Below are 227,400 nucleotides of genomic sequence, written 5' to 3'. Positions count from 1 at the left end.
CGAGCAGGAGGACCTGCAGGGTGCTCAGCTGCTCCAACCACTGGGACATGTCCACATGATGCCCGGGGGTCGTACGGATCACCGGACAGCGCGCCACCCGTCCAGCCAGGCGTGACCTCCGGTCCGTCCGGATAGGAGGGGACCATGAGCCCCGCACTGGACCCCTCTGGCAAGCCGACCGGCGAGACCCGCACCGAGCACGACTCGATGGGCGACGTCGAGGTCCCGAAGGACGCCCTGTGGCGCGCCCAGACCCAGCGCGCCGTGGAGAACTTCCCGATCTCCGGCCGCGGCATCGACTCCTCCCACGTCCGCGCGATGGCGTTGCTCAAGGCGGCCTGCGCGCGCACGAACGCCGAGCTGGAGATCATCACCGCCGAGCAGCGCGACGCCATCGTCGCCGCCACCGAGAAGGTGGCAGCCGGCGACCACGACGACGAGTTCCCGATCGACGTCTTCCAGACCGGGTCCGGCACGAGCTCGAACATGAACATGAACGAGGTGCTGGCCTCGCTGTGCGCCCGCGCCGGCGTGGACGTGCACCCCAACGACGACGTCAACGCGAGCCAGTCGAGCAACGACACGTTCCCGACCTCGATCCACGTCGCCGCCACCGAGGCCTCCCAGCGCACCCTGAAGCCCGCGCTGGACCACCTCGCCGAGGCCCTGGAGCGCAAGGCCGAGGAGTTCTCCGACGTCGTGAAGTCGGGGCGTACGCACCTCATGGACGCCACCCCGGTCACCCTCGGCCAGGAGTTCTCCGGCTACGCACGCGCGATCCGCAACGGCGCCGAGCGCGTCGACGCCGTGCTCCCCCGCCTGGCCGAGCTGCCCATCGGCGGCACCGCGGTCGGCACCGGTATCAACACCCCCGAGGGGTTCGGCGCCCGCGTCACCGAGCTGCTCGCCGAGGAGACGGGCCTGCCGTTCACCGAGGCCCGCGACCACTTCGAGGCCCAAGGTGCGCGCGACGCGCTGGTGGAGCTCTCCGGGATGCTGCGCGTGGTCGCGGTCAGCCTCACCAAGATCTGCAACGACCTCCGCTGGATGAGCTCGGGCCCGACCACGGGGCTGGCCGAGATCCACCTGCCGGACCTGCAGCCGGGGTCGAGCATCATGCCCGGCAAGGTCAATCCCGTGCTCCCCGAGGCGACGCTGCAGGTCGCCGCCCAGGTCATCGGCAACGACGCCGCGATCGCGTTCGGCGGCTCCCAGGGCAACTTCGAGCTCAACGTGATGATGCCGATGATCGCGCGCAACCTGCTGGAGTCGATCCGGCTGCTCACGAACTCCTCGACGCTGCTCGCCGACCGGTGCATCGATGGGATCGAGGCCGACCGCGACCAGTGCCGCCGCTACGCCGAGGCCTCCCCCTCGGTGGTGACGCCGCTGAACCGTCACATCGGCTACGAGGAGGCCTCCAAGATCGCGAAGGCCGCGATCAAGGAGGGGCGCACCATCCGCGAGCAGACCCTGGAGATGGGGTACGTCGAGCGCGGTGACCTCACCGAGGAGCAGCTCGACGAGGCCCTCGACGTGGAGAGCATGACCCGACCGGGCACCTGAGCTCAGCCCCGGGCAGATTCCTCGATCGAGTCCTCGGTCGAGTCGTCGGTCGAGTCCTCGACGACGGTCGCCCCGGAGCCCGACGTACGCGTCCTGCGTGCCGGCGCCGAGACCATCAGGCGGCCGGTCACCCCGTCGTCGGGGAAGGCGGCGGCGAGGTCCTCACTGATCTGCGTGGCCGCGTCGACCAGCGCCGCCGGGTCCGTGCCGGGACGGAGCCGACCACTGACCTCGACCAGGGAGAACCAGCCGCGCGTACGCGTGCTCGCGGAGACCGACGCCAGGTTCGTGCCGGCCTCGGCACGGGCTGCGACGGCGTCGGCGAGGGCGTCCAGGTCGACGTCGAGCCGACCCGTGGGGTCCGAGGCCGCGAGGCGTACGCGTGAGGCCGCGCGGCGCGGCACGTGCGCCCACAGCCACATCAGCCCGATCACGGCCAGGACGACCCCGACGGCCGCGAGGGCGGCGTACGCCCAGGGCTGGTCGAGCAGCTCTCGCGCGCGGTCGACGACCAGCACCGAGGGCCACGTGCGCAGCACCTCGTAGCGCAGCTCGAGAAGCGCGAGCCCACCCGCCAGGAGTCCACCCCCGAGCAGGAGCACGACGAGGCGGTCCCACCACCCGACCGCGCCCCTCATCGGCCGACCTCCCGCACCCGCACCGTGAGCCGTACGCGGGGCACGAGGCCGTCCACACCGACGTCGGCGAGCCGTTGCGCCACCCGGGCGCGGACGGCGTCGGGCTCGCTGCGGGCGTGCACGAGCAGGCGCACACGTCGACCCGTGCGCGAGGCCGAGCTCTCGACGTCGACCACGCCGTTCACGCGGTCCGCGGTCGCGTGCGCCATCGCCGCGACGGCGTCGGGCGTGAGCCAGAGGTCGAGCCCGTCGCGCGCCGCCCGGTGCGTGGTGCGCGCGGGACGCAGAGCGGTGAGGAGCAGCAACAGCCCCACCACGACGGCCGGCACCGAGGCCCACCAGGGCACGGCGGCGAGGTCGGCTCCGTCCAGCAGGCGCACCGCCTCACCGGTCCACGGCGTGCCGCCGAGCCAGCCCTGCGCGACCAGGAGGTCGCGCACGGCGACCGCCCCGGCGGCGACGAAGAGCACGGGCACGAGCAGGGCGGGCCAGACCACGGCGGGCACGGCGTGCGGCGCCGCGGTCACGATGCGCGGTCGCCGTGGTGCGCGCCTACTCCGCAGCCTGGCGAGGAGGCCCCTCACGAGGCCCTCCGTCGCGGCACGGCAGTGAGCACGGGGCGTACGCGCACGTCGACGGTGCGCAGCGTGACGCCCGCGTACGTCGGGGTGGTCCCCCGGACCCGGTCGCGGACCGCGGCGGCGACAGCGTCGAGGTCGCACGGCCAGGTGACGTCGCAACGGACGACCGCGTCGACGTGCGGGCCCTCGTAGACCAGCTCGACGTGGGGCGACCCGTGACGGCCGAGCAGGGCGCCCGCGCCCCCGTCACGGGGCACCACACCGGCCACCTCCTGCGCCAGACGCGTCGCGACCTTGCGCACGACGGCGGAGCGCACCTCGAGCCGGCCGCGGGTCTCCCGCAGCTCGAGCGCGGCGCTCACCGGCGCCCCCGACGCAGCTCGCGCAGGTCGATCTCGCCCGAGGCCTGCGCTCCGGCGAGATAGCCGCCTGCGCCGAGCACGATGCCGAGCAGGAGCCCGGTGAAGCCACCGAGGGTGATGAGCAGGGCGAGGGCGAGTCCGGACAGCAGACCGGCGACGGGGAGGGACATCGTGGGCTCCTGGCGGTGGGGCTGGCGGTGGGGCTGGCGGTTGGGCTGGCGGTGGGGGTGGCGGTGGGGGCTGGGACGGTCGGATGAGACGGACTGGGAGGCGGGCGCTCACCGACGTGGCACGTCGATGAAGCGCCGGCGGCTGACCGTACGGGCCGCTTTGCGCCGCGCTCGGCGGAGCCGGCCACGCCAGGTCACGCGGACGGCGGGCCCGCGGGCCGGTGAGGCGAACCCGTCCGGCCCCTGGGTGCGGGCGGCGGAGGCACGCCCTGCGGCACCTTCGTCGTCGAGGGCCCGCATCGCGGCGACGAACGCCTCGGGGTCGCCACCGACGTCGGGGTGGAGAGCTTTGACGACCTCGCGGCGACGCCGGGCGAGCTCGGCGGCCGGGTCCGGTCCTCCCTCGCGGGAGACCGGCCCGTCGGCTGCGTCGGCTGCGTCGGCTGCGTCGCCTGCGTCGCCTGGCTGGGTCACGGACCCGATGGTGCCAGTCTCACTCGACCCTGCGCTGGGTCGGCGCCGCGGTCGCCTGCTCGGCGTCGAGGTCGCCGAGGTGCACGTCGTGCACGGTGATGTTGACCTCGGTGACCTCCAGCGCGCTCATCTTCTCCACGGCTGCGGTCACGTTGCGGCGGATGGTGGAGGCCAGCTCGGCCATGTCCTCGCCGTACTCCACGACGATGTCGAGGTCGATGGCCGTCTGTCGCTCGCCGACCTCGACGCCGACGCCCTGGCTGTGGTTGGTGCGCGACCCGGGGATGCGCTCGCGCAGTGCTCCGACGGCGCGTGCGGCGCCGCCGCCGACGGCGTGGACGCCGGGCGTCTCGCGGCAGGCGATGCCGGCGATCTTCGAGACCACGGTGTCGGCGATGCTGGTGCGCCCCTGGTCGGTGATGAGCACGCTGGCCTGCTCGCGCTTCTCCAGGTCCGCCCGGGTCTCGCCCGGGGTGGCGGTCGTCGGGTTTCCGGCGGGGCCGGCGGACTGGGTGGGGGCGCTGGTCGACTGCTGCTCGGTCATCACGGTCCTTCGTCTCGACGTGGGGGAAGCCGGAGGGTGCTCCGGTTGCGCACAACATGCCCGGTCCCCCGTGCCCCACACCCGGACAACCGGACATCGGGGACGAGTCGCGCCGCGTCTCAGAGGCGCTGGAGGAGCCCGGCGACGCCGTCCCGCAGCGCGCGGTGACGAGGGGCCAGGCGGGCGTACGCCGCGACGAGGTCCGGGTCGGGCGCGACCGGCGCCCGGCGCCCCACCATCGACTTGACCGCCGTGGACCAGTCGGGGTGCACACCGGTCCCCACGGCCGCGCACACCGCGGCCCCCATCCCGGCGGCGTCGGTCTCGACAGGGCGCACGACCGGCAGGTCGCACGCGGCTGCTGCGATGGCGGTGAGGAGCTCGGACCGCGCCCCGCCACCGGTGAGCACGAGACGTGCGAACCGGCCACCGAGGTCGGCCTCCGCGGCGCGTACGTGGTCGGCGAGGGTGAGGAGCAGCCCCTCGACCACGGCGCGCGCCACCTCGGCGCGTCCGTGGGCACCGGTCAGCCCGACCAGCGCGCCGCGACGCCAGGGCTGGTCCCCCGGTGCCAACCAGTCGGGCACGCAGACCAGGTCCCGGGCGCCGGCGGGCACCTCGGCTGCGGCGCGGGCGAGGTCGGCGACGTCGGCACCGAGGAGGTCGGCGGTCCACGTCACGGTGCCCATGCCGTGGCGTACGCCGCCGGTCTCGGCCAGCCGGGTCCCGGCCGGGCACGCCTCGTTCAGCCAGGTCGACGCCCCGTACGCCGCGGCCTCGGCCCGCGCGGAGCCCTCGGCGACCGGGGTCATCGCGGCGGCGTAGGTGCCCAGGGAGAGCAGCACGTCGTCGGTCTCCTCGACGAGGCCGCCGCCGAGGGCCTCGACGGCCTTGTCGTTGCCGGTCGCGACGACCGGCAGCCCTACCTCGAGCCCGAGCAGCCGCGACGCGTCCTCGGTCAGCGGGCCGAGCGGCTCCCCCGGCGCGACGAGCGTCGGCAGCAGCGCCGCAGGCAACTGGTTGGCGGCGAGCCAGACCTGGTCGTACGCCGCGGCGGCGTCGGCGCGGCGCCCGGTGAGCCGTGCGGTCAGGTAGGCCGAGGCCGCACCGACGGTGGCGACGCGCGGGTCCTCGGCGTGCTCGTCGTCGGCCCAGGGATGCCAGGTGCGCGCGTCCATCCAGCTGCGCACCGGCGCGACGAGCTGCCCCGTCTCGTCGAGCAGCACCTGGCAGCACCGGATGCTGCACAGTCCGAGGCCGACGACGCGCGCGGGGTCCCCGCCCCAGTCGCGCAGCAGCGAGCGCACGGCTGCGACCAGCGACTCCCACAGGTCGTCGCCCGGGTGCTCGGCGACGCCCTCGTCCCTGCGGTCCAGCGGCTGCAGCGCCACCTGCGCGCGGGCGTGCACCGTGCCCCTCGCGTCCACCAGCAGCACCTTGGTGCTCTGGGTGCCGCCGTCGACGGCCAGCAGCAGCGGCGCGGCCGTCGCCCGCGGGTCCGGGTCAGGCACCGTCGAGCGGGAAGATCGTCCCGGGGTTCATGATCCCGGCGGGGTCGAAGGTCTCCTTGAGCGTCCGCAGCAGGGCGTACGCGCTGCCGTGCTCACGCTCGGTCCACGGGGTGCGGTACTTGCCGATGCCGTGGTGGTGGGTCATCGACCCGCCGAGCCGCAGCGCCTCCTCCACGACGATGGCGTTCAGCGGCAGGTGGTAGGCGGTCAGCTCCTCGCGCGGCTCGACGTTGACGTCGTAGTCGTAGACGAAGTAGAGGTTGGTCCCGTCGGGGTAGCTGTGCGAGGAGTGTGCCCCCAGCATCGTGAGGTCCTCGGCACGGTCGAACTCCTCACGGACGCGGCGTACGACGGACTCGTAGAGCTCGGCGACACCCGACCACCCGATCGCGACCTCGGTGGTGAAGCCCACGTGGGGCCGGTCCAGCATGGCCTGTTTCTCCGCCTCGAGCTTCTCGGGACCCCAGTTCAGGTTCTCGAACCAGTCGCGGACGACGCCGTCCTCGACGGCCTCGAAGACCTCGCCGGAGAAGATCTCCTCGATCCCCGCCATGGTCGCGGCCGAGACCCGTTCGGGTCCCTCGGTGGCCATGACCACCAGGTTGCGTACGGGCTTCCCGTCGGGTCCGGCGACCAGGTCGGTGAACCAGCTGTGCTGCGCGGCGTCCTCGGGGCTGTAGAGGCGGGCGACCGAGGGGCGGTACCCCTGGGCCATGACCTCGCGCAGTCCCGCCGCCCCGTCGGCGAAGTCCGCGACGAGCCAGCCGGCGTAGCGCCGTGTCTCGGGGCGGTGGGCGAAGAGCTTGACGGTCACCTCGGTGACCACGCACAGAGCGCCCTCGTTGCCGATGACCAGGTGCCGGGGGTCCGGGCCGGCCGCGCGGCGGGGCACCGCCTTGATCCGGGCGACGTGCCCGTCGGGGAAGACCGCCTCGAGCCCGGCGACCATGTCCTCGATGCCGCCGTAGAGCGTGGAGAGCTGCCCGATCGAGCGGGTGGCGACCAGCCCGCCCATCTGCGCGACGGGCTGGGACTGGGGCGAGTGGCCGGTGGTCAGGCCGTGCTCCCGCGCGGCGTCCTCGAGCCGCGCCAGGGGGACGCCGCACTGCGCCGTCGCGGTCATGTCCACCGGGTCGATGGACACGATCTCGTCGAGGCCGGAGCAGTCGAGGATCACCGTGTCGGGCACGACGACCTCGAGCCCGCCCTCGGTGGCGGTGCCACCCGTCCGCGGCAGGACCGGCACCCCGTGCTCGGTCGCCCAGGCCAGCACCCGCGAGACCTGCTCGACGCTGACCGGGCGTGCCAGGGCGACCGGGAAGGGCCCCTCGTAGACGCCGTGGACGGCCGCGTACTTCTTGTAGCGGTCCACGCTCAGCGAGCGCAGCAGGTCGGGGTCGGTCTCGACGCGGTCGGGGCCGAGCATCTCGCGCAGGGCGACCACGGTGAGGTCGGCGTCGCGGGAGGTGTCTGCAGTGGTCACAGGGGTGCTCCTGGGGGTGGGCTGGGGTGAGGTCGGGTGGGCTGGGGCGGGCTGCGGAGGGAGCATTGGTCCGGCTGGTCCGGGTGCTCAGCGCACGAGGTAGCCCCCGTCGACGACCAGGGTGTGGCCGTTGACGTAGGCGGAGGCGTCGCTGGCGAGGAACACCAGCGCGCCCATGAGGTCGCGCGGGTCGCCCCAGCGCCCAGCCGGGATGTGGTCGAGGATGCGGGCGGCGGTGACCTCGTCGGCACGGGAACGCTCGGTCAGGGCGGTGGCGTAGTAGCCGGGGGCGATCGCGTTCACGCCGATGCCGTGGCCGGCGAGCTCGTCGCAGTAGGCCTTGGTGAAGCCGACGATGCCGTGCTTGGTGGCCGCGTACGCCGGGGAGCCCTGACCGCCGAGGTAGCTGAAGAGCGAGGCGATGTTGATGATGCGGCCCGAGCCGCGGGCCACCATGTGGCGGCCGGCCGCGCGGGCGAGCTCGAAGGCGGCGGTGAGGTTGACGGCGACCATGCGGTCCCAGGGTTCGCGGTCGAACTCCTCCGGTCCTCCGGTCAGGCACATGCCCGCGGAGTTGACGAGCACGTCGAGCGCACCGAGCCGTTCGACGCACTCCGCGACGGCGGCGTCGCATGCGCCGGGCTCGGTCAGGTCGGCGATCGTCTCGACGTAGCGGCGCCCGCACCCCTTGACGAGCTCGCGGGTGGTGCCGTCGTCGGCGAGGAGGCTGACCACGTGCACGTCGGCGCCGGCGCGTGCCAGGGCCACGCTGAACGCCCGGCCGAGACCGGTGTTGCCGCCGGTGACCAGGGCCGTGCGCCCGGCCAGGGAGAAGGCATCCAGGCCGAAGCCGGCGAGGTCCTCGGATTCGTAGGTGAACGTCGCTGTCACACCACCGACGCTGACAGGCACGCGTACGCCCCACCAGAGCGTGTTGTCAGGATGGCAACACCCGTGGTCGACTGCCGGGATGAGCGAGGAGACGCAGCGACGAAACCGCTCCGGCCTGGTGCGCGACGTCGAGCTGCTCGAGCTGCTGGCCGACGAGGACGTCGCGGGCGACCGCATGACGGGCATGGGCGTACGCGAGCTCGCCGCTGCCAGCGGCCGGGACAAGGCCGTGGTGTCCCGCACCATGGCGACGCTCGCGGAGGCGGGCCTCGTCGACCGTGACCCGGTCACGTTGCGCTACCGCCTCGGTGGCCGCCTCTTCTCGCTCGCGGCTCGCACCGAGGAGGCCGCACTGGCGCGCCGAGCCCGACCGTGGCTGCGACGCCTGGCCTCGACCACGGGCGAGACGAGCCACCTGTGCGTCCTGCGCGGCGGGGCCGTGGTGACGCTGGCCAGCGAGCTGGGGCACGCGGCGGGGCGTACGCAGACCTGGGAGGGCGTCTCCACGGCGGCCTGGCTGACGCCGTCGGGCAGGGTGCTGCTGAGCGGGCACGACGGGCCCTCGCTCGAGGCCTGGTTCGCCACGCACGGGGCGGGCGAGCCGCTCCCCCGCGCGCGACGTCGCCGCATCGGTCCCGAGGGGTGGCTGCTGGCCCGCAAGCGGCCGCACCGGCTCGAGTCCCTCGTCCGCGAGCTGGAGCTCGTGCGCCGCGAGGGCCGCGCGGTCTCCCGCGGCGAGCTCGAGGACGGGGTCGTCGCACTGTCGGTGCCGGTGCGGTCGTTCACCGGCGAGGTGGTCGCGGCGCTGAACGTCTCGGGTCCGGCCTCCCGAGACGAGGCGCTCCGCTCGTGGGGGCCGCTGCTGCACGAGGCCAGCCGCAGCCTGTCGGGCCCGGCCTAGAGGCCGCGGACGGAGATCAGGCCCCACCGGCGCGTGCGCGGCAGCGTCCCGGAGCGCGCGAAGTCGCCCCACAGCCGCCGCACCGTACGCCCGGCCGCCTCGACCTCCGACCACGCGAGACCGTCGAGCATCGGGGCCGGACCCCACGACTCCTTCGTGCCGAAGAGCAGCGGCATGTCGATGACGTGGGCGCCGTCGAAGGGATTTCCCGGGGACCCCCACACGATCGAGTAGCGGTTGCCGCGCCCACCGGCGCGTCGGTGCCGCGCTCCGAACGAGGCTGCAGCGCCCCCGAAGATGCGCCAGGTCAGCACCCGCACCATGGAGGCGACCAGGGCGGTGCCCACGCCGGGCACCTTGGCGAGCCTCACCAGCGGAGGCATCACGGCTGCGTAGAGCGCGACCTCGCGGTCGGTCGCCCCGATGAGCAGCTCGACGTCGGGGGCGACGGCACGCCACGCGGCGTCCATCTCGGCCTCGGGAGGCAGGGGGTGGCGGCCGTACTCGACGCCGAAGGGCATCGCCGCGACCAGACCGAAGGGGGCGGCGGCCGCGACCGCGGTGTCCTGGGCGGCGACGAGGTCCTCGACGGGGGCCGTCCGCGGGTCGGCGACGCTCCCGGTCACGGCCTCGACCATGGCCGCGGTCATCTTCTCGCGGCCGGTGGTGATGCCGAGCGGTGCGCTCATCACGACGGCGCGCTCGAAGAGCCGCTCGGTGCCCTGGGCGACCATGAGGTGAGCGACCGCGTCACCACCGGCGGACTGCCCGATCAGCGTGACGTCGGCGTCGTCCCCACCGAAGGCCGCGACGTTGCGGCGCACCCACCGCAACGCCTCGAGCTGGTCGAGCAGACCGAGGTTCGCGGGCGTGCCGTCCAGGCCCAGGTAGCCGAGCACACCGAGGCGGTAGCCGACCGCGACCCACACGACGCGCTGCTCGGCGACCAGCGGGGCGGCGTCGAAGATGGGGGCGTCGGGGGCACCGATCCGGTACGCGCCGCCGTGGATCCACACCATCACCGGCAGCGTCTCGCCGGGAGCCATGTCGGCGGGCACGGTGACCGAGACGCGCAGGCAGTCCTCGTCGTAGGTCATGCCGCCCATCGGCTCGTGGCACGCGGCCTCGAGGGTGGGCGAGCCCGGCTGGGGACAGGCCGGCGCCCAGCTCGTGGCATCGATCGGCTCGAGCGCGACGGGCTCCACGACCGGCTCGGCGAACCTCTCGGCGGTCGCGTAGCGGATGCCGGTGGCCCGGAGCACGTCCCCGTCGCGCCAGCCGCGCACGGTGCCGGCGGGCGTACGCCACTGCGGCGCCTCGGTGGTGGTGTCACGGGTCGAGAGGCTCATCCGTCGACCCTACGTCGCCCCTCGCGCAGTGATCGGGGAGCGCTGGACCGCCGCTCAGTACCAGTTGTTCGCCTGCTTGAAGTCCCACGCGGCGCAGGCGGTGCCGTAGGTGTCCTCGATGTACCAGAGGCCCCACTCGATCTGCGTGACGGGATTCGTCGTGTAGTCAGCCGGCAGGTCCCAGGCGCTCATCAGCGCCTGGGGGATGCCGTACGCCGTGGAGGTGGGGTTGTCGGCGTGCATGTCCCAGTCGCTCTCGGAGACCCACAGCGAGTCCAGGCAACCGAACTCCGCGGTCGAGAGCCCGTACTCGGGCATGAGCTCGAGAGCGATGTCGCGCGGGTCCTGCTGCGTCAGGTCCTCCTCGACGGTGATCGCCACACCCTCGGTGCCCGAGGTCAGCACGGACTCCCGGGTCGGATCGGCGACGAAGTCCGCCGACGAGGCCTCGTACGCCTCGATGGCGCGGGCGTCACTGCGCGAGACGCTCAGGACGCGCTCCTCGAGGTCGGCGGCGCTCAGCGACGCGTCACCGGACTCGGCGCCGCCCTCACGCCCGAGGTCGGGAGCGAGGTCGGTAGCGGTCAGGGCCACGACGCTCGAGGCGTCCTGGACGGCGCCGGCGGCCGTACGCGCCGAGGTGAGCGCCGGGTCGGACCCGGCGCTCAGCGCCGTCAGACCGGCGACGGCCGCCGTGGCGGTCGCGGACGCTGCGACCACGCGGATGGCGCGACGCCGCAGCAGCGACGCCCGCGAACGGGGGGTCTCGGGACACGAGGAGTGCCTCGGGGCATGACGGAGGGGACGGGCAGGGCGTGCCACAGCTGATGCACCACCAGGGGATCGACGACAGGATGTCGGCGCCACCGCCCCGCCGGACGCACGGCCGCGCTCACGGTGGTGAGGCGGTTCGTGCCGGCGAGTGGGAAAGCGGTCTCGACGCGACCGAGGAACCATCCCAAGGCGGCGCTGTCGTTATCAACCTGAGACTGAAAAAAGTGACCCAGATCCCGCTGCGCCGACGTTTTGGCACGATCTGACGGCGATCACGACGCGAACAGCCCGCTGAGCCGACACATGAGGACCGGCGCAGCGGGCTGCCTGTCGCAGGGAAATCACGATCGCGCCTCGCGACGTCCCCGCGGGCTACATCGTCACGTTCTCCAGCATCTCGGTCACCAGGGCCGCGATCGGGCTGCGCTCGCTGCGGGTGAGCGTGGTGTGACTGAAGAGCGGGTGGCCCTTCAGACGCTCCACCACCGCCACGACACCGTCGTGGCGGCCGACCCGCAGGTTGTCGCGCTGCGCGACGTCGTGGGTCAGCACCACCTTGGAGTTCGCCCCCACGCGCGAGAGCACGGTGAGCAGCACGTTGCGCTCCAGCGACTGGGCCTCGTCGACGATGACGTACGCGTCGTGCAGCGACCGGCCACGGATGTGCGTCAGCGGCAGCACCTCGAGCATGCCGCGGGCCAGCACCTCCTCGACGACGTCGGGGCTGCTGACCGCTCCGAGGGTGTCGAACACGGCCTGCGCCCAGGGCGCCATCTTCTCCGACTCCGACCCGGGCAGGTACCCGAGCTCCTGCCCGCCGACGGCGAACAGCGGCCGGAAGACCACGACCTTCTTGTGCTGGCGACGTTCCAGCACCGCCTCGAGCCCGGCGCACAGCGCCAGGGCCGACTTGCCCGTGCCGGCGCGCCCCCCGAGCGAGACGATCCCGACCTCGGGGTCCATGAGGAGGTCGAGCGCGACCCGCTGCTCCGCGGAGCGTCCGTGCAGGCCGAAGACGTCGCGGTCGGCCCGCACGAGCTGCACCTGCTTGTCGGGGCGTACGCGGGCCAGGGCCGACCCCCGGTCGCTCAGCAGCACCAGGCCGGTGTGGCACGGCAGGTCGGCCGCCTCGGCGAGCAGGGTGACGCCGACGTCGTAGAGCTCGTCGAGCACGCCGGACTCGACCTCCAGCTCGACCATCCCCGACCACCCGCTGTCGGAGTCGTGGACGCGCTCGGCGCGGTACTCCTGCGCGTCCAGACCGACCGCCGAGGCCTTCACCCGCAACGGGAGGTCCTTGCTGACCAGCGTCACCGTGCGTCCCTCGTCGGCGAGGTTCTTCGCCACGGCGAGGATGCGGGTGTCGTTGTCCCCGAGACGGAAGCCCGAGGGCAGCGCGGAGGGATCGGTGTGGTTGAGCTCCACGTGCAACGTGCCACCGGCGTCGCCGATCGGCACAGGTGCGTCGAGCCGCCCATGGGCCACGCGCAGCTCGTCGAGGGCACGCAGCGCCGTGCGTGCGAAGTAGCCGAGCTCGGGATGGTGCCGCTTGCCCTCGAGCTCGGTGATCACGACGACCGGCAGCACGACCTCGTGCTCGTCGAACCGTCGCAGGGCCCCGGGGTCGGCGAGCAGGACGCTGGTGTCGACGACGTAGGTGCGGACGCCGGCGCGCGGCGACGGGGCGGGCTGAGCATTCGTTGCAGTCACTGCTACTCCCCTTCGGGCCGGCACGCGCATCCGCTGCCCCGGCCCGCCTACTCGTGCGCGGACCGGGCCGTGGTCTGTGAACCCGGATGCGGGCTCGTGGTGCTGCCGTGACGGATCACGAAGGGACCTCCCGGTGCGACCGGCTTCCCCACCGGTCACTGGTCCGACGGTAGGCAGACCGAGGCCCCGGTCCGCGGCGACACGCGCGTCCGCGGGGGTGGTTCACGGGCAGTTCACACGGCGGTCACGCGGAGGGCCGCGCCGGCGGTCAGGCGCCGAAGCGTCGGTCGCGCTCCGCGTACGTGCGCAACGCGCGCAGGAAGTCCACCTTGCGGAAGTCGGGCCAGTAGGCCTCGCAGAAGTAGAACTCGCTGGCCGCGGACTGCCACAGCAGGAACCCCCCGAGCCGCTGCTCCCCGGAGGTGCGGATCACCAGGTCGGGGTCGGGCTGCCCCTTCGTGTAGAGGTGCGCCGCGATGTGCTCGACGTCGAGCTGGTCGGCGAGCTCCTGCACCGACGTGCCGCGCTCGGCGTGCTCGCGGAGCAGGGAGCTGACGGCGTCGGCGATCTCCTGGCGTCCCCCGTACCCCACGGCGACGTTGACGATGATGCCGTCGGAGCCGGCGCTGGACGCGGCCGCGGTCTCCAGGCAGGTGCGGGTGCTCTCGGGCAGCAGGTCGAGCCGTCCGACGAGGTGGATGCGCCAGCGACCCGCGTCGGCCAGGGAGGAGACGACCTCCCCGATGATGCCCAGCAGCGGCTCGAGCTCGGCGGCGCTGCGCTTGAGGTTGTCGGTCGACAGCAGCCACAGGGTGACGACCTCGACGCCGACCTCCTCGCACCAGTCCAGCAGGGGCTCGATGTTGGCGGCGCCGGCGCGGTGCCCGTCGGCGGTGGACTCCCCCACCGCCTTCGCCCACCGGCGGTTGCCGTCGAGCATCACGCCGATGTGCCGGGGCACCCGCTCGTGGTCGAGCCGGTCGCTGAGCCGACGCTCGTACGCCGGCACGAGGACGCGGCGCACGCCGCGCTTGGCCACTCGCTTCCAGTCCGGCACCGAGGCAGGGTACCCCCGGGCGGTCGCCTAGTCTCGACACTGTGCGGGAGACGTCGGAGGGACCGAGAGAGGGTGTGCGCGACCGTGTCGCGGACGCTGTCAGCGACGCCCTCGACGAGGTCAAGCCGCACCTGCGCGGCTGGCTCCACCTCGCCACGGCCCCGTTGACCCTGGCCGCGGGGATCGTGCTCTTCGTCCTCTCACCGACCACGGCGACCCGGATCGGCTCGGCGATCTTCGTGCTGACCGCCCTGGTGCTCTTCACCGTCTCGGCCGTCTACCACCGGGGCACCTGGTCGCCTCGCACGTGGGGCGTCCTGCGGCGCTTCGACCACGCCAACATCTTCCTGCTCATCGCCGGCTCGTACACGCCGTTCACGCTGATCCTGCTCGACGGCGCGGCGCGCACGACCCTGCTGTCGATCGTGTGGGCGGGCGCGCTCGCCGGCGTGGCCTTCCGCGTCTTCTGGCCCCACGCCCCGCGCTGGCTCTACGTGCCGATCTACATCGCCCTGGGCTGGGCCGCGGTCTTCTTCCTGCCGGCGTTCCTCGCCGCCGACTCACCGGTCGTGCTGTGGCTGATCGTCGCCGGCGGCCTCTGCTACACCGTCGGCGGCATCGTCTACGGCCTCAAGAAGCCCGACCCGAGCCCGGCGTGGTTCGGCTTCCACGAGGTCTTCCACGCCCTGACGATCGCAGGCTTCGTCGTGCACTACGTCGGCGTCTCGATCGCGACCTACCAGCAGCGCTGAGGAGTCGACGATGACGTCCGCGCCCACCTTCCGTCGCTACGTCGCCATCGGCGACTCCTTCACCGAGGGCTGCGGTGACCACGACCCGACCCGCCCCAACGGCGTACGCGGCTGGGCCGACCGGGTGGCCGAGGAGCTCTCCGACCACGCCGACGCCCGGGGCGAGTCCTTCGCGTACGCCAACCTCGCCGTCCGCGGCCGCAAGCTCGACGCGGTGCTCGACCAGCAGCTCGGGGCCGCGCTCGCCCTGCAGCCGGACCTCGTCACCTGCTACGCCGGGGCCAACGACATCCTGCGGCCGCGCGTCGACGTCGCCGCACTCCTCGCCCGCTACGAGTCGGCCCTGCGCCGCGTCGTCGACGGCGGGGCGCACCTGGTGCTCTTCACCGCCGCCGACCCCGGGGACGCCGTCGTCTACCGCCCGGTGAGGCACCGCTTCGAGGCGTACGGGCAGCTCGTCCGCGAGACCGCCTCGCGCCTGGGCGACCGCGTGAGCGTCGTCGACTTCTGGGCGATGACCGACTACCGGGACTGGGGCTACTGGGACACCGACCGGATGCACATGGCCACGCCCGGCCACCAGCGCATGGCGGCGGAGGTGCTCGACGTGCTCGGCGTCGACCACGACCTGCCCAAGCCCCCACCGGCGCCCCTGCCGCAGCGCACGCTGACCGACCGGGTCCGCGAGGACGCCGCATGGGTGCGTCGCGACCTGCTGCCGTGGGTGGGACGACGGCTCACCGGCACCAGCTCGGGCGACTCCTGTCCCCCGCGCTGGCCCTCGCCCGTCGGGGCACCCGGGCCCGTCGGACCGTCCTCAGGACGCGGCTGAGGCCTCCCGCTGGTGCGGCAGCCAGACACGCACCTGGGTGCCCAGACCGCCGGGGCCGTCGTCGATGTCGACGCTGCCACCGTGTCCGTGGACGATGCGCGCCACGGTGCTCAGTCCGATCCCGAATCCCGCCACCGAGGCGTCACCGACCCGGGCGAACAGCTCGAAGACGTGCTCACGCTGCTCGACGGGGATGCCGACCCCCTGGTCGCTGACGACGAGCGTCGCGCCGTCGCGCCCGTGCTCGGCGCTGACGACGACCTCGGGCGGCACCCCGGGTCGGTTGAACTTCAGCCCGTTGCCCATGAGGTTGAGCAGCACGCTGTGCAGCTGCCCCGGGTCGGCGTGCACCTGTCCCAGCGGCTCGAGCCTGATCCGGCCGTTGCGCGCGCGCACCTGGCTGTCGAGGTCGTCGCGGGCCGCGGCGGCGACCTCGTCGGCGTCCACGACGCGGATCACCCCCTGCGCCGCGTGCAGCGACAGCACCCCGAGCACCAGTTCGTTGAGACGGGTCACGGCACCCTGTGCCTTGGAGAGCAGGAGGCCCGTGATGCTGTCGGGCGCGGCACCCACGGCGTCCTCGATGAGCTCGAGGCTCGCCGCGAGGGTGACCAGCGGTGAGCGGAGGTCGTGCGCGGCCTGGGCGACGAGGTCGTCGACATCGGCCCGCGCCGCGGCCGCGGCCTCGAGCCGAGTGGCGGCGTCACCGTCCTCCCCGTCTTCCGCGGCGACCCGCAGCCGTCGGTCGAGGATCTTGCCCGCGGCGTCGGCGAGGACGCGGACGGCCTCGCGCTCGACCGGGCTCGCGGTGCGCGGTGACATGTCGAAGACGCAGAACCTGCCGACCTCCTCGTCACGCACCACGACCGGGGCGGAGAAGTAGTAGCGGACGGCGGCCTCGCGGCCGTCGACGGCCGCCAGCGCGGCGGTGCGTGGGTCCTTCGAGGCGTCGGTGATCTCGACCAGGCCCCGTCCGGTGGCGAACTGGCAGAGCGCCTGCGGTGCGGGGTTGCCGAAGGGCGCGCCGCCGGAGACGACGTCGTAGCGGTAGACCTCCTCGTGCAGCACCGCGAGCGCCACGAGAGGCGCTCCGAGCTGGGAGGCGACCAGCTCGACGATCGCCTGCAGGTCCGAGGCGTCCGAGCCCGTGATCTGCGCCCTGACGGACGCGGTGAGGTCACTGCGCGCCACGATGGCGACAGGGGCTTCCCCGAGTGTCATGTGTCCAGACAAGCAGATCGCCGGCCGGTCGGGAAGCCTTGGTGGCGGACCGCAACGGTTGGGCACGACCGACCCCGGGAAGTGGTGTAACGGTCAACGACATCGACACCAGGAGCGTCCAGCGTGAGCACCACCATCTCCACCCTCACCGTCCCCGAGGCCGGCGCCGCCTTCGAGCGCGGCACCGTCGAGAGGCGCGACGTACGCCCCGACGACGTGCGCATCGACATCGCCTTTGCCGGCATCTGCCACTCCGACATCCACCAGGCCCGCGACGAGTGGGGCGGCGGCATCTTCCCCATGGTCCCCGGTCACGAGATCATCGGGAAGGTCGTCGAGGTCGGTGACCAGGTCACGGCTCACCAGGTCGGCGACACCGTCGGCGTGGGCTGCTTCGTCGACGCGTGCCTGGAGTGCGAGGCCTGCAAGGACGGGGAGGAGCAGTACTGCCTCCGGGGCGTCGTGCAGACCTACAGCGACAAGGGCAAGGACGGCGAGATCACCTACGGCGGCTACTCCCGCCAGGTCGTCGTACGCGACCACTTCGTCGTGAAGATCCCCGACGGTGTCGACCTCGCCGCCACCACTCCCCTGCTCTGCGCGGGCATCACCACCTACCACCCGCTCAAGGCGCTCGACGTCGGCAAGGGCACCAAGGTCGGCGTCATCGGCATGGGCGGACTCGGCCACGTGGCCGTCAAGATCGCGGCCGCCATGGGCGCGGAGGTGAGCGTCCTGTCGCGCACGTCCGACAAGAAGGAGGACGGGCTGTCCTTCGGGGCGACGAGCTACTACGCCACCGAGGAGGACGCCTCGGTCTTCAAGCAGCTGCGCGGCCACTTCGACGTGCTCATCAACACCGTCGGCTCGGCGATCGGCCTCGACCAGTACATGAACCTGCTCGGCCGCGGCGGTGTCATGCACAACCTCGGCGCACCCGAGGAGGACCTGTCGGTGCAGGCCTTCTCCCTGCTGCCGAACCGGCGCTCGCTGTCGGGCTCCATGGTCGGCGGCCTCCCGGAGACCCAGGAGATGCTCGACTTCTGCGCCGAGCACGGCATCACCGCCACGATCGAGCTGATCGACGCGGACAAGACCGACGAGTACTACGACAAGGTCGTCGACGGCACGGTGCGCTACCGGGCCGTGATCGACACCTCCACCTTCGGCGAGGCCCCGCCGAGCGCCTGAGGTCCCTCGACCTGACGTCCCGCGTACGATCGAGCGGACATCTTCCGGTGGGGTGGTGACCGCACCACCCCACCGCGCTCGTTTGCCAGCCGGAGGAGCGATGACGACTCGCCGCCCCGCGCCCGTCGACGCGATCGACCGGTCCAGCTCCCGTCCGCTGTGGTCCCAGGTGCAGACCGACATCGAGCGGCGGCTCCGCACCGGCGAGTTCACCGACGGCTTCCCCGGCGAGCTGGCCCTCGTCGAGCAGTACGCCGTCTCCCGGCACACCGTCCGACAGGCACTGCGGCAGCTGAGGGAGTCCGGCCTGCTCGACGCCGGCCGCGGTCGGCAGAGCCGCGTCGCGGACACCGCGGTCACGGCCGGCGGCGGCACGCTCTACAGCCTCTTCACCGCCGCCCGCGACTCCGGGCACACCCAGCGCAGCGTCGTCCGTCGGCTCGAGCCCCTCGCCGACGGCACCGTCGCCGCGCGGCTCGGCCTCGAGGAGTCGACCCCACTGGTGCACCTGGAGCGGCTGCGCCTGCTCGACGACCAGCCCTTCGCCCTGGACCGCGTCTGGCTGCCCGCCGCCGTGGCGACGCCGCTGCTCGGGGCGGACTTCGGGGACACCTCGCTCTACGACGAGCTCGAGCGGCGGTGCGGCGTCCGCCTGACCGGAGGCCGCGAGACCGTACGCGCCGTCGTCCCCACCCCCGCGGAGCAGATGCTCCTCGACCTGGACGGCCGCACCGCCGCGCTGGCCATCGACCGCCTCGGGGAGCTCCGGGGGCAGCCGCTGGAGTGGCGCCACACCCTCGTCCGCGGGGACCGCTTCAGCCTCGTGACCGACCACGTCGCCGCCGGGACCATGACGATGAGCCTCGACGGCCGCACCCGCCCCAGGAGGACCGCATGAACCAGCCCCACGACCCCGCCGACGTCGACGTACGCACGGCCCACTCCGCGGCCGAGGACGGCCTCACCCTGCTCGACGTGCGCGAGCAGCACGAGTGGGACGCAGGGCACGCGCCCGGTGCCGTGCACATGCCGGCGAGCCGCTTCGACGTCTCGCAGCTGCCCTCGGACCGGGTCCTGGTCATCTGCCGGTCCGGCAACCGCTCCGGACAGGTGGTGCAGGCCCTGACCCCGGTCGGCTTCGACGTGGTCAACGTGGCCGGCGGGATGCTCGCCTGGGCCGACGCCGGCCTGCCGATGGTCTCCTCCGGTCCTCACGAGGCCGATGCACCGACGGTGATGTGAGGATGCGTCGTCGCGCCACGGCGGCGGTCGCTCTCGCGGTCCTCGCGCTCCTCGCCGCGCTGACCGGCTGCTCGGCCTCCGAGCCTGTGGCCGGCACGGCAGGATTCGGGGAGCCGACACAGACCGTACGACTGGCCGCGGTCGGCGACATCGCCTGCGAGGCCGGCGCCCCCGTGACCGCGACGACGTGCCGGCACGAGGCGACCGCCGACCTGACGGACCGGTTGGACCCCGACGTCGTGCTCGGTCTCGGCGACCTGCAGTACCCCGACGCCACGACCGAGCAGTTCGAGGCGTCGTGGGAGGACTCCTGGGGGCGCTTCTCCGACCGCCTGCTCACGATCCCCGGCAACCACGAGTGGCGCAGCGACCTCGAGGGCTGGCGGGAGACCTTCGAGGAGGAGGTCCCGGCGGCCTACCGCCTCGGCGGCTGGGGGGTCTACCTCCTCGACGGCACGTGCGACCGAGCCGACTGCGACGCCCAGGCGACATGGCTCACCGAGCGCCTGGCCGAAGACCCCGGGCGGTGCCAGCTCGTCGCCTGGCACCACCCGCGGGTCTCCTCCCAGGGTGGCCCCGACGCGTCGGTGGAGCCGCTGTGGCAGGCCGCCGTCACCGGCGGCGCCGACGTGGCGCTGTGGGGCCACGACCACGTGTACGAGCGCTTCGCTCCGCTGGACGAGGACCTGCGTCCGTCCGAGGACGAGGGTCTCCGCGGCTTCGTCGTGGGCACCGGCGGCAAGTCCCTCTACGACTTCTCCGACACGGCGCAACCGGGGTCGCAGACACGCGTCGGCGACACCTTCGGCGTGCTCGAGGTGGACCTGGAGCCCGGGGCGTACGCGTGGCGCTTCGTCGACGTCGACGACCGGGAACGCGACAGCGGCTCCGACGTCTGCCGCTGACGCCGGGTCAGAGGACCCCGACGCCTTCGAGCACGAGGAGCACGCCGAAGAGGGCGAAGAGCACCGCGGCGCCGTAGCGCACGGCCTTCTCCGGCAGGTTGCGTCCCAGCAGCGCGCCGACCGCGATGGCCAGGGCGTCGGCGGCCACCATGCCGACGGTGGAGCCGATCCAGGTGCCGAGCCATCCCTCGCGCGTGGCCAGGGTGATCGTGGCGAGCATCGTCTTGTCGCCGAGCTCGGCGAGGAAGAACGCCGTGCCGACGGCGAGGATCGCGGCGCCCGTGGCCTGCTTGGCCTTGCTGGCCTCCTCCTCGGTGAGCTCGTCGCCGCGCAGGGTCCAGGCGGCGAAGCCCAGGAACGCGAGCCCGGCGAGCACGTTGATCACGCCCTGGTAGTCGGCGAACGCGGAGCCGACCAGGCCTCCGATCGCGACGGAGGCGAGGTGCACGATCGCGGTGGCCGCGGTGATGCCGATGAGCACGTCGCGGATGCGGTACCGGGTCGCGAAGGTCATCGCCATGAGCTGGGACTTGTCGCCGAGCTCGGCGAGGAAGATGACGCCGGTGCTGATCAGGAAGGCTTCCATGCGGGGATCCTCTCGAGGCCCGACCGCGACGACCTCCGGCTCAACCGGGGAGGACACCTCGGCCAGGCCAGTCTGTGTGGGGTCGACTGGTCGTCTGGCCGAGAGTCTCGTCCGCCTCCCCCGGCGGACCGGCGCTCGGATCAGCGCCAGGACCGGTGGTGGCCTGCCGTGCCGGGTCCGTGCGGCGCGTACGCCTCGGGACCAGTGTGTCGACACGACTGTCAGGGACTACTCCCTCTCGTCTGCCGCGACCGTAGCAGCCTCAGCCGGTGTTGCGCATGCCGGCCGCGATGCCGTTGATCGTCAGCAGCAGCGCACGCTCGAGGTCGGGGTCGTCCTCACCGTCCCGGTAGCGGCGCAGCAGCTGCACCTGCAGCAGGTGCAGCGGCGCGAGGTAGTTCTCGCGCACCTGCAGGGTCTGACGGAGCACCGGCTCGCGCTGCAGCAGCTGCTCGTCGCCGGTCACCGCGAGCACCTGCTCGAGCGTCGTCGCGAACTCCTCGCGGATGACCTCGAGCACGTGGTGGGTGTGCGCGGGAGCGAGGACGCGTACGTAGCGTTCGGCGATGTCGAGGTCGGTCTTGAACAGCGTCATGGCCACGTTGTCGAGGAACGTGCGGAACCACGGCCAGCCCTCGTACATCGCACGGAGCTCCTCGGCGGAGCCGTCGGCGGCCGCGGCGGCCAGCCCCGAGCCGACCCCGAACCAGCCGGGCATGATCTGGCGTGACTGGGTCCAACCGAACACCCACGGGATGGCTCGCAGGCCGTCGAGGCTGGTGTCCTGCCCGGGCCGGGAGGAGGGGCGGGAGCCGATGTGCAGGGCGCCGAGCATGTCGACCGGGGTGCAGGCGAGGAAGTACTCCGTCAGCTCCGGGATCGCCACGAGCTCGTCGTAGCGCTCCTGCGAGGCGCGCGAGACGTGGTCGGCCAGCGCGTCCCACCGCTCGCGCTGGTCGGGGCTGCGACGGTCCTCGCGGTGCAGCAGCGAGGCCTCCAGGGTGCCGGCGACGAGCAGCTCGAGGTTCTCCCGCGCCAGCACCGGCAGGGCGTACTTGTCGCTGATCACCTCGCCCTGCTCGGTCAGCTTCACCTCGCCGTCGACCGTGCCGTACGGCAGCGCCATGATCGCGTCGTACGTCGGGCCCCCGCCACGTCCCACGGAGCCGCCCCGACCGTGGAAGAACCGCAGCCGTACGCCGTGCTCGGCCGCGAGGTCCCGCGTGCGCCGCTGGGCGCGCTGGATCAGCCACTGCGAGGTCGCGATGCCGCCGGACTTGTTGGAGTCGGAGTAGCCGAGCATGACCTCCTGCACGTTGCCGCGCGCCGTCAGCAGGCGTCGGTAGGAGGGGTCGGAGAAGAGCCGGTCGAGGATCGGCACCGCCTTCTCCAGCTCCTCCACGGTCTCCAGCAGCGGCACGAACCCGATCCGGGCGGTGCCCGCGACCGGGTCGACGAGGCCGGCCTCGCGCGCCAGCACGACGGCTGCGAGCACGTCGTCGGCGTCGCGCGTCATCGACATGATGTAGCTCTCCACGATGCGCTCGCCGTAGCTGTCGAGCGCCTCGCGGACGACCTCGAAGACGGCGGCGGTGCGGGCGCCCTCCTCGTCCAGCGGCGGCGGCTGCGGCGAGAGCGGGCGACGCACCGTGAGCTCGGCGGTGAGCAGCGCGTAGCGGCCCTCGGCGTCGAGCTCGGCGTACGGCGTCTCGGTGCTGCCGGCCCGGTCGAGCAGCTGACCGACGGCGTGGTGGTGCTTCTCGGCGTGCTCGCGCACGTCGAGGGTGGCCAGGGTGAAACCGGCGGCCGCGACGGTGCGGACCAGGCGCAGCAGGTCCCCGTCGGCGACCAGGGGGCCCTGGTGCGTGTGCACGGAGGCGTGCAGGAGCAGCAGGTCCTCCAGCAGCTCGGTGTCGTCGCGGTAGTCACGCCCCGGCTCGTGAGCCGCGCGCGAGCGGACCCGGTCGGCGGTCAGCCGCAGGCGCACGTCGAGGCAGGTGAGGAAGAGCCGGTACGGCTCCTCGACGTTGAGGCGCCGGTAGCGCGGCTCGACCTCGGGCAATGACTCGAGCATCTCCTCGGTGCGGGCCCGCAGGTCGGTCGAGGCGTCGGAGATGCGCTCGCTGACCGAGAGGTCGCGGCGGAGCGTGTCGACCTTGCGGCGCAGGAGGCCCAGGCCGTGGGTGGCCTGCAGGGCGAGCACCTCGCGGGTCACCTCGGGGGTGACGTACGGATTGCCGTCACGGTCGCCACCCATCCACGACCCGAACCGCATCGGATGGGCGCTGCGCGGCAGCTCGACGTCGAGGGTGCGCAGGTGGTCGCCGAGCTCGTCGACGACGTCGAGCACGGCCGCGTCGAGCAGACCCTCGAGGTAGTAGACGCCGTTGCGCGCCTCGTCGAGGGGTTCGGGCTGCTGCACGCGCAGCTCGTCGGTCTGCCACAGCAGCTCGACGGCCCGCTGCAGCGCCCGGTCGCGGCGACGGTCGACGGGTCGGTCCAGGAGGGCGGCGACCTGGCGCAGCTTGTCGAGGGTGGTGCGCCGGGCCACCTCCGTGGGGTGCGCGGTGAAGACGGAGCGTACGGCGACCTGGCTGACCACGGCGGCGACGTCCTCGGTCGCCAGGCCGGCCTCGGCGATGCGACCCACCGCCCGGGCCAGCGGGGCCTGCCCGTCGGCGCGCTGCTGCAGCAGCGCACGTCCGCGGTGCGCCTGCTCGGTGACGTTCGCGAGGTGGAAGTAGCCGGTGAACGCACGCGCCAGCGTCGTCGCGGTCGCGACGTCGAGCTCCGGCAGGTCGAGCTCGTCGTCCTTCGCGGCGTTGCGGACACGCTCGACGAGGTCGAGCAGGTCCTCCCCGTGCGTACGCCGGATCGTCTCCCCCAGCATCGAGGTCACCAGCCGGATGTCACCTCGCAGCGCGGCGGCGACGTCCTCGGCGGCAGTGGCGTTCTCACCCGGGTCGGTGTCCATCCCGCGACGGTATCGCCGTGACGCTCGTCGCGTCCCTCGCGCCTCGCGCGTCGGTCTGTGGCTGCCGACCCGTCCCCGCCCGACCCGTGGGTCAGTCGGCGGACCCGCCCAGGGCCTCCTCGAGGGTGCGGGGCGGGTGACCGGTGAGCGCGCGGACGCCCGTGCCCACGCCGGCGACCTCGCCGGCGGCGATGGCCGTGTAGGTCGAGACCCAGCCCTCGACCTGCCACTCCGGGGCGCCCGACTCCCGGCGCCAGGCGTACGCGGCCTCCAGCGGCTCCTCGACGTAGGTGACGGTGTCACCGAGGGCGCTGAGTCGGGCCGCGACCTCCTCCAGCGAGAGCGCGGCGGGACCGCAGAGGTCGTAGCACTCGCCGACGTGGGACTCGTGGTCGACGAGCACCTCGACCGCGGCCTCGGCGACGTCCTCGATCGAGACGGCCGCGACGCACCCCTTGCCGGCCGGTCCCTTGAGCTCGCTGTCGACGACGAGGTCGGGGAGGATCTCGAGGTAGAAGTTGTTGCGCAGCACCGTGTGGCCGATGCCCGTGTCGATGAGGTGCTGCTCGGTGGCGTGGTGGGTGCGGCCGTAGGTGAACACGGCGTGCGGAGCCGCGCCGGCGAACGAGGTGTACACCAGGTGCCCCACCCCCGCGCGCACGGCGGCGTCGATGAACCCGCGGTGCACGTCCAGACGGTCCTCCGCCTCGTGGGCGCTGACCATGAGGACGACGTCGACCCCGGCGAGCGCCTCCTCGACCGCGTCCGTGTCCTCGAAGGACGCCACGGCCACCTCGGCACGCGGCAGGTCGGGCGCCCGGTCGGCGTCGCGCACGAGCAGACGCGTACGGAGGCCTCGCTCGCTGAGGAGGGACGCGACCCGGCCACCGAGCCGACCGGTCGCGCCGGTCACACCGATGAGGGGTCCGTCCTGCTGCTGGTCCGCCTGGTCAGTCACGGCATGACTCGTGCCCGATGTGTCGGGCCTCCACGCCCCTGCGGGTGTGTGACCTCAGTCGGTCTGGTCGGGCCCGACGAGCTCGGGACAGCTGCGGCGGTCGTGCCCGATCTGCCGGCAGTGGCCGCAGCGGCGTACGCGGGCCGCGGCCTGTGCCTGCTGCTGCGGCTCCGTCATGGGCGGGGGAGGTTCATCCGCTGAGGCCTCGAGGTCCGACGCGGGGGTCTCAGGGGCCTCAGGGGCCTCAGGGGTCCACTCGATCTCGAGCTCCGGTTCGGGCTCCGACTCCGGCTCGGGCTCGGGCTCGGGCTCGGGCACGGGGATCTCTCCGCGGGCGATGCCGAGGATGCGGTTCCACACGTCGTCGTCGGGGAGCGTGGCTCGCTGTGCGACATCGGTGGCCTCGTACGGCGCCTCGACCGGCTCGGCGGGCTCGGCGGGTTCGACCGGCTCGGCCTCCTCGACCGGCTCGCGGGGCGTGTCGTCCTCGACGATCTCGACGACGACCTCCTCCGCGTGCTCGCTGACGTCCCTAGCGTCCCGGGCGTCCTGAGCGTCCTGGGCGTCGTCGTCGATCTCGACCGTGAGGATCTCGTCCTGCTCCTGCTCCTGCTCCTGGTCGTACGGGGCTCCGGCGAGCTGATGCCGGGAGATCCACGGGTGCACGGGACCGTCGTCGCCGTCGTCCACGAAGCTCAGGTTGCCGATCGTGCGCTCGTCGTCCGAGGGTGCGCCGCGACCCAGCGGTCCGACCGCGGGCGTCGTACCGCCGGCACTGCCGACCCTGGCCCGCCGCAACAGCCACGCAGCGACGAGCACCACGGCGAGAATCGCCAGCACCAGCCAGATCACGCGCACTCCTGCCATCCGTCGTCCCCCGAGCACCGCGGTGGTGCAGGGCAGACGTTAGCGACCGGGCGACGCGGGGTGAAGCGACGACCGAGCGCGTGACGAGGTCGGTCGTCCGGGCGGCTGCTCAGCTGGCCTGCGCCTGCGGGCAGCGTCGGCGGTCGTGCCCAGGCTCGCGGCACACGCCGCAGCGTCGCACCTTCGCCGGCGCGCCGACGGTCGCGAGCACCGGAGCCGGCTCCCTCTCCTGGCGCTGGGCGGGTACGACGGACAGACGCGGTGCGGGCGTCGGCGCCTCGTCGGCGACGGGCTCGGGCGCGCCGGCCTCGGTGCGGCGCAGCATGCCGAGCACGCGTTCCCAGGTCTCGTCGTCCTCGCGCTGCTCGTCGACCGGACCCGCCGCCGGCTCGGCGACATCGTGGAGCTCGCCGTGCTCGATGGGCTCGAGGGGCTCGATCACGAGAGCCTCGACAGGTGCGGGCTCGGTCTCGGGCTCCGGCCGGATTTCGACCGGCTCGACGACGGCCGTCCTGGTGTCGGCCCGGTCGACGGCCACGGTCTCGGGAGCTTCGAGCGAAGCCGCCCGCAGGTGGGCGAAGACCCCGTCGAGGTGCCGGTCCACCAGCTGGTCGGGTGTCGTGCCCTCGGCCGGAACGACGTCGACGGCGGAGACCATGACGTCGTCACGCTCCAGGGACGCCTGCTCGGCGACGGGTGCCAGGACGCGGGACGGGACGGCCGCCCGTCGCTGCGCCGCGACACGGCGTACGGCCTGCCGACGGTGGGCACGACGCTGCGCGGCGGCTGCCCAGGCATCGACCCCGACGGCAGCCGGGTGGAGCGGCTGCGACCATCGCAGCAGCCCCACGGCCACCAGTACGGTCACGACTCCCAGCACGATCCACACGACAACGGCCCCCTCGCCCCTGGTTTCGACCGCGACCCACGCTCGCGATCAGCCTCGAATCGACCATAGGTCGGCTCACGGGCCTGCGGGCGGGAATGATGGTATTCATGCCGAACCGACCCGAGGACCAGGCCGAGCACGCCACCCGCGAGGAGCGCATCGGCCGCGGCCTCGCCACCTCCGCCCGTTGGACCGCCCACCTCCTGGTGCTGGCCGTCGGCTTCGTGGCGCTCGGACTGCTGGTCTCGGTGACCTGGAGCATCCTGCTGCCGGTGCTGCTGGCGATCCTGCTGTGCACGGTGCTGCACCCGCTCACCGCGTGGCTGCACGCCCGGGGCCTCCCCCACGCCGCGGCCGCCGGCATCGGCATCCTGACCGCACTGCTCGTGGTCGCCGGTTTCGTCGGCGTCATCGCGCCCACCGTCGCGCCCCAGGTGGCCGACCTCGCCGAGTCCTCCTCACGCGGACTCGACGATGTACGCAGCTACCTGCGTGACGGCCCGCTCAGCATCTCCGACGACCAGCTCTCCAGTGTGGTCACCCAGGCCCAGGACCGCCTCAGCGCCAGTGCCGACCAGATCGCGAACGGGCTGCTGGTGACCGCCGGCGCCGTCGTCGGGTTCCTCATCAACCTGGTGCTCACCCTGGTGCTCGCCTTCCTCTTCCTGAAGGACGGCCACCGGTTCCTCCCCTGGGTCGACCGCCTCGCGGGACGCACCGGCGGGGCCCACCTCACCGAGCTGCTGCGGCGGATCTGGGTGACGATCAGCGGCTTCATCCGCGCCCAGGCCCTCGTCGGGCTGCTCGACGCGATCCTGATCGGGGTGGGACTGCTGATCGTCGGGGTCCCCCTCGCGCTCCCCCTCGCCGTGCTCACCTTCGTCGCCGCCTTCGCCCCGATCATCGGCGCGGTCACCGTGGGAGCGCTCGCCGTGCTCGTCGCCCTGGTCAGCAACGGGGTGGTCGCCGCGATCATCGTGTTCGTCATCGTGCTGGTCGTGCAGCAGCTCGAGGGCAACGTCTTCCTGCCCTGGCTCCAGGGCCGCAGCCTCGGTCTGCACGCCGGGGTCGTGCTGCTGGCGATCGTGCTCGGCTCGACGCTGTTCGGGGTGATCGGCGCGTTCCTCAGCGTGCCCGTGGCGGCGACCGCGGCCGTGGTGCTGGGCTACCTCAGCGAGCTCGCCGACGGCCGCCGACCCGAGAGCGAACCCGCCGCCGCGACCGCAGCGGATGAGGAGACGGCCGAGGAATAGCGAGCGGCGCGTACGCCTTGTGCGGGTGTACGCGGCCGGAAGGCCGACCCGAGACCTCCGAGGAGCCCCCGTGGCCACCACCGACCTCACCTACACCGACTTCGAGCAGACCGTCACCGACAACGACATCGTGATGGTGGACTTCTGGGCGGAGTGGTGCGGCCCGTGCAAGCAGTTCGCGCCCACCTACGACAAGGCCTCCGAGCAGCACGGCGACGTCGTCTTCGGCAAGGTCGACACCGAGTCCGAGCAGCAGCTCGCGGCCGCGGCCAACATCTCCTCGATCCCGACCCTGATGGCGTTCCGCGAGGGCATCCTCGTCTTCAGCCAGGCCGGCGCCCTGCCGCCCGCGGCGCTGGAGCAGGTCATCACCGGCGTGAAGAACCTCGACATGGACGAGGTGCGGTCCCAGATCGAGTCCCAGCAGGCCGAGCAGGGCTGAGCAGGCCTGAGCAGGCCTGAGCACGCCCGTTCGGGGCATGAGGACGGCGTGGACGCCTCCGACTGGGACGAGCGGTACGCCGGCAGCGAGCTGGTCTGGTCAGCCGGGCCGAACCAGTTCGTCGCCGAGCACCTCGTCGACCTGCCCTGCGGCTCGGCCGTCGACCTCGCTGCCGGCGAGGCCCGCAACGCGGTGTGGCTGGCCGAGAAGGGCTGGTCGGTCCAGGCCGTGGACTTCTCGGGCAAGGGCCTGGACAAGGCCCGGTCGATCGCCGAGCAGCGCGGCGTGGCCGACCGCGTCGAACTCGTCGAGGCCGACGCCCGCACCTGGCGACCGGACGAGCCGGTCGACCTGGTGGTCGTCGCCTACCTGCAGCTCGCAGCCGGCCCGCGCGGCGAGGCGCTGCGCAATGCCCTGACGATGCTGCGCCCCGGGGGGACGCTGTTCGTCGTCGCGCACGACTCGAGCAACCTCGCCGACGGTCACGGCGGCCCGCAGGACCCCGCGGTGCTCTACACCGCCGAGGACGTGCTCGGCGACCTCGCCGACGCCGAGGCGCGTACGAAGGTCGAGACGGCCGGACGGGTCGGGCGCGAGGTGCGCACCGACGACGGTCACGCCACGGCGTACGACTGCCTGGTGCTGCTCACGCGCGCAGCCTGAGACTCAGTCCCGGCCCTCGCCGCCTGTGTCGCCGGGGTCGCCGGCTCGGTCGTGCGGCGTACGCCTCGCGCCGGGGAGGTCGTCGTAGGCCCCCTCCGCGTTCTTGCGGTTCACCCGCTTGAGCTGACGGTTCATCAGCACCACGAGCACCACGACGGCGGCGACGAGCAGGAGCAGCACGAGGAGGCCGAGGGTGCCCGCGTTGACGTCCGCGGGTTCCGGCACGGGGTCGAGGTTCTCCAGGCGTACGCCCGACACGGCGACGACCGTGCTCACGAGATCGGTCATGACGCCTTCTCCTCCTGCTCGCCGTGCTCGGCCGCGTGCTTCTCACGCGCCGCCAGAGCCTCACGCTCGGCGGGGTCCGCGGGGGGCGAGGGCCGTCGACCCACGGTGCCCGCCGGCGACCGGTCCACGCGCCCCGGGCTGACGTCGCCGTGCGCGGCGAGGAACTCCCGGACGCCCGCGAAGAGGTCGTCCTCCGGCAGGTCGGTGGCGACCTTCGACTCCACGAGCTCGTAGTCCTCCGTCGGCCAGGTGCGCGCCCGCAGGTCGGTCGGGCAGCTGAACCAGTGGCCGTCGGGGTCGATCTGCGTCGCGTGCGCGAGCAGGGCCTGCTCGGCCCGGTCGAAGTACTCCCCGCACGGCACCCGTGTGGTGATGCGGTCGTCGTGCGAGGGGTCGGGCTTCCACTGCTCGAGGCGCTCGGCCCACGGCGACTCGATGCCCGCCGAGGTCATGGCCTCGTGCAGCGCGAGCATGCGCTGCCTCGAGAACGAGTGGTGGTAGTAGAGCTTCGCCGGCTGCCACGGCTCACCCGCGTCGGGGAACGCGTCGGGGTCACCCGCTGCGTCCCAGGCGGCCATCGTCACCTGGTGGCAGCGGATGTGGTCGGGGTGCGGGTAGCCGCCGTTCTCGTCGTAGGTGGTGACCACGTGCGGCCGGAACGAGCGGATCAGCTGCACCAGGCGCTCGGTGGACTCCTCCAGCGGCACCGCCGCGAAGCACCCCTCGGGCAGCGGCGGCTTCGGGTCGCCCTCGGGCCAACCGGAGTCCACGAAGCCGAGCCAGTCCTGGCGTACGCCCAGGAGGTCGCGCGCCCGCTCCATCTCGGCGCGCCGGATGTTCGTCATGTCCGCGAGCACCTCGGGGCGGTCCATCGCGGGGTTGAGGATCGACCCGCGCTCGCCGCCGGTGCAGGTCGCGACGTGCACGTCGACGCCTTCGTCGACGTACTTGATCGTGCTGGCCGCACCCTTGCTCGACTCGTCGTCGGGGTGGGCGTGCACGTGCATCAGGCGGAGCAGGGACATGCTCTCCATCGTAGGCGCGTGACGAGGCACACCCGGCTCGGCCCGGGCCCGGTCACGGTGCGTTTGGGACACTGAGGACGTGACCACCATGGACCCCGGCCTGCGTGCCGAGCGCTACGGCGCCCCCCAGCCGGGGCGGCGACGGCTGCTCCTGGTGCTCGTCGGCCTCGGTGCGGCCGTGGGGCTGGGGTGGCTGGCGTGGGTCGCGGTCTTCCACGCGGTGCCGGAGGTGCGTTCGGAGCTCCGCTCGTACGAGATCCTCTCCCCCGACGAGGCGACCGCCAGCGTGCTGGTGGACCGCGCCGACGACGGCGTCGAGGCCACCTGCATCGTCCAGGCGTACGGCGAGGACCACTCGGCCGTCGGGCAGCGGGTCTTCACCCTGGGTCCCGGTGAGCCGGAGGACGCGACCTTCGACGTGGCGATCCGCACCGAGCGCCCCGCCGTGCAGGTCGTCGCCACCGGTTGCACCGCCCCGGGCCAGCCGCGCGCCCGCTGAGGGGTAGAAGACAGGTCGGTCGGATACGTGGCCGCCTACCGGGGCGGATTGCTACGGTGTCCCACCCGCCGTGAGTCCCGGGCCGTCGCGGACAGCCCACCGATCGGCACCGGTCGATGCGCGGCGACGTGCCGCTCCTACGCAGGAGCCGGCACCGACGACGGCGTGCGTGACAGGACGCACCACCCCGGCGGACGTACGCGTCAGCCGGCCCAGCGACGAAGGAGAACCGTCATGACCCAGCAGCAGGAGTCGACCATCTGGTTGACCCAGGACAGCCACGACAAGCTCGTCGCGGAGCTGGAGGACCTCAAGGGTCCGCGGCGCACCGAGATCGTCGAGCGCATCGCCGCCGCCCGCGACGAGGGCGACCTGAAGGAGAACGGCGGCTACCACGCCGCCCGCGAGGAGCAGGGCAAGCTCGAGGCCCGCATCGTGCAGGTCGAGGACATGCTGCGTCGCGCCCAGGTCGGCGAGACCCCCGACGACGACGGCACCGTGCGTGCCGGCATGAAGGTCACGATCCGCTTCGCCGGTGACGACGACACCGAGACCTTCCTCTTCGGCGCCCACGAGATGGCCGGGGAGTCCGACATCGACGTCTACAGCCCGCAGTCTGCGATGGGCGTCGCGATCGACGGGGCGACGAAGGGCGACACGGTCACCTACACCGCGCCCAACGGCAAGGAGCTCGCCGTCGAGATCGTCGACGCGACGCCGTACACCTCCTGATCAGCTGCTGAGCAGCACCCCGCGACCGGGCCGCCGTCACTGCGACGGCGGCCCGTCGTACGCCACGGTGTAGCCGCGCGAGCGCAACGCACCCAGCACCCGCTCGGCGTGGTCGAGCCCCCGGGTCTCGGCCTGGAGCCTGACCTCGACCTCGTCGATGCCGAGGCTGGAGCTGACGCGCTCGTGGTCGAGGTCGATGACGTTGACGGCCAACCGGGCGACCTCCTCGAGAAATCCCACGAGACCGCCGGGCACGTCGGCGATACGGGCGCGGAGGTAGACGTAGCGCCCGGCCGAGGCGAGGCCGTGGCGCAGCACCCGGGTCAGCAGCAGCGGGTCGATGTTGCCTCCCGAGAGCACCACCACCGCGGGGAACTCGACGTCGAGCTCGCCGTCGAGCAGCGCGGCGACGCCGACGGCGCCCGCGGGCTCGACCATCACCTTGCCGCGCTCGAGCAGCATCAGCAGCGCCGCCGACAGCGACTCCTCGCTCACGGTGACGATGCTGTCGACGCGACGGCTGATCGTGGCGAACGGGATGCGTCCCGGGCTGGCGATCGCGATGCCGTCGGCCATCGTGCTCATCTGCGCCAGGGGGACGGGGCGGCCTTCCTCCAGCGACAGCGGGTACGCCGCCGCACCCTTCGCCTGCACCCCGATCACCCGCGCCTGCGGCGCCCGGGCCTGGACAGCGGTGGCGATGCCGGCGAGCAGCCCTCCCCCACCGGTCGGCACGACCACGGTGCGTACGTCGGGGCACTGCTCGAGGATCTCCAGGCCGCAGGTGCCCTGACCGGAGACGATGTCGGCGTGGTCGTAGGGGTGGATCAGGGTCGCGCCGGACGCCTCCGCGTACGCCTCGGCCTCCTCGAGCGCCTCGGTGACCGTCGCGCCGGCGAACCGCACCTCGGCCCCGTAGCCGCGCGTCGCCTGCTCCTTGGGGATCGGCGCCCCCTCCGGCATGAAGATCACGGCCTTCACGCCCATCATGCGCGCGGCCAGGGCGACGCCCTGGGCGTGGTTGCCGGCGCTCGCGGCGACGACACCGGCGGCGCGGACCTCCGGATCCATGCGTGCGAGCCGGGTGTACGCCCCGCGAATCTTGAACGACCCGGTGCGCTGCAGGTTCTCGCACTTGAGCAGCACCCGCCCACCGACCTGGCGTGAGAGCCAGCCCGCCTCCTGCATCGGTGTCACCTCGGCGACGCCGTCGAGGAGGCGGCGCGCGTCGAGCACGTCGGCGATGTCGACCGCGGGCTCAGCGGCGATGCCGACTGCCGGCTCGGTGAGCTCCACGTCAGTCCGCCGCGTCCGCCAGGGGCCCCGAGGCGGGCAAGGGTTCGTCGGGCTCGCGGTGATGACCGAAGTCGACGATCACGGCGTTGAGCGCGGCCACCAGCGGCACCGCGAGCAGGGCCCCGATGATGCCGGCCAGCAGCACGCCGACGCCGATCGCGAGGATCACGCCGAGGGGGTGCACCGCGACGAACCGGCCCATCAGGAACGGCTGCAGCACGTGCGACTCGACCTGCTGCACGACCACGACGCCGGCGAGCATCAGCAGCGCGACCACCGGCCCCTGGGCGACCAGGGCGACGAGCACGGCCACGACCCCGGTGACGAAGGCGCCGATGACCGGCACGAACGCCCCGAGGAAGACCAGCACGCCGAGGGCCAGCACGAGCGGCACGTCGAGCAGGGCCGCGACGGCCATGATGCCGAGGGCGTCGACAGCGGCCACGATGACGGTGGCGCGGACGAACTGGGTCACCGAGTGCCATGCCACCCGCCCGGCACGGTCGACCCGTACGCGGCTGCCGCCGGGGAACAGGCGCACCAGCCAGGACCAGATGCGGCCGCCGTCGGCGAGGAAGAAGTAGGTGGCGAGCAGCAGGATGGCGGCGCTGGCGAGCAGGTGCCCGACGAGCAGGGTGAGGTCGGTGGCCCGGTCGAGCACGTCGGCGTCGGTCAGGGTGCGCTGCACCTCGGCGAGCGCGTCGCTGATCTGGGAGTCGGTGAGTCCCAGCGGGCCCGTGCGCAGCCAGACGTCGACCTCCCCGATGCCTGCGGCCACCTGGGCGGAGAGGTCGGAGAAGCCGTCGGCGATCTGCCTGCCGACGAAGGTCAGCATCAACGAGACGAGGCCCAGCCCGCCGACGACGGTCAGGAGCGCGGCGAGGGCCTTGGGCAGCTTCAGGCGGCGCATCAGCACCACGGCGGGGCTGAGCAGCGCTGCCAGCAGCAGGGCGATGAGGACGGGCACGGTGACGACGCGGAGCACCCAGATGCCCCAGAGTGTCAGCCCCGCGGCGACCGCGATCAGCAGCAGACGCCAGGCCCAGGCCGCGGCGGTGTCGAGCGCGATGGGCACCTCGGCGCGCCCCGTACGCGTCTGCCCGTCGACGATGGGCAGCGGCGAGTTCAGCTCGGCGCGACGCTCGCGTGCGGACTGCCATTGGGTCGCGACACGCTCGGCGAGCCTCTCGGCGAGCCGCTCGTCGGCGGCCTCGTCGGCTGCCTCGCGAGCGGCGGCACGTTCGGCCTCCAGCTCGGCCTCGCGCTCGGCGCGACGCTCCGCCCGGCGGGCCGCCACGACCGAGGGCCGGTCCGGCGGTCGCATGGCTCGGCGTACGCGCGCACGGAAGGAGTCCTCTGCCTGCTCGGACTCCTGGGTGGTCACCGTTCGAGCCTAACCCCCGGAGGCGCTCGCGGACGCGATCCAGGTTGGGCCGCGTTGGACGGCGAGGGAGGATGAGCCCATGTTCGGACTCGGCAAGAAGCTCACCCTCCCCACCAGCGACGACGCGCTGCCCGGCCGCCCGGAGCGCCCCTGGCGGCTGCCCCCCACCCACGCGGTGCTCGACGCGCCCCTGGTCACCGACGAGTTCCCCGAGGGTCTCGACGTCGCGGTGTTCGGCCTCGGCTGCTTCTGGGGCGCGGAGGAGATCTACTGGAAGACCCCCGGCGTCTGGTCGACCTCGGTCGGCTACGCCGGCGGCATCACCCCGCACCCGACGTACGAGGAGGTCTGCTCGGGCCGCACCGGGCACACCGAGGCCGTGCGCGTGGTCTTCGACCCGGCGATCGTGTCGTACGCGGACCTGGTGAAGACGTTCTTCGAGGTGCACGACCCCACCCAGGGGATGCGCCAGGGCAACGACATCGGCACGCAGTACCGCTCGGCGATCTACACCTTCTCCGACGCCCAGCTCGAGACGGCGAAGGAGCTCGCGGACACCTACGGCGCCGAGCTGCGCCGCCGCGACCTCGGCGACGTCACGACCGAGATCGCTCCGGCGGGCACGTACTTCTACGCCGAGGAGCCGCACCAGCAGTACCTGCACAAGGTGCCGTGGGGCTACCGCTGCCACGCGAGCACCGGGGTGCCGTTCCCGAAGACCGCCTGAGGCGTACGCCGGCATCAGCGCGGTGGATTGCAGTCACCCGGTGACCGCAATCCACCGAACTGTCCTTTGCGCATGACCCCGCCGGGTGAACCGCCAAGAATGGACCCTGCTGTCGCACCGGTCGAGGCGATCCTCGACGCGGTCGCCACGCCGGACATCGGCTCGACGGACGCGGGAGGCGGCGAGCCGCGCGGCGATGCGCTCGCGGTGTGCCCCTGCTTTGCATCCGACTATGCGCCGAGATGGCTCATCCGTGCAGCCGGCGAGAGCGGGATCGCGTGGCGGCGGCTGGCGGAGGTCGAAGCCTGGGAGCTCGATGAACGGACGAGAGTGCCAATCATCCATGGCGAACCCGACGATGTGCTGCGCTGGCTGCAAGGCGATGACATGCCGGAGTTGGCCACGGGAGACCTCCCGCCCGGCGATCTCGAGGTCTTCTATGAGATGCAGCGTCGCATCCACGCCGCTACCTGATCTACGCGTCTTCGCCGGTTCTCCAGCAGTACCTGCACAAGGTGCCGTGGGGCTACCGCTGCCACGCGAGCACCGGGGTGCCGTTCCCGAAGACCGCCTGAGGCGTACGCCGGCATCAGCGCGGTGGATTGCAGTCACCTGATGACCGCAATCCACCGCGTTGTCGATTCGGGGCTTGGTCGGCGTTCCCTCGCGGGGACTCCGTAGGGTCGAGACGTGCTCACGCGATGGGGTCGCACCCTCGACAGCGATGCCGCGCACCCCGAGCACCCGCGCCCCCAACTCGTCCGTCCCGACTGGCGCAGCCTGCACGGCGTCTGGGAGTGCGCGATCGCCCCGACCGGCGAGCGCCCCCACGTGTGGCAGCCGATCGTCGTGCCGTTCTCGCCGGAGTCGGAGCTCTCGGGCGTACGCCGCCAGCTGCAGCCCCACGAGACCCTGCACTACCGCCGCGAGTTCGACCTGCCGGCGGACTTCCCGGGCTCGCACCGCGTGGTGCTGCACCTGGATGCCGTCGACCAGCGTTGCCACGTACGCGTCAACGGGACACCCGTCGGCCGGGGCGAGTGCGGCTACCTGCCGGTCGACTGCGACATCACGCACGCCGTACGCCGCCACGGCAACACCCTCGAGGTGACCGTCACCGACCCCTCGGAGACCGGACAGGGCATGCGCGGCAAGCAGCGGCTCGAGCGCGGCGGCATCTGGTACACCGCGACCTCCGGCATCTGGCAGCCCGTCTGGATCGAGGCCGTGCCCGACCCCGCCATCCAGCACGTCGAGGCCACGACCGTGCGGGTGGACGACGGCTGGGGTCTCGACGTGCGCGTCGACCCCGACGGGAGCGCCCGGTCGACGACGCCGGTCCGTGTCGAGGTCCTCGCCGACAACACCGTCGTGGCCGAGGGGTCGGCGGTGCTGTCGGGACGCGTACGCATCCCGCTCCCCGACCCCCGCTGGTGGTCGCCGACCGACCCGTTCCTCTACGACCTGCGGGTCACCCTCGGCGAGGACCAGGTGACCTCGTACGCCGCCCTGCGCACCGTCGGCATCGACCGTGACGCGGCGGGCACACCCCGGCTGACGCTCAACGGCGAGCCGTTCCTCCACACCGGCGTGCTCGACCAGGGCTACTGGCCCGACGGTCTGCTGACCCCACCGAGCGACGCCGCGATGGTGGCCGACATCGAGACGGTGAAGCGACTGGGCTTCACCACGATCCGCAAGCACGTCACGGTGGAACCGCGCCGCTGGTACCACCACTGCGACCGCCTCGGGGTGCTCGTGTGGCAGGACCTCCCCAACGGCGGCGGCCCGTACGTCGGTCGAGCGATCGACGGACGCAACCGGGTGCCCGAGCGGCCGCGCCGGCTCCACGGTCGCGCCGACGCGCCCGGCCGCGCACGGTTCGAGGAGCACGCGGAGGAGATCGTCCGTCAGCTGCGATGTGTCCCCTCGATCGTGCTGTGGACGGTGTTCAACGAGGGCTGGGGCCAGTTCGACACCGTGCAGGTCGGTGCGCTCGTCTCCCGGGCCGATCCGACCCGACCCGTCGTGCACGCGAGCGGTTGGCACGACCGGGGCGGCGGCGACGTGGCGACCCACCACGAGTACCTGAGCGAGTGGCGGATGCCGGAGCGCGCCGAGGGCGACGACCGGGTCCACGCCCTCGGCGAGTACGGCGGCGTCGGCCTGCCGGTGCCCGGCCACACCTGGGGGGACGCACCCTGGGGGTACGCCGACGCCATCTCCTCGACGGACCTCACCGACCGACTCGTACGCATGCTCCGCGAGCAGGTGGCACCGAGCGTCCCGGCCGGTCTCTCGGCGGTGATCTGGACCCAGCTGACCGACGTCGAGGACGAGCACAACGGCCTGCTGACCTGGGACCGCGAGGTCCTCAAGGTCGACGAGGCCGCCGTACGCGACGCCCTGACCGCCGTCCACCGCGAGCTGTGACGCCGGTCCGGCCCCCGCATCGAGCCAATCGGTGGACAAGGACTGTCACAGGTCCAAGAATGCGGCAGTGGCCCGCTCCTTCCTGAAGATCAACGACTCCGCCTGGATCTTCGCCGACAGCCTGCGGACACCCATGCAGGTCGGCATGCTGGCGACCTTCGAGGTGCCGAAGGACCGGCCGCAGTTCGTCGCGGACCTGGTCGAGCGGTGGCGTGGGGTGCACGAGTTCAGCGCCCCCTTCAACTGGCAGCTGAAGATGCTGCCCGTGCCGGGGTGGACGACGCTCGAGGACGACGAGATCGATCTCGACTACCACCTGCGGCACTCCGCGCTCCCCCACCCGGGGTCGCAGCGCGAGCTCGGCGTGCTCGTCTCACGGCTCCACTCGATCAAGCTCGACCGCCGCTACCCCCTGTGGGAGGTGCACGTCATCGAGGGGCTGGAGGAGAACAAGTTCGCGCTCTACTCCAAGGCCCACCACTCCCAGGTCGACGGCGTCGGCGGCATCCGGCTGCTGAAGCGGATGCTCTCGGCGGACCCGGAGCGGCGCGAGATGCTGCCGCCCTGGGCCGTGGGCATGCACGGTCCCGACCAGTCCAGCCTCCCGGCCAAGCCCTCGCGCAGGGAGGCGGCGGTCGCGGTGGCGACGACGAACTCCGGACCCGCCTCCGCAGTCAAGCGTGTGGTCGGCGGGCTGCGCGACGGCCTGGGCGACACCGGCGAGGTGCTGGGTTCCCTGGCCAAGACCTACACCGAGTCCGCCACGGGCATCTCCGACCCCGGCCGTGCGGTGCCGTTCCAGGCGCCCCGCACGATCTTCAACGGCCGCATCCACACCCCGCGCCGCTTCGCGACGCAGCAGTACTCCATCGACCGGATGCAGGCCGTCGGGGAGCGTACGGACGGCAGCATCAACGACGTGTTCCTCGCCGTGGTGGGCGGGGCGCTGCGCCGCTACCTGATCGAGCAGGGAGAGCTGCCCGACGAGCCGTTGGTCGCGAACGTGCCGGTCTCGGTCCGCCCCGAAGGTGCGGCGAAGGCGGGCAACTCCATCACCTTCCTGTACGCCACCCTCGGCACCGACATCGAGGACCCGATCGAGCGCATCCGGGCGATCCGCGACTCCACCCGCATGGGCAAGCGGCGCCTGCCTTCGGTGGGAGGCGCGGCCATGGACGCGTACACGGCCGTGCTCATGGCGCCGTTCCTCGGCCAGGCCATCCTCGGGTTCGGCGGCCGGGGCACCCCCGCGGCGAACGTCGTCGTCTCGAACGTGCCCGGCATGGAGGAGGCGCGCTACTTCGACGGCGCGCGGCTGCAGGAGATCTATCCGGTCTCGCTGCTCTTCAACGGCCAGGCGCTCAACATCACCGCGGTCTCCTACGACGGCCTGTTCAACATCGGGTTCACGGGCTGCCGCGACTCCATCCCGAGCCTGCAGCGCATCGCGGTGTACGCCGGGGAGGAGCTCGCCGCGCTGGAGTCGGCGCTGGACGCACGCAAGAAGCGTCGGGGCCGCGCGAGCTGAACCGGTTCGTCACGCTGCACCGGTCTGTCACAAGATCGTCGCGGGCGGCGTGCGCGGCGCGGGCCTGGGTAGGTCGCAGCGATCCCGCGGGCACGGGTCCGCGGCCGCTCGAGGGAGTCCGTCGTGATCGAGTCCTATCCGATCCTCACCCTGCTGCCGCCGCTGCTGGCCATCGCCCTGGCGGTGACGACCCGCAAGGTGCTGCTGAGTCTCGGCCTCGGTGTCGTCTCGGCCGCGATCCTCGTCGCCGGCGGCAACCCGTGGGAGGCGCTGAAGCTCGGGGCCGAGACGTTCGCCGCCCAGGCGTGGACCGAGGCGGCGCTCAACACCTCGAAGGTCTTCATCGTCATCTTCACCTTCGCGCTGGGCCTCGTCGCCACCTTCATCATGATGGCCGGAGGGACGCGCGCCTTCGCCGACTGGGCACAGACCCGCATCAGCACCCGCAAGGGCGCGGCCATGCTGCCGGCGGGGCTGGGCGCCGCGATCTTCGTCGACGACTACTTCAACGCCCTCGCCGTCGGCCAGGTGAGCCGACCCGTCACCGACCGCTACCGCATCTCCCGCGCCAAGCTGACCTATCTCGTCGACTCCACCTCGGCGCCGGTGGCGGTGCTCGTGCCCTTCTCGGCCTGGGGTGCGTTCATCCTGGGTCTCTTCGCCCCGATCGTCGGCGAGTCCTCGCTGGAGGTCAGCGAGATCGGCGCGTTCCTGCAGGCCGCCGCGGCGAACTACTACGCGTGGGCGGCCCTGGCCCTGGTGGCCTTCACGGTCGCCTCCCGGCTCGACCTCGGCCCGATGCGTACGGAGGAGAGGCGGGCCCTCAGCGAGGGCGAGTGCTACGACAGCTCCGAGAAGATCCCCGGTGAGCTCTCGGCCGACCTGCCCACCCACGCGCCGGGGCAGAAGCGCGCCCTGCTGGTGCCGTTCGCCCTGCTGACGGCCGGTGTGCTCGGTGGCATCGTCTACACCGGGTACCGGGGCGCGGGCTCGTGGGACGTGGTCGACATCCTCGCCAACACGCTGGTCACCGAGGCGCTGCTGTACGGCGCCGGGCTCGGACTCGCCTCCGCCTTCTACTACTACTTCCGCTACACCGCGGAGAACCCGAAGTTCGGCGCCCACACCTTCGGTCGCGGTCTGAAGGAGGGCCTGGCGTCGATGTGGCCGGCCGTCTCCATCCTCGTGCTCGCGTGGGTGCTCGCCGCGCTCATCGAGACGCTCGGCACCGGTGACTACCTCGGCGGACTGATCGAGGGGTCGGCCATCAGCGCGAACTGGCTGGTGCCCGTCATCTTCCTCGTCGCCGGCGCGATGGCCTTCGCGACGGGCACCTCGTGGGGATCCTTCAGCCTGCTGCTGCCGATCGCCGGTGGCATCGTGAACTCGCTGGACGCCCCCGAGCTGCTGCTGCCCGCACTCGGCGCTGTGCTCGCGGGCGCCGTGGCCGGCGACCACGCCTCGCCGATCAGCGACACGACGATCCTCAGCTCCACCGGGGCGGGCTGCAACGTGATCACCCACGTCAACACCCAGCTGCCGTACGCGCTCAGTGCGGTCGCCGCCGCTCTCGTCGGCTACATCTCGCTCGCCCTGGTCGGCTCCACCACCCTGGGACTGCTGCTCACGCTGGCGACGGTGCTGGCGATCGGACTCGTGGCCCGCAACGTGCTGGAGCCGGTGGTGCCCGAGGAGCAGATGCCCGACTCCTACGCCCCGGTCGAGGAGACCGCCTCCGCCTGAGGTCCCGCTCTGCCGCGGAGCGAGCTGGAGGATCCGGTGCACCTGGTGCACCGGATCCTCCGACGCGCGCGTTCTCCACAGCCATGCCCGTCGTCGCAGGACATGGGGCCAGTTCTTCGCGATGCTCCATGGATGCATCCGCTCCACCGTGTCGCCGGCCTCCTCGACCAGCGGCACGGCGTGGTGTCACGACGGCAGCTGATGGCCGCCGGGGTCGAGCCCCACGAGATCGCGCGCCTGGTGCGCCGCCGTGAGGCCGTGCTCGCCGGACGGGGCGTGCTGGTGACGCACACAGGCCCGCTCTCCTGGCGTCAACGGGTCTGGACAGCGTTGTTGGCCATCTCCCCCGCCGCGGCCGACCATCACACGGCGGTGACTCTTGCCGCAGGTCGGGACATGGGGCCCCATGACCAGCTGCACCTTGCTCGACGAGTCGCGTCGAGTCGCCGCGCCTGACCGGGCTGTGGTCCATCGCCGTCGGGCCCTGGACGATCTCGTCTCCTGGAACACGTCCCCGCCACGGGTCCGCCTCGAGGAAGCCCTGCTCGACGTGGCCACTGGGCGCCGACGTCGGGTCGATGGCGTCGCTGACCTGACCGACGCCGTCGGAGCGAGGTTGACGACCGCCGCACGACTGGATGCCTCGCTCCGTGGTCGAGCGAGAGTCGCCGACCGGCTCTGGTGGTCCCGGGTGCTCGCCGATCTGGCCGGCGGCACGCACTCGGTGCTCGAGCACGGGTATCTGACACTGGTCGAGAGACCCCACGGCCTCCCTCGCGGGGTCCGTCAGGTGCGACGCGCGCACCACGAGTCGGTGACGTACTCGGACGTCGAGTACCCCACCTGGGGACTTCGCGTGGAGCTGGACGGCTTGTCGCACCACCGCAGCCGTCGGCAGCGCGATCGCGACCTCGACCGCGATGTGCTCGCGAGTCTGGCGGGCGACGCCTCGTTGCGGTTGGGCTGGGCCCACGTCGTCGAGCGTGGCTGTTGGACAGCCGGTGCCGTCGCACGGCTGCTCAGGTCGCGGGGCTGGACCGGCACGATCACGAGCTGCTCATCGACGTGCACGGTGGCGGGTCACCTGGCCGCGTGAGCCCGGCCAGGCGTACACGTCGGAGGATCCGGTGCACCTGGTGCACCGGATCCTCCGGTCCGAGGGCCGCCGGACGGCTCAGCTGTCCATCCAGCGCTCACCGACCGGCTCGGCGACCAGGGCGCCGCCGCCGAGCTCGGCGAGGAGGGCGTGCGTACGCTCCACCGCCCCGGGGTCGACGGCGAGGTCGAGGGTGACCGCGCCGGCGTACGCCACGTCGACGACGAGGACCCCTGCGGCGCGCAACGCGTTCTCCACCCGACCCGCCTCAGCGTGCGGGAGCTCGACGCGCAGCACCTCGCGGCGGGCTCTCGAGATGGTCCCGGCAGCTTCGACAGCCGCGCGGGCGGAGTCCGCGTACGCCCTCACGAGGCCACCGGCCCCCAGCAGCGTCCCCCCGAACCACCTCGTCACCACCACGACGACATCGGCGAGACCGCGCCCGGTGAGCACCTCCAGGATCGGCGCACCCGCCGTGCCGGACGGCTCCCCGTCGTCGTGCGCGCGCAGCACCTGGTGCGGGCCGGGCGGTCCGACGACGTACGCCGAGCAGTGGTGCCGGGCGTCGTGGTGCCGTATGCGCGCCGCCGCGACGACCGCCCGGGCGGCGTCCTCGTCCTTCACGCGCTCGACAAATGCCAGGAAGCGGGACCCCCGGTCGGTCACCTCCGCCTCGGCGCTGCGGGCCGGCACGGCGTACGCGCTCAGCCGCATGTCAACCCCATGTCAGCCCCACAGCCCCAGCACCTCTCCCCCGATACGCACCACGAAGACCGCGACCACGACGAGGAAGAAGCCGCGGACGAAGCCGGGCCCGCGTCCGATCGCGGTGCGTGCACCGAGATAGCCCCCGAGCACGTTGGCGGCGCCGATGACGAGCCCGACCTTCCACACCACTGCGCCCATGGGCACGAAGACCACGAGCGCGGCCAGGTTGGTGGCCCAGTTGGCGAGCTTCGCCGACGCGGACGCCTCGAGGAACGAGTAGCCGACCAGCCCGACGAGCCCGATGACGAGGAAGGATCCCGTCCCGGGGCCGAGCACCCCGTCGTAGAACCCGATGCCGAGACCGAGCGCGATCGCTGCGACGAGGTGCCCGCGCTGCCCCAGCCGGATCTCGGTGACCTGGCCGGCCGCCGGGCGCAGCACCGTCCACGCGCCGACCGCGATCAGCGCGACCAGCACGACGGGGGCGAACACGTCCTCGGTGATGAGCCGCGCCGTCACCGCCCCGGCGAGCGACCCGGCGAAGGCACAGACCATGAGCGGCACGAACGTACGCGGGTCGGGCCGCAGACGCCTCGCATACGTCGCCGCACTGACCGAGGTGCCGCAGATCGAGCCCAGCTTGTTGGTCGCCAGCACCTGCAGCGGCGTCGCGCCGGGCATGCCCAGCAGCAGGGCCGGCAGCTGCACGAGACCACCCCCGCCCACGACCGCGTCGATGAAGCCCGCGAGGAGCCCCGCGAGGGCCAGCAGCGCGAGGGTGCCGGGGTCGATCACCCCGCCGCGCCGGGGCGGCGTACGCGCACCTGGTCACCCTCGGCGACCTCACCCTCGCCCACGACCCGGGCGTTGATGCCGCGCAGCCGCAACGGCAGCAGGTCGGCGTCGCTGACCCAGAAGAGCGCCGGCTTGCCGAAGCGGTCCTTGAACTTCAGACAGCCCGTGTGGGGCTCGTCGGTCACCTCGAGCACGGCGGTGCCGAGCTCGAGCCGCGTCCCGACGGGCAGGTTGACGACCGAGAGGTCGAGGTCGACGTAGACCTGGTCACCGGCCGGGAGCCACTGCTCCGGGTCCTCCGAGCCGGACACGGCGGCGGCGACCCGCGAGCACATGACGTTCACCTGCATCAGGGGGTGCGGCGAGCGATCGGCGGTGCGCTTGCTCGGACGCTGCGACCAGGTGTCGCCGACGACGCCTTCGGCGGTGCTGAAGCGCGCCACAGCGAGCCGCTCACGAGCACCGACGTCGGGGCGACGGAGCAGGAGGTCGACCGTGCCGACGTCGCGCGGGGCGGAGCATACGGAGGCCAGCGCCGCGTCGAGATCCGCGGCGCCGGGGTGGCTGCGCTCCGGGTGCACGCTCATGGTCGGCATGGTGCCACGCCGAGCGGTCCGCCGTGCTTCCCGCGCACCTGGCAGGCTCGGGGCGTGCGCATCGTGTCCCTGCTGCCCTCGACCACCGAGATCCTCTTCGCCCTCGGCGCGGGTGAGGACGTCGTCGGAGTGACCTTCGAGTGCGACCACCCCGCGGAGGCGCGGACCCGGCGCATCGTGTCCACCTCCGCGATGCCCGAGGGGCTGGGGTCGACCGAGATCGACGCGTGGGTCTCCGCGGCGATGGCACGGGGCGAGGACCTCTACCACCTCGACGCCGGCGCCCTGGCCGACCTCGACGCCGACCTCGTCGTCACCCAGGACCTGTGCGCGGTGTGCGCGGTCGACACCTCCGTGGTCGACGAGGCCCTGGCCCACCTCGGCTGCACCGCCCAGGTGCTCACGATCGACCCCCACACGCTGGAGGAGGTCATCGGCTCGGTCGCTTGCCTGGGTGAGGCGACGGGCACCGCCGAGACCGGGGCCGTGATCGTCGCCGACCTGCGGGACCGGCTCGCCCGGGTCGACCTCGCCACTCGCGGCCTGCGTCGTCGCCGGGTGGCGGTGCTGGAGTGGACCGACCCGCCGTACGCCCCCGGTCACTGGGTGCCGGAGATGGTGGAGGCGGCGGGCGGACGCAATGTGCTCGGCACGGCCGGTGAGAAGTCGGTGCGCGTCCTGCCCGAGCAGGTGCTCGCCGCCGGGCCCGACGTCATCGTCTGCGCCCCCTGCGGCTTCGACCTCGACGCGGCGTCCTCGCTCGCCGAGCAGGTCGTGGCGCAGGGTTGGCTGCCCACCGAGGCGGAGGTGTGGGCGGTCGACGCCAACGCGGCGTACGCCCGGCCGGGCCCCCGTCTCGTCGACGGCATCGAGAGCCTCGCCGTGGCGCTGCACCCGGGTCTGGCCGGCACGCTGCCGGATCCCTCGCCGGCGCGTCGGATCCGCTGAGGCGCGCCATCCGCGCATACCACGTGATGCCGGACACGCGCGTGCGTTCGGGCAACATCACGGGCGTGTTGCGGAGGCCGCGAGGTGGTTTGTCGAGGGTTCGTCAGACGTAGATTCCATGTATGGACCGGGGTGTGTTCAACGCAGTGGCAGGGGTCGCCGTCAGGGGCGGCGCCGGCGTGCTGGCTGCCACGGCGTCCGCGACAGCCGTGCTCGCCGCCGAGGCGCAGCTGGCTCGCAAGGTCATCGGCAAGATCGACGACCCCGTACGCGACGCCTCGGGCTGGTACGGCCGCGGCCTCCCCGGTCCCTCGCTGCGCGTCGCGCTGATCGGTGACAGTCTCGCTGCGGGCTACGGCGTCACCGATGTCGTCGCCACGCCGGGCGCGGGCATCGCCACCGGCATCGCCGAGCGACTCGAGCGACGGGTGCACCTCAAGGTCTTCGCCGTCACCGGGGCCGAGACCAAGCACCTCGAGCCGCAGGTCGAGGCCGCCCGGGCGTTCGCACCCCACGTGGTCATCGTCATCGTCGGGGGCAACGACGTCACGCACATGACCTCCGCCTCCACCTCCGCGCACCGGCTGCGACACATTGTCCGGAGCCTGCGGGAGGTGGGCGCCGAGGTCGTCGTCGGCACGTGCCCCGACATGTCGGTGCTCAACTCCTTCGCCCGACCGCTGCGCGACGTGGCCGGTCTGCGCTCGCGACAGCTCGCCGAGACCCAGGCCCGCGTCACCGCCGAGGAGGGCGGCCGCTCGGTCTCCCTCGGCTCGCTGCTGGTCGACGAGTTCACCGCGAACCCGCAGCTCTTCGGACCCGACCGGTTCCACCCCTCCGCGGACGGCTACTCCGCGATGGTCTCGGTGCTCCTCCCCTCCGCGCTCGGCGCGCTGGGCCTGGAGGACGACGACGACCTGACCGCGCCCTACCGCGACGGCGAGGTCGAGATGCACCGGGCCGTCGAGGAGGCCGCACGGGTGGCCGGCACGGAGATCGACGGGTCGGGGCGCGGGTCGCGCTTCGCCGGCGGTCGCGTACGCCTGCGTCGCCGTCGTCGCGACACCGGCGGCACCACGGAGGCGCCGCGTACCACCGAGGACGGTCTGCACGAGAGCACCGTGCACGCCATCAGCGAGAACGTGCCCGGCTCCGACGTCGGCGCCGCGGCCGCCGAGTCCGCCCCCACCTGAGTCGCCTGAGGCGCACGAATCACCACGCCGGGGGGCTCCTGAACGCCCGCGTATGCGGGTGTCCGGGGGCTTGCGCGGGTCTGTACGCCCGCGCAGGCACGGGATTGCCCGCGTACGCGGGTGTTCGGGGGCCGGGGGGCGCGGGGGCGCAGGGCGAGGCACCGGATGGACGTGCGAGAGGCCCCCGACCATCGATCGGGGGCCTCTCGACTGCTCGGCGCTGCTCCGTTCAGAGGAGCAACTGCCTCACTCCTGGTTGAGGATCGCCAGGATGCGGAGCAGGTTGATGTAGATCCAGACCAGCGAGACGGTCAGGCCGAACGCGGCCCGCCAGCTCTCGACCTCGGGCAGCCCGGCGGCGATGCCGCGCTCGACGAAGTCGAAGTCGAGGATCAGCATGAAGACACCGAGGGCCAGACCGACGACGCTCATGAGGAGGCCGAGGGCACCGAAGCCGAAGAGTCCGGTGTCGACACCGAAGATGCTCAGCACCAGGCTCAGCACCGCCAGGCCCACGAAGCCGAACATCGCGCCGATGACCCACGACCGGAAGCGGTCGCCGACCTGGATGTTGAAGAGCTTGTACGCCGCGAGCGTGCCGATGGCGGCCGCGAAGGTGCCGAGCACCGCCGGCAGCACGACGCCCTGGGCGACAGTCGCGTCGATGACCTTGGAGAAGGCACCGACGAAGACGCCCTCGAGCACCGAGAACGCCAGCACGAGCGCCGGGCTGACCTTCTTCTTGAACGAGTTGACCAGCGACAGCACGAAGGCGCCGATCGAACCGACCGCGCTCAGCGTCACGGCGAGGGCGAGGCCGCGCTCGGCCTCCGGTGACGCCGGGTTGGTCGTGAGGTCACCGACGAACATCCACGTCAGCGCGGCGACGACGATGACGGTGCCGATGGTCGCGGCCGACTTCTGCACGACGGAGTCGATGGTCATGCGGCCGGAACCGGGCGGCTGCTGCGGGGCGTACTGCTCGTAGCCCGCCGGTGCGCCGTACCCGCCCTGGGTCTGGCCGGGGTTGCCGACGCTCCACGAGGAGGGCTGCGCGTACGAGGTGCCACCGCCGCGGCCGTTGAACCCCTCGGACCGCGAGAAGACGGGATTGCTGCTCTGCATGTCTCTCCTAGGCTTCGACGCACCACGCTGGTGCGGGGATGCTGACACTCAATGTAGCGACATCGCTGCCCGGATTCTTCCGTCCTGACCTGGCCGAAGACACTTCTGCCAGGCTTCACAGCAGGCTCTCAGGCTCGTTCGCGCCGCGCGCGGTGCCCCCGGTGGGACTCGAACCCACACTGCAAGGTTTTTAAGACCTCTGCCTCTGCCGTTGGGCTACGAGGGCGCACCAGCAGCGTAGGTGCCCGCTCAGGGCCTCAGGCGTCCTGACTGCGGTTCTTGATGAGGTGGATGCGGGTGAGGAGGTCCTCGAGCGCCTCCTCGAACTCCGTCGACGCGTGGTCCTCCCCCAACCCGCGGCGCAGTCGCATCACCGTGGGGAACTCCGCGATGCGCTCGTCGTCGGCCTCGTCGTCGTCGAGCACGTCCAACGGTCCGAGGTCAGCGCCCAGCGTCGCCGCCTCCAGCAGCAGGTTGCCGAGCAGGAAGCTGGTGAACGCCCGGTACGCCTCGACCGCCCCCGTGTCGCTGAACCCCTCCTGCTTCAACCCCGCCAGGAACACCTCGACCCAGTCCAGGCTCCGCAGCGGCGGACGCAACCAGGGCGCCTCGGGCGGCCGCGACGCGATGAGCGGGAACGCCGCGGGGTGTGCGATGGCGACGCGGCGTACGCCGTGCGCGAGGCGCTGCAGGAAGTCCTGCCAGCCGTTCTCGGGCCGGTCGAGCACGTCGTCGTCGGCGCGCATGTCGGTGAGCAGCCGCTCGACGACGGCGTCCAGCAGCTCCTCCTTGCCGGGCACGTAGCGGTAGAGCGACATCGCCTCGACGCCCAGTCGCGAGCCGAGGTTGCGCATCGTCAGTGTCGGCAGGCCGTCATCCTCGAGGTGGTCCAGCGCCGCCTCGACGATGCGGGGACGGCTCAGCGGCACCCGCTCGCTCGGCCGCTCGGCCCCGGCGACGACGGCGGCGTCGCCGTCCACGGACGGTCTCGCCGAGCTCGTCGCCCCGGCGCCGTCGGCACCCCCGGTCCCGGAGGGGTCGGGACGTTCGTCGTTGTCGCTCACTCGAAGCCTTCCCGGGCGGACCGACCGGTCGTCGGCCGGCCCGCCCCGGGACCGATGCCTCAGGCGCGGCGGCCGACCTTGTCCACCCTGCGGTGGAAAGCCATACCCGCCAGACCGCCCGCTAGTGCTCCCACGAGGCTGGTGGCGGCCACCAGCAGCAGCGCGATGATGCCGGCCAGACCCAGGTCACCGGGGGAGGCGGGCAGACGGGGGAAGCTGTTGAGCTGGCCGAGCACGTCGTACGCGTCACCCGCGACGGCGCCGAGCACCGCGACGACGACCGCGATCACGACAGCCCAGACCCAGACCGCGAAGCCCTGGCGTACGCCGTCGAAGCGCGCCATGCGACCCGCGACGTACCCGCCGGTGTAATAGGCCAGGAAGACGATGACGCCGAGCGCGATCGCTCCCGCCCAGCCGACCTGCTCGGCGCTGACCTGGTTCGACTGCGCGAGCTGCTGCGCCTCCTGGGCGGTGTCGCTGCCTGTCACCAGGGCGACACCGGCTCCGACGGCGGCGAGCAGCGCGGTGAGAAGTACCGCCATGCCGGTGGCGGTCAGCCACCCGAGCAGGGCGACGAAGGGCTTGACCCCGCCGAACTCCTCCTCCTGCGCGTCCTTCACCGACTGGCCCGCTGCGGGCTCCGTGGTCTTGCTCATGACTGCTCCTCTCGTGGCGGAAAATCCACCGTTGGTCACGGACTTATCGCGTAAGTCCCTGGGTATGGATGCCCGTGGAGCGAATGCTTCACACACTCTGGTTGCAGGCAACCGGAGTACATCCCTCACGAAGGAGACACACATGGGACTCGCTGACAAGGCCAAGAACACCGCCGAGGACCTCGCCGGCAAGGCCAAGGAGGCCGTCGGCAACGCGACCGGCAACGACGACCTGAAGGCCGAGGGCCAGAAGGACCAGGCCAAGTCCTCGGCGAAGGACGCCAAGGAGAACGTGAAGGACAAGCTGAGCTGATCGGCTCCGACACGAGACGCCGGGGGCGGCCGCCCAGGACAGGCCGCCTCCGGCGTCAGCGTTGCCGGGCGTCTCGAGCGGCCCCGAGCGGCGGCTAGGGTTCCCGCCGTGTCCGAGCTCCTGCCCTCCGGTGTCCCCGCGAGCGATCACCCGCTCGCCCCGTTCGTCGCCACTCTGCCCAAGGCCGAGCTCCACGTGCACCAGGTGGGCTCGGCGCCGCTGCGCGTCGTCGCGGAGCTGGCGTCACGCCACCCCGGCGTCGTGCCGGCCGCACCCGAGGCGCTGGCTGATTTCTACCGCTTCCGCGACTTCGCCCACTTCATCGAGGTCTACCTCGCGGTGGTCGACCTGGTGCGCACGCCGGAGGACGTACGCCTGCTGACCTACGAGGTCGCGCGTGAGATGGCCGCCCAGTCCATCGCGTACGCCGAGCTCACCCTCACCCCGTACACCGCGGTGCGCGCCGGGGTGCCCATCGAGGCCTTCACCGAAGCGGTGGAGGACGCGCGCGTCGCAGCCGAGGCCGACCTCGGCCTGACGCTGCGGTGGATCTACGACATCCCCGGCGAGTTCGGGGTGCCGGCCGCCGAGGCGACGGTGGCGTACGCCCTGGACCACGGTCCGCCGAGTCTCGTCGGCTTCGGCCTGGGAGGTCCGGAGGTCGGTGTGCCGCGACCGCAGTTCGCCGAGGTGTTCGCCCGCGCGCGGGCGGCCGGGCTGCACAGCGTCCCGCACGCCGGTGAGACGACAGGCCCGCAGACGGTCCGCGACGCCGTCGAGGTGCTGGGCGCCGAACGCATCGGGCACGGCATCGCGGCCGCCTCCGACCCCGCCCTGCTGGCCGACCTCGTCGAGCGGGGCATCCACCTCGAGGTGTGCCCCACCTCGAACCTCGCGACCGGGGCCGTGGACGACATGTCCGCCCACCCCCTCCCGGTGCTGGCCGACGCGGGCGTCGACGTCTCGGTCAACTCCGACGACCCGCCGATGTTCGGCACGAGCCTGGAGCGCGAGTACCTGGTGGCCGCCGACCTGCTCGGGCTCGACGCCGCCGGCCTGGCCGATCTCGCCGGTGCGGCCGTACGCGCCTCGTACGCTCCCCACGACGTACGCCGTGCGCTGCTCGCGGCGCAGGCGGAGCAGCTCGCGGCCTGGACTGCCGGGGCTGCCGGACCGGCCTGAGGGACACGGGCCGGCTCAGAGGTCGGCCAGCTCCCGGGCGCGCAGGAGCACGGCGTCGAGCATGGGCTCGGTGAGACGTCCGGTGAACGTGTTCTGCTGGCTGGGATGGAAGCTGCCGAGCAGGTGCAGGGTCTCTCCCCCGCGGGTCAGCACCGCCTCCGCGCCGTGGCCGAAGCGCGGCTTCGGCCGGGGCACGCTCCACCCGCCACCGCGCAGCACGCCGATCGCGGCGTCCCAGCCGAAGCCGCCGAGGCACACCACCACCCGGGTGGTGGCGGCCAGCAGGTCCACCTCGCGCTGCAGCCACGGCGCGCACGCGTCACGTTCCTGCGTGGTCGGCTTGTTCTCGGGAGGGGCGCACCGCACGGCGGCCACGACGCGCAGGTCGCGCAGCTGCAGCCCGTCGCCGGAGTGCCGCGCGTCGGGCTGGTTCGCGAAGCCGGTGCGGTGCATGGCGGCGTAGAGCCAGTCACCCGACCGGTCGCCGGTGAAGTTGCGGCCCGTGCGGTTGGCTCCGTGGGCGGCCGGGGCGAGGCCCACCACGAGCACGCGGGCTCGCGTGTCACCGAATCCGGGGACGGGCCTGCCCCAGTACGGCTCGTCCGCGTACGACGCCCGCTTGGCCACCGCGACGTCCTCGCGCCACGCCACGAGCCGCGGGCACGCACGGCAGACGCTGACCCGGGCGTCGAGCTCGTCGAGGTCCGGCGTGGCCGCGAGACGTCGTACGCCCGCCGCCGAGCGTGCTCGCTGGATGTCCGGCCTCGCGGGGTCTCCGGGCCACCCGGTGCCCGGCGCCACCGGGGAGGCGTACGCGACACCGGTCAGCGGGTGCGGCAGCGTGCCCGAGCCGTCCTCGCCCGACACCTCAGCCGCGGAGGCTGCGGACGGCCGAGACGACGCCTCGCACGGTGACGAAGGCGGCGCCCGCGATGCCGGCGCCCACGAGCGCCTTCTGCGGCGTGCCCATGCCCTCGCCCTGCGTGCCCGCGTGCGTCACCTTCTGGCCCTTCGGCGGCGCGGTGGGGTGCTCACGCTCGTACGGGTCCTCATCGGCGCTGTCCGCGGCCTCCTGGTCGGAGCCGTCGGCCTGGTCGACCTCCTCGGGCGCGTCGCTGTCGTCGGTGTGCTCGCCGTCGGCGGCCTTCGAGCTCTCGGTGTCAGCGGTCGAGGGCTGCGCGGTGTCGTCGCTCATGCCGGGGTCACTACCCCCGTCGTCGTCGGAGGTCACCTGATCGGCCACGTCCTGCTTGGTCTGCTCGACCCGGGAGACGACCTCACCGCCGGCCTCGACCTCGTCCTCCGCGCGCCGGGAGTCGGCGTCGCTGCCGGTGGTGACGAGCGCGCCGTCCTCGATGACTCCGTACGTCGCGGCGATCCGCCCGTCGGGGTCGGCCTGCTCGCGGATCGCGCGGCCGCGCTCGAGCAGGTCCTCGGCGTTCTTCTGCGACTTGACGATGCCCGTGGTGTCGCGGGCGGGCAGCCGCAGCTCCTCCTCGGCGGGGATGCCCGCCTGCAGCTCGCGGCCGCGCTCCAGCTCGGAGTCGAGCTCGGCGCCGAGCAGCAGCGCGAGGTTCGTGATCCACAGCCACAGCAGGGCGACGATGACACCGGCGAGGGTGCCGTACGTCTTGTCGTAGGAGCCGAAGTTCGCGACGTAGAAGGCGAAGAGGAGCGAGGCGACGATCCAGATCAGGATCGCCAGCGCGGCACCCACCGAGATCCAGCGGAACCTCGGCTGCTTGATGTTGGGCGTCGCGTAGTACAGCAGCGCGACGATGGCCACGACGATGACGAAGACGACGGGCCACTTCGCCACCGCCCAGACGAAGGTCGCGGTGCTGATCGTGGCGTTCTCCAGGCCGATGGCCTGGCCGACCTCACGGCCGATCGACTCCGCGAGCGGTCCGGAGACGATCAGCATGACCAGGACCAGTGCCGCCAGCAGCACCGCCACGAGGGTCACCAGGATCATCTGCGGCCGCAGCTTGTAGATGGGGCGCCCCTCGGACACCTCGTAGATGCGGTTCATCGCACGCGAGAACGCGTTGACGTACCCCGAGGCGGAGAAGAGCGCACCGAGCAGGCCGAACACGAGGCCGAACCCGGCGGCGCTGGTCTGTGTCATCGCGGTCAGCGCGTCCTCGGCGAGGGTCTCGACCCCGTCGCTGACCAGCGGGCGGAGGATGTTGAGGACGACCTCCACGGCCTGCCCCGACTGGCCGATGAGACCCAGGATCGAGGTCAGCGCGATCAGTCCGGGGAAGAGCGCCAGCACGGCGTAGTAGGTCAGCGACGCCGCGACGTCGGTGCACTGGTCTTCCTGGAACTCGGCGAGCGTCTTCTTGCCGATGTACCGCCAGGACTGCTTGGTCAGCTTCCGCGGCGAGCTCGGCTTGATGTCGGCGTCCGGCTCCGGCCCGGCCGCGGCGTCACGATGGTGCTCGGCGACGTACGTCGTGGTGCCCGGGCCCAGGTCGGCGCCGGTGTCGGGGCCGCTCACTCCTTCGCCCTCGCGGCGAAGCGCCACCACCACACGAGCAGTCCCACCATCCCGATCGCCGCGAAGGGCAGGACCAGCTCGGGGATGGGTCGACCCATGTCGTCGGTCAGCTTGTCGGTGATCGACGCGCTGCTGTCGGATGACTGGCTCATGGCTGCTCCTGGCGGTGGGGGGTGCCGGCGGATCCTCGTACGGGGCCCGCGTCGGTGCCCGTGGACTCCTCGGCCCTTGTCCGTCGCGCGTGTCGCGCAAACTTCACGGGCGTGGCGGGCCGACCAGCGACCAGGCGATCCCGTCGATGACGTCGGCGGCGGAGACGACGACCTCGGCGGTGGCGGCGCGGCGCGCGACTCGGTCGAGCACCAGCGCGCCCGCGGCGATCACGTCGGCGCGGCCGGGGTGCATCGCGCCGAGCTGCGTGCGCTGCGCCACGGTCTGGCCGAGCAGCTGCTCGGTGGTGCCCGCGACATCGTCGGCGGTGAGGCGTACGCCGTGCAGCGCGTCGTGGTCGTAGGTCTCCTGGCCCCGCGCGACCGCGGCGAGGGTGGTGACGGTGCCGGCCACACCCACCACGGTGCGGGCGCGGCGTACGTCGACCCCGGCGGCCACCGCCGCCTCGCCCAGGAGCTCGTCGAGCCAGTCGACCGCCTGCTCGACCTGGGCGGGGGTGGGCGGGTCGTCGCGCAGCACCCGCTCGGTCAGCCGCACCGACCCGACGTCGAGCGAGACGGCGTGCTGCACCTCGCCACCGGTGCCGAGCACCAGCTCCGTCGACCCGCCACCGATGTCGACGACCAGCACGGGGTCGGTGAGGTCGACACCCGCTCCGGCGAGCCCCCGCACGGCGCCCTCGAAGGACAGCGCTGCCTCCTCGGTGCCCTCGACGACCTCCGCCTCGACCCCGAGGATCTCGCGGACACCGTCGCGGAACTCCTCGCCGTTCGAGGCGTCACGTGCCGCCGACGTGGCGACGAAGCGCACCCGGTCGCACCCGTGCTCGCGCACCAGGCCGGCGATCTCGCGGACGGCGTCCAGCGTGCGCTCGAGCGCCTCGGGCGCGAGGCGCCCGGTCGCGTCGACGTCCTGGCCCAACCGCGTCATCCAGCCCTGCCGCAGCACCTCCTGGGGGGCGCGGGATGCCCGGGGGTCCCTCGACGGGTCCTCCGGCAGGTCGACGACGAGCAGCTTGACGGAGTTCGTGCCGCAGTCGACCGCACCGACGCGGACGCTCACGTCGGTTCCACCGCGCCGGACCTCAGCCCGGTCTCCGGGTCGACGCACGCGCCGGAGGCCCACCACTCCCCCAGCTCGGCGAGCACCTCGTCGCCGAGCGGGTTCACTCCCGGCCCCATGGCCAGGGACTGACCCGCCAGCACGTGGAGGCACTTCACGCGGTCGGGCATCCCCCCGGCGGAGATCCCGTCGATCTCCGGCACCTCGCCCAGTGCGCTCCGCGCCTCCAGGTAGGCCTCGTGGGCACGGGCGTACGCCGCGGCGAGCTCGGGATCCGAGGCGAGCCGCTCGGACATCTGCTTCATCAACCCCGACGCCTCCAGCGTGCCGATGCGGGCGGCGGCGCGGGGGCAGGTCAGGTAGAAGGTGGTCGGGAACGGGGTGCCGTCGGGCAGCCGCGGCTGCGTGGTGACCACGTCGGGGAGGCTGCAGGGGCAGCGGTGCCCGACCTGCGCGGAGCCGCGCGGCGTACGCCCCAGCTGCGCGGCGACCGCCCGCTCGTCGTCGGCGTCGAGTGGCACGGTCGTCTCAGTCGCTCTTCGCGCCCCGGGGCGGCGCGATGCGCTCGACCGGGTCCGGCACGAGCCCCGGGTTGCCCGCCTCACGGGTGGACTGCCACAGGTTCTGGAACCAGGCCGGTTCGGCCTCCTCCGCGCTCAGGGTGGGGTCGGTGAGCTGCGAGGACTGCTCCAGCGGCGTGCCGTCGCCCTCGATGACCTGGTAGCCGACCTCCCCGGGCATCACGAACCCGAACCTCTCGCGCGCCTGCTGGGCGACGTACGCCTCGTCGTGCCATCGCTGCCGCTCGCGCTTCAGCCCGCCGAGCTCGGCCCGGGCGGTGTCGATGCGGTCCTGCAGGTCGCCCAGCTGGGAGCGCTGCTCCAGGTAGGCCTTGGTCGAGGAGGCGTAGGAGACCAGCAGCACCAGCACGACCAGCACCAGCACGACGGCGCGACCCGTGAAGCGGGGACGCGATGCGGCCGCGCCGGCGGACGCGGACGACGCAACAGGCGACGAGCTGGTGGAGGAGGGCACGTCAGGCCTTGAACCTCGGGAAGGCGCCGGCGCCGGCGTAGCGCGCGGCGTCGTCGAGGAGGGACTCGATGCGCAGGAGCTGGTTGTACTTCGCGACCCGCTCGGACCGTGCCGGGGCACCGGTCTTGATCTGGCCGCAGTTCGTCGCGACGGCGAGGTCGGCGATCGTCGTGTCCTCGGTCTCGCCCGAGCGGTGGCTCATCATGCAACGGAACCCGTTGCGGTGCGCCAGCTCGACCGCCTCGAGGGTCTCGGTGAGAGAGCCGATCTGGTTCACCTTGACCAGCAGCGCGTTGCCCTGGCCGCCGTCGATGCCCCGCTGGAGCCGTTCGGTGTTGGTGACGAACAGGTCGTCGCCGACGAGCTGCACCCTGTCGCCGATGCGGTCGGTCAGGTCCTTCCAGCCGTCCCAGTCCTCCTCGTCGAGGGGGTCCTCGATGGAGACGATCGGGTACGCGTCGACCAGCTCGGCGTAGTAGTCGTTCATCTGCGAGGACGAGCGCTGCTGACCCTCGAAGGCGTAGGTGCCGTCGGAGCAGAACTCGGTCGCCGCGACGTCGAGAGCCAGAGCGATGTCGGTGCCGAGGCTCAGGCCGGCCGCCTCGACGGCCTCCGCGATCAGGTCGAGGGCGTCGCGGTTCGACGGCAGCGACGGCGCAAAGCCGCCCTCGTCGCCGAGGCCCGTGGAGAGGTCCTTCTTCTTCAGCACCGACTTCAGGGCGTGGTAGACCTCCGCGCCCTGCTGCAGCGCCTCGGAGAAGCTCGCCGCGCCGATGGGCGCGATCATGAACTCCTGCACGTCGACGCCGGAGTCCGCGTGGGCCCCGCCGTTGAGGATGTTCATCATCGGGACGGGCAGCACGCACGCGTTGGGCCCGCCGACGTAGCGGAAGATCGGCAGGCCGGCCGACTCGGCGGCGGCCCGGGCGACCGCGAGGGAGACACCGAGGATCGCGTTGGCGCCGAGCGTCGCCTTGTTGGGCGTCGCGTCGAGGTCGATCATCGCCTGGTCGATCAGACGCTGGTCGTCGGCGTCGAAGCCCAGTAGGGCCGGACCGATCTGGTCCTCGACGGCCGCGACGGCCTTCTCCACGCCCTTGCCGAGGTAGCGGTCCCCGCCGTCACGCAGCTCGACCGCCTCGAAGGCCCCGGTGGACGCGCCGGAGGGGACGGCGGCGCGACCCAGCGCGCCGTCGTCGAGGACGACCTCGACCTCGATCGTCGGGTTGCCCCGGGAGTCGAGGATCTCGCGGGCGGCGACGACGTCGATGGCGGCCAAGGGGAGCTCCTCGGGACGGGGGTGAGCAGGCGCGGTCCACCCTATCGACGCCGGAGGCCGGTTCCCCGACGGCTCGCCCGCGCCTGGTCTGCTCAGCGTCCGGCCGTGCGGCGACGGACGACCTCACGCAGCGCCTGCTCCGGGTCGGTGCCCTCGGCGTGCGCACGCTCGACCAGGCGCCACAGCTGCTCGCCGATCTCGTCGTCGTCATCGGTGGGCTCGGTCGGACCGTCGGCCGACCTCTCCAGACGCTCGACCGCCTTCAGCGCCGTGAGCAGCGCGGGGAGCGACGAGGGCACCCCCTCCATCAGCGACTCGCGGCGCTTCTCCGTGGCCTTGACCTGCTCCCAGCGCGCGTTCACCGCTGCCGCGTCGTCACGGTCGACGGGCGGCAGGCCGGTGCGGTCGTCTTCGCCGAAGACGTGCGGGTTGCGGCGCCTCAGCTTCGCGGTGATGCCTCGCGCGACGTCGGCGGCGCCGAAGGGCGTACGCCCCTGCGGTCCCTCCTCGGCGATCCGGGCATGGAAGACCACCTGGAGCAGCAGGTCGCCGAGCTCCTCGGCCACGTCGTCGGCGTCGCCGGTCTCGAGCGCGTCGACGACCTCGTACGCCTCCTCGACGAGGTAGCGCACGAGCGACTCGTGGGTCTGCGAGGCCTTCCAGGCGCACTCGCTCCGCAGGCGGTCCATCACCGCGACCAGCTCGGCGAAGGCCTCCCCCGCCTCGCCGGCCCCGTCAGCGGTCGGCCCGGTCACGGACCCGGTCAGGAGCAGACCTGCGTGGCCGGCAGCTCGCCGCCACCGTCGGCCGCGAGTGCGCCGTCGCTGACCGCGACCGAGAGCGAGGAGTCGCCCGGCACCAGCCGGCCGCTGTCCCACTCGCCGTAGCGGGGGTCCACCGAGACGTCCGGCGACTCGGCGGCCAGCCACTCCGAGTACGCCGCGCTGCCCGCCGCCAGTGCCGCGTCGGGATTCGCCTGCTCGGCCGGGTCGACCCGCTGCTCGCCGACGTTGACCAGCGTCTGCTGGGAGGCCAGCAGCGACGTGATCGTGTCGACGTAGTCCTGCTGCACCGCAGCCGGCAACGAGCGGGCGTCGTTCTGGATCTGCTCGATCGCGGGAGACTGGGAGAGCTGCCCCGGGGTGGGCAGGGCCCCTTCGCTGGCGCCGAAGCGCTCGATCAGCTCGGCTCCGACGAGGAACTCCACGGCCTTGCTCCGTGCGACGGCCTGCACGCCGCCGACGGTCTGGTCGACCAGGCAGACCACGGCGGCGGTCTCGTCGACCTGCTCCGGGCTGATGTCGGTGCTGCCGACCACGGCTGCCTGGCCGGGGTGGATGCCGCACCCGGTCAGGACGAGCGCACCCACGGCCGCAGCGGCAGCGGCAGCCCGGGCCCTGTGACGGTTGACTCGCGCCATCGGTCTCACTCCTTCGCACCGGCAGCCGTCGGCTGCTGCGGCTGGACCTGCTTGTCGATCACGGTGTCGATCACCTCGCGCACCCAGGCCAGCAGCGGCGCGTCGCGCAACGGCTGTCCGCCGACCACGGCGGTCGAGGGGCGGGGCACGAGCATGGTACTCAGCGCCGGCTTGTACAGCGCCTTCGGATGCAGCCGCTTCAGCCGCGCCTGCGCGGAGTCGGGCAGGTCGACCGGCGCGAAGCGCACGTTCTTGCCCGCCACCGAGATGTCCGTCAGCCCGGCCTTGCGCGCGCGGGCCCGCAACGAGGCGACCTGCAGCAGGGCCACCACCGGCAGCGGCGGCTCGCCGTACCGGTCGTCCAGCTCGAGGTTGATCGCGGCGACGTCGTCGTCGCTGCGCACCTCGCTGAGCCGCTTGTACATCTCCAGCCGCAGGCGCTCGGAGGAGATGTAGTCGTGCGGCAGGTGCGCGTCGATCGGCAGCTCGATGCGGACCTCCTCGAGCACGTCGTCGACACCGCCCTTGAAGTCGGCGACGGCCTCGCCGACGAGGCGTACGTACAGGTCGAAGCCCACGTCGGCGATGTGCCCGGACTGCTCGCCGCCCAGCAGGTTGCCCGCGCCGCGGATCTCCAGGTCCTTCATCGCGATCGCCATGCCGCCGCCGAGGTCGGAGTGCTGGGCCAGCGTCGCGAGGCGCTCGTGGGCGGTCTCGGTCAGGGGCTTGTCGGCCGGGTAGAGGAAGTACCCGTACGCCCGCTCTCGACCACGGCCCACCCGGCCGCGCAGCTGGTGCAGCTGGGAGAGCCCGAGGGTGTCGGAGCGCTCGATGATCATCGTGTTCGCGTTGGAGACGTCCAGGCCCGACTCCACGATGGTCGTGCACACCAGCACGTCGAACTTCTTCTCCCAGAAGCCGACCATGACCTCCTCGAGCTGCGCCTCACCCATCTGGCCGTGCGCCGTCGCGACGCGCGCCTCGGGCACGAGCTCCCGGATCCGGGCCGCAGCCTTGTCGATCGACTGCACCCGGTTGTGGATGAAGAAGACCTGCCCGTCGCGCAGCAGCTCGCGGCGCACGGCGGCGATGACCTGACGGTCCTCGTACGCCCCGACGTAGGTGAGCACGGGGTGCCGCTCCTCCGGCGGTGTGGCGATCGTCGACATCTCCCGGATGCCGGTGATGGCCATCTCCAGGGTGCGCGGGATCGGCGTGGCGCTCATGGCGAGCACGTCCACGCTCGTGCGCAGACGCTTCATCTGCTCCTTATGCTCGACACCGAAGCGCTGCTCCTCGTCGACGATGATGAGGCCGAGGTCCTTGAGGCGCACGTCGGGGTTCAGCAGCCGGTGGGTGCCGATGACGATGTCGACGGTGCCGTCGGCCAGGCCCGCCATGACCGCGGCGGACTCCTTCTCGGACTGGAAGCGGCTGAGCGCGCGCAGGTTCACCGGGAAGCCGGCCATGCGCTCGGAGAAGGTCGAGAAGTGCTGGGTGACCAGCAGCGTGGTCGGCACCAGCACGACGACCTGCTTGCCGTCCTGCACCGCCTTGAAGGCCGCCCGCACCGCGATCTCGGTCTTGCCGTAGCCGACGTCGCCGCACACGAGCCGGTCCATCGGCACGATCTGCTGCATGTCGGCCTTGACCTCGTCGACCGTCGAGAGCTGGTCGGGGGTCTCGACGAAGGGGAAGGCGTCCTCGAGCTCGCGCTGCCAGGGGGTGTCGGCCCCGAAGGCGTACCCCTTGCTGGCCTGCCGGGCGGCGTACAGCTTGATCAGCTCGGCCGCGATCTCCTTGACCGCGCGACGCGCGCGGTTCTTGCGCTTGGTCCAGTCGCCGCCGCCGAGTCGGTCCAGCGAGGGCTGCTCGCCGCCGACGTAGCGGGTGACCTGGTCCAGCGTGTCGGCAGGGACCATGAGGGTGTCCGGCGGGGCACCCCGCTTGGAGGAGCCGTACTCGAGCACGAGGTACTCCCGCGTCGCCCCGTGCATCTCGCGCTGCCGCATCTCCACGAACCGGCCCACGCCGTGCTGCTCGTGCACCACGTAGTCGCCCTTGGTGAGCTCCAGCGGGTCGATCTGCTTCTTGCGCCGCGCAGGCATCTTGCGCATGTCCTTGGTGGAGGACTTCTGCCCGGTGATGTCGTCGCCGGTGAGGACGACCAGCTCCGCGCGCTCGGCGACGAGACCGTGCTCGAGGCAACCGGTGCCGACGACGGCGACACCCGGCGGGATCTGCGCGGTGCGGCCGAGGTCCTTGACGAGCCGGGCCGGCACGTCGCGGTCGGCGAGCAGCTCCTTCATGCGCTCGGCCGGGCCGTGACCCTGATGCACCAGCACGACCTTGCGGCCCTCACCGAGCCAGCGGCGCACGTCGGCGACGGCCTTCTCGACGTCGCCACGGTAGGGGTCGACGGCGGCGACCTGGGGCGTGCGCGACTCGACGCCGCGCATCCCGTCGGCCGGGCCGGCGAGCTCGCCGAGGTCCTCCCCGTCGATCCCGAACGGGCTCAGCGACCACCACGTACGCCCTGTGCCCAGCGTGTGCTCGCGCACGTCGCCGAGGCTCCGGTACGAGGCGGCCTGCAGGTCCACGGGTGCCTCTCCCCCGCCCGCGGCGACCGCCCACGAGGCGGAGAGGAACTCCTCGGAGGTCGCGACCAGGTCCTCGGCACGACGACGGGCGCGCTCGGGGTCCATCAGCAGCACGGCGGCGTCGTCGGGCATGAGGTCGACGAGCAGCTCCATGTCCTCGACGAGCGCGGGGGCGAGCGACTCCATGCCCTCGACCGCGATGCCCTCGGCCATCTTGTCGGTGATCTCGGCGAGCTCGGGGTGCTTCGTGCCGAGCTCGCGCGCGGCCTGGCGTACCTCGTCGGTCAGCAGCAGCTCGCGGCACGGCGGCGCCCAGACCCGGGGCCGGGTCTCGAGCGTGCGCTGGTCGGCGACGGAGAACGCGCGGATCTCCTCGACGTCGTCGCCCCAGAACTCCACCCGCAGCGGGTGCTCCTCGGTCGGCGGGAAGATGTCGACGAGGCCGCCGCGCACGGCGAACTCGCCGCGCTTCTCGACCAGGTCGACCCGGGTGTACGCCGCGGCGGTAAGTGCCCGCACCGTGTCGTCGAGGTCGGCCGGCTGTCCGACCGCGAGCTCGACGGGCTCCAGGTCGGCCAGTCCCCTGACCTGCGGCTGGAGCACCGACCGGACCGGCGCGACGACCACCCGCAGCGGACCCGTGCCCTCGGCCTCACCGGGGTGAGCGAGGCGACGGAGCACCGCCAGGCGACGTCCGACGGTGTCGCTGCGGGGGCTCAGCCGCTCGTGGGGCAGGGTCTCCCAGCTCGGGAAGTGGGCGATCGTGTCCGGGTCGACGAAGTCGCCGAGCACGGTGACGAGGTCCTCCGCCTCGCGCGTGGTCGCCGTCACGGCGAGCACGGTGCGCCCTGCCTCGACGAGGCCGGCGACCGCGAAGGGACGCAGCGCCTCGGGTGCGGTGAGGTCGAGGGTTGCGGCCTCACCTGCGCGCAGCTCTGCGAGGGAGGCCTCCAGCGCGCGGTCGGTGAGGACGAGGTCGGACAGGGCGGTCAGGCTCAACAGGGTTCCTTCACGGCTTGCCTCGGAGACGTGCACGGCACGCACGCAGACCCCCGGCCGAGATCGGCAGGGGGTGTGGTCTCGATTCTAGGTCGCGCTGCCGTCCCGGCGAACTCCTGCGACCGAGGTCACCGCCGCGGGTAGGCCCAGAAGTCCGTCGATGCGAGCTCGCGGGCCGCGGTGACGTCGCGGTTGCTGTGGCGCATGAGGCGGGAGACGACGAGCACGGCCGCAGCGAAGGCGCCTGAGGGCACGGCGCAGAAGATCACGCCTATCTCGAGGAGCCAGGGGGCTGCGACCGCGAGGCCCACCCACCTCGCCAGGACGGGACGACCGATGGCGACCCAGCCGGCGGCGACGACAGCGCCGGCCGACGACCACAGCAGCAGGAGCCACACCGTGGCCGCCGCGCCCGAGATGGACGGAGCGGACACGTCGGTGCCGGCGTACGCGAAGTAGACGATCACGCTCGCGTAGAAGGCGCCGGTCGCGACCACACCCGACAGCACCGCCGCCGCAGCCCATCGCAGGCCCGCCCGGACGACCGGCCACATCCCCATGCCCGCAGGATCGCACGACTCGCCCCGTCGAGGGCCGACCACAGCGACAGGACCGAACGCCGGCGTAAGGCCTCAGCGGGGCCAATTCGACGATCGCACCTGTTCTTGTGGTCCGAGCCTCATCCGTCCAGGCGGACCGAGGAGACGATGGGGCGCCACAGCGACTCATCGACCACGTCGTCTGAGCCCTGCACGACGACCTGGATGGTCCGCTCGTCACTGTCGCGCCCGAAGCTGGCGCACACGACCGTGTCGTCCTCGACGGCGGCACCGTCCCCTGGTGCACGCGCGTCGAAGACATTGAGGCTGTCGAGCCCCGGCCTCAGCTCCTCCGAGCGGGCTTCGCCCGTGCCCGGGCAGGCTGCGACGGCGTCAGCAGGCAGGGCGACTTCGGTGCTCGGCAGTTCCTCGCGGAAGACGTCGAGGCGCCCCATGGTCCGACCGTCGACGACCAGCCCCCGACTGAGCAGCGCGTCCCCGCGCGGTCGCACGTCCGTGGTGCTGGTCGGAGGAAGCGACAGCGAGCCGCCGTCGAAGGTGACCCGCGACCAGTCCGACGGCACCTCCGACGACGCGGAGCACGCAGTGAGAGTGCCGAGCGCAAGGACGCCTGCCGAGGCAAGCCGTCGAGCGCTCACCCGTCGACCTCGTCGCGGTCGGCCCACTGCAGCAGTGGCGCGATGTCGAAGACGTGGTCATCGATGTCGGCGTGCAGGTCACCGATCTCGGCGTACCGGCCCGGCACGGTGGCGATGGTGAAGTCGTCGGGCTCGACGTCGTCGACCTCGCTCCACCGGATCGGCGTGGACACGGTGCCGCGGGGGTTGCCGCGCACCGAGTACGCCGCCGCGATCGTGTGGTCGCGTGCGTTCTGGTTGCCGTCGACGAAGAGCTTGGTCGGGTCGCGGTCCTTGCGCCACCACGCGGTGGTGACGTCCTCGGGCGTACGCCGCTCCACCTCCCGGCCGAACGCGATGGCCGCGCGGCGTACGTCGTCGAACCCGTGGTCGGGGCTGATGCGGACGTACACGTGCATGCCGGTGCCTCCCGAGGTCTTCGGGAAGCCGACCGCGCCCAGCTCGCGCAGCAGGTCGTGCACGACGTGGGTGACGCGCTGCACCGTGGCCCAGTCGCACTCCTCCCCCGGGTCCAGGTCGATGCGCCACTCGTCGGGCTTCTCGACGTCGGCGCGGCGGCTGTTCCAGGGGTGGAACTCCACGGTGGACATCTGGATGGCCCAGATCACCTGCGCGAGCTCGGTGACGCACAGCTCGTCGGCGTACCGGTCGTAGCGCGGGAAGTGCACCCGCACCGTCTCCATCCACGGCGGGGCGCCGCGGGGCAGCCGCTTCTGGTGCACCTTCTCGCCGTCGACCCCGTCCGGGAAGCGGTGCATCATGCAGGGACGCTCGCGCATGGCGTTGACGATGCCGTCGCCGACACTCAGGTAGTAGCGGGCGAGGTCGAGCTTGGTCTCACCGCGTTCGGAGAAGTAGACACGGTCGGGGTTCGAGAGGCGTACGACCTTGTCGTCGACCTCGAGCTCGATCGCGGGGCTCTTGCTCGCCATGGGACCTTCCTACCCGAGCACGCCGCGCACGCGCGTCCTCCGGCGGCTGGCCGTAGGGTCGGGCGCATGTCCAGCTCCGACAACATGCGTCTCGCCGTCCTCATCGACGCCGACAACGCCCAGGCCAGCCTCACCTCCGCGATGCTCGCCGAGCTGGCGAAGTACGGCACGTTGACGGTGAAGCGGGCGTACGGCGACTGGACGACCACGCGCCTGGGCGGCTGGAAGAAGCAGCTCAACGAGAACGCGATCACGCCGATGCAGCAGTTCGCGTACACCACGGGCAAGAACGCCACGGACTCCGCGATGATCATCGACGCGATGGACCTGCTCTACGCAGCAGACCTCGACGGATTCTGCATCGTCTCCTCCGACTCCGACTTCACGCGCCTCGCGACGCGGCTGCGTGAGTCGGGCAAGACCGTCTACGGCCTCGGCCAGCGCAAGACCCCCGGTCCCTTCATCGCCGCGTGCGACAAGTTCATCTTCGCCGAGGTGCTCGGCGGCGGGTCCGCCAAGCCGACCGGCGGAGGTGGCGGAGGGTCGCGCCGCGGCAAGGGTGGGGCCAAGAAGAAGGCCGACACCGAGCCCACCGTCGAGGTGCAGGAGACCGAGCCGCAGGACACGTCCGGCGACGAGTCCGGTGACGAGTCCAGGGCCACGACCACGGTCTCGCGGCGTACGCGGGGCAAGACGAAGCAGGCGCCCGAACCGGATCCCGTCGAGGACGTCGACGACGACGTGGACGAGCTCGAGGACTCCTCCGAGGACGAGGAGTTCCCTGCGATCGAGGAGCTCCTGCAGCCCGCCATCGAGGGCACGGCCAAGGAGTCCGGATGGGCGTCGCTGGGTCAGGTCGGCTCCTACGTCAACAAGCGCCACTCCTCCTTCGACCCGCGCAACTACGGCTACCCGCGGCTGTCGGTGCTGGTCGGCGACCTCGACTGGGTCGAGGTCAAGGAGGTGCCGGACGCGAACGACTTCCCCCAGCTGTGGGTGCGCGTCGCAGGCAAGCCGTGAGCGGGCCCGCGTACGACAGCGCGCCCCCCGGTGGCGGGGAGCGCGCCCGCCCGCTGACGCTGGTGGTGATCGGCTTCCTGGTCGTGATCGCCGACCTGCGCGCCGACGGGTTCGACCTGCTGCCGGACCCGATCGGCTGGGTGCTCGTCGTGATCGGTCTCGCCCCGCTGCGGGGGCGCCATCCCGGGTTCTCGGTCGCCTACGGGACGGCGATCGCCCTGGTGCCCCTCTCGCTGCTGCTGCTCTCCTCCGTCGACCTGCTCGACGGGGCCGCGGCCCGGGCCGCGAGCCTCCTCGACACCCTGACCACGGTCGCCGTCGAAGCCGGGGTGCTGCTCGGCGTCGCAGCTCTCACCGCCCGCGAGAGGACGCGCCGCATCGCCCTGGTCGCGCTCGCGGGCGCCGCGCTCGCCGCGGTCATCGGCGCCGCCTCGGCGCTCTTCGCGCCGGTCGAGCAGACGACCGTGTCCGGCGGCTCCGCCGCGCTGCTCGTGGTGGTCGTCGTCGCCGTCCTGGTGCTGCTCCTCGCGGCGCTGCTCTGGCTCTACCGGGTCGGGGCGGAGCCCGAGTTCCGCCGCTAGGAGGCAGGCGCCTCGACGGGCAGGTCGTACGCGGCGAGCTCACGACGCAACGCGTCGGCACCGTCCTCGTAGTGCCAGTGCACGGCGTTCAAGCCGACCGACCGGGCCGACTCGACGTGGTAGAGCCGGTCGTCGATGAACAGCACCTGCTCACCGGGCTGGTCGAGCTGCTCGAGGATCGAGCCGAAGAAGCGCGGGTCGGGCTTCGCGTAGCCGAGGTCGCAGGAGTAGAAGGACACGTCGACCATGTCGTCGTACCCGAGCCCGGTGCGCATGTGCTCGGCCCGCCGGCGGTGCTGGTTCGTCGCGATCCCGACGTGCACGCCCGCGTCGCGGAGCTCGGCACGGATCTCGTGGCCGGGCTCGTGCAGCTCGATGTCGACGTGCACCCGCACGATCTCCTCGGGGTCCACGTCCCAGCCGCGGGCCGTGACGAGCCCGGTGATGACCTCGTGGAAGTCGCGCAGGTCGTACTGCGCCGGCAGCTGGGCCTCGCCGATGAGGTCCTCGAGCTCGTCGGACTCGTCCTCGGACAGCACGTGGTGGAAGCGGCTCCCGCGGCCGCCCGCGACGGCCTGGAGCACTCCGTCGCAGTCGAAGAGCACGGTGCGGATGCGGGCGTCGGCCGGGGTGTGCGTGGGTGAAGAGGTCATCCTCGTTGCTTCCCGGTGGGCACGGGTCGCAACCAGCACGTGCGGGTGGGACCCCTCAGTCGGTGCCGTGCTCGGCGATGAAGGCGAGGATGCGCTCGCTCAGCTCGGGCCGGCAGACGATCAGGTCCGGCAGGTAGACGTCGTCCTGGTTGTACTTCAGCGGTGAGCCGTCGACGCGGCTGGTGAACAGTCCCGCGGCGCGAGCGACTGCCACCGGGGCGGCCGAGTCCCACTCGAACTGGCCACCGGCGTGCACGTAGGCGTCGGAGACGTCCCGCACCACCGAGAGCACCTTCGCGCCGGCAGACCCCATCGGCACCTTCTCGCCGCCCATCGCCTCGACCATCGCCTCGACGAAGGCGGGCGGTCGACTGCGGGAGACCGCGATGCGCGGCACGTCGACCTGTCGCGCCGGCACGGTCGGCGGCTCACCGGTGTGGAAGGTCGCGGCGAGTCCCGGCTGCGCCACGGCGCCTGCCGCGAGCTCGCCCCGGCCCGAGGCGTCCCGCCGCCACAGGGCGACGTGGATCGCCCAGTCCTCGCGCGGCGGCTCGGAGAACTCGCGGGTTCCGTCGAGGGGGTCGACGATCCACACGCGTTCGGCGTCGAGGCGGGCCTTGTCGTCCTTGCCCTCCTCGCTCAGCACGGCGTCGTCGGGCCGGTGCTCGGCCAGCACCTTCATCAGGAACTCGTGTGCGGCGCGGTCACCGGCGTCCTTGAGCTCGCGACCTTCGAGGCCCTGCGTACGCACCTGCTCGAGCAGCGCCCCGGCCCGTGTCGCTGCCCAGGCGGCGAGCACGTGGTCGTCGGTCTGCACCCCGGCGGGTGCTGTGCCTGCGTCGAAGCCGTCGTAGGAGGTCATGCGCCCGACCCTAGTCCTCGCGCCGACGCCTCTGGCGTCCCCGTCGCGGTGCACTCGGCAGCGATGCGGTGCGCGGGTCAGGCGACCCGGCCGCTGGGGCTGACAGGTGCACCGCGGAAGCTGGGACCGAGCACCCAACCACGGGGTCTGACCCAGGCGCGGGCCCTGGCATGCCCGCGAGCCAACCGGTGCAGCACCCGGGCCGGCGTACGCATGTCGACCGCCGTGAACCTCACCGGCTCGAGTCCCACCTCCCGGTAGAGGTCGTCCTTCTCGGCGTCACGGGTGCGACGTCCGACCTCGGCGTGGGCGCCGCCGTCGTACTCGACGACCAGACCGCTCTCGGGCTCCAGCAGATCCGGAACTGCCAACGGTCGACCGTCCCGGTCGTGGACCCAGCGGTTCACCACCGGCTCCGGCAGCTCGCTGTCGAGCACCCACAACAGGCGGAGCCTCGTCTCGGGTGGGGACTCACTGGCGCCGTCAGCCAGGGCGAGCACACGCTGCACCTCGAAGCGCGTGGGCATCCGACGGCGACCGTCGACGAGCCGTCTCATGTCCTCCACCGTGCACAGACCCGCCGCTGCCGTCATGTCCACGGCGACCACTGCTTCGCGGGGGTGTCCGGTGTCGACGAGGCGCACGACCTCGTGCACGGCGGCCTCTGCTGCGGGGACCACGCTCAAGCCACCCATCAACTCTGCGGGCGGCAGGGCTGAGCGGCGATGCCAGCGCACGTGTCCCCGAACGCGGGGGTGGAGCGCCCGTGGGACGAGAACGTCGACCGGAACCGGCGACGCGAAGAACAACGCGCCGTGCAGGAGCAGGCCGGCCGAGCCGGTGATCATGGCACCGTCCGGCAGCGGTGTGGCACGTTCGACGACGAGCTGCTCGGGTGAGCGAGGAGTGTCGCGCGGCACGAAGAGGCCCGCACCGGTGCGGCGCCAGTTCGGGCCGTAGGCACTGCCCCGTGTCGGGCCCCCGGGGTCCCCGACGCGAAGCGGCGCTTGGACCCGGAGCCGACCCTGGCGTAGGACTCTGAAGGCATCGGACATGGCCTCATGGTGCGTGAGAGGCCGTGTCCTGGACCGTCCCTGACGACGAACTGTGGACAACGCAGTCCTTCGCGGTGCACACGTCAGGCCGAGAAGTCACCGAGCATGTCAGCGGCACCGCGAAGCCGGCGGATGCACCGCAGACAGGTGAGCCGTCAACTGGGCCGTTCCCTCAGCGGTTGAAGCGCTGCTGCGTCGCAGCCAGGCCGTGCTCGAGCAGGCACTCGACGGCGTCGGCGGCGTCGACCAGCTGCAGTGGCAGCTCCTTGCGCTCGGCGCCCGAGTAGGACGAGAGCACGAAGTCCGCCGGGGCCTGGCGGCTCGGGGGCCGGCCGACGCCGCAGCGCACGCGGTAGAAGTCGCCGGTGCCGAGCGAGGAGCGCATCGACTTCAGGCCGTTGTGGCCGTTGTCGCCGCCGCCGAACTTGGTGCGCAGCGTGCCGAAGTCGATGTCGAGCTCGTCGTGGATCGCCACGACCTGCTCGGCGGGCACCTTGTAGAAGGTCGCCAGCGCCTTGACGGGTCCGCCTGTCTCGTTCATGAAGCAGCGGGGGCGTACGAGCACCACGCGCGCCGCGTCGACACCGGGCGGCGCCAGTCGTCCCTCGACGACCTGCGCCCGCCCGGACTTGTGGCTCTTCCAACTCGACCCCATGCGCGAGGCGAGCTCGTCGCACACCATGTACCCGACGTTGTGCCGGGTGTCGGCGTAGGTGGGGCCCGGGTTGCCGAGCCCCACCACCAGCCAGGGTGCGGAGGTCACTCCGTCATCAGTCCTCGTCGGACCCGCTCGCGTCGCCCTCGGAGTCGCCGGACTCGGCAGCCGGCTCCCCGGCCTCGTCCTCGGACTCCTCGCGCTCGATGCCGGCCTCTTCCTCGGCCGCCTCGAGCTCGGCCTCGACCTCGGCGGCCGTCGGCGCGTGGACGACGTTGATCACGAGCTCGTCGTCGTCGTTGAGGACCATCGCGCCCTCGCGCAGCTCGAGCTGACCGGCGGTGAACTGCGTACCGGCCTCGAGGCCCGTGACGTCGACGTCGGCGGTCTCGGGGATGCTCAACGGGTCGGCCTCGACGGTGACGGTGTTGAGCTCGAAGGTCACGAGCGCGTCGTCGGCGGGCTCGCCGATCACGTTCACGGGCACCTCGACGGTGACCTTCTCGCCCTTCTTCACCAGCACGAAGTCGACGTGCTCGAGGAAGCCCTTGATGGGGTCGGACTGGACCTGCTTGGTCAGCGCGAGGCGCTTGTCGCCGGCCAGGTCGATCTCGACGATCGCGTTCACTCCGCCGTGCTTGAGCGCCATCATCGTGTCGTGGCCCGGCAGGGTGATGTGCTCGACGTCGCCGCCCGGGGCGTACAGGACGGCGGGCACCTTGTCCTCGCGACGGATGCGGCGCGCGGCGCCCTTGCCGAACGCGGTGCGGGCCTCGGCCTTGACGGTGTCGTACTTGCTTGCCATGGGTTTCTCCTGAGCGTCGAAAGGGTGCGGTGGGACCCGGCGCGCGCGGAGGGCCTGGAGCTCGTGACCCGAGACTCCGGCAGACCGCGTCGATCACGGAGCGGCGTACGCTCCCTCGCCGAGGCAACCTGGACAGACTACTAGGCCACCGGCACCGACCACCACTCGGGCCGGGCCCGCGATCCCGCGGTCGGCGTGGCGGTCAGGCGCGGCCGTCGAAGAGCGAGGTGACCGAGCCGTCCTCGAAGACCTCACGGATCGCGCGACTCAGCAGCGGTGCGATCGACAGCTCGGTGAGCTTGTCGAAGCGGTCCTCGGCGGCGACGGGCAGCGTGTTCGTGATGATGACCTCGGAGGCCACCGAGTTCTTCAGCCGGTCGACCGCCGGGTCGGAGAGGATCGCGTGGGTCGCCGCGATGATCACGCCCGCCGCGCCGTCCTCCATGATCGCCTCCGCGGCCTTCACGATCGTGCCGCCGGTGTCGATCATGTCGTCGACCAGCACGCAGATCCGGTCCGTGACGTCGCCGACGACCCGGTTCGCGACCGACTCGTTCGGACGCGTGATGTCGCGCGTCTTGTGGATGAACGCCAGCGGCGCACCCCCGAGGCGGCGGGACCACTGCTCGGCGACCTTGATGCGGCCGGCGTCGGGCGAGACGACCGCGAGGCGCTGGTCGCCGTACTTCTCGTTCACGTAGTCGGTGAGGATCGGCAGGGCCATCAGGTGGTCGACCGGACCGTCGAAGAAGCCCTGGATCTGGTCGGTGTGCAGGTCCACCGCGATGAGCCGGTCGGCGCCCGCGGTCTTGAACAGGTCGGCCATCAGACGCGCCGAGATGGGCTCACGCCCACGGTGCTTCTTGTCCTGGCGCGCGTACCCGTAGAACGGCATCACCACGGTGATGCGCTTGGCCGAGGCGCGCTTCAGCGCGTCGACCATGATCAGGTGCTCCATGATCCACTCGTTGACCGGCGCGGTGTGGCTCTGGATCACGAAGGCGTCGCAGCCGCGCACCGACTCGTCGAAGCGCACGTAGATCTCGGAGTTCGCGAAGGTGTACGCGTCCATCGGCACCAGGTCCGTGGCGAGCTCCTGGGCGACCTGCGCGGCCAGGAGCGGGTGTGCCCGGCCGGAGAAGACCATCAGGTTCTTCTCGGTGGTGCGCTTCATGCCGCTCATGGGTCTCCCTGGCTCGGCGGTGCGGTGTCGTGCGGTCCCGTGTGGTGCGGTGCCCATCCTCACCCAGCACCGGCGCGGAGGTGAAGCCGCGCCGGTGTGAGATGACTATCCGCGCCTGGCGCGTCGCTTCGCGACCCAGCCCTCGATGATCCGCAGCGGCCCGGCGGAGACGGCGAGCGCGCCGTCCGGCACGTCCTCCCGGACGACGGTGCCGCCGCCGGTCATCGCGCCGTCACCGATGCGGACCGGCGCGACGAAGGTGTTGTTGGACCCCGTGCGAGTCCCGTCCCCCACGACCGTGCGGTGCTTGGTGTGACCGTCGTAGTTGGCGAAGACGGTGCCGGCGCCGATGTTGGACCCGTCCCCGATCTCCGCGTCCCCGACGTAGGACAGGTGAGGCACCTTCGAGCCCTCACCGAGGGAGGCGTTCTTGGTCTCGACGTACGCCCCGATCTTCGAGCGGGCCGCGAGCCGGGTGCCGGGGCGCAGGTAGGAGAACGGGCCGACGCTCGCGCCCTCGCCGATCTCGGCGCCCTCCGCGTGCGTACGCACCACGCCGGCCCCCGCGCCGACCACCACGTCACGGAGCGTGGTGCCGGGGCCGACCGTCGCGCCGGTCGCCACGGTGGTCGCTCCGTGCAGCTGGGTGCCCGGGAGCAGGGTGACGTCGGCCTCGAGGCGCACGGTGACGTCGACCCAGGTCGTGGTCGGGTCGACCACGGTGACACCGTCCTTCATCCACGTCTCGAGCACCCGCTCGTTGAGCAGCCGGCCGAGCTTGGCCAGCTGGGCCCTGTCGTTCGCACCCTCGGTCTCCCCGACGTCCTCGACGCGGTGGGCTCCCACCGTGTGCCCGTCGGCGCGCGCCAGGGCCACGGCGTCGGTCAGGTAGTACTCCTCCTTCGCGTTGTCGTTGCGCAGTCGCGGCAGGACCGAGCGCAGGAAGGCGGCGTCGAACGCGAGGATCCCGGAGTTGATCTCGTCGATGCGGCGCTGGGCCTCGGTGCACTCCTTCTCCTCGACGATGGCCGCGACGGCGGCCGAGACGTCCTGCCGGCCGGTGTCGTCGGGTCCTCCCTCGCGGACGATGCGGCCGTAGCCGTGCGGGTCGGGCACGCTCCCGGTCAGGATGCTGACCGCGTGGTCCGAGGCCGCGTGCGACGCCACGAACGCCGCGAGGGTCTCACCGCGCAGCAGCGGCGTGTCGCCGGTGCAGACCAGCACCGTGCCATCGCCGCCGAGCTCCGCGCCGGCGACGCGGGCGGCGTCGGCCGCCACCCGGACCGCGTGCCCGGTGCCCTCCTGCGTCTCCTGCACCGCCAGCACCGTCGAGGGCAGCAGCTGCTGGGCGTGCGGGCCCACCTGTCCGCGCTGGTGGCCGACGACCGTGACGACCTGACGGGGATGCAGCGCCTCCACGGCGTGCAGCACGTGCCCGAGCATCGAGCGGCCCCCGATGGGGTGCAGCACCTTCATGGTCGAGGATTTCATGCGGGTTCCCCCGCCGGCGGCGAGGACGACGACGGTGACGTCGGGTGCGGGCACGGGGACTCCTGGGATCGGTGGCCTCGGCGCGACCTGGGGCCGGCGAGCAGGCGAGGCGCCCAATGTAGTGAGCGCCGTCGCGGGAGGAGCGTCTGCTCCGGACCAGGTGCGTCAAATCTTGTCGTATCGCTCGCGCGCCCCGGCTCCCGTGGGTGAGACTTCGCAGGTGACGAGGTGGGAGAACGCTTTCGCGCCCGCCGCCGGCCGCGCCGACGGCCCCGGCTCCCCGGCGCGGCGCTGGCTCGTGCTGGCCCTCGCCCTGACCGCCACCATCCTGGTCAGCCGCATGCTCAGGCTGCCCGGTTCCGACCTCGCGCTCTTCTGGCCTGCAGCCGGCGTCGCCGTGCTCGGGGTGGCCGGTGCACGCAGTCGCCGCGAGCTCGGCGTCGTGCTGGCGACCGTGCTCCTGCTGGCAGCGCTCGGCAACCTCGTCACGGGTGCACCCTGGCAGGCTGCTCTCGTGCTCGGGCTCGCCAACGCCGTGATGGCGATGGTGCCGGCGCTGTGGCTCGCGTACGCCCCCGCGCCAGCCCGGGCCGCGCACGGCGGGCCGCAGGAGCCGATCGGGACGCGACTGCGTCTGACCGGTCCGGCCGACCTCACGAAGGTCTCGCTGGCCCTGCTGGTCGGCGGCGTCGCCAGCGCGGTGCCCGGCATGGCGGCCATGGCTCTGCTGACCGAGGTGACGCCGGCCGGCGTCCTCAGCTGGACCGTGCGGCTGTGGGTCGGCTCCGTCGTCGTCGCCGTCCCGGCCCTGACCCTCCGGTGTCTCACCCGGCACGACGACCTGGCGTCCCAGCCGGGATCACCCCACGCGTGGCGTGTGTGGGCCCGCAGCAGAGGTCGGGAGCTCGTCGTGCTCCTGACGGTCTCGACGGTGCTCGTCCTCGTCGTCTTCGCCCCCGTCCACGACCTCCCCGTCACCTACCTGCCCCTGGTCGTGGCGATCTGGGCCGGCGTACGCCTCCCTCCCGCGGCGGCCGGAGCGGTCGCGACGTACGTCGGGGTCAGCACCGCCCTCGTCGTGCTCGCCGCCGGCGGCGGCCCCTTCGCCGACGTGCTGATCTCCGCGAGCCGCACGATGACCGTGCAGGGGTATGCCCTGCTCCTGGTCTGCGTCGCGATGGTGCTGAGCCTGCTGATCGCCCAGCGCGACGCGCTCGCCGGGCGGCTGGCCGGCGCCGAGCGGCGTGCGACGCAGCGCGCCCACGACCTGACCGTCGTGACCGACACGGTGAGCGCGGTGCTCATGGTGCTGACCGACGACGGCCAGCGGGAGATGATGAATCCCTCAGCCGTCGAGCTGCTCGGTGCTGCGGCCGGCGACGACCCGTTCGCCGGCTGGCGACGGACGGACGGGACCGCCCTCGCGCACGCCGACGCGCCGCACGTACGCGCCCTGCGAGGTCGGACCGTGCGTCACGAGATCGTGCTGGAGCCGACGGGTCGGGGCGAGCCCCGGGCCTGGACGGTCGACGCACTCGCCCTCCCCGAGCGGGAGGACGGGGTGGGTCGGGCGCTGGTGGTGATGCGTGACGTGACCGCCGAGCGCGCCCACGTCTCACAGCTCGAGGCGTTCGCGGGCATCGTGGCCCACGACCTGCAGAACCCGGTGACCGCCATCAAGGGATGGACCGACGTGGCGATCGAGGAGCTGGACATCGCCGGGGTCGACCAGGACGCGGGCGTCCGCGAGGCCCTGCAGCGTGTCCGCGGTGCAGGCGACCGCGCCACCGCACTGATCCACGACCTGCTCGACTACTCCGTCGGGCGCACCGCCGCCATCCACCGCGTCACCGTCGACCTCGATATGATGGCCGCGGCGGTGGTCGCCGGCATCGAGCACGCGTACGCCGACCGTCGTCCACGCATCTCCCTCGGCGCCCTCGGCTCGGTCTCGGCGGACCCGGTGCTGCTCAGCCAAGTTGTGACGAACCTCGTGGGCAACGCGGTCAAGTACACCCCGCCGGGGCAGGTGCCGGACGTACGCATCGAGGCGACCCGCGAGGGCGGCGAGGTGACCCTCAGCGTGCTGGACCGCGGTGTCGGCGTCCCGGCGAGCCAGCGCACCGCCGTCTTCGAGCCCTTCACCCGCGCGCACGGCGACGACAGCCGTTTCAGCGGGACCGGGCTCGGGCTCGCCATCTGCGCCCAGGCCGTGCACCGTCACGGCGGACGGATCGGGGTCGAGCCGCGCGGGGACGGGCCGGGCAGTCGTTTCTTCGTCGCGATCCCCGACCGGGAGCCCGTACGCCGTCCCGCGGCCCCCGCCTCAGGCACCGCCTCAGCCGCAACCACAGCCACAGCCACAGAGACGGTCACAGAGACGGTGTCCCCGGCACGCTCCGGGTCCTCGCTGGCGGGCGGGGGGCGATAGCGTCGCCTCGATGAGCGAGACGACCGCCCCCGACCTCGGCGCCCACCTCGGCTTCTCCGCCGTCAGCGAGTCCGGCGAGGGTGTCGAGCTCGAGGTGATGCCGGGCCCCGAGCACTGCAACGGCAGCGGCATCCTGCACGGCGGCTTCCTCTCCGCCGTGCTCGACAGCGTGACGGGGTGGTCGGTGCACGCCCGCGACCAGGCCGCCGGGGGCTCGTCGATGTGGCCGCACGTGCAGATGAACGTGCAGTACGTGAAGGCTGCCGTGCCCGGCGAGCGCCTCCTCGCGCGTGGCTGGTGCCGCAGCCAGGGTGGCCGCATCGCGACCGCGGAGGGCGAGGTGCGCCAGGGCGACATCGTCGTCGCCCGGGCCACGTCGACCCACGCACGGGTGGCGCCCAGCTGATCCGCGGTCGACCGGACGCGTTCAGGCGCGTACGTGCATCCGCTCTCCCTGCGGGCCGAAGATGGCGAGCAATTCCACGTGCTCGGGGCCGGGACTCCCGACCCAGTGCGGCACCCGGGTGTCGAACTCGACGACCTCGCCCGGCTCGAGCAGCAGGTCGCGGCCGCCGAGCACCAGACGAGCCCGTCCCGAGAGCACGTACAGCCATTCGTACCCCTCGTGCGACTGCGGTTCGGGACGCGCCCGCGGCTCCGGTGGCAGCACCATCTTGAAGGACTGCAGACCCCCGGGGCGTCGCGTGAGGGGCACGTACGTGCGGCCGTGACGCGTCACGGGCTTGAGGCGTACGCGGGGGTCCCCGGTCTCGGGGGCGTCGACCAGCTCGTCGAGCGCCACGGCGTACGCCCGCGCCAGCGGCAGGAGCAGCTCCAGGGTCGGCTTGCGTCCGCCGGACTCCAGCCGGGAGAGGGTGCTGACCGAGATGCCGGTCTCGGTCGACACGTCGGCCAGGGACGCCTGCCGTTCGAGGCGCAGCTGCCGCAGGCGAGGGCCGACCGAGTCGAGACCGAAGTCGTCGTTTGCCATAAGAGCAATGATACTTTCTCATCATCCGCGCCGGTGCGCAGAGTGGCGCCATGACCACGAGCCATGACCTCCACCAGCCCACGGACCACCTGCCCGACGCCTCGGACACCGACCACGACGTCGTCGTCGTCGGAGGCGGACCCGCCGGCCTCGCCGCCGCCCTCTCCTTGTCCCGCGCCGGCCGCTCGGTGCTCGTCGTCGATGCGGACGAGCCGCGCAACGCCCCGGCCGCGGGGGTCCACAACCTGCTCGGTGACGAGGGGGCGACCCCGCAGGAGCTGCGTGAGCGCGGCATCAGCGAGGTGCGCGCGTACGGCGGCGAGGTCCGTGACGGACGGGTGGTGTCCGCGGGGCCCCGGTCGGGGGACGCGGCCGATCCCGCCTTCGTGCTCGGGGTGAGCGACGACACCGGCACCCGTGAGGTCACCGCCCGGCGGGTGCTGCTGGCGACCGGCACCGTCGACGAGCTCCCCGCCGTCGAGGGTCTGCGCGAGCACTGGGGTCGCCACGTGCTGCACTGCCCGTTCTGCCACGGCCACGAGGCCCGCGACCGGGAGGTCGTCGTGCTCGGCACCACGCCGATGGCGGGCCACCAGGGGCTGCTCTGGCGGCAGTGGACGTCACGCGTGACGCTGCTGCTGGACCCGTCGGTGACGCTCGAGCCGGTCGAGGCCGAGCGTCTGCACGCGCGGGGCGTACGCGTCGTGCCCGGCCTCGCCGCCTCGGTCGAGACGGTCGACGGACGGCTCGCCGGCGTCCGCACCCGGGACCAGCAGGTGCTGCCCTGCGAGTTCGTCGTGACGGTCTCCACGCCGGCCCCGGCGCCCGGGTTCGTCGACGGCGTCCTGACCGGGCTCGGGCTGAGGACGGCCCCCTGGGAGATGAACGGCGTCGCGTACGCCCAGCGCGTGGAGGCGTCTGCGACGGGGGTGACCGCGACGCCCGGTGTCTACGCCGCGGGCAACCTGGTCGAGCCGATGATCCAGGTGGTCGCCTCCCGGGCGGCGGGGGCGCAGGTCGCCGCGGCGGTGCTCATGGACCTGGTCGCCGCCGACGCCGACGCCGCGGTGGCCGCGGCGCGCGCCGAGATATTCGAGCGACCGGCGTGGGAGGAGCGTTACGGGGGCGACGAGCAGACCTTCAGCGGCCGGGTGAACGCCACGCTGGCCGCCCTGGTCGGCGACCTGGCACCGGGACGCGCGCTCGACGCGGGCTCCGGTGAGGGCGGCGACGTGCTCTGGCTCGCCGAGCGGGGGTGGGACGCGACCGCCATGGAGTTCAGCGAGGCCGGTCGCCGGCGTACGCAGGCGCGCGCCGAGGCGGCCGGGCTCACGGAACGCGTGCACCTGCGAGGGGACGACGTCCGCACCTTCGACGCCGAGGGCGAGACCTGGGACCTGGTGACGGCGTTCTTCGTGCACCTGCCCGACGGCGGCATGGTCGAGGTGACCCGCCGGCTCGGGAACGCCGTCGCACCCGGCGGCACGCTCCTGGTGGTCGGGCACCATCCCGCCGACATGCCGGCAGGCTCGCCGATGGCCGTGTACGCCCACAGCGCCGAGCAGCTCGCGCCGGCGCTGGACCCCGGCGCGTGGGACGTCGTCTGCGAGGACATCCCCCGCACCGCGGTGCACGACGGGGTGGAGCGGACCCTCACCGACACGGTGCTGCGGGCGAGACGCCAGGCCTGACGGTCCGCTCGGCGCGGGGGTCGACTCAGCGCAGGGCGATGGCGACCGCCTCGTGCATCGGCGTGGCCGGGCGGCCGAGCAGCGTCGCGAGGTCGTCGCCGGGGACGCGCAGCTCCCCGGCGGCGATGCCGCGGTCGACGTCGGCGAAGACCTCGTCCATGGGAGCCGGCATACCGGCTCCTGCCAGGATCTCCCGCAGCTGCGCCACCGGGACGTCGGCGTAGGTGATCTGCTCGCCGAGCACGTCCGAGATCGCCGCGGCGATCTCGGGCAGGGTGACGGCCTCGCCACCGAGCTCGTAGGTCGCACCCTCGTGCCCGTCGGTCGTGAGCACCTCGGCGGCGGCCTCGGCGTACTCGCTGCGCAGTGCGACGCTCACGCGACCGTCGCCGGCGCTGCCGACCATGCCGTGCTCCCGGTAGGTCCGGACCTGGCCGGTGTAGTTCTCGACGTACCAGGCGTTGCGCAGCACCGTGGTCGGCACGTCGGCGGCGGCGAGGTGCTCCTCGGTGGCGCGGTGGTCGGCCATCAGGAGGAGGCTGGAGCGGTCGGCGTACGGGCCGGAGGTGTAGACGAGCTGGGCGACGCCGGCCTCGGCGGCGGCGTCGATCACGGTGCGGTGCTGGGCGACGCGGTCCGGCTCGGCGCCGGAGACGAGCAGCACGCGATCGCCGGCCTCGAGCACCCGGCGTACGGACGTGGGGTCGCCGTGGTCGACCCGCTCGACGCGTACGCCCCGCTCGGCGAGGTCGGACAGGCGCTCGACCGCCCGGCCGGCCGCGACGATCGACGCCGGCTCGACCTCGCGCTCCAGCAGGTGCTCGACGGTGAGACGGCCGAGGTGGCCGGTGGCTCCGAGGACGACGACGGACATGGGACCTCCAGGGTGTTCGTGAGGCGCCGAGAGGCGGCGGGTGGGCAGGTGCGGAGGCACAACCGTCGAGGGGGCCTGCTGCTTCCCGCCCCCGATGAGGGTCCGACCACTACTGTCGCTTCTGTGCAGCCTGTCGCATTCGACGGCCTCGACGCCGATCTGCGTCAGGCCTACGCCGAGGTCGACTGGTCGCGCACGCCCGTGGGTGACCCGGCCACCTGGCCACCGGCCCTCAGGCACGCGCACGACATCTGTCTGCACACCAGCTTCCCCGCGACCCTGCTGTGGGGGCCGGAGTACGTGCTGATCTACAACGAGGCGTACGCCGAGCTCATCGGCGACAAGCACCCGGCAGCCCTGGGCAGCCGCACCGAGGACGTCTTCCCCGAGGCGTGGGAGACGGTGGGCCCGCTGCTCGAGGACGTGATGACCCGGGACGGACCGGTCTTCCTCGACGACACCCTCATGCCGCTGCACCGCCAGGGATTCCTCGAGGAGTGCTTCTTCTCCTTCTGCTACTCCCCCGTGCACGACGAGGACGGCACGCCCGTCGGCGTCCTGGACATCACCGCCGAGACGACCGCAAGGGTGATCGCGGGCCGTCGGCTCGCCCGGGTCGCCGCGCTGCGCGGCGCCCTCGGCGACGTGGAGTCGGCGGTCGAGCTGTGCGCCGTGGTGCACACCGTCCTCGCCGAGGACGCCGACCTCGTCGACGTCGCCCTCCGCCTCGCCGACCAGCCGGTGACCGACGAGCTGCCCCGCACCCTGCCGGACGACCCGCTGGTGCCCGGCCGTGTCTTCATCGACGACGGTGCCGACGGCGCGGTCGCGTGGCTGCGGCTGCGCGCGAGCGCGTCGGCCGTGCTGTCCCCGAGCGGCGGACCGCGACCGGAGACACCGCTGCTCATCGCGCGTCTGAACCCACGTCTCGCGGTGGACACGGCCTACGGCGAGTACGTCTCCCTGCTGGGCACGACGCTTGCTCAGGCCTGGGACCGGCTCGAGGTGCTCGGTCTGGAGCGCCAGATCGCCGCCACCGAGCACGAGGTCTCGCTGACGCTGCAGCGCAGCCTGCTTCCCCGCCCCGCGACCGTGCCGGGTGTCGAGGTGGCGGTGCGCTACATGCCGGCCTCCGTGCACACCCAGGTCGGAGGCGACTGGTACGACGCCTTCCTCTCCGACGCCGAGGATCTCGTCATCTCCGTGGGCGACGTCTCCGGGCACGACCTGCGGGCCGTCTCGGTCATGGGCCAGGTGCGTACGCTGCTGCGCGGCCTCGCCTTCCGCAGCACCGACGACCCGGGCACCGTGATGACGCTCCTCGACGACGTGCTCGTCGGGCTGCACCTGGACACCTTGGCCTCGGGCATCCTCGGCCGCGTGTCGAAGCCGCGGCCCGACGGGTCACGCGAGCTGACGTGGAGCAACGCCGGTCATCCCGCACCCGTGTACGTCGGGCCCGACGGCGACGCCGGCCTCCTGGCCGCGAAGCCCGAGGTGCTGCTCGGCCTCGCGGGCCTCTCGGGGGTGCAGCACGGCCGCTCGACGCACACGGCCGTGCTGTCACCCGGCAGCACCCTGGTGCTCTACACCGACGGCCTCGTCGAACGCTCGGGTCGTCACCTCGACCGCGGACTGGAATGGCTGTGCGAGGTCGCGGCCGCGGCGAGCGGCTCCGGCGCCGAGGAGCTCGCCACCCGGCTCGTCGCGGACCTGCCCCCGACCCTCGCCGACGACGTGGCCGTCATGGTGGTCACGGTCTGCTGACCGGCCGCCACGGCCGCCACGGCACCGTGGAGGCGACCTCTCAGCTGTAGCGGTGGTTCTTCTCCGCGTGCCCGGCGGGACGGGTGCAGGTGCGGCCGTTCATCGACCGGTGTCCGCACGTCTCGGCGCTCGCCTCTGCGCTCGTCTCAGCGCTCGTCTCTGCGCTCGCGTCCGCGGCCGGCTTGGCGGTCTTGGCGGCTGGCTTGGCGGCTGGTTTGGCGGCTGAGTCCGGGGCCGGCCTCGCCGCCGGCCTGGCGGCAGACTTCTGGTTGGCGGCCCATCGGGCCTCGCGCATGGCCCTCTGGGCGTCGAGCTTGCTCACAGTGCAGGGTACGCCGCCCGGGACCCGTGCCGTACGGGCCGCGCCGGTCCGACGCTCAGGTCAGCAGCCGGATGCCCGCGGTGACGGCGACGGCCACGACGACGGCCCCGACCAACGACCCGCGTCGCCAGAGAACGAGACCGGCGGCGGCGACGCCGACGGTGTCGGCGCCGGCGGACCAGCGCTGACCGTCGGAGAGGACCGCGACGGCGACCAGCGCCGCCAGCAACGCCGGGGCGGCGCTCGCCACGAGGGCGCGGAACCAGGGCGGCAGCTCGCGTCCCCCGAGCGCGACCGGACCCGCCGCCTTGATGACCGCCGTGGTCAGGATGCAGCCGAGGACGACCCACCAGATCGTCACGACGTACGCCCCCTCGGTGCCAGCGCCAGCAGTGTCGCCGCCGCGGCAGCGAGGATCGGGATGCCCGGCGGCGCCACGGGCACCAGGGCCAGCGCGATGACGACCCCGGCGGCGGCCACCGGGCGAGCCCGTGGGTCGCGCAGCTCGGCCATCACCAGGGCGAGGAAGAAGGTCGGGAAGACCGCGTCGAGCCCGATGGCCTCGGTGTCCTGCACGAGTCCGCCGGCGAAGCAACCGGCGACGGTCCCGGCGACCCAGCCGAGGTACTGCGGCAGCGTCGTGCCGAAGAGCAGCCACCGGTCGAAGGTGCCGTCCCGGTTGTTGGCCAGCGCCCATGAGGAGTCGACGACGGCCAGGCCCTGGAGGGCGCGCGCCCACGGGGGTCCGGGCAGGGAGGGTGCCAGTGCCACCCCCATCGCCAGGAAGCGCGCGTTCATCAGGCTCGCCGCCGACACCGCAGCCAGCACGGTGCCCCCGCTCGCCACCACGGCCAGGGCGGCGAACTGCGCCGAGCCCGCGAAGACCAGCGCTGCGGTCACGATCGCCTGGACGACCGAGAACCCCGCCTGCAGGGCGAGCACCCCGAAGGACAGCGAGAGCACGAACCCGACGGCGGCGTACGGGAGGCCGAGGCGTACGCCGCGCGTGAAGCGCTCCCAAGGATCGGCCTGCGCCGAGGCGGGCGACACGGGTGAAGACACTCGACGATCATGACACAGCCGGGGCCGCGAAAGCGCCCCTCTCAGCGCGCCCAGGGGTCGAGGCGAGTCACGCGTACGTCGACGGGTGGGAGATCGGCGTCCACCAGCGCGCGGACGACGGCCTCCTCCAGGGAGCGGGCCTCGGTCGCGGTGCCGACAAGAAGAACCTCGACGCGCTGCTCTTCCGCCAGCACCTCGACCTCGACGCGTCCGCTCGCCGGCCCGGCCGGGCCGGAGGCCGTCTGCTCGACGACCCGCCGCACGGCCTGCTGGTCGCGCACGAGCATCACCGCGTCGTAGGAGATCTCGACCGGCTTCGGCAGCGTGTCCCATCCCTCCGGCAGCCGCACCGGCTCCCCCGGGGTGACCGACACCTGGGCGCCGCTGCCGTCGGGCAGGAAGCGTGCCCCGGCGAAGCGGTCGGGGTTCAGCCGCTGCAGCGCGGAGAGGGCATCGCTCGCCTGCCCCTGCCACCCGTAGCGCGCATACGCCTCACGGGTGCTGATCCCCTCGTTCTGAGCGATCGCCTCGTAGAAGAACCTGTCCTGCTGCGGCACGGCGCTCAGGGACTCGCGCGGCACGGAGGGCTCCCCCACGCTGTCGGCGCCCTGGCCGCACGCCGAGAGGGCGGCCGTCAGCGCGACGACGACCAGCCATGTCGAGCACCGCGGGATCCGCACGACGACCATCTTCGCACCCGGCCGTCGGCGGCTCCGGGCTCGCGGCTCCCCGGGCAGGAGTCGAACCTGCGTCGCTTGTCCTGATTCAAAGTCAGGCGGGCCCTGCCGACAGACCAACCGGGGATCGGTGAGCATCGAGGCTACCCGGGCGACCGCCGGACCCACTCGCGGATGTCGGTGGCCGCCCTTACGGTGCCTTCATGACCTTCGCGAACGTCGGCTCCCTCGAGGCCCAGCCCGGGCGGGCCGACGAGCTCGTCCGGATTCTCATCCGCCCCAACCCCGAGCTCGGTGAGATCGGCTGCCTCGCGTACGCCGTCGGCGTCGACCCGGACGCGCCCGACACCGTGCTCGTCAGCGAACTGTGGACCTCCGCGGAGGCACACCAGGCGTCCCTGGGCCTGCCGAGCGTGCAGGCGGCGATCGCCGAGGCGCGTCCGCTGCTCACCGGGGTGATGGGTGGCTTCCGCTTCGCCGTCCAGGGATCGCCGCTGGATCCCCGAGCGGATTCGTCCGGGTGAGCTGCTGACCCCCGGTCACTCCGCGAGCTCTGCGGCCTCCAACCACTCGGCCTCGAGCTCGTCGCGCTGCGCTCTGATCTTCTGCTGCTCCCCGCCGAGCTCGACCAGCCTGTCGACGTCCGCCGCCGCTGAGGCCATCTGCTCGTTGAGCGCGACGTCGCGGTCCGCCAGCTTCTCGAGCTGACGCTCGATGCGACCGAGCGTCTTGCGGGCGGCACGGCGCTCGTTCTCGTTCACCGGCTCGGCTGCCGAGGCGGTGCCGTCGAGGGTCTCGACAGCAGACCCGGCCGCCGCTCGGGCACCGCCCTGCGCGGCGCGGCGCTCGAGGTACTCCTCCACCCCGCGCGGGAGCATCCGGATCGACCCGTCGCCCATCAGCGCCCACACCGAGTCGGTCACGCGCTCGAGGAAGTAGCGGTCGTGGCTGACCACCACCAGCGTGCCGGGCCAGGAGTCCAGGAAGTCCTCGAGCACGTTCAGCGTCGCGATGTCGAGATCGTTCGTCGGCTCGTCCAGCAGCAGCACGTTCGGCTCCCCCAACAGCAGCATGAGCAGCTGGAAGCGGCGCCGCTCACCACCGGAGAGGTCCCCGATGCGCGCGGTCAGCTTGTCCCCGGTGAACCCGAACCGCTCGAGCATCGAGCTGGCGGTGATCTCGCCGTCCGCGGTCTTCGTGACCCGCTTGACCCCCTCCACGGCACTGAGCACCCGGTGCTCGGGATCGACCGGCGTGACGTCCTGGCTCAGATGGGCGAGCGAGACCGTACGCCCCGTCTTCACCCGCCCCGCGTCGGGCTCCAGGTCCCCCGCGAGCAGCTTCAGCACCGTGGTCTTGCCGGCGCCGTTGACGCCGACCACACCGACCCGGTCCCCCGGGCCGAGCCGCCACGTCGCGTCGTCGAGCAGCCGACGCTCGCCGCGGGCGAGGTCGACGTGCTCGACGTCGAGCACGTCCTTGCCGAGACGCTGGGTCGCGAAGCGCTGCAGCTCCAGCCGGTCGCGCGGGGGCGGCACGTCCTCGATCAGCGCGTTCGCGGCGTCGATGCGGAACTTCGGCTTCGAGGTGCGCGCCGGCGCGCCGCGGCGCAGCCACGCGAGCTCCTTGCGCACGAGGTTCTGCCGCCGGGACTCGCGCGCCGCGGCCTGCCGCTGACGCTCGGCCTTGGCGAGCACGAACGCGGCGTAGCCACCCTCGTACGCGTCCACGACGCCGTCGTGCACCTCCCAGGTGCGGTTGCACACCGCGTCGAGGAACCACCGGTCGTGGGTGACGACCACGACCGCGCAGCGCAGGGCGGCGACGTGACGCGCGAGCCAGTCCACCGCCTCGACGTCGAGGTGGTTGGTCGGCTCGTCGAGCACGACCACGTCGTGGTCGCCCAGCAGCATCCTGGCCAGCGCGCAGCGGCGACGCTCGCCGCCGGAGAGGCCACCGATCGGCCGGTCGAGCCCGATGCCGACCAGCAGCTCGGCGACCACCTCACGGGCCGTCGGCACCGCCGCCCACTCGTGGTCGGCCATGCCCTGCAGCACGACCTCGCGGACGGTCGCGCCGTGGTCGAGCACGTCCTTCTGGTCCAGGTACGCCAGCCGCAGGCCGCGGGAGGTCGACACCCGGCCGGCGTCCGGCTCCGTACGACCCGAGATCACGTCGAGCAGCGTGGTCTTGCCGTCGCCGTTGCGGCCCACGATGCCGATCTTGTCGCCGGCCTGCACGCCCATCGAGACGCCGTCGAGCAGCGGTCGTACGCCCCACGCCTTCTCGACACGCTCGAGGTTGACCAGGTTGGCCGGCTGCGCCATCAGGCCACGCCCCGCGCATTCGAGGGGACCGAGCCCGACCCCAGGCCGTCGCTCTCGACGCGTGCCCCCGGCGCCGGCCCGGCGCACACGACGAGGCTGCGGTGCACGTCGGCGCCCTCCAGGTGCAGCGCGTCGGAGAGCCACCGCTCGAGCCCGGCGCGCACGTCGTACGCCTGCGCCTCGCTGCCGGCCAGGAACACGCACGTGGGCCCGGATCCCGACACGATGCCGGCGTCGGCGCCCGCGTCGCGGCCGGCGGCGAGCGCGCCCGCGAGCTCGGGGCGCAGGTCGAGGGCGGCGGGCTGCAGGTCGTTCGCCAGGCGGGCCGCGACCAGCTCGCGGGAGACGTCGCGGAGACCGCCGAGCAGGTTCCACGGCGTCCAGAGGTCGGGTTCCGCGGGCCCGCCGAGCTCGTCGAAGCGGCGGTAGACCGCGGGGGTCGCGAGCCCGTCGTCGGAGAGCAGCGCCACCCACCACCAGGTGCCGTTGTCCTCCAGCTGCTCCACGATCTCGCCGCGCCCCGTGCCGAGCGCGGTGCCGCCGACCAGCGCGAACGGCACGTCGCTGCCGAGGTCCGCCGCGATGCGGTGCAGCTCGCCCTGGTCCGTGCCGAGGTCCCACAGCCGGTCGAGGGCGACCAGCGTCGCGGCGGCGTCGGCGGAGCCGCCGGCCATGCCCCCGGCGACGGGGATCTGCTTGTCGATGCGCACCCGTGCGCACGTGCTGATGCCGTGGTGGGCGGTCAGGGCCCTGCCGGCCCGCACCGCGAGGTTGTCCTCGGCGGACGCCCCCGCGGGCACCGCGCCCACGGCGTGCTCCACGTGCTCGGCGGCCCGCACCTCCACGGCCCACTCCGGGGCCGCGGTGACGGTGACGGTGTCGCGCAGGTCCAGGGCCTGGTAGACGGTCATCAGGCTGTGGAAGCCGTCCTCGCGGACGGGCCCGACACCGAGGTGCAGGTTGATCTTGGCGGGAGCACTGGCGCTCACCTCGAGGGGTCGAGGGCTCATGCGGGATCCTCCTCGGAACTGGTCGTGGGGTCCGCCGCGGGGCGCCGGGCGGGGCGCGAGGCGGGATGCAGGGCGGCGGCGAGCGCGGCGTACGCGACCACGTCGAGCGTCTCGCCGCGCGCCTGCGGGTCGATGCCGGCCGCGACGAGGGCGTGCTCGGCGGCCTCACCCGACCCGGCGTAGGTCTTCAGTGCCGCCCGCAGCGTCTTGCGGCGCTGGGCGAAGGCGGCGTCGACGACGGCGAAGACCTGCTCGCGCGTCGCGGTGGTGGCCGGTGGCTCGCGGCGGACCAGCGACACCAGGCCCGAGTCGACGTTGGGCGCCGGCCAGAACACGTGGCGCCCGACGGCGCCTGCACGGCGTACGTCGGCGTACCAGGCCGCCTTCACGCTCGGCACGCCGTAGACCTTCGAGCCGGGTGGTGCGGCGAGCCGGTCGGCGACCTCGGCCTGCACCATCACCAGACCGCGGGCGATCGAGTCGTAGGTGGCCAGCAGGTGCAGCAGCACCGGCACCGAGACGTTGTACGGCAGGTTCGCCACCAGCGCGGTCGGCTCACCGGGCAGCTCGGTCACGCTCATGGCGTCAGCCAGCACGACCTCGCAGCGACTCGCGTGGTCGGGGGCGAACGTACGCAGCGTCGCAGGCAGCGCCCCCGCCAGCAGCGGGTCGACCTCGACGGCGACCACCCGGTCCACCGCACCCAGCAGGGCGAGCGTGAGCGACCCGAGACCGGGACCGACCTCGACGACCGTGTCGCCCGTGCCGACCCCGGCGGCCGCGACGATGCGCCGCACCGTGTTGCCGTCGATGACGAAGTTCTGACCGCGCTGCTTGGTGGGACGCAGGTCGAGCCCGGCCGCGAGACGACGCACGTCCGCCGCCCCGAGGAGTCTCGGAGCGGCGGACGCCCGGTCAGTGCCTGTCACCGCACGAGCCTTGCACAGGCCGCCGGCTCACCTCAGGTCGGTCGCGTCACTGCGGCAGGCCGAGGCTCGAGGAGCACGAGGGCCAGTCGCCGTAGCCACCGCGGGCGGCCTTGACGCGCTCGGCGACCGCGATCTGCTGCTCACGGCTGTTCTCGTGGGGGTAGCCCGAGCCGCCGTACGCCTGCCAGGTCGACAGGCTGAACTGCAGGCCGCCGTAGTAGCCGTTGCCGGTGTTGATGGCCCAGTTGCCGCCGGACTCGCACTGGGCGAGCTGGTCCCACACGCTCGAACCGGAGGCGTAGTTCGCGGCCACCGGGGCCGGAGACGGCGACGGCGTCGGGGCGGGCGCGGGAGCCGGACGCTGCTTGGTGCCGTAGACGACCACGCGCGGCTGCGGCGAGCGGACCATGGTGCCGCGCACCTTCTCGCGCTTGACGACCTCGAGGTTCACCCGGGTCACGTCGTAGGTGGCGCGACGGATGCCGGTGCGTCCCGCGTCCACGGTCTTCGCCTGGTCCTCGAACATCGAGGAGTCCGCGCGACGGACCGTGCGGGGCTGCACCTTCTCGCGACGCGTCTCGCGCTTGGTGCTGCGGTGGCTGAAGATGATGCGGTCGCCGTCCTGGACCTCGCGGGCGTAGCCGAAGAGGCTCTTGTCGCGGCCCGGACGCTTGATCTCGACCTTGTCGTCGAGGTCGCGGTCGACCTCGAGCTCGCTCAGGATGCCCGCGGCGGTCGAGGCGACGATCTCGTGCTGCTTCGCGGGGTGCTTCGCGACCTTGACGGTCACCTGCTTCGGCGTCACGACCTCGACCTCGACGCCGTCACGGCCGATCGACGCCGACCGGCTCACCGACAGCTCGGCGTCGGCGTAGCGGTCGCCGATCTCGCCCAGGGCGGAGGCCACGTCGGTGGCGAGGACCCAGTGGGTCGACTCCTCGCCGTCGACGTCGAGCTCGACGGGCTTGGCGAGGGCGATCGTGACGTTGTCGCCGTCCTCGAGGGCCGTCCCCGGCGACGGCGCGACGACGTCGCGCTCGCCGATCTCGATGCCCTGGTCCTCGAGCACCTCGGCGACGGTGCCGGCCCCCGTGGTCACCTCGCTCGTCTTGTCGTCGACGGTCAGGTTCACGGTCGTGGTCATCTCGGCGTACGCGGCGGCGCCGCCTGCGGACAGCACCGCGGCGCCGGCGAGGCCGCCGAGCAGGGCGCGGTTGCGGGTGAGCTTGCGGGAAGCGTTCGACATGGAGGTCTCAGGTCTCCTCGTGTGGCAGGTCCCGGGCGGTGGCGCGCGACACCGTCCGCGGCGACGACGCCGGTGGGTACGGCGGCGCTGCGGCGAGCCGGATGAGGCTGCGCGGCGGCTGCCGAACCTCGGTTCGGCTACCGGTGGGAACCACGCGGCCCGGCACTCCGGCCGGTGTCGGCGGGAACCACTCCCGGCCAACGTCACGGAAACATAACGAGAAGTGTGTCCGGATGCGAACCCGGATGTGACGCGTGTCGCGAATGACTGCGTACGCGCCCCGGGTCGCAGCGTGGATCCCGGCCGGTCACGTGCCCCGGCTCACCTCACCGGGCCACGGGTCGCGCGCCGGTCGGTGCCTACCAGCGGCCTCCGAAAGCGGCGTACGTCGTGGTCTCCAGGGCGGCGCACAGCCCGCCCAGGTCCTCGCCGCGCTGCTCGGCCATGGACCGCACCGTGAGCGGCACCAGGTAGGAGGCGTTGGGTCGCCCGCGGTGCGGCGTGGGCGTCAGGTACGGCGCGTCGGTCTCCACCAGGATCCGGTCCTGCGGCGCCGCCGCCAGCGCCTCGCGTACGCCGTGGGCGTTCTTGAAGGTCACGGTGCCGGCGAAGGACAGGTACGCCCCGCGGTCCAGACAGGCCTGCGCGAACTCGACGTCGCCGGAGAAGCAGTGCATCACCCAACGGTCGGGCGCGCCCTCGTCGTCGAGGATGCGCAGCACGTCGTCGTGGGCGTCGCGGTCGTGGATCACCAGCGTGCGGTCCAGCCGCTTGGCCATGTCGATGTGCCGCCGGAAGGACTCGTGCTGGGCCGGACGACCGTCCTCGTCCGTGCGGAAGTAGTCCAGACCGGTCTCCCCCACGGCCCGGACCCGGGGGGAGGAGACCGCCAGCCGCTCGATCTCCTCGACCGCCGCGTCGAGCTCGCCGCGAGCGGCGAGCAGCGGCGCCTCGTTCGGGTGCAGCGCGACGCCGGCCACGAGCGCGTCGTGCCGCTCGGCCGCCTCGACGGCCCATCGCGCGCCAGGCAGGTCGCAGCCGATCTGCACGATGCGCGGGACGCCGACCGCGGCCGCGGCCTCGATCGCCTCCTCGGTGGCGAACCAGGCCCCGTCGGGCCCGTCGGCGATGTCGAGGTGGCAGTGGTTGTCGATCACCGGGTGCGGCAGCGGCTCGGGCGCCTCGGGACGCGTACGGTCACGCTCGCGGTCGCTGCCTCGCCGGGCTCGGGTCGGGGACGTGCTCACGCCGGCGACGCTATCCCTCCGCCGCGAGCCCTCCGCCCAGAGGGCACAAAGTTCCGCCCAGAGGGCACAAAGTTCCGCCCAGAGGGCACAAAGTGCTGCCGAGAGGGCACAAAATGACCGTCCGGACGGTCATCGTGGCGTGATTTTGTGCCCTCTGGCCGTGATTTTGTGCCCTCTCGGCGTGATTCTGTGCCCTCTCGGCGGGTCAGGGGCGGTGGACGGCGTCGTAGACGACCCTCTTGGGCAGCCCGGCACGGGCCGCGACCTGCTTGACGGCGTCCTTGCGCGGCGTGCCCGCGGTCTCCAGGTCCGCGACCGCGGCACGGAGCGCCTCCGGGTCGTCGCCGACAGCGGGCGCCGGCGGGGCTCCGGAGACGACGAGGGTCACCTCGCCGCGTACGCCGTCCTCGGCCCACGCCGCCAGCTCGGCCAGGCCGCCGCGTACGACCTCCTCGTAGGTCTTCGTCAGCTCCCGGCACAGCGCCGCGGGCCGGTCGGCGCCCAGGGCCTCGGCCATGGCACCCAGGGAGGCGGCCGTGCGGTGCGGGGACTCGAAGAAGACCATCGTGCGCGGCTCCGCCGCCAGCTCGCCCAAGCGGCGGGACCGCTCGCCGGCCTTGCGCGGCAGGAAGCCCTCGAAGCAGAACCGGTCGACCGGCAGCCCGGAGACGGCCAGGGCCGTCAGCACCGCCGACGGACCCGGTACCGCGGTCAGGGGCAGGCCCGCCTCCACGCACGCCGCGACGACGCGGTAGCCGGGGTCGGACACGCTCGGCATCCCCGCATCGGTCACCAGCAGCACCCGCTCACCCGCGGCGACGGCGGCGACCAGGTCCGGCGTACGCGCGGCCTCGTTGCCCTCGAAGTAGCTCACGACCCGCCCGGCGAGCGTCACCCCCAGGTCGGAGGTGAGCCGACGCAGGCGCCGGGTGTCCTCCGCGGCGACGACGTCGGCCCGCGCCAGCTCGGCCACGAGCCGCGGTGAGGCGTCGTCGGGACGGCCGATCGGGGTCGCCGCCAGCACCAGGCAGCCTGCGTCGTGAGCGTCCACGGGACGATCCTCCCAGCCACCTAGTCTTGCCCGGTGACCTCGGACCACCGGCCGCCTGCGAGCGGGCACGCCAGCCGGTTCCGTGGCCAGGGGTGGGCCGCCACGATCGCGGTGACGGTGCTGGCGGGTGTCCTGCGCGTGTGGCAGCTGGGCCGGCCGAACGACCTGCTCTTCGACGAGACCTACTACGCCAAGCACGCCTGGTCGATGTGGCTCTTCGGGTGGGTGCGGGAGTTCCCCGAGGAGGCCGACGGGCTCATCACCGGCGGGCAGACGCGCGGCATCTTCGAGTCGGGTCCGACGCTGATCGTGCACCCCGAGCTCGGCAAGTGGCTGATCGCGCTCGGCGAGGGCGCGTTCGGCATGGACTCCTTCGGGTGGCGCATCTCCTCGGCACTCGTCGGCACCCTGATGGTGCTGGTGGTGGTGCGGTTGGCGCGACGCCTGACCGGCTCCACGCTGCTCGGCGTCGTCGCCGGGCTGCTGCTCGCCCTCGACGGCATGGCCCTGGTGCTCTCGCGGCTGGCGCTGCTGGACATCTTCGTGGCCTTCTTCCTCGTCGCGGCCCTGCTGTGCCTGGTGCGCGACCGGGAGCAGCGGCGTACGCGCATGGCTGCGCTGGCCTCGCGGCGGTCGGGCGGCGGAGGCACGTCGGTGACCTGGGGTCCGGTGCGCGGCCTGCTGCTGCGGCCCTGGCTGCTGGCGGCCGGGGCAATGTTCGGGGCCAGCCTGGCCTGCAAGTGGTCCAACATCTTCGCGCTCGCGGCCTTCGGTCTGCTCACCTGGATCTGGGACGTCACCGCACGTCATCGCGCCGGGGTGCGTACGGCCTGGGCCAAGTCGTTGCTGGTCGACGCCGGCCCGGCCGCGCTGCAGCTGGTCGGTGTCGCGGCGATCGTCTACGTGCTGTCGTGGACCGGGTGGCTGATCCACGCGGCCGAGTACGAGCAGGCCTTCCGCGACACCCAGTACGGGCCCGACTGGGGCACCTACCTCGACACCGACGCCACCGGGTTCTTCCCCGAGCTGGTGCAGTCGCTGCGCAGCCTGTGGAACTTCCACCAGGACGTCTACACCTTCCACCGCGACTTCCTCGACGACGCCGAGCACTCCTACCAGTCCAGCCCGTGGGGCTGGCTCGTGCTGGAGCGGCCCGTGGGCATCGACGCGCAGCTCGACATCCAGCCGGGTGTGCAGGGGTGCGCGGCGCCGGAGGGCAGCGACTGCCTGCGCCAGGTGCTGCTGCTCGGCACCCCGGCGGTGTGGTGGGCCGGGTGCGCCGCGGCGGTGAGCTCGGTCTGGTTCGCGCTGGTGCGCCGCGACTGGCGCGACGGCATCGTCGTGGTCGGCGTGCTGGCGACGTGGCTGCCGTGGCTCCCGTACGCCGACCGGCCGGTGTTCAGCTTCTACGCGATCAACACGCTGCCGTTCCTCGTGCTCGCCCTGGCTCTCGCGCTGGGCCGCATCCTCGGGCCGGCCGGCGCGGGCGCCCGACGGCGGATGGTCGGCGCCGGGATCGTCACCGCGTACGTCGTGCTCGTCGTGGTCAACGCCGGGTGGCTGTGGCCGATCTGGACCGACCAGCTCATCACCCACGACGAGTGGCTGCTGCGGATCTGGTTCGACTCCTGGATCTGAGTCCGCGCACCACCTCGCCCGCCCGAGCGGACATGCTGGTCCCGTGCCCACCTGGAAGCCCGCCCCGGACCCGACCGACCCCGACGCCCCCGCCCACGCCGACTGGACGTCGCTGCCGGCCGACCTGCTCGCCTTCTGGCGCGAGCGGCACCTGACGACGCTCACCACGTTGCGCGCGGACGGCCGGCCCCACGTCGTCCCGGTGGGATGCGTGCTGGACACCGACCGTCGCTGCGCCTGGGTGATCACCTCCGGCGACTCGGTCAAGGCGCGCCACCTCGGCGCCCGGCCCGACGGCCCCGTGGCCGTCTGCCAGGTCGACGGCGGCCGCTGGTCGACGCTCGAGGGCACCGCCCGGGTCCTGGGCGACGCGGCGTCCGTGGCGTACGCCGAGCAGCGGTACGCCGAGCGCTACCGCGTGCCGCGGGAGAACCCGGCCCGGGTCGCCCTGCGCATCGAGGTCGGCGCGATCCTGCACTCACGGAGGGTCTGAGGTGCCGCCACGCCGGGTCGTGGTCTCCCCCGACGCCCATGAGGTCCACGAGCTCCTCGAGCCCTTGCTCGCCGACCCGGCGGGAAGCTCCGCGCGGCGCCTGATCGGCCTGGCCGGGCCTCCGGGATGCGGGAAGTCGACGCTGGCGGCACGGATCGCGGAGGCGTACGCGCTGCCCGTGGTGCCGATGGACGGCTTCCACCTCGCCGACGTCGAGCTGGGACGACGCGGGCTGCGCGAGCGCAAGGGCGCACCGGAGACCTTCGACGCGTGGGGCTACGCCGCGCTCCTCGCCCGCCTGGCGGACCGTCCCGCGCACGTGGTCATGGCGCCGTCCTTCGACCGCGACCTCGACCAGCCGCTGGCCGGGGCCGTCCCGGTGACGCCGGAGGCGAGGTGCGTGCTGACGGAGGGCAACTACCTGCTGCTCGAGGACGGGGGCTGGGCCGCGGCGCACCGGCACCTCGACGAGGTGTGGTTCCTCGACGTCCCGCCCGCGGTGCGGCGCGAGCGGCTGGTGGCGCGGCACGTACGCCACGGCCGTACGACCGCGCAGGCGCGCGCCTGGGTCGAGCGGGTGGACGAGCCGAACGCCCGCCGGGTGGAGGCCTCACGCGAGCGGGCCGAGGTGATCCTCGACCTCGCGGACTGGGACCACCCCGGGCGCCGCTGACGGAGGCGTCAGAGATCCGCGGCGAGTACGGGGCGCCCGTCCTCGTCGAGCACCTGCACCGCGACGGCGTCCTCCCGCAGCAGCCCCGACTGCATCTGGCAGTCGAGCTCGTCGCCACCGGTGCCGATGAACTCGCCGGCCGGCTGCCAGGCGCCGGTCTCCGATCGGAACCGGACGCTGTAGACGTCACCGGCCCGGAAACCGCTGCCGCTCATGAGCAGCTCGACCCCCCAGGTGTGGGCGATGAGACCGGCGTCGGTCACCTCCGGCGCCGAGGTCGTCGCGGACGGCGTCGTGCCGAGTGCCACGGCCTCGACCGGGGCGCCCGGCCCCTCCGACGGGGCCGAGGCACGTCCCAGCAGTCCCCCGACACCCAGGGACACGACCACGGCCGCGGCGGCGAGGGCGGCGGCGAGGGCCGCAGGTGCACGGCGGCGGCGTCGGTCCACGGACGGCCACCGCGCACCGGTCGCGCCCGTGTCCGTCTCGGCGGAGAGCTCGCGCAGCCGGGCGGCGACCGGCTCGACGTCCTGCAGCTCCGCCCGGCACACCTCGCACGTGCTCAGGTGCCGCTCGACCGCACGCGCCTCGGCGTCGTCGAGGTGACCGAGGGCGTACGCCCCGAGGAGCTCGTTCACCCGGGCGTGCGTGGCACCTCCGGACGGGTCCTGCTCGCGCCCGCTCACAGCGTGACCCCCTGGCTCTCCAGCGAGCGCCGCATCATGCGGAGCGCGTTGAAGACGCGGCTGCGCACCGTGCCGACGGGGATGCCCAGGTCGGCAGCGACCTCGGCGTACGGACGCGCCCGCAGGTGCGTCTCCACGATCACCACACGGTGGGTCTCGGGGAGGCGTCGCACCTCCTCCTCCACCATCCACGCCAGCACGAGCTGCTCGCCGGGGTCGGCGTGCTCGGTCTCGGGCATCTCGGCGGGCGGCACGAGGGAACGGTGCCACGGACGCGCCCGTCGTGCGCGCACGTAGTCGATCGCCGCACCCCGCGCCACCAGCAGCAGCCACGGTCGCAGCGGCGCCCGCACGGGGTCGTAGGTCTCCCGGCTGCGCCAGGCGCGCAGGAACGTCTCCTGCACGACGTCGGCGACGGAGTCGGGGTCCACGACCACGCTGCGTACGGCGCGGGCCACGGCGTCGACGTGACGGCGGTGGACCGACTCCAGGTCGTCGAGGTCCTCGAGCCTCTCGGCCGACGCCGGTTGCGTGGGGGCAGGGTGCGGGACCGCTCTGCGCACTCCCGGGCCCGGTGCCACTCCTGCAGTCTGTCGGGTGGGTGGTCGAGACCGGACGTTCCGGACGCGCGGTCTCGACATGTGAGAAGTTCGTACCGGCAGTGAACCGGATCACCCCCAGCGACGAACCACAGATCACACCGCTCGTCCGCGGTGCCGGGACGGAACCCACCGTCCCTCGTCGATCGAAGGGTCTGGCATGAAGTCATCGAGGTCTCGGGCGCTCCCCGCGCTCGGCACGCTGGCGGCGCTCGCACTGAGCTCGCTCGCGTACGCAGCCCCCGCCACCGCGGCGCCGGGCGACACCGTCACGGTCAACAACGAGCAGCAGCTGCGCCAGGCCGTCTTCCGCGCCAACCGCGGCGGCCCCAGCACCATCAAGCTCCGCAGCAACATCCGTCTGAACCGCGACGGCAACGGCGGGCCCTTCCGCGGCGACCTGGACATCAACCGCAACGCGGACGTCACGATCCTCGGCCAGGGCAAGACCATCAACGCGAACGGCATCGACCGGCACTTCGACGTCTCCGCCGGTGCCTCGCTGACGATCCGCCGCGCGATCCTCACCAACGGCGCCCCGGGCGTCGGCGAGTCCGGCGGCGCCATCCGCAGTGCCGGCGACCTCGACATCCGCAACAGCCGCATCCTGAAGAACACCGTCACCGGCGAGGGTGCCTCCGGCGGCGCGGTCTTCAACGACGGCGGCGAGCTGCTCGTCTCCGCCTCCCGCCTGAACCGCAACTCGGCCGTCCGCGCCGGTGGCGCGGTCGAGCTCGACGGCGGCACGGCACTGATCCGCAACTCACGCATGGCCGGCAACAACGCCGGCACCGCACCCGGCAACGGCGGCGCGCTCCACACCACCGGCGACGGCCAGGTGACGCTGGTCGGCAGCTCGGCGCGCAACAACACCGCCGTCGAGGGCGGCGGTCTGTGGAACTCCGACACCGGCTCCTTGGGCCTCGTCCGCACCGAGGTGCAGGGCAACACCGCCACCGGCTCCAACGCCGGTGACGCGACCGACGCCGGAGGCGGCGGCATCTACAACGACGGCGGCACCGTCGTGGTCGGCGCCTCCCAGGTGCTGCGCAACGACGCCACCGGCACCTCCGCCTCCGGCGGCGGCATCCTGAACAAGGGCACGATGGAGATCGAGAGCACCACGATCTCCGACAACTCCGCCACCCGCGCCGGTGGCGGCATCGAGGGCGCCGGCGGCTCCTCGACCGACGTGCTGAACTCGGCCGTGCTGAACAACGCCGTGGCCACCAACCCGGGCAACGGTGGCGGGGTGCACCTCGGCGGCGACGCCGAGGCGACCGTCGTCGGCTCCCGCGTGCTGGGCAACACCGCCGGCGCCGAGGGTGGCGGCCTGTGGAACAACACCGGCACGATGACGGTGGAGAGCACGGTCCTCCGCGGCAACTCCGCCGGCGGCGACGCCGCCGACAACGGCGGTGGCGGCCTCTACAACAACGGCGGCACCATGGTCGTGACGAACGCCGTCGTCGAGGACAACAGCGCGACCGGCACCGCGGGATCCGGTGGCGGCATCCTCAACAACGCCGGCACGCTCACCGTCACCGAGACCACGGTGGAGTCCAACGAGGCGAACCGTGCCGGTGGCGGCATCGAGGCCGCGGACGGCACGACCGAGATCCGCCGCTCCTCGCTGGTCGGCAACTCGATCGCGACCGCCGCCCCCGGCAACGGCGGCGGGCTGCACATCGGCGGCGCGGGCACCTCGCTGGTCGCCAGGTCGCTCGTGCAGGGCAACACCGCCGTCGAGGGCGGCGGCCTGTGGAACTCCGGCGCCGGTGACATGACGGTGCGCAACTCCGAGGTCTCCGAGAACGTCGCGACGGGCACGAACGCCGCCGACGACCCGGCGACCGAGGAGAACGAGGCCACGACCGACGCCGGCGGCGGCGGCATCTACAACGACGGCGGCACGATGAGCGTCGTCAGCTCCGACGTGCTCGGCAACTCCGCGTCGGGCGCCTCGGCCTCCGGTGGCGGCCTGCTCACCAACGGTGGGGACGTCACGGTGCGCAACTCGCTGGTCGACGGCAACGACGCCACTCGCGCGGGTGGCGGCATCGAGATCCAGGGCGCGGCCGACGCCGACACCGCCACCCTCGCCGTCCTCGGGTCCGACGTCACGAACAACGTGACCTCGAACAACCCCGGCAACGGCGGCGGCATCCACCTCGCCGGCAACGCCACGATCGAGCTCGACGAGGACACCACGATCACCGGCAACCAGGCCGGCGACGCGGTGAACCCGACCAACGAGACCGAGGGTGGCGCCGGTGAAGGTGGCGGCGTGTGGCTGTCGGGCAACTCCGACGGCGGTCAGCTGACCGTCGGCGGGGCGACGATCTGCGGCAACGAGCCCAACGACGTCTACTACAACGGTGACGACGTCGAGATCGACGACGTCAACTGCGACGACACGAGCGAGCCGGCTGACCCGGGCACCGACACCCCCGGTGCCGGCCCCGGGCTCGGAGACCTCCTCACCCCGGGTGGCAACGCCACCTCCTGACCCGGTCTGATCGACCAGACCAGCAGGGCCCCCGTACGTACGCGTACGGGGGCTCTGCTGCGTCTTCGGGCCGCCCGGGGGCGTCGGTGCGTCACATCACGGCATCGGTACGCGTGCCGGGCCGCGTCGTCGGGCAGTGACCCCTGGAGCAGACGTACGGTGGTCGACGGATGACCGCCGAGGGGGCACGCCGACCGATGGACCGACCACGACAGCAGCAGTCGCAGGACCAGGCCGTCTGGCCCTCCCACCTGCGCGCCGAGCAACGCACGACGGGCATCGGCCGGGGAGCCCAGGCGGGTCTCGCGATCACGGGCAGCCTGCTGGCCGGTCTCCTGGTGCTGTCCTGGAACGGGCCGTTCCCCGCTGCGCCCTCGCAGCAGCAGGGTCCGGCGCCGGTCGCCGTGGACCGCTGACCGCTACTTGAAGACGCGGTCCACCGCCGCGAACGCACCGAGTTCGTGGTCGCGCCGGAAGTGCCGGTGGTCCTCGCGGTGACGGTCGGCGCTCTCCATCGCCCACTCCACGATGTCGTGCACGAAGAGGTCCCGCGGTCCCATCGCGGCCAGGATGTCGGGCTCGATGTCGTGGTCGAGCAGTCCCGCCTCGTCGCTCAGCGCGTGGGACTGGGCCAGTGAGCGGCCGCAGATCGCGGCGTACTTGCGCCAGGTCTTCTTGCTGAGCTCGTCGAGGTCGATGTCGTCCCGGAACGGTGCCCGCTCACGCACCATGAAGCTCAGCCCGTCCATCTCCACCGCGCCGTAGAAGCGGTCACCGCGCACGAGGTGGACGCCCTGGGCGTGGGAGATGCGCTGGGCGCTGCCGTCCATGACGAACTCGCTCGGCGGTGCCAACCCGGCGAGAGCCGAGCGTCGGGCCTGCTTGAACTCCAGGATCACGTCGTCGGTGCCGTCGCCGTTCGGCCCCTCGATCATCAGGTAGTAGCGAGGGAGACCGAGGGAGGCCGTGCCCTGCCCGAGCCGCTGGCAGACGTCCTTGACCTTCATGCCACGCGTACGCTCCGGCACCTCGATGTCGTTCTCCTCCACGAAGCGGTCGAGTGCCTCCTGGAACTCCTCCCGACGACCGGACACCGGCACGTGCTCGTCGTCGGCGCGGAAGCCGCGGCGGTGCTCGTCGTGGTACTTGCGCGCCAGCCAGTCGGCCTGCGGCTCCTCGACGGCGCTCTCGATGAGCTTGCGGATGACCTTCGGGGCGTTGTCCTGCCGCAGCTGGCCCTGCTGCTCGATGGCGTCGTCGGCGTACTCCTGCATCGCCTCGACGTAGCCGCTCACGAACGCCGCAGCGATCCTGCGCTGGTGCTTGCGACCCAGCTCGCCCTCGACCTCGGCGCCGATCACGAAGCCCGCCGCCCCACGCTTGAGGTCCCAGGTGAAGGGCGCGTAGAACGCCTCGTCGAAGTCGTTGACGCCGAAGATCGGCACGTTGTCGGCGCTCGGCATCACCCCGAAGTTCTCCGGGTGCACGTCGCCCAGGGTCAGCACGGTCGGCATCCAGGCGTCCTCGCCGGCCATGTCGCGGTAGAAGAGCAGGCAGGTGCCGCGGAAGAAGGAGAACAGGTTGTCGTGCAGCTTGGTGAACTTGGCCGCGGTGTCCTCGGCGCGGGTCGAGATGCGCTTCTGGTGGTCCTCGCGCAGCGTCTGGCGTACGTGCATGCGCCGCTCGTGACCCGTGAGGTTGCTCGGCAGGAACACCATCTCCCCGCGCGCGCGGCGTGCGGCGAGGTCGCGGAACGCCTGGAGCCGGTCCGCCGCCGGGGCCTCCCCCGGCTCGCCGGGCTCACGCATCGCGCGGGCCAGGGCGTGCTGCAGCTCCTTCTTGCTCATCGACGACCGCCCGGAGACCCCCCGGTCGCGAGCGAGCTCCAGCAGGTCAGCGCGTGTCTTGCCGCTCAGGTCGTCGGATGCCATGTCGGCACCCCTACCCCGACGCGGGTGGGGCCGCACGTGTGTCGCGGCGGTGCACGGCGTACGCGGCGAACCAGTCGAGCATCTCGGGATGGTCGACCGCGCCCCTGCCCGCCTGGTCGCCCGCGATGCGGGCGGACCCCTCGGGGTCGGCGAGGATGCGGGTCACCGGCACCTCGAGCCGCTTGCCCGTCAGGGTGCGCGGCACCCGCGGCACCTCGATGACCTCGTCGGGCACGTGCCGGGGTGAGAGGCGGGTGCGCAGCGTCGTCCTGAGACGGTCGGCGAAGTCGTGGTCGACGACCTGGTCGCCGTCGGGCACGACGAACAGCGGCATCCAGTACTCCCCGTCCGCCAGGTCGACACCGACCACCAGGCTGTCGGCGAGGCCCTCGAGGTCATCGAGCACGTCGTAGAGCTCGGCGGAGCCGATGCGTACGCCACCGCGGTTGAGCGTCGCGTCCGACCGGCCGGCCACCGCCAGCGTCAGGTCGTCGTGCACGACGACCCAGTCGCCGTGGCGCCACGTGCCGGGGAAGACGTCGAAGTACGCCGCGCGGTACCGCGACCCGTCGTCGTCGCCGAGCAGGCCCAGCGGCATCGAGGGCATCGGGGAGCGCACGACGAGCTCACCCTCCTCGCCGGTGACGGGGCGCCCGTCGACGTCCCAGGCCTCCAGGTCCACCCCGAGCCACGGCGCCGAGATCCGACCGACGACGCTGGGCAGCAGCGGCGAGGTGCCGGCGAGCACGGAGCAGACGTCGGTGCCGCCGCTGATCGACTGCAGCTGCACCCCGGGCAGCTCGCGGCCGATCCACCGCCACGCCTCCTCGGGCAGCGTCGAGCCGGTCTGCAGCAGCGAGCGCAGCGCGCCGAGGTCGTACGCCGAGGGCTCGCGGCCCCGCTGCATCCCCGCGGTGAGGTACGCCGCGCCGACCCCGACCACCGCAGCGCCCTCCTCGGCGGCGACGCGCCACACACCGTCGGCGTCGGGGTGGGTCGGCGAGCCGTCGTAGAGGACGACCTCGGCGCCGACCAGAAGTCCCGCGACGGCGAAGTTCCACATCATCCAGCCCGCGGAGGTCGCGACGAAGTAGCGGTCGCCGCGTCGCACGTCGCAGCCGAGGGACAAGGCCTTGCCGAGCTCCAAGGTGATGCCGCCGTGGGACTGCACGATCCCCTTGGGCCGTCCGGTCGTGCCCGAGGACCACAGCACCCAGAGAGGGTCGGAGAACTCGGTGGCGACGTGGGCGGGCTTCGCAGCGGGGTGCTGGTCGGGCCCGCGGACGGCCTCGTCCCACGCCAGGGTCGCGGCAGGGAGGTCGTTGCCGAGCCCGAGCCCCAGCAGCGGCACCTCGACCACGTCGGTCAGCGTCGGCAGCGACTCGGCGAGCGCCGCGACCTCCGTACGCCGGTCGTGGTCGGCACCGCCGTAGCGGTAGCCGTCGACCGCGACCAGCACGCGCGGACCGAGCTGCTCGAAGCGGCTCAGCACGCTCGGGGTGCCGAACTCCGGCGCCGCGCACGTCCACACCGCGCCCACCGACGCCGAGGCGAGCATCGCGACGAGCGTCTCCAGCCGGTTGGGCAGGTATCCCGCGACGGCGTCACCCGGTCCGACGCCGAGGTCGCGGAAGGTCGCGGCGAGACCCGCGACCTGCCGCGACAGCGCGGCGTACGTCGTCTCGGTGCGGGCCCCGGTCTCGTCGCGGCAGACCACGGCGAGGTCGTCGGGCTCCCCGCCGGCCAGGCACCGCTCGGCGAAGTTCACCGGCGCCCCGGGGAACCACCGCGCGCCCGGCATGGAGGCGTCGGGGAGCACCTCCTCGGGGGCCGAGGGACGGTGCCCCGAGCCCTCGGCGTGCCCGAGGAAGTCCCACAGGCTCGCCCAGAACGCCGGCAGGTCCGCGGTGGACCACCGCCACAGCGACGCGTAGGAGGGCAGGGCCTCCCCCGGCGCCGGATCGGTCACCTCGGGGCCGGGAGCGGTGAACCCGTCGGGCTCCCAGGCACGCAGGAAGTCGAGGTAGGCAGCGAGCCCGGAGCCGTCGAAGGTCGCCGGCGTGGGCTGCCACAGCAGGTCGGGTGTCTCGGTCTGCACGCCAGCAGTCTGGCGTACGCCCCGTGACCGCGGCCGCCCGTCGGACGTCGGACGTCGGACCTCGGCGCGACTTGACCCGTCGTATCGACAGACATCAACATAGACAGGTGTCGAACTCCTGCGTCCCGCCCGACGACCTGTCGTCCCTGGCTGATCCCCTGACCTGCTGCACCCCCCTCGCCGTCGAACCGATCAGCCCGTCCGCAGCCGTGCAGGTGGCGGGGATGCTGAAGGCCATCGCGGACCCGGCCCGCCTCCGGCTGCTGTCCCTCGTCCTGTCCCACGAGGGCGCCGAGGCGTGCGTCTGCGACCTCCTGCCGTTCTTCGACCTCTCCCAGCCCACGATCAGCCACCACCTCAAGGTGCTGCACGACGCCGGGCTCCTCGACCGGGAGAAGCGCGGCACGTGGGTCTTCTACATCGCACGCCCCGCGGCGATGTCGGCCCTAGGCTCGCTCTTCGGCAGTGCGGCGGTGCCGGCATGAGCGACGTCGTGCACGAGACACCGCGGCCCGGCACGGCGGACGGCGACGTGGTGCGCCGGCTCTCCACCCTGGACAGGTTCCTGCCCCTGTGGATCGGCGTCGCGATGGTCGTCGGTCTGCTGCTGGGTCGCGGCGTCCCCGGACTCGACGAGGCGTTGGCCACGGTCGAGATCGGCTCGGTCTCGCTGCTCATCGCCATCGGCCTGCTCGTGATGATGTACCCGGTGCTGGCGAAGGTCCGCTACGACGAGCTCGAGCACGTCACCCGTGACACCCGGATGCTCGTGACCTCGATCGTCCTGAACTGGGTGCTCGGACCCGCCCTGATGTTCGTGCTCGCGTGGCTCCTGCTGCCCGACCTGCCGGAGTACCGCACCGGTCTGATCATCGTCGGTCTCGCCCGCTGCATCGCGATGGTGCTGATCTGGAACGACCTGGCCTGCGGCGACGGCGAGGCCGCGGCGATCCTGGTCGCCATCAACGCGGTGTTCCAGATCTTCGCGTTCGCGGTGCTCGGCTGGTTCTACCTGCAGGTGCTGCCGGGATGGCTGGGACTGGAGCAGGCGGCCCTCGACGTCTCGATCTGGAGCATCGCCGGATCCGTGCTGGTCTTCCTCGGCATCCCCCTGGCCGCCGGCTACCTCAGCCGGGTGCTGGGCGAGCGCACCCGGGGGCGCGAGTGGTACGAGTCCCGGTTCCTGCCGCGCATCGGGCCCGCCGCGTTGTACGGCCTCCTGTTCACCATCGTCGTGCTCTTCGCCCTGCAGGGCGACACGATCACCGGGGCGCCGCTCGACGTCGCCCGCATCGCCCTGCCGCTGCTGGCCTACTTCGTGCTCATGTGGGGCGGCTCGATGCTGCTCACCCGGGCGCTCGACTTCGACTACCAGCGGGCGACCGCGGTGTCCTTCACCGCGGCCGGCAACAACTTCGAGCTCGCCATCGCGGTGGCGATCGGGGTCTTCGGTGTCACCTCCGGGCAGGCGCTCGCCGGCGTCGTCGGACCGCTGATCGAGGTGCCGGTGCTGGTCGGCCTGGTGTACGTGAGCCTCTGGGCGCGCCGCTTCTACCGCGAGCACGACCGTGCGGAGGTCTCCTCGTGACCGCCGCGGGTCCTCCTGACGCCGAGGCCCGTACGCCCTCCGTGCTCTTCGTCTGCGCCCGCAACGGCGGCAAGAGCCCGATGGCGGAGGGGCTGATGCGCGACCTCGTCGAGGCCGCCGGCAACCGCGTCGACGTGGCCTCGGCCGGCACCGACCCCGGCACGGCGCCCAACGCCCTGTCGGTGCAGGTGCTCGCCGAGGTCGGCGTCGACATCGCGGGACACGTGCCGCGACGGCTCACCCCTGAGCTCGTGGCGGGCGCCGACCGCGTCGTCGTGCTCGGGCGCGAGGCACAGGTCGACGGCGCCGGGACGCGTGTGGAGACGTGGGAGACCGACGAGCCGTCGGTGCGTGGCATCGAGGGGATCGAGCGCATGCGCCTGGTGCGCGACGACATCGCGGCCCGGGTCCGGCGGCTCGCGCACGAGCTCGGCATCGACTGATCGGGCGCGGGGCACGGTGGGCCCATGCAGCTCACCAAGCTCGGCCACGCCTGCGTACGCCTCGAGAAGGGCGGTCAGGTGATCGTCGTGGACCCGGGTGTGGAGGCCTTCACGCCCGAGGCCGACGCCCTGGAGGGGGTCTCGGCCGTCCTCGTCACCCACGAGCACCCCGACCACCTCGATGTCGAGCGTCTCCGCGCCGCCATGAGCCGGGACTCCGGGCTCGTCGTGGTGACCTGCCGAGGCGCGGCCGACAGTCTCCTGGACGGCGCCACCGCCGGGCTCGCCGAGCGCGTGCAGGTGCTGCACGGCGGCGACTCCACCGAGGTGGCGGGCTTCGCGGTGACCGGGGTGGGCGACGAGCACGCCCTCAACCATCCGGACGCACCGGTGGTCGACAACGTCGGCATGATGCTCGACGGGCGCGTGGTGCACCTCGGCGACGCGCTCACCCCCACCGACGCCGAGGTGGTGCTGGTCGCGGCGCAGGCGCCGTGGATGTCGGTGCCCGACCAGGCGCGCTACCTCAAGTCGATCCCCGCCCGACGGATCCTCGGGGTCCACGACGGGCTGCTGAAGGACGTCGGCCTCGGCGTCGTCGACCGCTGGCTCGAGCACGAGGGCGAGGTCGCCGACCGGGAGGCGCGGCGGCTGCGCGTCGGCGAGACGGTGGAGGTCTGAGCATGGCCTCCGGTGACGCCGACCTGAGCGAGTACGAGGAGAAGCGCGACTTCGCGAGCACCCCTGAACCCGACGCGTCCGGTGACGCCCCGAGCGCCGACGGGCCGATCTTCGTCATCCAGCGGCACGACGCGAGCTCGCTGCACTTCGACTGGAGGCTCGAGATCGACGGGGTGCTGGTGAGCTGGGCCGTGCCGAAGGGCCCCTCGACAGACCCCCGCGACAAACGGCTCGCCACGCGCACCGAGGACCACCCGATGGACTACGCGGACTTCGAGGGTCGCATCGGCGAGGGGTACGGGGCCGGCACCGTGGTCGTGTGGGACACCGGGGCGTACGAGCACCTCACCGAGGTCGACGGCGAGCGGGTGTCCGCCGCCGAGGCGTTGGGGGGCGGGCACATCAAGGTCGAGCTGCACGGCTCGAAGCTGACCGGTGCGTACGCCCTGACGCACACGAAGCTCGGCGGCGACGACTCCAACTGGCTGCTCGTCAAGGTGGACGACCACGGCGCCGACGCGCGCCGCAACCCCACCTCGACGCAGAACGAGTCGGTGCTCTCCGGCAAGGAGAACGCCGACTTCGAGACGTCCGAGTCCTGAGCGCCGGCGCGTAACCTCGCGCCATGGACGCCGATGTCGACGTGATCTGGGACCGCGCGTGCGAACTGCTGATGAGCGACGCGACGGGCCACGGGATCGAAGGGCTGCGCGAGGGCGACCGCATGCTCGCCGACGCCATCCACCTCGACGGCTGCTTCCAGCGCAGCGGCGCCGACGCCATGCCCGACCTCGACGACACCGACCGCGACGCCGGCGTGGTCGGGCTCCGGTGGTTCGGCCTCGACGACGCCGCGGACATCGTCGAGACCTACGTCGAGAGGTCCCGACGCGGTCTCGCGAGCGAGTCCGACGAGCTGGACTCGACGGACGCGTACAACGCGATCGACGTGGAGGCCGGGTTGACGAGCGGCGTACGCGAACGTCTGCGCGACAGCGCCGACAGCTTCGCGCCCGCTGACATGCCTCGACCCCCACGACAGCAGCCGCAGGGGTCGAGATGGACGTCAGGCGCTCGGAGGTTCCTCAGGCGTCGGGATTGAGCCGCAGCGCCACGCCGTTGATGCAGTAGCGCTCGTCGGTGGGCGTCGGGAACCCCTCGCCCTTGAAGACGTGGCCCAGGTGGGAGCCGCAGTTCGCGCAGCGCACCTCGGTGCGCACCTGACCGAAGGAGCGGTCCTCGATGTACTCCACCGAGTCACCGGCCAGCGGCGTGTAGAACGCCGGCCACCCGCAGTGGGCGTCGAACTTGGTGTCGGACCGGAACAGCTCGGCGCCGCAGGCACGGCACGCGTACACGCCGGGGGTCTCCAGCGTCTCGTACTCGGAGCTGAAGGGTCGCTCGGTGCCGGCCTGACGCAGCACCTGGTACTCCTCGCGGGACAGCTCCTCACGCCACTGGGCGTCGTCCTTGGTCACGGCGTACTCGCGGCCGGTGGTGTCCATGCTTCCCATGCGGCGTCCTCCAGGTCGTAGGTCGGAGAGTCGGGGCAACTTCACGTCGTGCACAACGATCTCAGGTGTCCGATTCTTCCCGACCGTGCCACCGCCCGAGGCGGTCGACGGCTGTCCCCAGGGCCTGCCGGTGGTCCCAGAGGTCGGCCCAGGGGTCGTCGACCTGCCCGAGCCGGCGCGGGAGCGAGTCGACGGTGTGTTGGTCGGGAAGCACCCGCGACACCTCGTCCCACCGGATCGGCAGCGCCACCGGCGCCCCGGGCCGGGGCCGGACGGCGTACGGCGGCACGACCGTCTGGGCGTACGCGTTGCGCGCCACGTCGAGCAGCACCCGGTCACCCCGGTTCTGCTTGCGCGCCTCGACGGTGAGCAGGTCGGGGTGGCGGGCGGCGAGCGCCGCGGCGAAGGTCTGCGCGAAGCCGCGTACGTCGTCGAAACCGCGGTCCCGCCGGATCGGCACGGTGACGTGGTAGCCACGGGACCCGGTGGTCTTCACCCAGCTCCGGAGGCCGAGGTCGTCCAAGGCCTCGGCCACCAGCTGGGTCGCCCGGCGGACGGCGCCGACGTCGTCGACGGACGGATCGAGGTCGACGACGAGCAGGTCGGGGCGGTCGAGCATCGAGCCCCGGTCGTCGTCGGAGCGGGAGAGCCAGGTGTGCGGGGTGAGACAGGCGGACTGGGACAGCAGCGCGAGGGTGGCGGCGTCGTCGACGACCACCTGGCGCTGGCGGCCGTCGTTCGTGGCGAGCTCGGTGGAGGCCACCCAGTCCGGGTAGTGGCTGGGCAGCTTCTTCTCGTAGAACCCTCCCCCGCCGTGCTCGTCGGTCCCGTCGGGGAACCGCTGCATCGAGATCGGCCGGCCGACCAGGTGAGGCAGCATGAGGTCGGCGACGGAGGCGTAGTGCTCGGCCAGCCCTGCTTTGGTCAGCGGGCCGCCCGCCGCCCTGCCGTCGTCGGCGCCGCGTCCAGGGAGCAGCGGCTTGTCGGGCTTCTTGACGGTCACCCCCTCGACCTCGACGGGCTCGCCGTGCTTCTTCACCATGCCGGCTCCTCTGCCGTTCAGCTCTCGCGGACCACGTCGGCGGCGGGCTTGTCGGTACGCAGCCCCAGGAAGCGCGGGTGCCGCATCATGCCGTCGCTCGTCCACTCGGTGAAGGCCACTTCGGCGACCAGCTCGGGGCGTACCCAGTGCACCTCGTCGGCTGCCTTGCCTCGGGGGAGCTCACCCTCGGTGCAGGGGCTCTCGCCGACCTCGAGGTCACCGAGTCGTCCGCGCAGGTCCCGCAGGGTCGCGTGGTCGAAGCCGGTGCCGACCTTGCCGACGTAGCGGAGCGCGCTGTCGTCGGTGTCGCCCCGCTCGAGGTGGTGGGCCAGGAGCAGGGCACCGAGGCCGACACGCTCGCCCCGGGGTTCGCTCCAACCCACGACCACGAGCTCCTGGCCCGCCTCGCACTTGAGCTTCAACCAGCTCTTCGTACGCCCGCCGGGGTAGGCCGCGTCCGCGCGCTTGGCGATGAGGCCCTCCCAGCCCTTGGAGCAGGCCTCGGCGTAGTACTCCTCGAAGCCGTCGGTGCGGTGGGGCACGAGGCGGAGCTTGTCGTCGCTCCAGCCGATGCCCTCGCGCAGACGCGCTTTGCGTTCGGTCCACGGGAGGTCGCGGAGGTCCTCACCCGCCGCGCTCAGCACGTCGAAGACGTAGAAGAAGACTCCGACCCCGGAGGAAGCGGCGGCCTCGCCGCGCAGGCCGATGCGCTGCTGCAGTCTCGCGAAGGAGGTGACGGCCCCGTCGAAGGCGACCACCTCGCCGTCGAGGACCCACCCCGTCGGCACGGCACCGAGGGCCGCGACGATCTCGGGGAAGGCATCGGTGACGTCGTGGCCGTTGCGGGACCAGAGCCTCGCGCCGGTCCCCCGCGTGTCGGCGAGCACCCGCTGGCCGTCGAGCTTGCGCTCCACGACCCACCCGGCGGCGAACGCGTCCCAGTCGCGGTCGTGCGTGAGTGTCGCGAGTCCGGGGGTGGGCGGGCCGAGCATGCCTCACCCCTGCCCCTGGTGTCGCGTCGGCACACGGCGGGGAGCCTCTCGCCGTGAGCACCACGATGCACCCGCCACCGGCGTTCTCCGCACGATCCCTGCTGACGCTCGGCGGCTTCGCCGTCGCCGTGGCCGTCGCCGCCGGACTCGGCGGGGTGGCCGCCTCGTCGGCGTCCTCGACGTACGCCGCGCTCGACCTCCCGCCGTACGCGCCCCCGGCCTGGCTCTTCGGTCCGGTGTGGACGGTGCTGTACGTGATGATCGCGGCGAGCGCGTGGGTGCTGTGGCGCGCGGCGCAGACCCGTGGCGCCGCCTGGAGCCCCGCCCTCACCGCGTGGGCGGTGCAGCTGGTGCTCAACGCCGCGTGGACGCCGATCTTCTTCGCCGGCGACCGCTACGGGTTGGCCCTCGTCGAGATCGTCGTGCTGCTGGCCGCCGTGGTGGTCACGATCGCCCTCGCCCGGCGCGAGCGGCCGGCGGCCGCGTGGCTGCTGGTGCCCTACGTGGCGTGGGTGGCCTTCGCGACGGCCCTGAACGCAGGCATCGTCATCCTGAACTGAGCAGGCGGGAGACTTGCGCCGTGCCCGCACCCGCTGCCGAGATCGAGGTCGACGCCGGGCTGGTGCGTGCGCTGCTGCGTGAGCAGCACCCCGATCTCGCCGTTCTGCCGCTCTCGCGTGGACCCGAGGGCTGGGACAACGTGCAGTGGAGGCTCGGTGACGACTTCGTCGTGCGTCTTCCGCGCCGCGCTCTCGCCTCGCGGACCCTGCAGAGCGAGATCCGGTGGCTGCCGCGCCTGCCGCCGCTGCCGCTGTCGATACCCCGACCCATTCGGGTCGGCGAGCCCGGCTGCGGCTACCCCTGGCCTCGGCTCGTCGCGCCCTGGCTGCCCGGCTCGTCGGCCGCCTCGGTCATGGGCGGCACCTGGGACGCAACCTCTTCGGCCGAGGACCTCGGTCGGTTCCTCGGCGCCCTGCACCGGGCCGCACCAGCCGGACTGCCGGTCAATCCGTTCCGCGGGGTCGCACTGGGCGACCGTGCCGGCCGGTTCGACGAGCTCGTCGTGGGACTCGGGATCGGCCCCGGGCATCCGGTGCGGTCGGTGTGGCGGCGTGCATTGTCCGCTGCTGCCTGGGACGGGCCTCCGATGTGGGTGCACGGGGACCTCCACCCCCACAACCTCCTGGTGGACCGCGGTCGCCTCAGCGCCGTCATCGACTTCGGCGACCTCGGTGCCGGCGACCCCGCGGTCGACCTGGCATCGGGCTGGCTGCTCCTCGAGCCCGCTGACCGCGAGCGGCTGTGGAACGCGTACGCCGCTGCGGCCGGCCACGCGGTCGACGATGGCCTGCGGGACCGGGCCCGCGGGTGGGCGGTGCTGTTCGTGCTGACGCTGCAGACGCACGTGGGCGAGGACCCGGGCTGGGCCGGGGTCATCGCCCACGCGTGGCGGCAGCTCGACACTGTGCGATGACCCGTCGAGACGCTAGGTCGTGCGCGAGGTGAAGGTGATGGTGCCGTCGGGTTGTCGTCGGTGCTGGTAGCTGTGGTCGTGGATGCGGCGGTGGTGGAACGTGCACAGCGGGACCATGTCGTCGAGGTCGGTGGTGCCGCCGTGGGACCAGGGTCTGCGGTGGTGCAGCTCGGTCCAGGCGTAGGGGGTCTGGCACCCGGTCGCGGCGCAGGTGGTGTGCCGGGTCGCTCCCGCGAGGCGTTGGGCCTCGGAGAACAGGCGTCGCTGCCGGCCGAGGTCCAGCGGCTGGGACTCCCCACCGAGCACGACGGGCACGAGCCCGGAGCTGCACGCGAGCCGACGGGCGGTCGCGGCGGAGAGCCGCTCACCGGTGTCGATCCCGGCCGCCTTCACCGCCCCCGCGAGCGTGGTGTGGTCCATCGTCACCACGAGCGTGGTCGCGGTCTTGCCCGAGAGCCGGTCGGTCGGCAGGTGCTCCAGGAGGTCCGCGAACGCGACCCCGCGCTCGTGGGCCCAGTCGCGCCCACCGTCACCCAGCGGCTGGGCACCTTGGGCCCGGGTGGCGCCGAGGGCGGCGCGGCGGGGTGCGGTCATCGCGGCCAGGATCTTCCGCAGCACCGACCCGGCCAGGTGCGGGACGGTGAAGTGACCGGTCACGGTGCCGTCGCCGTTGTCGTGCACCGTCAACCGGGCCTTGGCCAGGGCCCGGGTCTCCTCGTCGACCAGCTGCGCGTCCTCGTGGGCGTCGACCACTGCGGGGTCGGGTTCGACGACCTCGAGGACCCGGCGGGCGTGGCGGCGGAGCTGGGTCGGGTCCAGGGTGCGGCTGCGCTCAACGAGCCGCCGCTCCACGGTGGCCCTGTCCTGGGCGGACAGGCCGGTCGGGAGCTGCGCGGTGGCGTGCGCGATCACCGCAGCGTGCTCGCGTGAAACCAGTCCGGCCTCGACGCCTGACTTGTCGTGGGCAGCCGGTCGGACAGGTCGGTCGCCAGACCCACAGTGCGGGCAGCCGCTGCACCAGTGGTGCGGGTGCGGGCTGCCAACCAGTCACTGGTCGTACGCACCCCCGCATCAGAGGCCACGGTCGTCTTCGCAGCCGCCGCGACCAGCCGCAGCTCGTACGCCTGCAACCGCGCCCTCGCCCGCGCGACCTCAGCGATCAACGCATCGCACTCAGCAGATGACAGCCCCTCAACAGGGCCCGCGGCGTCGAGGGCGTCATGAACCGACCTGACCGTCTCCCGCGGACCCCGCTCACGCGACCGCGGAGCGATCGGGGTGGGGTCGAGGAGCGAGGTCATGCACACATGCTATTCGAACACGTGTTCGAATACAAGACCCGCGTCACACGCGGTGTCGCCTACGCGTCGAGGTCGACCTTCGCCAGCGCCAGCCAGGTCTCCACGACCGTGTCGGGGTTCAGCGACATCGACTCGATGCCCTGCTTCAGCAGCCACACGGCCAGCTCGGGGTCGTCGGAGGGCCCCTGGCCGCAGATGCCGACGTACTTGTCGAGCTTCTTGCAGGCCGCGATCGCCCGCTCGAGCATGAAGAGCACGGCCGGATCCCGCTCGTTGAAGGTCTGCGCCACCAGCGAGGAGTCCCGGTCGACGCCGAGCGTCAGCTGCGTGAGGTCGTTCGACCCGATCGAGAAGCCGTCGAAGTGCTCGAGGAACTGCTCGGGGATGATCGCGTTGCTCGGCACCTCGCACATCATCACGACCTGCAGCTCGTCCTTGCCGCGCTCGAGCCCGTGCTCGCCGAGCAGGCTGATGACACCCTCGGCCTCGGCGATGGTGCGCACGAACGGGATCATGACCTTGACGTTGGTCAGCCCCATCTCCTCGCGCACGTGGCGGATGGCCGCGCACTCCATCGCGAAGCACTCGGCGAAGTCGTCCGAGAGGTACCGCGAGGCGCCGCGGTACCCGATCATCGGGTTCTCCTCATCGGGCTCGTAGCGGGTGCCGCCGACGAGGTTGGCGTACTCGTTGGACTTGAAGTCGCTCATCCGCACGATCACCGGCTCCGGCGAGAACGCTGCGGCGATCATCGCGATGCCCTCGGCGACGCGCTTGACGAAGAAGTCACGGGGCCCGTCGTACGCCGCGATCAGGTCGGTGACCTCCTCGCGCAGCGCGGCCGGCAGGTCCTCACCGCCGGCCTCGAGCTCGAGCAGGGCCTTGGGGTGGATGCCGATCTGGCGGTTGATGATGAACTCGAGCCGCATCAGGCCGACGCCGGCGTTCGGGAGCCGCGAGAAGCTGAACGCCTGGTCCGGGGTGCCGACGTTCATCATGACCTTCACGGGCACGTCGGGCATGGCGTCGAGCTCGGTCTTCTCCACGGCGAAGTCGAGGATGCCGTCGTAGACGAAGCCGGTGTCGCCCTCGGCGCAGGAGACGGTGACCTCGCGGCCGTCGGCCAGGTCCGTCGTGGCCGAGCCGGAGCCGACGACAGCGGGGATGCCGAGCTCGCGGGCGATGATCGCGGCGTGGCACGTACGCCCGCCGCGGTTGGTCACGATCGCGGCGGCACGCTTCATGATCGGCTCCCAGTCGGGATCCGTCATGTCGGCCACGAGCACGTCGCCGGGGGTGAAGTCGTGCATCTCCTCGACGCTGCCGAGCACGCGCACCGTGCCGGCGCCGATCTTCTGACCGATCGCCCGGCCCTCGATGACGACCTCGGCGTCGGCGGTGACGCCGCGGTCGATCTTGAAGCGCTCCATGACCCCGCCCACGCGGGACTGCACGGTCTCGGGCCGCGCCTGGAGGATGTAGAGCCGGCCGTCGTCGCCGTCCTTGCCCCACTCGATGTCCATGGGGCGGCCGTAGTGCTCCTCGATGGTCACTGCGTGCTTCGCGAGCTCGGTGACCTCCTCGTCGGTGAGGGAGAGCAGCCGGGAGTCGGCCGGGTCGACCTCGACGAACTCGGTCGTCTGCCCCGTCTCGGTGCGGTCGGTGTAGATCATCTTGGTCGCCTTGGCGCCGACGGTGCGCTTGAGCACGGCCTGCTTGCCCTCGGCCAGAGCGGGCTTGTAGACGTAGAACTCGTCCGGGTTCACCGCGCCCTGCACGACGCCCTCGCCGAGCCCGTACGCCGAGGTGATGAAGACCGCCTGGTCGAAGCCGGACTCGGTGTCGACGGTGAACATCACGCCCGAGGACCCGATGTCCGAGCGCACCATCTTCTGCACGCCCGCGGAGATGCCGACGTCGGCGTGCTCGAAGCCGTGGTGCACGCGGTAGGAGATGGCGCGGTCGTTGTAGAGGGAGGCGTACACCTCGCGCACGCACTCGAGCACCGCGTCGACCCCCGTGACGTTCAGGAAGGTCTCCTGCTGGCCGGCGAAGGAGGCGTCGGGCAGGTCCTCGGCCGTGGCCGAGGAGCGCACCGCGAACGTGGCGCCGGAGGAGTTGCCCGACAACGTCGAGTACGCCTCGCGGATCGCCGCCTCGAGGTCGTCGGGGAAAGGGTGCCCGGTGATCCAGCCGCGGATCTCGGACCCGGCGGCCGCCAGTGCGCGGGTGTCGTCGACGTCGAGGTCGCGCATCCGCTCGACGATGCGCTCGTCGAGGCCGTCGACGGCGAGGAAGCGCAGGAACGCCGAGGACGTCGTCGCGAAGCCGTCGGGCACCGAGACGCCGAGGTCGGCGAGGTTGGAGACCATCTCGCCGAGCGAGGCGTTCTTGCCGCCGACCTCACCGACGTCGCCCATGCCGACCTCGGAGAACCACAGCACGTTCTTCTCCGTGCTCCCGCTCTGATCGGCGGTGGTGTCGCTCATCAACTGGTCCTTCCGTGGCTGCGGCGGAGTCCGGGGCCGGACTGGCCGGTCGTGGTGGTGCGGTGCGGCGAGGTGTTCCTGGTGCGTACGGAGCCGTCCGCGTCGCTGTCGAGGCTGTGACGGCGCAGCTGCTGCACGATGATGGCGCTCATCTCCTCCACCGACCTGGTGGAGGAGTCGATGACGGTGACGCCGTGGGTGTCGTACAGGCGTTGGGCCTGACGCAGCTCCCACCGGCACTGCTCGAGGGACGCGTACGTCGAGTTCGCCCGGCGCTCGCCGCGCACGCGCGAGAGCCGCTCGGCGGTGGTCATGAGGCCGAACAGCGGCACGTCGAGGTCGCGGACGGGCCGTGGCAGCTGGTTGTCGTCGAGGTCCTCGTCGACCAGCGGGTAGTTCGCCACGTGCAAGGAGTGCTGGAGCGCGAGGTACATGCTGGTCGGCGTCTTGCCGCAGCGTGACGGTGCCAACAGGATCGTGTCGGCGCGGTCGAGGCTGCGGATCGAGGCGCCGTCGTCGTGCTCGATCGTGAACTCGATCGCGGCCATGCGGTTGTTGTAGCGCTTGACGTCGCCGACACCGTGCAACCGCGCGGGCTTGCGCATGCCCTCGTCGCCGAGGATCTCCTCGACCTTGTTCAGGTGCATGTCGAAGAAGTCGACCATCGGCACCCGCGAGGTGTGCAGCACCGCGCGCACCTCGTTCGACGCGGCGGTCGTGAAGGCCAGCGGCATCACCTGGTCGGTGACGGCGGCGTCGATCTGCTCCACGACGCGCGCGGCCTCCTCCTCGCTGGTGATGAACGGGATGGAGATGCGGTCGAACCGACGGTGGGGGAACTGCAGCAGCAGCGCGTTGCCCATGGTCTCGGCGCTGATGCCGGTGGAGTCGGAGAGGAAGAAGACGGGCACCGCCGGCCCGTGGCCGGAGCCGTTGCCGCCGTCGGCGGGCGTACGCGCCTGCGTCATCGACGTCTCACCTCCGTCACGTGCGGACCGTGGTCCGTCCTCGGGCTCGGGTGCTGACGCTAGCGAACCCCCGTGACCGGGCGACGGGCGCACGTCAGGAGGCGGCTCGCTTGGCGAGCGGCACGAGGTCGGCCACGGAGTCGACGACGAGGTTCGGACGGTAGGGGAAGGTGTCAATCTCCCGCCTGCCGGTCGAGCCCGAGAGCACCAGCACGGTGCGTACGCCGGCCTCCAGGCCGCTCTGCACGTCGGTGGCCATGCGGTCCCCGATCATGACCGCCCGCTCGGAGTGGGCCTCGATCCGGTTGAGAGCGCTGCGCATCATCAGCGGGTTCGGCTTGCCGACGAAGTACGGGTCGCGGCTCGTGGCCTTGGAGATGAGCGCGGCGACGGACCCGGTCGCCGGCAGGGTGCCCTCCGGGCTGGGACCGGACGGGTCGGGGTTGGTGGCGATGAACTTCGCGCCGTCCTCGATGAGCCTGATGGCGCGCGTGATGGCCTCGAAGGAGTACGTACGCGTCTCGCCGATCACGACGTACTCCGGGTCACGGTCGGTGAGCACGTAGCCGATCTCGTGCAGGGCGGTGGTCAGCCCCGACTCCCCCACCACGAACGCCGAGCTGCCGGGGCGCTGCTCGTGCAGGAAGCGCGCGGTGGCCAGCGCCGAGGTCCAGATGGCGTCCTCGGGCACGTCGATGCCCGAGGCCTTCAGGCGGGACCGCAGGTCGCGCGGGGTGTAGATGGAGTTGTTGGTGAGCACGAGGAACTGCTTGTCGCCGTCGCGCAGGGCGCTGATGAGCTCCTGGGCGCCGTCGATGGCCTTCTCCTCGTTCACCAGGACGCCGTCCATGTCGGTGAGCCAGTAGTCGATGGGACGCTCGAACGCCTCGACGCCGTCCCACGCGTGGTGCTCGCTCTTCGCCATGGGTGGCCTCTTCCCCGTCGCCGCGTGCTCATCCGCCATGCTGGACCGCGTGAGTGACCCCTCGAGCAGCCCGGACAGACTGAGCGCGGTCCTGACCGTCGGACTGAACGAGGCCCTGGGCCTCCGGTTCGTCGACGCGCAGGACCCCCAGGCGGGCTTGGCGATGCCCGTCGAGGGGCTCGCGGCGACCCCGTTCGGGGGTGCTCACGCTGCGGCGATCCAGGCGCTGCTCGACGTGTGCTGCTTCGTCGAGGTGATCCCTCACCTCGCCGAGGACGAGCACGCGGTCTCGGTCGCGACCTCGTTCCAGCTGATCGGCGCGACCCCGCCGGGGTCGACGCTGGTGGCGACCGCGACGATCGACCGGCGTACGCGCAAGCTCGCGTTCCTCACCGCCGAGGCGCGGATCGACGGCGAGGTCGTCTCGCGTGCCCAGGTCACGAAGGCGGTCGTACGCGTTCGCTGAGCTGTGACGGGTCGATGCCGGCGCGGGCGGCGTACGCGGTGATGCCCTCGCGTACGCCGACGGCGATGACCCCCACCAACGCGATGACGAAGCCGACGACACCGACGACGTAGGCCAGGGCGATACCGACCGCGGACCCCTCGCTCGCCGCGCCGATGCTGACGAGGCCGGCGAACACGATGAGGCCGATGCCCCAGACGAAGAAGGCGGCGAGCCCGTTCGACGGCGGGGGGACGGGACCCTGCGGCCGACGGACCGCGGGGTCAGGCTCCATGACCTCGCCCGCGTCGACCTCCGACCTCGTCGCAGGACGGGACGCGATCGAGTCGCAGACCGGACACGTGCCCGTCTTGAACGCGAACAGGTGGCCGTTCCCGCAGATCCGGATGTCGTCCATGGCTCACACCGTAGGAGACCGGCAGCATCGAGGGGGTGGGCCGCCTGTGGATGACGCGAGCGGAGTCGGCGGATGGACGGCATGGTTCTCGTCATGACCACCTCCGACCAGCCCCTGTCCCCGGCCGACGCGCCCCTGCACATCCAGTCCTCGCACGATGCCGAGAGGTTGTGGCGTGCCCTGATGGGCCCGCTCGGCTTCGGCGGCCACTCGCTGTGGATCCAGCTGCTCGACGGCCAGCACGTCACGAAGCAGATGGTGCAGATCGAGGAGTGCGACGACCTGCCCGACGACGATCCCGAGCCGCTGTCGATCGTGCTCGCGACCCTGTCCGAGCTCGTCGACGCGCCCCGCTTCGCCTTCCTGCGCTCACGGCCGGGATCGGGAGCGCCGGACGAGCTCGACCGCCGCTGGATCAGCATGATGTACGCCGCCTGCCGTCTGGCCGGTGTGTCCTGCGAGATCGTGCACCTCGCGCACGATCGCGACATCGTCCCGGTGCCGATGGACGCCCTCGCCGCCTGACGCGGCCGTCCCTGGAACCGGGCCGCGAGTCACGGGCATCGCGCTCTCAGCCGCGCAGCTGCTCCAGCACGGCGACAGCACCGCTCATGCCGAGCCGGCTCGCACCGGCGTCGACCATGGCCTGGGCGTCCTCGAGGCTGCGTACGCCTCCGGACGCCTTGACGCCGATGCCCTCGCCGACGGTGTCGCGCATCAGGCGCACGGCCTCGACCGTGGCGCCGCCGGCCGGGTTGAACCCGGTGGAGGTCTTCACGAAGTCGGCTCCCCCGGCCACGCTGACCCGGCAGGCGCGCACGATCTGGTCGTCGCTGAGGAGCGCGGTCTCGAGGATCACCTTGAGCACCACGTCGGGAGCGGCTGCGCGCACCGCAGCCACGTACGACTCGGCGGCGGCGTCGTCCTCCGCGCGCAGCAGGCCGACGGGGATCACCATGTCCAGCTCGCCCGCGCCGTCCTCGACGGCCTGAGCTGCCTCGGCGGCGACCACCGAGGAGCGCATCGCCCCCAGCGGAAAGCCCACGACAGCGCAGGCGAGCACATCGGTGTCGCGCAGGCCCGCAGCGACCAGGGGCACCCAGAGTCCGTTCACGCACACCGAGGCCGGCCCGAACTCGCGGGCCTCCTCGATGATCTTCTCGACCTGAGCCTGCGTGGCCTCGGGCTTCAACAGCGTGTGGTCGACCAGGGGGGCGAAGGTCTCGGGGGTCAGCGTGGTGCTCGCAGCGCTCATGAGCCCATCCTCCCCCACCGGAACGACACCGGCGCGCCGCCCCGTGAGGGACGACGCGCCGGTGACTGCTGCGCGACTCAGAGCCGCGCGACGTTCAGCAGGGGCTGGGATCAGCCGCCGATGCCGAGCGTGATGGTGGCGGTACCGATGAGGATGCCGCCGGAGAGGTCCTCGATGCCGAAGGCGCCGTTGAGGGCCTCGGCCGCACCGGCGGTCAGCTTGACCTCGGTGCCGGACAGGGTCGCGGTGTTGCCGCTGACCTCGGGGGCCTCCAGCGTGCGGCCGTCGGCGAAGAAGACGTACACGTTGTTGGCGAGGGGCTCGCCGTCGACCGACACGTCACCGTAGATCTTCGAGGCGCCCGGGTCGATCGTCAGGTTCTCGATGTCGACCTGCGTGCCACCGGCCGACAGCGACAGGCCCGAGTTCTCGTGGAACACGGTGCCGATCACGTACGGGCGGACCTCACCCTGCGGGAAGAGGCCGGCGTTACCGCCGGTGACCGGGAAGCTCAGGGTGCCGTTGTTGAGCTCGGCCTGGCCGAGGGTGCCCGGGGTGACGTTGAGCTGGCCGAGCGCGTCGACGAAGCCCTGGTCGAGGGCGACCTCGGTCTGCTGACCGTCGAGGTTCTTCACGAGGGTCGCGGAGACCGCGCCGCCCGAGCCGGAAGCCGCCACCGGGCCGGCGGCCGTGGCGTCGTCGTTGGCGTTGGCGGCGAAGGGCACGGCCAGCAGGCCAAGAGTGGCGACAGCAGCGAGGCCGCGGCGAGTACGGGTGGAGGTGTTCATCAGAGGAAGGTTCCTTCCGTTCGGGGAGCCGACCCGTCGGCGGGCCGAGCTTTCACAGGGTGTTCGGCCCGACCGATCGAGCGGATGGGTGAACACGGGTCTTTGTGCCCGCGACGGACCGTAGAAAACGCTGAACGCGAATGAAGCCGCTGGTCACAGGCTTGTCATTGTCATCTAGTCCAGCCATTACATGACCTGATCGTGCGGATCAAACCGGTGGAGCCGACACGACTAGTCGTGATTGCGACATTCGGCCGGTGAACGGGCTCCTGAGGGCTCGCTCATCTGTGACGGCATCGTTGTCCACCATGCGCGCAGGCTCGCGACGAGATGCAGGTCACCCACCCACAAGGGTCGTTTCCTCACCCCCCCGCACCGGGGATTTGAATTGAGCCGCGCAACGATGACGGTGCAACGGGTGGTGTTCGACTGGCCGGGGCCACGTCGCGGCCCGCAGCTCCGCTCCTCGCTCGCGCAGTCGGGGGGCGGAGCTGCCGTCAAGCCGTCGGGCGCTCGACCTCCTTCACGTCGCTGTGAAACCTGCGCTGGATGTCAGGCGAACGCGGAGTCCCATGACCGCGTACCGCTGGGGTCGATCGAGCCGCTCATCCACCTGAGCGAGATCGATGATGAGGACAAAGCCGCGACCCGCATCCCTGCCGGCCGCGGCCTGAGTTCTGCTGGTGGGGTGACCACAGAAGTGTCTGGCCTTCTGGTTCCCCAGGTTTCCTGATGCCTTCACCGTTTGGGACTGCTGCACGGATGGGTGACATCTGATCTGTGGTGCCGAGAGGTGCCGCTGGAAGGATGTGCACCGTGCCTAAGCCCTATCCCAGAGAGTTCCGCGAGGACGTCATCCGGGTCGCTCGGAACCGTGAACCGGGAGTCCATCTCAAGCAGATCGCTGCCGACTTCGGGATCAGCGAGTCCTGTCTGACGAACTGGCTCAAGGCCGCTGACGTCGAGGACGGCTCCAAGCCCGGGACGACCGTCAGCGAGAACGCCGAGCTTCGCGATCTGCGCCGCCGCAATCGGCTGCTGGAGCAGGAGAACGAGGTTCTGCGTCGTGCCGCGGCGTATCTGTCGCAGGCGAACCTGCCGGGAAAATGATGTACCCGCTCGTCCGTGAGCTCGCCACCGAGGGAATCCCGGTGGCGGTGACGTGCCGGGTACTCAAGCTCGCACGACAGCCCTACTACCGCTGGCTCGCTGCACCGGTCACCGACGCCGAGTTGACCGAGGCGTACCGCGCGAATGCATTGTGGAACGCCCACGACGACGATCCCGAGTTCGGCTACCGATTCCTCCTCGACGAAGCCAGCAGCGCCGGGCAGCCGATGGCCGAGCGGACCGCGTGGCGGATCTGCTCGACCAACGGCTGGTGGAGCGCCTTCGGCAAACCTGTGTCTGCTCAGCGTGGGAAGGCCGGCCGTCCCGGTCCGCCCGTGCACGACGACAGATGCGCGGTGACCGACAAGGACGGCAGGGTGCGGCACCAGTTCCACGCGGACGCTCCGAACCGGCTGTGGCTCACCGACATCACCGAGCACAAGACCCGCGAAGGGCAAGCTCTACCTCTGCGCCATCAAAGACGCGCCTACTCCAACCGCATCGTCGGCTATTCGATCGACTCACGCATGAAGTCGCGGCTCGCGGTCACCGCGCTCGAGTCAGCCGTGGCCAGGCGCCGCGTCGAGGGCGCCGACCTCGCCGGCTGCATCGTCCACAGCGACCGAGGCTCTCAATTCCGCAGCCGGAAATTCGGGCACGCTCTGAACCGCCACGGCCTCGTCGGATCCATGGGACGTGTCGGCGCCGCCGGTGACAACGCCGCCATGGAGAGCTTCTTCGCGCTGCTGCAACGCAATGTCCTCGACCGACGCAGCTGGACCACCCGCGAGGAACTCCGGATCGCCATCATCACCTGGATCGAACGGACCTACCACCGCCGCCGCAGACAAGCCGCGCTCGGCCGATTGACCCCCATCGAGTACGAGACGATCATGACCACACCAGCCGCTCAGGCTGCCTGACCCAACCTGTCACCTGATCGTGCAGCAGTCCCGATCGTTGCCTCCGACACTTCGCCTCGGCGTCCCCTCGGCCTGCGATCAGCACGTCCGAGGGGAGGGTTTGCCGCCGAGTGAAGAGGTGACGCTCTCGTGCGGGTACAGCGCGAGAGCAATTCAGGGGTCCTACTCGTTGCGAACACCCTTCGCCAGCTAGAACTCCGCCCGGACACCAGGTCAGGGTGACTCGGACCCCTGCCGCACCGCTACCTCGAAGGACCCTCGTGACTGCACCTCGGCACGCCGAACCCCGCGGACTTCTCGCCCTGCTGGTCACCATGTGTGCCGCACTGGCGCTGGTCATCGGGGCCGCCTCCTCGCTCTCGCTTGCGCTGCCCGACATCGCTGAAGCCACCGGAGCCACGCAGACCGAGCTGACCTGGGTGGTCAACATCTATGCGCTGGTGTTCGCCGCTCTCCTCCTTCCGGTCGGGATCGCGGCCGATCGGTGGGGGCGTCGTCAGTTCCTCGTTGCCGGGCTGGCCGTGTTCGCAGCCGCGTCGGTGGCCTCGGGGCTGGTCGACCAGCCGGAGCTCATTATCGCGCTGCGCGGACTCGCTGGGGTCGGGGCTGCCGCGGTGATGCCGGCCACCCTCTCGGTCCTCGTCGATGCGTTCCCCGACGACCGGCGCCCCCAGGCTGTTGCGATCTGGGCGGCGGTCTCCGGAGCTGGGGCGATGGTCGGGATCTTGACCTCCGGTTTGCTGGTGGAGAACTTCTGGTGGGGCAGCGTCCAGGTCGTCTACGGCGCGGCGGCGGCGGTCGTCGCCCTCGTGTGCCTGGTCAACGTCCCGACCTCCCGCAATCCCGAGCTGCGGATGGACCCGGCCGGGTCGGTGCTGTCGTTCGCCGGGTTGTCTGCGCTCGTCTACGGTCTCATCGAGGGCCCTGAACGCGGCTGGACGGATCTGGTCACGCTCATCGCGCTTGCCGCCGGGTCCGCGCTCCTGGTCGGGTTCGTCGTCCACGAGCTGCGCACCCGCAACCCGATGCTCGAGGTCCGGCTGTTCCGCTCCGCCGGGTTGTCCACCGGCAGCGCCATGGTGTTCTTGCAGTTCTTCGCCGCGTTCGGGTTCTTCTTCCTGGCGCCGCAGTGGCTGCAGTACGTCCACCGCCTTGAACCGCTGGAGACCGCGCTGTGGCTGACGTCGCTGACCGCGGGAATCGGTCCGGCTGCCCGGTTCGGCCCGCAACTGGTGGCCCGGTTCGGCTCCGCACCGGTCGGCGCCTGGGGGATGGCGCAGATGGCGGTGGCGTTCGTGATGTTCGCCCTGCAGAAGGACGGCGACATATCGCTGTGGATGTTCGCCCTGGCGCTGGTCGTGCTCGGCTTCGGGTTCGGTCTGGCGATCAACCCCGGCACCACCCTGATCATCGACGGGCTGCCCGAGGACCGACGCACGCTGGCCGCCGCCGTCAACGACGTCACCCGAGAGGTCGGCGGTGCGCTGGGCAGCGCGGTGGCCGCCTCGGTGCTGCTGGCGGTGTACGGCGACCAGGTCCTCTCCGGGGTCAGTGGTATCCCCGAGCCCGCGGTCCAGGCGTCAGAGGAAGGCGTGGCGCAAGCGGTCGAGGCGGCTGGCCAGCTCGAGCAGGCCCAAAGCGCACCGCTGATCCGCTCGGCGGTCGAGGCGTTCGCGAACGGCTACGCGGCCGCGATGTGGGTCGGGGCCGCCACGTTGCTGGTGGGTGCGGTCGTTGTCGTCCTCGCCGGGAGGCGGCGGACCTCTCCGGTGAATGCCGACGTTCACAGCCGAGCTGAGGACTCTGGCGAGCTCACCGCGGCGCGGTGACCCCAGACTCCGCTCAGCAGCCGGGCTCGGGCGCCGGTTCGGGGGACGGGTCGGTCGCCAGACCGCTTAGGATCAGAGCGGTGACCGCGTCCGCGTACCGGCTCGCGTCCGCGACCGGATCCGCGGACGGACCGGCGACCGCCGCGTTGAGCCCGGTGACGGTGATGGCGCCGAACACGCTCATCGCGACCGCCGTCGGGTCGGCGACCCGGCGCAGCGTCCCGTCGGCCACGCCGTCGGCCAGCAGCTGCTCGATCGGCTCGTAGAACGCCGCGCGGAGCGCGTCGGCGAGGTCGGTCAGCCGTGGCCCGCCCCAGGTCCCCGACCAGGGCGCGGGACAGGAAGGGATGCTCGAGCATCACCTGCAGCTGGGCACGCACCGCCGCCTGCAGGCGGGCATCGGCCGTGTCGCCGCTGGTCATGGCGACCCCGACGGCACCGGCGATCAGGTCCAGCAGGTCGCTGAGCAAGAACTCCAGGACCGCGTCCTTGCCGTCCAGGTGGTAGTAGATCGTGGCCTTCGGGATCCCGGTGACCTCGGCGATGTCCTCGATCTTGGTGGCGTCCAGGCCCCGTTCGGCGATCAGCTCAGCGGCGTCGTACAGCCGCGTGGCCAGCTTCGCCGGAAGCTTCCTTGCCGCCACTCCACCTCCGGTCGGCTGGTTGGACTCTCGACAGTGCCCTCATCCTATGTTGTACTCGCAGTACAAACTGCCGGTACGAGTTCGAGTGCGGGTTCAGGGCCCGCTCCTCGGCGAGGACGGAGCACCGATGACGACGCAGCAGCTGAGCTACAGCCCTTTCGACCCCGCGGTGATCGACGACCGTACCCGGTCTACCGGGAGCTGCGCGAGCGGGCTCCGGCGTACTGGTCGCCGACGGCCGGGTCGTGGGCGCTCAGCCGCTACGACGACGTCTCCGCCGCCCTGCAGGACCCGACGACGTACTCCTCGGCCTCCGGGATCTTCCCCACCCCACCCGAGGTGGACATGACCGAACTGTTCTTGCCGATGTTGATCATGACCGATCCGCCCCGGCACACCCAACTGCGCCGCCTCGTCAGCCGTGCCTTCACCCCCCGCCGCATCGCCGACCTGGAGCCGCACATCGCGACGCTGGTCGACGACCCTCGAAGTCGCTCCTGACGACGGCAGCTTGGACTTCGTGGCAGGTCTCGCCGGTCCTCTTCCGGCGATCGTGATCGCCGAGATGCTCGGTGTGCCGAGCGCGGACCGCGACCAGTTCCGGACCTGGTCGACCACCCTGATCCAGTCCAACCCGACCCGTGGCGAGTTCGGTCCCGGACTGGACGCGGCCGCTGCGCTGTACGCGTACTTCACCGAGTTCCTCGCCGAACGCCGCGCGGCACCGCAGGCGGACCTGATGTCCGCGCTGGTGCACGCCGAGGTCGACGGGGAACGCCTCAGCGAGGAGGAGCTGCTCGGGTTCTGCCTGCTGCTGCTGGTCGCCGGCCACGAGACGACGACCAACCTGCCCTCCAACAGCGCCGTGGTGCTCGCCCACCATCCCGAGGTTCGGCACGAGCTGGCCGAGAACCCGGAGCTCGTGCCGGGCGCGGTCGAGGAGCCGCTGCGCTACGACTCCCCGGTCCAAGGGCTCTCCCGCACCCTGACCGGACCGGTGCAGCTGCACGGCGAACACCTGGATGCCGGAGACACCGTGCTGCTGCTGTCCGGCTCAGCCAACCGCGACGACCACGCTTTCCCCGACGCCGATCGGTTCGACATCCACCGCGCCCCGAACGACAGGTCGCGTTCGGCCGCGGCATCCACTTCTGCCTCGGTGCATCCCTGGCGCGGCTCGAAGCCCGCCTCGCACTCCAAGCCCTGCTGCGCCGCCACCGGGACTGGGATGTCGACCTCGACGTAGCGGTCCGGCTGCGCTCCGGCCCCATCCGCGGATACGCGTCGCTGCCGCTACATCCGGGCGCCGGCGCGCGCACCACCATCCGGCCGGGGCAGCCGTCATGAGGCGCGCTCCGGCCCCGACCCGCGCCGGCGTCCTACAAGCCGTCACCGAAGAGATCCTGGCGCGTCGTGACGGCCAGCTGCCCACCGATCTCGAGCACGTCGAGGAGTTCTTCCCCAACATCGACGCGCTCGTCGACGCGCTCCTGCTGCGCTGGCACACACGGCTCACCGCCAGGCTGGAACGCGCCCTGGGCGCCGGACTGGGTGAACGCGAAGAGACCGTCATCGAGGCCTGGCAATAAACAGTTGAGGCCTATCGCGGCGTGCGCTTAGTGCTTGACGAGCTTGCCGTGCACCCACCCACCGCGACGATCGAGCGTGCCGTGCATACCACCGCACGCCACGACTGGGCGGCGATGGCCGTCGCAGCAGGGGTCGCCAGCGGCTTCGACGAACCGGCTGTGCGTCTGGGTCACCGCCTCGAGCTCGAGGCCCGCCAGCGCGACCAGGCCAGTGCCTCCCTCTACCGGCATGAGCCGCAACTGCGTCGTCACCGGCAGCACCGGCACCGGCAGCACCTTCCTGAGCGGCAGAGTCTGGTGTACCGCGTCAAGAAGATCTGCTTCCGCTGAGCCACGGGAGCGACTGGGCACTCATCGGCCACCTGCGCTGACTCCGGTGGCATGACCAGATCACCGCGGTGGCACCGATGCCACCGGAGCGGAGGCGACCCGGTCAGCGACATACGTGCACGCATGTATGCTCACTGGTGCCTCGGTCCTCCGCACGATGTCGGCCCGGGGGAGCACGCGATCGAGTCCGCGCCGCGGGCCAGAGCGCGCACCGGTGACAGCCACGATGTGCCGGCAGGTCCGCACCAGCTCGCTCAGAGGAACACACCCCATGACCAACCTCCAGGACTTGATCTCGACGTGGGCGGAGAAGTTCCGGCCGCATCCAGACGGGTCACTGCTGCCGGCTCACCACCCTGCCTGCCTGGGATGCGGGCCGCAGAACCCGCACGGCCACCATCTCCGGGTGTACCGAGACGGGGAAGGCGTCACCGCGCGCCACACCTTCGATGCCCGGCATGTCGGAGCGCCTGGCATCGCGCACGGTGGTGCCGTGGCAACAGTGCTCGACGACTTCTACGGGTTCCTTCTCTACCTGACCGACGGACCAGCAGTGACCCGGAACCTCGTGGTCGACTACCTCCGCCCGGTACTGCTGGGGGTCGAGTACGAGCTCCGGGGTGCGATCCTGCACGCCGAGGGCCGCAAGCTCTTCGTGGAAGCGACGATGTCCGAGGCGGACTCCGGGCGTCCGGCGGTCACCTCCACCGCGGTGTTCGTGCGAGTGGACGTCGACCACTTCCAGCTCGACTAGCGACCCTGTCGCCGCACGGCGAGGTCGCGGCCAGGCCCACGGGATGGGCTCCCCGGGCACGCTCACGTGACAGGCGCATGGGCGCGTGAGGCGAGGCGCCGGTTCCACCATCGCGGCGTCCGAGCTGCTTGGGCGAGCAGCCGCTGAAACTCCCGGTCGGTCTCACGCCGAAGCAGCGGCACCACGACGGCCACCGTGGTGACGAACCACGGCCAGCCGCGGCGGTTCTCGACGACTCCACCCACGGCGGCGCCGGCCGAGCCGTGCAGCAGCAGGTTGTACGGGCCGATGACCTCGCCGGTGAGCCCTTCGCACTCGGTCAGCCACGGCAGCCCCGCTCGAGTGGTCCGCGGCCAGGAGGTGAAGTGCGAGATCACCGCGGAGGCGAACAACGCGTTCAGCACCGCGAACCGTCGATGCCCGCGCGACGGCGGGACATGGCCGGCCGCGTGGTACAGCGCCGCCGTAGCGGCCGCATACCCGGTCACGGCTGTCTTGATCCCGAGCCGAGAGGCCATCGGAACGCTCACGCCGGCCAGCAACTCGTAGCCCAGGTGCCCGGCCACGGCCACCACGCCGGCCCGGGTCCACAGCCGCTGGCTCACGATCGTCTCCTGCGCGACCGGGCGACCTGCGGCGTCCGCCCGAACTCGTCTCGGCAAAGGGTGGCGGTCAGCACGGGCGCGCCGACGTCGACCTGTCGACCAGCAGCCGCTCCCAGCGGTCCAGGGCTCTGCGGTGCGACTCGGCACGGTCGGCGTGGAACATGCCGCTGACGCCTTGACCGAGCAGCACGTCCAACGTCAGCTGGATCTCGACCGGGTCCTCGGTCACGTACCGGCGGCACACCTCCCAGAGCTCGGCGCGGACCCGGTGCTCGGCCGGCACCAGCTCCTCGCGGAGCTCGACGTTGGCTCGGGCAGCGACCCACAGCTCCAGTGTCGCCGCGTACAGCGGCCCGGACAGGGCGCCGGCCAGCAGCTCCAACGCCGCCCGTGCCACCGGTTGTGCCACGCCGGGGTCGTCGGCCGACTGGTTCTCGATCTCCTGCAACCGGGAACGCACCGCAGCCAGACGCATCTGAGCCAGGTGCTCGACCGCGGCAACGACCATCTGGTCCCGGGTGCCGAAGTGATGCAGCTGCGCCCCCCGGGACAGCCCCGCCCGCTTCGCCACCGCGGGCCCAGTGGTGCCGCCGTATCCCTCTTCAACAAGGCAGGCGATGGTGGCGTCGAGCAGCGCTCGCCGGGTTGCCGCGGACCGCTCCTCCTGGCGAGACGCGTGATCGGCCATGGCGACACCTTACCTACATGCACGCATGCATTTATTCTGCTGACGTGGGCGGTCGGTGGAGTCGGCAGCACCGGCCCTGGTGGGCCGCTCGGTGGAGGGGTTGCCATGCCGTACCTGGATCCACGATGGTCAGAGCCGATCTGGGGCGTGGTCGGAGACGTCCTGCGCTACCTGGGTTGGGTGTGTGTCGGTGGGCTGATCGCCGTGGGCGCCTGCTGGTGCGGAGGTGTCGTGGCGATGCAGGCCTACCGTGAGTGGCAGCGCACCGGTCCACCGCGGAGACATGGCCACACCCAGGGCGCCGTGGAACGGGAAGCCGCGCGAGGCATCCGCGAGATCGAGGTGTTCCTCGGCGCAGGCACCACGCACCGTTCCGAATCCTGACATCCGGTCCTGATCCGGCCGTTCGGTCACGGGGGAACCGTCCGAGCACGGAGAGGCCCCAGTGCCCGATGGGCAACTTTGCCCATCGGGCACTGTTGGGGCTACTCTCGGGCCGATGACGACTCGAGGTCTGCGGGAACAGAAGCGGCAGGCGACCGGCCAAGCCATGGCTCGCGCCGCCTACGACCTCGCCCTGGAGCGCGGCCTCGACGGCTTCGGCACCGACGATGTCGTGCAACGAGCGGGGTTCGCTCGGCGGACGTTCGCGAACCACTACTCCTGCAAGGAAGAGGCTGTCGTTTCGGTGGTGCTCGCCGGAGTCGACGACGCCTCCGCGGCGCTGGGAAAGCTCCCCGACCAGGTGACGCTGCTGGACGCGCTGCAGGCGGTGATGCGCGAGCAGTTCACCACCGACACGCTGGCGACGATGCGCGAGCTGATGGCCCTCGCGCGGCGGCATCCGACGCTGCGGCCATATGTGCTCGAGGTCCAGGACCGGATGCGGCGCTCGGCGCAGGAGCTGCTGCGCGAGGTCGCCGGTGACCGCTACCCCGGCCTGTACGTCCCGCTGCTATTCGGTTCTGTCTACGGTGCGGCGATGGCCGCACTCGAGGGCCAGGTCGAGGTCCAGCTGGGTAGCGGCGACGAGGCACCCGGAGCGATGGACTACCAGGGGTTCCTCGACCTGAGCGTGTCAAGTTGTCTGTGTAAGTGAGATGGATTCTTTCGGCCTCGGAGGGCTTACAGGTGGGGATTGATGCGGTCGGGGTAGTTGATCGCGAGCTGGGCCAGGGCCTGCTTCCAGTTCGTGACGACCTGGCCCTCGACGAGCCGGCCGGCAGCCTTTCGTTCCGCGGAGGGCTTGCCCCGGTCGCGCTCGCGTTCACGGGCTCGTTTGTCCTCAATGTTGCAGATCGCCAGCCACAGCAGCTTCACGACCGCGTCCTCAGACGGGAAGTGGCCACGGTTCTTGGTGACCTTGCGGAGCTGGTAGTTCAGCGACTCGATGCTGTTGGTGGTGTAGATGACGCGCCGCAGCTCGGGCGGAAAGCCCAGGAACGGGGTGAACCGCTCCCAGGCCGCCTCCCACGTCGCGACGGTGTGGGGGTACTTCACACCCCACTTCGAGGTCTTGAACGCATCGAGCTCATCACGGGCCGCTGCGGCGCTGGAAGCGGTGTAGATCGGCTTCAGTGCGGCCGCGACGGCCTTGCGGTCGCCATAGCCCACGAACCGCATCGCGGCACGGATCAAGTGGACCACGCAGGTCTGCACCGTCGCGGCCGGCCAGGTCGCCTCGATCGCCTCGGGCAGTCCGATCAGCCCGTCGCAGCACACGATGAGCACGTCGCGGATCCCGCGGTTGGCGAGGTCGGCGCACACGCCCGCCCAGAACTTCGCGCCCTCGTGGGCCTGGACCCAGATCCCGAGCACGTGCTTGACGCCGTCCATGTCCACGCCGACCGCGATATGGGCGGACTTGTTGACCACGTGCGAGCCGTCGCGGACCTTCACCACGATCGCGTCGAGGTAGATCACCGGATACAGCGGCTCCAGTGGGCGGGCCTGCCACTCCCCGACCGCGTCGAGGATCTCGTCGGTGATGTTGCTGATCGCCTCGTGCGAGAGCTCGGTGCCCAGCGTCGCGGCGAGGTGGTGGGAGATGTCGCGGACGGTCATCCCGCCGGCGTAGAGGCTGATGATCATCTCGTCCAGGCCGCCGAGCCGCCGCTCACCCTTGGGCACCAGCCGTGGCGTGAACGTGCCCTGGCGGTCCCGAGGGACCTCGAGATTCACTTCACCGGCCTGGGTCGCGACCGTCTTCGGGGTCGTGCCGTTGCGGGAGTTCGGATACGCGGCCGCGTCAGGCGCGCCGCGCTCGTAGCCCAAGTGATCGGTCAGCTCTGCCCCCAGGCCGCGTTCGAGGGCGTGCTTGATCAGCGCCGGGATGAACCCGCCGTCGCCGGTCAGGTCGATCTCACCGGCGTCGATCTGGGCGAACAGCCCGTCCAGCGCGCCGGACTCAGCGAGCTCGGCCGCGGCCTTGTAGCCCGGCATCTGGGCCCGTGCCGCACGACGAGCAGCGGTGTGCCCGCGCCCGGATCGAGCGCCTTCCTCAGCGCTGGTCTCGGTGTTGTGGTCGGCGTGGTTCTCGGTGCTCACAGCAGTCATCTTCGTTCTCCTTCACGACCACCCCCTTACACAGACCATCTGACACCCCCTCGACCCAGAGGCTCAGCGCCGCCGAGGCTGCGGGCCGGGCCGTGGGAACCGCGGGCAGCGCGGTGTTCTTTGCCGGGCTCACCGTGCTCGTCGCCCTCACCGCCCTGAGCGTGATCGGTATCGGCACCCTGACCACCATGGCCCTGGTCGCGGCCACCACCGTCGGGCTCGCCGTGCTGATCGCGCTGACCCTGCTCCCCGCCTTGCTCGGGCTGATCGGGGAGCGGATCTGCTCGGACTCCGCGCGGACCAAGCGCCGCACCTAGGTCGAGGACGAGCAGCACACCGTCGCCGACCACTGGATCAAGGCCACGCTCCGGTTCCGGTGGCCGGTCCTCATCGGAGTGGTCGCGGTGCTCGGCCTGACCGCGATCCCGGCCGCCGACATGAACCTCGGCATCCCCAGCCGCGCGACCGCGAACACGGATACCCCCGCCCGGCAGAGCTACGAAGCCGTCACCCGCGGGTTCGGCGAAGGCTTCAACGGCCCCCTCCTCGTCACCGCGCAACCCGAAGCTGCCAGCCCCCTCACCCCTGAGCTCACCGGCGCCCTGATCAACGACCTGCAGCAAAGCGACGACGTCGTCATGGCGGCCCCGGTCGGCGTGAACGACGCCGGGAACCTCGCGGTGTTCAGCGTCATCCCAACCTCCGGCCCGGGCGACCAGGCCACCGCCGACCTGGTGAACCAGCTCCGGGACCCCGGAAACCCGGTCGCGACGTCGAACGACGTCACGCTGGGTGTCACCGGGTTCACCGCGATCGGCATCGACATGTCCGACAAGCTCGCCGAGGTTCTCCCGATCTACCTCACCATCATCATCGGGCTGTCCCTGATCATCTTGCTGGTCGTGTTCCGCTCCGCGCTCGTGCCTCTGATCGCGACCCCCGGATTCCTACTCAGCATCCTGGCGACCTTCGGTGCCACCACCGCAGTGTTCCAGTGGGGATGGCTCAGCACGTTCTTTGGCTTCGACACCGGCGGCCCCTTGATGAGCTTCATGCCGATCATGGTCACCGGCATCCTGTACGGGCTCGCGATGGACTACCAGGTCTTCTTGGTCTCCTCGATGCGGGAGGCGCACGTGCACGGCATCCGCGGACGCGCCAGCGTCGTGCACGGCTTCGACCAGGCCAGCCGCGTCGTGGTGGCCGCCGCAGTCATCATGATCTCGGTGTTCTCCGGGTTCATCTTCAGCCACGACATCATGATCAAACAGGTCGGCTTCGCTCTCGCGATCGGCATCGCGCTCGACGCGTTCCTGGTCCGGATGACGCTCATGCCGGCACTGATGGACCTGCTCGCAGACCGCGCCTGGTGGCTTCCCCGCTGGCTGGACTGGCTGCTGTCAAACCTCGACGTCGAAGGCGACAAGCTCGTTGCGATGCTCGACGCTGGCGACCTCGGGCGCACCCAGACCCCAGTACGCACCCCGACCTGAGCTACGCCGGCGACGTAGATCAAGACCTCCGGCCGTTGGACTGCGCCGAGCGTACGTCGGAGGAGTTCGTCGACTGGCTGCACGAGCACGGCTACTGGCCCAAGACATGCCAAACTCAGAGCCAGAAGGACCTCGGCATCACTCAGGACGACCTCAAGCAGGCCGGGGAACACAGGTTCGTGCAGGCCAACATGGAGTCAGTCAGGACTTCGACCTGTGATCACTTGTCACATGGTGCTCGTACTCGCTCTTGGGAGAGAGGTCTGGCAACGGCGTCACCGATAGTCCGAGGTACCTCAGTCCCACCTCGGTGATCTTGCGCGACGTCTCCGGACGCGTCCACCTAGGGAGCGCCAGGTGACTGACCGTGAGCCGGACCAGGGCGTCTGCCGCGTCGGACACCTCTTCCGCGTCCAGGTCCGGGAAGTTGGACGTCACCCACGTGGCCAGCGACCTCGTCGCCAGGTCGAGCAGCTGTGACGATGTGGTGAGCAATGGCAGGATTCCGGTCGCCGACTGCGAGGAGAGCTCGCCATTGGAGATCAGGACGGCTCTGAGGAGAGGGCTCCGTTCAGCTTCGTCCACCGTGAAGTCGATGGCAGCTGCGAGTCCTCGACCAGCATCGGCGCGGTGACGGGCCAGCACCTCCTCGATTCCGTCGATGAATCGCGCCGCCTCCTTGAGCACGACGGCCTCGCCCAATCCCGGCTTGTCCTTGAACTCCTTGTACAGGAGAGCACGTGAGACGCCGACGGCGTCAGCGATCTCTCCCATGCGGACTCGTTCCCATCCACGCTCGACGATCAGGTCGTGGGCGGTCTCGAGAACCGCGGCTCGGACGTGCTCGCGGTACCGATCCCGCATCGATGGACGTGCCACACCGAACAGACTAGCCAGAATGTCACTCTCTGGACCGGTGTCACGCTCGAACAACCATGTGACAGATAGCCACTCCGCATCCGCTTTCGAACAACTCCCACCTTTTGTCTATAGGATGACGTACATGGCTAGCTCTCAGCAACGCATCGTCAGCCCCTACCCCCACCGCCTGGGCGGTCACTGCGGCTCCGGCGCGATGCGAGACCTGCTCGAATGGATAGGACTCGGCTGGGAGGGCCCTCCTGACGAAGGGCTGGTCTTTGCACTGAGCGGTTCCTTGGACCTTGCCTACCTAAGGGACACCGAGCTCATGCCCCCGATCTACCTCGTGGGCCGCGGAGGCGACCTGGAAACAGACCTGCCCATGCGCCTCGGGGCAACGGTCTCGGTGCTCGCCACCGACGACCCGGGCGAAGGATGGGCTTGGGTGCGGGACTCCATCCAGCGTGGCCGTCCAGCTCTCGTGTGGGCGGACATCGCCGAGCTGCCGTACCTCCGGGTCCAGCTCCAGATGAGCAGGCACGACATCGTGGTCATCGGATACGACGACAAGCATCAGATCGCGCACGTCGTCGACAACGACCGCGAGGACGTGCAGATGGTGCCCTACGAGGCGCTGGCCAAGGCGCGGTCCTCGCAGGGCTTCCCGGTCCCGACGCGTCACACCTTCTTCGACATCGAGTGGCCCCAGAAGCTCCCTGACCTGACGCTCGCCAGCCGTGCCGCATTCGCCCAGGCGGCCGCTGCCATGACCGCCTCGGACGGACCATCGATCGTCTCTGGCAGCGACACGGCGGTGGGAGCCACCGGACTCGCCGCCGTCGACCTGTTCGCCGACGATCTCCCGCGATGGCCCGAAGTCTTCCCCGACGACGTGCTGCACCTGCTCCTCCTCGGCCTGAGCGCGTTCGTCGAAAAAGCAGGTACCGGCGGCGGACTCTTCCGCAGGCTGCTGGCCCGCGGCGCGCACGACATTGCCCGGCTGACCGACGACCCTGGGGCCTCAGCGGTGTCCGACAGCGCCCATCGCTGCGCCGCGACCTGGGCGGAGGTCGCGTCCCAGGCGCGCAGCGATGGGGCCTCGGCCCGCGAGCGTGCCCGGGAGGCAGCCCGGGTCGCTGCTCAACTCCCCGAGCTGGAGCGGGAGCTCGTGCGCACGCTCGAGGCCGCCGGGGCTGCCACGGACACCCGGGCGGTGGTGTGGTGAACGGCCAGCACGAGCTGGGCGATGCGGTAGCGTCCGGCCACTTCGTCGATAGCGACCACCCGGCAATCCGTCGGTTCGCCTCGTCGGTGGTGAAGGGGGTAGACGACCCACACGAGCGTGTCCGGCGACTCTTCGCGGAGGTCCGCGACCGCCTTCGCTACAACCCGTACGGCCTCACCCCCGATCGCGACCAGTACAAGGCCAGCGCCATCTTGGACGGCAGCCCGACGTGGTGCGTCCCGAAGGCGGTGTTGCTCACGGCCAGCTTGCGCGCGGTCGGCATTCCGGCCGTCCTCGGCTTCTCCGACGTGCGCAACCACTTGAGCAGCGAGCAACTGCTGTCGGTGATGGGCACCGATCTCTTCGTCTACCACGGGTGGACCGCGGTGCACGTCGACGGTCAATGGCGCAAGGGCTCACCGGCCTTCAACTCCGAGCTGTGCGAGCGGTTCGGCGTCCCCCCGTTGGACTTCGACGGGACCCAAGACGCGCTGCTCCACGCCGCCGACGGCGCCGGTCGTCGACACATGGAGTACGTGCGCGAGAGAGGAACCTACCTCGACCTGCCGTACGACGACATCATGCGGACCCTGCACGAGACCTACGGGTCCGGCCTGGCGCAGGGCGGCACCGCGGGGCCGGCCCGTCAGGATCCCGCCTTCGAACCGTGAGAGTCGGCACCGGCGACCACGCCGCTCGATCGTGGCTCCCACGGGCATGGTTCACCGATCCGCCGGGACCCCTGCCAGCTGATCGACCATGGCAGTGATGGCGGCCTCCAAGCGCTGACACCCTTCCTTGACGGCCCAGGCCTCCCCCAGCTCGTGGAGGTCGTCGAGGGGGACCGGGGGCCCGACGACGAGGCTCACCGGTCGACGCCAGCCCAGGCGAAGACGCCCACTGTAGGGGGCAGGATCTCCTGGGTTCCCCACTGCGCCACCGGGATCAACGGAGCCGAGGACGCCAGGGCGATCCGGACGGCGCCGGATTTCATCGCCATCGGCAGACCGTCCTCCCGCTTCGTGATTGAGCCCTCCGGGTACACCAGGACCAGCCGGCCCCCCGAGACCGCGTCGACTGCGCTCTCGTAGCCGGCGCGTCCGACCGAACGGTCGACCTCCACGTGACCCGCGGCGCGGAACCACCACCCGACGACCGGGACCGCGAAGAGGCTGTCCTTCGCCAGGAACCGAGGCACCCTGAACCGCCCTGGGTCTGGTGGAGGCTCTGGTCATTTGATTTCCATCAGGGCCTGGTCGCCCTGCTGGGCAGCGTAGAGCGTCTTCTCGAACTCTGCTGGCGGGATGTCGCCGAGGTAGCCGTGCAGCCGTTGATGGTTGTGCCAGTGGACCCATCCGAGGGTCGCGAGCTCGACGTCCTCGACGGTGCGCCACGGCCCCGGCCGGGCTGGACCGCGGATGAGCTCGGCCTTGTAGTAGCCGTTGACCGTCTCGGCGAGCGCGTTGTCGTAGGAATCACCGACGGTCCCGATCGAGGGGACCGCACCGATCTCGGCGAGCCGCTCGCCGTAGCGCAGACTCGTGAATTGGCTGCCGGCATCGCTGTGGCATCGAAGGCCTGTCAGCCGGGTGCCGCGGGACCAGCGGGCCAGCTCGATCGCATCGAGGACCATCTCGGTGCGCATGTGGCTAGCGACCCGGCACCCCACGATCATCCGCGAGCAGGCGTCGATCTGAATCTGGGGATGAAGCAGACGTAGGCGACCCCGGCGAACGTCGGCACGAACGTCAGGTCGGTGACCCATAGCTGGTTCGGTACCGTGGCGGTGAAGTCCCGTCGGACCAGGTCCGGATGCCGAGCGGCGGTGTCATCGCGCCGTGTCGTCCTGACCCGCTTGGTGCGCACCGCGCCCGCGATGCCCTCGGCGCGCATCAGTCTGGCGACCTGGTCGCGCCCGATGTCGCGCCCCGCGCGACGGGCGGCCATCCACAGCTTCCGCGCCCCCTAGACCCGGTAGTTGGACTCCCACAGCTCCCGCAGCACCGGCCGGAGCTCGGCGTCTCGGACGGAGCGCGCTGAGGCCGGCCTGCTCTTCGCGGCGTAGTAGGTGCTCGGATCACACACGGGCCACCCGCAGCCCCGCTCTGGTGAGCGTGGCGCAGATGGACTCGACTCCGAGCCTCCTGCTCTCGACGACGTCGCCCCGGTTGGCGTCGATGAAGGCGACTACCTCTTGTGTTGGCGGTCGAGCTCCGCTCCGAAGAAAGACGCGGCTCGCTTCAAGATCTCATTGGCCCGCTTGAGCTCGCGGTTCTCCTGCTCCAACTCTCGGATCCGCTTCGCCTCCGCGGTGCTCACCCCTGCTGCGTGTCCCTCGTCGACGTCGGCCTGCTTGACCCACTGACGCACCGACTCGACGCCGTAGCCCAGCGGCGTCGCGACCCGCTGCACCGCCCCGTGGTTCGTCCCCAGCTCGGCCCGCAGCGTGCGGACCATCCGGACCGCACCGGCCTTCTCCTCCGGGCTGTAACGCCGCGTCTGCGGCTTCCCCGGCACCTGCTCGCTCGCCATGTGCTCATCCTCGTTCCCAAGGTCATGAGCCTCCAAGAAACCCAGGGCGGTTCAGCCCTCGCCGATGGTGGTCTTGCGGGACTTGTCGCGCCGCATCCCCCGCAGCCCCTCCGCGCGCATCAACCGCTCGACGGTGCAGCGGGCGACGTCGGTGCCCTCACGGTTCAGTGCGGCGTGGACCTTGCGGGCGCCGTAGACCCCAAGATTGGCGGCGTGCACTTCCCGGATTTGGGTCACCAGCTCGGCATCGCGCACCGCCCGGGCCGAGGGCTGCCGGGTCGGGCTGGTGCGGGCGTAGAACGTGGACGGAGCGATCGAGGCGGCCGTGTCCTTCAAGACCGCGCAAATCGGCTCGACTACATGCTCGTCGCGATACTCAGCGACGAAGTCCACAATCACCTCGAGGGGCGGTCGAGCTCCGCCGCAAAGAAAGCCGAGGCCTGCTTCAAGATCGTGTTCGCCCGACGCCGCTCGCGGACCTCACGGTCGAGCTCGGCCAACCGCTGCGCGTCGCTGGACGTGGTCCCGGCACGGACCCCGCCGTCGATCTCGGCCTGCTTCACCCAGTTCCGCAGCGCCTCGGGGTGGACCCCCAGCTGACCGCCGATCCGCGCCAGCGCACCGACCCTCGTCGCCGGGTCGCGCCGGGCCTCCAGGGCCAACCGCGTCGCGCGCTCACGCAACTCATCGCTGTACTTCTTCGGTGCTGCCATGACTCCCACCCTTCACTGGATTGAGAGCCTCCCTCAGACCCGGGGCGCTTCATACGTCGAGCGGTGGCTGTACGCCACACCCTTGGGGTTGCCGGTCGTCCACCAAGGTGTAGCACATGGCAGCCGCGGACAGCTCGTCGACCTCCGGCCAGTCGAACGTCTCCGGATGGCCTGCGATGAAGTCTTCGTACCCGACGACCGAGACGCCGTCGCGACGCAACGGCGCCAGATCGACCTCCCCGGTCACCTCGACCGTGTGGATGCTGGCGATCTGGGGCAGCACGGGCGCCAACAACGACGCTGGGCCGCCGTCCACCATGATGACCCGGTCCTCGGCGTGGTTCCCGATATAGGCGAGCTGCTAGACGGTCAGACGAGGGTTCAGGGTGTGCAGCACCGCGCCCATCGACGGGACGGCGCAGTAGGCCGCCACGTGCTCCTGGTTTTGTTCCATATGAGCGTGGCGACGCGCTCGTCGCCGGTGACCCCACTGGCACGCAGCGCGTGCGCCAGCTGGGCAGATCGGCGTCCCACCTGCGCGAACGTGCCGATCTTGACGCTCCCATCCGGCTGCAAGGTCCGCACGCGGGCCGCGCCGTGGACGCGTGCGCCGTGACGCAGGATGGCTGCCGTCGTGAGCTGGACGTTCATCATCGTGCTCTTCATGTGATTCCTCGAGCTCTCAAAGAACAGGTGCGACAGGGCCGCGATCGAGCCGGTGCGGCATGGTGGCCGGTCTGGACGCTCAGCTCGCTCCGATGCTCAGGAGCGCGTCTCGGTCGGCGGGGAGTGCCTGGGCGATCGTCCGCTTGCTGAAGGCGAAGTCGCGCGGCCGGTTGACGCAGTCCGCGGCAATGAGTTGCCCTGCGCGCAGGTAGAAGCATGTGAAGTCGCGATCACAGCTCGGGTCACCACTGAGCACGACCTCGTCGTAGCCTGAGTTCAGTCCCGCGATCTGGAGCTTGAGGTCGTACTGATCCGACCAGAACCACGGCAGCGCTGCGATGGTCTTGTCCTTGCCGCACATGGTCGCGGCGGCGACCTTCGCCTGTTCCCCCGCGCTCGGCACGGACTCGAGGCGGATGCGCCGCCCGTACCGCGCCATCAGGTGGCTGGTGCAGTCGCCCGCAGCCACGACGTCGTGATCGCTGGTCCGAGCTCGGTCGTCGATCACGACGCCGTCGTCGATGTCCAAACCAGCGGCTGCTGCGAGGTCGGTGTTCGGCTCGAGGCCCACACCCACCACCACGAGGTCGGCGTCAAGCCGCTCGCCCCCTGCGAGCTCGACCTCACGGACCCGGTCGTCGCCGGTCATGGCTTCGACCGTTGCGTCGGTCCGGACCGTCACGCCCGCCTCGCGGTGGACCCTCTCGTAGAAGGCTGACACCTCAGGCGCGGTCACGCGCTCAAGCACCCGCTCCGCCGCCTCGAGCACGGTCACGTCCAGTCCGAGGGCGAGGAGCGAGGCAGCCGTCTCCAGGCCGATGAAACCCCCGCCGACGATCACTGCGCGCCGACCCGGTTGCGCCGACTCTCGGATCTGCTCCACGTCGGTGAACGTGCGCAGGTAGTGGACGCCCGGGAGGTCGGCACCCGGCACGGGGAGTCGCCGTGCCCGGCCACCCGTGCACAGCGCGAGCTTGTCGTAGGGCATGCTCTCGCCATTGGCCAGCGTCACGCGCCGGTCTGTGCGCTCGATCGACTCCACGCGCGCATCGACCAGTTGGATCTGCTGCTTGGCGTAGAAGTCGGACTTGCGGATCGCCAGTTCCTCCACCGTGCTCTTGCCGGCGAGGTACGCCTTCGACAACGGTGGTCGCTGGTAGGGCAGGGCCGCCTCGTCACCGACGAGGACGACCTCGCCGGCCCAGCCTTCCTGCCGGAGGCTGGCCGCCAGCTGGGCGCCGGCGTGACTGGCTCCGACCACCAGCGCGGTCCCCTGTGTCATGCGTCCTGCTTGGGGGTCAGGCGCACCATGAGCTTGCTAATGCCCCTGACGAAGTTGGACTGGACGTACTCCGGCTCGCCGACCACCTCGATCTTCTCGAACCGAGGCAGCAGCTCCTCCCATAGAATCCTCAGCTGGAGCTCGGCCAGCCTGTTTCCCATGCACCGGTGCACCCCGAACCCGAACGCAATGTGGTTGCGTGCGTTCTTGCGGTCGATGATCAACTCGTCAGGGCGCTCGAAGACACGCTCGTCCCGGTTCCCCGAGGCGTACCACATAACCACTTTGTCGCCCTTGCGGATGAACTGCCCGTTCAGCACGGTGTCCTTCTTCGCGACCCGGCGCATGTACGCCAGCGGAGTCTGCCAACGAATGATCTCCGAGACCATGTTCGGAATGAGGTCCGGGTTCGCCTTAAGCTTCTCGAACTGCTCGGGGAACTGGTTGAGCGCAAGCACACCGCCACTCAGCGAGTTGCGCGTGGTGTCGTTGCCTCCGACGATCAGCAGGATCAAGTTGCCGATGAACTCCATCGGGCGCTCGATCAGGTCCTTGGTGTCCTCGTTGCTCTGCAACATGGTGATCAGGTCGAAGCCAGGCTCCTCGCCGGCCGCGAGCCGCGCCTTCTTGTCGTGCCAGTGCGTGCTGAGGCCTCGCACCGCGTCGACGAAGCCGCGAAAGATCTCGTCGTTGTCGGAGGGTCCACCGTTGGCCTGTTCCATCGCGGTGGCGAGGTCGGACCACTCGACGAGCTTGCGTCGTTGGTCGTAGGGGAAGTCCAGCAGCGTCGCGAGCATCCGAGCGGTCAGCTCGATGGACACCCGGTCGACCCAGTTGAACGGCTCACCGGTCGGGAGGTCGTCCAGCACCTCCTGGACCCGCGAGCGGATCAGGGCCTCCATCTCGCGAAGGTTCTTCGGCGCGACGACCCCTTGAACGGCGGCCCGCTGCTGGTCGTGCTTCGGGGGGTCCATGGCGATGAACATCGCGACGTCCATGAACCGAGGTGGCTGGCCGATGATGATGAAGGGCTCGGCGGAGAACACCTCGTGATTCTTGTCGACGGCGACGATGTCGGCGTGCCGCGTGACCGACCAGAACGGACCGAACGGGCTGGTGGGCTGGTAGTGCACGGGCGCTTCGTTGCGCACACGCTCGAAGTACGACTGCCATCTGCCCTGGCGGTACAGGAACGGGTTGCTCAGGTCGATGTCGGCGAGCTCGACCTCGTCCGCGGGCGGGATCGGGGTCTCGACGAAAATCTTCTGCCCGTTCGTCCCGGTCACCCAACGACGGGTCTTGTCGTAGAGATGGGCCCCCCGGACCTGCAGTTCCATCGGGAGGGTCGATTGGATCTTTTCGCTCAGCGTGTCCGCAAGGTTCATGATCATCGGTCCACTTTCCTTTCCATCACATCTGGAACTCGGGCAGTTGAACGACCAGGCCGTCCCACTCCTGCGACACCGCCATCTGGCAAGACAGGCGGGAGGTCGGCTGCCGCTCAGGGCTCATCGACAGCATGTCCTCCTCGACGGGACCGGAGCGACCCACCACCTCAGACCAGTGCGGGTCGACGATCACGTGACAGGTGCCGCAAGCGGCCTCGCCCCCACAGTCGCCGTCGATGCCCGGCACCATGTTGTCGACCGCTACCTGCATGAGCGAACGGCCCTCCTCCAGCGGCGCCTCATGCTTCTCGCCGTCGTAGGAAACGAAGGTGACTGCACCCATTGGCTTGACTCCTCACGTATCGAAGACGTGATGAGAGTCTTGTGACTCTGGGTGGGTGTGGCTATGGTCTCTCCAGTCAGAATGTTGTGATTTCGGCTCAAAGGATGCTCTTTGATGCATGCCGACGAACCCGGCGTCCCGCCTCTCGCCTTTGCGCAGATGCTCAACAGCTCCGCAATCGATCGTGAGGCTGCCGCCCGCTTCCGCACGGTGATGGCGCGCGAAGGGACCGACGAGACCGCACTCCTCGCCCAGGATCGGCAGGCACCGGTGCGCTGGTTCCGAGAGGTGTACCCGGACCTCGACAGTGCCGAGGCGACCCAGTTGGGTTTCGCGTTCGCCGAACACTCCCAACTGACATCCTTCGGGCCGCTGAGTGTGCCGCTGGTGAGCGCGGGCTCGGTCGCCGAAATCGTTGAGCTTTTTGCCTTTCTGCCCTTGATCTCCACGGCCCTGCGCCCCCACGTCCACCCGGGCGAAAGCGGCCTCACCATTGGGCTCACCGGACACACGCGCGACCCCGACTTGGACTGCCTCGTCGTCGCCTATGGCGGGTCCACGGTGCTGCGCCTGCTGGACCTGCTCGCGGGGACCCTGCCCTCGGTCACGCTGTACCTGGAGTGGCCAGCGCCGGCGTCCGCGGCGGAGTGGGAGCAGTCCCGGGGTGGGCGGGTCGTCTTCGACGCGCCCACCTCGTACGTGCAGGTTCCGAGAGACGCCCTCGACGAGGTGTGTCGCTTCGCGGATCCGGTGGCGTACCGCGTCGCGATCGCGGATCTGCGCACAACACTGGAGCGCCGCCTCGGCACGGTGTCCTTCGCAGAGCGAGTGCGGCTCCTGCTCGAGGAGGACCCCGGACAAGCGCGCAGCGCCCGCGTTGCTGACAAGCTCTCGGTCTCGACCAGCACCCTGAAGAGAAGACTCGCCGACGATGGCACGACCTTTCGTGACGTCCGCGAATCCTGGCTGCGCGAACAGGCGATCGCGCTCCTGCTCGACCCGACCACAACGATCAGCCAAGTGGCCGCAGATCTTGGTTACAGCGATCTCAGCAACTTCTCACATGCGTTCAAGCGATGGACCGGGCAGTACCCGAGGGAGTTTCGACAAACGAGGGCCCGACCGCCGAACGACTTGTGACGCGCGGCCCCCGCTGGATCGGGCGACGCGCCCAGCGACAAGGAAGCTCAACCCAGTCGCCCCGCTGGTCATTGCGTCGACCGTCGACTTTCCTCGCCTGAACCGAGGGACCTCCTAGACTCGCAGGTGCCGCACATGATCGTGCAGGTCGACCCGTTTCCTCTGCGCGTATAACCGCCCCTTTGCATCGCCATCACAGAGTCCCGGGGGCCGGACTTGAACCTGCGACCTCGATTTGAGGTTGCGACCCTACCTGGCGAAGAGGCGGCCGGAGGTCGCGAGGTAACAACTGCACACCTTCAGGGCGAGGGCACCCGGCCCCTGTCACGAAGGAGCAACTATGAAGACCTCGATCACTTCGCGGACCACCGTGGCCGACCTGGCTGGCTTGTGGGTGGAGCATCTTCGAGCCGAGCAACGGCTCGGCAGGACCACTATCGATGAGTACGAGCGCGTCCTGCGCAACCTCGTTATCCCCGGTCTCGGCAGGACGATCATCAGCGACCTCACGACAGGATCGATCGGCGAACTGCTCGTCGACCTAAGCGCCCAAAGCCTGAACCGCCAGCGCAAGGCCAAGGTCGTCTTGGGCGCGATGCTGGAGACCGCCGTCGACATCGGCGCAATCCCTGTCAATCCAGCGAGAGGCTCACTGCGCATCAGCCGACCCGCGCCTGACCACCGATCGCTCACGAAGGCCGAGCTCGAGGACGTCCGCGCAGCAGTCCGGGCATGGCTCAACAAGGAACGCTCGGGGCCGAAGTCGTCCGGCGACATCGCAGACATCATCGAGGTGATGCTCGCGACGGGCGCTCGGCTCGGCGAGGTCCTCGCGCTCCGCTGGGCCGACATCGACGCTGAGGCAAGGGTCGTCGACGTCAACGCCACGATCAAGACCGAGCCCGGCGTCGGGACCTATCGGAAGGCTCTGGCCCGTCCCCGACTCGTTGCCCTGTCCGAAGACGCGGCGCTGATCCTGCAGGCGCGACGCCGCACGACTCCTGACAACTTCTTGGACGCTGTCTTCCCTACCCGCAATGTGACGTGGCAGCAGGTCAACAACGTCGAACGTCGGTGGCGGCAGATCCGCCGTGCGGCTAGCCTGGAGTGGGTCACACCGGATGCTTTCCGCCGGGCGCCTTGCGACCTGGAGCCCCAGCAGCGGAGCCTGCCGGAATGCTAGGCGACGGCGTCGTCATCGCTTTCGCGGTCTACTGCAGCGAGCAGCTCGCCTTCCCGAACGGCTAGCTGGCTTGCCAGCAGCGCGCCGTCGGGCTCCACCGGTCGCAAGGTGCGTTCCAGGTGCGCGGCAGGGGTCAGGTCGACGGCGGGGTCCGGCTCGATGTAGTGGCCCTCGGTGATCACGGTGGACGTGTGTCCGAGGAAGGCGGCGGCCGAGTCGGTCCCGACGCAGCGGGCGATCACCGTCGCCCCGGTCCGCCGATACCAGCGCAGGCTGATGCCAGTCTCGCCGAGATCTGCGATCCGTAGGAACTCGCGGAACGTACGTCGGACGTTGTACGGACTCAGGGGACCACCGCCGCGGCTGGCGAAGATGGTCCGGTTCTGGGCCGTACTGGGAATCTCGGCGATGCGTCGCCGCAGGACGACGGCTGCGAACTCTGGGACGGGGATGCGACGGATGGAGGCGTCGGTCTTGGGTCGCGGCTGCCGCTCGGCTCCGCTCCCCTTGCGTTGCACGACGGTGCCGTTCACGCTGGCGATCATCCCGGTGGGCAGGTCCTCGAGGTCGCATGGGCGAAGCGCCAGCACCTCACCGGGGCGCATTGCCGTGCCGAGAAGGACTTCGATGATGTCTCGGACCTGACCGTCCGGTTTGGGGCCGGGCAGACCGGGTTCGCGACGCCACTTCGCAGCTGCCCCACGGATCGCTGCGATCTGCTCGAGCGTGAGCGCCTGAGGTGTCGTATTGGCTCGTCGCAACTGCGACGTGCCTTCCACGGGATTGCGGGGGATGGCGTCGTGGCGCAGCGCATAGCCGAAGAGCATGTTGAGCATCGTCCGGGTCTGCTTGGCCTGCGACGGCGACACCTTCGCCTGCCTGGCCAAGAACCACTCCACCCGACCGGTGGTCACCTCCGCCAGCCTGTAGTGCTCGAACGCCGGCCGAACGTGGAGCCGCAGACAGGTCCGGTAGTTCTCCTTGGTGTTCCCAGCCAGGTCACGCAACTCGAGGTCAGCCAGCCACAGCTCCGCCAGATCGGCGAACGAGCTCGTCGGTCGCAACACTCCGAAGCTCGGGAGCGCCGGTCGCTCGCGGATGCGTTCCATCAGTCGGGTCCGCGCGGCGGCCGCGGTCGGCCCGGAGGCTCTGACCTGGCGCAGCCGACCGTCCAGGTCACGGACGCGCGTCTCCGCCACCACGCGACCGCCGTCACGCCGCGTATTGATTGCGCCGTGGGTACCGATCGGCGTGCGGGGGCGACCGGTGCGCATCAGCCGGCCTGGCGGGGGTGGCGCTGGGCGTCATCGGCTTCCGTCTGGGCGAGCCAGGCGTCGACCTCGCTGACCCGGGAGCGGAGCTCCCGGCCGACGCGGAACCCGCGCGGACCGCGCCCTTGGCTGCGCAGATCGTAGAGGGTCTGGACCGTGACGCCGAGCTGGGCGGCGAGCTGGGACAGGGTGAGAACGGGGCCGAGCGGCGTCTGGGGCTGTGTTGTGGTCGTCATGCCGATCAGGTGCGCCAGGCCCGCCCGCCGCGCCGAGCGTGTCAAGTTGTCTGTGTAAGTGAGATGGATTCTTTCGGCCTCGGGGGGCTTACAGGTGGGGATTGATGCGGTCGGGGTAGTTGATCGCGAGCTGGGCCAGGGCCTGCTTCCAGTTCGTGACGACCTGGCCCTCGACGAGCCGGCCGGCAGCCTTTCGTTCCGCGGAGGGCTTGCCCCGGTCGCGCTCGCGTTCACGGGCTCGTTTGTCCTCAATGTTGCAGATCGCCAGCCACAGCAGCTTCACGACCGCGTCCTCAGACGGGAAGTGGCCACGGTTCTTGGTGACCTTGCGGAGCTGGTAGTTCAGCGACTCGATGCTGTTGGTGGTGTAGATGACGCGCCGCAGCTCGGGCGGAAAGCCCAGGAACGGGGTGAACCGCTCCCAGGCCGCCTCCCACGTCGCGACGGTGTGGGGGTACTTCACACCCCACTTCGAGGTCTTGAACGCATCGAGCTCATCACGGGCCGCTGCGGCGCTGGAAGCGGTGTAGATCGGCTTCAGTGCGGCCGCGACGGCCTTGCGGTCGCCATAGCCCACGAACCGCATCGCGGCACGGATCAAGTGGACCACGCAGGTCTGCACCGTCGCGGCCGGCCAGGTCGCCTCGATCGCCTCGGGCAGTCCGATCAGCCCGTCGCAGCACACGATGAGCACGTCGCGGATCCCGCGGTTGGCGAGGTCGGCGCACACGCCCGCCCAGAACTTCGCGCCCTCGTGGGCCTGGACCCAGATCCCGAGCACGTGCTTGACGCCGTCCATGTCCACGCCGACCGCGATATGGGCGGACTTGTTGACCACGTGCGAGCCGTCGCGGACCTTCACCACGATCGCGTCGAGGTAGATCACCGGATACAGCGGCTCCAGTGGGCGGGCCTGCCACTCCCCGACCGCGTCGAGGATCTCGTCGGTGATGTTGCTGATCGCCTCGTGCGAGAGCTCGGTGCCCAGCGTCGCGGCGAGGTGGTGGGAGATGTCGCGGACGGTCATCCCGCCGGCGTAGAGGCTGATGATCATCTCGTCCAGGCCGCCGAGCCGCCGCTCACCCTTGGGCACCAGCCGTGGCGTGAACGTGCCCTGGCGGTCCCGAGGGACCTCGAGATTCACTTCACCGGCCTGGGTCGCGACCGTCTTCGGGGTCGTGCCGTTGCGGGAGTTCGGATACGCGGCCGCGTCAGGCGCGCCGCGCTCGTAGCCCAAGTGATCGGTCAGCTCTGCCCCCAGGCCGCGTTCGAGGGCGTGCTTGATCAGCGCCGGGATGAACCCGCCGTCGCCGGTCAGGTCGATCTCACCGGCGTCGATCTGGGCGAACAGCCCGTCCAGCGCGCCGGACTCAGCGAGCTCGGCCGCGGCCTTGTAGCCCGGCATCTGGGCCCGTGCCGCACGACGAGCAGCGGTGTGCCCGCGCCCGGATCGAGCGCCTTCCTCAGCGCTGGTCTCGGTGTTGTGGTCGGCGTGGTTCTCGGTGCTCACAGCAGTCATCTTCGTTCTCCTTCACGACCACCCCCTTACACAGACCATCTGACACCCCCGCCGCGCCGGCCCGAGGGGGACCCAGACGTCCCGAGGACGCCGTCCACGTGACCGGGTTTCTGCTGAGTTTCTGCTGACTTGTCACTGCCTGCTCCTGGATTCAGGATCCGTGCAGGCCGCTGACCAGCGGGTTTGGTGGAGCTGAGGGGATTCGAACCCCTGACCTTCTCATTGCGAACGAGACGCGCTACCAACTGCGCCACAGCCCCATCGCGCCCTCGGCGCGACCGCCAAGATAGCACTCGGGGCACATCACCCGAGCCCCCAGGGGCCCCTCCCGCCCTATCCTCACGGCATGGCCCAGCGCGTCTTCCTGCACGTCGGCACCCCCAAGACCGGCACGACCTTCCTGCAGCGGGTGCTGTGGGCGCACAAGCCGCGGCTGCGTCGAGCGGGACTGCTGCTGCCGGGCAACGGCGACGGCGACCACTACCGCGCGGCGGTCGACGTACGCCAGGAGCCGCACCGGCTGCAGGTGCCCGCGAACGCCGAGGGGGCGTGGTCCTCGCTGCTGCCGGAGATCGAGGCGTACGACGGCGACGCCGTCATCAGCCACGAGCTCTTCGCACCCGCCTCGGCGGCGCAGGCGGCGGCTGCCGTACGCGACCTCGCCCAGGTCGCCCGCGAGGTGCACCTCGTCGTCACCGCGCGAGACCTCGCCCGGCAGCTGCCGGCCGAGTGGCAGGAGCACGTCAAGCACCGCTCGACGCTGTCGTACCCCGCGTGGATGTCGCTCGCGTGGTTCGACCGCGACGCGGGCCCCTTCTCCCCCAACGGCTACCACCTCTGGCACGCCCAGCACCTCCCCGACCTGCTCGCCCGGTGGGGGCGCACCGTGCCCGCGAAGCACGTCCACGTCGTCACCGTCCCGCCGCAGGGCACGCCACGAGAGGAGTGGTGGCGCCGCTTCGCCTGGCTGCTCGGCGTCGAGGACGTCACCGTCGACCTCGACATCGCGCGCTCCAACTCCTCGGTCGGCGCCGAGCAGGCCGAGGTGCTCCGAGAACTCAACAAGGTGCTCGCCGACCGGTTGCCGCTGCCGGGCACGTACACGCCGATCGTGAAGAACTTCCTCGCCCACCAGGTGCTCGCCGGTCGCGACGGCCGTTCGATCCGCCTGCACACCGAGGACCACCTGCGGGCTGCCGACACGGCCGAGACCTTCATCAGCGCCATCCAGGCCGCCGGCTACGACGTCGTCGGCGACCTCGACGAGCTGCGCTGCGGCGAGCCCCCGATCATGCGCCGCCCACGACCCGGGGTGCCGGCCGCCCGCGACACTCCCTGGCACGGTCTGGAGAAGGTCGACCCGTCCCGCGTGCTCGAGGAGACCACCGAGGCCCTCGCCGCCACCCTCGAGCGGCTCGCTGAGGTCACCGAGGAGCTGAAGCAGCTCAAGCAGTCTGCCCCCGCCGAGCCCACCGAGCCCACAGGGCCCGCGCAGCAGCCCCGCAACGACGAGACCCCCGGACAGGAGTCCGGGGGTCCGCGGGGGAAGGGGGTGCTGCGCCGTCGCCGGTGACCGGCGGCGGAAGGGAAGTCAGGAGCCCACGGCCTCGCGAGGACGGGCGGTGGCGTCGACGCCGGCGTACGCGCCCTCGGCGACCAGAGCGCTGTCACGCGCATCGCGACCGGAGGAGCTGACCCCCGCACCGTCGAGCGCCATGGTGCGCGGCACGCGGCGTGCCCGCGGCTTCGTGATGTACGTCGGCAGCGTCAGCGGCCGCGGATCCCACACGGCACCACGGGGCATCTCGTCGGCGAGAGCGGCCTCGCGGTCGGCCTCGGTCAGCCCGACCGTGTCCTCGTCCGGCTCGACGACCAGGGCCGCCGGGGAGTCCGGCACCTCGATGCGGAACTCGCGCAGCGGCTCGAGCGCCACCTCGGTCGCGGCGACCTCGGCAGGCACCTCGATCTCGTCCGCGAGACCGGCGTCCGCGTCGGCGGTCGTCGCCGCCCGGGCTGCGAGCCGTTCCGCACGTCGAGCCTCCAGGCGGCGCACCTGCACCCGGCACACGACGAGCCAGGCGGCCACGAGCACGGCGGGGACGGCCGCGACCCACGCGGGCAGCACGGTCACCGCGGCGACGGCGGTCACGCCCGTGAGACCCAGGAGCGTCAGGAGCACCCGGCGGCGGCGACCGACGGCCGTACGCGCGGCCTCGCGCTCGGCGGGGGTCTCGCGGCTCGCGTAGCCGCTCGCACCTCGACCACCGGGGGCGTCCGCGTAGCCGCTCGCACCTCGACCACCGGGGGCGTCCGCGGAGCCGCTCGCACCTCGACCACCGGACTGGCTCACCCGCTCATCGGACCGGCGCGTGTCCTGCTCGTGCACATCCGACTCGTGCTCGGGCGACTCACCCCAGCCGGCCGGCAGCAGCGCCAGCTCGTCCTCGGAGCGGTTCACCGCCCGCGGGATCAGATAGACGGCCCACACGACAGCAAGAGCGACGAAGATCATCCCCGACATGTCCACGCGTCCAGGGTAGGGAGCCGCAGGCGCCTGACTCGTCACCCTTCCCGGTGTGTCGGCTCCCCACTCGCCTCGGCCGCGACGGCCGATCGGTCCAGGTCAGCGCGCAGACCGCCATGGGGCAGCTGCTCGCGGGTGAGTCCGTAGATGCGGTGGTCCCGCCAGTCGCCGTCGATGTGCAGGTACCGCGGGGCGAAGCCCACCTCGTGCAGGCCCAGCTTCTCCACCACGCGCAGCGACGCCGAGTTCTCCGGTCGTACCGCGACCTCGAGCCGGTGCAAGCCCGCCGCCCCGAGCGCGTGATCGCACACGAGAGCGACCGCCCGCGGCACGTACCCGCGACCCGCGACCCGGCGGTCGATCCAGTAGCCGACCGAGCCCATGCGCGCCGAGCCCCACTGCACGTTGTTCACCGACACCTGACCGGCCAGCCGGCCGTCCACGACCAGCGCGTACGGCATCATCCGCCGCTGCCGGGCACCGGCGTCGAGCGTGCGCACCATCGCCGCGTACGACGACACCCGCTCCTCACCCTCGGGCGGCGGCGTCGCGTCCCACGGCCCGAGCCACGCGGCGTTGCGCCGCCGCACGTCACGCCACGCCCTCCCGTCACGACGGCGCAGCCGTCGCAGCACCAGGTCGCCCGCCGGGTCGAGGAGGTCCGGCAGCCACGCCGGGGCGATGCCGAAGGAGCTCATCGGCTCACGCCCCGCCGCCGGAGCGGTGGTCGGACCCGACGATCTGCTCCACGGCGTGCACGAGGAGGGCCTCGAGCACCTCGAGCCCGTCCTTGACCCCGCCCCGGGATCCCGGCAGGTTGACCACGAGCGCCTGCCCGGCCACGCCGGCCAACCCGCAGCTGAGCGCCGCCGTCGGCACGCCCTTCGCCGAGCCGTGCGCCCGGATCGCCTCCGCGACGCCCGGCACCGGTCTGTCGAGCACGGCCGCCGTCGCCTCGGGCGTGCGGTCGGTCGGGGTGAGCCCGGTCCCGCCGGTGGTGAGCACCGCCCGCGCTCCCTCGGCGACGGCCGCGCGCAGGGCCTGCTCGACCGGCTCACCGTCGGGCACGACGACCGGTTCGCCCACCGAGAAGCCCCACGACCGCAGCGCGGCGACGATCAGCGGGCCGGTGGTGTCCTCGTACACCCCGGCCGCGGCCCGGTTCGACGCGACCACCACGACCGCGGGCAGCCCCTGCGCGTCACCGGCCGACGTCTCAGTCACGGGTCCACTCCCCCGACCGACCACCGCTCTTGGTCTCCACCCGCACGTCGGTGATCTCGGCGGCCTTGTCGACCGCCTTGACCATGTCGACCACCGTCAGCGCGGCGACCGAGACGGCGGTGAGCGCCTCCATCTCGACCCCCGTGCGGTCGGTCGTACGCACCCGTGCCCGGATGGCGACGTGGTCGTCGGCGACGTCGAGGTCCACGGTGACCCCCGAGATCGCCAGCGGGTGGCACAGCGGCACCAGGTCGGGCGTGCGCTTCGCGGCCATGATGCCCGCGACGCGCGCGACGCCGAGGGCGTCGCCCTTCGGCACCCCCTCACCGCGCAGGAGACGCACGACCTCGGCCGAGACGCGTACGCGCCCCGACGCGGTCGCCTCACGCGTCGTGACGTCCTTGGTCGAGACGTCGACCATGCGGGCCGCGCCCGACTCGTCGACGTGGGTGAGACGTGGACCCTGCGCCATCAGTACTCCTCGTCCAGCGCCATCACCTGCACCTGCTCCCCGGCCCGCACCTCGCCCACGGACTCCTCCACCACGATGAAGGCGTTCGAGGCGGCGAGGTCGCCGACCAGGTGCGAGCCGTGCCCGCCGACCGGGGACACCACCGGCCCGTCCGGCTCGTGCTCGAGCCAGGCCCGCACGACCTGCGTCCGGCCCACGGTGGAGCTGATCGGGTGCGTGCAGCGGGCGGAGCGCCGCGGCCGCTCGTACGGCGTGCGACCCATCAGCCGGCGGATCACCGGCGCGACGAAGACCTCGAAGGAGACGTACGCGCTCACCGGGTTGCCCGGCAGCGTGAGGATCGGGGTGCGGTCCTCCCCCACGACGCCGACACCCTGGGGCTTGCCCGGCTGCATCCGCACCTCGCCGAACCACACCGACCCCTTCTGGTCCGGCGCGCTGAGCACCTCCTTGACCACGTCGTACGCGCCCTTGCTCACCCCGCCCGAGGTGACCACGAGATCGGCGCGCACGAGCTGGTCGGCCAGCGCCTCGGAGAACTCCCGCGGCGTGTCACCGACCGCGCCGACCCGGAACGGCAGCGCACCGAGCCGCCGCACCGCGGCGGCGAGGAGGTAGGAGTTCGCGTCGTAGATCGAGTCGTGCGCCAGGGCGCGGCCCGGCTCCCGCAGCTCGGCGCCGGTCGACATGACCACCACCCGAGGGCGCGGCCGGGCGAGCACCTGGGGCCGCCCCACCGAGGCGACCACACCGACCTGACGCGGCCCGAGCACCGAGCCGTCGGACAGCAGCAGGTCGCCCTCCTCGACGTCCTCGCCGCGGCGGCGTACGTGCTGGCCCCGGGTCGGCGCCTGGCTGATCCGCACCTCGGCGGTGCCCTCGTCGGTCCACTCGATCGGGACGACCGCATCGCAGCCGCGCGGCACCGGCGCCCCGGTCATGATGCGGATGGCGGTGCCCGGCGTCATCGCCAGCACCTGCGACTGCCCCGCCGCCATCTCGCCCACGACCGGCAGGTGCGTCGGCCGCTCCGCCGAGGCCTCGGCGACGTCCGCGAGCCGCACCGCGTACCCGTCGACCGAGGAGTTGTCGAAGACCGGCAGCGCCACCGGCGCCACGACGTCCTCGCAGACGGTGAGACCGAGGGCGTCCAGCAGCGGCTGCTCGTACGGCTCCAGCGGCTCCACGACTCCGAGCGCCCGCTCGAGGTGCTGCTGCACCGAGACCGACGCGGCCCCCGGGGGCGGCGACATCGATCCCGGCCCGGGCTCCGGCGGCTGGGTCTCGCTCATGGTCGCGACCCTAGCCCGCGGCGGGCGCAGACCGGACCACTCCTCGGACCACCCGCGAGGTCACCCCCGCGTCAGCCGTCCGCGTCGACGCGGCCGCTGGTCAGCACCCGCCCGGCCTCCAGCGTCCCGCCGCCCTCGCCGAGCGTCACCTCGCCGCGGACGACGACGTCCTCTCCGAAGGTCCAGTCCCCCTCGACGACCAGCGAGAAGGCCGAGGCCAGCGACGGGGGCCCGGCCGGGAAGCGCGCGGCGAAGTCGTCGACCAGTTTGTACGGCCCGCTCGCCAGCTCCACGAACGGGATCTCGGGCGTCGCCTGGCTGATGCGGCAGCCCTCGTCCAGCTCGTAGCAGTCGCTGCGCAGCACCAGCAGGTCATCGGTCGTCTTCACCGGCGCGAAGCGCTCGCGGGTGACCTCGATGGTGCGGGCGCCGTCGAACAGCTCGATCGCCGCACCCATCGCGGTCTCGACCTGGATGACGTCCGGTGTGCTGTCGTCGCCCGGCACCGTCGACTTGTCGTTGCGGATCATGGGCAGGCCCAGCACCCCGTCGGTCTCCGCGAGCTTCGCCCGCATCGCCGCGATGTCGAACCACAGGTTGTTGGTGCTCATGAACCGGTGTCGCGACAGGTCGGCGAGGGCGTCCTGGTCCTCCTCGCGCGTCTGGGCGGTCTCGCGCAGCACGATGCGTCCGTCGGCCTTGCGGGTCGCGAAGTGGCCTCCCTTGCGGTCCGAGGGCGTACGCCGCACCGCCTCGATCGCGAACGGCGCCCCGGACGTCGCGAACCAGCCCGCGACGACGCCGTCGGGGACCGCGGCGAGGTTGTCGGAGTTGGAGACGAAGACCCGTTCGTAGCCCGCCTCGGCGAGCGCCTCGAGGATGCCGGCACCGTGCAGCGCCGTGTAGAGGTCGCCGTGCCCGGGAGGGCACCACTCGGCGTCCGGGTCGTCGGGCCACTCCACCGGCGTCAGGTCGTCGGCACGCAGCTTGGGCTCCTTGTTCTGCAGGAACTCCAGCGGGAGCCCCTCGACGGCGAGGTCGTCGTACGGCTCCAGCGCCGCCATCGTGTCGGCGGAGGTGCGGAAGGAGTTCATCAGCAGCAGCGGCAGCCCGATGTCGAGGTCTCGGCGCAGGTGGAGCGTCTGCCGCGCGATGACGTCGAGGAAGGACAGCCCGTCGCGCACCTCCAGCAGCGACTTGGCGCGGTCGAGGCCCATCGAGGTGCCCAGGCCGCCGTTGAGCTTGATGACCGCCGTGCCCCGCAGCGCCTCGCGCTGCTGGTCGGCGGAGACCTCGACGTCGGCCAGGGCCTCCATGTCCAGCGGCTCGATCGAGTCCTCCGGCACCATTCCGGTCTCGCCAGACTCCAGCTGCCGGTAGTAGTGGCTGAACACCTCGATCGCGGTGTCGTCGATGCCCTCGGCGCGCATCTTCTCGCGCGCTGCCTGCAGTCCCTCGTCGCTCATGGCGCCACCCTAGGTGTTCTGAGCGGGGCTACGGTCGAACGCGTGACCAGCCCGGACCCGGTCGCCGCGAGCAAGACCGCGCTGCGCGACCACCTCGTGACCCAGCGCCGTCGCCTGGGGCCCGCCGACCTGCGCGCGGCCGCGGAGGGGCTGCGTACGCAGGTGCTCGCGCTCGACGCCGTCCGGCAGGCGGCGACCGTCGCGGCGTACGTCTCGGTCGGCCACGAGCCCGGCACCGGCCTGCTGCTGGACGCGCTGCGCGAGCGAGGCGTCCGCGTGCTCCTGCCGGTCGTGCTCCGCGGTCTGGACCTCGACTGGGCGGCGTACGGGGGCGCGGCCTCCCTCGCCCCGGCCCGCCGCGGCCTGCTCGAGCCGACCGGCACCCGACTCGGCCGCGACGGCATCGCCGCCGCCGACGTCGTGCTCGTGCCCGCGACCGCCGTCGACACCTCGGGCCACCGGCTCGGACAGGGCGGGGGCTGCTACGACCGCGCGCTCGCGCGAGTGCCCCGCGGCACCCCGGTGGTGGCGCTGCTGCACGAGGACGAGGTCGTCGAGCAGGTGCCGCACGCCCCGCACGACCTGCCCGTGAGCGCGGCGGTGACGCCGTCACGGACCGTCGTCATCGACGCGGCAGCAGGACCAGCTCGTCGCTGACCGTCGGGTCCTCACCGCGCCCGCTCGCCCAGGGCAGCAGGTCGCCGGAGGCCCACGTGCCGGTCTGGTCGAGCAGGTGCCCCGACCACACGTGACCCGACGCCCCCGTGGGCACGACCCAGCCGCCGGTGTCGGAACCGAGGTCGACCGCCATGCGGGCCACCGGGCCGGCGACCACCTCGAAGTCCTGCTGCGGGTCCCACGAGGTCACCAGCGCGGTCGAGCCGTCCCCGGGCATCTCGACCGGGTCCGTGTCGAGCAGCCATCCCGCGAGACCCGGGTCGAGCGCCTCGGCCCCCTGGACGCGGAAGCGCACCTGGTGCTGGTGCCCCCAGGTCCACTCCCGCGGGTCCAGCGCCTGGGACCTCACCAGGTCGTCGACCGCCAGGCGCTCCGCGGTCTCCAGCACGGTGTCGCGGGTCTCCAGCTGCGGGGTCGTCACGTCGTCCCACCAGCGGCTCGTGGGATCGGTGAGCAGGTCCTCCAGCACGGCGGTCCACCGCGGCCCCCCGTCCGGTGCGACCGGCGTGCGGATCTCGTCGTCGAAGGTCAGCTGCAGCACGCGGCGCGTCACGGCCTGGAAGTACGCCGACCCCGCGGAGTCCAGGCTCGCGCGTCCGTCCCAGGTCGCCAGCTGGTCCTGCCCGCCCGAGGCGTACGCGTTGGTGTGCAGCACCGCGAGCAGCAGCGGGGAGAGCGCCGGGGCCAGCGGGTCGAGGGTGTCGGCGACGGCAGCGCGCAGCGGCGCGAGCCGCATCGGACCCTCGGCCGCCAGCTCCTCGAGGAGGTCGGCGATGCGGGTGCTGCGGTAGCCGGGGTCCCAGGCGTGGCCCAGGTCGTACGGGTAGTCCGGCTCCACCGGCGCCTGGTCGGCGGCGACCACGAACCCGGCCTCGGGGTCCTCGGTGTGCGGCAACGCGGCGTACGGCACGGGGTCCTCGCGCCAGTCGGTGCCGGGCCGCCATCCCGCCGTCACCTGACGGCCGTCGTTGCCCGGTGCACGCACGGGCACCCGACCCGCCGTCTGGTAGCCGATGCCGTCCTCGTCGGCCCACACCAGACCCAGCGTCGGCGAGGCCAGCAGCGACGCGGCCTGCCGCAGCTCGTCACCGGTGCGGGCGCGGTCGAGGGCGAGCAGACCGTCCATCGTGCGCCCGGGCTCGGCGCCGGCCCACCGCAGCGACAACGCGTACCCGGTGCCGGACTCCAGTGCCAGCAGGTCCGCGGCGCTGTCGGCGACACGGTCACGGCCTCGACCCTCGCTCGCCTCGACGAGGTCGACCGAGTTGGCCGCGACTGTGCTCAGCTCGGCGGACACGTCGGAGACCAGGGGGCCGCGCCGGGTGCTGCGCACCGTGAAGGCGAACGGCTCCTCCGCCCCGGCGACGAGGATCTCCTCGTCGCGACGCTGCAAGGGCACCACCAGCCCGTCCCGGGCGTACGAGCGGTCGCCCACCCGCTCCAGGAACAGGTCGGTGACGTCCGCGCGCATCGCCGAGAGGCCCCAGGCGAGCCCCGGCGTACGCCCCGCCAGCACCCCGGGCACGCCGGTGAGCGCGAAGCCGGAGACCTCGTACGGGCACGCCGTGCCGACCTCCTCGCACACCAGGGACACCTGTGCCAGCGGACCGGGCAGGCTCATCGCCCCGATCACGTCGGCCACCAGGAGCGGGCGCCCCGTCGCGGTCAGGTCGCCGCTGACGGCCACGGCCGTGCCGCCGGGCGAGACCGCGCGACCGGACCCGGGCCCCTCGAGGCCGAGGTCGAGATCACCGACGGTCCGTACGCCCGTGGCCGACGTGGCCGTCGCGGTGGCCGTCGCGGTGGCCGTCGTCGTGGCCGACCCGGCGACGGCCCACGCCGGCGCTGCGCGTCGCGGCGCCCGGGACCCCGAGGACGTCGCGTCGGGCTCGAACACACCGTCGACGACGCCCCCGCCCTGCACCACCGGCGGGTGGCGCACGGGCTCGGGGTCGGGGAACAGCTCGGCGATCTCGGCCGGCGACTGCCGGGGGGCCAGCAGGGCGGACTCGACCTCGCGGCCGGCTGCGCCGCTCATCGACCACGCCCACGCCTTCAGCACCGCCAGGGAGTCCACGGGCTCCCACGGCTCGGGAGCCACGGCGAGGCCGTCGCTCTCGAGCAGCACGTACTCCAGGGACAGGTCGCGCCCCTCCCGGCCGCGCAGCCAGGCGTTCACGCCGTCCGCGTACGCCTCCAGGACCGCGGTCGTGGCCGGGTCCAGCAAGGAGAGCTCCTCGACCGCGGTGCGCTGCCAGCCCAGCGTGCGCACCAGCTTGTCGCCGGCGAGGGCCTCCTCGCCGTAGATCTCGGCGAGCGTGCCGGAGGCGTACCGCCGGGCCACGTCCATCGCGTAGAAGCGGTCCTGCGCCGCCGCGTAGCCCTGCGCGGCGAAGAGGTCGTAGGTCGTGCGTGCCCGCACCGTGGCGATGCCCGCGTCGTCACGAGCGACGGTCACCGGCGAGCGCAGGCCCGCCACGGTGACCTCACCGTCGACCTGGGGCAGGGAGGCCCGCACCGTCCGCACGCCTCCCCACACCGCCGCCGCCAGCACCAGCACACCGACCACGGCGAGCGTCACGGCGCGCCGCAGCCACTGCGGCCACTCCCGCCATCGCTCCGCGGCGGAGCGGCGGGGCGCCTGACGTGGCGTCGGCTCGGAACTGTCGGTCACGGGCCCATCCTCCGGCACGGTGCGTCGTCGCGTCCCGACGCCACGTATGCTTGGCACTCGACCGGGTCGAGTGCCAGACCGCTCCCCGCCGAGCCAGCCAGGAGGTCCCGTGCCCACCTACCAGTACGCCTGCACCGCGTGCGACCACGCGTTCGAGCAGGTGCAGAGCTTCTCCGAGGACTCGCTGACCGTGTGCCCGGAGTGCCAGGGGCGCCTGCGCAAGGTCTACAACGCCGTCGGCGTCGTCTTCAAGGGCTCCGGCTTCTACAAGACCGACAGCCGCAACGGTGCGAAGGGCACGAAGGGCGGGTCGGCCTCCGAGTCGACGGGGTCGGAGTCCTCGGGCTCGGACTCCTCGGGCTCGGACTCCTCGGGCTCGGACTCCAAGGGCTCGGGCTCCTCGGGCTCGGACTCCAAAGGATCGAGCGCGGGCGCGAACTCGGACAGCACGGGCGGGTCGCCCAAGGGGTCCTCGTCGTCCTCGTCGTCCGGCACCGCCTCGAGCAAGGTCTCGGCAGCGACCTGATCGGAGCCTGTGGATGACGGGCCCCTCGGGTCACGTCACCGCCCTACGCTCCGCGGGTGAACTCCGCGACCCCCACCGCCTCCGGCCCACTCCTCCCTCGCGCCCGCCGTGCATGGTGGGGCGTGCGCCGGGCGCTGATCCTGCACCGGCGGCGATGGGCCCTGCTCCTGGTGCTGCTGGCCGTCGTCACCGCGCTCGCTGCGACGCAGGGCACGAAGCAGCCACTGACGCCCGTGGTCGTGGCGCGTGCCGACCTCACCGCCGGCAGCGTCGTGACGCGCGAGGACCTCGAGGTGCGCGGCTTCACGCCGGAGTCCGTGCCGTCCTCGGCGGAGGCCACGCCGGACCGTCTTCTGGGACGCACGCTGGCCGTTCCCGTACGCCGGGGCGAGCCCGTGGGACTGCACCGTCTCGCGGGCGGTGAGCAGCGCGGCACCGCCCCCGGCCTGACCACCGTGCCGGTGAGGATCGTCGAGGCCTCACAGCTGCTGCGCGACGGTGACGTCGTCGACCTGGTGGCCGCCGACGGCCAGGGCGAGGCCCTCACGGTGGCCCGCACCCTGCCCGTCGTGGGCAGGGTCGGCGAGCTCGTGCTGCTCGGCGTGCCGGCCGCGCAGGTCGACGCCGTCGTCGGCGCCTCGTCCGCGGGCTATCTCTTCTACACGTTCTCACCCTAAAGTGCGGTCGTCCCTATCCGTGCGGCCCGACGGGCCGCCTCATCCCGAGAGGAGTCCGCCGGTGCTCAAGGGCTTCAAGGACTTCATCATGCGCGGCAACCTCGTCGAGCTCGCCGTCGCCGTCATCATCGCCACCGCGTTCGGTGCGGTCGTCACGGCCTTCACCAACGTGCTGCTCGGTCTCATCGGCAAGGTCACCGGCGGCACCCCGAACTTCGACAACTTCACGATCCTCGACGAGACCAACGCCGCGGGCGAGGTCATCGAGGGGTCCGGCGTGCCGATCGGCATCTTCCTGACCGCGCTCGTGACGTTCCTGATCATCGCGTTCGTCGTCTACTTCTTCGTCATCACGCCGTACAACAAGCTCGAGGAGCGTCGGGCCAAGGGTGACGAGGAGCCCGAGCCGCCGGCCGCGGACGTCGCGCTGCTGACCGAGATCCGCGATCTGCTCAAGGAGCAGCGCGGCTCGACCACCTGAGTCGCCCGGCCCGGGCCACGGCCCGGATCGCGTCGACGATCAACCGTGGTGCGGGGGCACCTGCCGGCGCAGCCACGCGTCGGAGGTGCCCCCGTCGTGCGTGCTGTCGTCGTCGCTGGTCTGCTCGGGGAGCACGTCCCCGAAGACCTCGGCGAGGCGCGCGCGGCGACGACTCCGCTGCTCCGGGCTCGACCCGGCCGGCTCGGCGGTCTCGTCGCGGTCGGGCTCGGCGCGATCGGGCACCGTCACCCTCGCGTACGCCGTGCCGCGTCGGGCGCCCAACCCGCCGCCAACGTGAACCGGTCCGGCTGCAGCCTCACCGAGCGGGTGTAAGGCTCCAGCCGCTCGGGCGTACGCCCCCGCCACGGCAGGAGATGACCCCACGACGGGAGAGCCACGAATCGGTCGGCCGCCCGGCGGTGGGCCTCGCTGGCGCCGGGACCACTGACCGCGCTGCCCACGTTGAAGATGCCGCCGGTGCAGTGCAGGGCACGCGCCATGGCGTCCGCGGCCTCGGCCACGGTCGTCGTGGACTGCCACCACACCTGCAGGCACGACGCCGGCCGCTCGGCCGCGGCCTCCAGCCACACCATCTGCGACGGGTCGTCGCGCAGCGGTGCGAGACGCAGCACGACGGCCGTGTGGCAGCCGTCGACGAACCGGTGCGTGGCCGACTCCGCCGCGCACCAGGGCTCGGTGGCCGCGGTGACGGCCAGCGACGACCGCTCGTCGACCTCCTCACCACCGCCGTCGGCGTAGACCAGGGCGCTGGACTGCAGCACCAGCCGGCGCACGCCCGCGTCGCGGGCCACCGAGGTCAGCCACGGCACGGTCGTCGCGTGCCACCTGTCCCATGCGCGCCAGGCGCCCGGGCGGGCCCGCAGCGAGGGGTGGGCGGGGCTGAGCAGCAGCACGGCGTCGTAGCAGCCCAGATCGACGGTCGCTCCCGTGGTGACCGGAACCTCGACCGGGACGTGACCCGCCCGGTCGAGCGCGGTGAGCACGGAGTCCACGAGAACGGCACGCGCGCTGCGAGCGCTGCGGACCACTGCGACGCGCATCGTCACCTCACTGACCTCGATGTGCGCTCATCATAACGAAAACATCACGATAAGCCGAGTCCGTTGCCAGGAGCCGCGGCGTGCCGGGCGTGGCGAGCCCCCGTGGGAGTCAGGGACGACCTGGCAGCCTCAGGCGCAGAGTCCGTTCGCGAGCCGGCGCTCGGCCTCCGCCGCAGCCTTCGCCGACTCCTCGGGGTCCGGGATGGCCGATGCGCTCGCGGTCGCCGACGGCGAGTCGCTGGGCTCGGAGCCCGGGACCCCCTCCGCGGCGGTCACCACGTCCTTGGTGAGGCCACCGGACAGCGGCTGGTCGGTGCGGATGAGCTCCCACAGCCGCTCGGCGGCTCGAGGCTTCCACTCCAGGCGATTCGGGTCGGGCTCGTACTGACGGATCGGCACCGAGGTGAACTGCACCCGGTCCAGGCCGATGCCGTTGACCTGTCGGGCGAGGCCGACGAGATCGGCCAGGGACCCGAGCCCGGAACTGATGGTGAGGGACTCCGTCGCGGCGTCGAGGAAGTTGTAGAGCTTGACGGGGTTCGCCAGCGTGCCCGCCGAGGTGGCCTCGTTGACCATGGTGGCCATGAAGGCCTGCTGCCGCTTCATGCGGCCCACGTCGCTGCCGTTGCCGACGGAGTAGCGGACGCGGACGTAGTCCAGCGCCTGCTGACCCTCGACCTCGTAGGTGCCTGCGGGCAGGTAGATGTTGCCGGTCGTGTCGTTGACCTCCTCCGGCACGCACACCGTCACTCCCCCGAGGGCGTCGACCATCTCGCGGAAGCCGTTGAAGTCGATCTCCACGAAGTCGTCGATGCGGACGCCGGTCAGCTGCTCGGTCTGCTGGATGAGACAGGCGGCCCCTCCCTCCTCGTACGCCGCGTTCCACATGTCGAGCCCGCCCGGGATGACCTCGCCGGTGTCGGTGTAGCAGTCAGGACGCTCGACGACGGTGTCGCGGGCGATGCTCACGCCGTACGCGAAGGACCGGTCGCCGGAGAGGTGCAGCAGGATGTTGGTGTCGGAGCGCTGCCCCGGGTTCTGGTCGTCGATGCCGTTGCCCTCGCCCGCACGCGTGTCCGAGCCGATCACCAGGATGTTCACCGGCGCGGTCGGCTCCTCACCGTCCTCCCCCGTCGGCAGCGGGGACTGCTCGGGACGGTCGCGCAGCTGGCCGGCGACGTCGGTGACGTTCAGGTTGCCGTCGAGCTTCTCGTAGACCACGACCAGGCCGCCCACGACGACCACCGCGAGCGCCGCCAGGACGGCTGCCGTGATCTTCAGGCGCGAGCGGCGACGGGGCGAGGACGATGCGGGGACGCTGGGAGCAGCGCGTCGGCTCACCAGGGCTCCTCTGCAGGGATCGGGGCGTCGCACCAGACGGCACAACGGACCCATGATGCCAACAAGCGCACATTCCGGCGCCTCTTCGACGCGCGACGCCCCGATCTGGACGAAGTCGAGACCTGACAGGATGAGCGGCGACGCAGCACAGGGCCCCAGTAGCTCAGCGGATAGAGCAGCCGCCTCCTAAGCGAAAGGTCGCAGGTTCGACTCCTGCCTGGGGCACCACGACGAGGCGCGGGGCATGCACCGCTCGGCACGGCCAGGCGTCGCGTCGGCATCATGACCCCATGGACGTCGTGCGCTCGATCGCCCTCTTCGTGCTCGCCGCGCTCGCCGAGATCGGTGGTGCGTGGCTGGTCTGGCAGGGCGTGCGCGAGCACCGGGGATGGCTCTGGATCGGCCTCGGCGTCGTGGCGCTCGGCCTCTACGGCTTCGTGGCGACGCTGCAGCCGGACGCGAACTTCGGACGGATCCTCGCGGCGTACGGAGGCGTCTTCGTCGCCGGCTCGCTCGTGTGGGGCATGGTGCTGGACGGCTTCGAGCCCGACCGCTACGACGTCACCGGGGCCGTCATCTGCCTGGTCGGTGTCGCCGTGATCATGTACGCCCCTCGCGCCGTCTGAGACACCACGAGCGCTGCACCAGCGCTCTAGACCTCTCGGTCATATCTCGGACGATCCGGTCCGCCGTCACGGAATCGTTATTCACGATGACTCGGTCGTCGGCGCGCCGGCGCCCTCGACCCTCCCGAGCCCGGTGGTGGGTCGACCAGACCGAGAGCACACCGAGGGTCCGCACCATGATCTCCGAGCCGTCCACCCGCATGCCCGCACGCCTGTCCGCCCACGGTGAGCAGCGCCGTCGGGTCGCCGCCGCCACGCTCGTGGTGCTGCTCATCTGCCTGCCCGCGGCCGCGGCGCTGGTCCCCAAGGCCGGATTCGCGTTCGGGCCGCGCATCGAGGGGCTCGCCTCGTACGTCGGGCAGACCACCTGCTCCCCCACTGCCAAGCGCGGGACGACGGCGTTCGCCAACCTGCTGCTGCGCACCTACCCGCGCTCCTCCAGCCTCGGCATCGTGCGCGCCTGCAACGTCGGGGGCACCTCCGAGCACAAGGAGGGCCGCGCCTTCGACTGGGGCATGGACTACTACGACGCCACCGAGCGCAAGCAGGTCGCCAAGCTGATGGGCTGGCTGCTCAAGACCGACCGGCACGGCAACCACTGGGCCAACGCGCGCCGCCTCGGCATCCAGTACATGATCTGGAACCGGCGCATCTGGAGCGCCTACCGCGCCTCGGAGGGCTGGCGGCCGTACACCGGCTCCAGCGCCCACCGCGACCACGTGCACTTCTCGCTGTCGTGGACCGGGGCGCGCGGCAAGACGTCGTTCTGGAACCGGACCCGGTTCCCGCTCGGCGGCACCGTCACGGACCCGACGCCCGTGGGCGGGGGTGGCGGCGACACGACGCCGGGCACGGGCGACCACTCCTACCCCGTCCCCTCACCGGACTCCACCCGCGACCCCGAGCGTCGTCTGCCCGAGCCCCAGCCGGACCCCTCGCTCCTCCAGGCCGCACCGCTGACCGAGGAGACCGTCGAGGTGTCCTCCCGGGCCCGGCGCGGCACGCTGACCGAGGGCGCGATGGTCGCCGGCCGCGACTACCTGCTCGAGGTGTCCGGCACGTGGAGCTACGCCGAGGACCCCGCCGCGCGCGCCGACGCGGAGTGCGCGGTCGCGCCGTCCTCGGACTGGCGACGCAGCCGCTCCATCCGGACCGATGCGTACGAGGCCGACCACCTCGACCTCTACGTGGACGGCCGTGACCTCTACGCCGACGCCGACAACGGCCAGGAGTGCGACAGCGACACCCACACCTACCGCTGGATCTACACCGCCCCACGGACCGGCCGGGTTCCCTTCACGGTCTGGGACCCGACCAGCTACACCGACAACTCCGGCCGCATGAGCGTGCACGTCGTGGACCTCGGCCAGGTCGCCGAGCGCGCCTCGTGGACCGTGCCCGCGAAGGCCGCCGCCGGTCGCAGCTCAGGGGTCGCACTGCGTGGCGGCCGCGACTACGAGGTCACCGTGTCGGGCCTGTGGCTCGACGGCACCGGGGTGGCCGCGGACGCCGAGTGCACGCGGACGACGTCCGACGCCACCTGGACCCGGGACCGTTTCCGCAGCGACATCGACTCCTACGACGTGCTCGTCGGACGGCTCAGCCGCGACGGCATGGTGCCGCGACGGGCCACCATCAGCGGCCGCGCCGCCTCCGGCGCCGAGTGCGACGCCGGGCACACGTACACGTTCCTGTGGCGGGCCGAGGACACGATGCCGTTGAACGTCCGCGTCCACGACCCCGGCTCCTACGCCGACAACCGCGGTCGGGTGCAGGTCTCCGTGGCGCCGTACGAGGGTCCGCGCGACGCCCCCGAACCCGACGCCCAGGGCGAGACGCTGCTGGTCGACGCCGCGACGCCCTCGGAGACGCTGTCGAGCGACTGGGCGGCCGGGACGCGGATCCGCATCACCGTCGAGGGCACCTACCGCCTGCGCGACGGCGCCGAGTGGATCACCGCCGACGCCGAGTGCACCAACGCCTGGAACGACAGGCGGTGGCGCGACGTCCGGGTCGACGGGTACGTCGGCGGCAACCGACAGCCCCTCGGCGACCTGCTGGTCAACGGGCAGATCCTCACCTGGGCGCCCCGCGACGGCGGCAGCTGCGACGCCGACCACGTCTACACGCTGGAGGCCACGACCTCGCAGGACGGGCCGCTGCGGTTCTCGATCGCCGACGACGACTTCGCCGACAACGCCGGCACCCTGGCGGTGACGATCGAGCGGCGCTGACTGCCTGCACCCTCCACCGGCGCCGAACACGCAGCAGGCGCCCGGTCTCCGGACCGGGCGCCTGCTGTCGTGCCTGCTGTCGTGCCTGCTGCCGGCCCGATCAGGGGACCAGGCCGGTGCCCTCCAGCGGCGTGGTGGGCTCCTCGGACGCCGGAGGCGTCGTGGGAGTCGGCTTCGGCGTCGGTGTCGGCTTGGGCGTGGGCGTCGGGGTCGGCTTCGGGGGCTCCGGCGACGGCTTCGGAGGCCTGGTCGGCGACGGAGTCGGCTGGTCGGGCGTCGATCCCTCGCCGGCCGCGTCCTTCTCGGCCTCCCGACGGTCGCGCTCGGCCTGCCGCGCCTCCTGCCGGGCCGCCCGCTCCTCGGCGCGCTGCTGCCGGCGCTCCTCGCGCTCACGCTGCTCCCGACGACGCTCGCGTCGCTCGGCGCGCTCCTGTGCGAGCTGCTCGGCGTCCTCGGTTGAGGGCGGAGGCGTCGGGAGGTCGAAGACCCCGGTGCGGTAGCCGACCTCGTACGCCAGCACGAGGTCGACGTAGTAGCCGTCGTTGTTGTACGTGCGGACGGCGCCCTGCTGGTTGCTCAGCTCGGTGAGGCCCGAGCTCCACCGGCACAGGTAGCGCGCGGCGGCGAGCGCCGCGTCGTCGATGTCGTCGGGGTCGGTGACACCGTCCCCGTCGCCGTCGGAGGCCCAGCTCGCCCAGGTCGTGGGGATGAACTGCATGGGGCCGACGGCGCGGTCCCAGACCCTGTCGCCGTCGAGCTGCCCGCGGTCGGAGTCACGGATCGCCGCGACGGGGCCCACGCCGTTGAGCGGGAGGCCTCGGATCAGGGGACGGGAGATGCCGTCGGTGCCGAGGCTCGAGCCGCCGTAGCGGCCGTGGTCGGTCTCCACCCGACCGATGCCGGCGAGCAGCGTCCAGGGGATGGTGCAGCTGCCGGCGACAGCCCTCGCAGCCCGTTGGTAGGCCTCCAGCGCCGTGGTCGGGACGCCGTGGACTCCCTCAGCGGACGCGGTCCAGGGCGCCTTGACGCGTACGCGACGCTCCGCGGGGGTCGGCGCCGCCTGCACGACGACGCGGGAGGCGCCGACGGTGCCGGCGACGAGCACGGCCTCCTGCACGGGCACGTCGCGCATCGCGGCGCTCGCGGCGGCGGTGACGACGCGCAGGGAGGGGGTCGTACGCGTGGACGTCGGCAGGTCTGCGGTCGCCGCCGCGACGGATCGGGCCGGTTCGTCGCTGCGGGAGGGTGCTGCCACCGGGTCGGGCGACGCCGTCGAGCCGAGCAGCACAGTGGTCGTCAGACCCGAGACCGCCAGGGCCGAGAGCAGGCCGACCGGGGCGGATCCCCTGGCGCGGCGCGTACGCGTGCGAGACAGCACGAAGTCCCCTCCCCTTCACCCGAGCACCGGCGCGAGGACGCGTCACCAGGCTGTCCCGATCGTAGTCGCGGACGCCTCTTCCGGCCCACGCTTCCAGCGAGTTCGTCCGCGACTCGCCGGGTGGAGGATCCCTGGACTGGACAGGGCCTCAGAGCGTGCTGAAGGTGATGCCCGCCTTGTCCAGCCGGTCGACCAGCTGCAGGCCCATCGCCTCGGCCGTCGTCACCTGGCCGGAGGTCTCGGGCACCGGGTCGAAGGCGAGGCACAGAGCGGACTCCGCCAGCATCTTCGAGGTCTCCTCGTAGCCGGGGTCACCGCCCGCGACCTGGGTGTGGACCGTGGTGCCATCGGCGGCCTCGCCGATGAAGTCGACGGTGAACCAGCTCTTCTCGCGTCGCTCCGCGGACGGGCCGGATCCTTGCGGCACCCGCTTGATGAGGAACTTGCGCAGCGGGCCGAGCTGCGCCGCGGCGGCCAGACCGGTGACGCCGAGCGCACCCCCGACCGCGACGGGCAGGCGCTCGATGCCGGCGTAGTGGCTGTAGGTGAAGTCCGGCCCGTAGACCGGCATGGCGCGACCTGAGCGTGCGACGACCAGCGGGTCCAGCGTCGGCATCGGCAGCAGGTAGAGGTCGAGCACGGAGTCGCGCCGCGGCTTGGTGCCCTTGGGCCGCGAGCGGCGGCCGCCCGCCGGCGCGGGCTCCTTGGACCGACGTCGTCGCGAGACCTCCTGCATCTGGCGCGCCCGCGACATCGCGGTGAGTGCCGAGGCGAAGGTGCCGCCGGAGAAGGTGCCCTGGGCGCGGACGACGCCCCGCATCGTGACGGGCTCGTCGTCGGGCAGCTGCAGCACGTTGTGCAGGGCTCCGAGGTCGTGCGGGATCGAGTCGAAGCCGCAGGCGTGCACGAGGCGGGCGCCGGTCTCGACGGCCTTGTCGTGGTGCTCGAGGTACATCCGGTCGACGAACTCCGGCTCGCCGGTGATGTCGAGGTAGTCGGTGCCGGCCTCCGCGCACGCCTTCACCAGCGGCTCGCCGAGCTCGAGGTAGGGCCCGACGGTCGTCACGACGGACCCGGTGGACTCGGCGACGCGGCGCAGCGAGGCCGGGTCGGTCACGTCCGCGACGAGCAGGTCCAGCTCGGCTGCCAGCTCGTGCTTCTCGGCCAGCGTGGCGCGTACCTTCTCGAGCTTCTCCTTCGAGCGGCCGGCGAGCGCCCACCGGAAGCCCTCGGGGGCGTGGTCGGCCAGGTAGGCGGCGGTGAGCTGTCCGGTGAAGCCGGTCGCTCCGAAGAGGACGACGTCGTAGTCGCGGTCGGGGTGGGCGCGGTCGGGCACGGCGGGCTCCTGCGGGGGTGGTGGCTCGGGTCGTTGCGCATCCGTGTCCTTCCCGGGGAACCGGATGCCATGCGGCTGCGTCCCATCCCCGAGACACTGGTCACCGGCGCCCGGGCGGCGCCGGCCGAGATGAGGAGCAGTCGTGGCTCGACGATTCAGCACCAGGACCCGGGTGGGAGTGACCGCCGCGGGCGTCGTCGGCCTGGCTGGCGCGCTGGCCCTCGGCGTCGTGCCCGACGGGGTCCCGACCGGCGGCGTCGGCAAGCCCGCCCCGGCCGCAGCGGCGCCGGGGCTGGTCGCGTTCGACTCGTGCGAGGCCCTGCGGCAGTACTACGTCGAGCAGGCGCTGCCCGAGGTCACCGCGTACGGGCTGGGGGGTGGGCCGGTCTATGCGCTGGACGCCGTCGCGCAGAGCAGCGTCGGCGGATCGGTCGCCCGCGACGCCGCCGCGGTCTCCGACGCGGTCGGCAGCGGCGAGACCGGCACCAACGTGCAGGAGGCCGGGGTCGACGAGCCTGACGTGGCCAAGACCGACGCGGCGTACGTCTACCAGGTGGTCGAGCAGGCGCTCGTGGTCACCGACGTCACCGGGGACGCACCCGAGCAGGTCGCCCGGTTCGCGCTGCCCCGCGGCGTGTCCGGCGCCGAGCTGCTGCTCGTCGACGACACCGTCCACGTCATCACCCAGGGCGGCTCGGACTACCCGATCGCCTCGCTGGGCCGCTCGGTCGTCGCCGACTCGCTCATGATCGGGCCGGTCGGCGACGCCCGGACGCGCGTGGTCACCATCGACGTCTCCGACCGCTCGGCGCCGCAGGTCACCTCCGACACCCAGTACGACGGCAGCCTGGTCTCCGCCCGGCAGTACGACGACGTGGTGCGCCTCGTGACCTCGGACTCCTCCCCCGACATCGACTTCGTCTCGCCGGTGATGCGTACGCGGTCCGGCGACGGACCCGAGCGACTGACGGCGGCCGAGGCGCGCCGGGAGAACCGTCGCCTGGTCCGCGAGGCGCCGCTGGAGGCGTGGCTCCCCTCGGTCGGCGACGGCGAGCAGCTGACGGACTGCGACGAGGTGCTGCGGCCCGCCGACGGCTCGGGCTACGGCACGCTGTCGGTGATCGGCCTCGACGGCACGGCCTCGGACCCGGCGGCCTCGCGGTCCGCCACCGCGCTGGTCGCCTCGGGCGACCTGGCGTACTCCTCGACCGACCAGCTCGTCGTCGCCACCTCGCGGTGGGGATGGACGTGGGGTGTCGAGCTGCGGCGCGAGGGCGCGGACGCCGCCGAGGGACCCGAGACGTCGCTGCACGTCTTCGACCTCGACGGCCTCGACGCCGTCTGGCGGGCCTCCGGCAGCTTCGAGGGCGGGCTGAAGGACCGGTGGTCGATCGACGCCCACGACGACCGGATCCGCGTCGCCGCCGGCATCGGCTACGACAGCTGGATGCCCGAGGAGAACGCGGTCATCTCCTTCGCACCCGAGGGCGACCGGCTCGTCGAGACGGGCCGCGCCGACGGGCTCGGCATCGGCGAGGAGATCAAGTCGGTGCGCTGGTTCGACGACCTCGCGATCGTCGTGACCTTCGTGCAGACAGACCCGCTCTACACCGTCGACGTCTCGACCGGGCAGCCCGAGACGCTCGGCGAGCTGAAGATCCCCGGCTTCTCCTCCTACCTGCACCCGATCGGCGAGGACCGGCTGCTGGGACTCGGCACCGCCACGCGCGTGGTCGGACAGGGCGAGCGGGCGTTCGTGCGCGCCACGGCGGCGAAGGCCTCGGTCTTCGACGTCTCCGACCTCGGCTCGCCGACCGAGCTGGACTTCACCACGCTGCAGCGGAACACCTCCTTCAACCCCGACCCCCGGGCGTTCACCTGGCTGCCGGACTCCTCGACCGGGTTCGTCGTCAGCGACGAGTACGGGTCGCGGCGCCCCACCGCGTACGTCACCCGCATCGACGTCGACGACGCCGGATCGGTGACCCTGAGCGAGGCGGCACAGCTGCGCCCGTACGACTCCTACGCCGCCCGCACCCTCCCCCTCGGCGACGGCCGCGTCGCCCTGGTGACCCTGGACGGCGTGAGACTGCTCGGTCTCTCGGGCTGACCAGACCTCGCGTGGGAGCCTCGACGCGCTCCGCCGCGTCCTGGCTCCCACGCAGCGCTCGGGCTGAGGAGGCTGTGGATGACGACCCGAGGAGACGACGCTTCCGCTGCATCCTGTGTCGATGCAGTGGCACGGACTGGCGCAGGCGCAGGCGGGCATCCTCGCGCGCCGACAGCTGCGGGCCCTGGGAATCGACAGCGACCGGGTACGCAACCAGGTCGCCGGGGGTCGATGGGCGGAACGGTCGCCGACGGTCGTGTCCTGCTTCACCGGTCCGCTGACAGTCGAGCAGCTCGCGTGGGTCGGGGTGCTGACGCCCTCGACAGAGGGTGTCGTGGGCGGCATCCATGCCCTGAGCGCCGCTGGACTCCGCAGTTGGGAACGTGCTCACGTCACAGTGCTCGTGCCTGTCGATGCTCATCTGCCCGCGTCGGTCGACGGAGTGGAGCACGTGCGCACGCGTCGGGACCTCGCATGCTGGACGACCGCCCGTGGGGGCCCTCCGAGGCTGCGCGTCGAGCCGGCCGCGCTGCTGCATGCCTCCTCGTGCCCTTCCGAGCGGGAAGCCCAGGGTCTCCTCGCTGCCGTGGTGCAGCAGAGACTCACCACGGTGGTCCGACTCGCGGAGACGCTGACTGACCTCGGTCGCACGCGCCGAGCGCCGTTGATGCGGCGGCTGCTGCTGGAGCTGGACGGCGGGGCGCAGTCTCTCGCCGAGGTCGACGTGACGCGGATGTGCGACGACCACCGCATCGCCAGGCCCGTCCGGCAGGTGGCCCGCGTCGACAGCGATGGCACTCGCCGCTGGACGGACTGCGAGTGGCGGTTGTCCGACGGACGCACGCTCATTCTCGAGGTCGACGGCGCTCACCACATGGCCGTCGGCCAGTGGGAGGACGACCTGCGTCGCCGTCGTCGACTCACGAGCCCGAGCGTCGTCATCGTCGACTGCAGCGCTCGCGAGCTGCGCGACGAGCCCGACGTGGTCGCAGCCGACCTGATCGCTCTCGGTGTCCCTCGCGCCGGCGCCTGAACGAGGCTGCGTGGGTGCCACGACGCGTCCCAGCGCGCGCAGACACCCACGCAACTGCTCGCCTCGGCTTCACGCTCGGGGGGTTCGGGCAGTGGGGGGCCATGTGGAAGGCCGATCCCGAGCACGACTACCGCGCGCACCCGGAGGACTACCGGGTCGACCGCGGCGAGATGGGGGTGCTCACGGTGCAGCCGTACAAGAGTGAGCTGCTGCCCCACTGGCGCTTCGCCGACCCGGAGAAGGCGACCGAGTCCGCGCGGCGGATCAGCGAGATGTTCCGCGCCTACGTCGACGAGCGCGACGTCGTCGGCGCCGACATGGCGCGCAAGTACCTGCAGATGGGCTACACCCGGGCCCGGCGCTACGCGAACCACCCGGGCGGCAAGAAGTACGACGGGCCCGTGCCTGAGGACAAGAGTGGTCAGTCCGGCGCGCACGGTCGCGAGGAGCTGCCGCGCGGTCCCGAGGACCGGGTGAAGGCCGAGTCCGCCCGCATCTTCAAGGAGGCCTGGGAGACGGCCGAGGCCGACCCCTGGTACGCCGAGGCCAAGGCCGAGCACAAGGAGCGGTACGGCTGAGATCCGTACGCTGAGGTCATGTGCCGCAACATCCGCACCCTCCACAACTTCGAGCCGCCCGCCACCGCCGAGGAGATCGAGGCGGCTGCGCTGCAGTACGTGCGCAAGATCAGCGGGTCCACGAAGCCGTCGCAGGCCAACCAGGCCGCCTTCGACGCGGCCGTCGCCGGCATCGCCCGCCTCACCGACGAGCTGCTCGAGCAGCTGGTGACACCGGCACCTCCCAAGGACCGCGAGGTCGAGGCCGCGAAGGCCCGCGCCCGTGCGGCCGTGCGGTATGGCCGCTGACCCCACGGCGAGCGCGACGCGGGAGGCCGCGCTCGAGCTGCTGAGCAGCCGCCGCTTCGTGCTGCTCACCGGTGCGGGTCTCTCGACGGACTCCGGCATCCCCGACTATCGCGGACCGGGCCGGCCACCCCGGCAGCCCATGACGTTCCAGCAGCTCCTCGGCAGCACGGAGGCCCACCAGCGCTACTGGGCCCGCGGCTTCCTGGGGTGGGGGCGCATGGGCTACGCCGACCCCAACGCCGGCCACGAGGCCGCCGCACGTCTTCAGGAGCTCGACGCGGTCGACCTGCTGGTCACCCAGAACGTCGATGGCCTGCACGAGCGGGCGGGCGCCGACACCCTCGCCCTGCACGGTCGCATCTCCGAGGTCGTCTGCCTCGACTGCGGCGCGCTCAGCCGCCGCACCGAGATGCAGGCCCGGATGGACGCCGCCAACCCCACGTGGGCCGTCCGTCACGCCGACCGGCCCGTCAACCCCGACGGCGACGTCGAGCTGGACGACACCCGTGGCTTCGCGGTGCCGCCCTGCCTGGTCTGCGGCGGACGGCTCAAGCCCGACGTGGTGTTCTTCGGCGAGAACGTGCCCAGGCCGAGGGTGCAGCGTGTCATCGAGGCGGTGGAGCGTACGCAGGCCCTGCTCGTCGCCGGCTCGAGCCTGACGGTGATGAGCGGGTTCCGCTTCGTCCGGCAGGCCGCCAAGCAGGGCACGCCCGTCGTCATCGTCAACCGCGGGACGACGCGCGGCGACGACCTGGCCGACCTCGTCGTCGAGGCCGGCACGAGCGAGTTCCTGGGCGACCTCGTGCGTACGGTCGAACGCGCCCGGGTGTCCTAGACCGGACTCACGAACAGGTGCGCGGCCGCGTCCTCGTCCACCTCAGCGGTCTCCCCGCCCGAGCCGACGAGCACCCCGCCCGGGGCCGAGGACACCGTCACGACCGTGTCGGGCACGGCGCCCACGCGCTGCAGCACGCGCATCACCTGCTCGTCCTTCTGCAGCTCCTCGCCGATGCGGCGCACGAGCACCGAGATCGGCTCCGCGCCGGCCACCTCGGGCAGCGGCCGCGCCTCGCCCACGCCCTCGGCGGCGGCGGTCTCCCCCAGCTCGTCCAGGCCGGGGATCGGGTTGCCGTACGGCGAGGTCGTCGGGTGGTCGAGGATCTCCAGGAGGCGCCGCTCCACGGCCTCGCTCATCACGTGCTCCCAGCGGCACGCCTCGGCGTGCACCTGGTCCCACTGCAGCCCGATGACGTCGATGAGCATGCACTCGGCCAACCGGTGCTTGCGCATCACCCGCACGGCCAGGGCCTGACCGGTGTCGGTCAGCTCCAGGTGCCGGTCGCCCTCGACGGTGAGGAGACCGTCGCGCTCCATGCGCGCGACGGTCTGGCTGACCGTGGGCCCGGACTGGTGCAGCCGCTCGGCGATGCGGGCACGGAGGGGCAGCACGTCCTCCTCCACGAGCTCGTAGATGGTGCGCAGGTACATCTCGGTGGTGTCGATCAGGTCGCTCACCCCTGCATCCTCCCCCACGGACGTCCGCGGACCCACCCGACGGCGCAGGCCGCGTGTGCCCACCCGGCGCCCCGGGCACCAGTCCCCCATGGCCGACTCCTCCTCCGGTGCCCCCGCGATCATGTGGTTCCGCCGTGACCTGCGGCTCCACGACAACCCGGCACTGCTGGCCGCCTCCGACGCCGCGAGCGGGGACGGCGTGCTCCCCCTCTTCATCTGGGACGACGCGCTGTGGAACCCCGCTGGACCAGCGCGTCGGGCGTGGATGTGCGAGAGCCTGCGCAAGCTGGACGAGTCCTTGAACGGCCACCTCGTCGTACGCCGCGGCAAGCCCGCCGACGTGCTGACCGACCTGGCGCGTGAGACCGGTGCCACCTCGGTGCACATCGCCGAGGACTTCGCGCCGTACGGGATGAAGCGCGACGAGCACGTGCGCAACACCCTCGCCGAGGACGAGGTCACCCTCGAGGCGACCGGCTCGCCGTACGCCATCGACCCGGGCACGATCCTGACCAAGCAGGGCACCGGCTACCAGGTCTACAGCCCGTTCGGCCGGGCCTGGGCCCAGCACGGCTACGAGGACGCCTTCCCCCGGATCGGGACGCGGCAGACGTGGCTCGAGGTCGACTCCGAGGACTTCCCGACCTGCGACGACGTGCCGCCCGAGCTCGACCTCGACGAGGTGGGCGAGGAGGCCGCCCGACGTCGGTGGCGGGACTTCCTGGACCGGCTCGAGGGGTACGACGACGACCGCGACCGCATGGACCGCAACGGCACCTCCGGGCTCAGCCCGCACCTTCGCTGGGGGGAGATCCACCCGCGCACGCTGCTCACCGACCTCAAGGGCATGCACGGCAAGCACGCCGCCTCCTTCCGCTCCGAGATCGGGTGGCGCGAGTTCTACGCCGACGTCATGTGGCGCGAGCCGCGGGTCGTCCGCGAGTCGTGGCGCACCGAGTTCGAACGGATGGAGTGGGACGACCCCGGCGAGAAGGTCCAGGCGTGGAAGGAGGGGCGTACGGGCTTCCCGATGGTCGACGCGGGGATGCGCGAGCTGCTCGCGACCGGCACGATGCACAACCGGGTCCGCATGCTCTGTGCCAGCTTCCTGGTCAAGGACCTGCACGTCGACTGGCGGGTGGGCGCGAAGTTCTTCTACGACCACCTCGTCGACGGGGACCTGTCGAGCAACTTCATGAACTGGCAGTGGGCGGCGGGCTCCGGCACCGACGCGCAGCCGTTCTTCCGGATCTTCAACCCCGACACCCAGGGCGAGAAGTACGACCCGGACGAGGTCTACCGACGCCGCTGGATCCCCGAGTACGGCACCGACGACTACCCCGAGCCGATCCTGGACCACAAGGCCGAGCGCCAGGAGGCCCTGGACCGGCTCTCGGCCATGAAGGACGGCTGAGAGCAGGACCGCTGGACGCACCCCCCGCAGGGGTGGGATTGGTCACGCAGGACCCGCGTGCCCACCGGGGGGACCGGGGTACACCGAGGTCATGTCTGCTCTGAGGTTCGCCGCTCGGTTCCAGGGTCCGCCGCGCTCCGCCAACGGCGGGTTCGTCGCCGGCTCGCTCGTCGACGCCGCCTTCGGCGTCGACGGCGCCGCGTACACGGTCCGCCTGAACGCCCCGCCGCGACTGGACACCGACCACGACGTCGTCCGCGACGACGAGGGGGTCCAGCTCTGCGAGCCCGACGGCCTGGTCGCCCGCGCCCGCCGCGAGGACGAGCGACGTCCCGAGCCCGTGGCGCCCGTCGCGCTCAAGGCCGCCGGACGCGCCGAGTCGCGGTTCAAGGGTCTGCTGCAGCACCCGTTCGCCGGCTGCTTCGGCTGCGGCACGGGATCGGACAAGGGCCTCCACATCTCCCCCGGCGAGGTCCCACCCGCCGTCGAGGGGCGCCCGCGGGTGGCCGCGGCCTGGATCGCCACCGACGAGCTGCCGCGCCACGGCGCCGACCCCGAGGACGCCGAGCCGGGCGAGGACGGCGCGGAGGTCTCGCTCGCGACGACGTGGACGGCTCTGGACTGCGCGGGCGGCTGGGCCGCGCACATCGAGGAGCAGCCCATCGTGCTCGGCGAGATGACCGCACAGGTGCTGCGACTGCCGCGCATCGGCGACCGTCACGTCGTCGTCGCCGAGGAGCGAGGTCGCTCGGGCCGACGCATCCAGACGGCCACGAGCCTCTACGACGCGGCCGGGGAGCTCCTCGGTGCCGCCGAGCAGACCTGGATCGTGGTCGACCCGGAGCAGTTCACCTGAGGGGCACCGGCGCTTTTTGATCGATCCAACATTGCTGGCATCATGAGGGGATGACCGACTCCAGCGCTGCGACGCGTACGCCCCGGACCGCCCCCGGCACCGCCCCCTGGTGGCGCGACGCCGTCATCTACCAGGTGTACGTGCGCTCGTTCGCCGACGCCGACGGCGACGGCCTGGGCGACCTGCCGGGCATCACCTCGCGCCTGGGGCACCTCGCCGAGCTGGGTGTCGACGCCCTGTGGATCACGCCGTTCTACACCTCGCCGCAGCACGACCACGGCTACGACGTCGCCGACTACCGCGACGTCGACCCGCGTTTCGGGTCGCTCGAGGACTTCGACGCGCTGCGCGAGCGCGCCCACGAGCTCGGCCTCAAGGTCATCGTCGACGTGGTGCCGAACCACACCTCCTCCGACCACGTCTGGTTCCAGGCCGCCCTCGAGGCCGGCCCCGGGTCGCCCGAGCGCGCGCGCTACATCTTCCGCGACGGCCTCGGCGAGGACGGCTCCCAGCCGCCGAACAACTGGCAGTCGGTCTTCGGCGGCGACGCCTGGACCCGGGTGGAGGACGGACAGTGGTATCTCCACATCTTCGACACCTCCCAGCCCGACCTCGACTGGACCCACCCCGAGGTCGGCGACGAGTTCGACTCGGTGCTGCGCTTCTGGCTCGACCGCGGCGTCGACGGCTTCCGCGTCGACGTGGCGCACGGTCTCGTCAAGGCCGAGGGACTGCCCTCGACCGACGAGCAGGAGCGGCAGTACATGATCGAGGGCGTCAACAAGGGCCCGTTCTGGGACCAGGACGGCGTGCACCAGATCTGGCGCCGCTGGCGGGCCGTGCTCGACGAGTACGACGACCGCATGATGGTCGCCGAGGCCTGGGCGCCCGACGCCGAGCGGCTCGCGCTGTACGTGCGCCCCGACGAGTACCACCAGGCCTTCAACTTCCACTTCCTCGGCGGCACCTGGGGCGCCGGGGAGTTCCGCCGCATCATCGAGGAGACCTACCGGGCCGTCGAGCCCGTGGGCGCGGCGCCGACCTGGGTGCTGTCCAACCACGACGTCGTACGCCACCCGACGCGTTTCGGCGCCGGGTCCGAGGGCCTCGCCCGAGCACGCGCACTGACCGCGACGATCCTCGCGCTGCCCGGCTCGACCTACCTCTACCAGGGCGAGGAGCTCGGCCTGGAGGAGGTCGTGGTGCCGAAGGAGGACCGCGAGGACCCCGCCTTCCACCGTGGCCAGAACGAGGGCCGCGACGGCTGCCGGGTGCCGATCCCCTGGTCCGGCGCCGAGCCGCCCTTCGGGTTCGGCCCGGGCGAGGGGCAGCCGTGGCTCCCCCAGCCGACGGACTGGGACAGCATGAGCGTCGAGGCGCAGACCGGTGAGAAGGACTCGACGCTGGAGTTCTACCGCGAGGCCCTGCGCGTACGCCGTGAGCAGCTCGACCTCGACACCAGCGTGGAGCTGGACGACCCCACCGAGCAGGGCACCGCGGTGCTGTCCTTCACCCGAGGCGACGTGCACGTGCTCCTCAACACCGGCACGGACGCGGTCGACCTGCCGGATGGCGACGTGCTGCTGTCCAGCGGCCCCCTCGACGACGGCATGCTCCCCGCGGACACCGTCGTGTGGCTGCGCCGCTGAGCCCCGCGAGCGGCAGGCTCTGAGCGGGTCCGGCGTACGCGGGCCTGCTCAGACCTCGTGCTCGAAGACCTCGTTGTAGCGGGCGAGGTCCTCCGCGACCCGTTCGATCTCCTCGGCGGACCAGTCGTCGAAGTGGCCGTCGTACCACCGACGGGCGTCGGACTCGATGCGCTTGATGCGCAACGTGGCGTCGTCGCTCAGCGTCACGGTCGAGGCGCGGCGGTCGTCGGGATCGGGCGTACGCTCGACCAGGCCCAGCTCGGCGAGAGCCGTGATCTGCCGGCTGACCGCACCCTTGTCGAGCCGCAGCTCGTCGCACAGCTCGCTCTGACGCTGTGCACCCTGGCGGTAGAGCGTGACCAGGATCGACCACCCCGTCGGCTGCACGGCCGGGTCGAGCAGGCGGGCCCGCTCGGTCGCGACGCGGCGCAACCGGCGTGCCAGACGCGTCACCTCGTGCTCGAGCGACCGCAGGGCGGGGTCCTTCTCGGACACGGTGGATCCTCTCGACGACGGACGCGGACCCTCAACCTAACCTCGGACGCGTCGATCTCCACAGGCTCGACTCACCGGCCCAAGGTTGCGATCCCGTTGCGACCGATCGCCAACGCCGCGCCGACGAACACCAGGATGCCGCTGATCAGCTGGCTGTACATCGTCCACTCCGCCGCATGGTCGGAGAAGATCGCCAGCGCGACGAGGGCGACCCCGCACGCCAGCACCACCACGTACGCGGGCAGCCTGCCGAAGCTGTTGCGCAGACCGAAGGCGGCGAGCGCCAACGGGATGGCGACGGCGATGTCGAGGTTGCGGGTGTCGCGACCCTCCTCGGTGAAGGGCACCAGGCCCTGCGTGATCGCGAGCCAGAGGGCGACCGCGAGGAGCAGACCGATGCCCAGCGGGGCGACCTCCAGCGGTCCGCGCTCGGCGCCGAGGGCCGCACGCTTGGTCTCGTGGGCCTCCCTCGCGATGGCGCGGACCTCCGGGTCCACCACACGGGCGTCGGGATCGACGACCTCGACGGCCTGGTTGTCGTCGATCTCCGAGGCCACCTGTCGCGGCGACTGGTGCATGCGGGCGTCGCGGTAGAGGTTGCCCCGGTAGGCCGCACCGGCGCCCAGCACGACCAGCACCGCACCCGCGATCGCGAGCGGCCACAGCAAGGAGATGGCGGCGGCACCGAGCAGGCCGACTCCCAGCGCGAGCAGCGCGACACCCGCCCAGGTCCACCGCGGGCGGATCGTGACGGTCGGGGTGTCGGGGTGCAGGTCGTCTGCCATGGAGCCTCCTGGGGATTCACCTGGAGGTGTGCCCGCACCCGGCGGCGGAGAATCGTGCCGCGGTCCAGATCACCGCGTCACGGCCCGAGGCGCTCCCGGTGCCACCCGTCCGCCTCGTGGCGGTAGCGCAGCCGGTCGTGCATCCGGCTGCCACGGCCCTGCCAGAACTCGATGCAGGCGACGTCGACCCGCCACCCGCCCCAGTAGGCCGGACGCGGCACGGGTTGGCCTGCGTACCGCTGCTCGACCGCGGCGTAGCGGCGCTCGAGGTCCTCACGACCCATCACCACCTGAGACTGCGGTGAGGCCCACGCACCGAGCTGGGAGCCGCGGGGCCGGCTCGCGAAGTACGCGTCGGAGCGCTCCTCGGACAGCTCGGTCACCGTGCCCTCGAGGCGCACCTGCCGCTCGAGCTGCAGCCAGGTGAACAGGAGCGCGCACGCCGGGTTGCCTGCGAGCTGGCTGCCCTTGTCGGAGCGACGGTTGCTGTAGAAGACCGGTGCGCGATCGGACGGGCCGACCTGCTCCATCCCCTTCAGCAGCACCGTGCGCACGTGGGGCCGGCCGCGCCCGTCGACGGTGGCGAGCGTCATCGCGTTGGGCTCGGGGAGCCCTGCGCCCTGCGCGGCGTCGAACCAGCGGTCGAACAGCTCCCAGGGGGCCGCCGGCGCGGAGGTCTCGTCGAGCTCGTCACGTGAATAGCTGACGCGCAGGTCCTCGTAGTCGGGCACGGCGCCAGGCTAGTGGGCCCGGTGATCCCTCGCGAGACGTGGCGGGGACGAATCGCGGCCGGTGCTGCGGGGCTCGACGGCGCACGGCAGAATGCGCCGGAGCGCTGATACCGACCAGTTCGACGAGGACGCGACCGACCACCCGTACGGCTCGCGTCGAGACGACAGGAGAACCCATGACCGAGGTCCACCACGGCCTGGAAGGCGTCGTCGCCTTCGAGAGCGAGATCGCCGAGCCCGACAAGGAGGGCTCGTCGCTGCGCTACCGCGGCGTCGACATCGAGGACCTGGTCGGCCGGGTCCCCTTCGAGAAGGTCTGGGGCCTCCTCATCGACGGGGCGTACGACCCGGGCCTGCCGCCCGCGGAGCCGTACAACATCCCGATCCACACCGGCGACGTGCGCGCCGACGTGCAGGCCGGCGTGGCGATGCTCGGGCCGCAGCTGGGCATGCGCCACACCTACGACATCTCCGACGAGCAGGCGCGCGAGGACCTCGCGCGGATCGCGGTCATGGTGCTCTCCTACGCCGGCCAGGCCGCCCGCGGCATCGGCAAGCCGATCGTGCCCCAGCACGAGGTCGACAAGGGCAGCACGCTGGCGGAGAAGTTCCTGACCCGCTGGAAGGGCGAGGCCGACCCCGACCACGTCAAGGCCATCGACGCCTACTGGTCCTCCGCGGCCGAGCACGGCATGAACGCCTCGACCTTCACCGCCCGTGTGATCACCTCGACCGGCGCCGACGTGGCCGCGGCGTTCTCCGGCGCCATCGGTGCGATGTCCGGCCCGCTGCACGGTGGGGCCCCCTCGCGGGTGCTCGGCATGATCGAGGACGTCGAGCAGTCCGGCGACGCGGGCGCGTACGTCAAGAAGCTGCTCGACGACGGCGAGCGCCTGATGGGCTTCGGCCACCGCGTCTACCGCGCCGAGGACCCCCGGGCCCGGGTGCTGCGTCGCACCGCGAAGGAGCTCGGCGCCCCGCGTTACGAGGTCGCCGAGGCGCTGGAGAAGGCCGCTCTCGCCGAGCTGCGCGAGCGTCGTCCCGACCGGGTGCTCGAGACGAACGTCGAGTTCTGGGCCGCGATCGTGCTCGACTACGCCGAGGTGCCGGCCAACATGTTCACCACGATGTTCACCTGCGCCCGCACCGGTGGCTGGTCGGCGCACATCCTGGAGCAGAAGCGCACCGGCCGCCTGATCCGCCCCTCCGCCGTCTACGTCGGACCGGGCACGCGCGCGGCCGACTCCGTCGAGGGCTGGAACCCCGCCTGGGGCGACTCCTCCGTCGACGACGAGCTCGTCGGCGGCGCGGACGCCTGAGCGGCCCCATCGCCGCATGTAACCCCATGTTGTGGTTGCTCCGCGCGGCCCCGGCGCCGCGCGGAGCCACCACAACACCGTCGGAGTCGTCCGACTGAGCCGATCAGACCCTCGTCGAGGAGTCCAGGCTGCTCATCCACGCGGCCATGCCGACGCGTGCGATCGTTGCGTCGACCTGCGTACGGAATCGTCGGAGGAGCGGCCCCTCGCCGGCGCACCGCACCTCCTCCCAGACCTCGTCCCAGACCGAGCGTGACAATCCCGCGATCTCGGGGCGTGACCGCAGCCAGTCCTCGCGGCGCTTCTCCTCGAAGACCACGCTCGCGGGAGCATCTCCCGTCTCCGCGGTCTGGGCACGCGCGTACTTGCCGAAGCCGTCGAACTCGAAGGCGTGGCATCCGAGCATCGCGTCGACGTACGCGGTGCGCCCGCCGTCGGTCACGCGCACCTGCAGGCGCGGCCGGCCCCAGCCCAGACGGCTGATGACGACCCGGTGCAGGCTCTCGCCCGGGTTCTCGGCGCCCTGGTCGGCGTCCTCGACAACGGCACGCACGGCGCGTACGCCGGGCCAGTTGCGCATGCCGGACACGACACGCTCCAACTCCTCGCGCGGCAGGCCGTCCCGCAGCGCGCGATCGGCCGCGACGATGCCCGCGTCGTACCCGTCGTAGCGCGCGATGTCGCACACTGTCCGCGCCACCGACGTCACGGGGCCGAACGGGGTCGTCGTGGTGTCGACGGCGCTGACCCGAGCCGGGTGGTAGACCACGCCGTTCTCACCCCGCCCGGCGTCGATCCTCGGCGCCGTCATGTGGATGCGTCGCCTGCTGACCTCGAGCAGTGCCAGGTGCTGCAGCAGACCGCCGGAGCCGTGGCTGGCGTACAGCGGCTGCTCGGCCTGCAGGAAGACGGCGAGGATCCGTCGACGGTCCATCTCGTCGCGGTCGAACTGCTCCCAGAGGGTGCGCTCGGCGTACACGCCTCGGCGGACGGTGTGCCAGGTCCCCCTCCCCGTCAGGGCGCGCACCTCGCTCGCGGAGTAGCCGGAGCGCAAAGCCTGATTGCGCGTGACGAGTCCGTGCTGACGGAGGGCGTGTGCCATGAGTCGTGGTCGCATGCCCGCAGGGTTCTCCGGCGGTGCCACGACGACCAGGCGGGCCGTACGCGCCGGTGGACAACGCGCTGCACCGGTGTGCCGGGGCGACAACCGGCCCGGTCGGCGCGCCCTGGTGACCGGGAGAGCCGACTCCGACGGCGCTGTGGTTGCTCCGCACGGCCCCGGCGCCGCGCGGAGCGGCCACAACATGGGGTTACATGCGAGTCAGGGCGCTCAGGAGAGCCGGCGCCCGAAGCACCGGGAGAGCTCGGATCCGCAGTAGTGACCGAACCCGGGCACCGGCTCGTAGCCACGCGCGAGGTAGAGCGCGATGGCCTCGGGCTGCATCTCACCCGTCTCCAGCACCAGGTGGTCGGCGCCGCCCTCGCGGGCGAGGTCCTCGAGGTGACTGAGCATCGCCGAGGCGATCCCGCGCCGCTGGTAGGCCGGCAGCACGTACATCCGTTTCACCTCGTACGCCCGCTCGCCCATCCGACGCACCTCGGTCGCGCGCCACGCGCCCGAGCACACAGCGACCCCGTCGAGGTAGCCGACGTAGAACGCGCCGCGCGGGAGCACGAAGTCGTCGGCTCCGATCGGGGTCTCGTCGGGGCTGCCGTAGCGCTCGACGTACTCGGCCTGCACGGCGTCGACCAGCGCGACGGCGTCGGGGTGGGTGATCGGCACAGACTCGATGCGCAGCGCCGGGGCCGTCACCTCAGCGCCTGGTCGCACCGCAGGCAGTGCTGCCTGCTCGGCGGGTTGACCGACCCGCAGGCGGGACAGGTCACCGTCTCCGCCGCGTCGTCGGCACGCGCCGACGTCGGCTGGCCCGCAGGGCGGTCCGGGCGGCGACGACCGATGGCGTACGCCACGGCGGCGGCGGACAGCAGCACCAGCCCGACCAGCAACCGCGCGAGCGGACCGCCCACGGCACCGTCCCCGGTGATCCGCACGAGTCCACTGATCAGCAGGTACGCACCCAGCAGGGCTGCCAGAGCGCACCCGACACGCCACCAGACAGCGGCGCCCCTCACGGCTCGATCCTCCACCGCTCGAGCGTACGCCGCCGGGACCTCAGACTCCGTGCAGCCGTTGCCCGCACGCCGTGCACACCGCGGCGTGCCAGGGATTCATGGTGTCGCACGCGCGGCACCGTCGGCGCCGTGCGTTCTCGCCTGCGGAGAAGCCGCTGACGCCCCCCTGGGAGCCGGTCACCATCAGCCACACCGCGCCCGCCGCCGTGAGGAGTCCGACCGCGAGGAAGACCACGGCGCGCTGGACCTGCTCGGCCGGCAGGTCAGCGAGCGGCACGTCGCGGCCGGGCAGGAGACCACCGACCCCGAGACCGGCGAGCAGGCAGCCGAGCACGAACAGCACGAGCCCGACGAGCCTGCGGCGCCGCTGACGCCGGTCCCGGTCGTGGCCGTAGTCGGGCCCGAGGTCTCCCGCCACGGTCAGGTCAGGGACGTGCCGCAGCTGTCGCAGAAGCGCGCGGCGTCGTCGTTGCGGGTGCCGCACTCGCGGCAGTACGGGCCGGTCGCCGTGGGGCCCGCGGACGCGGTCGACCCACCCGAGCGCGTACGCCCCACCCCGAGCACGCCCTCACCGTCGGAGAGGTAGTGCGCGGTGTCCTTGAGCACCGGGGCCTGCTCGCCGGCGGAGAACCGGGCGACCGACCCCTGGTAGGCGAACCCGCTGAGGCCGAATCCGAGGACGGCGAGGAACCCGCCGGCGGCGAAGGACCCCATGCCGTCACCGCCGGAGCCCATGGGGTCGTCCATCGCGCTGCCGAAGCTCACGAAGCCGCTGACGACGAGGACGACACCGACGAGCAGGAGTATCGGTCCCACGACCCGCAGCACGGTGCGGACCGTCCCCTGTCGACGACCTCCGGGTGACTGGCTCACGGCGCCTCCTCGATTGCGATACCGAGGGAAGCCTAACGGCCGGCGCGCGCGGGTCGAGGGAGGTCGCGCGAGCTGCGGTGGGACGATCACGCCATGATGACCGCATGACGGGCTCCCCCACCGCCGTGCACATCCCCGCCGACCTGCTCCCCGCGGACGGTCGCTTCGGCTCGGGTCCCTCCCGGGTCGCCCAGTCGACGCTCGACGCCCTGGCCGCCACGGGTGCGGACCTGATGGGCACCTCCCACCGGCAGGCACCCGTACGCCGCCTCGTCGGCGAGGTGCGCGAGTCGCTGGCGACGCTCTTCGACCTGCCGGACGGCTACGAGGTCGTGCTCGGGGTGGGCGGGGCGACGGCGTTCTGGGACGTGGCGACCCACGGCCTCATCGAGCGCCGGTCCCTGCACCTGGTGAACGGGGAGTTCTCCGGCAAGTTCGCGACCGCGTCGGGGCGGGCGCCATGGCTGCAGGAGCCGGTGGTGCTCGAGTCCGGGCCGGGTTCGCGTCCGGACCTCCGGGTCGAGCAGGGCGTCGATGCGTACGCCTGGGCGCACAACGAGACCTCGACCGGGGTGATGACGCCCGTCGTCCGCCCGGCGGGCACCGACGAGGGCGCGCTGGTGCTCGTCGACGCCACCTCGGGCGCCGGCGGGCTGCCGGTGCAGGCGCAGGAGGCGGACGTCTACTACTTCGCACCGCAGAAGGGGTTCGCCTCGGACGGCGGCCTCTGGTTCGCCGTCATGTCCCCGGCCGCGATCGCGCGCGCCGAGCGTCTGGCGGCCTCGGACAGGCACGTGCCGGCCTTCCTGTCGCTGACCGCCGCCGTCGAGAACTCGCGCAAGGACCAGACGCTCAACACCCCCGCCGTCGCCACCCTGTTCCTGATGCGCGAGCAGCTGCGCTGGATGCTCGGGGAGGGTGGGCTCGCCGGCATGGTCGAGCGCACCACCAGGTCCTCGGGTCTGCTCTACGGCTGGGCCGAGAGGTCGTCGTACGCCAGCTGCTTCGTGCCCGACCCGCACCACCGCTCGCTCGTGGTGGGCACCGTCGACCTCGACGCGTCGGTCTCGGCACCGACGGTCATCTCGGTGCTGCGCGAGCACGGTGTCGTCGACGTCGACCCGTACCGCAAGCTCGGTCGCAACCAGCTGCGGGTCGGCATGTTCCCCGGGGTGGATCCCGAGGACGTGGAGGCGCTCACCGCCTGCATCGACGTGGTCGTCGAGCAGCTCGCCTGAGGTCTGCGCCCCCACTCCCGGACGCCCGCGTACGCGGGTGTTCAGGGACCTGCGCGGCACTGCATCCCCGCAGGAGCTCGCGGTGGACCGCGTACGCGGGCGTTCAGGAGGCGGGGCGGGAGCCCTGGACCGTGCGGAGCGCATCGGTGAGGGCGGCGTACGCCTCGTCGCCGAACGCCACGAACCGCACCTCCGTCACCGCGCCGGCCGGGCAATCCGCGACCGTCTGCACGGCGCACCGTGCGGCGTCCTCGAGCGGCCAGCCGTACACGCCGGCGCTGATGAGCGGGAACGCCATCGAGGTCGCCCCGAGCTCCTCGGCGACCTCGACCGAGCGCCGGTAGGCGGACTCGAGCTGCTCCCTCGTGCCACGTCCGTGCACGGGACCCACGGTGTGCACGACCCAGGTGGCGGGCATCTCGCCCGCGGTCGTCCACCCGGCGTCGCCGGTGGCGAGCCCGCGGGGGAAGCGCTCGATGCAGTTCGTCATCACCGCGGGTCCGCCGGCCCGGTGGATGGAACCGTCGACCCCGCCACCGCCGCGCATGCGGTTGTTCGCCGCGTTGACGACGACGTCGACGCGTTGCTCGGTGAGGTCGCCGCGCACGACCCGCAGCTCGCGCGCGCGGTCCTGCTCCATCAGGCGGCGGCCTCGGTCTGCGGATCGCACACGCCGCCGACCGAGTCCGGGTCCTCCGAGACGATGCGGCAGACCGCGCGCTCCACGGCGACCTGCTTCTCGACCTCGGAGTCGTACTCGCGCTCGAGCGCGGCGCGGATCGTCACCCCGTCCTCGTAGAGATCGATGACGCGCGGGTCGATGTAGGAGTTCTTGGCCATCGTCGGTGTGTTGCCGAGGTAGTCGCTGACCTCGACGCAGGCCTGCTTGACCGCCCGCTGCCGCGACCTCTTCGAGGAGCCGGGCTCCTCGGTCAGCGCGAGCGAGACCGCTGCGATGACGGTGGCGTGCCAGGTGCGGAAGTCCTTCGCGGTGAGGTCGCCGCCCGTGCCGACCCGGAGGTACTCGTTGACGTCCGCGGCATCCAGGTCGAGCCACTCGTGCGCGTCCTGGTAGGCCATGAGCCGCTCGGACCCGCTGCGCCGCCGCCGCATCTTCTCCACCGCCTCGATGGCCAGCGGGTCGTCGATCTCCACGTGGTGGTCCACCCCGGACTTGCCGGTGAACTCGAACAGCAGCCTGTCGCCGCTGCGACGCACGTGCCGCTTCTCCAGCGTCGTGAGACCGAACGACCCGTTGCTGTCGGTGTAGGCGTCGGAGCCGATGCGGAAGTAGCCGAGGTCGAGCAGCCGCACCGCACACGCCGTCGCGCGCTCCCGGGGCATGCCCTCCAGCGAGAGGTGCTCGGTCCAGGTCGCCCGCGCGGTCGGCAGCAGCGACGCCGCCTCCAGCACACGGTCGAACTTCAACCGGTCCCGCTGCTCACGCCACTGCGGGTGGTAGAGGTACTGCTTGCGGCCGGCGGCGTCGTACCCGGTGGCCTGGATGTGGCCGTTGCGCTGGGGGCAGATCCACACGCCCGTCCACGCCGGGGGAATGGCGAGGGATTTCAGGTCCGCGATCGTGCTGCGGTCCAGCAGCTCGCCGTCGGCGTCGCGATAGCTGAAGCCGGTGCCGTGACGGACCCGCGTCCACCCGGATCCGTTGGGGTCGGCCCGCCTCAGTCGCATGAGTCGAGGATTCCCGGCACACGGCGTACGCGAAACCGACCCCGACGGGTGGGCGCCCTCACCCGCGCCGGCGGCGCAGCACCAGAGCCGCCAGGGCTCCCAGGGCCACGACGACGATCAGGCCCGCCCCCGCGGGCACCAGGCCTACGAGCCACGGCGGCAGCGCGCCGGGCTCCGTGGCGTACGCCGGCTGCTCGGCCACCGACCCCTCCTCCGCGTCGTCCGTCGGGCTCGCCGGCGCCGGGTCGCGCCCGGCGAGCCGCGCCCGCAGCACCGGCGGCAGGGGCACCGACACGACCGCGGTCCCGACCCCCTCGGTGCTCGCCCAGAGACGTCCGCCGCGCAGGGCGACCGCCTCCCCCTGCCGCATCGCCGGCAGGCCGACCGGGGTGAGGCGCTCCAGCTCGGGCCAGGTGTACGCGGTCGACCCGGCGTAGTCGCGCAGCAGCACCCCGGCGCCGCGCGGCAGCAGGACCCCGTCGGTGAGGAAGCCGGGCACCCGTCCGACCTCGCGCAGCAGCCCCGGCTCACCGGAGGCGGGCCGTCCCTCGGCATCGGCGACGTACGGCGAGAGGTCCCGCGGCGCGGCGTACACGGTGCCGCCGAAGAGCGCCTTGGTGACCACGTGGAGGCGGCCCGTCCGCGGATCGCTCAGCAGCGTCTCGGCGTCGTGCGCCCCGTCCGGGTAGGCGAGGACGACGCTGCGGGCCGCGACCGTGCGGTCCCCCGCTGCGATCGGCACACGGTGCACCACCACGGTCGAGCGCGTCCGCCCGTTGTCGCCGATGTCGCCGACCCACACGGCCTCACCGCGCGGCGTGGGAGCCAGGGCCTCGACGTCGACGGGGTCGAGGCCGGCAGCGACGTCGTAGGACGTCACCCCGGCCAGCTGACCCGAGTCGGGGTCGACGGCGTAGAGGACGGCGTCGTCACCGGAGTCGTTCGTCGTCACCAGCAGGTCACCGGCGAAGGCCAGCCCGCTGGACTCGCTGATGCGCTCGTCCGGCCAGGTGAACTCGGTGCGGGCCCGGTCGTTCTCGGCGTACGCCGGCACGGCGGGCCCCAGCACCGGGGCAACGGCGACGGCGACGGCGACCGCCACGATCCGGACGAGCCGGGCCCGCGGGTCACCCATCCAGCAGCTCCGCGAGCCGCGGACGCACCGACCAGGCTCCGACCAGGTGCTCGTACGCCTCCTGCAGCTGCTGGTCCTGCTCGGCCGCCCGCGGGTCCGTACGCCGCACGGCCCGCAGCAGGGTGTTGCGCGGCGTGTGGGCCGACTCGACGAACTCCACGACCTCCACCCGGTAGCCGGCCCGGCGCAGCAGGTTCTCCCGCAGCGCGTCGGTCAGCGTGTCGGCGAAGCGCTCGCGCAGGATGCCGTGGCGCAGCACCGACGCGTACGCCGCGGGCGCCTCGTCGCGACCGCGACGCAGCTGGGCCGCGACGTCGTGGTGGCAGCAGGGCGCGGCGAGCACGAGGCCCGCACCCCAGTGCACGGCCCGGGCGAGGGCCTCGTCGGTGGCCGTGTCGCAGGCGTGGAGGGCGAGCACGACGTCGGGCGCCGGGTCCACGCGCGCCTCGGCGATGGTGCCGACGACGAACTCGGCGTCGATGCCCAGCTCGGCGGCCACCTGCGTGTTGTGATCGGCGGACTGCTGCTTGACGTCGACTCCGATGACCCGGGTCGGGAGGCCGAGCACCTCGGTCAGGTGCGCGGACGCGGCGAAGGTGAGGTAGGCGTTGCCGCAGCCCAGGTCGGCCACCCGCAGCGGCTCCTGCGGCGTCGGTGTGCGCACCCGGCCCGCGGCGATCGCCTCGGTCAGCGCGGGGGCGAGCAGCCGCAGCATCTCCTCGACCTGCCGGTACTTCGCCTGCCGCGTCGGCTTGACCCGCCCCTGGGCGTCGGAGATGCCCAGGGTGCGCAGCACCGGGTGGTCGGGGCTCAGCAGCCGCTGCTTGACGCGGTCGTGGGAGCGGTCGACGACGACCGGTGCCGTCTGCGTGGAGACCGAGACCTGCGCGTCGCCCTTCTTCGTCACCCGCAGCTGCCGGATCTCACTGGTGGTCTCGACGTGCCAGTTGCCCCACGGCTGCGCGAGGAGCTGCTCGACCGCGTGCTGCGCGGCCCCGCTGCCGTCGCCGAGGGCGTGGTTGGAGGTGAGGACCTGGTCGCCCGCGGTCGCCGCGAACTGCAGATGGGGTCCGGTGCGCAGATCGATCGGCCGCACGTCGACCCGCTCGTACGCAGGCCGCTCGACGCCTCGTCGTCGACCCGAGGCCACGGCCCGGACGAGGCTGTCGTGCGCGCTGAGCGCCTCGGCGACCTCGGCCAGCGCGTCGGCCAGGGGCAGCGTGCGTGAGGCCATCGGTGGCTCAGCCGCCGAGGATCGCGGCGACGAGCACGACCACCAGCAGCGCCACCAGCGCGGTGGGGATGAGGAGTCGTCGGACGCGTGGGTTCACGGGCAGATCCTAGAGGGGACGGCGCACCCCGTTCGCTCAGGCAGCGAGCGCGGGGGACTCGGGCAGCGGCTCGACGTGCCGCGTCCGCCGGCTGGGCAGCTGCGGTGCTCGCGGCTCGGCGCGGGTGAACAGCGCGGCCGCGACCAGGGTGCCGACCACCACGACCAGACCCCCGACCACGAGCGTCCAGCGGGCCCCGAACGTCTCCCCGATCCACCCGATCACCGGCGCTCCCACGGGTGTGCCGCCCATGAAGATCATCAGGTAGAGGCTCATCACCCGCCCCCGCAGCTCCGGCGCCACCGTGAGCTGGATGGTGGTGTTGGCGCTCGTGATCAGCGTCAGCGCCGTGAACCCGGTCAGGGGGGCGAGCAGGGCGAAGGTCAGGTACGTCGGCATCAGACCCGAGGCCACGACCACGACACCGAAGGCCAGCGCGGCACCGACGACGAGCCGCAGGCGCGTACGCTCCCGCCGCGCCGCCCACAACGCACCGGTGAGCGAGCCGATCGCGAGGATCGTGCCGAGCAGGCCGTACTCCCCCGCGCCGAGCCCGAAGGTCTGTGTCGCCATCAGCGCCGAGGTGATCTGGAAGTTCAGCCCGAAGGTGCCGGCGAAGAAGACGATCGTCAGCACCAGCACGAGATCCGGGCGGTCGCGCACGTAGCGGACCCCCTCGCGCACCCGTCCCCTTCCCCGGGCGGCGGGCACCGACGGCGTCAGCTTGCTGACGACCATGCGCTCCAGCGAGGCGATGACCGCGAGGTAGGACACGGCGTTGAGCAGCACGACCCAGCCGGCCGCCGCTGCGCCGGAGCCCCACGCGGCGATGAGCAGGCCGGCGAGCGCCGGCCCGACGAGCCTGGCCGCGTTGAACGAGGCGGAGTTGAGCCCGACCGCGTTGGCGAGGTCGGCCGGTCCGACCATCTCCGAGACGAACGCCTGGCGCGCCGGTGCGTCGAAGGCGGTGCCGACACCGAAGACGAACGCGAGCACCATGACGTGCCAGACCTCGACCGCGCCGGTGACCGCCAACACCCCGAGCAGCACCGAGCTGGCGGCCATCGCGCCCTGGGTGACCTGGAGCAGGCGGCGCTTGGGGAAGCGGTCGGCCACGACACCGGCGTACGGGCTCATCAGGAGCATCGGCAGGAACTGCAGGCCCGTGACGATGCCCAGCGCGGTGCCGGACCCGGTGAGCACGAGCACCATCCAGTCCTGCGCGATCCGCATCATCCAGGTGCCGGTGTTCGACACGAGCGACCCGGCGGCGTAGAGCCGGTAGTTGCGGTGGTGCAGGGCGCGGAAGGTGGGGCTCACGTGGAGGGGGTGCTCCGATCGGGTCGCGAGGTCAGCGCGGTGGTTTCATCACTGTGCCCAACCTGTTGCGAGTCCCAACTATTCCCCGGCTCAGGTGAGCAGCGAGGTGAGGGGGTCGACCGCGAAGTAGACGCCGAAGAGCAGCGCGGTCACCCAGAGCAGCGGGTGCACGGTGCGGCCTGCGCCGCGCACGACCGCGAGCACCACGTACGACACCACCCCGGCGCCGATGCCCGCCGCGATCGAGTAGGTGAACGGCATCAGCACGATCGTCAGGAACGCCGGGATCGCGATGCCGGTGTCCTTCCAGTCGATGCCACCGACCTGCTGCATCATCAGGAAGCCGACGAGCACCAGGGCGGGCGTGGCCGCCTCGTACGGGATCGCCGTCAGCAGCGGTGAGAAGAAGATGGTCGCGAGGAAGAGCACCCCGGTCACCACGCTGGCGAGACCCGTCCGCGCCCCCTCGCCCACGCCGGAGGCCGACTCGATGTAGCTCGTGTTCGACGAGACCCCGGCCGCCCCTCCCGCGGCGGCCGCGAGCGAGTCGACGACCAGGATCCGCTGCGAGCGCGGCGGTGCGCCCTTCTCGTCCAGCAGGCCGGCCTCGGCCCCGACCGCGGTCATCGTGCCGACCGTGTCGAAGAAGTCCGCGAGCAGCAGGCTGAAGATCAGCAGCACGGCGACCACCAGGCCCACCTGGCCGAAGGCGCCCAGCAGGTCGACCTGTCCGAGCGTGCCGAAGTCGGGGGTGTCGACGAGTGAGTCGGGCAGCGTGGGCACGACGAGGTTCCAACCCTCGGGGTTCGGCGGGCCGTCCGCCGGGAACGCAGGGCCGACCGAGAACACCTTCTCCACCACGAACGCCAGCACCGTCGTGACCACGATCGCGATGAGGATCGCGCCCTTGACCTGACGCACCCACAGGGCCGTCACCAGCAGCACCCCGACGGCGAAGACCGCGACCGGCCACCCGGCGAGCTGGCCGCCGATGCCGAGCTCGACAGGGACCGGGCCGGTGCCCGTGCGGCGGACGAACCCGGCGTCGACGAGCCCGATCAGGGTGATGAACAGCCCGATGCCGACCGAGATCGCGATCTTCAGCTGCGCGGGCACGGCGTTGAACACTGCGCGTCGGACGCCCGTGAGCACCAGCAGCAGGATGACCAGGCCCTCGACCACGACCAGTCCCATCGCCTGCGCCCAGGTCATCTGCGAGGCCAGGGAGAAGGCGACGAAGGCGTTCAGTCCCAGCCCCGCGGCGAGTGCGAGGGGGAAGTTGGCGACGACACCCATCGCGATGGTCAGCAGACCGGCCACGAGCGCGGTGCCCGCGGCGATCGCGGCGGTGTTGGGCTCCGTCCCGCCGCCGAGGTACTGGCCGTCCACGTCGGTCGCCTGACTGAGGATCAGCGGGTTGAGCACGACGATGTAGGCCATCGTCACGAAGGTCACGATCCCGCCGCGCACCTCGCGCGAGAGGGTCGAGCCGCGGGTGGAGATCTCGAAGTACCTGTCCAGCACGGGAGAACCATGCCACCCGGGCCACCCATGCCGTCCGGGCCACCCACCCGACCCCGTGGGGGCGGTCAGAACTCCTCGACGCTCAGGCTGTCGAACTCGTCGAGGGAGGGCGGGGGCACGGGTCGCGGCTGCTGCTTGCGGCTCAGCTGCGCCCCGGAGTGGGCGCCGCACCCGTGGTCGAAGGAGACCACCCGGCCGTCGGAGTTGGCGTGGGCGTTGGCGCAGACGCCGAACATGCCCGAGAGCGGTCCCGACAGCAGCACGAGGAACCCGCAGGTGCGGCACGGTGCCGGCGCCGACTTCGCGACCGCGGACTCCGGGCCCTGGTCGGAGTCGTACCAGCGCTGCGCCGCGTCGTCGCGACCCTCCAGCGAGAGCACCCGTTCGCGGCCCAGTCCCACCTCGCGGGTGACCTCGCGGACGGCGTCGGCGGGCTCGTCGCCGACGAACGACCCCGCCACCAGGCGGGGGTCGTCGTCCTCGACGGGGAGCAGGTCGCCCGGGGACAGGTCGCCGGGCTGCAGCCGGTCGCGCCACGGCACCCAGGTCGGCGAGATCACGGCGTCCTCGCCGGGCAGCAGCACGACGTCGTTCACGGTGATCTGCTTGGCCCGCGCCGCACGGACGACGGTCACCGACCACTGCCACCCGCGGTAGCCGGGCCGCTCACAGGCGAAGAGGTGGGTGACGACGCGGTCGCCCTCGAGGCGGTGCCCGAGGTGCTCGCCGACCTCGTCGGGGGCGGCGAGACCGGTCAGCTCGACGAGGGCGGCCCGCGCCTCCTCGACGGCACCGACGGTGGTGGCGTCGGGGCGTACGCGTGTCGCTGCGGGAGTCACGCCCGGGATCATCCCACGCCCGGCGACTCCTGCGGGACCTCGGTGTGCGACGGAGGCAGAATGAGCCCATGCCCACCGACGTCCAGGACGGTCCGCCGACCTGGCAGCACCCCGACGACGAGCCCGGCGAGCGTGACGAGCCCGGGGGTCGGGTCGGTGGTCGGGTGGGGCGGGCCGCGCGGGCGACCGCACGTGGGGCGGCCGGCGCCGCCCGGGGAGCCGCCGCGGCCGGTCGGGGCTCCTCACGAGCCGCGGCGTACGCCGTGCGCCAGGCGCGACGCGCCTCGCACGCCGAGGGTGCAGGGCAGTCGGGTCTGTCCCGCCTGATCGAGATGCACGCCTTCTCCGCCGCGGGCGACGCCGCCGTGGCGATCTCGTTGGCCGGCACCCTGTTCTTCGCCGTGCCCACCGGCGAGGCCCGCGGCCAGGTCGCGCTGTTCCTCGGCCTGACGATGCTGCCCTTCGCGGTCGTCGCGCCGCTGATCGGTCCGCTGCTGGACCGCGTCTCCCACGGACGCCGCTGGGCCATCGGCGCGACGCTCGCGACCCGCGCGTTCCTGTGCTGGGTGCTCGCCGACGCGGTCGCGACCGGGTCGCTGGCGCTGTTCCCGGCGGCGCTGGGGGTGCTGGTGGCCTCCAAGGCGTACGGCGTGACCCGTGCGGCGGCCGTGCCGCGGCTGCTGCCGGACACCCTCAGCCTGGTGAAGGCCAACTCGCGCATCTCCCTCGCCGGTGTCGTCGGGGCCGGCATCTCGGCGCCGCTGGCGGTGGGCGCGTCGCTGATCGGGCCCGAGTGGTCGTTGCGCTACGCGTTCGCGGTGTTCGTGCTCGGCACGGTGCTGGCGATCCTGCTGCCGTCCCGGGTGGACTCCGCGGAGGGCGAGGTGCGCGTCGCGTACGCCGAGATCGGCGGCTCCGCCGACGGCGGCTCCCGGCGCCCCCCCCGGGTGCCCGCGTCGGTGGTGCTGGCGCTGCGCTGCAACGCGGGCCTGCGGCTGCTGTCCGGCTTCCTCACGATGTACATGGCCTTCCTCCTGCGCGACCAGCCCTTCGCCGGCTGGGCGGACCGTCCCGAGCTGCTGCTCGGTCTCGTCATCGGCGCCGCCGGCCTCGGCAACACGATCGGTCTCGGGCTGGGGGCCGCGCTGCGTACGCTCACGCCCACGGTCGTCGTGGTGGCCGCACTCGCGGTCGACACAGCCGCCATCACGACCGCCGCGCTCGGCTACAGCCTCCTCACCGCCGTGGGACTGGGGCTGGTCGCGGGCCTGGCCCAGTCGCTGGGCAAGCTGTCGCTGGACGCCCTGATCCAGTCCGACGTGCCCGAGCGGTCGCGCAGCAGCGCGTTCGCGCGGTCGGAGACGCTGCTGCAGCTGTCGTGGGTGGTCGGCGGGTTCATCGGCATCGCGCTGCCCCTGGTGCCGCGGCTCGGGCTCGGCGTGGCTGCGGGCCTGCTCGCGGTGTGGCTGGTGCTGACCCTGCGCTGGCGCAGCACCCACACCGCGGCGGGTCTCCCGCGGTCCGAGGACCTGCCCGACGGCCCCGTCACCTCCACACGCGCCCAGGCCGCCCGACCCGCCTCCGGCGTCGCCCACGACGACCTCGAGCCGACGGCGCCGATGCGTTTCGCCGACGAGGACCTGCGAGGGTCACGACCCGACTGAGCCGGGCGCCGCCTCAGGCGTCGAGCTCGTCGGCGAGGGCCCGCAGCAACTTCGCGGTCGGGGCGGCCGTGCGCGCGTCGGGGTGGCGTCCGGCCCGGTAGGCCTGCTGGACGCCCTCGAGCAGGCGGATCAGGTCCTCCACGATCGGCTCCATGTCGGCCGGCTTCTTGCGGTCGCGGCGGCTCACGGACGGCGTCTTGTCGAGCACGCGCACCTGAAGCGCCTGGTCGCCGCGACGGCCCTGGGCGATGCCGAACTCGACGCGGGTGCCCGGCTTCAGCGTGGTCACCCCCGTGGGCAGGGCGTCGGAGCGTACGAACACGTCCTCGCCCTCCTCGCGTGCGAGGAACCCGAAGCCCTTGTCGGCGTCGTACCACTTCACCTTGCCGGTCGGCACCGTCTCGCCTCCTCCTGCGGCCACAGGGCCGCATCGTGACCGCGGCCCGAGTCGGGACGCAGCCCTCCACCTTACCGAGCGGGACGAGCAGACCCCCTCGTGACGGTGCTCGCCGGCACCTGCGCAGGCGTCGTCCACCGAGATGACGCATTCGGTTGTCGCGAACGCGGTGACTTGCGACACTGGATGGTCCGGGAGACACCCGAGGCACCACCCTGCCCGCACACGAACCGCACAGTGAGAGGAGCACCCATGACCGGCACGTACGCCTCGCGCCTGGCCACGGGTGTCCTGACCGTGCTGCTGGGCGTCTCCGGCCTGCTGGTCTCCGGCGCTCCGAGCGCAGGCGCCGTCACGCCCGTCGCACCCACGAGTCGGTCCGTGCTCGACCCCGGCACCCCGGTCTCCGCCGGTGCGTGGATCGTGCTCACGCGCACGGTCGCGGACCGCGACGCCGTGCTCGCCGGCAGCGGCGCGCAGCCGACGTACACCTACGGGCAGGCCGTGTCCGGCTTCGCCGCCGACCTCGACGCCGCGGCCGTCCGTCGCCTCGCCTCCGACGACCGGGTGGTGCGCCTGGAACCGGTCGTCCGCCAGCGTCTCGCCGGGGTGGGCCCTTCGCGCCTCACGGCGGCCGCACGCGGTGACCTGCCGGGGCTGGACACCGCGTTCGCGAACGTCGGTGGCAGCTCACGCGCCGGCGCCGGCGTGGTGGTGGGCTTCGTCGACTCCGGGCTGTGGCCCGACAGCCCGGTGTTCGCGCCCGTCCCCGCGCAGAGCGGTGCCCGCGCCGCCTTCGCCGGGACGTGCGCGACCGGCCCGGACTGGCCGTCCTCCGCCTGCACCGACAAGGTCGTGGGGGCTCGTTGGTTCGTCGAGGGCTTCGGGCGCGGCGGGCTCTCCAGCCTCGAGAGGGTCTCCCCTCGCGACGTGGTCGGGCACGGCACCGAGGTCGCCTCGCTCGCCGTCGGCGACGCGGACGTGGTCGCGCGTGTGGGCCGCTCGGCGCTCGGACAGGTCCGCGGCGCCGCACCGGCCGCCTCGGCGGCGGTGTACAAGGCGTGCTGGACGGCTCCGGACCCCGACGACGACGGGTGTGCGACCTCCGACGTCGTGGCGGCCCTCGACGCCGCGGTGGCAGACGGGGTCGACGTGGTCGTCTACGGCGCCGCCGGCACTCGGGCCGGCGACGCCGTCTCGCGGGCCCTGCTCGGCGTACGCGATGCGGGGATCGTGCCCGTGACCCCGGCCGGCAACGGCGCGACGATCACCGAGGCCGTGCCCTGGGGGCTGACCGTGGGTGCGAGTCGCACCCTGACCCGGCCGGGCAGCGTCGACGTGAGCGGCGGTCCCCGTCTCGAGGGCACCATGGTGGCCGAGGGCCTCTCCCGTCCCGCCCCGCTCCTCCGGTCGGTCGACCTGAGGGCCCGGGGTGTGGGCCGCACCGCCGCGGCTTTGTGCCGTCCCGGCAGCCTGTCGTCGGAGGCCGCCGGCGCCATCGTGCTCTGCGACCGCGGCGGCAACCCGCGCGTGGAGAAGTCCGCCACCGTCGCCGAGGCCGGCGGCGTCGGCATGGTGCTGACGAACGTGGCCGGTGGGGCCGACGACACCCCGGCCGACCTGCACTCGGTGCCGACCGTGCACCTCGCCGTCGCCGAGGCGCAGCGGCTCCGGGCCGTCCTCTCGGCCAGGTCGGACGTGCGCGCGCGTCTGGACCCGCGGGCCTCGGCGCCAGTACCGGCGCCCGTGCTCGCCGACTTCTCCTCGCGCACGGCCTCGGACGACGCGCGCGGACCGCAGTTCCTGGGTGCCGACGTCCTCGCCCCGGGCGTCGACCTGCTCAGCGCCACCTCCCCCGCCACCGACGGTGAGTCCTGGGGCTTCGTCTCCGGCACCTCCTACGCCGCCGCACGCGTGGCCGGGGCCGCCGCGCTGCTGCTGGGCGACCGTCCGGGCCGCAGCGTCGACGAGGTCGTCTCCTCGGTCGTCTCCACGAGCTACCAGGTGCTGGGCGACGCCTCGCCGCTCGCGCAGGGCAACGGCCTGATCGACCCGAGTCGGGTGCTCAACCCCGGGTTGGCCGTCAGCGCCGAGGACCCCGGCTTCGACGGCTGGCTGCGCGGCGACCGTGCCCCCGCGCGCGTGCAGACCCCCTCCCTCGTGCTCGGTGACGTCACCGCGCCGACCCGGGTTGTGCGTACGCTGCGCAACGTCAGCGGCAGCCGCGCCACCTGGACCTTCGCCGCGACGGGCGTCCCCGGCTACCGCGTGACCGCACAGCCGGCGTCGGTGACGCTCGCCCCCGGCGAACGCGTCGACGTACGCCTGCGGATCGTCCCGGCCCCGGGCAGCCGCTCCTTCGTCGGCGGGCGGCTCGAGTGGGACTCGAGCACCCGCCCGGACGTACGCCTGCCGCTCGCCCTGCGGTCCTCGGAGCTCTCGGCCACCCGCGCTGCCCCACGACGCGGTGCGAGCTCGACCGTCACGACCACGTCGGGGTCCGTCCCCGCCGTGACGGTGCTCCTCCCCTCCCCCCGCTGAGACCCGGTCCCTCGCCCACCCCTGGCGGTGTGATTCCGGCGCGTCGCGCGTGGTCACGCTCCTGGCCATGTGGACCGACTCCGAAGGCACCTGGTACCAGGTGCCGCTCCTCGCGCTCATGGGCTTCGCCCTCGTCGTCGTGCTGCTGCGCCTGTCCGGCAAGCGCACGGTCGCGAAGTTCAACATGTACGACATGGTCGTGACCTTCACGATCGGCTCGCTGCTGAGCTCGACGATCGTGCTGGAGACCGTCGGGCTCATGGACGGGGCGATGGCGATGACGGCGGTGGTCTTCCTCGACTGGCTCGTCTCGCTGCTCGCGCTCAGGTCGCACCGCTTCCGTCGTCTCATCAAGTCCGAGCCGAGCCTGCTCGTCTACGACGGCGAGATGCAGACCGACACGATGCGCAAGGAGCGCATCGTCGAGGAGGAGGTCGTCATGTTCATGCGGATGCACGGCGTCGACCGGCTCTCCCACGTCAAGGCGATGGTGCTGGAGTCCCACGGCGACGTGTCGGTGTTCACCGACTCGGGCGACGGCCACGACGTCCGTCGGTCGCTGCAGCGCTCGGGGGTCGACATCCCCGGTGACCAGAGCACCGGCAAGGGCACCCCGGACGCCGTCAGCGCCGCCCCGGAGGAGTGAGGCCGGCGAGGTAGGCGTACGCGCGCTCCTCGTCCCAGCCGTGGGCCTCGACCAGTCCCGTCGCCATCGTGGCGAGGTACGCGGGCGCCGGCTCCGTGTGGGGCACGTCCGCCGCACCGTGGGGCGAGGTGAAGGTCAGCATCGGCAGGCCGTCGAGGCGGCCGACCGCGACGAGGGTCTCGTACACGCCGTCACCGGCGGCGTGACGGTCGTCGTCGGGCAGTGACGCCGCCACGCGCTCGACGGGGTCGCCGTCGAAGGGCGCCAGATACATCTCCTGACGGAAGATGTCAGCGAGCTGACCGGCCGTGACGAGGTAGGCGCGGGCCGCGGCGGGTCCCGGGGTGTCGTGGTCGTAGAAGGCGGTGCCGCCGCCCCACTGCGGGGACTCCCCCGCGAAGTAGACCGACCCGGGCAGCTCCACGGCCGCCGACCTCGTCGGTGCCGTCGCGAGGCGCGCACCGGGATTCTCGCGCCGTCCACCCGGCGGACAGCCTCCGACCAGGTAGCACTGCAGGCGTGCCGCGGACATGTTCGAGCCGTAGGAGACGTACCAGACCTCGCTCACGGCGCCCGACCGTAGCCGACGCCGGCGCCGGCCCCGGGCGCCGGTCACTAGCATGGTGCGGATGTCCTCCCACGCGCCGCGAACCCTCGCCGAGCAGCTGCGCGCCTGGCCCGAAGAGCGGGTGGCGCGCCTGCTGGAGCTGCGCCCGGACCTGGCCCAGCCGGCCCCCCAGGACTCCGCGCAGCTCGCTGCCCGGGTCGGGACGCGCAGCTCGGTGGTGCGGGCGGTCGACCGTCTGACACTGCTCGAGCTGGCCGTGCTCGACGCGGTGGTGCTGCACGAGGGCCGCGTGTCGCTGCCGCGACTCCTGCAGGTCGTGCACGCCTCCGAGGAGGCCGTGGCGGACGCGACGGCCCGGCTCCGCGACGCGGCCCTGCTCTGGGGCACCGAGCAGGACCTGCGGGCGCTGAGCACCCTGCGCGACGTCGTGGGCACCGCGCTGTCGGGACTCGGCGAGAGACTGGGCCAGCTGCCCCGTGGGGCCGACGTCGACGACGTGCTCGCCGAGCGCGGGGGTCGCACGACCACGAGGCCCGTCGACGAGCCACCCGAGCTGGTCACGGCGTCCCGCACGGCTCGGATCGTCGACCAGGCGGGCGCCGGCGCCGCCGCCGAGATCGTGCGTCTGGTCGCTGACCTGCTCGAGTCCTGGGGCAGCCCGACGCCCGGGCCGCCCGGGGTGCTGCGGTCGGGCGGGCTGTCGGTACGCGACCACCGCGCCACCGCCCGTGCGCTGGGTCTGGAGGAGGACCTTGCAGCCCTGGTGGTGGAGACGGCCGCAGCAGCGGGGCTGCTCGCCGAGGGCACGGACGGCGACGGCGACCCGGCGTGGCTGCCCACCGACGCGTACGACGGCTGGCGTCGACTCGACGTCGCCGAGGCGTGGGGGCGCCTCGCGGCGGCGTGGCTCGGCTCCCCCCGGCTGCGTGGCGCGGTCGGGCGCGACCGCAAGCCGCACCACGTGCTGGCGCCGGGCTCGGAGCGGGCGTGGCTCGTCGACGTGCGCCGTGAGGTGCTCGAGGAGGTCATGACGCTGGGCCCCACCGAGGGGCTCGACGGCGAGGCGGGTGAGCAGTCGCTGCTCGAGCGCGTGCGGTGGCGGCGACCTCGGCGCCCGCCGGGGCGTACGCAGGCCGTCGCCGTCACCTGGACCGACCTCGCCGCGTACGGGGTGGTCGGGCTCGGGGCTCCCACGTCGTTCGGCCGCACCCTGGTCGACGAGGGACCCGAGGCCGCCGCGCACGTGCTGGCGCCCCTGCTGCCCGAGCCGGTCGACCACGTGCTGCTGCAGGCCGATCTCACCGCCGTCGCGCCGGGCCCCCTCGAGCACGACCTCGCCGACGCGATCGCGGCAGTGGCGGACGTGGAGTCGCGCGGTGCGGCCACCACCTACCGCTTCACCGCGTCCTCCGTGCGCCGGGCGATGGACGTCGGGTGGGCGGCTGCCGACGTGCACGAGCTGCTGCGGACGCGGTCCCGCACCCCGGTGCCCCAGGCCCTGACCTATCTGGTCGACGACGTGGCCCGTCGTTTCGGGACGCTGCGTGTCGGGGTCGCCGCGGCCTTCCTTCGCTCCGACGACGAGGCCGCCCTCGCCGCGCTGGTGAACGATCCGCGCGCGTCGTCGTGGGGTCTGCGTCTGCTCGCGCCGACGGTGGTCGTGAGCGACACGACGGTGCCGGTGCTGCTGCCGCGCCTGCGGGAGCTGGGCCTGGCGCCGGTCGTCGAGTCCCCCGACGGCACCGTGCGGCTCGCGCGCCCCGACGCCCTGCGGGCGCGTACGCCGCGACCCCGCCGACCGGCCGAGGTCCGCACCCGGCCCGGGGACCCCGCATCGCTCGCGGTTGCAGCGACGCGGGCGTTGCGGGCAGGGGACGCCGCGGCCGCGTCCCGTCCTGCCGATGCGACGGGCACACGACTGACCCCGACCGAGGTGGTCACCGCGCTGCGCGAGGCCACCGAGGCCGCGTCGACGGTGTGGATCCAGTACGTCGACGCCGACGGGCGCACGCGTGAGCTGGTCATCGAACCGCGTCGCGTGGGCGACGGGATCGTCTCGGCACTGGACCACCGCAGCGACCGGATGCGCGACTTCTCGCTGCACCGCATCAGCGCCGTCCGATCGGTCGAGGCCTGAGCGTCACCTGCAGCTGTCGCCCCACCAAGCCGCCGAGTCAGGGACGGCCCCAACGTCGCCCGGCGTGGTGCGCCTCCGCGACCCGGCGCATGACCTCCAGCAGGCGCCCGTAGACCACCTGCCCGACCACCATCTGGGCGAGCAGGTCGGCCGGGTCGTCGGCGTCGAGGGTGGCGACGTCCTCGGCGCCGACCCGGTCCGCGGTCCTCGCGTAGCGCAGCACCTGCTCGCGCACCTCCCCCGGCCCCGCCGAGGCCGTGGCCAGGACGGCGCTCAGCGACTCGCGCAGGGCGAGCCCGAGGCGGGAGTCGGGCGCGACCTGCCACCCCTGGGCCTGCAGCACCTCCTCGCACAGTCCGGCGGCCGCGTCGTCGGCCCGCGCGCCGGGCGGGAGGAGTGCTTCGGCGCCCGCCCCGAGCATCGCCAGCGTGTCCCCGCCCGCGTCCAGCACCTCGACGAGGGCACGGAGCCGCTCGACCGGCACGCCCCCGACCTCGCGCAGCACGCGGAGCAGCCGGAGACGGCGTAGGTGGTGCTCGTCGTAGTCGGCGCGGGTCGCGCTGCGCAACCGACCGGCGGGCAGCAGGCCCTCACGCAGGTAGTACTTCACGGTCGTCGGGGACACCTCGGCCGCGCGGGCGAGCTCGGCCAGTCCGTACGTGCTTGACGCCATGTTCGGATACTGCCACTCTCTTATTGGAGAGTGTGGCTATCCACCGCGTCAGGAGTCGTCATGAGCAGCACAGTCACCCGTCGATACCGACCGGCAGTCGACCGTGTCCCCGCAGGCGTCGTCGCCGGCATGAACCGCGCATGCCTGCCTGCCGCCGAGCAGGACGGGGTGCTCTTCATGACCGGCATGCGCATTCACCGGCTGCGCCGCGTACGCCACTGGGCCCCGGTGCTGCGCGCCATGACGCGCATGCTCACCAGTCAGGCGAAGGACCCCGACTCCGGCGTGCTCGACACCCGCACCTGGGTCTCGGGTCGCGTGCTCATGGTGATGCAGCACTGGCGCTCCGCCGAGGAGCTCGGGGCCTTCGCCTCCGATCCCGACCACCCGCACGCAGCCGCCATGCGCGACTTCAACCGACGAGTCGCCGGCTCCGGCGACGTGGGCATCTGGCACGAGACGTACGCGGTCTCGGGCGAGGCGACCGAGGCGCTCTACGGCAACATGCCGACCTTCGGTCTCGCGAAGGCGTACGGCAGCGTCGACCTGGGCGCAGCGGCCGGCGCGGTGACCGCGCGGGTGCACGGGTCGGCGGGCGATCGCACCCTGGGTCAGGACGCCTGACCCCACCGGGACGTGCGGCGGGCACGCGGCGTCAGCGACCGGCGCGGACGACGTCGGTGTGATCGAAGTCCTCGCCCACGTACAGCAGCGGCTCACCTGCGGTCACCGACAACGCGTACGCGAAGCAGTCACCGAGGTTGAGTCGTGCCGGAGACCCGGTGCCACGCCCGAAGCGCCGGTAGGCGGCCCGCGCGACGCGTGCCTGACGTGCGTCGACCGGCACCTGGGCGATCTCGAGGGCATCGACGAGGTCGTCAAGCCGTTGGCCGTGGTCCGTCGATCGATGGTCGGCGACGATCCCGACCTCGAGCCACGTGGCCGTCGACATGGAGCAGTCGTGACGCGAGGCGGCCTGCAGGCAGGCCTCGCCCTCCGGCTCCCCCAACAGGATCGCCATCAGCGCGGAGGAGTCGACGATCACCGCGGGAGACCACTGTCGTCGTAGAGGTCCTCGACGCGCACGATGGCGGGCTCGCCCATCGGAGGGCGGGCGTACGCCGCTGCGATGCGGTGCGCCGCATCGATCTTGCGCTGGGCGCTCGCCTCGTCGGGGTCGGCGCCGTGCTGACGGAGCAGCAGCTCGAGCGCCTCCTCGATCACGGCCGTCTGGTTCGTACCGCGCAGGCGTGCCGCCTGGCGCGCGAGCTCGTGAACGCGAGGGTTCTTGATGTTCAGGCTCACGGGCATGAGTCTACCCTCATCACCTCCACCCTTCTACCCGATCCGCTCCTGCCCACCGACCTGCATGGCGGCGAGCCTAGGCTTGGCCGGTGAGCAACGGCCCCCTGATCGTGCAGTCCGACAAGACCCTCCTGCTGGAGGTCGACCACGCCGACGCCGCCGAGGCGCGCAAGGCGATCGCACCGTTCGCGGAGCTGGAGCGCTCCCCCGAGCACGTGCACACCTACCGCATCACCCCGCTGGCGCTGTGGAACGCACGCGCCGCCGGTCACGACGCCGAGCAGGTCGTCTCCGCGCTCATCGACCACTCGCGCTACCCGGTCCCCCACGCGCTGCTGGTCGACATCGCCGAGACGATGGACCGCTACGGACGCCTCACGCTCGACAAGCACCCGGTGCACGGCCTGGTGCTCTCGAGCACGGACGCACCCGTCTTCGCCGAGGTGCTGCGCGCCAAGAAGGTCGCCGGCATGCTGGGCGCCCGCGTGGACGAGCACACCGTCGCCGTGCACCCCTCCGAGCGGGGCAACCTCAAGCAGGCGCTGCTCAAGCTCGGATGGCCCGCCGAGGACTGGGCCGGCTACGTCGACGGGGAGGCCCACGCCATCGACCTCGCGACCGACGGCTGGGACCTGCGCCCCTACCAGGCCGAGGCCGCCCAGTCGTTCTGGGACGGAGGCTCCGGTGTCGTCGTGCTGCCCTGCGGCGCCGGCAAGACGATCGTGGGCGCCGCCGCGATGGCCCATGCCAAGGCCACGACGCTGATCATGGTCACCAACACCGTGTCGGCCAGGCAGTGGAAGGACGAGCTCGTACGCCGCACCTCCCTCACCGAGGACGAGATCGGCGAGTACTCCGGCACCCGCAAGGAGATCAAGCCGGTCACCATCGCGACCTACCAGGTGATGACGACGCGGCGGAAGGGTGCGTACACCCACCTCGAGCTCTTCGACGCCCGCGACTGGGGCCTGGTCGTCTACGACGAGGTGCACCTGCTGCCCGCCCCCATCTTCCGGATGACCGCCGACCTGCAGGCGCGGCGACGGCTCGGGCTCACCGCGACGCTGGTGCGCGAGGACGGCCGCGAGGGTGACGTCTTCAGCCTGATCGGTCCCAAGCGCTACGACGCACCCTGGAAGGACATCGAGTCCCAGGGCTACATCGCGCCCGCCGACTGCGTCGAGGTGCGGGTGACGCTGCCGGACTCCGAGCGCCTCGTGTACGCCACGGCCGAGCCCGAGGAGAAGTACCGCCTCGCCTCCACCACCCGGTCCAAGACGCGGCTCGCCCAGAAGCTGGTCGAGAAGCACAAGGGCGAGCCGACGCTGGTGATCGGGCAGTACATCGACCAGCTCGACGAGCTCGGCGAGGCCTTGGGAGCACCGGTGATCAAGGGCGAGACCACCGTGCCGATGCGCGAGAAGCTCTTCGAGCAGTTCCGCACCGGCGAGCTCGACCTGCTCGTGGTCAGCAAGGTCGCGAACTTCTCCGTCGACCTGCCCGGCGCGACGGTGGCGATCCAGGTCTCCGGCTCGTTCGGGTCACGCCAGGAGGAGGCCCAGCGGCTCGGACGGCTGCTCCGACCGAAGGACGACGGGCACTCCGCGCGCTTTTACACCCTGGTCAGCCGGGACACGATCGACGCGGAGTTCGCCGCCAACCGGCAGCGGTTCCTCGCCGAGCAGGGGTACGCGTACGAGATCGTCGACGCCGACGACATCTGAGGGATGACTCATGACAGGCCGCCGCAGAGCAGCACTGGCAGTTGCACTGTGCCTCGTGACTCTCACCGGCTCGTGCGCCGCGTCGGCCGAGGACATCCGCGGCAGGGTCGACGATCTGCCCGGTGTCGTCGAGGTGCGGGTACCGAAGAACGGCGGCGAAGCCGACATCCCGTTCTCTCGACCGGCGCACCGCGCGAAGATCGTCATGGTCAACGACGCCACCGCCGAGCAGATTCTCGCCGTATTCGAAGCACTCGGTGACGATGTCGACGACGACGACCTCACCGGCATCGAGCTGGGCTTCCTCGATGACGACTCCGCCACGCTGACCACCGGTGCCAGCACGCGCGCGACCCAGCGCATGGCCGAGGAACTCGTCGAGGCGCGCGACGACCCTGATGTCGTCGCGTACGCCCGGACGGCGGCTCCTGTTCTGCGCGAGGTCTATGTCGAACTCGACGATCCTGGATTGGAACCGGCGCTCGCCGCGGCAGACAGCTACCTCGGTCGCCCCGACATCACCAGCGTCACGGTCGTTGCCGGGGGATTCCTGCTCATCCGAGATCGGGTGAATGGACGGCCTGCCCTCGCCGCGGCACGGGAGCGGTTGGCGCTCGCGGTCGACCGCGAGATCGGCCTCACGGGTGCTGCCGTCACGGGCCGAGGCACGTTGAAGCTGTGCGCGACCCTGGAGGACGTCGCTTCCGTGAAGGGGTACCTCGAGCAGCGACCCGGCGTGGGTGACACCGAGCCGGTCGGAGTCGTCGCTGCGACCGCGAAGGCCTGCGGCGACATCTACCTCTGACCCACTCCGCCTGTGGGGCATCTGGTCGTCGTTGGGTCGGGAGCGGATGCCACCTAAGCCGTCGGACGGGCGTCTCCGATGTCGGCGAACGTGCGGGGCCACCAAAACTTCTCCCCCAGCGCCACCGCGAGCGCGGGCACGACGAGCGTCCGCACCACCAAGGCGTCCAGCAGCACGCCCAGACAGATCACCGTGCCGAGCTGGGCCAGCACCACCAGCGGCAGCACGCCGAGCACCGCGAAGACCGCCGCGAGCAGGATGCCCGCCGAGGTGATGACGCCACCGGTGGCGCCGAGCGCGCGGATCATGCCGCGGCGTACGCCATGGGCCGGAGTCTCCTCCGCGGCCCGGGTCACGAGGAAGATCGAGTAGTCGACGCCCAGCGCCACGAGGAAGAGGAACCCGAGGAGCGGCACCCCCGCGTCGAGCCGCTCGAAGCCGAAGACGCCGGTGAAGACGAACCAGGCCCCACCGAGCGCCGCGAGGTAGGTGCCGACGACGGCGGTCACCAGCAGCAGCGGCGTCACGAGGCTGCGCAGCAGCAGCACCAGCGCACCCGCGACCAGGACGAGGACGAGCGGCACGATGAGCAGACGGTCCCGCGAGGCGGCGTCGGCGGCGTCGACCGCCTCGGCCTCGCTGCCACCGACGACGGTGCCCGACACGTCCGCGAGGGCGTCGCGGACCGCGCGTACGTCCTCCCGCGCCTCCTGGCTGCCCGGGGGCGACGCCAGCACGACGTCGAGCTGCTCCACTCCACCGCCCAACGGTCCGACGGACTCCACGCCACGGACGGCGTCGGACCCGGCCAACGACGACTGCGCCGCCACGGCGTCCCGCGTGAGCACCGTGGTGGGCGAGGACGACACGTCCGGGTAGGAGGCCGCGAGCCGGCCCGCGGCGACGATCGCCTCGGGGGTGTCGAGGAACTGGTCGGACTCGGACAGACCCGTCCGCACCTGGGTCAGTCCGCCGGCCAGCACGCCGAGGCCGAGCACCGCGACGACGAGCACCGCCACCGGCCGGGCCGAGACCAGGCCGCCGATGCGGCTCCAGATCGATCGGCTCTCCACGAGCGTCGTCTGCCCGACCCTCGGCACCAGGGGCCAGAAGACCCAACGGCCGGGCACGACGAGCACGAAGGGCAGCACGACCAGCACGGCGAAGACCGCGACGACGATGCCGACCGCCGAGGCGACGCCGAGCGCACGGGTGGCCGGCACGACCGAGAGCACCAGCGTGAGGACACCGACGACCACCGTGGTGGCCGAGGCGAGCACCGCCTCGGCCGTACGCCGCCAGGCGGCCCGCATCGCGACGGCCCGCTCCTCGTGCTGCTTGAGCTCGTCGCGGTAGCGCGAGATGAGCAGCAGGGCGTAGTTGGTGCCGGCGCCGAAGACGAGCACGGACAGGATGCCGATGGTCGACTCGTCCCACGGCGTGCCGACCGCCCGCATCACCCGGGTCGCGGCGGCCGCGGCCGCCTGGTCACCGAGGCCCACCACCGCCAGGGGCAGGATCCAGAGGATCGGGCTGCGGTAGGTCACGAGCAGCAGCAGCGCCACGATGCCGGCGGTGGCCGCGAGCAGCCGGAAGTCCGCGCCGTCGAAGACCGCGGCCAGGTCGGCCTGAATCGCGGCCGGGCCGGTGAGCTGCACGCGTACGCCGTCGGGGGCGGCCCCCCGCAGGTCGGCGCGCAGCGTCTCCACCTGCTCGGCGACCTCCGTGGCCGACTGACCGTCGACCGGCACCACCCCGAGCGCGGCGGTGCCGTCCTCGCTCGGCTGCAGGGGGACCTGCGACCCGATCGCGGAGGCGTACGCCTGCTGGAGCCCACCCAGCTCAGGCCCGATCGACGCGTCGGAGTCGGCCGCACCCGCGGTGAAGAGCACCATCGCGACCGAGGCCTCGTCGGCGGCGTAGCGCTGCTGCAGCTCCACGACCCGGGTGCTGTCGTAGCCCGCCGGCAGGTTGTCGGTCGGCGAGGCGTCACGCTCGGCCTGACCGAGGCCGAGCACGGCCCCGAGCAGCACGAGGCCCAGCAGGGCGACCGCCCATGCACGCCGGGGCTCCAGGGCTCGCGAAAGCGTTGACGTCATGGACCCACTCTTCCGTGCCCGACCGGAGGTGCGCATGCGGGTTGGCGACCCCGGGGACTGTTGCCCCATGACCTCCACGCTCGACACCCTCGCCTCCCGGGGCCGCGACGCGCTCGGGGGCGTACGTGACCGGCTCGGCGCCGAGCTCTTCCACCGGGTCGCCGGCGACGAGGGCCCGCAGCGTCGCGACCGGATCCACTCCCGACCGGGCCCGCGGTGGTTCGACGAGGACGCCGCGATCCGGCAGGTGCACGCCGACGCCTCGATGTTCATCGGCGGCATCCGGGCGCTGCTGCTGCAGACCCTGCACCCGGCGGCGATGCAGGGCGTGGCCGACCACTCCGGCTACCGCGGCGACATGTGGGGACGCCTCGCCCGCACGTCCACCTACCTCGCGACCACCACCTTCGGTGCCGCCGACGACGCGCAGGCCTCGGTGGACATGGTGCGCAGCATCCACACCAGGGTCGTGGGCACCATGCCCGACGGCACCCCGTACGCCGCGAGCGACCCCCACCTGCTGATGTGGGTGCACATCGCGGAGATCGACAGCTTCCTACTGGCCCACCAGACCTACGGCGCGGAACCCCTCGACCAGGCCGGCCGCGACGAGTACGTACGCCAGACCGGTGAGGTCGCCGCCCGCCTCGGTGTCATCGACCCGCCGCAGACCGAGGCCGAGCTGCGCGAGCAGCTCGCGCGCTACCGCTCCGAGCTCCGCGGCACCCCGGCCGCCCGGGACGCCGTCTCGTTCCTGCTGTGGCACCCCGACCTGCCGATCGCCGCACGCCCGCCGTACCTCGTGCTGTGCGCCGCCGCGATCGCGCTGATGCCCGCGTGGACGCGGTGGCCCCTACGGCTGCCGTTGTTCCCCGTCACCGAGCGCACCGTCGTACGCGCCCTCGGATCCGTCGCCACCGGCACCATCCGGTGGGCCATGACGCCGCCGGAGATCGCAGCGAGCGGTGCCGACGCGGCCGCACGCCACCCGGCCTGACTCAGCCGCGGCCGGGGATGGCCGCCCGGTCGAGCAGGAACTCGACCTGCTGGCGACGGGTGAGCTCGATCTCCTCACGACCAGACCCGGCGCTGCCCGCGCGGGCCCGCGCCCCCGCCGGGGCCTCGCGGAAGAACGTGGGCCCGAAGAAGAAGTCCAACGTCGGCCGCTGCACCCGGCACGTCTTGTCGAACATGCCGTCCGCCAGGCGTGGGGGCACCACACCGCGGCGCAGGTAGCGGGCCACCGTCTCGTCCACGCAACGGTTGCCCTGGAGGCTGAAGCCGTGGTCGCGCCCGCCGACGCCGGCGACCAGCGAGGCGGTCGGGAAGCGCTCGCGGGTCGCTCGCGACCAGGCGAACGGCGTGGGCGCGTCGCCGGTGGTCCCGGCCAGCAGCACGGGCACGTCCAGGGTGGAGCCGTCGACCTCCACCGGCGGCTCCGCGGCGACGGGCCACGTGCGGCAGGGCAGGTTCGCCCACGTGCTGCCCCAGGTGGACAGCGGCGCGACCTCCGCATTGGCCATGGCGTCGTCGGTCCAGGTGCGCAGCTCGGTCGGGAACAGCGCGTCGGTGCAGAAGGTGCCGAGGTAGGAGGCGTACGCGTTGTCCGACCGGGGCCCGGGCCGCGGTGTGAACCACCTGAGGCGGCCGACGCGGCCACGGTCGTCCAGCCGGGCCAGCGCCGAGGCGACCAGCGGCCAGAGCTGCGTCGTGTACGCGGTCACCTGGACCGCGTCGACGAACTCGGCCGCGCCGATCCCCTTGACCGGGCGACGGTCCAGGCGCTCACGCAGGCGCAGGTAGGTGCGTTCGACGGCGCGACGGCCCTTGCCCAGGCCGAAGGCCCGGTCATAGCGGCCGGCGAAGGCGAAGAACGCCTGCAGCGACCGGTCGAAGGCCCGGCTCTGCTCCAGGCTCGCGTCGTACCAGACCTTGTCGGCGTCGACGTTGGCATCGAGCACGAGCCGTGAGACCCGGTCGGGGTGCTGCGTGGCGTACACCTGACCGAGGTAGCTGCCGTAGGAGTAGCCGTAGAAGCCCACCTGCTCCTTGCCCAGCGCGACGCGGAGCAGGTCGAGGTCGGCGACGACGTCCTCGGTGCGCAGGTGCTCGAGCAGACCGCTCGCGGGGGCGTCGCCGCAGGCCTGCGCGTACCCCTGCGCCCGGGCGATCCACCGCGCCGCCTCACCGTCGAGGCTCGGCTCGTACGACGGGCGCGGCGCCTCGCTGTAGGACGGGTCGCAGCGGAGCCGGGGCACCGAGCCGCTGACACCGCGGGGATCCATGCCGATCCAGTCCCACTCGCTGCCCGCCCGGAAGGGCACGGACGTGCCGATGATCGGCAGGGACAGGCCCGACCCGCCCGGGCCGCCGGGGTTGGTGAGCATGACGCCCTTGTAGCGCGACGGCGCCGAGGTGTGCTCGAGACGCGACACGGCGAGCTCGATCGTGCGACCGGTGGGGTCGTCGTGGTCGAGGGGCACGACGAGGAAGCCGCACTCGATGCCGATGAAGGAGAGGAACTCGTCGGTGCACCGACCCCAGTCGATCGGGGGCGGGGTGTACGCCGCCTGCTGCACGACCGGCTGTGCCGGCACCACGGGCGCGGCGGTCGCGGGGGTGCCCGCGAGGCCGGCGACGCCGAGCGCCAGGGAGAGCCCGACTGCCACTCGGGAGAGTGCGCGCGGACGACGGACGGACGACGACATGGACACCGGCTTCTCCCGTGACGAGGCCCCGGCAGTTCGGGACAGCGGGATCTTCACACACCGCGCGACGACACGACGCCGCTTCACCCCGGGACGCGCGGGCGGAGTCCGAGTCGTTACGCGAGCGCCTCGTGCAACCGTGCCGGGTGGTCGGTGATGACTCCGTCGACCCCGAGGCCGCAGACCCGGCGCATCGCCGAACGGCGGTCCACGGTCCACGGCGTGCACCGCATCCCGGCCGCGTGCACGGCGTCGACGTAGCGCCGGTCCAGACGACGGTGGTGGGGGTTGACCTGCTGCAACCAGGTGCCGAGCTCGGCCAGGCGTCGGGCGTGCGGGCGACCGAGCAGCCCGAGCTCGAGCCAGGGCGCCTGCCGACGCAGCTCCCGCAGGCTCGGCTCGTGGAAGCTCTGCACCAGCAGGGGGATGCGGCCGCGCACGCGCTCGAGCTCGGCGACGAGCTGGTCGACGACGCCGGGGTAGAGCTCGGGACGCTTCAGCTCCAGCTGGAGGCCGGTGCGCGCGGCGACGAGCAGGTGCAGGGCGTCGGTCAGCCGCGGGACGCGCTCACCGGCGAAGGCGGGCGAGAACCAGGACCCGGCGTCGAGGCGGGCGATGTCGTCGTACGCGGTGCTGCCGAGCAACAGCTCACGTCCCTCACCGAAGCGCGAGCGGGCATCGGTGGTGCGCTCCAGCCGCGGGTCGTGCAGCAGCACGAGCACCCCGTCGGCGGTGCGTTGCACATCGACCTCGACCAGGTCGGCGCCGTCGGCCACCGCGGCCGCCAGGGCGGCGAGGGTGTTCTCGGGGGCTCTCGCCGAGGCGCCGCGGTGGGCGATCACACGCACGGTGCGCGGCGGGCGCAGATCGGAGCCGGGGTGGAGGACCAGCGGGGTGCTCACAGGAAAATGGTGCGCTGCCCGGGTGTCCGCGCGGTGTACGGCGGGTGGCGTGTCGCGGACCGTTGTGCGAAGGCCGACGGCTTCGGCGCCGGGCGGACTCGGCGCCGGGCGACCTCAGCGTCGGGCCGCCTCGACCTCCGCGTCGAGCAGCAGCCGCCACGACCGCACCAGGGCGGCGTCGGCGTACGCCTTGTCCCACGAGCCGCTCGGCCTCACCTGGGTCGAGACCCGCACCTGTCGTACGCCGGCCCGCACCAGCCACGGCACCTGGTCGGGGGTGAGGCCTCCCGAGGCGAGGACGAGCCGAGCGATCTCGGGGTCCGCCGCGGCGCGGGCCACGAGGGCGTCGAGCCCGTGCTCGAGGCCGCGCACGGACCCGGCCGTCCGCACCGCGTCCACGCCGGGGAGGGTCCGCACCGTCCGCCACGAGCGGCGGGCGTCGAGACCTTGGTCGATGGCCCGGCTGAAGGTCCACCGCACCCCGGGGAGCCGCTCCAGCACCGCGGCGCAGACCTCGGTGTCGATCTCCAGGTCGCGGTCGAGGAAACCCATCACCAGGCCCTCGGCGCCGCTGTCCAGGAAGTCGGTGGCGAGGCCCACCAGGCGCGTCAGCTCACCGCCGGTGGTGGAGAAGCCGTCGTTGAGGCGCAGCACGACGCGTACGGGCAGGTCCGTCGCCGCACACGTCGACTGGACCAGCTGCGGGGTCGGCGACAGACCTCCCTCGGGGCCCGGGGTCGCCAGCACCAGCCGGTCGGCACCGCCTTCCTGCACGCCTGCGACGTCCTGGGGGCCTGCGATGCCGACCTCGAGCAGCGCACCGCGCGACACCTCTGGTGCCCCTGGCGCTTGCGACGGCGTGCTCACAATGGTCATCGTGACATCGGAGGACCCGCTGCTCGCCGCACGCGCGCTCGTGTTGCGCGACCTCACGGCGACCCGCTGTGCCGGCCCGCACGAGGTGTCCGTCCTGGAGGACGCCGTGAGCCAGCGCCGCTGGTGGGTCGAGCAGTGGCCCGAGGGAGGCGCCTACGCCGCAGGTCTGGTCGCCCAGGACGTGCAGGACGCGCTGCTCGAGCACGCCGGCCGCTGGCCCCTGTGCCCCTGGTGCGTCGAGCCGGACGGCGGCCCCGCGACGCACGCGCTGTACGTCGACCCGGACCTCGGCGGCCCCGACCCGGTCTGGGTGTGCGAGGCGAGCGCGACGGCCGTGGCGCCCGTCGGTGGCCTCGCCGACCTGGAGCACGGTCACCGCCTCGGCGGCTACGAGGGCTGACGTGGAGCGCCGGGCCCGCCCTCCCCGAGAGGAGGTGCGAGCCCGGCGGCCTGAGGGAGGGCGCGGGTGCGGCCCGCGCGGTGGGGTTCAGCGGTTGCGACGCCTGCGGACGAAGCCGAGCACCAGCAGCGCCGCACCCACCGACGTGGCGATCAGCGTCGAGTTGTCCTTGGCCAGCGACGGCATGACGGTCGTGGTCAGGTCGGTCGCGCGGCCCTGGGTGTCGGTCTCGGTGATGGACTTGAGGTGACCACCGGACTTGTTCGGGTCGACGGGCTCGGTCTTCTCGGTGTACGCCGCGACCTCCTCGGCCGACGGGGCCTTCGAGCCGACCGCGCCGTCGAGGTGGTCGAGATCGGCCCCGCGCTCCTTCATCTCCTCGCCGATCGGGTTCGCGCTCGCCGAGAGCGGCTGGTCCTTGTCGCCCCCGGACCGCATCGCCGCGAGCGCTGCCGAGGACGGTCCGAGCCCGTTGACCTCGTCGCTGCCCTGGGAGGGGTCCTCGACCAGACGCTGGTCGAGGGTGGTGCCGAACTCCTCGACCAGGGTCGCCAGCACGTCGCGGACGACCTGCTCGCCCACCTGGTCGGCCTTGCCGGAGACGGTCAGGTCGGTCAGACCCTCCACCTTCGTGCCCGAGGGATCCTCGCTCAGCGTCACCGTCACGTCGGCCCTCGCGGAACCGTGGCCGTCCTTGTCCTCACCCTGGAGCGTGAGGCTGACGGTGCGGGACGCGTCGTCGCGCTCGGTGATGGAGCCGTCGCCGCGGTACACCAGCGACAGGGGCCCCAGCTTGATCGTCATGATCCCGTCGAAGTCGTCACCGTCCATGCTGGTGACGGTGGCGCCGGGGAAGCACTGGGCGATCTCCTTGAAGTCGCCGAAGGCCGTCCAGGTCGCGTCGGGGCTGGTGTGCACGGTGAAGTCGTGGGTCATCTCCATGAGGGGGCACTACCCAGTTTCACGACACTCGTGCACTCATCTCCCGCGCTCAGGCGCGGCGCCTGCGACGCAGCAGCACCAGGAGCACCACGACCACCGCGGCGTACGGGCCGTAGCGCCTGGCCATGGCCGGCAGCACCGCCGCGCCGAGGTCGATCGCCTCACCCGAGGTGTCCACGTCGGTGATCGGGCGCAGGTGCCCACCGGATCGGTTGGCGTCCTTGGGGGCCGGGCGCGGCTCGGCCGCGCCCGACGCCTCGTCGCCGATCGGGTCGGCCGAGGCCGAGAGCGGCTGGTCCGTGTCGCCGCCTGCCCGGTTGGCCGCGATCGCCGCGCCCGAGGGACCGAGCCCGTTGGTCTCCTCCGCCCCCTCGGCCGGGTCCTCGACGAGCCGCTGCTCGAGGCAGGAGACGAACTGTCCGAGGAGCTTGTCGGAGACGTCCTGGATCATGCCGCGACCGAACTGCGCCGGCTTGCCGGTGATCTTGAGGTCGGTGCTCACCGAGACCGCCGTACGCCCCCCGTCGGCCTCCGTCATGGTCAGGACGACGTCCGCCCCGGCCGTGCCGTTGCCGCGTTTGTCCTTGCCGTTCGCGGTCAGCTTCATGGTGCGGCTGGCCTCGTCGCGCTCGGTGAAGCGGCCCTCGCCGGTGTAGACGAGGGACACGGGACCGAGCTTGACCTTGACGATCCCCTCGAAGGTCTCCTCGTCCGCGTTGCTCACGGTCGCACCGGGGAAGCACTGGGCGACCTCCTTGATGTCGCCGAAGGCCTCCCACGTCGCCGTCGGGCTCGTCGGGACGGTGAACTCGTGCTTGAGGTCCACGGCAGCGCGCTCCTCAGCCCGCCGCCGCGAGCACGGCACGCCTGGTGAGCACCGTGGCGAGGTGGCGGCGGTAGTCGGCGTCACCGTTGAGGTCGCTCGGCGGGTCGGTGCCCTCCGCGGCCTTCGCCGCCGCCCGGGCGACGCGCTCGGGTGAGACGTCGCCGCCGACCAGGGCCTCCTCGACCGCGGTCGCCCGCATCGGCGTCTGTCCCATGTTCGTCAGGCCGATGCGCGCCTCGGCGATCTGGTCGCCGTCCATCTTCACCGTCGCGGCGACGGCGCAGATGGACCACTGGTGCTGCACGCGCACGAACTTCTCGTACGTCGCACCCCACCCGGTGAGCTTGGGGATCCTGATGCCGGTGAGGATCTCGTCCTCCCCCACCGCCGTGGTGAAGAAGCCCTCGAAGAAGTCGTGGATCGAGACGCTGCGGTCGCCTCCTGCGCCGGTGATGAGCATCTCCGCGTCCAGGCACATCGCGGGGGCACCGACGTCACCCGCGGGGTCGGCGTGCACGAGGGCACCGCCGACCGTGCCGCGGCGACGGATCTGCGGGTCCGCCACCTCGGCGACGGCGTGCCTGAGAACCGCGGCGTGCTCGGCCACGAGCTCGGAGGCCAGCACGTCCGCGTACGGAGCCATGGATCCGATGGTGATCGTGTCGCCGTCGTCGGTGATCGACCGGAGGGTGTCGATCTTGCCGAGGTCCACGACCATCGAGGGGGCGTTCAGGCGGAGCCTGAGCACCGGGATGAGGCTCTGGCCCCCGGCCAGGATCTTCGCCTCGTCGCCGTGCTCGCGCAGCAGGCTGAGCGCGTCGGCGACGCTGGTGGGGGCGGCGTAGTCGAACGGTGCGGGGATCACAGCGAACCTCCCTGAGGGGCCTGGTTGGCGTCGGCGGCGGGGTCGAAGTGGGCACCGGCGGCGCCCTCGGTGGTGTCGTGAGCACCGGCCTGGCCGGCCTGCACGGCCTTCCAGACCCGCTCGGGGGTGCAGGGCATGAGGATGTCCTTCGCCCCGAAGGGGCGCAGGGCGTCGAGCACGGCGTTCACGACGGCCGGCGTCGAGGCGATGGTGCCGGCCTCGCCGACGCCCTTGGTGCCGAGCGTGTTCGTCAGCGACGGGGTCTGGTGGTGCGCGGTGTCGAAGCTGATCAGGTCGGCCGCGGTCGGCACGAGGTAGTCGACGAAGGAGCCGGACACGAGCGTGCCGGACTCGTCGAAGACGGCCTCCTCGAACAGCGCCTGGGCGATGCCCTGGACGAGCCCACCGTGCACCTGGCCCTCGACGATCAAGGGGTTGATGACGTTGCCGATGTCGTCGACGCAGGCGTACTTGCGCATCGTGACCTGACCGGTCTCGGTGTCGATCTCGACGGCGCACAGGTGCGTGCCGTGCGGGTAGTTGAAGTTCACCGGGTCGTAGGTGGCATCGCTGTCGAGCGACGGCTCGACCCCGTCGGGCAAGTTGTGCGCGGCGAAGGTCGCGAGGGCGATCTCGGCCATGCTCAGGCCCTGGTCGGTGCCCTTGACCTGCATCCGGCCGCCGGTGAACTCGAGGTCGTCGGCGGAGGCCTCGAGCAGGTGCGCCGCGATCGGGCGAGCCTTCTCGATGACCTTGTCCGTGGCGCGTACGAGCGCCTCACCGCCGACCACCAGCGAACGCGAGCCGTACGTGTCGAGGCCCTTGTGCGCGACCTGGGTGTCGCCGTGCAGCACCTCGACGTCCTCGAAGGCCACCCCGAGCCTGTCGGCGACGATCTGGCTGAAGGCCGTCTCGTGGCCCTGGCCGTGCGCCGAGGCGCCGGTGAGCACCTCGACCTTGCCGGTCGGCAGCATGCGTACGCTCGCGTGCTCCCAGCCGCCGGCACCGTAGTCCAGCGACCCGAGCACCCGGCTCGGCGCCAGACCGCACATCTCGGTGAACGTCGAGACGCCGATGCCCAGCTGGACGGTCTCGCCGCGGTCGCGACGCTCCTTCTGCTCGCGGCGCAGGGCGTCGTAGCCGAACATCTCCTTCGCCTTCTCGGTGGCGGCGGGATAGTTCGCGGAGTCGTACTCCAGACCGGCCACCGTGGTGAAGGGAAACTCCTCGGTGCCGATCCAGTTCTTCGCCCTCAGCTCCAGCGGGTCCATCTCGAGCTCGGCGGCGAGGTCGTCCATGATCCGCTCGATGCCGAACGTGGCCTCGGGCCTGCCCGCGCCGCGGTAGGCGTCGGTCCACGTCTTGTTCGTCAGCACCGTCTGGCAGGCGAAGTGGTAGGCCTTGAACTTGTAGATCGAGTTGAACATGAAGGCGCCCAGCACGGGCACGCCGCCGCCGATCAGCGAGACGTGGCTGCCCAGGTCGGCGAGGAGCTCGACCTTGAGCCCGGTGACCGTGCCGTCCTTCTCCGCGGCGAGCGTCAGCTTCTGCCACTGGTCCCGGCCGTGGTGGCCGGCGAGGAGGGACTCCGAGCGGGTCTCGGTGTACTTCACGGGCTTGCCGAGGCGGTTCGCGATGACCATCGTCGCGAACTCCTCCGGCGTGGTCTGCAGCTTGCCGCCGAAGCCGCCGCCGACGTCGGGGGCGATGACCCGGATCTTGTTCTCGGGCATGCCGAGCACGGCCGCGAAGAGGAACTTCAGGATGTGCGGGATCTGGGTCGCCGACCAGCAGGTGACCTGCTCCCCGGTCGGGTCGACCACCACCGACCGCGGCTCCATGAAGGCGGGGATGAGGCGCTGCTGGCGGTACTCCCGCTCCAGCACGATGCCGCCGTCGCGGGCGGCGGAGATGACGTCGTCGATCGGCTCACCGGTGCCGGCGTCGCCGGAGTCGAAGACCCAGTACGCCGACTTGTTGGTGCCGAGGTCGGGGTGCGCCAGCACCTTGTCGTCCGCCGCCTCCTTGAGGTCGAGCGCCGCGGGGAGCTCCTCGTAGTCGACGTCGACCAGGTCGGCGGCGTCGCGCGCCTCGCGGGCGGAGCGGGCGACGACGACGGCGACGATCTCCCCGGCGAAGGTCGCCCTGTCGATGGCCACCGGCGGGTGGGGCGGCGTCACCTGGTCGGGGGTGATCGGCCAGGCGTTGGGCAGTGAGCCCTGCTCGGCGCCGAGGTCGGCGCCGGTGTAGACGGCGACGACGTTGGCTGCGTCCTTCGCGGCGCTGGTGTCGATCGCGGTGATCTTCGCGTGGGCGAAGGGGCTGCGCACCATCGCCATGTGCAGCATGCCGGGCAGCACGATGTTGTCGGTCCAGCGCGTACGCCCGGTGATCAGGCGGCGGTCCTCCTTGCGGCGGCGCGCCTGGCCGATCTCGCGGGCCGCGTCCGGCTCGGTGGCCGGCGCGACGTCGTGACCGGTGACGGCCTCGGGGGTCTCGGTGGTCATCAGGCACCCGCCTTCGCGCTCTGGCCGGCCGCCTGCTGCACGGCCTTGACGATGTTCTGGTAGCCCGTGCAGCGGCAGAGGTTGCCCTCGAGCCCGTGCCGGATCTCGTGCTCGGAGGGGTCCGGGTTCTCGTTCAGCAGGTCGACGCTCTGCATGATCATCCCCGGGGTGCAGTAGCCGCACTGCAGGGCGTGGCACTCGTGGAAGGCCTGCTGCACCGGGTGCAGCTCGCCGTTCTCGGCGAGGCCCTCGATGGTGGTGACCTCGCGGCCATCGGCCTGCACGGCCAGCACGTTGCAGCTCTTCACGCTGCGGCCGTCGAGGTGGACGGTGCAGGCACCGCAGTTGGAGGTGTCGCAGCCGACGACCGTGCCGGTCTTGCCGCACTGCTCGCGCAGGTAGTGGACCAGCGAGGTGCGGGGCTCGACCTCGTCGGTGTAGTTCGCGCCGTCGACGCGGACGTTGATGCGGGTCATGGGCAGATGCCTCCTGGGACGCTCACGATCGGTACAACACGTGGGCCTGACGTTAGGTGCGTCACGGTTGGCCGAAGGTTGGCGAGAGGTCACTTCCCGCGAGGGGTCACTTTTGGCGAAGGGTCACTTCCCGCGAGGGGTCACTTTTCGCGAGCCCGCGATCTGCGTCCGGTCCCGACGTACGTCGCGCGAATCGACGTCTCGCGGGAATTGACGTCTCGCGGGAAGTGACCTCTCGCGGGAATCGACGCCTCGGCGGCGGGTCAGGCCCGCGCGGCTGCCAGTCGGGCCGCCAGCAGCGGCGCGGCGACGTGGTCGGGGTGGGCGGCGAGGGCGCGCTCGAGCACCTCGGTGTCGTACGGGACGCGCTCGGAGTAGCGCAGCACCGTCGCGGGCCGCGGGTCGCGCAGCAGGGCCTCGCGCACGGCGACGGCGACGTACTCCCCCAGCTCGGTCAGCGCCGGGCTGTCGGTGCCCGGCAGGAGCTCGCCGGCGTACGCGGCCACCGCCCCGTCGACATCGCCCTCGGCCACGCGGGCCAGCACCCTGCCCGTGTCGACCTGCACCGGCACCGAGAGGCGGTAGGGCCGCGAGGCGACCGCGCCGCCCAGGGCGCCCCGGAGGTGGCTGACCTCCGCCTTGAGCGTCGAGAAGCTCACGGGCTTGTCGCCGTAGAGCAGGGCGTGGAGCCGGTCCAGGCCCAGCCCCTCGGGGTGCGTGGCCAGCAGGGCGAGGATCTCGGTCTGACGGCGGGTCAGGGACAGCTCACGGCCGTCGAGGTGCACCGTGGCCCCACCGAGCAGGCGTACGTCCAGCCCCGTCGTCGCCACCGGTGCAGCCGCGGCCGGGACCGCCCCCGTGGGGTGCGGCTCGTCGGTGCGGGGTAGCGCCTGCTCGACCATCCGGGCGAGCAGACGGGCGGTGGCGAGCCCCACGGGGTGCGTACGCTCCCACGTCGTCGACAGGTCGACGACACCTAGCTGCGCGCCGCTGACCGGGTCGACGACCGGCGCCGCCCAGCACACCCAGTTGTGCACCGCGGGGGCGAGGTGCTCGGCGCTGAAGACCGAGGCGGCCCGTCCGGTGCGGTTGGCCAGTGCCAGGGCGTTGGTCCCGATGGAGGCCTCGTCCCACCGCGCTCCCGCGACGAAGTTCACCGACTCCGCCGCCCGCCGCATCAGGCGTCCGCCGTAGGTCCACAGGATGCGGGTGCCCGGGTCGGTCACGGCGACCACGAGGTCGCCGTCGTCCGCCGTGCGCCGCAGCTCGTCCTCGACCCGCGAGACCGCCACCTGCAGGGGCGACCCCTGCCAGGCGGCCAGGACCTCGGCCTCGTCCGCCATCGGCGCCTGCGAGCGCAGGGCCGGGTCACCGGCGCCCTCGTGGTCGGGGACCAGGGAGAGCTGCCAGCTGTGCAGGATCTCGGGTCTGACGTGACGCGGCGAGCCGCCCTGCTCGACGAAGGTGCTCCACGCACGCGAGACCTCGCGTCGCCGCCCTGCCAGGTCGCTGTCCGCGGCTGCCATCGCGCCCCCTCGGGTGTGGACCACGCAGTCGACGACCACGTGTGATCGCGGTCACCGTACGCCGGTGGCGGTGTCCCGCACCAGGTCCCGAGGAGTCCTTTCAGGCGACCCTCAGGAGAGGACCGGCACCGACCGCATCGCCGCGGCGATCTCCTCGTCGCCGAGCTCGTGGTCGACCATCTCGCCGGAGAGGTAGTGCGCGTACGCCCCCATGTCGAGGTGCCCGTGACCGCACAGCGCCGTGAGGATGACGCGCTCCTCCCCGGCCTCCTTCGCCGCCAGCGCCTCGCGGATCGCGGCGGCCACGGCGTGGGTGGGCTCGGGCGCCGGCACGATGCCCTCCGTCCGCGCGAACTGCAGGGCCGCGGCGAAGCACTCGCGCTGCGGGATGTTGATCGCCTCGAGCATGCCGAGCTCGTAGAGGTGCGACACCAGCGGCGCCATGCCGTGATAGCGCAGCCCGCCCGCGTGGATCGGCTCCGGCACGAAGTCGTGGCCGAGCGTGTGCATCTTCATCAGCGGCGTCATGCCGGCGGTGTCGCCGAAGTCGTAGCGGTACTCCCCCTTGGTCAACGTGGGGCACGCAGCGGGCTCGACGCACCGGATCGTGGGGTCCATGCGGCCGGCGAGCTTCTCCCGCAGGAACGGGAAGGCCAGCCCGCCGAAGTTCGAGCCGCCGCCGGTGCAGCCCACCAGCACGTCGGGGACCTCCTCGACCTTCGCGAGCTGCAGCAGGGCCTCCTCGCCGATGACGGTCTGGTGCAGCAGCACGTGGTTGAGCACGGACCCGAGGGCGTAGCGCGCCTTCTCGTCGGCGACGCAGGCGGCCACGGCCTCGGAGATCGCGATGCCCAGCGAGCCGGGGTGGTCGGGGTCCTGCGCGAGCAGCTGGCGGCCGAAGTCGGTCTCGCGGCTCGGTGAGGCGTGCACGGTGGCACCCCACAGCTCCATCATCGTGCGCCGCTGCGGCTTCTGCCGGTAGGAGGCGGCGACCTGCCAGACCTCGCACTCCATGCCGTACTGCGACGTGGCGAAGGCGAGGCTCGTCCCCCACTGGCCGGCACCGGTCTCGGTGGTCAGCCGGGTGATGCCCTCCTGGTGGTTGTACCAGGCCTGCGGCACCGCGGTGTTGGGCTTGTGGGAGCCGGCCGGGCTGACGCCCTCGTACTTGTAGTAGATCCGGGCCGGGGTGTCGAGCATCTGCTCGAGACGGCGGGCGCGGAAGAGGGGGCTGGGCCGCCACACCTTGTAGACGTCGAGGACGCCGCCGGGGATGTCGATGTAGCGGTCGGTCGAGACCTCCTGCTCGATGAGCGCCGTCGGGAACAGCGGGGCGAAGTCCTCCGGGCCGGCCGGCTCGTGGGTGCCGGGGTGCAGGGCCGGCGGCGGGGGCTCGGGCAGGTCGGCGACCACGTTGTACCACTGCGTGGGGATCTCGGACTCGTCGAGCAGGATCTTCTTCGGCGTCTCGTGCGGCATGGCCGGACGCTATCGAGCGGCACGGCCACTGCGGTAGACCCGACGCGCCCGCAGCGTCCCCTACGCGCCGAGGGTCGGCGGCCGGTCGGCGTGGATCGGGCCGTCGAGCGCGCCCAACGGCTGCCCCGCACCGCCCCAGCGTCGGGCGATGATCTCCGCGGCGATCGAGACGGCTGTCTCCTCCGGCGTACGCGCCCCCAGGTCCAGGCCGATCGGGCTGCAGAGCCGGGCGATCTCCGCCTCGGCCAGGCCGGCCTCCCGGAGCCGCTCCTCCCGGTCGGCGTGGGTGCGCCGCGACCCCATCGCCCCGACGTAGCCGACCTCGGGCAGCCGCAGGGCCACCTCGAGCAGCGGCACGTCGAACTTCGGGTCGTGGGTGAGCACGCAGATCACCGTGCGGGAGTCGACGCGGCCCTCCCGGGCCTCGGCGCGCAGGTAGCGGTGCGGCCAGTCCACGACCACCTCGTGCGCGTCGGGGAAGCGGGTCGCGGTCGCGAACACCGGACGCGCGTCGCAGACGGTCACGCGGTAGCCCAGGAAGACACCCGTGCGTGCCACGGCGGCGGCGAAGTCGATGGCGCCGAAGACGAGCATCCGTGGCGGCGGGGCGAAAGCCCACACGAAGACCCGCATGCCCTCGCCACGGCGCTCACCGTCGGGCCCGTACGTGAGGGTCGCCGAGTGCCCGGTGGCCAGGAGTCCGCGGGCGTCGTCCGCCACGGCGTCGTCGACGCGCCGCCCGCCCAGCGTGCCGGACCGCGGCTCGGCGTCGTCGACCGCGCGCACCAGCATGCGGCGCCCGATCCGCGCGGTGTCCGGGTGGTCGACCACGGTCGCCACCGCCACCGCGCGGCCGCCGGTCACGTCCGCGGCGATCGTCTCCAGCTCCGGCCAGGCCTCCTGGTCGACCTTCTCGACGTACACGTCGAGGATCCCACCGCAGGTCAGCCCCACCGCGAACGCGTCGTCGTCGGAGACGCCGTAGCGCACCAGCTCGGGCGCGCCGCTCACCCGGACCTCCGAGCCAAGCTCGTACACCGCGCCCTCGACGCACCCGCCGGAGACGCTGCCGATGGCGCGTCCGTCGCCGGTCACCACCATCGACGCGCCGGCCGGACGCGGCGCCGAGCGGAAGGTGGCCACGACCGTGCCCAGGGCGACGGTCTCGCCGGCGCGGTAGAGCTCCATCAGCTCGTCGAGCACCTCACGCATCCGCGACCACCTCCAGCAGCTCCGCGTACGCGGCCAGGCTGTGTCCCGCCACGAAGTCGTCGACGTGGGGCAGCACCGCGAGCACCCCGTTCTGCACCGGTGCGTAGCCGGCGCGGCCGCGGTGGGGGTTCATCCACACCACGCGGTGGGCGAGTCGCGAGAGCGCGGCGACCTGCTCCCCCAGCAGCGACGCGTCACCCCGCTCCCACCCGTCGCTCATCACGACCACGACCGCCCCCCGCACCAGACCACGGCGGCCCCACCGGTCGAGGAAGACCTGCAGCGACTCACCGAGCCGGGTACCCCCGGACCAGTCGGGCACCGTCCGACCGGCCTCGACCAGCGCCCGCTCGGGGTCGCGGTGACCCATCGGACCGGTCAGGCGGGTCACGCGGGTGCCCACGCTGAAGACCTCGACGTGCCCGCCCGTCGCGTACGCCGCCCCGTGCAGCCGGTGGCACAGGCGCAGGAGCGTGTCGGCGTAGAGCGACATCGAGCCCGAGACGTCGACCAGCATCACGACCGGACGCGGTCGTGGTCGTCGCGCGCGTCGTTCGAGGCGTGCGGGTTCCCCGCCGCGGCGGAGCATCGCGCGCACGGTGCGACGGGCGTCGACACCGCCGCGTGGGGCAGGCGTACGCCGGTGGCTGCGGCGCCGGGGTGGCCGCGGTCGCAGGGCCGCGAGCATCGCGTGCAGGAGGGCGCGCTCGGCGGCGTCCATCGAGGCCACGTCGCGGTGCCGCAACGTCTCGACGTCGCTGGCCCGCGCCGTGATCACGGCCGGGTCCTCGTCCGGCTGCGTCGCCTGCGCGGTCTCCTCGGGTCCCCCACCGAGATCGGGCAGGCGCGAGGAACGAAGCGGCGTACGCTCCCGCGGCCGTCGACGCGGCAGACCCTCCTCGGCGGTGAACCAGGCCTCGAAGACCTGGTCGTGGCGCAGCACGTCGTCGGGCCCGGCGCACAACGTCGCGTGGCCGGCCCAGCGCAGCCGGTCGGGGTCGGCGAGGCCGAGCAGGGCGACGGCCTCGACGTACGCCCGGGTGCGGTCGGCGGTCACGGCGACCCCGGCGTGGCGCAGGGCGGTGGTGAAGCCGACGAGGACCTCCGTGGTGCGGGCGCCCCCGCCCCCCACTGTCGGCCCGAACGGCGCAGGCCGCTCAGGCGGCTCAGGGACGGACGTCATCGGGCGAGCATCCGGTCGACGGCGTGGGCGACGCGCTCGGTGTCCTCGCGGTACTTCACCAGGGCACCCAGCGTCACCGCCGCCGAGGCGAGGTCGACCTCGGTGGCGCCGAGCCGCTGCAGCGCCCGCGCCCAGTCGAGGGTCTCCGCGACGCCGGGCGGCTTGACGAGGTCGACGCTGCGCCGCAGCTCGGCGACGACAGCGGCGCAGGAACGCGCCAGGGTCTCGGGCACCTCCGGGGCACGGCCGGTGATGATGCCTACCTCGCGCTCGAGGCCGGGGTGGTCGACCCACAGGTAGAGACAGCGACGCTTGAGCGCGTCGTGCACGTCGCGCGTGCGATTCGAGGTCAGCACCACCAGGGGCGGCTCGGCGGCGGTGACCGTGCCGAGCTCGGGGATCGTGACCGACCAGGTCGACAGCGTCTCGAGGAGGAACGCCTCGAAGGCGTCGTCCGCGCGGTCGACCTCGTCGACGAGCAGCACCGCCGGTGCGCGGCGAAGAGCGCGCAGCACCGGCCGTTCGAGGAGGAACCGCTCGTCGTAGAGGGACTTCTCCGCCGTGGCGACGTCGACGTCGCCGGCTGCCTCGAGCGCGCGCAGGTGCAGCACCTGCCGGGCGAAGTCCCAGTCGTAGAGGGTCTGCTCGACGTCGATGCCCTCGTAGCACTGCAGCCGCACCAGCGGCACGTCCAGACCCTCTGCCAGCGCCTCGGCGAGCGCCGTCTTGCCCGTGCCCGGCTCCCCCTCGAGCAGCAGCGGGCGCTGCATCGCCGCGGCGAGGAACACCGTCGTCGCCAGGGCCTCGTCGGTGAGGTAGCCGGTCGCGGCCAGCGTCTCCGCGACGGCATCGGCGGATCCGAGGCGGTCGGCGTACGAGGCGCTCATGAGGTCGCAGGCTAGGTCACGGGCGGTTGGTCCGGGGTAGGTCCGCGCCCGCTCGTGCCCTCGTCGTGCCGGGGGGCAGGTCGGTCGGACGGTCCAGGTCCGCTCCGGTGGCCAGGTCCCCGCACTCCACCCGGACGGCATCGGCCCCGGCGAGCAGCGCGCGTCGGGAGGCCGGAGCGGCCTCCCAGTGGTCGCGGCCGAGCACGACCGGATGTCCCGGCCGGCCGCCGTAGGTGGCTCGGCCGAGGGCGGTCGTGGCGCCGCCCGTGGCGTCGAGCACGCGGCGCACGACCGGAGGCACGAGGTCGGGGAGATCGACGAGCGAGACGACGGCGCTGGTGACGAGCGCGTCCTGGGCGAGCGTGAGCAGTCCAGCGCGCAGGGTCGCGTCGGGTCCGTCGCTCCAGTCCTCGGCGACGGTCACGCGCACCTGGGCGCGTACGCGGGGCGCGAGCAGATCCGCTGCGTGCGGGGCGGCACCGAGCACGACCACGACGTCGTCGATCCCGGCCCCCTGCAGCACCTCGACCGCACGTTGGAGCCACGGCCGGCCACCCGGCTCAATGAGCAGCGCCTTGGGCCCACCCATGCGCCGCCCGGCGCCCGCGGCGAGAACGAGGCCGGCGGGGCGGGAGCCGGTCAGGGGCGTCGCGGCTCGGGGACGCCGCCGCGGGTGACCTTGCTGCGCAGCGAGTACCGGTCGGCGCGGAACGTCGAGCGCATCGCGGCGACGGGACCGTCGTCGGTGTAGACCATGCGCGAGATGCGGAGGATGGGCGCGTGCTCGGGGACGCCCAGCACCTGCGCCTCCTCGGTGCTGGCGACGCCGGCCTCGACGGCGTCCTCGCCCCAGGTCGGGACGACGCCGTGGGAGCGCAGCAGCTCGAAGAAGCCACGGCCGAGCTCGGTCTCGCGGACGAGTCCGGGCGCCGTACGCTCGAGCACCCACACGTCCTGCAGACACATCGGGGCCCCGTCGGCGAGCTGCAGCCGCTGCCACCGGGTGGTGGCGCTGCCGGCCTCGCACTCCAGGGCGCGCGAGACGCCGGCGCCGGCCGGCTCCACCCGGGCCAGCAGCGTGCGGTAGGAGGGCGTCAGACCCCGACGGGCCATGTCCTCGGAGAAGCTGAGCATCTGACCGCCGGCCGAGAAGCCGCGACGACGGTCGGCGACGAACGTGCCGCGACCGGGGACGCGCTCGAGCAGACCCTCGGAGACGAGGGCGTCGAGCGCCTGCCGGACGGTCATGCGCGCGACACCGAAGCGCTCGACGAGCTCGCGCTCCGAGGGGGCCAGCGTGCCCGGGTCGGCGTCGCCCACCAGGTTGCGTACGAACTCGCGCACCTTGACGTGCTTGAGCGTGCGCTGGGGTTCTGCCGGGGCCTCGCGCGACGGGATCATCGGTGTTCCTCCCAGAAGTGGTGGTCGGCGCAGCATCCGGGAGCCACCAGGTGGCGCGCCGGCCCGTTCCGGACCCGTCGCCGCGGGTAGATCGTACCCTCGGCCGGCCCTCGGTGGCTGCTGTTCGCAGGTGATGGAGACTTCCGTCCCTCACGGTGAGTCTCTGTGCCCTGATTGTCCATTTCAGGACCTTTGATGTCCAGGTTACAGCATGTTATTAGCGCAGTGGTCGAGACCGGCCAACTCGCGCTCATGCGCTGCCGATCGCCTCCAGCACGTCCATGCGCGCAGCCCGGCGCGCCGGGAGGACGGAGGCGAGGAGACCCACGACCAGCGCCACGACGACGAAGAGCACCAGCTGGCCGACGGGCACGGTCACCACCTCGAGGCCCTGGTCGCGCAGCGACCGCATCAGGGCCACCCCGAAGAGCAGACCGAGGGCGACACCGAGCACCGCCCCGAGCAGCGCGATCGCCATCGACTCCAGCGCCACCATGCCGCGCAGCTGACGACGGGACAGGCCCACCGCGCGCAGCAGCCCGACCTCGCGGGTGCGCTCGACCACCGCCAGGGCCAAGGTGTTCACGACCCCCAGGGCGGCGATGACCAGGGCCAGGCCGAGCAGGGCGTACACAAGCAGCAGCAGCTGGTCGATGGGGCCGCGTTGCTCCTCGGCGAACCCGGCCTGGTCCTTGACGGTGACCGTCGGCTGGTCCGCGACGATGTCCTCCAGGCCACGCAGCATCGCTCGCTGTGGCGCACCGACGGCCCGTGTGACCACCACGAGGCTGTCGGTGCGCTGCCACCCCGAGTCCACCAGCGTCCCCAGCGACACCACGCGTGGGAACCCGAGCAGGGGATTGCGCTCGAAGAGGCCGACCACCCGCCAGGACCGGTCGCCCTCGGGGGTCTCGTACGTCAGCTCGTCACCGATCCCCACACCGTCGGAACGCGCCTGGTCCACGGCCAGCAGCATCGTGCCGGCGTCGAGGTCCTGCGCGGACCCCTCCACGACCTCGAGCGAGACGGCCTCGACCAGGCCGTCGACGTCTGCACCGATGACGCCGACCCGGCTCTCCCCCTCCCGGGCGAAGACGAACTGCAGCGCGGTCACCTCCTCCACCTGCGGCAGCTCGCGCGCCTGACGCGCGATCTCGGGGCTGAACGGCTGGTTGGTGATGTTCGAGATCACCGCGTCGCCGGCGAAGCTCTCCTCGATCACCTGGTCGACCGACCCCTTGGCGCTCGCGCCGGCGGTCGCCAGCGTGGTGACCAGCGCCAAGCCGATCATCAGGGCCGACGCGGTCGCGGCCGTACGCCGGGGGTTGCGCTGGGCGTTCTGCGCCGCGAGCCGCCCGGGAGCCCCGAACAGGCGCGTCGACAGCGCGCCGCTGGCTGCGAGCACCGGCCGGCCCAGCACGGGGCTGGCGGCGGCGACGCCGAGGAGCGCCGAGAGCGCGCCGAGGCCGATCCACCAGATCAGGCCGGGAACGGGAGCGACGAGGCCGGTCACCAGGGCGGCGACGCCGGCGACCGCGGCGACCACACCGAGCACCGCGCGGCGACCCAGTCCGCGCTCGCTGCCGCCGGTGCCCTCGCGCATCACCGCGACCGGGGCCGTACGTCCCGCCCGGCGCGCGGGCAGGTAGGCGGCGACGAGGGTGACGAGCACACCGACCGCGTACGCCGCGACGACCGTCGTCGCCGAGAAGACCAGGGGCTGCCCGGACAGGTCGAGACCGAACTGCCCGAACAGCGCCCGCAGCGCGAACGCGAGACCGAGGCCCAGGGCGAGGCCCAGCGTCGAGCCGAGGACCCCGAGGATCACGGCCTCGGTCAGCACCGACCGGGTCACCTGCCCCCGGCTCGCCCCCAGGGCTCGCAGCAGCGCGAGCTCGCGCGCCCGCTGCGCCACGAGCATCGAGAACGTGTTGACGATCAGGAACGACCCCACCAGCAGCGCGATCCCGGCGAAGACGAGCAGGAAGGTCGTGATGAAGCTGATCGCGGTCAGCAGGTCCGAGGCGTCCTCGTCGGCGGCGACCTCGCCCGTCCGCGCCAGGACCCCCGAGGGCAGCACCTCGCGGACGGACGACGCCAGCTCCGCCTGGGAGACACCGTCGGCGGCCGTGACCCAGATGGAGTTGAAGGCGTCCTGCCCGCCGAGGAACACCTGTTGGGCAGTGGGCGTGTCCAGCGCGACGATCGTCGCGCCGTTGGTCGACCCGCCGTCGGGGAACCCGAGCAGGCCGACCAGCTCGCCGGTCAGGCGTGGGGTCTGCGGCGACGCCGTCACCACCGGCACCTCGTCGCCGATCTCGTAGCCCGCGACCTCGGCGGCCCTCTCGTCGAGCGCCAGCTCGTCGTCGCCGGATGGCGCGCGGCCCGCCACGAGCGTCAGCCCGGTCTGTCCGTCGGCCGCGGGACCGGAGGTGTAGTTGGTGCCGAGTCCCGGGGGGCCGAATCCGCCGACCGCCTCCCCCTCGCGGTCCACGACGAAGACGCCGACCGCGTCCACGTGGCCCTCGGCGCCCGCGGCGCCGTCGACCTCGGCGAGCTCCTCGACCAGGTCGGCGCCGACGGTGCGCGCGGTCGGCGACCCCTCGGCGCTCGTACCACCCTCGGGCGAGACCACGACGTCGCCGACGGTCGCGGAGAAGACAGCGGTGAAGCTGCGCTCGAGCGTGTCGGTGAAGATCAAGGAGCCGGCGACGAAGGCGACGCCGAGCACGATCGCGAAGGTCGAGAGCAGCAGGCGCGCCTTGCGGGCGAGCAGGGAGCGCCAGGTGGCCCTGCGCACGACGCCGCCCTCAGCCTTCGCCCGCGAGGCGCGACATCGCCTCGAGCACGCCGTCGCGGTCCGGGTCACGGAGCTCCTCGACCACCGCCCCGTCGGCGAGGAACACGACGCGGTCGCACCAGGCCGCGGCCACCGGGTCGTGGGTGACCATCACGACGGTCTGGCCGAACTCGTCCACCGACCGACGCAGCAGCCGCAGCACCTCCGCGCCCGAGGTGGAGTCAAGGTTGCCGGTGGGCTCGTCGGCGAAGACGACGTCGGGCCGGCTGGTCAGCGCTCGCGCCACCGCGACCCGCTGCTGCTGCCCCCCGGACAGCTGCGCGGGCGTGTGGTGGAGACGGCCCTCGAGTCCGACCGCGGACACGACCGACTGGAGCCACTCGGCCTCAGGCTTGCGTCCAGCGATGGCCAGCGGCAGCGTGATGTTCTCCTCCGCGGTCAGGGTCGGCACGAGGTTGAAGGCCTGGAAGACGAACCCGATGCGGTCGCGTCGGAGCCGGGTGAGCTCCTTGTCGCCCAGCGTGCCCAGCTGTGTGTCGCCGACCCAGACCTCGCCGGAGTCGGCGCTGTCCAGGGCCGCCGCGCAGTGCATCAGCGTCGACTTGCCCGAGCCCGACGGCCCCATCACGGCCGTGAACTCGGCCGTGGCGAACTCGAGCGTGACGCCGTCGAGGGCGACCACCTCGGCCCCGCCGGTGCCGTACGTCTTGCGGAGGTCGACCACGCGTGCGGCGGCGCCGCTGCCCGTACTCATGAGGACAGGATGCCGCAAACGCTGACTAGAACGTGTGTTCGAGTCGCGGGTACGCTCTCGTCGTGCTCGACTTCCAGCCCTCCCTGCTCGACCTCACCGTCGACGAGTCCGACCCCGGTGGTGCCGCCGACGAGGTCACCTTCGGTGGCCTCGACGGCGAGGTGGGACGTACGCACCTGTCCCGCGGCGCGTGGGTGGACGTGCGCCCGCGGTGGCTGCGCGGCGCCGACGACCTGTTCGCCCGCCTCGTCGCCGATGTCGACTGGCAGGCCGAGCGCCGCCAGATGTACGACCGGGTCGTCGACGTGCCGCGCCTGACCCGGTTCTACGACTCCGCCGAGGAGGTGCCCCACCCGGCGGTGGCGGCGGCGAAGCACCGGCTCGACGCGTTCTACGCCGGTGAGCTCGGTGAGGTCTTCGTCTCGGCCGGTCTCGCCTACTATCGCGACGGCCGGGACTCCGTGGCCTGGCACGGCGACACCATCGGGCGGGCGGCGCGCGAGGACACGATGGTCGCGATCGTCTCGCTCGGCGACCCGCGGCGGCTGAGCCTGCGACCGCGCGGCGGCGGGGAGTCGACGTCCTTCACGATGGGGCACGGCGACCTGGTCGTCATGGGCGGCTCGTGCCAGCGCACCTGGGAGCACGCCGTGCTCAAAACCGCGGCGCCGGTCGGGCCCCGCATCAGCGTGCAGCTGCGTACGCGCGGTGTGCGCTGAAGCGCTGGCGGACTGACTGGTACGTCTGACACCTCCGCGACCCCGCACGGGTGCCGTGCGCACCGGTGAAGAAGGCCGTCGCGCTTACCGCCGAGCCGAGGACCCGGACGCGAAGAGGCCCCGCGAGCTCTGTGCTCGCGGGGCCTCTTTCTGGGTGATGCGTCAGTGCACCTGCGGGTGGATCAGAAGTCCATGCCGCCCATGCCGCCGTCGCCACCCGGCATGGCCGGCGCCTTCTCGGGCTTGTCGGCGATGACGGCCTCGGTGGTGAGGAACAGCGCCGCGATGGAGGCGGCGTTCTGCAGCGCGGAGCGCGTCACCTTGGCCGGGTCGATGATGCCCTCGTCGATCATGTCGACGTACTCGCCGTTGGCGGCGTTCAGACCGTGACCGGCCTTGAGGTTGCGCACCTTCTCGCTCACGACGCCGCCCTCGAGGCCGGCGTTGATCGCGATCTGCTTCAGCGGGGCCTCGGCGGCCAGCTGCACGATCGCCGCACCGGTGGCCTCGTCACCCTCCAGCGAGAGGGTCTCGAACGCCTTCGCGGCGGCCTGGGTCAGGGCCACGCCACCACCGGCGACGATGCCCTCCTCCACGGCGGCCTTCGCGTTGCGCACGGCGTCCTCGATGCGGTGCTTGCGCTCCTTGAGCTCGACCTCGGTCGCGGCACCGACCTTGACGACCGCGACGCCGCCGGAGAGCTTCGCGAGGCGCTCCTGCAGCTTCTCGGTGTCGTAGTCGGAGTCCGACTTCTCGATCTCGGCACGGATCTGGTTGACGCGACCGGCGATCTGGTCGGCGTCGCCGGCACCCTCGACGATCGTGGTCTCGTCCTTGGTGACGACGACCTTGCGGGCCTGGCCGAGCAGCTCCAGCCCGGCGCTCTCGAGCTTCAGGCCGACCTCCTCGGAGATCACCTGACCACCGGTGAGGATCGCGATGTCCTGCAGCATGGCCTTGCGGCGGTCGCCGAAGCCGGGGGCCTTGACGGCGACGGACTTGAAGGTGCCGCGGATCTTGTTCACCACGAGGGTGGACAGCGCCTCGCCGTCGACGTCCTCGGAGAGGATCAGCAGCGGCTTGCCGGACTGCATGACCTTCTCCAGCAGCGGCAGCAGGTCCTTGACGTTCGAGACCTTCGAGTTCGCGATCAGGATGTACGGGTCGTCGAGGACCGTCTCCATGCGCTCGGTGTCGGTGACGAAGTACGCCGAGATGTAGCCCTTGTCGAAGCGCATGCCCTCGGTCAGCTCGAGGTCGAGCCCGAAGGTGTTGGACTCCTCGACGGTGATGACGCCTTCCTTGCCGACCTTGTCCATCGCCTCGGCGATGAGCTCGCCGACGGTCGGGTCGGCGGCGGAGATCGAGGCCGTGGAGGCGATCTGCTCCTTGGTCTCGATGTCCTTGCTCATGGCCGAGAGCTGCTCGGACACGGCGACGACGGCCTTCTCGATGCCGCGCTTGAGCGCCATCGGGTTGGCGCCGGCGGCCACGTTGCGCAGGCCCTCGCGGACCATCGCCTGGGCCAGCACGGTCGCGGTGGTGGTGCCGTCACCGGCGACGTCGTCGGTCTTCTTGGCGACCTCCTTGACGAGCTCGGCCCCGATCTTCTCGTACGGGTCCTCGAGCTCGATCTCCTTGGCGATGGAGACACCGTCGTTGGTGATGGTGGGGGCGCCCCACTTCTTCTCCAGCACGACGTTGCGGCCCTTGGGGCCGAGGGTGACCTTGACGGCGTCGGCGAGGGTGTTCATGCCCCGCTCGAGGCCGCGACGGGCCTCCTCGTCGAATGCGATCAGCTTGCTCATGCGCAGCGATTCCTCACGTCTGGAACGTTGGTGGCCGGTTCGCGCGTCGCCCGCGACGGACGGTGCCCGGCGTGCCCGAACCCTGCTCGACCACGCCCCGGCGACCTCGACGTCGCGACCCGGGATGGTGGCACTCTCACCAGGAGAGTGCCAGCCTCGTTTCTAGCACTCGGCATGGTCGAGTGCAAACCCGCGTCGCGGGGCGTCCGACATGTGCGTACGGGCCTTTGGTCCCCTTCTGTCCCGCCGGTGGGCCCGACCTCGACCGCAACCGTTGACCGTCCGTGACGGCACCGGTCAGGCTGAGCGGGAGCCCTGTGGGTGCGACGGGGTTCTGGCCGGAGGCACGCTCACTCGTGAGATGTGCTTCCGGCCAATCCCGTCTCAGGGGCCTCGTGCGAGGTCCCGCCTCAGAGCACCTCGCGGGCGAACTGCGCGTACGACGGGTCGATCGTCGCCGACGGGCCCACCCGGTCGCCGATCGCGTCCAGGGTCTTCAGGCCGTCGCCGGTGTTGAGCACGACGGTCTCGGCGTCGGGGTCGAGCTGACCGGACTCCACGAGCTTCTTCAGCACGCCCACGGTCACCCCGCCCGCGGTCTCGGCGAAGATGCCCTCGGTGCGGGCCAGCAGCTGGATGCCGTCCT

At 72.2% G+C, this 227,400-nt stretch carries 229 protein-coding genes, 4 tRNA genes, 4 pseudogenes and 1 other annotated feature (2 of these 238 cut by a window edge); of the genes and pseudogenes, 89 read left to right on the top strand and 148 right to left on the bottom strand.

Annotation, left to right across the window (positions count from 1 at the left end; translation table 11 throughout):
* On the bottom strand, positions 1-49 hold the 5' portion of the coding sequence (locus KLP28_11910) for a hypothetical protein (GenBank protein QWC84283.1). The gene continues 533 nt to the left of window position 1, outside the view; only the first 49 of its 582 coding nucleotides appear in the window; the start codon lies at positions 47-49; its stop codon lies beyond the left edge, outside the window.
* Between the two features lie 95 nt (positions 50-144).
* Here KLP28_11910 and KLP28_11905 point away from each other — a divergent pair, with 95 nt between their 5' ends.
* Positions 145-1,566 carry a class II fumarate hydratase gene (locus KLP28_11905; protein ID QWC84282.1) on the top strand — a complete coding sequence of 474 codons (1,422 nt, stop codon included), beginning with the start codon at positions 145-147 and terminating at the stop codon, positions 1,564-1,566.
* A 2-nt stretch (positions 1,567-1,568) separates the two neighbouring features.
* Here the strand turns inward: KLP28_11905 and KLP28_11900 are convergent, their stop codons facing one another.
* The 9 genes from KLP28_11900 to KLP28_11860 form a co-directional block, all read right to left on the bottom strand.
* Positions 1,569-2,204: a hypothetical protein gene (locus tag KLP28_11900; protein ID QWC84281.1), complete on the bottom strand. Its 636-nt coding sequence runs from the start codon at positions 2,202-2,204 to the stop codon at positions 1,569-1,571.
* Positions 2,201-2,731 carry a hypothetical protein gene (locus tag KLP28_11895; protein QWC84280.1) on the bottom strand — a complete coding sequence of 177 codons (531 nt, stop codon included), beginning with the start codon at positions 2,729-2,731 and terminating at the stop codon, positions 2,201-2,203. Before KLP28_11895 ends, KLP28_11900 begins: the two co-directional genes overlap by 4 nt.
* A gap of 53 nt (positions 2,732-2,784) precedes the next feature.
* A complete protein-coding gene (locus KLP28_11890; GenBank protein QWC84279.1) occupies positions 2,785-3,147 on the bottom strand; it encodes an Asp23/Gls24 family envelope stress response protein in 363 nt (120 codons plus the stop codon).
* Positions 3,144-3,317 carry a DUF2273 domain-containing protein gene (locus KLP28_11885; protein ID QWC84278.1) on the bottom strand — a complete coding sequence of 58 codons (174 nt, stop codon included), beginning with the start codon at positions 3,315-3,317 and terminating at the stop codon, positions 3,144-3,146. Before KLP28_11885 ends, KLP28_11890 begins: the two co-directional genes overlap by 4 nt.
* 108 nt (positions 3,318-3,425) lie before the next feature.
* Positions 3,426-3,791, bottom strand: coding sequence for a hypothetical protein (locus KLP28_11880; GenBank protein ID QWC84277.1), 366 nt, complete (start codon positions 3,789-3,791; stop codon positions 3,426-3,428).
* Positions 3,792-3,810: 19 nt separating this feature from the next.
* Positions 3,811-4,335, bottom strand: a complete 525-nt coding sequence (locus tag KLP28_11875) for an Asp23/Gls24 family envelope stress response protein (GenBank protein QWC84276.1) — start codon at positions 4,333-4,335, stop codon at positions 3,811-3,813.
* A 119-nt stretch (positions 4,336-4,454) separates the two neighbouring features.
* Positions 4,455-5,846 carry a hypothetical protein gene (locus KLP28_11870; protein QWC84275.1) on the bottom strand — a complete coding sequence of 464 codons (1,392 nt, stop codon included), beginning with the start codon at positions 5,844-5,846 and terminating at the stop codon, positions 4,455-4,457.
* The gene (locus tag KLP28_11865) at positions 5,839-7,395 is read right to left on the bottom strand and encodes an FAD-binding oxidoreductase (GenBank protein ID QWC84274.1); all 1,557 of its coding nucleotides are present in this window, start codon (positions 7,393-7,395) and stop codon (positions 5,839-5,841) included. The genes KLP28_11870 and KLP28_11865 overlap by 8 nt, the downstream gene beginning before the upstream one ends.
* A gap of 21 nt (positions 7,396-7,416) precedes the next feature.
* Positions 7,417-8,397 carry an SDR family oxidoreductase gene (locus KLP28_11860; protein QWC86957.1) on the bottom strand — a complete coding sequence of 327 codons (981 nt, stop codon included), beginning with the start codon at positions 8,395-8,397 and terminating at the stop codon, positions 7,417-7,419.
* Between the two features lie 67 nt (positions 8,398-8,464).
* Between KLP28_11860 and KLP28_11855 the strand changes: the two genes are divergently transcribed.
* A complete protein-coding gene (locus KLP28_11855) occupies positions 8,465-9,121 on the top strand; it encodes a hypothetical protein (protein ID QWC86956.1) in 657 nt (218 codons plus the stop codon).
* Here the strand turns inward: KLP28_11855 and KLP28_11850 are convergent.
* Both KLP28_11850 and KLP28_11845 read right to left on the bottom strand, forming a co-directional pair.
* On the bottom strand, positions 9,118-10,470 hold the full coding sequence (locus KLP28_11850) for a carboxylesterase family protein (GenBank protein ID QWC84273.1): 1,353 nt from the start codon (positions 10,468-10,470) through the stop codon (positions 9,118-9,120). The two genes, KLP28_11855 and KLP28_11850, sit on opposite strands and share 4 nt — an antisense overlap.
* A gap of 54 nt (positions 10,471-10,524) precedes the next feature.
* Entirely contained in the window at positions 10,525-11,190 is a 666-nt protein-coding gene (locus KLP28_11845) for a lytic transglycosylase domain-containing protein (protein QWC84272.1), read from the bottom strand.
* Positions 11,191-11,285: 95 nt separating this feature from the next.
* Between KLP28_11845 and KLP28_11840 the strand changes: the two genes are divergently transcribed.
* Complete coding sequence (locus tag KLP28_11840) at positions 11,286-11,510, top strand: hypothetical protein (GenBank protein QWC84271.1); 225 nt, start codon at positions 11,286-11,288, stop codon at positions 11,508-11,510.
* 106 nt (positions 11,511-11,616) lie between these two features.
* Here the strand turns inward: KLP28_11840 and KLP28_11835 are convergent, their stop codons facing one another.
* Together KLP28_11835 and KLP28_11830 are read right to left on the bottom strand one after the other, a co-directional pair.
* Positions 11,617-12,984 carry a PhoH family protein gene (locus tag KLP28_11835; protein QWC84270.1) on the bottom strand — a complete coding sequence of 456 codons (1,368 nt, stop codon included), beginning with the start codon at positions 12,982-12,984 and terminating at the stop codon, positions 11,617-11,619.
* A gap of 238 nt (positions 12,985-13,222) precedes the next feature.
* Positions 13,223-13,993, bottom strand: coding sequence for an isoprenyl transferase (locus KLP28_11830; GenBank protein QWC86955.1), 771 nt, complete (start codon positions 13,991-13,993; stop codon positions 13,223-13,225).
* A gap of 92 nt (positions 13,994-14,085) precedes the next feature.
* On the opposite strand from KLP28_11830, the gene KLP28_11825 reads away from it, so the two are divergent.
* Positions 14,086-14,763, top strand: coding sequence for a hemolysin III family protein (locus KLP28_11825; GenBank protein QWC84269.1), 678 nt, complete (start codon positions 14,086-14,088; stop codon positions 14,761-14,763).
* 10 nt (positions 14,764-14,773) lie between these two features.
* Positions 14,774-15,595: an SGNH/GDSL hydrolase family protein gene (locus KLP28_11820; protein ID QWC84268.1), complete on the top strand. Its 822-nt coding sequence runs from the start codon at positions 14,774-14,776 to the stop codon at positions 15,593-15,595.
* On the opposite strand, the gene KLP28_11815 is transcribed toward KLP28_11820, so the two are convergent.
* Positions 15,581-16,816: a hypothetical protein gene (locus KLP28_11815; GenBank protein QWC84267.1), complete on the bottom strand. Its 1,236-nt coding sequence runs from the start codon at positions 16,814-16,816 to the stop codon at positions 15,581-15,583. The two genes, KLP28_11820 and KLP28_11815, sit on opposite strands and share 15 nt — an antisense overlap.
* Positions 16,817-16,939: 123 nt before the next feature.
* On the opposite strand from KLP28_11815, the gene KLP28_11810 reads away from it, so the two are divergent.
* The 4 genes from KLP28_11810 to KLP28_11795 all read left to right on the top strand — a co-directional run bounded on the left by KLP28_11810 (position 16,940) and on the right by KLP28_11795 (position 20,154).
* Positions 16,940-18,007, top strand: coding sequence for an NAD(P)-dependent alcohol dehydrogenase (locus KLP28_11810; protein ID QWC84266.1), 1,068 nt, complete (start codon positions 16,940-16,942; stop codon positions 18,005-18,007).
* Between the two features lie 100 nt (positions 18,008-18,107).
* Positions 18,108-18,905, top strand: coding sequence for a GntR family transcriptional regulator (locus KLP28_11805; protein QWC84265.1), 798 nt, complete (start codon positions 18,108-18,110; stop codon positions 18,903-18,905).
* Positions 18,902-19,249: a rhodanese-like domain-containing protein gene (locus tag KLP28_11800; GenBank protein QWC84264.1), complete on the top strand. Its 348-nt coding sequence runs from the start codon at positions 18,902-18,904 to the stop codon at positions 19,247-19,249. The genes KLP28_11805 and KLP28_11800 overlap by 4 nt, the downstream gene beginning before the upstream one ends.
* 2 nt (positions 19,250-19,251) lie before the next feature.
* Positions 19,252-20,154, top strand: a complete 903-nt coding sequence (locus tag KLP28_11795; GenBank protein ID QWC84263.1) for a metallophosphoesterase — start codon at positions 19,252-19,254, stop codon at positions 20,152-20,154.
* Between the two features lie 7 nt (positions 20,155-20,161).
* Here KLP28_11795 and KLP28_11790 read toward each other — a convergent pair whose 3' ends face one another.
* The 5 genes from KLP28_11790 to KLP28_11770 all read right to left on the bottom strand — a co-directional run bounded on the left by KLP28_11790 (position 20,162) and on the right by KLP28_11770 (position 26,407).
* A complete protein-coding gene (locus KLP28_11790; protein QWC84262.1) occupies positions 20,162-20,740 on the bottom strand; it encodes a TMEM165/GDT1 family protein in 579 nt (192 codons plus the stop codon).
* A 262-nt stretch (positions 20,741-21,002) separates the two neighbouring features.
* The gene (ppc, locus tag KLP28_11785) at positions 21,003-23,714 is read right to left on the bottom strand and encodes a phosphoenolpyruvate carboxylase (protein ID QWC84261.1); all 2,712 of its coding nucleotides are present in this window, start codon (positions 23,712-23,714) and stop codon (positions 21,003-21,005) included.
* Between the two features lie 91 nt (positions 23,715-23,805).
* Entirely contained in the window at positions 23,806-24,672 is an 867-nt protein-coding gene (locus KLP28_11780; protein ID QWC84260.1) for an SDR family oxidoreductase, read from the bottom strand.
* Positions 24,673-24,726: 54 nt separating this feature from the next.
* Entirely contained in the window at positions 24,727-25,539 is an 813-nt protein-coding gene (locus KLP28_11775; protein QWC84259.1) for a hypothetical protein, read from the bottom strand.
* 109 nt (positions 25,540-25,648) lie between these two features.
* Positions 25,649-26,407: a hypothetical protein gene (locus tag KLP28_11770; GenBank protein ID QWC84258.1), complete on the bottom strand. Its 759-nt coding sequence runs from the start codon at positions 26,405-26,407 to the stop codon at positions 25,649-25,651.
* A 128-nt stretch (positions 26,408-26,535) separates the two neighbouring features.
* On the opposite strand from KLP28_11770, the gene KLP28_11765 reads away from it, so the two are divergent.
* The 3 genes from KLP28_11765 to KLP28_11755 all read left to right on the top strand — a co-directional run bounded on the left by KLP28_11765 (position 26,536) and on the right by KLP28_11755 (position 28,786).
* Positions 26,536-27,681, top strand: a complete 1,146-nt coding sequence (locus tag KLP28_11765) for an AI-2E family transporter (GenBank protein QWC84257.1) — start codon at positions 26,536-26,538, stop codon at positions 27,679-27,681.
* 70 nt (positions 27,682-27,751) lie between these two features.
* On the top strand, positions 27,752-28,123 hold the full coding sequence (gene trxA, locus KLP28_11760) for a thioredoxin (GenBank protein ID QWC84256.1): 372 nt from the start codon (positions 27,752-27,754) through the stop codon (positions 28,121-28,123).
* 48 nt (positions 28,124-28,171) lie between these two features.
* Entirely contained in the window at positions 28,172-28,786 is a 615-nt protein-coding gene (locus KLP28_11755; protein QWC84255.1) for a class I SAM-dependent methyltransferase, read from the top strand.
* Between the two features lie 3 nt (positions 28,787-28,789).
* Here the strand turns inward: KLP28_11755 and KLP28_11750 are convergent, their stop codons facing one another.
* The gene (locus KLP28_11750; protein ID QWC84254.1) at positions 28,790-29,074 is read right to left on the bottom strand and encodes a hypothetical protein; all 285 of its coding nucleotides are present in this window, start codon (positions 29,072-29,074) and stop codon (positions 28,790-28,792) included.
* Positions 29,071-30,108 (bottom strand): mycothiol conjugate amidase Mca, encoded by a 1,038-nt coding sequence (gene mca, locus KLP28_11745; GenBank protein ID QWC84253.1) that lies wholly within the window; start codon positions 30,106-30,108, stop codon positions 29,071-29,073. The genes KLP28_11750 and mca overlap by 4 nt, the downstream gene beginning before the upstream one ends.
* A gap of 70 nt (positions 30,109-30,178) precedes the next feature.
* Between mca and KLP28_11740 the strand changes: the two genes are divergently transcribed.
* Together KLP28_11740 and greA are read left to right on the top strand one after the other, a co-directional pair.
* Complete coding sequence (locus tag KLP28_11740) at positions 30,179-30,598, top strand: DUF4307 domain-containing protein (protein QWC84252.1); 420 nt, start codon at positions 30,179-30,181, stop codon at positions 30,596-30,598.
* 234 nt (positions 30,599-30,832) lie between these two features.
* Entirely contained in the window at positions 30,833-31,330 is a 498-nt protein-coding gene (gene greA / locus KLP28_11735) for a transcription elongation factor GreA (GenBank protein QWC84251.1), read from the top strand.
* A gap of 36 nt (positions 31,331-31,366) precedes the next feature.
* Here greA and KLP28_11730 read toward each other — a convergent pair whose 3' ends face one another.
* Together KLP28_11730 and KLP28_11725 are read right to left on the bottom strand one after the other, a co-directional pair.
* Complete coding sequence (locus KLP28_11730; GenBank protein ID QWC86954.1) at positions 31,367-32,599, bottom strand: threonine ammonia-lyase; 1,233 nt, start codon at positions 32,597-32,599, stop codon at positions 31,367-31,369.
* A gap of 28 nt (positions 32,600-32,627) precedes the next feature.
* The gene (locus KLP28_11725; protein QWC84250.1) at positions 32,628-34,010 is read right to left on the bottom strand and encodes an AI-2E family transporter; all 1,383 of its coding nucleotides are present in this window, start codon (positions 34,008-34,010) and stop codon (positions 32,628-32,630) included.
* 79 nt (positions 34,011-34,089) lie between these two features.
* On the opposite strand from KLP28_11725, the gene msrA reads away from it, so the two are divergent.
* From msrA to KLP28_11690, 7 genes are all read left to right on the top strand, one after another.
* A complete protein-coding gene (gene msrA / locus KLP28_11720; protein QWC84249.1) occupies positions 34,090-34,737 on the top strand; it encodes a peptide-methionine (S)-S-oxide reductase MsrA in 648 nt (215 codons plus the stop codon).
* Positions 34,738-34,809: 72 nt separating this feature from the next.
* Entirely contained in the window at positions 34,810-35,211 is a 402-nt protein-coding gene (locus KLP28_11715) for a hypothetical protein (GenBank protein QWC84248.1), read from the top strand.
* Positions 35,212-35,427: 216 nt separating this feature from the next.
* A complete protein-coding gene (locus KLP28_11710) occupies positions 35,428-37,170 on the top strand; it encodes a hypothetical protein (protein ID QWC84247.1) in 1,743 nt (580 codons plus the stop codon).
* 67 nt (positions 37,171-37,237) lie between these two features.
* A complete protein-coding gene (locus KLP28_11705; protein ID QWC84246.1) occupies positions 37,238-38,698 on the top strand; it encodes a wax ester/triacylglycerol synthase family O-acyltransferase in 1,461 nt (486 codons plus the stop codon).
* Between the two features lie 123 nt (positions 38,699-38,821).
* Positions 38,822-40,441, top strand: coding sequence for a Na+/H+ antiporter NhaC family protein (locus tag KLP28_11700; GenBank protein QWC84245.1), 1,620 nt, complete (start codon positions 38,822-38,824; stop codon positions 40,439-40,441).
* Positions 40,442-40,573: 132 nt separating this feature from the next.
* Positions 40,574-40,897 (top strand): type IV toxin-antitoxin system AbiEi family antitoxin domain-containing protein, encoded by a 324-nt coding sequence (locus tag KLP28_11695; GenBank protein QWC84244.1) that lies wholly within the window; start codon positions 40,574-40,576, stop codon positions 40,895-40,897.
* 94 nt (positions 40,898-40,991) lie between these two features.
* Positions 40,992-41,537 carry a hypothetical protein gene (locus tag KLP28_11690; protein QWC87077.1) on the top strand — a complete coding sequence of 182 codons (546 nt, stop codon included), beginning with the start codon at positions 40,992-40,994 and terminating at the stop codon, positions 41,535-41,537.
* A 78-nt stretch (positions 41,538-41,615) separates the two neighbouring features.
* Here KLP28_11690 and KLP28_11685 read toward each other — a convergent pair whose 3' ends face one another.
* Genes KLP28_11685 through KLP28_11675 form a run of 3 tightly spaced genes read right to left on the bottom strand, consistent with a single transcriptional unit; the run spans position 41,616 to position 43,627 of the window.
* Positions 41,616-42,251: an IMPACT family protein gene (locus KLP28_11685; protein ID QWC84243.1), complete on the bottom strand. Its 636-nt coding sequence runs from the start codon at positions 42,249-42,251 to the stop codon at positions 41,616-41,618.
* 12 nt (positions 42,252-42,263) lie between these two features.
* The gene (locus KLP28_11680) at positions 42,264-43,040 is read right to left on the bottom strand and encodes a TSUP family transporter (GenBank protein ID QWC84242.1); all 777 of its coding nucleotides are present in this window, start codon (positions 43,038-43,040) and stop codon (positions 42,264-42,266) included.
* The gene (locus KLP28_11675; GenBank protein QWC84241.1) at positions 43,037-43,627 is read right to left on the bottom strand and encodes a hypothetical protein; all 591 of its coding nucleotides are present in this window, start codon (positions 43,625-43,627) and stop codon (positions 43,037-43,039) included. The genes KLP28_11680 and KLP28_11675 overlap by 4 nt, the downstream gene beginning before the upstream one ends.
* A gap of 63 nt (positions 43,628-43,690) precedes the next feature.
* On the opposite strand from KLP28_11675, the gene KLP28_11670 reads away from it, so the two are divergent.
* Positions 43,691-44,584: a cobalamin-binding protein gene (locus KLP28_11670; protein QWC84240.1), complete on the top strand. Its 894-nt coding sequence runs from the start codon at positions 43,691-43,693 to the stop codon at positions 44,582-44,584.
* 122 nt (positions 44,585-44,706) lie between these two features.
* Positions 44,707-45,777: an SGNH/GDSL hydrolase family protein gene (locus tag KLP28_11665; protein QWC84239.1), complete on the top strand. Its 1,071-nt coding sequence runs from the start codon at positions 44,707-44,709 to the stop codon at positions 45,775-45,777.
* Between the two features lie 246 nt (positions 45,778-46,023).
* Here KLP28_11665 and KLP28_11660 read toward each other — a convergent pair whose 3' ends face one another.
* From KLP28_11660 to KLP28_11645, 4 genes are all read right to left on the bottom strand, one after another.
* Positions 46,024-46,902, bottom strand: coding sequence for a Bax inhibitor-1/YccA family protein (locus KLP28_11660; GenBank protein ID QWC84238.1), 879 nt, complete (start codon positions 46,900-46,902; stop codon positions 46,024-46,026).
* 153 nt (positions 46,903-47,055) lie between these two features.
* A tRNA-Leu gene (locus KLP28_11655) sits at positions 47,056-47,128 on the bottom strand.
* A 31-nt stretch (positions 47,129-47,159) separates the two neighbouring features.
* A complete protein-coding gene (locus KLP28_11650; GenBank protein ID QWC84237.1) occupies positions 47,160-47,966 on the bottom strand; it encodes a TetR/AcrR family transcriptional regulator C-terminal domain-containing protein in 807 nt (268 codons plus the stop codon).
* Positions 47,967-48,025: 59 nt separating this feature from the next.
* Complete coding sequence (locus KLP28_11645; GenBank protein ID QWC84236.1) at positions 48,026-48,625, bottom strand: hypothetical protein; 600 nt, start codon at positions 48,623-48,625, stop codon at positions 48,026-48,028.
* Between the two features lie 142 nt (positions 48,626-48,767).
* On the opposite strand from KLP28_11645, the gene KLP28_11640 reads away from it, so the two are divergent.
* Both KLP28_11640 and add read left to right on the top strand, forming a co-directional pair.
* Positions 48,768-48,938: a CsbD family protein gene (locus KLP28_11640; protein QWC84235.1), complete on the top strand. Its 171-nt coding sequence runs from the start codon at positions 48,768-48,770 to the stop codon at positions 48,936-48,938.
* Positions 48,939-49,058: 120 nt separating this feature from the next.
* Positions 49,059-50,120 (top strand): adenosine deaminase, encoded by a 1,062-nt coding sequence (gene add, locus KLP28_11635; protein QWC86953.1) that lies wholly within the window; start codon positions 49,059-49,061, stop codon positions 50,118-50,120.
* A gap of 15 nt (positions 50,121-50,135) precedes the next feature.
* On the opposite strand, the gene KLP28_11630 is transcribed toward add, so the two are convergent.
* The 13 genes from KLP28_11630 to ligD (KLP28_11570) all read right to left on the bottom strand — a co-directional run bounded on the left by KLP28_11630 (position 50,136) and on the right by ligD (KLP28_11570) (position 63,319).
* Positions 50,136-50,876: a uracil-DNA glycosylase gene (locus KLP28_11630; protein QWC86952.1), complete on the bottom strand. Its 741-nt coding sequence runs from the start codon at positions 50,874-50,876 to the stop codon at positions 50,136-50,138.
* 112 nt (positions 50,877-50,988) lie between these two features.
* Positions 50,989-52,596 (bottom strand): YihY family inner membrane protein, encoded by a 1,608-nt coding sequence (locus KLP28_11625; protein QWC86951.1) that lies wholly within the window; start codon positions 52,594-52,596, stop codon positions 50,989-50,991.
* A gap of 23 nt (positions 52,597-52,619) precedes the next feature.
* On the bottom strand, positions 52,620-52,775 hold the full coding sequence (locus KLP28_11620) for a hypothetical protein (protein QWC84234.1): 156 nt from the start codon (positions 52,773-52,775) through the stop codon (positions 52,620-52,622).
* Between the two features lie 103 nt (positions 52,776-52,878).
* Positions 52,879-53,856 (bottom strand): Ppx/GppA family phosphatase, encoded by a 978-nt coding sequence (locus tag KLP28_11615; protein QWC84233.1) that lies wholly within the window; start codon positions 53,854-53,856, stop codon positions 52,879-52,881.
* Positions 53,853-54,377, bottom strand: a complete 525-nt coding sequence (locus tag KLP28_11610) for a DUF501 domain-containing protein (protein QWC84232.1) — start codon at positions 54,375-54,377, stop codon at positions 53,853-53,855. The genes KLP28_11615 and KLP28_11610 overlap by 4 nt, the downstream gene beginning before the upstream one ends.
* A gap of 7 nt (positions 54,378-54,384) precedes the next feature.
* Positions 54,385-54,891: a septum formation initiator family protein gene (locus KLP28_11605; GenBank protein QWC84231.1), complete on the bottom strand. Its 507-nt coding sequence runs from the start codon at positions 54,889-54,891 to the stop codon at positions 54,385-54,387.
* Between the two features lies 1 nt (position 54,892).
* Complete coding sequence (gene eno, locus KLP28_11600) at positions 54,893-56,170, bottom strand: phosphopyruvate hydratase (protein QWC84230.1); 1,278 nt, start codon at positions 56,168-56,170, stop codon at positions 54,893-54,895.
* A 92-nt stretch (positions 56,171-56,262) separates the two neighbouring features.
* Positions 56,263-56,859: a MazG family protein gene (locus tag KLP28_11595; protein ID QWC86950.1), complete on the bottom strand. Its 597-nt coding sequence runs from the start codon at positions 56,857-56,859 to the stop codon at positions 56,263-56,265.
* A gap of 74 nt (positions 56,860-56,933) precedes the next feature.
* Entirely contained in the window at positions 56,934-57,590 is a 657-nt protein-coding gene (locus KLP28_11590; protein ID QWC84229.1) for a hypothetical protein, read from the bottom strand.
* Positions 57,591-57,595: 5 nt separating this feature from the next.
* On the bottom strand, positions 57,596-61,189 hold the full coding sequence (gene mfd, locus KLP28_11585) for a transcription-repair coupling factor (protein ID QWC84228.1): 3,594 nt from the start codon (positions 61,187-61,189) through the stop codon (positions 57,596-57,598).
* A gap of 128 nt (positions 61,190-61,317) precedes the next feature.
* Entirely contained in the window at positions 61,318-61,749 is a 432-nt protein-coding gene (locus tag KLP28_11580; protein ID QWC84227.1) for a hypothetical protein, read from the bottom strand.
* A 119-nt stretch (positions 61,750-61,868) separates the two neighbouring features.
* Positions 61,869-62,183: a hypothetical protein gene (locus KLP28_11575; protein ID QWC84226.1), complete on the bottom strand. Its 315-nt coding sequence runs from the start codon at positions 62,181-62,183 to the stop codon at positions 61,869-61,871.
* 200 nt (positions 62,184-62,383) lie between these two features.
* Positions 62,384-63,319 carry a non-homologous end-joining DNA ligase gene (gene ligD, locus KLP28_11570; GenBank protein ID QWC84225.1) on the bottom strand — a complete coding sequence of 312 codons (936 nt, stop codon included), beginning with the start codon at positions 63,317-63,319 and terminating at the stop codon, positions 62,384-62,386.
* A gap of 66 nt (positions 63,320-63,385) precedes the next feature.
* Here ligD (KLP28_11570) and KLP28_11565 point away from each other — a divergent pair, with 66 nt between their 5' ends.
* Both KLP28_11565 and KLP28_11560 read left to right on the top strand, forming a co-directional pair.
* Complete coding sequence (locus KLP28_11565; GenBank protein QWC84224.1) at positions 63,386-64,339, top strand: NYN domain-containing protein; 954 nt, start codon at positions 63,386-63,388, stop codon at positions 64,337-64,339.
* Positions 64,336-64,920, top strand: a complete 585-nt coding sequence (locus KLP28_11560) for a hypothetical protein (GenBank protein QWC84223.1) — start codon at positions 64,336-64,338, stop codon at positions 64,918-64,920. Before KLP28_11565 ends, KLP28_11560 begins: the two co-directional genes overlap by 4 nt.
* Here KLP28_11560 and KLP28_11555 read toward each other — a convergent pair.
* From KLP28_11555 to glmU, 7 genes are all read right to left on the bottom strand, one after another.
* Positions 64,917-65,573 carry an HAD-IA family hydrolase gene (locus KLP28_11555; protein QWC84222.1) on the bottom strand — a complete coding sequence of 219 codons (657 nt, stop codon included), beginning with the start codon at positions 65,571-65,573 and terminating at the stop codon, positions 64,917-64,919. The two genes, KLP28_11560 and KLP28_11555, sit on opposite strands and share 4 nt — an antisense overlap.
* Before the next feature lie 55 nt (positions 65,574-65,628).
* Positions 65,629-66,435, bottom strand: coding sequence for a 3'(2'),5'-bisphosphate nucleotidase CysQ (locus tag KLP28_11550; GenBank protein ID QWC84221.1), 807 nt, complete (start codon positions 66,433-66,435; stop codon positions 65,629-65,631).
* Between the two features lie 77 nt (positions 66,436-66,512).
* Positions 66,513-67,115 (bottom strand): endonuclease domain-containing protein, encoded by a 603-nt coding sequence (locus KLP28_11545; protein ID QWC84220.1) that lies wholly within the window; start codon positions 67,113-67,115, stop codon positions 66,513-66,515.
* A 547-nt stretch (positions 67,116-67,662) separates the two neighbouring features.
* Positions 67,663-68,253 carry an aminoacyl-tRNA hydrolase gene (pth, locus tag KLP28_11540; protein ID QWC84219.1) on the bottom strand — a complete coding sequence of 197 codons (591 nt, stop codon included), beginning with the start codon at positions 68,251-68,253 and terminating at the stop codon, positions 67,663-67,665.
* A gap of 7 nt (positions 68,254-68,260) precedes the next feature.
* Entirely contained in the window at positions 68,261-68,950 is a 690-nt protein-coding gene (locus tag KLP28_11535) for a 50S ribosomal protein L25/general stress protein Ctc (protein QWC84218.1), read from the bottom strand.
* Between the two features lie 202 nt (positions 68,951-69,152).
* Positions 69,153-70,133: a ribose-phosphate diphosphokinase gene (locus KLP28_11530; GenBank protein ID QWC84217.1), complete on the bottom strand. Its 981-nt coding sequence runs from the start codon at positions 70,131-70,133 to the stop codon at positions 69,153-69,155.
* A gap of 105 nt (positions 70,134-70,238) precedes the next feature.
* Complete coding sequence (gene glmU / locus KLP28_11525; protein QWC86949.1) at positions 70,239-71,624, bottom strand: bifunctional UDP-N-acetylglucosamine diphosphorylase/glucosamine-1-phosphate N-acetyltransferase GlmU; 1,386 nt, start codon at positions 71,622-71,624, stop codon at positions 70,239-70,241.
* A 220-nt stretch (positions 71,625-71,844) separates the two neighbouring features.
* Between glmU and KLP28_11520 the strand changes: the two genes are divergently transcribed.
* Both KLP28_11520 and KLP28_11515 read left to right on the top strand, forming a co-directional pair.
* Complete coding sequence (locus KLP28_11520; GenBank protein QWC84216.1) at positions 71,845-74,055, top strand: MASE1 domain-containing protein; 2,211 nt, start codon at positions 71,845-71,847, stop codon at positions 74,053-74,055.
* A 10-nt stretch (positions 74,056-74,065) separates the two neighbouring features.
* Positions 74,066-74,461, top strand: a complete 396-nt coding sequence (locus KLP28_11515; protein ID QWC84215.1) for a PaaI family thioesterase — start codon at positions 74,066-74,068, stop codon at positions 74,459-74,461.
* A 21-nt stretch (positions 74,462-74,482) separates the two neighbouring features.
* Here KLP28_11515 and KLP28_11510 read toward each other — a convergent pair whose 3' ends face one another.
* Positions 74,483-75,046, bottom strand: a complete 564-nt coding sequence (locus KLP28_11510) for a helix-turn-helix transcriptional regulator (GenBank protein QWC84214.1) — start codon at positions 75,044-75,046, stop codon at positions 74,483-74,485.
* A gap of 50 nt (positions 75,047-75,096) precedes the next feature.
* Here KLP28_11510 and KLP28_11505 point away from each other — a divergent pair, with 50 nt between their 5' ends.
* Positions 75,097-76,737: an NAD(P)/FAD-dependent oxidoreductase gene (locus KLP28_11505; protein QWC84213.1), complete on the top strand. Its 1,641-nt coding sequence runs from the start codon at positions 75,097-75,099 to the stop codon at positions 76,735-76,737.
* Positions 76,738-76,762: 25 nt separating this feature from the next.
* Here the strand turns inward: KLP28_11505 and KLP28_11500 are convergent, their stop codons facing one another.
* The gene (locus KLP28_11500; GenBank protein QWC84212.1) at positions 76,763-77,611 is read right to left on the bottom strand and encodes an SDR family oxidoreductase; all 849 of its coding nucleotides are present in this window, start codon (positions 77,609-77,611) and stop codon (positions 76,763-76,765) included.
* 123 nt (positions 77,612-77,734) lie between these two features.
* Between KLP28_11500 and KLP28_11495 the strand changes: the two genes are divergently transcribed.
* Positions 77,735-79,378: a SpoIIE family protein phosphatase gene (locus tag KLP28_11495; protein ID QWC84211.1), complete on the top strand. Its 1,644-nt coding sequence runs from the start codon at positions 77,735-77,737 to the stop codon at positions 79,376-79,378.
* Positions 79,379-79,418: 40 nt separating this feature from the next.
* Here the strand turns inward: KLP28_11495 and KLP28_11490 are convergent, their stop codons facing one another.
* The 4 genes from KLP28_11490 to KLP28_11475 form a co-directional block, all read right to left on the bottom strand.
* On the bottom strand, positions 79,419-79,700 hold the full coding sequence (locus KLP28_11490; GenBank protein ID QWC84210.1) for a hypothetical protein: 282 nt from the start codon (positions 79,698-79,700) through the stop codon (positions 79,419-79,421).
* Between the two features lie 55 nt (positions 79,701-79,755).
* Positions 79,756-80,061: an AzlD domain-containing protein gene (locus KLP28_11485; protein QWC84209.1), complete on the bottom strand. Its 306-nt coding sequence runs from the start codon at positions 80,059-80,061 to the stop codon at positions 79,756-79,758.
* Positions 80,058-81,095, bottom strand: a complete 1,038-nt coding sequence (locus KLP28_11480) for an AzlC family ABC transporter permease (protein ID QWC84208.1) — start codon at positions 81,093-81,095, stop codon at positions 80,058-80,060. Before KLP28_11480 ends, KLP28_11485 begins: the two co-directional genes overlap by 4 nt.
* Positions 81,096-81,487: 392 nt before the next feature.
* Positions 81,488-81,566: transfer RNA gene (locus tag KLP28_11475), tRNA-Gln, on the bottom strand.
* A gap of 76 nt (positions 81,567-81,642) precedes the next feature.
* Here KLP28_11475 and KLP28_11470 point away from each other — a divergent pair.
* Positions 81,643-81,963, top strand: a complete 321-nt coding sequence (locus KLP28_11470; GenBank protein QWC84207.1) for an antibiotic biosynthesis monooxygenase — start codon at positions 81,643-81,645, stop codon at positions 81,961-81,963.
* 15 nt (positions 81,964-81,978) lie between these two features.
* On the opposite strand, the gene KLP28_11465 is transcribed toward KLP28_11470, so the two are convergent.
* From KLP28_11465 to rsmI, 6 genes are all read right to left on the bottom strand, one after another.
* Complete coding sequence (locus KLP28_11465; GenBank protein QWC84206.1) at positions 81,979-83,766, bottom strand: ABC-F family ATP-binding cassette domain-containing protein; 1,788 nt, start codon at positions 83,764-83,766, stop codon at positions 81,979-81,981.
* A complete protein-coding gene (locus tag KLP28_11460; protein ID QWC86948.1) occupies positions 83,766-84,755 on the bottom strand; it encodes a 4-(cytidine 5'-diphospho)-2-C-methyl-D-erythritol kinase in 990 nt (329 codons plus the stop codon). Before KLP28_11460 ends, KLP28_11465 begins: the two co-directional genes overlap by 1 nt.
* A 17-nt stretch (positions 84,756-84,772) precedes the next feature.
* Complete coding sequence (rsmA, locus tag KLP28_11455; protein QWC84205.1) at positions 84,773-85,705, bottom strand: 16S rRNA (adenine(1518)-N(6)/adenine(1519)-N(6))-dimethyltransferase RsmA; 933 nt, start codon at positions 85,703-85,705, stop codon at positions 84,773-84,775.
* 46 nt (positions 85,706-85,751) lie between these two features.
* Complete coding sequence (locus tag KLP28_11450; GenBank protein QWC84204.1) at positions 85,752-86,951, bottom strand: transglycosylase family protein; 1,200 nt, start codon at positions 86,949-86,951, stop codon at positions 85,752-85,754.
* Positions 86,952-87,310: 359 nt separating this feature from the next.
* On the bottom strand, positions 87,311-88,198 hold the full coding sequence (locus tag KLP28_11445; protein QWC84203.1) for a TatD family hydrolase: 888 nt from the start codon (positions 88,196-88,198) through the stop codon (positions 87,311-87,313).
* 205 nt (positions 88,199-88,403) lie between these two features.
* The gene (rsmI, locus tag KLP28_11440; GenBank protein QWC84202.1) at positions 88,404-89,249 is read right to left on the bottom strand and encodes a 16S rRNA (cytidine(1402)-2'-O)-methyltransferase; all 846 of its coding nucleotides are present in this window, start codon (positions 89,247-89,249) and stop codon (positions 88,404-88,406) included.
* A gap of 33 nt (positions 89,250-89,282) precedes the next feature.
* Between rsmI and KLP28_11435 the strand changes: the two genes are divergently transcribed.
* From KLP28_11435 to KLP28_11425, 3 genes are all read left to right on the top strand, one after another.
* A complete protein-coding gene (locus KLP28_11435; GenBank protein QWC84201.1) occupies positions 89,283-90,887 on the top strand; it encodes a phospholipid carrier-dependent glycosyltransferase in 1,605 nt (534 codons plus the stop codon).
* A 43-nt stretch (positions 90,888-90,930) separates the two neighbouring features.
* A complete protein-coding gene (locus KLP28_11430; protein QWC84200.1) occupies positions 90,931-91,380 on the top strand; it encodes a TIGR03618 family F420-dependent PPOX class oxidoreductase in 450 nt (149 codons plus the stop codon).
* Positions 91,381-91,444: 64 nt separating this feature from the next.
* The gene (locus KLP28_11425; protein QWC86947.1) at positions 91,445-92,053 is read left to right on the top strand and encodes a nucleoside/nucleotide kinase family protein; all 609 of its coding nucleotides are present in this window, start codon (positions 91,445-91,447) and stop codon (positions 92,051-92,053) included.
* Between the two features lie 8 nt (positions 92,054-92,061).
* Here KLP28_11425 and KLP28_11420 read toward each other — a convergent pair whose 3' ends face one another.
* Positions 92,062-92,691, bottom strand: coding sequence for a zf-HC2 domain-containing protein (locus tag KLP28_11420; GenBank protein ID QWC84199.1), 630 nt, complete (start codon positions 92,689-92,691; stop codon positions 92,062-92,064).
* A gap of 44 nt (positions 92,692-92,735) precedes the next feature.
* Complete coding sequence (locus KLP28_11415) at positions 92,736-93,320, bottom strand: sigma-70 family RNA polymerase sigma factor (GenBank protein ID QWC84198.1); 585 nt, start codon at positions 93,318-93,320, stop codon at positions 92,736-92,738.
* 178 nt (positions 93,321-93,498) lie between these two features.
* Here KLP28_11415 and KLP28_11410 point away from each other — a divergent pair, with 178 nt between their 5' ends.
* Complete coding sequence (locus KLP28_11410; GenBank protein QWC84197.1) at positions 93,499-95,847, top strand: hypothetical protein; 2,349 nt, start codon at positions 93,499-93,501, stop codon at positions 95,845-95,847.
* 170 nt (positions 95,848-96,017) lie between these two features.
* Positions 96,018-96,263, top strand: coding sequence for a hypothetical protein (locus KLP28_11405; protein QWC84196.1), 246 nt, complete (start codon positions 96,018-96,020; stop codon positions 96,261-96,263).
* 3 nt (positions 96,264-96,266) lie between these two features.
* Here the strand turns inward: KLP28_11405 and KLP28_11400 are convergent, their stop codons facing one another.
* Both KLP28_11400 and KLP28_11395 read right to left on the bottom strand, forming a co-directional pair.
* Positions 96,267-97,778 (bottom strand): DUF2252 family protein, encoded by a 1,512-nt coding sequence (locus KLP28_11400; protein ID QWC84195.1) that lies wholly within the window; start codon positions 97,776-97,778, stop codon positions 96,267-96,269.
* Positions 97,779-97,788: 10 nt separating this feature from the next.
* Positions 97,789-99,876, bottom strand: a complete 2,088-nt coding sequence (locus tag KLP28_11395; protein QWC84194.1) for an acetoacetate--CoA ligase — start codon at positions 99,874-99,876, stop codon at positions 97,789-97,791.
* 224 nt (positions 99,877-100,100) lie between these two features.
* Between KLP28_11395 and KLP28_11390 the strand changes: the two genes are divergently transcribed.
* Genes KLP28_11390 through KLP28_11365 form a run of 6 tightly spaced genes read left to right on the top strand, consistent with a single transcriptional unit; the run spans position 100,101 to position 103,690 of the window.
* The gene (locus KLP28_11390) at positions 100,101-100,361 is read left to right on the top strand and encodes a metalloregulator ArsR/SmtB family transcription factor (GenBank protein QWC86946.1); all 261 of its coding nucleotides are present in this window, start codon (positions 100,101-100,103) and stop codon (positions 100,359-100,361) included.
* Positions 100,362-100,411: 50 nt separating this feature from the next.
* Complete coding sequence (gene arsB / locus KLP28_11385) at positions 100,412-101,464, top strand: ACR3 family arsenite efflux transporter (protein QWC86945.1); 1,053 nt, start codon at positions 100,412-100,414, stop codon at positions 101,462-101,464.
* A complete protein-coding gene (locus KLP28_11380; protein ID QWC84193.1) occupies positions 101,461-101,907 on the top strand; it encodes a low molecular weight phosphatase family protein in 447 nt (148 codons plus the stop codon). The genes arsB and KLP28_11380 overlap by 4 nt, the downstream gene beginning before the upstream one ends.
* A 24-nt stretch (positions 101,908-101,931) precedes the next feature.
* Positions 101,932-102,588, top strand: coding sequence for an MBL fold metallo-hydrolase (locus tag KLP28_11375; GenBank protein QWC84192.1), 657 nt, complete (start codon positions 101,932-101,934; stop codon positions 102,586-102,588).
* Between the two features lie 2 nt (positions 102,589-102,590).
* Positions 102,591-103,190 carry a 3'-phosphoesterase gene (locus KLP28_11370; protein QWC84191.1) on the top strand — a complete coding sequence of 200 codons (600 nt, stop codon included), beginning with the start codon at positions 102,591-102,593 and terminating at the stop codon, positions 103,188-103,190.
* Positions 103,191-103,213: 23 nt separating this feature from the next.
* A complete protein-coding gene (locus tag KLP28_11365; protein QWC84190.1) occupies positions 103,214-103,690 on the top strand; it encodes a hypothetical protein in 477 nt (158 codons plus the stop codon).
* Here the strand turns inward: KLP28_11365 and msrB are convergent.
* The 3 genes from msrB to ligD (KLP28_11350) form a co-directional block, all read right to left on the bottom strand.
* Positions 103,674-104,093, bottom strand: a complete 420-nt coding sequence (msrB, locus tag KLP28_11360) for a peptide-methionine (R)-S-oxide reductase MsrB (GenBank protein QWC86944.1) — start codon at positions 104,091-104,093, stop codon at positions 103,674-103,676. The genes KLP28_11365 and msrB overlap by 17 nt on opposite strands.
* 70 nt (positions 104,094-104,163) lie before the next feature.
* On the bottom strand, positions 104,164-105,144 hold the full coding sequence (locus tag KLP28_11355) for a hypothetical protein (protein QWC84189.1): 981 nt from the start codon (positions 105,142-105,144) through the stop codon (positions 104,164-104,166).
* 17 nt (positions 105,145-105,161) lie between these two features.
* Positions 105,162-106,136 carry a non-homologous end-joining DNA ligase gene (gene ligD, locus KLP28_11350; protein QWC84188.1) on the bottom strand — a complete coding sequence of 325 codons (975 nt, stop codon included), beginning with the start codon at positions 106,134-106,136 and terminating at the stop codon, positions 105,162-105,164.
* 65 nt (positions 106,137-106,201) lie between these two features.
* On the opposite strand from ligD (KLP28_11350), the gene KLP28_11345 reads away from it, so the two are divergent.
* Complete coding sequence (locus KLP28_11345; protein ID QWC86943.1) at positions 106,202-106,696, top strand: tryptophan-rich sensory protein; 495 nt, start codon at positions 106,202-106,204, stop codon at positions 106,694-106,696.
* 20 nt (positions 106,697-106,716) lie between these two features.
* Positions 106,717-107,610, top strand: a complete 894-nt coding sequence (locus KLP28_11340; GenBank protein ID QWC84187.1) for an aminoglycoside phosphotransferase family protein — start codon at positions 106,717-106,719, stop codon at positions 107,608-107,610.
* Positions 107,611-107,622: 12 nt separating this feature from the next.
* On the opposite strand, the gene KLP28_11335 is transcribed toward KLP28_11340, so the two are convergent.
* From KLP28_11335 to KLP28_11315, 5 genes are all read right to left on the bottom strand, one after another.
* Positions 107,623-108,522, bottom strand: coding sequence for an HNH endonuclease (locus KLP28_11335; protein QWC84186.1), 900 nt, complete (start codon positions 108,520-108,522; stop codon positions 107,623-107,625).
* A complete protein-coding gene (locus KLP28_11330) occupies positions 108,519-108,911 on the bottom strand; it encodes a DUF222 domain-containing protein (protein ID QWC84185.1) in 393 nt (130 codons plus the stop codon). The genes KLP28_11335 and KLP28_11330 overlap by 4 nt, the downstream gene beginning before the upstream one ends.
* Positions 108,912-108,970: 59 nt before the next feature.
* Entirely contained in the window at positions 108,971-111,400 is a 2,430-nt protein-coding gene (gene ppsA, locus KLP28_11325) for a phosphoenolpyruvate synthase (GenBank protein QWC84184.1), read from the bottom strand.
* A complete protein-coding gene (locus KLP28_11320) occupies positions 111,400-112,368 on the bottom strand; it encodes a kinase/pyrophosphorylase (protein QWC84183.1) in 969 nt (322 codons plus the stop codon). Before KLP28_11320 ends, ppsA begins: the two co-directional genes overlap by 1 nt.
* A 94-nt stretch (positions 112,369-112,462) precedes the next feature.
* Positions 112,463-113,293, bottom strand: coding sequence for an HAD-IIA family hydrolase (locus KLP28_11315; GenBank protein QWC84182.1), 831 nt, complete (start codon positions 113,291-113,293; stop codon positions 112,463-112,465).
* A 49-nt stretch (positions 113,294-113,342) separates the two neighbouring features.
* On the opposite strand from KLP28_11315, the gene KLP28_11310 reads away from it, so the two are divergent.
* Positions 113,343-113,759, top strand: coding sequence for a PaaI family thioesterase (locus KLP28_11310; protein ID QWC84181.1), 417 nt, complete (start codon positions 113,343-113,345; stop codon positions 113,757-113,759).
* Here KLP28_11310 and KLP28_11305 read toward each other — a convergent pair.
* Positions 113,731-114,156 (bottom strand): hypothetical protein, encoded by a 426-nt coding sequence (locus tag KLP28_11305; protein QWC84180.1) that lies wholly within the window; start codon positions 114,154-114,156, stop codon positions 113,731-113,733. The two genes, KLP28_11310 and KLP28_11305, sit on opposite strands and share 29 nt — an antisense overlap.
* Positions 114,157-114,249: 93 nt before the next feature.
* Here KLP28_11305 and KLP28_11300 point away from each other — a divergent pair, with 93 nt between their 5' ends.
* A complete protein-coding gene (locus KLP28_11300; protein ID QWC84179.1) occupies positions 114,250-114,681 on the top strand; it encodes a hypothetical protein in 432 nt (143 codons plus the stop codon).
* A 46-nt stretch (positions 114,682-114,727) separates the two neighbouring features.
* Here the strand turns inward: KLP28_11300 and KLP28_11295 are convergent, their stop codons facing one another.
* Positions 114,728-115,411 carry a deoxyribose-phosphate aldolase gene (locus KLP28_11295; protein ID QWC84178.1) on the bottom strand — a complete coding sequence of 228 codons (684 nt, stop codon included), beginning with the start codon at positions 115,409-115,411 and terminating at the stop codon, positions 114,728-114,730.
* 110 nt (positions 115,412-115,521) lie between these two features.
* A complete protein-coding gene (locus KLP28_11290; GenBank protein QWC84177.1) occupies positions 115,522-116,199 on the bottom strand; it encodes a hypothetical protein in 678 nt (225 codons plus the stop codon).
* A gap of 816 nt (positions 116,200-117,015) precedes the next feature.
* Here KLP28_11290 and KLP28_11285 point away from each other — a divergent pair.
* Both KLP28_11285 and KLP28_11280 read left to right on the top strand, forming a co-directional pair.
* Positions 117,016-118,232 (top strand): IS3 family transposase gene (locus tag KLP28_11285; GenBank protein QWC84176.1). Its coding sequence is split into 2 segments (ribosomal slippage): positions 117,016-117,300 and positions 117,303-118,232, totalling 1,215 coding nucleotides; the frame shifts between segments, so codons are not numbered across the junction.
* Between the two features lie 260 nt (positions 118,233-118,492).
* Positions 118,493-120,061 (top strand): MFS transporter, encoded by a 1,569-nt coding sequence (locus KLP28_11280; protein ID QWC84175.1) that lies wholly within the window; start codon positions 118,493-118,495, stop codon positions 120,059-120,061.
* Here KLP28_11280 and KLP28_11275 read toward each other — a convergent pair.
* Entirely contained in the window at positions 120,016-120,705 is a 690-nt protein-coding gene (locus tag KLP28_11275) for a TetR/AcrR family transcriptional regulator (GenBank protein QWC84174.1), read from the bottom strand. The genes KLP28_11280 and KLP28_11275 overlap by 46 nt on opposite strands.
* A gap of 127 nt (positions 120,706-120,832) precedes the next feature.
* On the opposite strand from KLP28_11275, the pseudogene KLP28_11270 reads away from it, so the two are divergent.
* The 4 genes and pseudogenes from KLP28_11270 (at position 120,833) to KLP28_11255 (ending at position 123,378) form a co-directional block, all read left to right on the top strand.
* Positions 120,833-122,052, top strand: a pseudogene (locus KLP28_11270) (cytochrome P450).
* Positions 122,049-122,294, top strand: a complete 246-nt coding sequence (locus KLP28_11265; GenBank protein QWC84173.1) for a hypothetical protein — start codon at positions 122,049-122,051, stop codon at positions 122,292-122,294. The pseudogene KLP28_11270 and the gene KLP28_11265 overlap by 4 nt, the downstream one beginning before the upstream one ends.
* A gap of 48 nt (positions 122,295-122,342) precedes the next feature.
* Positions 122,343-122,624, top strand: a complete 282-nt coding sequence (locus KLP28_11260; GenBank protein ID QWC84172.1) for a hypothetical protein — start codon at positions 122,343-122,345, stop codon at positions 122,622-122,624.
* Positions 122,625-122,895: 271 nt separating this feature from the next.
* Positions 122,896-123,378, top strand: coding sequence for a PaaI family thioesterase (locus KLP28_11255; GenBank protein QWC84171.1), 483 nt, complete (start codon positions 122,896-122,898; stop codon positions 123,376-123,378).
* A 62-nt stretch (positions 123,379-123,440) separates the two neighbouring features.
* Here the strand turns inward: KLP28_11255 and KLP28_11250 are convergent, their stop codons facing one another.
* Together KLP28_11250 and KLP28_11245 are read right to left on the bottom strand one after the other, a co-directional pair.
* Entirely contained in the window at positions 123,441-123,983 is a 543-nt protein-coding gene (locus KLP28_11250; GenBank protein ID QWC84170.1) for a hypothetical protein, read from the bottom strand.
* A 67-nt stretch (positions 123,984-124,050) separates the two neighbouring features.
* Positions 124,051-124,671: a TetR/AcrR family transcriptional regulator gene (locus tag KLP28_11245; protein ID QWC84169.1), complete on the bottom strand. Its 621-nt coding sequence runs from the start codon at positions 124,669-124,671 to the stop codon at positions 124,051-124,053.
* Between the two features lie 105 nt (positions 124,672-124,776).
* Here KLP28_11245 and KLP28_11240 point away from each other — a divergent pair, with 105 nt between their 5' ends.
* Positions 124,777-125,055, top strand: a complete 279-nt coding sequence (locus tag KLP28_11240; protein ID QWC84168.1) for a hypothetical protein — start codon at positions 124,777-124,779, stop codon at positions 125,053-125,055.
* A 115-nt stretch (positions 125,056-125,170) separates the two neighbouring features.
* Entirely contained in the window at positions 125,171-125,770 is a 600-nt protein-coding gene (locus KLP28_11235) for a TetR/AcrR family transcriptional regulator (GenBank protein QWC84167.1), read from the top strand.
* 26 nt (positions 125,771-125,796) lie between these two features.
* Here KLP28_11235 and KLP28_11230 read toward each other — a convergent pair whose 3' ends face one another.
* Positions 125,797-127,113 (bottom strand): IS256 family transposase, encoded by a 1,317-nt coding sequence (locus KLP28_11230; protein QWC86942.1) that lies wholly within the window; start codon positions 127,111-127,113, stop codon positions 125,797-125,799.
* Between the two features lie 206 nt (positions 127,114-127,319).
* On the opposite strand from KLP28_11230, the gene KLP28_11225 reads away from it, so the two are divergent.
* Together KLP28_11225 and KLP28_11220 are read left to right on the top strand one after the other, a co-directional pair.
* Positions 127,320-127,544 (top strand): MMPL family transporter, encoded by a 225-nt coding sequence (locus KLP28_11225; GenBank protein ID QWC84166.1) that lies wholly within the window; start codon positions 127,320-127,322, stop codon positions 127,542-127,544.
* A gap of 87 nt (positions 127,545-127,631) precedes the next feature.
* Positions 127,632-128,720: an MMPL family transporter gene (locus KLP28_11220; protein QWC84165.1), complete on the top strand. Its 1,089-nt coding sequence runs from the start codon at positions 127,632-127,634 to the stop codon at positions 128,718-128,720.
* Positions 128,721-128,921: 201 nt separating this feature from the next.
* Here the strand turns inward: KLP28_11220 and KLP28_11215 are convergent, their stop codons facing one another.
* The gene (locus KLP28_11215) at positions 128,922-129,584 is read right to left on the bottom strand and encodes a TetR family transcriptional regulator (protein ID QWC86941.1); all 663 of its coding nucleotides are present in this window, start codon (positions 129,582-129,584) and stop codon (positions 128,922-128,924) included.
* A gap of 139 nt (positions 129,585-129,723) precedes the next feature.
* Between KLP28_11215 and KLP28_11210 the strand changes: the two genes are divergently transcribed.
* Both KLP28_11210 and KLP28_11205 read left to right on the top strand, forming a co-directional pair.
* On the top strand, positions 129,724-130,806 hold the full coding sequence (locus KLP28_11210) for a BtrH N-terminal domain-containing protein (protein QWC86940.1): 1,083 nt from the start codon (positions 129,724-129,726) through the stop codon (positions 130,804-130,806).
* On the top strand, positions 130,803-131,477 hold the full coding sequence (locus tag KLP28_11205; protein QWC84164.1) for a transglutaminase-like domain-containing protein: 675 nt from the start codon (positions 130,803-130,805) through the stop codon (positions 131,475-131,477). The genes KLP28_11210 and KLP28_11205 overlap by 4 nt, the downstream gene beginning before the upstream one ends.
* Positions 131,478-131,528: 51 nt before the next feature.
* On the opposite strand, the pseudogene KLP28_11200 reads toward KLP28_11205, so the two are convergent.
* From KLP28_11200 to KLP28_11165, 8 genes and pseudogenes are all read right to left on the bottom strand, one after another.
* Positions 131,529-132,004, bottom strand: a pseudogene (locus tag KLP28_11200) (1-acyl-sn-glycerol-3-phosphate acyltransferase).
* A gap of 33 nt (positions 132,005-132,037) precedes the next feature.
* A pseudogene (locus KLP28_11195) lies at positions 132,038-133,338 on the bottom strand (IS3 family transposase).
* Between the two features lie 51 nt (positions 133,339-133,389).
* The gene (locus tag KLP28_11190; GenBank protein QWC84163.1) at positions 133,390-133,731 is read right to left on the bottom strand and encodes an IS3 family transposase; all 342 of its coding nucleotides are present in this window, start codon (positions 133,729-133,731) and stop codon (positions 133,390-133,392) included.
* Positions 133,645-133,773, bottom strand: a sequence feature (AL1L pseudoknot). It overlaps the preceding gene by 87 nt.
* Positions 133,734-134,051, bottom strand: coding sequence for a transposase (locus tag KLP28_11185; GenBank protein QWC84162.1), 318 nt, complete (start codon positions 134,049-134,051; stop codon positions 133,734-133,736). Its footprint overlaps the feature before it by 40 nt.
* A 51-nt stretch (positions 134,052-134,102) precedes the next feature.
* Positions 134,103-134,717: pseudogene (locus tag KLP28_11180) on the bottom strand (AMP-binding protein).
* A 79-nt stretch (positions 134,718-134,796) separates the two neighbouring features.
* On the bottom strand, positions 134,797-135,999 hold the full coding sequence (locus tag KLP28_11175; protein QWC84161.1) for an FAD-dependent oxidoreductase: 1,203 nt from the start codon (positions 135,997-135,999) through the stop codon (positions 134,797-134,799).
* Entirely contained in the window at positions 135,996-137,387 is a 1,392-nt protein-coding gene (locus KLP28_11170) for a cytochrome P450 (GenBank protein QWC86939.1), read from the bottom strand. Before KLP28_11170 ends, KLP28_11175 begins: the two co-directional genes overlap by 4 nt.
* 22 nt (positions 137,388-137,409) lie before the next feature.
* The gene (locus tag KLP28_11165) at positions 137,410-137,730 is read right to left on the bottom strand and encodes a 2Fe-2S iron-sulfur cluster binding domain-containing protein (GenBank protein QWC84160.1); all 321 of its coding nucleotides are present in this window, start codon (positions 137,728-137,730) and stop codon (positions 137,410-137,412) included.
* Between the two features lie 114 nt (positions 137,731-137,844).
* Between KLP28_11165 and KLP28_11160 the strand changes: the two genes are divergently transcribed.
* Together KLP28_11160 and KLP28_11155 are read left to right on the top strand one after the other, a co-directional pair.
* Positions 137,845-138,870: an AraC family transcriptional regulator gene (locus KLP28_11160; protein QWC84159.1), complete on the top strand. Its 1,026-nt coding sequence runs from the start codon at positions 137,845-137,847 to the stop codon at positions 138,868-138,870.
* 340 nt (positions 138,871-139,210) lie between these two features.
* Positions 139,211-140,053 carry a tyrosine-type recombinase/integrase gene (locus KLP28_11155; protein ID QWC84158.1) on the top strand — a complete coding sequence of 281 codons (843 nt, stop codon included), beginning with the start codon at positions 139,211-139,213 and terminating at the stop codon, positions 140,051-140,053.
* Here the strand turns inward: KLP28_11155 and KLP28_11150 are convergent.
* The 4 genes from KLP28_11150 to KLP28_11135 form a co-directional block, all read right to left on the bottom strand.
* Complete coding sequence (locus KLP28_11150) at positions 140,050-141,327, bottom strand: tyrosine-type recombinase/integrase (GenBank protein ID QWC84157.1); 1,278 nt, start codon at positions 141,325-141,327, stop codon at positions 140,050-140,052. The two genes, KLP28_11155 and KLP28_11150, sit on opposite strands and share 4 nt — an antisense overlap.
* Positions 141,327-141,605: a helix-turn-helix domain-containing protein gene (locus KLP28_11145; GenBank protein ID QWC84156.1), complete on the bottom strand. Its 279-nt coding sequence runs from the start codon at positions 141,603-141,605 to the stop codon at positions 141,327-141,329. The genes KLP28_11150 and KLP28_11145 overlap by 1 nt, the downstream gene beginning before the upstream one ends.
* A 43-nt stretch (positions 141,606-141,648) precedes the next feature.
* The gene (locus tag KLP28_11140) at positions 141,649-142,965 is read right to left on the bottom strand and encodes an IS256 family transposase (GenBank protein QWC86938.1); all 1,317 of its coding nucleotides are present in this window, start codon (positions 142,963-142,965) and stop codon (positions 141,649-141,651) included.
* A gap of 298 nt (positions 142,966-143,263) precedes the next feature.
* A tRNA-Ala gene (locus tag KLP28_11135) sits at positions 143,264-143,339 on the bottom strand.
* 86 nt (positions 143,340-143,425) lie between these two features.
* Between KLP28_11135 and KLP28_11130 the strand changes: the two genes are divergently transcribed.
* On the top strand, positions 143,426-144,652 hold the full coding sequence (locus tag KLP28_11130) for a hypothetical protein (GenBank protein QWC84155.1): 1,227 nt from the start codon (positions 143,426-143,428) through the stop codon (positions 144,650-144,652).
* 18 nt (positions 144,653-144,670) lie between these two features.
* Here the strand turns inward: KLP28_11130 and KLP28_11125 are convergent, their stop codons facing one another.
* The 6 genes from KLP28_11125 to KLP28_11100 form a co-directional block, all read right to left on the bottom strand.
* Entirely contained in the window at positions 144,671-145,606 is a 936-nt protein-coding gene (locus tag KLP28_11125) for a hypothetical protein (protein QWC84154.1), read from the bottom strand.
* A gap of 35 nt (positions 145,607-145,641) precedes the next feature.
* Entirely contained in the window at positions 145,642-146,301 is a 660-nt protein-coding gene (locus KLP28_11120; protein QWC84153.1) for a GNAT family N-acetyltransferase, read from the bottom strand.
* 4 nt (positions 146,302-146,305) lie between these two features.
* Entirely contained in the window at positions 146,306-146,794 is a 489-nt protein-coding gene (locus KLP28_11115; GenBank protein QWC86937.1) for a MogA/MoaB family molybdenum cofactor biosynthesis protein, read from the bottom strand.
* Between the two features lie 25 nt (positions 146,795-146,819).
* The gene (gene moaC / locus KLP28_11110) at positions 146,820-147,299 is read right to left on the bottom strand and encodes a cyclic pyranopterin monophosphate synthase MoaC (GenBank protein QWC84152.1); all 480 of its coding nucleotides are present in this window, start codon (positions 147,297-147,299) and stop codon (positions 146,820-146,822) included.
* Positions 147,299-148,552, bottom strand: coding sequence for a molybdopterin molybdotransferase MoeA (locus tag KLP28_11105; protein QWC86936.1), 1,254 nt, complete (start codon positions 148,550-148,552; stop codon positions 147,299-147,301). The genes moaC and KLP28_11105 overlap by 1 nt, the downstream gene beginning before the upstream one ends.
* Positions 148,553-148,662: 110 nt before the next feature.
* On the bottom strand, positions 148,663-150,057 hold the full coding sequence (locus KLP28_11100; protein ID QWC84151.1) for a UTP--glucose-1-phosphate uridylyltransferase: 1,395 nt from the start codon (positions 150,055-150,057) through the stop codon (positions 148,663-148,665).
* 42 nt (positions 150,058-150,099) lie between these two features.
* On the opposite strand from KLP28_11100, the gene KLP28_11095 reads away from it, so the two are divergent.
* Entirely contained in the window at positions 150,100-150,714 is a 615-nt protein-coding gene (locus KLP28_11095) for a 5-formyltetrahydrofolate cyclo-ligase (protein QWC84150.1), read from the top strand.
* On the opposite strand, the gene KLP28_11090 is transcribed toward KLP28_11095, so the two are convergent.
* Complete coding sequence (locus KLP28_11090) at positions 150,680-153,409, bottom strand: penicillin acylase family protein (GenBank protein QWC84149.1); 2,730 nt, start codon at positions 153,407-153,409, stop codon at positions 150,680-150,682. The genes KLP28_11095 and KLP28_11090 overlap by 35 nt on opposite strands.
* A gap of 109 nt (positions 153,410-153,518) precedes the next feature.
* Here KLP28_11090 and KLP28_11085 point away from each other — a divergent pair, with 109 nt between their 5' ends.
* From KLP28_11085 to mscL, 3 genes are all read left to right on the top strand, one after another.
* The gene (locus KLP28_11085) at positions 153,519-153,935 is read left to right on the top strand and encodes an FmdB family transcriptional regulator (GenBank protein QWC84148.1); all 417 of its coding nucleotides are present in this window, start codon (positions 153,519-153,521) and stop codon (positions 153,933-153,935) included.
* 56 nt (positions 153,936-153,991) lie between these two features.
* A complete protein-coding gene (locus KLP28_11080; protein ID QWC84147.1) occupies positions 153,992-154,612 on the top strand; it encodes a hypothetical protein in 621 nt (206 codons plus the stop codon).
* A gap of 61 nt (positions 154,613-154,673) precedes the next feature.
* Entirely contained in the window at positions 154,674-155,093 is a 420-nt protein-coding gene (mscL, locus tag KLP28_11075; GenBank protein ID QWC84146.1) for a large conductance mechanosensitive channel protein MscL, read from the top strand.
* Positions 155,094-155,132: 39 nt separating this feature from the next.
* Here the strand turns inward: mscL and KLP28_11070 are convergent, their stop codons facing one another.
* From KLP28_11070 to KLP28_11060, 3 genes are all read right to left on the bottom strand, one after another.
* Complete coding sequence (locus KLP28_11070; GenBank protein ID QWC84145.1) at positions 155,133-155,336, bottom strand: hypothetical protein; 204 nt, start codon at positions 155,334-155,336, stop codon at positions 155,133-155,135.
* A 2-nt stretch (positions 155,337-155,338) separates the two neighbouring features.
* Entirely contained in the window at positions 155,339-156,160 is an 822-nt protein-coding gene (locus tag KLP28_11065) for a hypothetical protein (protein ID QWC84144.1), read from the bottom strand.
* A gap of 123 nt (positions 156,161-156,283) precedes the next feature.
* Positions 156,284-157,495, bottom strand: a complete 1,212-nt coding sequence (locus KLP28_11060) for an LCP family protein (GenBank protein QWC84143.1) — start codon at positions 157,493-157,495, stop codon at positions 156,284-156,286.
* A 152-nt stretch (positions 157,496-157,647) separates the two neighbouring features.
* On the opposite strand from KLP28_11060, the gene KLP28_11055 reads away from it, so the two are divergent.
* The 3 genes from KLP28_11055 to KLP28_11045 all read left to right on the top strand — a co-directional run bounded on the left by KLP28_11055 (position 157,648) and on the right by KLP28_11045 (position 160,355).
* Positions 157,648-157,723: transfer RNA gene (locus KLP28_11055), tRNA-Arg, on the top strand.
* Positions 157,724-157,785: 62 nt separating this feature from the next.
* Positions 157,786-158,121, top strand: coding sequence for a YnfA family protein (locus tag KLP28_11050; GenBank protein QWC84142.1), 336 nt, complete (start codon positions 157,786-157,788; stop codon positions 158,119-158,121).
* 176 nt (positions 158,122-158,297) lie between these two features.
* Positions 158,298-160,355: a hypothetical protein gene (locus KLP28_11045; GenBank protein QWC84141.1), complete on the top strand. Its 2,058-nt coding sequence runs from the start codon at positions 158,298-158,300 to the stop codon at positions 160,353-160,355.
* A 100-nt stretch (positions 160,356-160,455) separates the two neighbouring features.
* Here KLP28_11045 and KLP28_11040 read toward each other — a convergent pair whose 3' ends face one another.
* Complete coding sequence (locus KLP28_11040) at positions 160,456-161,487, bottom strand: lytic murein transglycosylase (GenBank protein QWC86935.1); 1,032 nt, start codon at positions 161,485-161,487, stop codon at positions 160,456-160,458.
* 394 nt (positions 161,488-161,881) lie between these two features.
* Complete coding sequence (locus KLP28_11035; GenBank protein QWC84140.1) at positions 161,882-163,069, bottom strand: saccharopine dehydrogenase NADP-binding domain-containing protein; 1,188 nt, start codon at positions 163,067-163,069, stop codon at positions 161,882-161,884.
* A 142-nt stretch (positions 163,070-163,211) separates the two neighbouring features.
* Between KLP28_11035 and KLP28_11030 the strand changes: the two genes are divergently transcribed.
* From KLP28_11030 to KLP28_11010, 5 genes are all read left to right on the top strand, one after another.
* A complete protein-coding gene (locus tag KLP28_11030; protein ID QWC84139.1) occupies positions 163,212-165,179 on the top strand; it encodes a beta-propeller domain-containing protein in 1,968 nt (655 codons plus the stop codon).
* 121 nt (positions 165,180-165,300) lie between these two features.
* Entirely contained in the window at positions 165,301-166,212 is a 912-nt protein-coding gene (locus tag KLP28_11025; protein QWC84138.1) for a hypothetical protein, read from the top strand.
* A 14-nt stretch (positions 166,213-166,226) separates the two neighbouring features.
* Positions 166,227-166,790, top strand: a complete 564-nt coding sequence (locus tag KLP28_11020) for a DUF4385 domain-containing protein (GenBank protein ID QWC84137.1) — start codon at positions 166,227-166,229, stop codon at positions 166,788-166,790.
* Between the two features lie 18 nt (positions 166,791-166,808).
* Positions 166,809-167,078 (top strand): DUF2277 domain-containing protein, encoded by a 270-nt coding sequence (locus tag KLP28_11015; protein QWC84136.1) that lies wholly within the window; start codon positions 166,809-166,811, stop codon positions 167,076-167,078.
* Complete coding sequence (locus KLP28_11010; protein ID QWC84135.1) at positions 167,068-167,913, top strand: NAD-dependent protein deacetylase; 846 nt, start codon at positions 167,068-167,070, stop codon at positions 167,911-167,913. The genes KLP28_11015 and KLP28_11010 overlap by 11 nt, the downstream gene beginning before the upstream one ends.
* On the opposite strand, the gene KLP28_11005 is transcribed toward KLP28_11010, so the two are convergent.
* Positions 167,910-168,593, bottom strand: coding sequence for a metal-dependent transcriptional regulator (locus KLP28_11005; protein ID QWC84134.1), 684 nt, complete (start codon positions 168,591-168,593; stop codon positions 167,910-167,912). The two genes, KLP28_11010 and KLP28_11005, sit on opposite strands and share 4 nt — an antisense overlap.
* Before the next feature lie 88 nt (positions 168,594-168,681).
* Here KLP28_11005 and KLP28_11000 point away from each other — a divergent pair, with 88 nt between their 5' ends.
* From KLP28_11000 to KLP28_10990, 3 genes are all read left to right on the top strand, one after another.
* Complete coding sequence (locus KLP28_11000) at positions 168,682-170,007, top strand: DNA photolyase family protein (GenBank protein QWC84133.1); 1,326 nt, start codon at positions 168,682-168,684, stop codon at positions 170,005-170,007.
* A 91-nt stretch (positions 170,008-170,098) separates the two neighbouring features.
* The gene (locus KLP28_10995; protein ID QWC84132.1) at positions 170,099-170,863 is read left to right on the top strand and encodes a hypothetical protein; all 765 of its coding nucleotides are present in this window, start codon (positions 170,099-170,101) and stop codon (positions 170,861-170,863) included.
* A gap of 50 nt (positions 170,864-170,913) precedes the next feature.
* Positions 170,914-172,512 (top strand): glycoside hydrolase family 13 protein, encoded by a 1,599-nt coding sequence (locus KLP28_10990; GenBank protein QWC84131.1) that lies wholly within the window; start codon positions 170,914-170,916, stop codon positions 172,510-172,512.
* Between the two features lie 48 nt (positions 172,513-172,560).
* On the opposite strand, the gene KLP28_10985 is transcribed toward KLP28_10990, so the two are convergent.
* The 3 genes from KLP28_10985 to pdxH form a co-directional block, all read right to left on the bottom strand.
* Positions 172,561-173,007 carry a MarR family transcriptional regulator gene (locus KLP28_10985; protein QWC84130.1) on the bottom strand — a complete coding sequence of 149 codons (447 nt, stop codon included), beginning with the start codon at positions 173,005-173,007 and terminating at the stop codon, positions 172,561-172,563.
* A gap of 71 nt (positions 173,008-173,078) precedes the next feature.
* Complete coding sequence (locus tag KLP28_10980) at positions 173,079-173,792, bottom strand: hypothetical protein (GenBank protein ID QWC84129.1); 714 nt, start codon at positions 173,790-173,792, stop codon at positions 173,079-173,081.
* A 77-nt stretch (positions 173,793-173,869) separates the two neighbouring features.
* On the bottom strand, positions 173,870-174,523 hold the full coding sequence (gene pdxH, locus KLP28_10975) for a pyridoxamine 5'-phosphate oxidase (GenBank protein QWC84128.1): 654 nt from the start codon (positions 174,521-174,523) through the stop codon (positions 173,870-173,872).
* Between the two features lie 176 nt (positions 174,524-174,699).
* Here pdxH and KLP28_10970 point away from each other — a divergent pair, with 176 nt between their 5' ends.
* The gene (locus KLP28_10970) at positions 174,700-175,842 is read left to right on the top strand and encodes a citrate synthase 2 (GenBank protein QWC84127.1); all 1,143 of its coding nucleotides are present in this window, start codon (positions 174,700-174,702) and stop codon (positions 175,840-175,842) included.
* 103 nt (positions 175,843-175,945) lie between these two features.
* Here KLP28_10970 and KLP28_10965 read toward each other — a convergent pair whose 3' ends face one another.
* The 5 genes from KLP28_10965 to KLP28_10945 form a co-directional block, all read right to left on the bottom strand.
* A complete protein-coding gene (locus KLP28_10965; GenBank protein ID QWC84126.1) occupies positions 175,946-176,959 on the bottom strand; it encodes a type IV toxin-antitoxin system AbiEi family antitoxin domain-containing protein in 1,014 nt (337 codons plus the stop codon).
* A 213-nt stretch (positions 176,960-177,172) separates the two neighbouring features.
* Positions 177,173-177,640, bottom strand: coding sequence for a GNAT family N-acetyltransferase (locus KLP28_10960; protein QWC86934.1), 468 nt, complete (start codon positions 177,638-177,640; stop codon positions 177,173-177,175).
* An 11-nt stretch (positions 177,641-177,651) separates the two neighbouring features.
* A complete protein-coding gene (locus tag KLP28_10955) occupies positions 177,652-177,975 on the bottom strand; it encodes a zinc finger Ran-binding domain-containing protein (GenBank protein QWC84125.1) in 324 nt (107 codons plus the stop codon).
* A gap of 40 nt (positions 177,976-178,015) precedes the next feature.
* Entirely contained in the window at positions 178,016-178,393 is a 378-nt protein-coding gene (locus KLP28_10950; protein ID QWC84124.1) for a hypothetical protein, read from the bottom strand.
* 2 nt (positions 178,394-178,395) lie between these two features.
* On the bottom strand, positions 178,396-178,848 hold the full coding sequence (locus KLP28_10945) for a zinc ribbon domain-containing protein (protein ID QWC84123.1): 453 nt from the start codon (positions 178,846-178,848) through the stop codon (positions 178,396-178,398).
* Between the two features lie 104 nt (positions 178,849-178,952).
* On the opposite strand from KLP28_10945, the gene KLP28_10940 reads away from it, so the two are divergent.
* Positions 178,953-180,086, top strand: a complete 1,134-nt coding sequence (locus KLP28_10940) for a phosphoserine transaminase (protein ID QWC84122.1) — start codon at positions 178,953-178,955, stop codon at positions 180,084-180,086.
* A gap of 103 nt (positions 180,087-180,189) precedes the next feature.
* Here the strand turns inward: KLP28_10940 and KLP28_10935 are convergent, their stop codons facing one another.
* From KLP28_10935 to KLP28_10905, 7 genes are all read right to left on the bottom strand, one after another.
* Positions 180,190-180,726, bottom strand: a complete 537-nt coding sequence (locus tag KLP28_10935) for an O-acetyl-ADP-ribose deacetylase (GenBank protein QWC84121.1) — start codon at positions 180,724-180,726, stop codon at positions 180,190-180,192.
* Positions 180,726-181,775 carry a DNA topoisomerase IB gene (locus tag KLP28_10930; protein QWC84120.1) on the bottom strand — a complete coding sequence of 350 codons (1,050 nt, stop codon included), beginning with the start codon at positions 181,773-181,775 and terminating at the stop codon, positions 180,726-180,728. Before KLP28_10930 ends, KLP28_10935 begins: the two co-directional genes overlap by 1 nt.
* A 58-nt stretch (positions 181,776-181,833) precedes the next feature.
* The gene (locus KLP28_10925) at positions 181,834-182,910 is read right to left on the bottom strand and encodes a hypothetical protein (GenBank protein QWC84119.1); all 1,077 of its coding nucleotides are present in this window, start codon (positions 182,908-182,910) and stop codon (positions 181,834-181,836) included.
* The gene (locus tag KLP28_10920; protein QWC84118.1) at positions 182,903-184,144 is read right to left on the bottom strand and encodes an SAM-dependent methyltransferase; all 1,242 of its coding nucleotides are present in this window, start codon (positions 184,142-184,144) and stop codon (positions 182,903-182,905) included. The genes KLP28_10925 and KLP28_10920 overlap by 8 nt, the downstream gene beginning before the upstream one ends.
* Positions 184,145-184,277: 133 nt before the next feature.
* Entirely contained in the window at positions 184,278-185,561 is a 1,284-nt protein-coding gene (locus tag KLP28_10915; GenBank protein QWC84117.1) for an MFS transporter, read from the bottom strand.
* Positions 185,562-185,651: 90 nt separating this feature from the next.
* The gene (locus KLP28_10910) at positions 185,652-187,001 is read right to left on the bottom strand and encodes an NCS2 family permease (GenBank protein ID QWC86933.1); all 1,350 of its coding nucleotides are present in this window, start codon (positions 186,999-187,001) and stop codon (positions 185,652-185,654) included.
* A 149-nt stretch (positions 187,002-187,150) separates the two neighbouring features.
* Positions 187,151-187,936, bottom strand: a complete 786-nt coding sequence (locus KLP28_10905) for a DUF3027 domain-containing protein (GenBank protein QWC84116.1) — start codon at positions 187,934-187,936, stop codon at positions 187,151-187,153.
* Positions 187,937-187,992: 56 nt separating this feature from the next.
* Between KLP28_10905 and KLP28_10900 the strand changes: the two genes are divergently transcribed.
* Complete coding sequence (locus tag KLP28_10900) at positions 187,993-189,588, top strand: MFS transporter (GenBank protein ID QWC84115.1); 1,596 nt, start codon at positions 187,993-187,995, stop codon at positions 189,586-189,588.
* 13 nt (positions 189,589-189,601) lie between these two features.
* Here the strand turns inward: KLP28_10900 and KLP28_10895 are convergent, their stop codons facing one another.
* Positions 189,602-189,985, bottom strand: a complete 384-nt coding sequence (locus KLP28_10895; protein ID QWC84114.1) for a cold-shock protein — start codon at positions 189,983-189,985, stop codon at positions 189,602-189,604.
* A gap of 252 nt (positions 189,986-190,237) precedes the next feature.
* On the opposite strand from KLP28_10895, the gene KLP28_10890 reads away from it, so the two are divergent.
* Positions 190,238-192,526 carry a S8 family serine peptidase gene (locus KLP28_10890; protein QWC84113.1) on the top strand — a complete coding sequence of 763 codons (2,289 nt, stop codon included), beginning with the start codon at positions 190,238-190,240 and terminating at the stop codon, positions 192,524-192,526.
* 67 nt (positions 192,527-192,593) lie between these two features.
* Positions 192,594-193,172 (top strand): DUF421 domain-containing protein, encoded by a 579-nt coding sequence (locus tag KLP28_10885; protein ID QWC84112.1) that lies wholly within the window; start codon positions 192,594-192,596, stop codon positions 193,170-193,172.
* Here the strand turns inward: KLP28_10885 and KLP28_10880 are convergent.
* Positions 193,150-193,794: a histone deacetylase gene (locus KLP28_10880; GenBank protein QWC84111.1), complete on the bottom strand. Its 645-nt coding sequence runs from the start codon at positions 193,792-193,794 to the stop codon at positions 193,150-193,152. The genes KLP28_10885 and KLP28_10880 overlap by 23 nt on opposite strands.
* Before the next feature lie 7 nt (positions 193,795-193,801).
* Between KLP28_10880 and KLP28_10875 the strand changes: the two genes are divergently transcribed.
* A complete protein-coding gene (locus KLP28_10875; GenBank protein QWC84110.1) occupies positions 193,802-195,877 on the top strand; it encodes a helicase-associated domain-containing protein in 2,076 nt (691 codons plus the stop codon).
* Between the two features lie 37 nt (positions 195,878-195,914).
* Here the strand turns inward: KLP28_10875 and KLP28_10870 are convergent, their stop codons facing one another.
* The gene (locus tag KLP28_10870; protein ID QWC84109.1) at positions 195,915-196,550 is read right to left on the bottom strand and encodes a MerR family transcriptional regulator; all 636 of its coding nucleotides are present in this window, start codon (positions 196,548-196,550) and stop codon (positions 195,915-195,917) included.
* A 60-nt stretch (positions 196,551-196,610) separates the two neighbouring features.
* Between KLP28_10870 and KLP28_10865 the strand changes: the two genes are divergently transcribed.
* Entirely contained in the window at positions 196,611-197,174 is a 564-nt protein-coding gene (locus KLP28_10865; protein QWC84108.1) for a DUF4188 domain-containing protein, read from the top strand.
* A gap of 31 nt (positions 197,175-197,205) precedes the next feature.
* On the opposite strand, the gene KLP28_10860 is transcribed toward KLP28_10865, so the two are convergent.
* Both KLP28_10860 and KLP28_10855 read right to left on the bottom strand, forming a co-directional pair.
* On the bottom strand, positions 197,206-197,595 hold the full coding sequence (locus tag KLP28_10860) for a type II toxin-antitoxin system VapC family toxin (protein QWC84107.1): 390 nt from the start codon (positions 197,593-197,595) through the stop codon (positions 197,206-197,208).
* A complete protein-coding gene (locus tag KLP28_10855) occupies positions 197,592-197,855 on the bottom strand; it encodes a type II toxin-antitoxin system VapB family antitoxin (protein ID QWC84106.1) in 264 nt (87 codons plus the stop codon). Before KLP28_10855 ends, KLP28_10860 begins: the two co-directional genes overlap by 4 nt.
* A gap of 89 nt (positions 197,856-197,944) precedes the next feature.
* On the opposite strand from KLP28_10855, the gene KLP28_10850 reads away from it, so the two are divergent.
* Both KLP28_10850 and KLP28_10845 read left to right on the top strand, forming a co-directional pair.
* Positions 197,945-199,579: a DEAD/DEAH box helicase gene (locus tag KLP28_10850; GenBank protein ID QWC84105.1), complete on the top strand. Its 1,635-nt coding sequence runs from the start codon at positions 197,945-197,947 to the stop codon at positions 199,577-199,579.
* 55 nt (positions 199,580-199,634) lie between these two features.
* On the top strand, positions 199,635-200,384 hold the full coding sequence (locus KLP28_10845) for a hypothetical protein (protein QWC84104.1): 750 nt from the start codon (positions 199,635-199,637) through the stop codon (positions 200,382-200,384).
* A 53-nt stretch (positions 200,385-200,437) separates the two neighbouring features.
* On the opposite strand, the gene KLP28_10840 is transcribed toward KLP28_10845, so the two are convergent.
* Entirely contained in the window at positions 200,438-202,483 is a 2,046-nt protein-coding gene (locus KLP28_10840; GenBank protein ID QWC84103.1) for an MMPL family transporter, read from the bottom strand.
* 67 nt (positions 202,484-202,550) lie between these two features.
* On the opposite strand from KLP28_10840, the gene KLP28_10835 reads away from it, so the two are divergent.
* Positions 202,551-203,480 (top strand): DUF2236 domain-containing protein, encoded by a 930-nt coding sequence (locus tag KLP28_10835; GenBank protein ID QWC84102.1) that lies wholly within the window; start codon positions 202,551-202,553, stop codon positions 203,478-203,480.
* A gap of 1 nt (position 203,481) precedes the next feature.
* Here the strand turns inward: KLP28_10835 and KLP28_10830 are convergent, their stop codons facing one another.
* The 3 genes from KLP28_10830 to KLP28_10820 all read right to left on the bottom strand — a co-directional run bounded on the left by KLP28_10830 (position 203,482) and on the right by KLP28_10820 (position 206,969).
* Complete coding sequence (locus tag KLP28_10830) at positions 203,482-205,152, bottom strand: alpha/beta hydrolase (protein QWC84101.1); 1,671 nt, start codon at positions 205,150-205,152, stop codon at positions 203,482-203,484.
* 155 nt (positions 205,153-205,307) lie between these two features.
* Positions 205,308-206,093 (bottom strand): glycerophosphodiester phosphodiesterase, encoded by a 786-nt coding sequence (locus KLP28_10825; GenBank protein QWC84100.1) that lies wholly within the window; start codon positions 206,091-206,093, stop codon positions 205,308-205,310.
* A 114-nt stretch (positions 206,094-206,207) separates the two neighbouring features.
* Entirely contained in the window at positions 206,208-206,969 is a 762-nt protein-coding gene (locus KLP28_10820) for a copper homeostasis protein CutC (protein QWC84099.1), read from the bottom strand.
* Between KLP28_10820 and KLP28_10815 the strand changes: the two genes are divergently transcribed.
* Positions 206,962-207,369, top strand: a complete 408-nt coding sequence (locus KLP28_10815; protein QWC84098.1) for a hypothetical protein — start codon at positions 206,962-206,964, stop codon at positions 207,367-207,369. The genes KLP28_10820 and KLP28_10815 overlap by 8 nt on opposite strands.
* An 87-nt stretch (positions 207,370-207,456) precedes the next feature.
* Here KLP28_10815 and KLP28_10810 read toward each other — a convergent pair whose 3' ends face one another.
* The 14 genes from KLP28_10810 to KLP28_10745 all read right to left on the bottom strand — a co-directional run bounded on the left by KLP28_10810 (position 207,457) and on the right by KLP28_10745 (position 224,227).
* Positions 207,457-208,311 (bottom strand): SRPBCC family protein, encoded by an 855-nt coding sequence (locus KLP28_10810; protein ID QWC84097.1) that lies wholly within the window; start codon positions 208,309-208,311, stop codon positions 207,457-207,459.
* Between the two features lie 49 nt (positions 208,312-208,360).
* Positions 208,361-209,137 carry an SRPBCC family protein gene (locus KLP28_10805; protein QWC84096.1) on the bottom strand — a complete coding sequence of 259 codons (777 nt, stop codon included), beginning with the start codon at positions 209,135-209,137 and terminating at the stop codon, positions 208,361-208,363.
* 13 nt (positions 209,138-209,150) lie between these two features.
* On the bottom strand, positions 209,151-210,002 hold the full coding sequence (locus KLP28_10800) for a xanthine dehydrogenase family protein subunit M (GenBank protein ID QWC84095.1): 852 nt from the start codon (positions 210,000-210,002) through the stop codon (positions 209,151-209,153).
* Positions 209,999-212,509 (bottom strand): xanthine dehydrogenase family protein molybdopterin-binding subunit, encoded by a 2,511-nt coding sequence (locus KLP28_10795; GenBank protein ID QWC84094.1) that lies wholly within the window; start codon positions 212,507-212,509, stop codon positions 209,999-210,001. The genes KLP28_10800 and KLP28_10795 overlap by 4 nt, the downstream gene beginning before the upstream one ends.
* Positions 212,509-212,985 (bottom strand): (2Fe-2S)-binding protein, encoded by a 477-nt coding sequence (locus tag KLP28_10790; GenBank protein QWC84093.1) that lies wholly within the window; start codon positions 212,983-212,985, stop codon positions 212,509-212,511. Before KLP28_10790 ends, KLP28_10795 begins: the two co-directional genes overlap by 1 nt.
* Before the next feature lie 263 nt (positions 212,986-213,248).
* Positions 213,249-214,511 carry a transcriptional regulator gene (locus tag KLP28_10785; protein QWC84092.1) on the bottom strand — a complete coding sequence of 421 codons (1,263 nt, stop codon included), beginning with the start codon at positions 214,509-214,511 and terminating at the stop codon, positions 213,249-213,251.
* 111 nt (positions 214,512-214,622) lie between these two features.
* Entirely contained in the window at positions 214,623-215,990 is a 1,368-nt protein-coding gene (locus KLP28_10780) for a TrpB-like pyridoxal phosphate-dependent enzyme (protein QWC84091.1), read from the bottom strand.
* Positions 215,991-216,050: 60 nt separating this feature from the next.
* Positions 216,051-217,202 (bottom strand): XdhC family protein, encoded by a 1,152-nt coding sequence (locus KLP28_10775; GenBank protein QWC84090.1) that lies wholly within the window; start codon positions 217,200-217,202, stop codon positions 216,051-216,053.
* Positions 217,195-218,385: a VWA domain-containing protein gene (locus tag KLP28_10770; GenBank protein QWC84089.1), complete on the bottom strand. Its 1,191-nt coding sequence runs from the start codon at positions 218,383-218,385 to the stop codon at positions 217,195-217,197. Before KLP28_10770 ends, KLP28_10775 begins: the two co-directional genes overlap by 8 nt.
* Positions 218,382-219,272: a MoxR family ATPase gene (locus KLP28_10765; protein QWC84088.1), complete on the bottom strand. Its 891-nt coding sequence runs from the start codon at positions 219,270-219,272 to the stop codon at positions 218,382-218,384. The genes KLP28_10770 and KLP28_10765 overlap by 4 nt, the downstream gene beginning before the upstream one ends.
* A gap of 16 nt (positions 219,273-219,288) precedes the next feature.
* Positions 219,289-219,861, bottom strand: a complete 573-nt coding sequence (locus KLP28_10760) for an NTP transferase domain-containing protein (protein QWC84087.1) — start codon at positions 219,859-219,861, stop codon at positions 219,289-219,291.
* Between the two features lie 50 nt (positions 219,862-219,911).
* On the bottom strand, positions 219,912-220,673 hold the full coding sequence (locus KLP28_10755; GenBank protein QWC84086.1) for a GntR family transcriptional regulator: 762 nt from the start codon (positions 220,671-220,673) through the stop codon (positions 219,912-219,914).
* A 250-nt stretch (positions 220,674-220,923) separates the two neighbouring features.
* The gene (locus KLP28_10750) at positions 220,924-223,473 is read right to left on the bottom strand and encodes an ABC transporter permease (protein ID QWC84085.1); all 2,550 of its coding nucleotides are present in this window, start codon (positions 223,471-223,473) and stop codon (positions 220,924-220,926) included.
* A gap of 10 nt (positions 223,474-223,483) precedes the next feature.
* A complete protein-coding gene (locus KLP28_10745) occupies positions 223,484-224,227 on the bottom strand; it encodes an ABC transporter ATP-binding protein (protein ID QWC84084.1) in 744 nt (247 codons plus the stop codon).
* 62 nt (positions 224,228-224,289) lie between these two features.
* Between KLP28_10745 and KLP28_10740 the strand changes: the two genes are divergently transcribed.
* Positions 224,290-224,946, top strand: coding sequence for an alpha-ketoglutarate-dependent dioxygenase AlkB (locus KLP28_10740; GenBank protein ID QWC84083.1), 657 nt, complete (start codon positions 224,290-224,292; stop codon positions 224,944-224,946).
* 182 nt (positions 224,947-225,128) lie between these two features.
* Here KLP28_10740 and groL read toward each other — a convergent pair whose 3' ends face one another.
* Both groL and KLP28_10730 read right to left on the bottom strand, forming a co-directional pair.
* Positions 225,129-226,754: a chaperonin GroEL gene (gene groL, locus KLP28_10735; protein ID QWC84082.1), complete on the bottom strand. Its 1,626-nt coding sequence runs from the start codon at positions 226,752-226,754 to the stop codon at positions 225,129-225,131.
* Positions 226,755-227,164: 410 nt separating this feature from the next.
* Positions 227,165-227,400, bottom strand: the 3' end of a protein-coding gene (locus tag KLP28_10730) for a threonine synthase (protein QWC84081.1). 1,036 nt of this gene lie beyond the right edge of the window; the window shows 236 of its 1,272 coding nt (coding positions 1,037-1,272); the start codon falls outside the window, past its right edge; the stop codon is at positions 227,165-227,167.

The organism is Nocardioidaceae bacterium (genome assembly GCA_018672315.1).
Taxonomy (GTDB): Bacteria; Actinomycetota; Actinomycetes; order Propionibacteriales; family Nocardioidaceae; genus TYQ2.
The sequence above is the reverse complement of the archived record's forward strand: the minus strand, read 5'-3'. Positions and strand labels throughout refer to the sequence as shown.

Coding starts and splice junctions, on each gene's coding strand:
- KLP28_11905 (QWC84282.1), top strand. CDS start 145: ATGAGCCCCGCACTGGACCCCTCTGGCAAGCCGACCGGCGAGACCCGC.
- KLP28_11900 (QWC84281.1), bottom strand. CDS start 2,204: ATGAGGGGCGCGGTCGGGTGGTGGGACCGCCTCGTCGTGCTCCTGCTC.
- KLP28_11885 (QWC84278.1), bottom strand. CDS start 3,317: ATGTCCCTCCCCGTCGCCGGTCTGCTGTCCGGACTCGCCCTCGCCCTG.
- KLP28_11875 (QWC84276.1), bottom strand. CDS start 4,335: ATGACCGAGCAGCAGTCGACCAGCGCCCCCACCCAGTCCGCCGGCCCC.
- KLP28_11865 (QWC84274.1), bottom strand. CDS start 7,395: ATGCTCCCTCCGCAGCCCGCCCCAGCCCACCCGACCTCACCCCAGCCC.
- KLP28_11860 (QWC86957.1), bottom strand. CDS start 8,397: ATGCGGTCGCCCGCGACGTCCTCGTCGGCCAGCAGCTCGAGCAGCTCG.
- KLP28_11855 (QWC86956.1), top strand. CDS start 8,465: ATGGCGACGCTCGCGGAGGCGGGCCTCGTCGACCGTGACCCGGTCACG.
- KLP28_11850 (QWC84273.1), bottom strand. CDS start 10,470: ATGAGCCTCTCGACCCGTGACACCACCACCGAGGCGCCGCAGTGGCGT.
- KLP28_11835 (QWC84270.1), bottom strand. CDS start 12,984: ATGCGCGTGCCGGCCCGAAGGGGAGTAGCAGTGACTGCAACGAATGCT.
- KLP28_11820 (QWC84268.1), top strand. CDS start 14,774: ATGACGTCCGCGCCCACCTTCCGTCGCTACGTCGCCATCGGCGACTCC.
- KLP28_11815 (QWC84267.1), bottom strand. CDS start 16,816: ATGACACTCGGGGAAGCCCCTGTCGCCATCGTGGCGCGCAGTGACCTC.
- KLP28_11805 (QWC84265.1), top strand. CDS start 18,108: ATGACGACTCGCCGCCCCGCGCCCGTCGACGCGATCGACCGGTCCAGC.
- KLP28_11800 (QWC84264.1), top strand. CDS start 18,902: ATGAACCAGCCCCACGACCCCGCCGACGTCGACGTACGCACGGCCCAC.
- KLP28_11795 (QWC84263.1), top strand. CDS start 19,252: ATGCGTCGTCGCGCCACGGCGGCGGTCGCTCTCGCGGTCCTCGCGCTC.
- KLP28_11790 (QWC84262.1), bottom strand. CDS start 20,740: ATGGAAGCCTTCCTGATCAGCACCGGCGTCATCTTCCTCGCCGAGCTC.
- ppc (QWC84261.1), bottom strand. CDS start 23,714: ATGGACACCGACCCGGGTGAGAACGCCACTGCCGCCGAGGACGTCGCC.
- KLP28_11775 (QWC84259.1), bottom strand. CDS start 25,539: ATGGCAGGAGTGCGCGTGATCTGGCTGGTGCTGGCGATTCTCGCCGTG.
- KLP28_11765 (QWC84257.1), top strand. CDS start 26,536: ATGCCGAACCGACCCGAGGACCAGGCCGAGCACGCCACCCGCGAGGAG.
- KLP28_11750 (QWC84254.1), bottom strand. CDS start 29,074: ATGACCGATCTCGTGAGCACGGTCGTCGCCGTGTCGGGCGTACGCCTG.
- mca (QWC84253.1), bottom strand. CDS start 30,108: ATGGAGAGCATGTCCCTGCTCCGCCTGATGCACGTGCACGCCCACCCC.
- greA (QWC84251.1), top strand. CDS start 30,833: ATGACCCAGCAGCAGGAGTCGACCATCTGGTTGACCCAGGACAGCCAC.
- msrA (QWC84249.1), top strand. CDS start 34,090: ATGTTCGGACTCGGCAAGAAGCTCACCCTCCCCACCAGCGACGACGCG.
- KLP28_11715 (QWC84248.1), top strand. CDS start 34,810: ATGACCCCGCCGGGTGAACCGCCAAGAATGGACCCTGCTGTCGCACCG.
- KLP28_11695 (QWC84244.1), top strand. CDS start 40,574: ATGCATCCGCTCCACCGTGTCGCCGGCCTCCTCGACCAGCGGCACGGC.
- KLP28_11685 (QWC84243.1), bottom strand. CDS start 42,251: ATGCGGCTGAGCGCGTACGCCGTGCCGGCCCGCAGCGCCGAGGCGGAG.
- KLP28_11675 (QWC84241.1), bottom strand. CDS start 43,627: ATGAGCGTGCACCCGGAGCGCAGCCACCCCGGCGCCGCGGATCTCGAC.
- KLP28_11665 (QWC84239.1), top strand. CDS start 44,707: ATGGACCGGGGTGTGTTCAACGCAGTGGCAGGGGTCGCCGTCAGGGGC.
- KLP28_11660 (QWC84238.1), bottom strand. CDS start 46,902: ATGCAGAGCAGCAATCCCGTCTTCTCGCGGTCCGAGGGGTTCAACGGC.
- KLP28_11645 (QWC84236.1), bottom strand. CDS start 48,625: ATGAGCAAGACCACGGAGCCCGCAGCGGGCCAGTCGGTGAAGGACGCG.
- KLP28_11640 (QWC84235.1), top strand. CDS start 48,768: ATGGGACTCGCTGACAAGGCCAAGAACACCGCCGAGGACCTCGCCGGC.
- KLP28_11620 (QWC84234.1), bottom strand. CDS start 52,775: ATGAGCCAGTCATCCGACAGCAGCGCGTCGATCACCGACAAGCTGACC.
- KLP28_11595 (QWC86950.1), bottom strand. CDS start 56,859: ATGGACCGCCTGCGGAGCGAGTGCGCCTGGAAGGCCTCGCAGACCCAC.
- KLP28_11590 (QWC84229.1), bottom strand. CDS start 57,590: ATGGCGCGAGTCAACCGTCACAGGGCCCGGGCTGCCGCTGCCGCTGCG.
- KLP28_11580 (QWC84227.1), bottom strand. CDS start 61,749: ATGGGGATGTGGCCGGTCGTCCGGGCGGGCCTGCGATGGGCTGCGGCG.
- KLP28_11575 (QWC84226.1), bottom strand. CDS start 62,183: ATGGGGCGCCTCGACGTCTTCCGCGAGGAACTGCCGAGCACCGAAGTC.
- ligD (QWC84225.1), bottom strand. CDS start 63,319: ATGGCGAGCAAGAGCCCCGCGATCGAGCTCGAGGTCGACGACAAGGTC.
- KLP28_11565 (QWC84224.1), top strand. CDS start 63,386: ATGTCCAGCTCCGACAACATGCGTCTCGCCGTCCTCATCGACGCCGAC.
- KLP28_11555 (QWC84222.1), bottom strand. CDS start 65,573: ATGACCTCTTCACCCACGCACACCCCGGCCGACGCCCGCATCCGCACC.
- KLP28_11550 (QWC84221.1), bottom strand. CDS start 66,435: ATGACCTCCTACGACGGCTTCGACGCAGGCACAGCACCCGCCGGGGTG.
- KLP28_11535 (QWC84218.1), bottom strand. CDS start 68,950: ATGGCAAGCAAGTACGACACCGTCAAGGCCGAGGCCCGCACCGCGTTC.
- KLP28_11530 (QWC84217.1), bottom strand. CDS start 70,133: ATGAGCGGCATGAAGCGCACCACCGAGAAGAACCTGATGGTCTTCTCC.
- glmU (QWC86949.1), bottom strand. CDS start 71,624: ATGAAATCCTCGACCATGAAGGTGCTGCACCCCATCGGGGGCCGCTCG.
- KLP28_11515 (QWC84215.1), top strand. CDS start 74,066: ATGAGCGAGACGACCGCCCCCGACCTCGGCGCCCACCTCGGCTTCTCC.
- KLP28_11510 (QWC84214.1), bottom strand. CDS start 75,046: ATGGCAAACGACGACTTCGGTCTCGACTCGGTCGGCCCTCGCCTGCGG.
- KLP28_11505 (QWC84213.1), top strand. CDS start 75,097: ATGACCACGAGCCATGACCTCCACCAGCCCACGGACCACCTGCCCGAC.
- KLP28_11500 (QWC84212.1), bottom strand. CDS start 77,611: ATGTCCGTCGTCGTCCTCGGAGCCACCGGCCACCTCGGCCGTCTCACC.
- KLP28_11480 (QWC84208.1), bottom strand. CDS start 81,095: ATGGGACACGCTGCCGAAGCCGGTCGAGATCTCCTACGACGCGGTGAT.
- KLP28_11470 (QWC84207.1), top strand. CDS start 81,643: ATGACCTTCGCGAACGTCGGCTCCCTCGAGGCCCAGCCCGGGCGGGCC.
- KLP28_11465 (QWC84206.1), bottom strand. CDS start 83,766: ATGGCGCAGCCGGCCAACCTGGTCAACCTCGAGCGTGTCGAGAAGGCG.
- KLP28_11450 (QWC84204.1), bottom strand. CDS start 86,951: ATGTCGAACGCTTCCCGCAAGCTCACCCGCAACCGCGCCCTGCTCGGC.
- KLP28_11410 (QWC84197.1), top strand. CDS start 93,499: ATGAAGTCATCGAGGTCTCGGGCGCTCCCCGCGCTCGGCACGCTGGCG.
- KLP28_11405 (QWC84196.1), top strand. CDS start 96,018: ATGACCGCCGAGGGGGCACGCCGACCGATGGACCGACCACGACAGCAG.
- KLP28_11400 (QWC84195.1), bottom strand. CDS start 97,778: ATGGCATCCGACGACCTGAGCGGCAAGACACGCGCTGACCTGCTGGAG.
- KLP28_11390 (QWC86946.1), top strand. CDS start 100,101: ATGCTGAAGGCCATCGCGGACCCGGCCCGCCTCCGGCTGCTGTCCCTC.
- KLP28_11375 (QWC84192.1), top strand. CDS start 101,932: ATGCAGCTCACCAAGCTCGGCCACGCCTGCGTACGCCTCGAGAAGGGC.
- KLP28_11370 (QWC84191.1), top strand. CDS start 102,591: ATGGCCTCCGGTGACGCCGACCTGAGCGAGTACGAGGAGAAGCGCGAC.
- KLP28_11365 (QWC84190.1), top strand. CDS start 103,214: ATGGACGCCGATGTCGACGTGATCTGGGACCGCGCGTGCGAACTGCTG.
- msrB (QWC86944.1), bottom strand. CDS start 104,093: ATGGACACCACCGGCCGCGAGTACGCCGTGACCAAGGACGACGCCCAG.
- KLP28_11355 (QWC84189.1), bottom strand. CDS start 105,144: ATGGTGAAGAAGCACGGCGAGCCCGTCGAGGTCGAGGGGGTGACCGTC.
- ligD (QWC84188.1), bottom strand. CDS start 106,136: ATGCTCGGCCCGCCCACCCCCGGACTCGCGACACTCACGCACGACCGC.
- KLP28_11345 (QWC86943.1), top strand. CDS start 106,202: ATGCACCCGCCACCGGCGTTCTCCGCACGATCCCTGCTGACGCTCGGC.
- KLP28_11330 (QWC84185.1), bottom strand. CDS start 108,911: ATGACCTCGCTCCTCGACCCCACCCCGATCGCTCCGCGGTCGCGTGAG.
- ppsA (QWC84184.1), bottom strand. CDS start 111,400: ATGAGCGACACCACCGCCGATCAGAGCGGGAGCACGGAGAAGAACGTG.
- KLP28_11320 (QWC84183.1), bottom strand. CDS start 112,368: ATGACGCAGGCGCGTACGCCCGCCGACGGCGGCAACGGCTCCGGCCAC.
- KLP28_11315 (QWC84182.1), bottom strand. CDS start 113,293: ATGGCGAAGAGCGAGCACCACGCGTGGGACGGCGTCGAGGCGTTCGAG.
- KLP28_11305 (QWC84180.1), bottom strand. CDS start 114,156: ATGGACGACATCCGGATCTGCGGGAACGGCCACCTGTTCGCGTTCAAG.
- KLP28_11300 (QWC84179.1), top strand. CDS start 114,250: ATGACCACCTCCGACCAGCCCCTGTCCCCGGCCGACGCGCCCCTGCAC.
- KLP28_11295 (QWC84178.1), bottom strand. CDS start 115,411: ATGAGCGCTGCGAGCACCACGCTGACCCCCGAGACCTTCGCCCCCCTG.
- KLP28_11290 (QWC84177.1), bottom strand. CDS start 116,199: ATGAACACCTCCACCCGTACTCGCCGCGGCCTCGCTGCTGTCGCCACT.
- KLP28_11265 (QWC84173.1), top strand. CDS start 122,049: ATGAGGCGCGCTCCGGCCCCGACCCGCGCCGGCGTCCTACAAGCCGTC.
- KLP28_11255 (QWC84171.1), top strand. CDS start 122,896: ATGACCAACCTCCAGGACTTGATCTCGACGTGGGCGGAGAAGTTCCGG.
- KLP28_11245 (QWC84169.1), bottom strand. CDS start 124,671: ATGGCCGATCACGCGTCTCGCCAGGAGGAGCGGTCCGCGGCAACCCGG.
- KLP28_11240 (QWC84168.1), top strand. CDS start 124,777: ATGCCGTACCTGGATCCACGATGGTCAGAGCCGATCTGGGGCGTGGTC.
- KLP28_11235 (QWC84167.1), top strand. CDS start 125,171: ATGACGACTCGAGGTCTGCGGGAACAGAAGCGGCAGGCGACCGGCCAA.
- KLP28_11230 (QWC86942.1), bottom strand. CDS start 127,113: ATGCCGGGCTACAAGGCCGCGGCCGAGCTCGCTGAGTCCGGCGCGCTG.
- KLP28_11215 (QWC86941.1), bottom strand. CDS start 129,584: ATGCGGGATCGGTACCGCGAGCACGTCCGAGCCGCGGTTCTCGAGACC.
- KLP28_11210 (QWC86940.1), top strand. CDS start 129,724: ATGGCTAGCTCTCAGCAACGCATCGTCAGCCCCTACCCCCACCGCCTG.
- KLP28_11185 (QWC84162.1), bottom strand. CDS start 134,051: ATGGCAGCACCGAAGAAGTACAGCGATGAGTTGCGTGAGCGCGCGACG.
- KLP28_11175 (QWC84161.1), bottom strand. CDS start 135,999: ATGACACAGGGGACCGCGCTGGTGGTCGGAGCCAGTCACGCCGGCGCC.
- KLP28_11165 (QWC84160.1), bottom strand. CDS start 137,730: ATGGGTGCAGTCACCTTCGTTTCCTACGACGGCGAGAAGCATGAGGCG.
- KLP28_11160 (QWC84159.1), top strand. CDS start 137,845: ATGCATGCCGACGAACCCGGCGTCCCGCCTCTCGCCTTTGCGCAGATG.
- KLP28_11155 (QWC84158.1), top strand. CDS start 139,211: ATGAAGACCTCGATCACTTCGCGGACCACCGTGGCCGACCTGGCTGGC.
- KLP28_11150 (QWC84157.1), bottom strand. CDS start 141,327: ATGCGCACCGGTCGCCCCCGCACGCCGATCGGTACCCACGGCGCAATC.
- KLP28_11140 (QWC86938.1), bottom strand. CDS start 142,965: ATGCCGGGCTACAAGGCCGCGGCCGAGCTCGCTGAGTCCGGCGCGCTG.
- KLP28_11130 (QWC84155.1), top strand. CDS start 143,426: ATGGCCCAGCGCGTCTTCCTGCACGTCGGCACCCCCAAGACCGGCACG.
- KLP28_11120 (QWC84153.1), bottom strand. CDS start 146,301: ATGAGCTCCTTCGGCATCGCCCCGGCGTGGCTGCCGGACCTCCTCGAC.
- moaC (QWC84152.1), bottom strand. CDS start 147,299: ATGGCGCAGGGTCCACGTCTCACCCACGTCGACGAGTCGGGCGCGGCC.
- KLP28_11105 (QWC86936.1), bottom strand. CDS start 148,552: ATGTCGCCGCCCCCGGGGGCCGCGTCGGTCTCGGTGCAGCAGCACCTC.
- KLP28_11100 (QWC84151.1), bottom strand. CDS start 150,057: ATGAGCGACGAGGGACTGCAGGCAGCGCGCGAGAAGATGCGCGCCGAG.
- KLP28_11050 (QWC84142.1), top strand. CDS start 157,786: ATGGACGTCGTGCGCTCGATCGCCCTCTTCGTGCTCGCCGCGCTCGCC.
- KLP28_11045 (QWC84141.1), top strand. CDS start 158,298: ATGATCTCCGAGCCGTCCACCCGCATGCCCGCACGCCTGTCCGCCCAC.
- KLP28_11040 (QWC86935.1), bottom strand. CDS start 161,487: ATGCGCGACGTGCCCGTGCAGGAGGCCGTGCTCGTCGCCGGCACCGTC.
- KLP28_11025 (QWC84138.1), top strand. CDS start 165,301: ATGCAGTGGCACGGACTGGCGCAGGCGCAGGCGGGCATCCTCGCGCGC.
- KLP28_11015 (QWC84136.1), top strand. CDS start 166,809: ATGTGCCGCAACATCCGCACCCTCCACAACTTCGAGCCGCCCGCCACC.
- KLP28_11010 (QWC84135.1), top strand. CDS start 167,068: ATGGCCGCTGACCCCACGGCGAGCGCGACGCGGGAGGCCGCGCTCGAG.
- KLP28_11000 (QWC84133.1), top strand. CDS start 168,682: ATGGCCGACTCCTCCTCCGGTGCCCCCGCGATCATGTGGTTCCGCCGT.
- KLP28_10995 (QWC84132.1), top strand. CDS start 170,099: ATGTCTGCTCTGAGGTTCGCCGCTCGGTTCCAGGGTCCGCCGCGCTCC.
- KLP28_10990 (QWC84131.1), top strand. CDS start 170,914: ATGACCGACTCCAGCGCTGCGACGCGTACGCCCCGGACCGCCCCCGGC.
- KLP28_10980 (QWC84129.1), bottom strand. CDS start 173,792: ATGGCAGACGACCTGCACCCCGACACCCCGACCGTCACGATCCGCCCG.
- KLP28_10970 (QWC84127.1), top strand. CDS start 174,700: ATGACCGAGGTCCACCACGGCCTGGAAGGCGTCGTCGCCTTCGAGAGC.
- KLP28_10965 (QWC84126.1), bottom strand. CDS start 176,959: ATGCGACCACGACTCATGGCACACGCCCTCCGTCAGCACGGACTCGTC.
- KLP28_10940 (QWC84122.1), top strand. CDS start 178,953: ATGACGGGCTCCCCCACCGCCGTGCACATCCCCGCCGACCTGCTCCCC.
- KLP28_10935 (QWC84121.1), bottom strand. CDS start 180,726: ATGGAGCAGGACCGCGCGCGCGAGCTGCGGGTCGTGCGCGGCGACCTC.
- KLP28_10930 (QWC84120.1), bottom strand. CDS start 181,775: ATGCGACTGAGGCGGGCCGACCCCAACGGATCCGGGTGGACGCGGGTC.
- KLP28_10925 (QWC84119.1), bottom strand. CDS start 182,910: ATGGGTGACCCGCGGGCCCGGCTCGTCCGGATCGTGGCGGTCGCCGTC.
- KLP28_10920 (QWC84118.1), bottom strand. CDS start 184,144: ATGGCCTCACGCACGCTGCCCCTGGCCGACGCGCTGGCCGAGGTCGCC.
- KLP28_10910 (QWC86933.1), bottom strand. CDS start 187,001: ATGGCCTACATCGTCGTGCTCAACCCGCTGATCCTCAGTCAGGCGACC.
- KLP28_10905 (QWC84116.1), bottom strand. CDS start 187,936: ATGATCCCGGGCGTGACTCCCGCAGCGACACGCGTACGCCCCGACGCC.
- KLP28_10900 (QWC84115.1), top strand. CDS start 187,993: ATGCCCACCGACGTCCAGGACGGTCCGCCGACCTGGCAGCACCCCGAC.
- KLP28_10890 (QWC84113.1), top strand. CDS start 190,238: ATGACCGGCACGTACGCCTCGCGCCTGGCCACGGGTGTCCTGACCGTG.
- KLP28_10885 (QWC84112.1), top strand. CDS start 192,594: ATGTGGACCGACTCCGAAGGCACCTGGTACCAGGTGCCGCTCCTCGCG.
- KLP28_10880 (QWC84111.1), bottom strand. CDS start 193,794: ATGCTAGTGACCGGCGCCCGGGGCCGGCGCCGGCGTCGGCTACGGTCG.
- KLP28_10875 (QWC84110.1), top strand. CDS start 193,802: ATGTCCTCCCACGCGCCGCGAACCCTCGCCGAGCAGCTGCGCGCCTGG.
- KLP28_10870 (QWC84109.1), bottom strand. CDS start 196,550: ATGGCGTCAAGCACGTACGGACTGGCCGAGCTCGCCCGCGCGGCCGAG.
- KLP28_10865 (QWC84108.1), top strand. CDS start 196,611: ATGAGCAGCACAGTCACCCGTCGATACCGACCGGCAGTCGACCGTGTC.
- KLP28_10840 (QWC84103.1), bottom strand. CDS start 202,483: ATGACGTCAACGCTTTCGCGAGCCCTGGAGCCCCGGCGTGCATGGGCG.
- KLP28_10835 (QWC84102.1), top strand. CDS start 202,551: ATGACCTCCACGCTCGACACCCTCGCCTCCCGGGGCCGCGACGCGCTC.
- KLP28_10815 (QWC84098.1), top strand. CDS start 206,962: ATGGTCATCGTGACATCGGAGGACCCGCTGCTCGCCGCACGCGCGCTC.
- KLP28_10820 (QWC84099.1), bottom strand. CDS start 206,969: ATGACCATTGTGAGCACGCCGTCGCAAGCGCCAGGGGCACCAGAGGTG.
- KLP28_10810 (QWC84097.1), bottom strand. CDS start 208,311: ATGGAGATGACCCACGACTTCACCGTGCACACCAGCCCCGACGCGACC.
- KLP28_10795 (QWC84094.1), bottom strand. CDS start 212,509: ATGACCACCGAGACCCCCGAGGCCGTCACCGGTCACGACGTCGCGCCG.
- KLP28_10790 (QWC84093.1), bottom strand. CDS start 212,985: ATGACCCGCATCAACGTCCGCGTCGACGGCGCGAACTACACCGACGAG.
- KLP28_10785 (QWC84092.1), bottom strand. CDS start 214,511: ATGGCAGCCGCGGACAGCGACCTGGCAGGGCGGCGACGCGAGGTCTCG.
- KLP28_10780 (QWC84091.1), bottom strand. CDS start 215,990: ATGCCGCACGAGACGCCGAAGAAGATCCTGCTCGACGAGTCCGAGATC.
- KLP28_10775 (QWC84090.1), bottom strand. CDS start 217,202: ATGCGTGAGGTGCTCGACGAGCTGATGGAGCTCTACCGCGCCGGCGAG.
- KLP28_10770 (QWC84089.1), bottom strand. CDS start 218,385: ATGACGTCCGTCCCTGAGCCGCCTGAGCGGCCTGCGCCGTTCGGGCCG.
- KLP28_10765 (QWC84088.1), bottom strand. CDS start 219,272: ATGAGCGCCTCGTACGCCGACCGCCTCGGATCCGCCGATGCCGTCGCG.
- KLP28_10760 (QWC84087.1), bottom strand. CDS start 219,861: ATGGGTGGGCCCAAGGCGCTGCTCATTGAGCCGGGTGGCCGGCCGTGG.
- KLP28_10755 (QWC84086.1), bottom strand. CDS start 220,673: ATGATCCCGTCGCGCGAGGCCCCGGCAGAACCCCAGCGCACGCTCAAG.
- KLP28_10745 (QWC84084.1), bottom strand. CDS start 224,227: ATGAGTACGGGCAGCGGCGCCGCCGCACGCGTGGTCGACCTCCGCAAG.
- groL (QWC84082.1), bottom strand. CDS start 226,754: ATGAGCAAGCTGATCGCATTCGACGAGGAGGCCCGTCGCGGCCTCGAG.